The organism is Rhizobium sp. CF142, from assembly GCF_000281145.1.
Classification (GTDB): domain Bacteria; phylum Pseudomonadota; class Alphaproteobacteria; order Rhizobiales; family Rhizobiaceae; genus Rhizobium.
The window spans coordinates 1-225286 of sequence record NZ_AJWE01000114.1; the positions used below are offsets into that span (position 1 = coordinate 1).

Sequence of the window (225286 nt, forward strand, 5' to 3'; positions counted from 1 at the left end):
GCCGCCTGCCGGCGGGCTGCCGCCTCAGGCGTCAGCTGGATCGTCGTGCGATCCGGCAACCTGAGATCGACTGCAGCGATATCGCGCTCCAGAAGCTGCTGTTCCTTGTCAAATTTCGAAAGCGTCGCGAGTGCCTGGTCGAGATCGTCTTCCGGCAGCTTGACGACGACACCGTTATCCATGTGCAGATCCCAGCGACGGCCGGAAACCCAGACGTAAGCCTTCACGCGAGCCTTGACATCAGGCCACTTGGCGAAGGCGTCCTCGATGGAGGCCGCAGCCGTTTCGGCGTCACGGCCGACGACAAGCGGCAGGGTCGAGAATTTGTTGTCGCGAAGCGGCGCGATCACGCTGCCGCTCTTCTCGATCAGCGAAAGCTCCTGGCCGTGCTGCCAGATGGCATAGGCGGCGCGCTCCGAGAGCTTAACCTCGATTGTCTTCGGATAGACCTTGCGGACCTCGACATTTTCGACCCAGGGAAGGCGCGCGATCTTCTGGCGCGCAGCATCGACATCGAGGGAAACGAGCGACGTCGCGCCATCGAGGCCGAGAAGCTGCAAAATCTCGATTTCGGAGGTCTGATTGTTGCCGGAAACCTTCACGTCCTCGATGGCAAAGCCGACAGCGCTGGTCGTTGCCTGTGCGACGGCTTCCGTATGACCGCCGAGCGACATGCCATAGAGGCCGGTCGCAGCCAGGAAGCCAAGCGCGGAAATCGTGCCCGTGTGGGCCGGGATATGGATGCGGCCGCTACCGAGGCTGACGAGGAAGCGCACGACGCGGCGCAGCGGACGCGGCAGCACGCGGCGTTCGTCGGCTTCCATAACGGGAAGCTCGGCATAACGGCTGGGGCGCCCTATCCTTTTGACCGTCAACGCAAACAAGACGCGTCCTCCACCATCCACCGGAGAAATGCACCAAAGGAATATCCGGCATGGCCGGCCATTTCGGGCACAAGGGAGGTTGGAGTCATGCCTGGCTGGGTATTGACCTCCAGCCAGATGATCTCGCCGTCTTCGGAGAAACGATCGTCGTAACGAAAGTCGGACCGACTGACGCCGCGGCAACCGATTGCTTGATGCGCCCTTAATGCCAATGTTTGTATTTTTTGGTAAATTTTCGGTGAAATTTTAGCCGGCAAGACATGTTTTGAGCCACCCGACGCATACTTGGAGTCGTAATCATAGAAATTGTGGCCCTGGGGTACCACCTCGATGACATCCATGGGTTGATCACCCATCACCCCGCAGGTCAGCTCGCGACCGTGGATGTAGCGCTCGACGATGACCTCCTCGCCATAGCGCCACTCGGGCGAACCGATGACCTGCGGCGGATGCGCCTGATCCTCACCGACGATGACGACGCCGAAGCTGGAGCCCTCGCGCACCGGCTTGACCACATAGGGCGCCTTCATCGGATGCTCCGACGGAAACGAGAAGCGATTCAGCACCTGCGATTCGGCAACCGGAACACCGGCGGCGGCAGCCACACGCTTCGCCCGGGCCTTGTCCATGGCAAGCGCAGAAGCAAGCACGCCCGAATGCGTATACGGAATCTGCAGATATTCGAGAATGCCCTGGATGGTGCCGTCCTCGCCGAAAGGCCCATGCAAGGCATTGAAGACAAGATCGGGCTTCAGGGCAGAGAGCTTCTCGGAAATGTCGCGCTCGACATCGATGCGCGTCACCTTGAAGCCTTCACCTTCGAGAGCATCGGCACACGCCTTCCCCGAAGAAAGGCTGACAGGCCTCTCCGAAGAAAATCCGCCCATCAGGACAGCTACGTGCTCGCGACTCATCAACACCCCCAAAAATAACTTTCACTCTGTCGGATCGAGGCTTGCGCGGAGCTGTTCTGCGCGGTTCGTGGCCTTTGTCTGACTTGGGTGCATTAGAGCATCATTATGGTTAACGAATCGTTTACTTTCGTTAACTCCGCCTTGCTGTGTGCTTCATTTTTCTGCCGTTACGATCGCTCGAATATGACCGCGAATAAGCCGCAAGCACGATGGAAAACAAAAAACCCGCGCGGAAAAACCACGCAGGTTCAATGGCATGTAGCGATGTTCTGCGATCAATCCTTATCGCCGAAGAATTTCCAGACGAGGCCGCCAATCGCACCGCCCGCGAGCGGCGCGATCCAGAACAGCCAGAGCTGCTGCAGCGCCCAGCCGCCGACGAAAAGCGCCTGCCCGGTCGAACGTGCCGGATTGACGGAGGTGTTCGTCACGGGGATCGCGACGAGGTGAATGAGCGTCAGTCCCAAGCCGATCGCAAGCGGCGCAAAGCCGGCGGGCACCCTGCTGCTTGTCGATCCGAGGATGATGATCAGGAAGAACATCGTCAGCAGAATTTCGATCAGCAGCGCCGAAAGCAGCGAATAACCGCCCGGAGAATGTTCGCCATATCCGTTGGCGGCAAACCCGCCGAGTTCGAAACCCGCCTTGCCGCTGGCGATGACATAGAGCGCGGCGGCAGCAACGATGGCGCCGATCACCTGTGCAACGATATAGGGAACGAGACGCGCCGCAGGAAAACGTCCGGCAACAACAAGGCCGAGAGAGACGGCAGGATTGAAATGACCGCCGGAAATACCGCCCACGGCATAGGCCATGGTGACGACGGTCAAACCAAAGGCCAGCGCCACGCCGGCAAAACCGATTCCAAGTTCGGGATAGGCGGCCGCGAGCACGGCACTGCCACATCCGCCGAAGACCAACCAGAACGTGCCGAGAAACTCGGCAGCAAGACTTTTTTGCATATATGCCCCTCAATTCTCTCAACCAGAGAACACTTTATCAATCAGTTACAATTCGATTCCGGTCAAGCTCACGGCTAGCCCACGACAAGCCTGATGCAAGGTTGAGAAAACGCTGAGCCTGGGGAGACGGATACCCCCATCGGGGAGCCGGGGCACACCAGCGGATAATGTCGCTGGCGTCATATTCTTGCGTGTTCGGGCATTTTCTCAGCCTTAAAATTGCGTTAAGAGCGACACCTCCCAAGCAAATCGATAAAAATACTGATTGGAATGAACATGACAGAAGCGATCTCCGTATCGCCGAGCCCTTCGAGCAGCACGCAAGTCAATTCCCCCGCACGCGTCCTGATCGCCAGCCTCATCGGCACCACCATCGAATTCTTCGACTTCTACGTCTATGCGACGGCAGCCGTCCTCGTCTTCCCGCACCTCTTCTTCCCTTCGAGTGATCCGACCTCCGCGCTCCTGCAGTCGCTCGTGACTTTCTCGATCGCCTTCTTCGCCCGCCCCTTCGGCGCCGTGGTCTTCGGCCATTTCGGCGACAAGGTCGGCCGCAAGGCGACGCTGGTGGCAGCGCTCATGACCATGGGCCTGTCGACTGTCGTGATCGGCATCCTGCCGGGTTATGATGCGATCGGCATCGCCGCTCCGCTGCTGCTGGCGCTGTGCCGCTTCGGCCAGGGCCTCGGCCTCGGCGGCGAATGGGGCGGCGCCGTGCTGCTCGCGACCGAAAACGCTCCTCCCGGCAAGCGCAGCTGGTACGCCATGTTCCCGCAGCTCGGCGCGCCGATCGGCTTCATCCTCTCCTCCGGTTTCTTCCTGATCCTGGCGGAAACCATGAGCAACGAGGACTTCCTCGCCTATGGATGGCGCATTCCCTTCATCGCGAGCCTCGCGCTCGTCGCCGTCGGCCTCTACGTCCGCCTGAAGATCGCCGAAACGCCGGAATTCCAGAAGGCCGTCGAAAAACACGAGCGTGTCGCCGTTCCGGTCGCGACCGTCTTCCGCGGCCATCTGCGCAGCCTGATCCTCGGCACCTTCATCGCCGTTGCCACCTTCGTGCTCTTCTACCTGATGACCGTCTTCACTTTGTCCTGGGGCACCACACCTCTGGAAAAGGGCGGGCTCGGCTATTCGCGCGAGCAGTTCCTGGTCGTCCAGCTCGTCGGCGTCGTCTTCTTCGGCCTGACGATCCCGCTTTCCGGCTGGCTGTCGGACCGCTACTCGCGTCGCCTGATCCTGACCCTGACGACAATCGCCATCGCCATCTTCGGCTTCTTCTATGCGAGCCTGCTGACGGCGGGCCTGACGGGCGCCTTCCTGTGCTCGATCATCGGCCTCGGCCTGATGGGCTTCACCTATGGTCCGATCGGTGCTGCTCTGGCAGCTCCCTTCCCGACCATGGTGCGCTACACCGGCGCCTCGATGACCTTCAACCTCGGCGGCATCTTCGGGGCTTCGCTCGCCCCCTATATCGCCACCTGGCTTGCGACCAACTACAGCCTCAACTATGTCGGCTACTACCTCGCCGCTTCGGCTGCGATCTCGCTGATCTGCATCCGGCTGTCTGGCCGCGAAGAAGTCTGAACCCCATTCTTCCTGAACAGGAAGCCGCGACGTTCACCGTCGCGGCTTTTTTTATTGATGCGATCGGCGGTTCCGGCTAGCGAGGACCTTCACGGGCGGAACAGGGAGAAGATCATGCGATGCCTCGTCACCGGCGCAGCCGGCTTCGTCGGCGCTCCTCTTGTCGAACGGCTGTACGGGGAGCGGATTTGCGACGTAGCAGTCACGACACGATCCCCGACATCAGCCTTCCCGCCAGATATCAGGCATTTCCCAATCGATATCACTGAGAAGACTGATTGGACCGCAGCGCTCGAAGGCGTCAATGTCATCGTCCATCTTGCTGCCCGCGTTCACATCATGAACGATCGCTCGGTCGATCCGCTGGCCGATTTCCGCCGGGTCAACACCGCCTCCACACTCAATCTCGCCGAACAGGCAGCCCGCGCCGGCGTGAAGCGTTTCGTCTTCATCAGCACCATCAAGGTCAACGGCGAAGAAAACGACCGGCCGTTCCGGCACGACGACCAACCGAAGCCGATCGATCCCTACGGCATTTCGAAGATGGAAAGCGAAATCGGCCTTCGGGAGATCGCCGCCCGCACCGGCATGGACGTCGTCATCATCCGCCCGCCGCTGGTTTATGGCCCCGGCGCGCGCGGTAACTTCGCTCTGCTCGTCGGCCTTGTCCGCAAGAAGCTGCCCCTGCCCTTCGCGTCACTGAAAAACCGCCGTACGCTGGTCGCGGTACAGAACCTCGTCGACCTGATCATCACCTGCATGCAGCATCCGGCGGCAGCTGGCGAAATATTCCTTGCAGGAGATGGTGAGGATCTGTCTACGCCGGGATTGATCGAAGGTATCGCCGCAGGCCTCAGCGTCAAACCGATGCTCCTACCCTTCCCGCCGTCCCTGATGCACATGGCCGCCAAGATCACGGGAAAGGAAGCCGTCTATCAGCGCCTCTGCGGCTCTCTGCGGGTCGATATATCCCACGCGCGCGACGTGCTGAGCTGGTCGCCCGTTGTCACGTCGCGCGAAGGTTTAAGGCTTGCGGTAAAATAGCTCTTACTCTGTCGTGACGCCCTGGAAGGGGCGAACCTCGCGGCCGGGCATGAAGAGCCCGAGACGCTTGATTTCCCATTCGAGCTTGATGCCCGCCGTCTCAAAAACCTTGCGGCGCACTTCCTCACCCAGATATTCGAGATCGTAACCGGTCGCCTGCCCCATGTTGATCATGAAGTTGCAGTGAAGCGACGACATCTGCGCGCTGCCGATGACGAGACCGCGGCAGTCCGCCTCGTCGATCAGCTTCCAGGCAGAATGCCCCTCGGGATTCTTGAAGGTCGAACCACCAGTCTTTTCGCGAATCGGCTGCACCGTCTCGCGGTGGTTACGCACGGCATCCATCTCGGCGCGGATCTTCGCGCGGTCGTCGGGATAACCTTCGAACAGCACCGAGGTGAAGATCAGATCATCAGCCGCATCCGAATGGCGATAGGAATAGCCCATCTCGGCATTCGTCAGCACATGTTTGTTGCCCTTGCGATCGATCGCCCGCACCTCGATGACACGATCCTTCGTTTCGGACCCATTGGCTCCGGCATTCATGCGGGCAGCCCCACCGATGCCACCTGGAATGCCATAATAGAAAGCAAATCCGCCGATACCGTTGTCCATTGCCATGGCGGCCACATGCTTATCCGGGCAGATGGCGCCGGCGTGAATGCGGTTTTCGCCGGCGAGTTCGACAAAGCCGAAGCCCTTGGCCGACAGGCGCAGCACGACGCCCGGAATTCCGCCGTCGCGCACCAGGATGTTCGAGCCGACGCCGACCACCGTCAGAGGCACTTCATCCGGCAGAATCTTCAGGAATGCGATAAGATCGTCCTCGTCATGCGGCTGGAACATCAGCTCGGCCAGACCGCCGGCGCGGAACCAGGTGACGCGGTCCATGGGGGCATCCGGCGTCAATCGGCCGCGAATGTCCTTTACGCCTTCTCCAAGAGAGGCAAGAAGCTTTTCCCCGTTAACCTGTTTCATGCGGATTTTCCTGAAAGGTCTTGCAACTGCTTCGGCAGCGCCGCTGCCCAATATGTAATGCTACCAGCACCCAACAAAACTACAAAGTCTCCGGGTTTTGCAATCTCTGCTACCATCTGCGGTAGAGCTTCCGCCGAAGGAAGGAAGCGCGCATCGCGATGCCCACCCGATTTGATACGGGAAACCAGCGATTCCGAATCCGCGCCCTCGATCGCATCCTCGCCCGCTGCATAAACAGGCGCGATGAAAATACTGTCCGCATCATTGAAGCACGCGGCGAATTCCTCGAACAGGCTCGAGAGGCGGGTAAAGCGGTGAGGCTGATGCACGGCGATGATACGGCCCTTGCAGGCCTCGCGGGCGGCGCGCAGCACCGCCTTGATCTCGACCGGGTGGTGGCCGTAATCGTCGAAAATCTGCACGCCGTTCCATTCGCCGGTCAGCGTGAAGCGACGCTTCACGCCACCGAAGGAGGCAAGCCCCCTGGCAATATCCTCGCGGGACATGCCAAGCCGGTTGGCGACGGCGATGGCCGCCGTGGCATTCGAGATATTGTGACGGCCGGGCATCGGCATGACGAGATTGTCAAGCTTGATGACCTGGCCGGTGCGGCGACGGCGGATTTCAACGTCGAATATCGAGCGCGTGCCGTCGATACGCACATTCATGAAGCGCACATCGGCCTGAGGGTTTTCGCCGTAGGTGATGACCTTGCGGTCTTCGATCCGGCTAACCAGCGCCTGAACCTCAGGATGATCGAGGCACATGACGCCGAAGCCGTAGAAGGGGACATTCTCGACGAACTGCCGGAAGGCAGCACGGACGGCGTCGAAATTACCATAATGATCGAGATGCTCAGGATCGATATTGGTCACGACGGCCACATCAGCCGGCAGCTTCAGGAAAGTGCCGTCGGACTCATCCGCCTCGACCACCATCCACTCACCCTCGCCCATGCGTGCATTCGTGCCGTAGGCATTGATGATGCCGCCATTGATGACCGTCGGATCCAGCCCGCCGGCTTCGAGCAGCGTGGCAACGAGCGACGTGGTCGTTGTCTTGCCATGCGTGCCGCCGATGGCAATCGCATTGCGGAAGCGCATCAGCTCGGCCAGCATTTCAGCGCGGCGCACGACCGGCAGCAGCTTCTCGCGTGCGGCAATGAGTTCCGGATTGCTCTTCTTGATCGCGGTCGACACGACAACGACTTCGGCATCGCCGAGGTTTTCCGCCTTGTGGCCGACAAAGACTTCGATGCCTTTGTCACGCAGACGCTGAACATTGGCGCTGTCGGACTGATCCGATCCCTGCACCCTGTGGCCGAGATTATGCAGCACCTCGGCGATACCGCTCATGCCGATACCGCCAATGCCGATGAAATGGACAAGGCCGATCGCCTTTGGCAGCTTCATGCGCGTGCCCCCTTGAATTCTGTAACTGTCTTACCGGCGGCAATAGCCTCAACCATGTCGGCAAGCAAGTTCGCTGCATCCGGTTTTCCTGCAAGCTTGGCGGCAGCCGCCATGCTCGCAAGTTTTTCCGGATCGTTCATGACATGCGTCAGGATAGAGGCGATACGCTCGGGCGAAAGCTCGGATTGGGCAATTACCTTGGCTCCGCCGGTTGCTGCCAGCGCTGCGGCATTGGCCGCCTGGTCGTGGTCCAGCGCATGCGGATAAGGCACCAGCACGGCCGGACGGCCGATCACCGAAATTTCCGAAACCGTCGAGGCGCCGGAGCGGCAGATGACCAGATGCGCCTTGGCAAGACGCTCCGCCATATCGTTGAAAAACGGCGCGATATCCGCGCCCATCTGCAGCTGCGCCACGCAGCCGCGCACCATATCCATATCTTCAGGGCGAACCTGCTGCGTCACCTTCAGCCGCGCACGCAGCGCATCGTCGATCAGGCTGATGGCCGTCGGCATCGCCTTGGAGAAATATTGCGCGCCCTGGCTGCCACCGAAGACCACGAGATTGAAATCCTCGCCCGGATGCGAAGGCATGTAAGGCTGTTCGGCCGCAGCAAGGATGGCCGGCCGCACGGGATTGCCGGTCGCAACCGTCTTGTCGGAAAAAGTGCCGCCGCTTTCAGGCAGAAAGCCGCCGGCAATTGCCCTGACACGCGGTGCAAGCGCCTTGTTGGCGCGCCCCATCACGGCATTCTGCTCATGCAGCATGGAGGGCACGCCGAGGCGCGTGGCGGCAAGCAGCGGAGGCACGGTCGGATAGCCGCCGAAGCCGACGACGATCACAGGCTTCAGCCGCTGGATCAGCCGCTTTGCGCTGCGCATTCCGGTCCAGAGCTTCCACAGAGAACGGGCAACGGCCACGGGATTCTTGGAACCGATCGTTGCCGACGGCACGACATGGATCTCGTCAGCCGGAAACTTGCCGGCATAACGCTCGGCGCGGCTGTCGGTGACGAGATGCACGGAATAGCCGCGCTCCTTCAGCTTGAAGGCAAGCGCCTCCGCCGGAAAGACGTGGCCGCCGGTTCCCCCGGCGGCAAGAAGGACAATGCCCTTGCTCATAATACCCTTACTCCGCCGGCATGCCGTGCGGTACGCGGAAGAGGCTCCGGTCCTGCGCACGTTTTTCCGGGCGATGGCGCGTCAGCGCCAGAATGAAGCCGGCCGTCACGCAGATAGCCACCATCGACGAACCGCCGTAGGAAATCAGCGGCAGCGTCATGCCCTTGGCCGGCAGCAGTTCGAGATTGACGCCGATATTGATGATCGACTGGATGCCCATCTGCAGCACGAGGCCGGCGACGGCAAAGCGATTGAAGTCGTTGCGTTCGCGATAGGCATGCGACAGGCCGCGCAGCACCAGCACAGTGAAGATGACGACAAGTGCGATGCAGAAGACGATGCCGAATTCCTCGGCCGCGACCGAAAAGATGAAGTCGGTATGCGCATCCGGAATGATGCGCTTGACGATGCCTTCGCCCGGCCCTTGGCCGAACCAGTCACCGCGGATAATCGCCTCACGGGCGGTATCGATCTGGAACGTATCGCCTTCGCCGGTAAGGAACTTGTCTATTCGGCCCGCCACGTGCGGGAAAACGTAGTAGGCGGTCACGAGGCCGCCGGCGCCGCCGACACCCAGCACGATGATCCAGAGCCAAGGCATACCGGCCATGAAAAACATGCCGCCCCAGACGGCCGTCGTCAGGATCGTCTGGCCTAGGTCAGGCTGCGCCACGAGCAGGGCGACGACGATGCCGAACAGGATGATGGCGAAGAGATTGCCCGGTATCTCCGGCTGGCGTGCATGTTCGGCAAAGAGCCAGGCGCAGACCACGACGAAGGCCGGCTTCATGAATTCAGACGGTTGGATGGAAAGGCCGGCGATCCAGATCCAGCGCCTGCCGCCCTTGACCTCCTGGCCGAAGAACAGCACCAGCAGCATCATGGCGAGTGCCACGATCAGCAGGATGATCGCGGTGCGCCGTACCTGGCGCGGCGTCAGGAAGGAGAGGCCAAGCATGACCGCAATCGACGGGATCATGAAGGCGGCATGGCGCTTGACGAAGTGGAAGGGTTCCAGACCGATGCGCTCGGCAACCGCCGGCGAAGCCGCAAAGGAGAGCATGAAGCCGATGCCCATCAGGAAGAGGAACAACGCCAGGAAAAAGCGATCGATGGTCCAGAACCAATCGGCCAATGCTCCACGTTCCGCGCGGCTCACCATGTCATTTGCCTCCTGTTGCCGAATTGATCAGCATCGTCACGCCGTCAAGGGCGGCCACATGGCCGACAAAGGCATCGCCCCTGACTTCGAAGTTCTTGTACTGGTCGAAGCTTGCGCAAGCCGGGGATAACATCACGGCCACGGGACCGGTTTCATCCTTTTCGGCGTCAGCTGCGGCATGCGCCACGGCCCGTTCCAGCGTGCCTGATATTTCGTAGGGTGCCGCCTCGCCGAGCGTCGCGGCAAATTCCGCCGCCGCCTCACCGATCAGATAGGCTTTTGCGATGCGCGGGAAATAGGGCGCAAGCGTCGTAATGCCGCCGGCCTTCGGCAATCCGCCGGCAATCCAGTAGATCCTGTTATAGCTCGAAAGTGCCGGAGCCGCAGCATCCGCATTCGTCGCCTTGGAATCGTTGACGAAGACGACATTGCCGCGCCGGCCAACCGGCTGCATGCGGTGCTTGAGGCCGGGGAAGGATGCCAGCCCCGCACGGATATCCTCGGTGGAGACACCCACCGCAAGGCAGGCGGCGACAGCGGCAGCCGCGTTCTGTGCATTGTGGCTGCCGCGCAGCGTCTGGATGCCATCGAGATCGACGAAGGGCAGCATGGCGCCACTCGCTGCCTGTATGAGCTTCGTGCCTTCGGCATAAATACCGTCGGCCAGTACATTGCGGCGGGAGATCCTGATAACCTTCACCCCTGCCCGCTCGATGCGGTCGGCAATCAGCGCCGAATGGCTGTCATCGACGCCGACAACAGCGACATCACTGCCGGCGACCAGCCGTTCCTTCACGTCGGCATAGTGCTGCATCGTGCCGTGCCGGTCGAGGTGGTCGGGCGTCAGGTTGAGCAGGATGCCCGCCGAAGGATTGAGCGTCGGCGAAAGGTCGATCTGGTAGGAAGAGCATTCGACGACGAAATAGCGCTCGCTCTTCGGCGGATCGAGCGTCAGCACAGCCGTGCCGATATTGCCGCCGAGCTGCGTGTCACGGCCGCTCGATTTCAGGATATGGGCAATCAGCGCCGTCGTCGTCGATTTGCCGTTGGTCCCCGTGATGGCGATGAAGGGGCAATCGGGAGCATGAGCACGGCGCTCGCGCACGAAGAGTTCGACATCGCCGACGATATCGACGCCGGCAGCACGCGCGAGATCAACGGTCCAGTGCGGCTTCGGATGGGTAAGCGGCACGCCGGGTGAAAGCACGAAGAGCGCCTGCGCGCTCCAGTCGATCGTATGCAGGTCGGCGGTGATGATACCATCGGCGGAAGCCTTGGCGACGCTGTCGGGATTGTCGTCCCAGGCAGTGACATCGGCGCCACCGGCGACGAGCGCCTTGGCCGTGGCCAGACCTGAGCCGCCGAGACCGAAGAGAACGACCTTCTTTCCTGCAAGCGTCGTGACCGGGATCATGACCGCCTCACCGCAGCTTCAGGGTAGAGAGGCCGAGCATGGCAAGGCCGACGGCAATGATCCAGAAACGGATCACCACCTGGCTCTCTGTCCAGCCTTTCTTTTCGAAATGGTGGTGGATAGGCGCCATAAGGAAGACGCGCCGGCCAGTCATCTTGAAGAAGCCGACCTGGATGATGACCGAGAGGGTTTCCATGACGAAGAGGCCGCCGACGATCGCCATGACGATCTCATGCTTGGTGGCAACGGCAACCGTACCGATCGTGCCGCCGAGCGCCAGCGACCCGGTATCCCCCATGAAGATCGCCGCCGGGGGGGCGTTGAACCAAAGGAAGCCGAGGCCCGCGCCGATAACGGCGCCGAGCACGACGGCAAGCTCGCCGGTACCGGGCACGAAATTGATCTGCAGGTAATTGGCAAAGACCGCATTACCGGCGAGATAGGCGATGATGCCGAAGGCGGCGGCGGCAATCATGACCGGCACGATGGCAAGGCCGTCGAGGCCATCGGTCAGGTTCACGGCATTGCCGGCGCCGACGATGACGAAGCCGCCGAAGACGACAAACATGATGCCGATATTGATCAGGAAGTCCTTGAAGAAGGGAAATGCAATCGAGGAGCCGAAGGTGGAGCCTGCCGGACCCGAGACGAGCGCCGTGCGCATCATGAAATAGACGGCGATGCCGGCAATGATGAACTCGATGCCGAGACGCGCCTTGCCCGAAAAGCCCTTGTGGCTCTGCTTCGTGACCTTCAGATAATCGTCATAGAAGCCGATGGCGCCGAAGCCGAGCGTCACGAGCAGCGTGGCCACGACATAGACATTGGAAAGATCGGCCCAGAGCAGCGACGCGCCGACGATGCCGGCAAGGATCATAAGGCCGCCCATGGTCGGCGTACCGGCCTTCTTGAAATGCGTTTGCGGCCCGTCGGCGCGGATCGGCTGGCCCTTACCCTGCCGGATGCGCAGCGAGTTGATGATAGCAGGCCCGAAGAGGAAGACGATCAGAGCGGAGGTAAAAAGAGCGGCACCCGCCCGGAAGGTAATGTACCTGAACAAATTCAGAAATTTGAAATATTCCGACAGTTCAACTAGCCAAATCAGCATTCAAGGCCCCTTTTACCCGATCATAGTTCGCGTTGCGTGTCTGAAACTGGCGGGTACTTGTCAAGGAGCGCGGCGACAATCTTGCCGAAACCGATCCCCAGAGACGACTTCACCATCAACACGTCGCCAAGCGCGACCGAGTTCGATACGAATTCCAGCAATTCTTCCGTCGTCTCGCGATGCTCGACCGCGACGCTATCGGGAAGCGATTCCTTCAGCGCCACCATCTCGGGGCCTGCGAGCCAGACATGTTCGAGACCGGCGGCCAGCAGCGGGCCGGCAAGATCTGCATGCACCTGCTCAGCAAATTCGCCCATTTCCAGCATGTCGCCGAGCACGGCGATGCGGCGTCCGCGGCCGGTCGGTTCGGCTGTAGCAAGCAGCGCGATCGCCGCGCGCATGGAGGCCGGATTGGCGTTATAGCTTTCGTCGATCAGCGTGAAGCTGCCATTGCCGATCGGAAGCCTGTAGCGCTTGCCCCTGCCCTTTTCCGGCTTCAGTGTCGCGAGCGCTTCGATTGCCTTGTCGAGGCTGGCGCCGACGATCGTCACCACGCCCAACGCGGCCAGCGCATTTTCGGCGATGTGGCGTCCGGGTGCGCCGATGCGCACTTCCTTGGTATCCCCTCCAACCGTCATCCAGAGCGTCGAGCTTTCGTCCGAGCCGTTGAATTCAGCCAGCCGGAAGTCGGCCTTGGCATGCTGACCGAAGGAATGGATCTTCGTGATGCCAAGCGCCTGGGCGGTTTGCTCCAGGAAATTGAACTGATCGTTGTCGCGGTTGAGGATGACGTCGCCGTTTGGCTCCAGTCCCTCGAAGATCTCCGCCTTGGCGGCAGCGATTTCCTGAACGTTCTGGAAATTGCCGAGATGGGCCGGCGCGATCGTTGTGATGACTGCGACATGCGGGCGGATCATCTTTACCAGCGGCCGGATCTCGTCCGGATGGTTCATGCCCACCTCGAAGACCCCGAAATAGGTATCGATCGGCATGCGCGCCAAAGTCAGCGGTACGCCCCAGTGATTGTTGAAGGACGCAACGGATGCGTGGACCTTGCCGGAGGGAGAGAGCACATGGCGCAGCATCTCCTTCGTCGTCGTCTTGCCGACCGAACCGGTGACAGCGATGATCTTCGCTCGCGAACGCTCGCGCGAAGCCAGTCCCAGCTTGCCGAGCGCGGCAAGCACGTCCTCGACCACGATCATAGGTACCGTCAGGCGCCCCATGGCCGGCAGGCGTGCTTCGCTCACGACAAGCAGCGACGCGCCGTTTGCCATCGCCATCGAAGCATAATCGTGCCCATCCACGCGGTCGCCCTTGATCGCGAAGAAGGCTTCACCGGGCGCAATCGAGCGGCTGTCGATGGAAATGCCGGTAATCCCCTGCGGCAGCGAGCCGAACGGACGGCCCGCCATCGCGGCGATCATGTCTTCGGTGGTCCAGAGCCAGTTCATGGTACCCGCTCCTCCAAAGCCTTACGCACTTCGGCATGATCGGAAAACGGCAGCGTGACGCTGCCGACCGTCTGCCCCTCTTCATGTCCCTTGCCGGCAACAATCAGCGTATCGCCGGATTTCAGCTGCAGAACCGCTTCACGGATAGCCTTGGCACGGTCGCCGATCTCCGAAGCGCATGTCGCCGCCGCCATGATCTCGGCACGGATCGCCGCTGGTTCCTCCGAACGCGGATTGTCATCGGTGACGATGACGACATCGGCAAGCCGGCAGGCGATCTCGCCCATGATCGGCCGCTTGCCACGATCGCGGTCGCCGCCGCAGCCGAACACGACGATCACCCGGCCCGTCGTAAACGGACGGACCGAGTTTAGCACATTTTCCAGGGCGTCGGGCTTGTGCGCATAGTCGACATAGGCAAGTGCGCCGTCTTTGGTATGACCGACCAACTCAAGACGGCCGGAAGCGCCCTGCAGTTTTTCGAGTGCCGCCATCGCGACCTTTGCGGGAACGCCGGTCGACATGGCGAGCGCCGCAGCAACCAACGCATTGGCAATCTGGAAATCGCCGGCAAGCGGAATATCGACTTCGAAGATCTCGCCTTCGGCATGAACTTCCGCGACCTGCTTGTGACGGAAATGCTCGACACGCTTCAGCGTCAGATAGGCACCCTTGCGCCCAACCGTGCGCACATCGTGGCCGGCATCCGTCGCCGCCTTGATCGCCTGCTCCGACCACGGATCGTCGGCGAAGATGATGGCCGGCGAACCTTTCGGCAGCACCCGGTCGAAGAGGTGCATCTTGGCGGCCATATAGTCTTCGACCGTCGGATGGTAATCCATATGGTCGCGGCCGAGATTGGTGAAGGCAGCGGCCGCGAGTTTCACGCCGTCGAGGCGATACTGGTCGAGGCCGTGGCTGGAAGCCTCCATCGAGGCATGCGTCACACCTTCATCGGCGAGTTCGGCGAGCAGCTCATGCAGCGATACGGTATCAGGCGTCGTCAGCGAGCCATATTCATTGCGTGTCGGCGAGATGACACCGGTCGTGCCGATCATGGCGGCCGCATGACCGGCATGTGCCCAGATCTGCCGGGTAAAGGAAGCAACCGAGGTCTTGCCGGCCGTGCCCGTCACCGCAACCATCGTCGCCGGCTGGCGGCCGTAGAAATGCGAAGCTGCAACGGAGAGGAAACGGCGCGGCTCGGAAACGACCAGAACCGGTACGGAGGTCTCGGCCGCATGCGATGCGATGACGGCGGTAGCCCCCTTGGCAACCGCATCGGCGATGAAGCCCGCGCCATCGGCCTTGGAACCGGCAATCGCCACGAAAGCCATTCCGGGTGTTATCTTGCGGCTGTCCGAAGACAATCCTGATATATCCAGCGCCCCGGCCGGTCCTTCAAGTTCAGCTTTGAGTTCCGGAAACGCATTTCCGGCGAGGTCCCGCAGTTTCATCGAATGCACTTTTCTGGTTCAGGTCGACCGCCCCTTACGAATCGACACCGACATTGATTCACACTCAATAAGACACCAACAAGGCCGAACCGTCTTCGCCAAATTCCGGCTCGACGCCGAGGATGGGGGCAGCGCGGCGCACGATGTTCTTGACCATGGGTGCCGCCGTATAGGCGGCGATGCGCTGATGCTGCTCGCCGTCAAGCGGTTCGTCGCAGAAGGTCAGCACCACATACTTCGGATTGTCGATCGGGAACGCCGCCAGAAAAGCGTTGAAATTCAGGTTGCTGGCATAGCGGCCGTTGACGACCTTGTCGGCCGTACCGGTCTTGCCGCCGACATTGAAGCCGGGCACGTCGGCGTTGCGGCCGGAGCCCTTCTGGCCATTCAGCTTGAAGAGATAGCGGATGTCGTCGCTTGTCCCCTTCTTGACGACCATCTCGGCCACGTCATCGGCCTGGTCGCGGGTGCGCGGCAGGAAAGTCGGCTCGATCAGCTTGCCGCCATTGATGAGCGCGGCACCGGCGACAGCCGTCTGCAGCGGCGTCGTCGCCACACCATGGCCGAAGGAGATCGTAATGGAATTGATCTTCTTCCAGACGCGCGGCTGGCTCGGCATCTTCACCTCCGGCAGCTCGGTCTGCATCTTGGTCAGCAGGCCGAAGCGCGTCAGATAGTCTTTCTGCATCTCCATGCCGACGATATCGATCATTCTCGCCGTGCCAATGTTGGAGGAATATTCGAAGATTTCCGGAACAGTCAGCCAGCGGCGCTGGCCGTGGAAGTCGTGAATGGTGAAGCCTCCGATGCGGATCGGGTTGGTGGCGTCGAAACTGTCTTTCAGCGAGACTTTGCCGCTGTCGATCGCCATGGCGGTGGAGAAGGTCTTGAAGGTGGAGCCCATCTCGAACGTGCCGTTCGACATGCGGTTCAGCCAGCCGTCCTTGGAGCCTTCCTGCGGATTGTTCGGATCGAAATCCGGCGCAGACGCCATGGCGAGCACTTCGCCGGTATGGGCATCCAGCACGACGGCACCTGCACCCTTCGCCTTGTAATTGACCACGGCATTGGCGACGACATCGCGCACGATCGCCTGCACGCGTACATCGATCGAAAGGCGCACCGGCTCCAGCGACTGGTTGCTCGTCATGCCGACCGAGGCGAGATCGGCAAGCCCTTGATCGTCGATATATTTCTCCATGCCGGCAACGCCGCGATTGTCGATGTTGACATAGCCGAGGATATGCGCGGCCGTCGCGCCACCCGGATAGAAGCGGCGCTTTTCCGGGCGGAAACCGATGCCGGGAATGCCAAGCGCCAGGATCTGGCTCTGCTGCTTCGGCGTCAGCTGGCGGCGCAACCAGGCGAAATGCGAGGTGCGGTTTGCAAGCTTCTTGTAGGTGTCCTTGACGTCGAGGTCGGAAAGCACCGTCTGCAGTTTCTCTACGGCCTCGTCGGTATCGACGATCTTGTTCGGCTCGGCAAACAGCGAAACGGTGCGGATGTCGGTCGCCAGCACTTCGCCGTTGCGGTCGACAATATCGGGGCGCGATGCCATCAGCCGATCGGGCGGCAGGATGGACGAGACCGATTCCGGTTCCTTCATCGCATATTCAACCATACGGGCGCCGATGACCGCATAGAGGGCGGTAAAGCCGACGATCAGCAGGCCGACGCGGCTCCTGGCCTGCCCGGCCTTGCGCTTGCGCGACCCTTCGATCGCCATACCCGAGGGCGCGCCGAAACGGTCGTAGACGCCGGCGGAAAAATGCGCCTGGCTCTTCAGCACCATGATGCGGGAAAGGAAGGACATTATTCCAGCGCTCCCGTTTCGATCTGATCCGCGTCTTCGGCTTCGCGGGGCGCTGGCATCGGGATCGGCTGCGACTTGGCTGCGGCAACCGACTTGGCGCCAGTCTTAGCGTCCCCAACCTTAGCTTCAGTAACGTCAGGCGGCGGAACCTGCGATTTCAGCATCGGCAGCTCGCGCGCATGGGCAAGTGAGGTCGAATCAGTCGGCTGCAGCTGCAGCTCGCCGTTATAGGCATTGACCAACCGCTCCAGCCGGTTCGGCTGCGATTGCAGGGCCCAGTCGGCCTTCAGGAGATCGATCGTGTCCTTTTCCAGCTTGATCTCCGCTTCGAGGCGGCGAACCTCCTCGAGCTTCAGCTCGGCGCGGTGCTTGATCGTGTAGGTAACGGCGGCGGTCGCCGTCATGATGCCGATGAGCACAAGATCGAACGTTCTCAGCATATCAACCTCCAAGCTTTCCGAGGCTGGCAAGATTTGGGAAACCGAAGAGCGACATATCTTCGGATTCAGCGGGAGCAGTGGTGCGCTGGCCGGCGCGCAGCTTGGCAGAACGGGCGCGCGGATTGGCCTGAGCTTCTTCTTCGCTGGCAGAAACCATCGACTTGCCGACCGGCTCGAAGGTCGCGGCGCGCTCATGCGCAATGGGCAGGTGGCGCGAACCCGACGCCTTGCCGGCGCGATCGGAGAAGAATTTCTTGACGATGCGATCTTCCAGCGAATGGAAGGTGACGACGACGAGGCGACCGCCGGGCTTCAGCGACCGCTCGGCGGCAAACAGCGCCTGCGCCAGCTCGCCGAGCTCGTCATTGACGAAGATGCGCAGCGCCTGGAAGACCCGCGTTGCCGGATGGATCTTGTCCTTCATCTTGCGCGGCGTCACCAGCTCGATCAGGCCGGCGAGATCGCGCGTCGTCTCGAAGGGCTTTTCGACGCGGCGCTTTTCGATAGCATGCGCAATGCGCGGCGCCTGGCTCTCTTCGCCGAGATAGTGGAAGATCCGGATGAGATCGGCGACCTTGGCGCGGTTGACGACATCGGCGGCAGAAACGCCCGCAGCCGACATACGCATGTCGAGCGGGCCGCTCTTCTGGAACGAGAAGCCGCGTTCAGCCTCATCGATCTGCATGGAGGAAACGCCGATATCGAGCACTACGCCATCAAGCCCGCCATCGGGCGCATGATCGGCAAGTTGCGAAAACTGCGAATGGATGAGCTTGAGGTGACCGCCATGAGCAGCGACGAGCGCCTGGCCGGCGGCAATCGCCGTCGGATCGCGATCGAGCGCGATCACATCGGCACCTGCATCGAGAATGGCGGAGGTATAGCCACCCGCACCAAAGGTGCCATCGAGAATGACCTTGCCGGAAAAAGGCTCCAGCGCCGCAAGCACTTCCTTGAGAAGAACCGGAATGTGGCGAACCGGTCCGCCACCGGCTTCAGTTGAACCTCCGCCAGGATTCGCCGCCATTCCGTTCCCTCGTTCGTTCAGGAACGCTTGCCCGCCAGCTTGCGCTCCCCTCGTGCCTGTGCCTGTGCGGCCACGAATGCTTGCGGCTGCCAGAGCTGAAAGTGATCTGCCCGACCAACGAAGGTCACTTCGTCCGAAATACCGGTGAAGTCGCGAATGAAATCCGTGACCATCAACCGCCCCTCGGCGTCGAGCCTCATGAAGACCCCGCCCCCATGAATGAGAAGCGACATCTCGTTTGCATCCGGCGAAAACGGATCTTCCGCCGCAATCTGCCGCTCGAACCTCTCCAGAAGATCCGGGCCGCCGACGCTGATCGCCGGAAACACAAAATCCTGGAAGCAATAGAGCTCCTGGATATTGCGCTGCGCCAGCACGGAACGAAACGCCGCCGGCACGGAAACCCGGCCCTTGGTATCGATCCTGTTGGTCGCATTCGAAAGGAAGCGGCTCATGACACGAAACATCCGTTTCCGAAAGAGCCCGGAAAGCCCTCAGCCGCCCGAATCCCTCAAAGTCACGCACAGCTCCGCAAGCCGGAAGAACAGTCATTCTTCCGACGCCCCCAGAGAGGAAGACGCCTTTGCTTTGCGATGAATGGGCAGATGATTGCCCTGGTGCAGTGCGCATTTGGGATAGCATGGGACCATATGGGCGTCAATGGGATGAGCCCATTTTGAGGTGGGCGCAGTATCAAACATTTATAAGCTGTTAAGTTTAACAAAGGGTTAGGAAAGCGATTCTCAAACACCACCTGAACCCGTCCGGCAAAAGGCGAAGCCTGACGGCGCAGGCCTCGTGAGACCTGGCCTCGCTTCTTGACATTTCAATGGCTTGACGGGGAAAAATTGAAATCTGCAGCCAAGGAAATGCCGCAGGAGTTAATCGCCAGTTGGCCTGTAAGCCGGGTTCTGTATGGCTCCGGCGAACCGGAACGTGGCAGCCATTCATCTGGGACAACGCTTGCACGCTGCCTCACGCAACCCACCCGGATGACTGACCCAGAAACAGGCCGGAAGGCTTTCGCCAACCGCGTCATCCCTATTCGGTTTTGCTCCCGGTGGGGTTTACCGTGCCATATCCGTTGCCGGAGATGCGGTGGGCTCTTACCCCACCCTTTCACCCTTACCTGTCAAGACAGGCGGTTTGCTTTCTGTGGCACTTTCCCTGAGGTCGCCCTCGCCGGACGTTATCCGGCACCGTGTTTCCGTGGAGCCCGGACTTTCCTCACCCTACCGCCTTTCGGCATTGGTAAAGCGCGGCTGCCCGGCCAACTGGCAGGGGCTCCCTTAAACGAGGAAGCCCGCAAATGCCAACGAAATATGGGAACCAGACTTAACGGAAATAAGGTGCGAAATCCGTGGCGTAGCCTTGGTCGTTGATTCTGCCTGCCAGAATGAGTTCGGCTCCCAGCCTGCCGATCTCATCAGAACTCTTGGCGGAGGTTCCCATGCAACCTGTCAGGACGGCAATATGCGGCGAAGCGGTATAGCCGATCATCGGATAACGGCTCTTCGTATAGGAGACGACGCAGGATGCGGAAGAAATTGAACGCGCTTTGAGTTCCGGCACGATACGATCGACAATGCTCTTCAGATGCTCGCGCGCCACCTCACGTCCGTCGGCTCGGAACCAGGCGCGCATCTCCACATCATTGCGGAGCACCAGGTTGTCCGGATCGCCGCCGATCTTCAGATAGAGCTTGCCATCGGGATAACGGATTGGCGGCAACAGGTAGATATCGATGCCGGGCGCATCGAGGATCAGCGACGGCATGCCGGCAAAGCGATGCGCGTCCTCTTCCGCCACTTCGAACAGGGTGACGGTGCGCCCGTAAACCGTCATATCAACCGATTGCGGCAAGAGATTCTGCGAAATGGAAAAACCACCGGCCGCCAGCAGCACTTTCTCGGCCCGATGGATGGAGTCACCAGCCGTCGTCACGACCACTACCCCACCCTCCTCGCGGATGGAAATCGCATGGTCGCGAATGACAGTCGCCCCCGCCTTCTCGGCAAGCAACGACTGCGCTTTCACCAGCCTGCGCGGACTGATATGGCCGGCTCCCTTTGTCTCGAACAGACCTACGCTGCCGGCGGGAAAGGCAAAGAAGGGAAATTGCCGCTTCAATCCCGCTTCATCAAAGGACGCAGTTTCGATATCGAGCGAGACGCCCGCACGCCTTCTATCGGTAAGATTGGCACTTTCAGGCGGCGCGACTGCGAGGCAGCCCGCTTCTGTGTAGAAATCGATGCCGCTCTCTTTGGCGATCTCGCCATAGCGGGCGATGGAACGATTGGCGAGCAAGGCCCAATCGCGGTCCGGATCGATAGTGCGCGTGATGCGGCCTTCGTCATAGTGACTGGCGAAGACGCCTGCATGCGCCTTGCGGTCTTCAGGCTCGTCCGGCCCGATGACGGCAACGCCGTCCGTCTGGCGCGCCAGATATTTTGCGGCCGCGGCACCCATCATGCCGCGGCCAATGACGATGAATTTAAAATCAATTGCCATATCTCACCTCGCTAAAGGCTAGCGATAACATGGCAATCGTTCTGAATCATCCGGCGCTTGTCGGAGACAAGCGCTTCCGGTTCAGAGCATCGCAAGAACCTTACCGCAATAGGACTTGGAGACCGGGTTCATGCGCGTCGCGCCGTGGCCGGCATTGTACTTGAGGATAGTATTGCAGGTCTGCCCGCCACCGAGATCGTGGGCGGCGGCCAGGTACTTCATGCCGTATTTGATGTTGGTTTCCGGATCGAACAGGCCCTTGGCACCGCCGGAATAGCCCATCATGCGGGCCGTCGCTGGCTTGATCTGCATCAGGCCGATTTCGCCATGGCTGCCGCGGGCGTTCGGATTGAAATTGCTTTCGACACGGATGACCGCATTGGCGAGAGCAACCGGCACATTATACTGATTGGCATATTTGCTGATCAGCGCCGAATAGGAATTACCGGAATCATTGGCGACGGGATAACCACTCTGGCGCTCGACCGTCTTCAGCGGACGCTCTGCTGTCTTCACCGGGCGCTCTGCCTTTTTCTGCTGGCGCGCCACCTTCTGCGGACGTTCCACTTTCTGCTGGCGTTCCACTTTCTTCACGGGCGCATCGGCTCTTACGCCCCAGTCATTCGCGAAGGCAAAGCTATTTCCCGCCAGCACCATGCCAACGCATGCTGCAGCAACAACAATCAGTTTTCTCATGTAGTCTTAATCACTCCGACCCAAAGAATTGCCGGACTGCGCGCCTCGCCATCATGGAGAATTCCTGACCAAGAACTGATCAGGTTTCGCAGCAATTCTTATCGTTTCACATGACGCCTTCGATTTAGCTTGGGAACAACCATCGGCGCCGTTTGACGAGAGCTCTTAGACCATCGCAATGAGGAGATAATAGGGAAATGATGTGGCAGTCCGAATTTCGCGCCTGAACATGGAAAATCGGTAATGTCAGAAAATATGAAAGGTCAGGAATACTGCGGCAGGGCCGAAAGCAGGCGGTGCAACGTATCGATCGTCGAGAAATCGGCGATCCCGTCCACCCGTTCGGGGCGGAAATGCCGCTGGAAGGCTTCCACGTCACCGGCCGTCTTATCGCTGAATTCGCCTGTGATCTCAGTGCCGTAACCATAGAGCGACAGCATGGACTGCAGTGCCTCGATCGGCTGCCCGCGGTCACCGCGCTGGAAGAAGCGTCCGCCGGTGATCGCGGCCGGTTCCACCCAATGGCCGACACCTGCCTGATGCAGCTCGCGCCAGGGGAATTTTTCGCCCGGATCGACCTTGCGCACGGGCGCGACGTCAGAGTGACCGAGCACCCTTTCAGGCGCGATTGACCAGCGATCGCCGCAATCGCGACATAATTCGATCACCGCCGCAATCTGCTCCTTCGGGTAATCCGGAAGCCCGCCCGGATGGCCGGCATTGGCAATCTCGATGCCGATCGACATCGAGTTGATGTCCGTCTCGCCGTGCCAGAAACTCTTACCTGCATGCCACGCGCGCCTGCTCTCCGGAACGAGCTGCACCACCTCGCCGTTGGGATGCACGAAATAATGGCTGGAAACCTGGCTCTCGTCACGACAGAGCCAGTCGAGCGCCCCTTCCGGGCTTGGCATGCCGGTATAATGCAGCAGGATCATATCCGGCTTGCGGCCGTCGGCACGCTCTCCATGATTCGGAGAGGGTTGGACGCTCGCTTGTCGGTAATCGGCCTCGAATGAGGTCATGCGGCGCGGCGTTCCTTTTCGATCGCCGCATAGGCGTCGTTCAGCGCTGCCATGCGTTCATTGGCAATCGCATGAAACTCTTCCGGCACGCCGCGCGAGATAAGCCGGTCCGGATGATGCTCGCTGACGAGCACATGGTAGTGGCGGCGGATCGTCGGGAAATCATCTGCCGGCGAAACCCCGAGGACCTTGTAGGGGTCGCGTCCATCGGAGACGTGACGCGCAGCGATCTGATCGAAGCGGGCCTCGCTCATCTGGAAGATCTCGGCGATATGGCGCAGGAAATTCATTTCATTCTCGTGGATCAGCCCATCCGCCTTGGCGATATGGAACAGACCATCGAGCACGTCTTCCAGAACCGGGCAATTGGCCGCGCAGGTCGAGCAGAGCGTGGACAGCTTCGCCGCATAGGCCTCGTAACCGGCAACGTCCTGGCGGGCGAGATTATAGAGGCGTGCGACATTCTTCGCCTCGCTCGGAGGAAACTCGAAGATATCGCGGAAAGCCTGCACTTCCTTTTCGCTGACGATACCGTCAGCCTTTGCCATCTTCGCCGAAAGCGCAATGACAGCAACGGAAAAGGCAACCTTGCGGCGCGTCTCCGGATCGCCTTCGAAAACCGTGCGAATAGCCTCGACCACCGCGGAGAGCGCATTGCCCGCGGTATTGCCAATGGCATTCACCAGTTTTTCCCAGAAAGACATCGTCATCTTCTCGCAATGCAGCAAGTTCAAGAAACACCTTGACCAAATAATCGTCGCCATTGCAAGGCGACTATTGGTCGTAGGTTTGAAAACAGTTTTCACAATTCGGTAATTGTCGCTGATGCTGCGACCATCCGCCGTGTCCGCCATTTTCTGCATTATCCGCACAGCGGCCGGCGATTTCCACAACACTTATGGATAGGTAGACTGGCATTGAACCGATTATATCGCCGCTTCCGGCACCTGCCCTGCAGAAAGGCGCGTTTTTCGTAAATTCTTTACTTTACAGGCCACTTTCCCTGCCGCATCCATGCGTTACCTGAAGCATGTCGCGCAAAAGTGCGCAGCGGTAAAAGTGCGCAGCGGTTTTGCGATAACGACATGCGGAAAACAAAGACTTTAAGCTGCACGCAGTCGCGCATCGGGCGCCAAAGGAGGGATTTATGGCCAAACAGAAAGTCGCAATGCTGACCGCCGGAGGCCTGGCGCCCTGTCTCTCATCCGCCGTCGGCGGCCTCATCGAGCGCTATAGCGACGTCGCACCCGATATCGAGCTCATCGCCTACAAGTCCGGTTATCAGGGCGTGCTGCTCGGCGACAACGTCGCGATCAACAATGAAATGCGCGAGAAGGCGCCGCTCCTGCACCGTTATGGCGGCTCGCCGATCGGCAATAGCCGCGTGAAGCTCACCAATGCCGCCGATTGCGTGAAGCGCGGCCTCGTCAAGGAAGGCGAAAATCCGCTGAGGGTCGCAGCCGAACGTCTTGCCAATGACGGCGTCACCATCCTGCACACGATCGGCGGCGACGACACGAATACGACAGCGGCGGATCTGGCCGCCTATCTCGCGGCAAACGGTTATGACCTCACGGTCGTCGGCCTGCCGAAAACCGTCGACAACGACGTCGTGCCGATCCGCCAGTCTCTCGGCGCCTGGACGGCTGCCGAAGTCGGCGCCCACTTCTTCGACAATGTCAGCAACGAACAGACCGCCGCCCCGCGCACCCTCGTCATTCACGAAGTCATGGGCCGTCATTGCGGCTGGCTGACTGCCGCTACTGCCCGTGCCTATCTCCAGCGCACCAAAGGCAATGAATATGTCGACGGCCTGATGATGAACGCGCATATGAAGAGCATCGACGCCGTCTATCTGCCGGAAATGGCCTTCGACCTCGATGCCGAGGCCGCGCGCCTGAAGGAGATCATGGACCGCACTGGCCATGCCACCGTCTTCGTATCGGAAGGCGCCTGCCTCGATGCCATCGTTGCCGAACGCGAGGCCGCCGGCGAGACGGTCAAGCGCGATGCCTTCGGCCATGTGAAGATCGATACGATCAATGTCGGCGCCTGGTTCCAGAAGCAGTTCGCAAGTCTGCTCGACGCCGAGCGCTCGCTCGTCCAGAAATCCGGTTATTTCGCCCGCTCCGCACCGGCAAACGGCGAAGATCTGCGCCTGATCCAGAGCATGGTCGACCTCGCTGTTGAAAGCGCTCTCAACAAGATCTCGGGTGTAACCGGCCACGACGAAGCGCAGAACGGCAAGTTGCGCACAATAGAATTTCCCCGCATCAAGGGTGGCAAGCCATTTGATCTTTCGACCGCATGGTTTGGCGAAGTAATGAGCCAGATCGGGCAAAAATACAGGGCGGCATGATTGACGGATGGCTAATATGGTGTCTTTGCTTGTTCTCTAGGAATAGGAGGAGATTCCATGTCGCTTGAAGCTTGGCTCGCTTTTGCAGCCGCATCCGCCATCATGCTTGCCATACCGGGACCGACCATTCTTCTGGTCGTTTCCTATGCGCTTGGTCATGGCCGGAAAACGGCGCTGGCGACCGTTTCGGGCGTGGCGCTCGGCGATTTCACGGCCATGACGGCATCGCTTTTCGGACTGGGCGCACTGCTCGCCGCATCCGCGACGCTGTTTACCGTGCTGAAGTGGATCGGCGGCGCCTACCTGATCTGGCTGGGAATCAAGCTCTGGCGGGCTCCGATCGTCGGCGAACACATCGCTGACAACGATAACCTGCCGGAAGAAAAGTCCCTGCGGATCTTCCTGCATGCCTATGTCGTGACGGCGCTGAACCCGAAGAGCATCGTCTTCTTCGTCGCCTTCGTTCCGCAGTTCCTCAACCCTGCCCTTCCCTTCTTCGATCAGATGCTGATCATGGAAGCGACATTCCTCGTTCTCGCCACCATCAATGCCACCTGCTACGCCATGGCCGCGCATGCGGCCCGAGGCCTGATTCGCAAAGCCAACGTGCAGCGCGCGGTCAATCGCACCGGTGGCACTCTCCTCATCGCTGCCGGCGCCGTGACCGCCGGGTATCGCCGTATTGCAGCCTAGTAATATTCCGTGGTTGCTGGAAAGCCACGAATAGGTTAATGGCTTTTCCTGGGCTTAAGGTATTTAGTAACTTTTAAGACGCTGCCGGGGCGGCGGGATTCACGAAAGTGAGAGAATGGTAGCGATCGGATTTTCCGGCCTGAAACGCAGTCTTGTGGTCTCTACCATGCTCTGCGGTGTCATTTCCGGATGCGCGAGCGTCGAATATACCTCTCAGGCGGAACTGACCGCCGCACAGACCGTGATTCCCATGCCGAAGCCGGGTGAAGATGCAACGCTGGCTGCTATCCCGACCGCTGAAGGCGCAAACGGCCCGGCCGTAGCCACTCTCAATCCCCAGGCAGCAACTGCCGCACCTGTTCTCACTGCAGCCGCCATGCCGAATGTCGTCTCCCCCGTGCAGCAGCAGGCCGGCGATTTCGTTATGCAGGGCGGTGTCCAGCAGGTTGCCGTCAACGGCTATGCTCCCATTCCGCTCACACCCGAAATGACAGCGATCCAGTCCGTCGTCCCGACGCCGCGTCCGGGCTCGCCCGCAAGCCCCTCCACACAGCTTGCCTTCGCAGCCACGACACCGCAGAACGGCGCGCTCGCAGCGCTTGCCGCCGTCGACACCACGCCGCGCTTCACCATGGACTACGGCTTCGACGAGTCCGGTCCAATCGATCCCCCGTCCGCCCCGCCGATGTTCAGCGATGACGACAGCGACGATGCGCCGACCGTCGAAAAGAGCTTCGTCAGCAAACTCATCAGCAAATATTCGAAGCTCTATGAAATTCCCGAATCGCTGCTCCACCGCGTCGTTCACCGCGAGAGCCGCTACAATTCCAAGGCCTACAACAAGCGCGGCTACTTCGGTCTCATGCAGATCAAGTACAACACCGCAAAATCGATGGGTTACGGCGGCAATCCCGCCGGCCTCTTCGACGCCGAAACCAATATCAAATATGCAGGCAAGTACCTGCAGGGCGCCTGGCAGGTAGCCGACAAGAAGGAAGACGACGCCGTTCGTCTCTATGCCCGCGGCTATTATTATGATGCCAAGCGCAAGGGCATGACCGACATCGCCCAAGGCAATTACTGATAGTCCAACTACTGGTACAAAACATCATCAGTGACCGGCCTCAGCCGGCCTTCGCCGACTGAAGCGTATTGAGAATTTCCTTCAGCACGATCTGCGGCTTGTAGCCCAGCCAGCTCGGCGTCAGCCCCATGCGGACGAAGACGAGATTGGCCGAAGGAATGATTGCCACCGTCTGGCCGTCATGGCCCTGCAGCCAGAACGTATCCTGCGGCAAGCCGAATTCCGCGCTCGTGCCGCCGCCCGGTCCCGCAAGCCAGGCTTGGCCTTGTGTATATTTACCGCCCGAACTTGCCGTCGGTGTGCGCATCATCGCAACAAAACCTTCCGGCAAAAGCCTCCGCCCGTTCCACACGCCATCCTGGAGCAGGAACTGGCCGAAGCGCGCCCAGTCATGCCCCGTGGCATAGAGATAGGAACTGCCAGTGAACGTACCGCGCTCATCGGCTTCGAAGACTGCGCTCGTCATGCCGAGTGGAGAAAACAGCGCATCGCGGGGATAATCGAAGGCCGCCCGCGGATCGCCGACCTTGTTCATCCAGATACGTGACAGAAGCACGGCCGCACCGCTGGAATAACGGAAATCTGTGCCCGGAGCAGCCACCAGAGGCGCGCCGGCCGGCAGGGAAACCATATCAGGGTCGAGGTAGAGCATGCGCGTCACATCGGCAACGGCACCATAATCCTCGTTGAAGGCGAGCCCGCTTTCCATGCCGAGCAGGTCGGAGAGCTTGATGTCGCCGCGCGGATCATTCGCCCATTGCGGCAGGAGATGCGTGTCATCGAAGGAGATCTTGCCTGACAGCATCAGCCTGCCGATCAGCGCCGCATTGACGGTCTTCGTCATCGACCAGCCGACCAGCGGCGTATCGGCGTTGAAGCCCGGCCCGTAGCTTTCTGCAATGATGCGGCCATCCTGCACGACGACCATCGCCCGCATGGCAGGCCCGGCAAGCTTGGCATCGGTCAGAAGCGCCGCGACCTTGGCATTGCCGGTCGCCGGATCGACGCCCTCGCCGTCCGGCCAGACCGCGTCATTTTCACTTAACTGCGCCACCGGCATCAACGGCGCAGCCCTGGCGGCGGCATCGAAATCGCCATCAGGCACGCTCGTGCAGCCGAGGGCGCCGCGATAAAGCGCGTAGCTCGGCGCAAACAGGCCCATGAAACGCGAGGTCACCCGCCCGCTGTCACGATCGATCTCGACGCGCATCAGCCTGAGCAGCGGGTTTCCAGGCGCTTGGACATCGTCGTAGAGAACGGCGTCGGGATCGCGGCCGGCGATGAAGACATTGGAGCAGACGATCTTGGCGGTATAGCCATTGCCCACCCTCAGGAGCTCCGGCGGGCTTATGGAGAGCCACGCAGCTGCGCCTATGGCGACGAGAATGACGAGCAGGGCCAAGCCCTTGAAGATACGCGGAACAACTCGCATGCAATCCTCCACGGAACGGAGAGAAGCAGGAAACTTGGCTCACGAAAAGAGAGAAGCGAAAAGAAGTGTTTCAATCGACTTCAAATTTCGCGGAAGTCCCGGCGGAGTTTCGTCGAAGCCTTGGCCCACAGGGCTCGTCATCAAACTGTAGCAGAGGCGCGTTACACGCCCTGAACGCTAAAAAGGTGACAGACTCATGTCGGAATTTGCACCGGATACCGGCTTCCGCAAGAACCGGAAACTCAAGGCAGCGCTTCTCCGCCACAAGGCTTTTTCCAAGGACGGCTTCTCCGAGCGTCTCTTCGGCCTTCTCTTCTCCGGCCTCGTCTATCCGCAGATCTGGGAAGATCCGGATCTCGACATGCAGGCGATGGAGCTGAAGCCCAATCACCGTATCGTCACGATCGGCTCGGGCGGCTGCAATATGCTGGCCTACCTTTCCAAGGCGCCGGCTTCGATCGACGTGGTCGATCTCAATCCGCACCACATTGCACTGAACAGGCTGAAGCTTGCCGCTTTCAAGAACCTGCCAAGCCATTCCGATCTCGTGCGCTTCCTGGCGATGCCGAACGAGAAATCGAACAGCCGGGTTTTCGACCGCTATCTGTCGTCCAATCTCGACGATACGACCCGCGCCTACTGGAACACCCGCAAGTTCGGCCGCCGGCGCGTCACGGTTTTTGACCGCAACATCTATGAAACCGGCCTGCTCGGCCGCTTCATCGGTGCCGCTCATCTTCTTGCCCGCCTGCATGGGGTGAAGCTGCAGGAAATGACCAAGGCCCGCACGATCCGCGAGCAGCGCCAGTTCTTCGACGATCAGATCGCTCCCCTCTTCGAAAAGCCGGTCGTTCGCTGGATCACCAACCGCAAAAGCTCGCTTTTCGGTCTTGGCATTCCGCCGCAGCAATATGACGAGCTTGCAAGCCTTGCCGCCGACAATTCCATCGCGCCGGTTCTGAAGCACCGTCTGGAAAAGCTCGCCTGCCATTTCCCGATGCGCGACAATTACTTTGCCTGGCAGGCTTTCGCTCGCCGCTACGCCGATGGCGAAGAAGGCCCGCTGCCGACCTACCTCAAGCCGGAACACTATGAGGTCATCCGCGCCAATGTCGATCGCGTCAACGTCCACCACGCAAGCTTCACCGAGCTTCTGGCCGGCGAGCCCGCCGCATCGCGCGACCGCTATATCCTGCTCGATGCGCAGGACTGGATGACGGACCAGCAGCTCAATGATGTCTGGCGCGAAATCACCCGCACCGCCCGCGAAGGCGCTCGCGTGATCTTCCGCACGGCCGCCGAAAAGAGCATCATCGAAGGCCGTCTCGCCCCTGAAATCCGCGACCAGTGGCACTATTTCGAAGACCAGTCGCGTGAGATGACCACCCAGGACCGCTCGGCAATTTACGGCGGCTTCCACATCTACGGGAAGAAGGCGTGAGCAAAGTCGACGAAATGACCGTCAAGAGCGAGGAACATGCCGACCTGATGGACGGCATGTACCGCTACCAGCGCCATTTCTATGATCTCACCCGCAAATATTATCTTCTCGGCCGCGACAGCACGATCCGCAATCTTGACGTTCCCGAGGGCGGCACGTTGCTCGAAGTCGGCTGCGGCACCGGCCGCAACATGGCGCTGGCCCACAAGCATTTCCCGACGGCCAAGCTCTACGGTCTCGACATTTCCCAGGAAATGTTGATTTCCGCCCGCAAGACCTTCGCCACCAAGGCGACAATCCCGGATTTCCGGGTAGCGGACGCCACGGCCTATACGCCCCGCGAATTCGGCGCCGTCGGTTTCGACCGCATTCTGATTTCCTACGCACTGTCGATGATCCCGGATTGGGAACGCGCGGTGGATGCTTCGATCGCCGCGCTCAATCCCGGCGGCCAGCTCCACATTGTCGATTTCGGCCAGCAGGAGGGCCTGCCGGCCTGGTTCCGCAGCCTGCTGCAGGCCTGGCTCGCCAAATTCCATGTCACACCACGCGCCAATCTGCGTGAGGTTCTGGAAGCGCAAGCTGCTGAAAACAACGCACGACTGTCGTTCGAGACGATCGGCGGCGGTTACGCCTGGCGGGCGGCGATTATCAGCAGGCGCTCATAATTCGCTTGTAAATAACCATTTTTTTACGTTGATATTAGAAAAGAGGGTTATACCCTCTGCAGGGCGCGTGTTTTCGAAGGTCAGGCTGTGGGGCAGATCCATCATCACGACGGAACATTTATGCGTCGGCTTCTGTTTTGCGTCCTGCCGTTTGCCCTGCTGCTCGCCGGTTGCAGCTCCACGGGTTACGATTATCTCGAAACCGCTTCCATAAAGCCGAAGGCCCGCTTCAAGGATACCGATCCCCAGGATTTCGGGCCCAAGCGCCCGCAGCAAAACGCTGTCCACGGCATCGACATTTCCAAATGGCAGGGTGATATCGACTGGCAGACGGTGCGCAAATCCGGCGTCGCCTTCGCCTTCATCAAGGCGACCGAAGGCAAGGACAGGATCGATCCGCGCTTTGACGAATATTGGCGCGAGGCAGCCGCCTCAGGCATTCCGCATGCGCCCTATCACTTCTATTATTTCTGCTCCTCCGCCGACGACCAGGCCGACTGGTTCATCCGCAATGTTCCCAGGGAATCCATGCGCCTGCCGCCGGTGCTGGATGTCGAGTGGAATGCAGAATCGAAGACCTGTCGCTTCCGCCCTGACCCGGCCACCGTACGTTCTGAAATGCAGCGCTTCATGGATCGCCTGGAAGCCTATTACGGAAAGCGGCCGATCATCTACACCTCTGTCGATTTCCACCGCGAGAATCTCGCCGGCTATTTCCAGGACTATCATTTCTGGGTCCGCTCGACCGCCAAACATCCTGACGTGACCTATGCCGACCGACGCTGGGCCTTCTGGCAGTATACGTCGACAGGCGTCATTCCCGGCATTCAGGGGCCAACGGATATCAATGTCTTCGCCGGCTCCGCGAAAAACTGGAACAACTGGGTGGCTGACGTTTCCAAGGATAGAAATTCTTAGTAACGTGGCCTAATCTTTCTTGCTTCCGTCACATTCATCTGTGAAATCGGCGGCATTCTATGTCATTTTACGAGGATCGTTTCATGCACCGCTCGCTCAAAAGCTGCTCTGCACTTGCCCTTCTGTTTGCCTGCGTCCTAGCAACAGGCGCTGCCGCCCAGCAGGCTCCGGATGCGGCAGCTTCGGCCCCGGCAGCACCCTGCGGCGGCGATCTCTCCACCTTCCTCCAGGGCGTCAAGAAAGAGGCGATTGCAGCGGGCGCCAGCGCCGAAGCAGCAGACCAAGCTTTGGCCGGCGCTGAGATCGACCCCAAAGTCCTGAGCCGCGACCGCGCCCAGGGCGTCTTCCGCCAGACCTTCCTCGAATTCTCGCAGCGCACCGTCAGCCAGGCTCGCCTCGATATCGGCCGCCAGAAGATGAAGCAATATGCCGATGTTTTCGCCCGCGCCGAGCAGGAATTCGGCGTTCCCGCCGGCATCATCACCGCCTTCTGGGCAATGGAAACGGATTTCGGCGCCGTACAGGGCGATTTCAACACGCGCAACGCGCTGGTGACGCTTTCCCATGACTGCCGCCGCCCGGAACTCTTCCGCCCGCAGCTGATCGCCCTCATCGAGATGGTGCAGCATGGCGACCTCGACCCGCAGACCAACACCGGCGCCTGGGCCGGCGAAATCGGCCAGGTTCAGATGCTGCCGCGCGATATCATCGCCTATGGCATGGATGGCGACGGCGACGGCCATGTTCGCCTCAAGCAGAGCGGCCCGGACGCGATCCTGACGGCCGCCAAGTTCATCCAGCATCTCGGTTTCGAGCGCGGCCAGCCCTGGCTGCAGGAAGTCACCGTGCCTGACAACCTGCCCTGGGAAAAATCGGGCCTCGGCGGTACGATGACAGCAGGCGAATGGTTCAACCTCGGCGTCAAGCCGCGCGACGGCAATACCGGCTTCGCCAATCTCGAAGGCGATCTCGTCCTGCCGCAGGGCCGCCTCGGACCGGCCTTCATCGCCTATCCCAATTTCAAGATCTATCTGGAATGGAACAAGTCGTTCATCTACACGACCTCTGCCGCCTATTTCGCGACCCGCCTCTCCGGCGCCCCGACCTATCAGAAGGGTACGCCCGAGCAGGGTCTTTCCAATGACCAGATGAAGCAGCTGCAGACGAAGCTCGATTCGCTCGGCCATGACGTCGGTGAGATCGACGGCATCCTCGGCTCCGGTACCCGTGTGGCGATCCAGAAGGAACAGCTCCGCCTCGGCATACCGGCCGACGGCTGGGCAACGCCGGCCCTGCTGAGCGCACTCTGAGACTTCACATTTGCTCTTTTGCCACCCGGCTTCATGAATCGGGTGGCTGCTTCCCGCCGATCGGTTAAACCTGCCAGCGAACGGGAGGGATCGGCGTGGAACAGAAAATGAGTGCTTTGACCTGGGGGCTCCTTGCCCTGCTCGGTCTGATCTGGGGCGGCTCCTTCTTTTTCGCGCGCATCGCTGTTGTGGAGGTGCCGCCACTCACCCTCGTCTTCCTGCGCCTCTCCATCGCAGCCATCGCGCTGCATATCTACATTGGCGGACGCTTCGGCATCTATCCGCTGCTGAAGAGCCGGTGGCGCGAATTCCTCATTCTCGGCATCCTCAACAACGCCCTGCCCCATGCGCTGATCTTCTTCGGCCAAACGCGCATCGGCGCCGGCCTTGCCTCCATTCTCAATGCCACGACGCCGATCTGGACGGTGCTGATCGCCAACTACCTGACATCAGATGAGAAGCTCTCCTCGGCCAAGATCATCGGCTGCCTTACCGGCCTTCTCGGCACGGTCGTGTTGATAGGCCCCAGCGTGACGGCTCGCAGCGAACTGCCCTTATGGGCTCTGCTCCTGCCGGTCATCGCAGCGGTTTCCTATGGCTTTGCCGCCACTTACAGCAAGCGCTTCAAGGGCGTGACGCCGCCCGTCATCGCTGCCGGGCAGATGACGGCATCCTCGCTGGTCGCCCTGCCGCTGTCGCTCGTCATGGACCATCCCTGGTCGCTCGCCGTCCCCTCGGCCAACGCCATCGCCGCCATTCTGGCAATCGCCCTGCTGTCCACCGCCTTCGGTTATATTCTCTACTTCCGTATCCTGGCCGCTGCAGGCGCGACCAACGCCTCTCTGGTGACGCTGCTGGTGCCGCCGAGCGCGATCCTGCTCGGCTTCCTGTTCCTGGGTGAGCAACTGGAAATGACCGAGATTGCCGGCATGGCGCTGATCGGGGCGGGACTTGTCATTCTGGATGGCCGCATCTACCACCGCTTTGGCGCGGTAACCTGAAATGATTATGCTGCAGTGCGCCATTCTTTCGCCAAAAGCGTGAATCGGCGCTATCGGTTTGTAACGAAGCGTTAAATTTTGAGAGCGGAATTTTCTAGTTATATTTCAGTAGCTTGCAGGATAGTTGCTAGACTTATCCACTGCCCTCTTCGGCAGTGCAGCACAAGAAGCGCTTCCCAACTAACACATTTCCGACATATTATTAGCCGGTTAACGCGAGGAGGCAGACATGGGACTTACGCAATCCTTGAATGTCCTGTTGGTCAGTGCAGCGTTCGCATTCGTCGTATCCATGCTCTTCATTTGAGCCGATACGAAGCGTAAAGACTGAATACCGAACTCCTGAAACAATCAGCCCCAGATATTGAAAAGCGCATGCCCCGCCCGGCATGCGCTTTTCCTATATGCTGATAACGGTATCCGTCTGATCAGGCGGCAGCGCCGGCGCTTCTCGCCGTCTGTCGCGAAAGGCCGAGGTTGGCGAGAACGGCAGAAACTAGCGGCGCACGGTTCATCGTATAGAGGTGGAACTCGTTGAGGCCGCGACGGACGAGATCCTCGATCTGCTCGGCTGCGACATCGGCGGCAACCTTGGCGCGCTCCTCCGGCTTGTCGTCATATCCGGCAAAACGTTCATCGAGGAAATCAGGTATGACCGTGCCGCAGGCGCCGGCAAAGCGCTTCAGCTGCGTCAGGTTCTGGATTGGCATGATGCCCGGCACGACAGGGATCTTGACGCCGGCCGCGCGTACCTTTTCGAGGTAACGCTCGAAATTGTCATTGTCGAAGAAGAACTGCGTCAGGGCGCGGTCGGCGCCATTGTCGGCCTTGCGCTTCAGCATTTCGATATCGGCCGCCTGGTCGCGGCTTTCCGGATGCTTTTCCGGATAGGCCGAGACGGAGATTTCGAAATTGCCGATCTGCTTGAGGCCGGCCACCAGTTCGGCTGCATTGGCATAGCCGCCCGGATGCGGCTGGTAGGGCGCGCCGACACCACCAGGCGCGTCACCGCGCAGCGCCACGAAATGCGTGACGCCGGCCTTGCGGAAGCTGTCGACCACCTGATGCGTCTCTTCCTTCGTGGCGCTGACGCAGGTCAGGTGTGACGCAGTCGCAAGCGGCGTGTCGGTGAGGAAGCGCGTGACCGTGGAAAGCGTCGGCGCCTTGGTCGTGCCGCCGGCGCCATAGGTCACCGAGACGAATTCCGGGTTCCAGTCCTGCAGGTCGCGGACGGTGTTCCAGAGCTGGCCCTCCATCTCCTCGGACTTCGGCGGGAAGAACTCGAAGGAGATCGCGATATCGCGGCGGCGGGCGTCGTTTTTCTGGGTCATTTATTCTCTCCCGGCAAATGTAGGTACGGCGCCTTCGGTCTCCAGCGAAGCCATCAGGCGCCTCGGGTCACGTGCTAGCCAGACCGTGACCGTGAGGCCCTGCTCGCCCTGCTGACCCGGATGAAGGTCGACGACCTGCTCTATATCGAGCCCAGCCTTGCGCACCCAATCCGACATGGCCTGATGCGAAAAGCCGAGACGCACATGGGCATGTTCGTCGCGAAGATATTCGAGGTTATGCGGCGCCAGATCGATAATGACCAGACGTCCGCCCGGCCGCAGCATGCGCGCGGCTTCCGTGATCGCGATCTCAGGCTGATCGAAGAAATGCAGCACCTGATGGATCGTCACCAGATCGAAATCCTGCCCCTCGAAAGGCAGGTTCAGGATATCGGCGTGGCGCACCGAAGCCGTGGTGATGCGGGACTTGTCGAGATTGGCGCGCGCCACACTCAGCATGTCGCGACTGGCATCGACGCCGATCGCCCGGCGATAACGGCCGGCGAGAAGCTCCAGCATGCGGCCGGTGCCGGTGCCGAGATCGAGCAGGGAATCGATCGGGTTGGACCCGAGCAGCTTGATGACGGCCGCATCCACCTCTTCGTCAGCGGCGTGCAGGCGGCGAAGCTCGTCCCATTCGGCGGCGTTGCGGCTGAAATAGGCCTGCGCCCGCTCAGCGCGCTGGCGCTTGACGGACGCCAGACGCTCGCCGTCACGCTGGACGACAGGATCGTTTTCGGAGACATGCTTGAGCAGGGCCCTCACCAGGGCAGCAGCCTTGCCCTCCTGCGCCAACCGGAAATAGGCCCAGGCGCCTTCCTGATAGCGGTCTATCAACTCCGCCTCGCCAAGCAGCTTCAGGTGCCGGGAGATACGGGGCTGGGATTGGCCGAGAATTTCCGTAAGATCTGTCACGGTGAGATCGCCCGCCGCCAGCAGCGCCAGCAGCCGCAGGCGCGTCGGTTCGCCGGCCGCCTTCAAGACGTCCACCAGCGCATCCAGTCCAAGCCTTAGGGGTTCGCTCATATTCTACCCAATCAAGATATAAAGATATCTTTATGTGATTTGGATAGCTGAGGCAAGCGGCATTTTACCGATTTGCGAACTTGCCTGTGGTGATAACGACAGCAGACATCAAAAAAGCCCCGGACCAGCCGGGGCTTTCGAAAAGCGCAAAGAGCCGATCAGCGAGTCAGGCGCTTGTGGGCCTGGCTGCCCGGGTTCAGGGCGTCAGGGCCGAGACGGCGAACCTTGTCCTGCTCATAGTCCTCGAAGTTGCCTTCGAACCATTCGACATGGCCCTCGCCTTCGAAAGCGAGGATGTGCGTGGCCAGACGGTCGAGGAACATGCGATCGTGGCTGATGATGATGGCGCAGCCGGCAAATGCTTCCAGCGCGCTTTCCAGAGCACCCAGCGTTTCCGTATCGAGGTCGTTGGTCGGTTCGTCGAGCAGCAGAACATTGCCGCCGGCCTTCAGCATCTTAGCAAGGTGAACGCGGTTGCGCTGACCACCTGAGAGATTGCCGACCTTCTGCTGCTGGTCGCCGCCCTTGAAGTTGAAGGCGCCGCAATAGGCGCGCGAGTTCATGTCGAACTTGCCGAGCTTGATGATTTCCGCGCCGCCGGAGATTTCCTCCCAGACAGTCTTGTTGCCGTCGAGAGCATCGCGGCTCTGGTCGACATAACCGAGATGCACGGTTTCGCCGATGCGTACCGATCCAGCATCCGGCTTTTCCTGGCCGGTGATCATCTTGAACAGGGTCGTCTTGCCGGCGCCGTTCGGGCCGATAATGCCGACGATGCCGCCCGGCGGCAGCTTGATCGACAGGTCGTTGATCAGCGTGCGGCCCTCGAAGCCCTTGGTGATGCCTTCCATCTCGATGACCACTTGGCCGAGACGCTCGCTGACCGGGATGATGATCTGCGCGTCACCGGGACGCTGCTTCTCGGCGGCTTCCACCAGCTGTTCGTAAGACTTGATACGCGCCTTGGATTTGGCCTGGCGGGCCTTCGGGCTGGAAGCGATCCATTCCTGTTCGCGGCTGATCGCCTTCTGGCGGCCCGCCTCTTCGCGGTTTTCCTGCAGCATGCGCTTGGCCTTCGCCTGCAGGTAAGCCGAGTAGTTGCCTTCGTAAGGGATGCCGCGGCCGCGGTCGAGTTCGAGGATCCAGCCGGTGACGTTGTCCAGGAAGTAGCGATCGTGGGTGATCATCATCACGGCGCCCGGATAGTCGCGCAGGTGCTTTTCGAGCCAAGCGATGGTTTCGGCATCCAGATGGTTGGTCGGTTCGTCGAGCAGCAGCAGATCCGGCTGCGACAGGAGCAGGCGGCAAAGCGCGATACGGCGACGCTCACCACCCGAAAGGCTGGTGACTTCGGCATCGCGCGGCGGGCAGCACAGGGCTTCCATTGCCATCTCGACCTGGCTTTCCAGATCCCAGAGGTTCTGGCTGTCGATAATGTCCTGGAGCTTTGCACCCTCGTCCGCCGTCTCGTCGGAATAGTTCATCATCAATTCGTTGTAACGCTCGAGCACAGCCGTCTTGGCGGCAACGCCTTCCATGACGTTTTCGAACACAGTCTTGTTGGGATCGAGTTTCGGCTCCTGCTCCAGGTAGCCGACCGTCGCACCTTCGGCGAGCCAGGCTTCGCCGGTATATTCCTTGTCCTGGCCGGCGATGATGCGCAGCACGGTGGACTTACCGGCGCCGTTCGGACCGAGGATACCGATCTTGGCATCGGGATAGAAGGAAAGATGGATATTCTCGAGGATCTTCTTATTGCCATAGGCCTTGTTGAGGCCGGACATGTGATAGATGAACTGGCGTGCCATGCTGGGATGCTCCGGGCGGAAACTTGAAATCGTGGCCGCTATGTAGGCGAAACCACGCCCGCGGGCAACGCCGAAACCCTGTTTCGTCAGGATTTCGGCATGTTTCCGTCAGAAGCCCGCAGCATCTACAATGCCTTCGTCACAGCCGAAGGAAGTCTGCCCTGCCCCCTGGATGAGACCGCCAAGGCCCTTCTCCTTCGCTTGAGCCGAAACGGCATCCTGCGAAAGTCCGATCGTCAGTTCGCTTATCACGCGCTTGTTGCCGACGCGCCGGCAGCTCATCTTCACCCGGTCGCTGGCGCCTGCGCCGAAACTCTTGTCGAAGGCCGCCTTGATCGCATCAGCCTTCAGCACCTTGCCGACATTGGCAGCAAAGAGATCACGCACGGCCGAAGCATTGAGATCGCCCATCAGATCAATGGCGGTAGCGAAATAATCGTCGGCACTCATTTTCGTGCAGGTGCCGTGCTTGATCCATTCATGCCGCTCAAGCGCCGATTGCGTGCCGGGCATCGACTTGTCTAGCGCGCTCTTCGTCTCGGCTGAGAGGTTCACCGCCGGCAGGCTCGTCCACTGGCCGTCCTTGTCGGCGGCTTTCTGGTCATCAGGTACGCCGCAATAGTCCTGACGCATCGGCCACAGACCGTGGAGAGAAAAGTTGGTGGCGTCGTAGCGATCACCGCTCTGAGTGGCGCATTCGGCCTTCTTCTGGTTGGTCTGGCAGAATGCCGGCTGCCAGCTTGCAGCAAGGATGAACCGTGTGCGCCCGCTTTCCTGTGCGGATACGGAACCGGCTGACGACAGCGAAAGGAACAGGATGGAAACCGAGAGTAGAAACTTGACCATTATTAGCCCCGAAATAGCTCCGACAAAGAACAATACAGGAACAAACAAGCATGAAGCCGAAGCTTGCGCAACCCTGAATCGCAGGGGCAAGCATGCTTTTCTTATGTATGAGCGAAACCGCAATATTGCATTTGCCTTGATATCTGGTCTTTTGGGCGTGGGAGGAATGCATGTTTTCCGAGACATTGCGGCTTCAAAACGCCGCGGCTTCGCTTGCCTATCATCACCAACCTGCAGAGGGGCAAGCACGGGCTATCCTGATGATTTCGCATGGGCTTGCCGAACATTCCCGCCGTTACCAGCGTTTTGCCGAGGCCATGGCGGCAAGCGACCACCATGTCTATGCGCATGACCATCGCGGCCACGGCGAGACAACGGCCGATGATGCACCGCTCGGTCGCTTTGCCAGACGCAACGGTGTTGAGAGTGTCATCAGCGATATCGCCGCCATGCACACTTTTGCCACGGGCCGTCACCCCGGCCTGCCCGTCATTCTGCTCGGTCACTCCATGGGCGGCCTGATCGCACTCAATGCCGCAGCCGATCTCCCCGGCCGTTTCGCAGCCCTTGCCGTCTGGAATTCGAATTTCGCCGTCGGTCTTTCCGGCCGCGCTGCACAGGCGATCCTGCTTGCTGAGCGCATGCTGAAAGGCTCGGACGTGCCGAGCGACATGCTGCCGAGGCTGACATTTTCCGCCTGGGGCAAATCCATCCCCGATTACCGCACGGAATTCGACTGGCTGTCGCGCGATCCGGCCGAGGTCGACGCCTATATTGCCGATCCGCTTTGCGGCTTCGATGCTTCGGTATCGCTCTGGCTCGATGTCTTCGCCCTCACCTTCCGCGGCACCGAGAAGGAGCGGCTCGAGACCCTGCCGAGGAACATGCCGATCCATCTGGTCGGCGGCGGCAAGGACCCGGCAACCAACAATGGAAAAGCCGCGCTCTGGCTGTCAAAGCGTTTGAAAAGCCAAGGCTTCTCCCGTATCAGCACTGAGATATATCAGGACATGCGGCATGAAACGCTGAACGAGATCGGCGCAGAAACGGCAATTGCGGATTTCACCGCTTGGTGCGACGAGGCAATCCGCACGGTCCCGAGCGAAAGGACCTGAGATGACGACCCTGAGTTCCACCCGCCATCCCGCCTCATCCGAGGTGACGTTCGGCTTGCTTTTCATGCTGCTCTCGGTGCTGATCTCGCCGCTGATCGACATCTTCTCGAAGCTCGCGACGGCAACCATCTCCTCCACCGAAGTGGCCGGCTTCCGCTTCGTCATCCAGGCTCTCACCATGCTGCCTTTCATCTTCCTGCGCGGTGCAAAGATCCAGTTTTCGCTGAAGCAGAGCTGGTATCATGCCATCCGCGGCGCGATGGTCACCATCTCGATGATCTGCTTCGTCACCACGCTGAAGGTCATGGCGGTTGCCGATGCCATCGCCATCTTCTTCGTCGAGCCGATCATCCTGACGATCCTCGGCAGCATCTTCCTGAAGGAAACCATCGGCTGGCGCCGCTACAGCGCCTGCGCCGTCGGTTTCCTGGGCGCCATGCTGATCATCCAGCCGAGCTTCGAGCAAGTGGGCTATATCGCCCTGCTGCCCGTTGTCAGCGCCTTCTGCATCGCCGTCTTCGCGCTGATGACGCGGGTGCTGTCACACCGGGAAGATCCCTGGGCCATGCAGTTCCAAACCGGCCTCTGGGGCATCTTCTTCTGCGCCGTCATCCTGTTCTTCGGTTATGGCAGCGGCTCCGACATCATCGACACGACCATGCCCGATCTTCCCGCCTTCGGCTACCTGCTGGGTACGGGCATTGCCGCAGCGATAACGGGCATTCTCGCGGCCTACGCCTATCGCGCCGCCCCGGCCTCCACGCTTGCGCCGCTGCAATATCTGGAAATCGTCTCGGCCACGGTCTTTGCCTGGTTGGTCTTCGCCGATTTCCCGGACGCGCTGAAATGGCTCGGCATCCTCATCGTCATCGCGTCCGGCCTCTACATCATCTGGCGCGAGCGGCGCTTTGCTTCCAAACCCGTATCCGATACATCTGAGGCAACGCGGGCGCCCTGAAATCCGCCGCCCATAGGAGGAATTGGGAGGAATTTGGGAGGAACATGACGGAAGACCTGAAGAAGAAGCCGCCGCTTGCGGGCATCAGGGTGATCGAGCTTGCGCGCGTGTTGGCCGGCCCCTGGGCGGGGCAGATGCTGGCCGATCTCGGCGCCGATGTGATCAAGGTGGAAAACCCTGATGGTGGCGACGACACAAGGCATTGGGGGCCGCCCTTCGTCGAAGGCGCGGATGGCGAAAATCTCTCGGCCGCCTATTATCATTCCGCCAATCGCGGCAAGCGCTCCGTTACCGCAGACCTGAAAAGCGAAGAAGGCCAGTCGCTGGTGCGCCGCCTCGTCGCCACAGCAGACGTGCTGATCGAAAACTTCAAGCTTGGCGGCCTCGTCAAATACGGGCTCGACTACGAGAGCCTGAAAGCGATCAATCCGCGGCTCGTCTATTGCTCCATCACCGGCTTCGGCCAGACCGGCCCCTACGCCAGTCTCGCCGGTTACGACTATATCGTCCAGGGCATGTCGGGTTTCATGTCGATCACGGGTGAACCCGAGGGGCAGCCGATGAAGGCGGGTGTCGCGATTGCCGATATCTTCACCGGCATCTATGCGGTCTCGGCGATCGAAGCCGCCCTCATCCATGCCCTGAAGACGGGCGAAGGCCAGCTGATCGACATGGCGCTGCTCGATGTGCAATCGGCAATCCTTGCCAATCAGAACATGAATTATCTGGTCTCCGGCCGCGCGCCCGTGCGCCTCGGCAATGCGCATCCGAATATCTCGCCCTATGAGGTCGTGCCGACGGCTGACGGCTATCTCATTCTCGCCGTCGGCAATGACGGCCAGTTCCGCCGGCTCTGCACGATCCTCGGCCTCGTCGTCGCCGATGACGAGAATTTCGCGACCAACAAGGCCCGCGTCGCCAACAGAGACGCAGTGCGCCGGATGGTCTCCACCGAAACGCTGAAATGGCAGAAGGCCGACCTCCTGAAGGCTTGCGAGGACAACGCAGTCCCGGCCGGCGCCATCAACACGATCGAGGAAATGTTTGCCGATCCGCAGATTGTCGCGCGCGGCCTGCGCATTGACCTGCCGGATGCCGCAGGCACGATGATCCCGGGTGTGCGCACGCCGGTCGTGCTGTCGGAAACGCCGCTGCGTTACGAACGGCCGAGCCCGCGCCTTGGCGAGCATAATAAAGAGGTTCTGACCGAACTTGTAGAATGGGAGAGGAAGACGTCGCCATGAGAAGGAAGGGGCCATGAGAAAGACAGGCGGACAACTGATCGTCGAAGCGCTGAAGGCGAACGGGGTAAAGCGCCTTTCCTGCGTGCCGGGAGAGAGCTTCCTCGCCGTGCTCGACGCCCTGCACGACAGCGATATCGACGTCATCGTCTGCCGCCAGGAGGGTGGTGCTGCGATGATGGCAGATTGCTGGGGTCGGCTGACCGGTGAACCCGGCATCTGCATGGTCACCCGCGGCCCAGGCGCCACCAATGCTTCTGCGGGCCTGCACATTGCCCGGCAGGATTCAATCCCCATGATCCTCTTCATCGGCCAGGTGCAGCGGGAGGCGCGCGAGCGCGAAGCCTTCCAGGAAGTCGAGTTCCGCCGCGCTTTCACCGAATTTGCCAAATGGGTCGGTGAGATCGACGATGCCGCCCGCATCCCGGAATTCGTCACCCGCGCCTTTGCGATCGCCACATCGGGCCGTCCGGGTCCGGTCGTGCTGACGCTGCCGGAGGATATGCTGCGCGACGAGGTCGAAGCGCCCCGCGCCAAGCGCCATACGCGCGTCGAAGCCCATCCGGGCCGCAGCCAGATCGATGATCTCTACTTGCGCCTCTTGAAGGCCGAGCGGCCGATGGCCATCCTCGGCGGCACCCGCTGGGATGCCGATGCCGTCGCCGATTTCCAGAGTTTTGCCGAGCGCTTCAGCCTGCCGGTCGGCTGTTCCTTCCGCCGCCAGATGCTGTTCGATCACCTCCATCCCTCCTATGCCGGCGATGTCGGCATAGGCATCAATCCGGCGCTGGCGAAAGAGATCAAGGAAAGCGATCTGCTGATACTGCTCGGCAGCCGCATGTCGGAAATGCCCTCCTCAGGCTACACGCTGCTCGATATCCCCTACCCGGCCCAGTCACTCGTCCATATCCATCCGGACCCGTCCGAGCTCGGCCGCGTCTATCGCCCTGATCTCGCCATCTGTGCCAGCCCCGCCGATTTCATCGAAGCGCTCGCCGATCTCGAAGCGCCGGCCGAACCGCGCTGGGCCGAACGAACCGAGCGCATGCATCAGGCCTATCTCGCCTGGTCGAAGCCGCCGGCAACGGGCCCGGGTGCCGTCCACATGGGACCGATCATGGAATGGCTGGAGGCCAATACGAAGCCGGACACGATCTTCACCAATGGCGCCGGAAACTACGCCACCTGGGTGCATCGCTTCCACCGCTTTCGTCGTTTCAACACGCAGGCAGCACCAACCTCTGGCTCAATGGGCTACGGCCTGCCGGCCGCCGTTGCGGCCAAGCGGCTCTTTCCCGACAGGCAAGTCATCTGCTTTGCCGGCGACGGCTGTTTCCTGATGCACGGACAGGAATTTGCGACCGCTGTACGCTACGGGCTGCCGATCATCGCAGTCGTCGTCAACAACGGCATCTATGGCACGATCCGGATGCATCAGGAGCGCGACTATCCGGGCCGGGTCAGCGCCACCGACCTCACCAATCCGGATTTTGCAGCCCTTGCCCACGCCTATGGCGGCCATGGCGAGACGGTGGAAAAGACCGAGGATTTTGCGCCGGCCTTCGAGCGGGCGCGCGACAGCGGCAAGCCGGCGATCATCGAAATCAAGCTCGATCCCGAGGCAATCACGCCGACGCGCACGCTTTCGGAAATCGCGCAAACAAAAAGCCGGTGAATACGTGAACCAATCTGGTTCACACTTCACCGGCTTTGATTGGTCGCTCTTTGGCGCTCTTAGTCGAGAGCAGCCGTGACGATGAACTCGACCTTGTACTTCGGCGCAGCAAGCTTGGCTTCACTGGTGGCGCGGGCCGGCGGATTTGCCGGGTCGATCCAGCCTTCCCAGACGGCGTTCATCTCTGCGAAATAGGCGATGTCGGAGAGATAGATGATCGTCTGCAGGATCTTCGACTTGTTGCTGCCGGCAGCGGCGAGCAGACGATCGACTTCGCCGAGTGCAGACTTGCACTGATCCGTAACGCTTTCGCCTTCGCCGACCTGGCCTGCGAGATAGACGGTGTTGCCGTGGATGACGGCGCCGCTCATGCGGGCGCCGATGTCGATACGCTTGATGCTCATCGTGTTCTCCTGTTCATCAAATGAAAGACGCCGCCTTCTGGCGGCATCGGAATATTCAGCCTTCCAAACTGAAGACTAAGCGCGGATGTGGTGCGTCTTCTGGTAGATCGCCGTCGAGCGCGCGCCGGAGCGGCAGTAACCGAGCATCGGACGCTCGAATTCGTCGAGTGCGTCGACCATGCCCTGCACAGCTTCCTCGGTCACGCCCATCGGGCCGACGGGCACGTGGGTGATCGCAAGGCCGATTTCCCTAGCACGGGCTTCGATGACGGCAAAAGGCGTCTGGTCCGGGCTTTCGCCATCCGGACGATGGCAGACGATGGATTTGAAGCCGAGCGCCTTGATCTGGTCGAGTTCGTCAACCGTGATCTGGCCGGAAACGGAGTATTCATCGTCGATCTGGCGGATATCCATCGTCTCAATCTCCTCGAAAATGGTGGGGTGAAGGTCTACGACGCGTCCTGTCAAGCGTCAACACGTCTTCGCCGAACGCCCCTTCATTAGACGAAAGCGAAACGCAGGCCGTAGCTGCGGCTTTCACCTGGCTTCAGCCAGTTGAACTCACCGGCCGTCTCCAGCTCATGGCGCAGCACCCAGCGGTGCGACACCGGTTCTATACCGATAATATGCGCCGGCGCCTTCTGGTTCCGCCAGATCTGCAGATGCGGCAGCGTATCGGCGCGGAAACGCACCCTCAGCGTCTTGCCGCCGATCGCAGCAATCGGCCCAAGCCGGACTTCGGCGAAACCGTCTTCAGTAGCAGGAGACTCGACGCAGAAGATGCCGCCCGGCTCCTCGCCGAAGGTCCAGGGAAAGCCACCGCCATCAAGCATCCGGCCTTCGAGCCGTGTCGCCGCGTCGAGCCATTTGCCGCCGGTGTTCATATGGTACATCAGGAAGGTCGGCACCGTCTCGCGGCTCGTGTTGACGACGCGATCTTCGAGCGAGACTTCGCCGGTCGTCCCGTCGATCCGCCACAGCCGCTCGATGCGCTGCGGCAAGCCCTCGACCGTGGTGATGTCGATATCGGCGCGGCATTCGGCATCGCCGTTTTCGAACTTCGTCCACAGCACCTTGGCCGGATGGCCTGAGGCAGAGCCGTGCAGCGGATAGATCTTGCCATCAGTGCCGGGCATTGGCTGGCGGTGGCGGATATGATCAGGACCGCAGGTGAAGAGGAAACCTTCCAGCGAGTGATCGATTCGTGGGTCGCCATCGTCAGGAATGGCCCGCTTGGGCGCGATGTCCACACCCTCGATAATGCAGCCGGCGATATCCAGCACCGATGTTTCGTCCAGCATCAGGCGCGGGCCGCTTGCGGCGGCAAATTCGATCATCGGCTGTCCTCCCGGGGAATCTTGGTTGCGGTAGGGTTAGGTCGTGCGATCACCCTCGTCAATCGGCACCGATGAAATGGCCAGGGAGCACCGCAACCAGCGACCTCACAGGAACGTCATCTTCGCGCAAGCGTTTATGAGTAAACGTAAAACACCGTTGTTTTTATGTTTTGTTCAGCACGGCTTAAGAAATTCCACACTAGCGTCAAAATTCGCAGGTGTGTGTCTGCCGAGCCACTGATCGAGGTGTGAGACGTGAATCGCTTTATGAAATCGGCCCTTTCTTTTTCGGCCATGCTGTTGGCGCTCGCTGCCGTCGCGCCGCAGGCCGATGCGCAGCAATATGGCCGCAACCGGAGCGATATCGTGCTGGTGACGCCAGGCGGCGAAATTCTCGACTACGTCCCGCCCGGCCGCGGCTTCGTCTATGCCCGCGACTACAGCGGCAATCGCGTGTTGGTCGACCGCTACGGCAACATCATCGCCACTGAGATGCGCGCCCGCGGCTATTATTCGCCGCGCACAAATCGCGAAGTCTATAACGACGCCTACAATAACGATCCCTATTATCCTGACGATAACCGCCGTGGCGACACGCGCTATTCCGAGCGCGGCCCGGTAACCGGTTCCATTCCGCAGGATGCTGCCATAGAGCGCCGGCCACTCGAGGATCAGCCCTATCCCGGCGATCAGCAGGGTCAGGACGACTATGCAGCAGTCGAGCCCGATCAGCAGATTCCACCCGCAGACGAGCCGCGCCCGGCGCCGCAGGAACCTGTGATCACTCTCAAGGACAAGTCGAAGCCCGAAATCGTGGCCCTTCAGGTGTTTCTGGATCGCTCCGGCGTTTCGCCTGGTGTCATCGACGGCCACATGGGCTCCAATGTCACCAAGGCGATCTACGCCTATGAACAGATGACCGGCACCAAGCTCGATCCAAATAATACGGATGCGATCCTCGAAGAACTGCGCATGAATGGCGGCCTGCCGGTCGTCAACTACACGATCACGGATGCGGATGCGGCCGGTCCCTATGTCGCGCAAATCCCGGAAGATTATTCGCAGAAGGCGCTCCTGCCGTCCCTCGCTTACACCTCGGTCACCGAAGCGCTCGCCGAACGCTTCCACATGGACGAGAACTTCCTGAAGGAAATGAACCCCGGCGCGGATTTCACGATTCCAGGCACCGTCATCAAGGTCGTCAATCCCGGCGAGAACAAGACCGGCGCAGTCGCGAAGATCCTCGCCGACAAGGGCCGCAAGCAGGTCTTTGCCTATGACGACGCCGGCAATCTCGTTGCTGCCTACCCCGCTTCGATCGGCTCGACCGATACGCCCTCGCCGTCGGGCATCGTCACCGTTGAGCGCGTAGCCCTTAATCCGGGCTACACCTATAATCCAAAGATCAATTTCCAGCAGGGCGCCAACGACAAGATCCTCGATATCCCGCCCGGTCCAAACGGCCCCGTTGGCACCGTATGGATGGCGCTATCCAAGCCCACCTATGGCATTCACGGCACCCCCGACCCGTCAAAGATCGGCCGTACTCAGAGCCACGGCTGCATCCGTCTGACGAACTGGGACGCAACGGAGCTTGCCAAGATGGTCAAGCCGGGCGTGACAGTCGAATTCGTCGATTGAGGAAGTCTATTCGCCCGGTGTCTCCGCCGGGCGCTCGCCGAACTGGATGAGACGCAAGAGCTCCACCTGCTTCCTGGCACCCGTCTTCATGTAGACGGACCGTACCTGCGAACGGATCGTCTCTCGTGAACGGCTGGTTTCAGCAGCCAGGCCCGCAACCGAGCCTCCCGAAACCAGCGCCCTGACGACCCTGATTTCAGCCTGCGTGAGACCGAAATCGTTGCGCAGTTTCTCATCACTCAGCTCCGCGGGCCTTTGTTTCGGCTCGATCAGGATGGCGACAACAGGCCTTTCGAAGAAGCGTGGCTGGTGGCTCTTTTCAAGTTTGAGCAAGGTGATCTTCCGGCCTTCGGTCAGAACCGTCTGCTGACGCTCCGCCTCCTCTCCATGCCGCAGCATCAATGTGAGGCAGTCATCGGCTTCCTTGTCGGCGAGATGCAGCGTTCCGAGCGGTGAAAGCCAGACACCTGTTCCCTGTTCGAGCACCGCCTCTCCGAAGCCAGAAGTGGACACCAGTCGCCGCTCTGAATTCAGGAGGAGCACACCGACGCCAATGGCATCGAACAGCCGCCCGTTGATCTCTGAATGGCTCTTTTGCCGGCCACCGGATTCGACCGCGATGAAGGCCCGTCTCAGATGCGGCCCGATCCGTGTCAAAAGCGCAGCACAGGCTCGGCTCTCATTCGGATCGGTCCAGCGGGTCGTGGTGATCGAAAGATTGAACGACCGGCTGCCCTCCCGCAGGATCGCCATGCCGACGGCACCGTGACCTTCATGCCGATGCCAGAAGTCATTGAAGAACTCAGTCTTGGAAAGCTCCGCATAGGATATGAAATCCTCGCCGATTGCCCCCAACCCCGTGGGTGTCCTGTCCAGACCGGATATCCACGGGTTCAGCCGGCAGTAATAGCGCGTATAGGTGTCGATCCACGACTGATCCATGTTGATGTGGAATTGCGACGAACCTTCCGCCCGCGCAGCGTCATGATAGAAAAGGCTGGTTCCCGCCCCCGGCAACAGCCCGTTCAACTCCGTCAGGAACGTATCCCATCGCGCTTCGCCAAAAACGATTCCGTAGATGGAATCGATGAGCTTGTCGTCGACTTGCCGGGTGATGCTCATGCGTTGCTTCGCGCGTGAAGGGATTTTTACAACCTGATAACCATTACACCAGTGAGCAAATGTAATTTCAAATGGAAAATGCCCCGGCCGAAGCCGAGGCATCAATTTCCCTACCCCCGGTAGTCTGATCAGGCAGCACGGCCCATGGCGTTTGCCAGGCGAATGGCAACCGGCAGGCGGCCCGGCACCTTGCGAATGATCTCTTCTGCGAAACAGAGGGCGTTTTCACGGGCTTTATCGAGGTTGCTGACGCGCATCGGATCCATCGTATGCAGCGTGCCGCCGCAATCGAAGATGTCGCGGAAGGCCGAGCGTTCGATGATCGCCGTATCGAGAACCGGCACGTGGCGCTCGTTCAGCAGCGCCTTGACGAGCTGCAGCGCGCGGGTAGTGACCATGGAGTTGACGCGGGTCAGCACGACCGAATGGCCGATCTTGATGCCTGCCTTCTCCTCCAGATACTGCAGGAGCTCGAGAACCTGAGCGCCGCCGCGGGCATCCATGGCGCAGCCCTGGATCGGGATCAGCACATGGTCAGAGAGGCCGACGGCCGTTGCCAGCAGCGGATTGCGCGCGCCCGGCAGGTCGATGATGAAGTAATCGGTATTCTGCTTGTTTTCACTGATGTGCTGCGGCAGCGAGGCAGTCGTTACGAAATCGATGACGCTGATATTTGCCACATGGCCGGAGATTTCGTGCCAGCGCGAAATCCAGTGCTGCGGGTCGGCGTCGAGGATGGTGACGCGGTAGCCCTGACGGGCAAGCTCGGTAGCAAGCAGCAATACGGCTGTGGTCTTGCCGGCGCCGCCCTTGGTATTTGCGAATGTGATGACTGGCATATTCTTAGTCCTCGAAGGGAAATGGCGCGAGCCGGCATCGCTCGTTGTTAGTCGCACTGTCGGAGCATCGTGCGGTTAATCCATCCTTTCCAATCGTGGTTAACAAACTGTTAAACGGACCCGCTGAAATTGCGGCCTGCATTTTTCGCATCATCAGAAACAAGCATGCGCTGAAAGCAAAAAAGCCCGGAAAACCAGGGTTTTCCGGGCAAGTTTATCGGTCCGCCTTTATCTGATCAGAAGCAATCCGCAAAAAGGGTTTTGGTATTTTCGAGCGTCATTGCTACCGGATTGCCACCAGCGCTCGGGTCTTCGATCGCCATCGCCGCCAGTTCGTCGATCCGCTCTGGGGTGATTCCCATCGCCGTCAGATTGTCGGGGACGTTGAGTTCGGAGCGCAGCTTCAGGACATAATCATAGAAACCGTCGAAACCGCCCGAAATCCCCAGATAGGCAGCGGCACGGGCAATCTTCTCGTCGATGGCCGAGCGGTTGAAGCGTAATACCGCCGGCATGACGACGGCATTGGTCATGCCATGATGCGTGTTGTAGACGGCACCGATCGGATGCGAGAGCGCGTGGATGGCACCGAGACCCTTCTGGAAGGCGACAGCGCCCATGGCGGCTGCCGACATCATGTTAGCGCGGGCTTCCAGATCCGTGCCTTCCTTATAGGCGCGCGGCAGGAATTCCTTGACGAGGCGCATGCCCTCCAGCGCAATGCCGGCCGACATCGGATGGTAGAAGGGCGAGGAATAGGCTTCCAGGCAATGGGCGAAGGCATCCATGCCGGTGCCTGCCGTGATGATCTTCGGCATGCCGACTGTCAGTTCCGGATCGGCGATGACGACACCCGGCAGGAATTTCGGATGGAAGATGATCTTCTTCACATGCGTCGCCGAATTGGTGATGACGCTGGCGCGGCCGACTTCCGAACCGGTGCCGGCCGTCGTCGGCACGGCAACGATCGGTGCGATGCCTTTAACATCAGCCCGTGTCCACCAGTCGCCGATATCCTCGAAATCCCAGACCGGGCGCGTCTGGCCGACCATGAAGGCGACGCACTTGCCGAGATCGAGGCCCGAACCGCCGCCGAAGGCGACAACGCCGTCATGGCCGCCGTCGCGGAAAGCCTTGATGCCGGCTTCGAGGTTCTTCTCGTTCGGGTTCGGATCGACATCGGCGAAGATCGCCCGGCCGAGGCCGGCATCTTCGAGAATGTCGAGCGCATTCTTGGTGATCGCCATCGCGGCGAGGCCACGGTCGGTGACGAGCAACGGCTTCTTCATGCCGAGGCTCTTGCAGGCGTCGGCCAGTTCCTTGATGCGGCCGCGGCCGAGCTTGACGGCTGTCGGGTAGCTCCAGTTTGCGGTGATGTTGGCGCTGCTCATGCTGTGACCTTCTTGAGATGGTAGGATTTCGGGCGCGTCAGATTGTGGAAGCCGATGATCGACAGCGAGCCGCCGCGGCCGGTTTCCTTGACGCCGGTCCAGCACAGAGCCGGATCGAGATAATCGGCGCGGTTCATGAAGACGGTGCCGGTTTCGATTTCGCGGCCGAGCCGCCCTGCCCGCTCCGCATCCTTGGTCCAGAGCGAAGCCGTCAGGCCGTACTGGCTGTCATTCATCAGCGCCAGCGCTTCATCGTCATTCTTGACCTTCATGATGCCGACGGCCGGGCCGAAGGTCTCTTCGCGCATGAAGGCCATGGAATGATCGACATTGACGAGGATCTGCGGGGCGAGATAGGCGCCGCCATCATCGGCCGGGAAGAGCTTGGGATCGACGAGTGCCTTGGCGCCCTTGGCAATCGCGTCGGCGATCTGCTCGCGCACCACCTTGGCGAAGCGCTTGTGCGCCATCGGACCGAGCGTCGTTTCCGGATCGAGCGGATTGCCGAGCTTGTAGTTCGAAACCCAGGCGACCGACTTCTCGACGAAGGCGTCGTAGAGCGATTCATGCACATAGATCCGCTCGATGCCACAGCAGCACTGGCCGGAATTATAGGTCGCGCCGTCCATCAGCGTATCGACGGCGGCGTCGAGATCGGCATCCTCCATCACATAGCCCGGATCCTTGCCGCCGAGCTCGAGGCCGAGACCGGTAAACGTGCCGGCAGCGGCACGCTCCATCGAGCGGCCGCCTTCGACGGAGCCGGTGAAATTGACGAAGTTGAAGCTGCCGGCCGCAATCAGCGCCGAGGTCGTCTCGTGATCGAGGAAGACGTTCTGGAACACATCCTCGGGAACACCGGCCTCGACAAAGGCTTGCACCAAGCGCTCGCCGACGAGCAGCGTCTGCGAAGCATGCTTGAGCACGACGGTATTGCCGGCCATCAGCGCCGGCGCGATCGTGTTGATCGCCGTCATGTAGGGGTAGTTCCAAGGTGCGACGACGAAGACGACGCCATGCGCTTCGCGCTCGATGCGGCGTTCGAACTTGTCGCTCTCCTCGACAACGAGCGGCGCCAGCGCGTCAGCTGCGATCGAGGCGACATAGTTGGAACGCTCGTTGAAGCCGCGATATTCGCCGCCATACTTGATCGGCCGGCCCATTTGCCAGGCAAGCTCGGGCACGACGACATCGGACATCTCGTTAAGACGGGCGACACCCTTCAGCACCAGCTGCACGCGATCTTCGAGCGGGCGCCTGGCCCATGCCTTCTGCGCCTTGCGCGCACGCGCCACGGCTTCCTTTGCCGCTTCGAGCGAAAGCGCCGGACGCTCCGCATAAACAGAGCCGTCAACCGGCGAAATGCATTGGATCATTGTCATGATCTGAATCCTGTTTTCTTCTGAGCCGCAGGGAAAGACGCCGCGACTTGTCCCCCGCAGAGAGAATCCAAGTCGGGCGGCTTTCCGCTTCGGATATGTTCTTAAGCTCTCTCGAAGCCGCGCGCCACTTCCCAATCAGTGATGCGGCGGTCGTATTCTTCCTGCTCCCATTCGGCAGCGCGGGTATAATGGTCGATGACGTCGTCGCCGAAGGCTGCGCGCAGCATCTCCGATTCCGTCATCGCCTTGGTCGCGGCGCGCAGCGTGCGCGGGATCTCGCGGATATCCTTGCCGAAATAGGCGTCACCCACATAGGGCGCTTCCAGTTCCAGTTTCTTCTCGATGCCGTCGATGCCGGCGGCAAGCAGGGCTGCGAAGGCAAGGTAAGGATTGAGATCGGAGCCGCCGACGCGGCATTCGATGCGGATCCCCTTGGTCTCCTCGCCGCACAGGCGATAGCCCGCCGTGCGGTTGTCCTTGCTCCAGACGGCCTTGGTCGGCGCGAAGGTGCCGGCCATGAAGCGCTTGTAGGAGTTGATGTAGGGCGCCAGGAAATAGGTTATTTCGCTCGCGTGGCTTAGCAGGCCGGCAATATAGTTCTGCATCAGCGGCGTCATGCCGTGATGGCCGGCATGGTCGAAGAACAGCGGCTTTTCTTCGAGACTCCAGAGCGACTGGTGGATATGCGAGGAGCTTCCGGCGGCATTGTAATGCCACTTGGCGAGGAAAGTGATCGCCTTGCCCTTCGACCAGGCGATTTCCTTGCAGCCGTTCTTGATGATCGCGTGCCGGTCGGCCATGGTGAGCGCATCGGCATAACGCACGTTGATTTCTTCCTGGCCGGCAGACGCCTCACCCTTGGAATTTTCGACCGGAATGCCGGCACCCTGCAGCCCCTTGCGGATCGCCCGCATCACCTCTTCTTCCTTGGTCGTCTGGAAGATGTGGTAGTCCTCATTATAGGCGCTGGCGAGCTTCAGGTTGCGGTAGCCGGAAGCCTGCGCCGCCTCGTAACTCTGGTCGAAGAGGAAAAATTCGAGCTCGGAGGCCATATAAGCCTTCATGCCCATGTCCTCCAGGCGCTTCACCTGCTTCTTCAGGATCGCGCGCGGCGAATGGGCCACTTCCTCATGCGTATGATGGTCGAGCACGTCGCAGAGAACGAGGGCTGTTCCTTCGAGCCAGGGAATGACCCGCAGCGTTGAAAGGTCCGGCTTCATCGTATAGTCGCCGTAACCCTTCTCCCAGCTCGTCGCCTTGTAGCCGGAGACGGTTTCCATCTCCATGTCGGTCGCCTGCAGGTAGTTGCAGCTGTGCGTTTCCTTCCAGGCGCTTTCGAGGAAAAATTCCGCCTGGAAACGCTTGCCCATCAGGCGCCCCTGCATGTCCACCTGGCAGGCCAGCACCGTATCGATGCGCCCGTCGGCAACGTCCTGTCTGAGATCGTCGAGAGTATAGTTGCTCATGATGTATCCGCCTGAAATTGAACCTGAGAAATCGGGAAAACGAAACGGCATGCGACCGCGGGGATCAACCCGCCCGATGCCTTTTCGTTGAACCGTGATGGGGCCGCGTGATGCGGCCCCGCCATGTGAGAGGGAAGCCTCAGTTCTTAGTTTTCGCCGACAGCCTTCTCGGCCGCTGCGATTTCGGCCTGGCGCCTTGCCACTTCGTCGCCGATCGGCGGCCCCTTGAAGCGGCGGCTTTCGAAGCCGAACCAGACGATGCCAGTCAGAACCAGGAAGCCGACTGTCACATAGAGCGCCGGTCCGTTCGGCGGCTGAATGCCGAGGATGAAGATCAGGATCATCGCGAGGATCGAGAGAACCGCGAAGAGCTTGAACATGCCTTCGCCGAGATTCCACGGGCCCATCTTATCCCACTTCGCTGTGCCCCAGGCAAAGAGGCCGAGCGCGATCGGGATCGCGAAGGAGAAGAACAGGAAGATGACCGTGCAGGATACGACGATAGTGTAAACCGGCGTCTCGCCGATTGAAACGAGCGACGAGCCCCAGACGAAGAGCACCGAGAGGATCGAGCCCGTCCAGATCGCGGCAACCGGCGTGCGGTAGTTCGGGCTGACCTTCGACAGCGCCTTGGAGGCCGGCAGGCCGCCATCACGCGAGAAGGCGAAGATCATGCGCGAGACCGAGGTAACAGTCGCAAGACCGCACAGCCACTGGCTGACGAGGATCGCGAAGTAGAGAATGTCCTTCACGACCGAATTGACCTGCGTGTCCATCGCCCAGAAGAACACGTTCCAGCCCTGCTTTGCAGCATCGTCCATGTTCGGCAGCATGAGCACGAAGGCGCACAGCATGATGTAGCCGAAGAGCGCCGACCAGAGAACGGAGGAAACCATGCCGCGCGGCACGGAATGGGCCGCCTTGACGGTTTCTTCCGATGTATGGGCCGAAGCGTCATAGCCGGTGATCGTGTAGATCGGCAGCAGCAGACCAAGCAGGAACACCCAGGCACCTGAGGTCGCCGGCCAGACGTTGCCACCTGCTTCGCCGGAATAGTTGGCGAAGGTGAAGAGACGGCCGAACTCATAGGACGGAGCCGACAGCAGGCACACGGCGGCGAGCGCGATCGCGGTTGCAAAGATCAGGTAACCCGAGAAATCCGTGAGCTTTGCTGTAAGCCCGATGCCCATATGGTTCACAAGCGCCTGCGCGCCGGTGATGATCACCAGGAAGACGATGCGCACCGTGGTCGTGTCCGCCAGGCCGAGATAGCTCGTGCCGAAGGCGCCCATGAAGAAATAATAGGTGCCGACGTTGATGGCGCCGAGAACAGTGACGAGACCAAGCAGGTTGAACCAGGCGGTCAGCCAGCCGGTGAAGCGGTTACCGAGGATCGAGCCCCAGTGATAGAGGCCACCCGCAGTCGGGTAAGCGGAGCTGATCTGTGCCATGGCGACGGCAAAGACGAGCGAAACGAAGCAGCCGACCGGCCAGCCGATGCCGATGGCGGCACCGCCTGCACCTGCGGTCGCCTGTGCGAGCGAATTGATGCCGCCTGACAGGATGCAGATGATCGAAAAGGAAACGGCAAAGTTCGAGAACGAGCTCATCCGTCGTTCGAGTTCCTGGGCATAGCCCATGGAATGCAGGATGCTCATATCCTGCTTCTTATCACTTTCGGAATAGTCCGACATGACTTCCCCCTGTTGACAATCGTCCGCGGAATTGCGGCCGATCCAGTGCCAAAAGTGCCCGTGGCTTTTCGCCTTGCGGGCTGTTCGCAGTTAAACTGCTCCCCGGGGTCTTGTGTTTTATTCAGGCGTCCAGACTCTCCTGGATGAGCCTTGCGAGATAGTCGGCCACGACCCCTTGGCCGGTATCATCTGCGATGAGGTCGTTTCGGACCTCGATCATGACATTGCGAAGCCCATTGGAAATGCCGTGCAGGATCAGCGTGTGCGTCACGCCGTCCTCCGGTCCGTAGGGCTCGTTGCGTTCGGTGCGATAGAGCGGCGCCTCGGCCGCCGATACCAGCATGCGGTCGGCAAGGCGGCTGTCCTCATCATGGAGGATGCCGAGCTCGACGGCGCGCTGCCGGCCATTATAGACCGGTGTGAAACTGTGGATCGTCACGATGACGCTATCCTGCCCCCTCGCCTGGCGGTCACGGATCAAGGCGCGAACAGCATCGTGGAACGGCTGGTAAAGCGCTTCGGTGCGCGCAAGGCGCTCTTCCCCGGTCAAATCCTTGTTACCGGGGATCGTGTAGATCTCGCTGACCTCGGGCATGGCGCCCGGCGAACTCGGCGGCCGGTTGCAGTCATAGATCAGCCGGGAAAAGCGCTGGTAGATCAGCGCCGCATCGAGAGCAGCCGAAATGCCGCGGGCAACAGCAAGCGCGCCCGGATCCCAGGCGATGTGGCTTAAAAGCGCTTCTTCGGAGAGGCCGAGATTACCGAAATGTTCAGGAAGCGTGCGGGATGCATGCTCGCAGATGATGAGCACGGGACTCTTGCCGTGGACGCGTTCGATTGCGACGCAATCGCCGTCCGCTTCGCTGAGAATTCGGGGCTGAGCCAGCACCAACCGCACCTCTCCATCGCTTAATAAAATCTTTACAAGAAAAGAATTCTTCAGCTTCACGGCAGTGTCAAGCGCGTTCTGAAAATTTCTTTTCATGACACTTGTTGACATGGATTGTGACAGCGTTGTTAACTTTCAGTGGGAAAGTGGCATCAGACCATCCCGGGGAGCAAGATCACGTGAGTGCCGCGGCAAAGACCGTTTCGGACGTCATTCATTCGCATCTCGGCGTGCTCACGCGCGCCGAAAAGCAGTTGGCCGAAAGCCTGCTCGACAACTACCCCGTCTCCGGTCTCGGCAGTATCACCACCATTGCAGAAAATGCCGGCGTCTCCACGCCGACGGTCGTGCGCATGGTCCAGAAGCTCGGCTACAAGGGCTATCCGGATTTCCAGCAGCATCTGCATCAGGAAGTCGAGGCGACGATCTCCAACCCGATCGCCAAGCATGACCGCTGGGCCCAGAACGCGCCGGGCACCCATATATTGAACCGCTTCGCCGATGCCATCATGGGCAATCTGCGCCAAACGCTCTCCGATCTCGATACAGCAACGTTCGACAATGTCGCCGCCCTGCTCTCGGACCGCAAGCGCACGCTCTACTTCGTCGGCGGACGCATCACCGGCGCGCTGGCCGAGTACTTCTTTACCCATATGCAGGTCATCCGCCCGAACACGGCGCTGCTGTCGTCGAATTCGTCGAGCTGGCCGCAATACGTTCTCAACATGAACCCGGGCGATCTACTCATCATCTTCGATATCCGCCGCTACGAGCAGGAGATGGTGAGCCTCGCCACTGCCGCCCGCAAGCGCGACGCCGAAATCATCGTCTTCACCGACCAATGGGCTTCGCCCGCCGCAAAGCTGGCGCGGCACGCCTTCCGCGTGCAGATCGAGGCGCCATCGGCATGGGATTCCTCCGTCGTCACACTCTTCATCGTCGAGGCGCTCATCGAGGCGGTGCAGAACTCGACCTGGGACGAGACGAAGGAGCGCATGAAAACGCTGGAAGGCCTGTTCGAACAGACACGGCTTTTCCGCAAACCGGGTTAGGAGGGACAGCTAAAAAAAGGGCAAAAACAAAGACGGATCTCGCGGAATCAGGACAGCCTGTCGCAAATAAAACATCTGCCGCAAGCGCCTGCTATTCATGACGAAATTAACGTCACGCAACTGTCATACAAGCTTCATCTAACGACAGTAACAGCACATCGGACACTGAAAACCCGAAGGAGAACAACAGTGATCTCTAACATTTCTCGACTGCTCTCGCTTTCTACTGCGATGATCGTTGCTTCGACTGCGATCGCAGCAGCTGAGCCGAGCGCTGATCTTATCGCTGCCGCCAAGAAGGAAGGCACGCTGACGACGATCGCTCTCCCACACGACTGGTGCGGCTATGGCGACGTCATTGCCGGCTTCAAGGCGAAGTATGGCCTCGAAGTCAACGAGCTGAACCCGGATGCCGGTTCGGGCGACGAAGTCGAAGCTATCAAGGCCAACAAGGGCAACACCGGCCCGCAGGCTCCTGACGTCATCGACGTCGGTCTCTCCTTCGGCCCGTCCGCCAAAAAGGACGGCCTGATCCAGCCTTACAAGGTATCGACCTGGGATTCGATCCCGGACACCGCCAAGGATGCCGAAGGTTACTGGTACGGCGACTATTACGGCGTTCTCTCGTTCCTCGTGAACAAGGATCTGGTCAAGACATCGCCGGCCGACTGGTCCGACCTGAAGAAGAGCGACTACGCAAACAGCGTCGCGCTCGCCGGCGATCCGCGCACCGCCAACCAGGCTGTCCAGGGCGTCTATGCTGCTGGTCTTTCCGCATCCGGCGGTAACGCCGCCAAGGCAGGCGAAGAAGGCCTGAAGTTCTTCGCCGAACTGAACAAGAACGGCAACTTCGTACCTGTCGTCGGCAAGGCGGCTCCGTTCGCGCAGGGCTCCACGCCGATCATCGTCGCCTGGGACTACAACGCTCTCTCCTGGGGTCAAAGCCTGAAGGGCAACCCTCCGTTTGAGGTCATCGTTCCGAAGACCGGCGTCGTTGCCGGCGTCTACGTCCAGGCGATCTCGGCCTTCGCTCCGCACCCGAACGCTGCCAAGCTCTGGATGGAATATCTCTATTCCGACGAAGGTCAGCTCGGCTGGCTGAAGGGCTATTGCCACCCGATCCGCTTCAACGATCTTGCCAAGAACAACAAGATCCCGAAGGACCTGCTCGACAAGCTGCCGCCGGCAGCAGCCTATGAAAAGGCTGTCTTCCCGACGCTCGAAGAACAGGCTGCCGGCAAGGAAGCCATCACCAAGAACTGGGATTCCGTCGTCGGCGCCAGCGTCAAGTAACACCTGATCCTGCCTCCTCGCCTCAGGGCGGGGAGGTTTTCTCACTCCGACGCCCCAGGATGAGCTTTCCATGAGTACCGTTTCAACACCTATGGTAAGCAGCGCCCCCTTGATCAACAAAGATCGCGTGATCGACTGGCTGGGCATTGCACCCTTCATTATTTTTTCCTTGCTGTTCTTGATCATCCCCACGCTTTATCTCGTGGCGGGCGCGTTCTTGACGCCCGAGGGCGAACTCACGCTGAAGAATATCGGCGATCTCTTTACGCCATCCATTTTGAGCGCTTACTGGATCAGTATTCGCGTCTCGGTGGCGTCCGCCCTCGGCGGCGCGCTGATCGGTTTTTTCCTCGCCTGGGCCGTCGTGCTCGGCGGCCTGCCGAACTCGGTGCGCTCGACGCTTCTGACCTTTTCCGGCGTCGCCTCGAATTTCGCCGGGGTACCGCTCGCCTTCGCCTTTCTCGCAACGCTCGGCCGCACCGGCCTTGTGACCCTCTTCCTGCGCGACTGGTTCGGCTTCAACCTTTACGGCACCGGCTTCAACCTCCTCTCGTTCTTCGGCCTCACCATCACCTACATGTATTTCCAGATCCCGCTGATGGTGCTGATCCTGACGCCGGCGCTGGACGGCATGAAGAAGGAATGGCGCGAAGCCTCTGAAATTCTCGGCGCTACCAACCGTCAATATTGGACGATGGTTGCCCTACCGATCCTCTGGCCGAGCCTGCTCGGTACCACGTTGCTGCTCTTTGCCAACGCTTTCGGCGCCATCGCCACCGCCTTCGCGCTGACCGGCAGTTCACTGAACATCGTGCCGATCCTGCTCTATGCGCAGATCCGCGGCGACGTCTTGCACAATGCCAACCTCGGTTACGCGATCGCGCTCGGCATGATCGTCATAACCGGCGTATCCAATGTCCTTTATCTCATGCTGCGCATGCGCGCCGAACGGTGGCAGAAATGAAAGCTCAACGTCTCGGAGCCTGGATCGCCATCATCCTCGGCGCGTCCTATTTTATCATTCCGCTGATCGGCACGATCGAATTTTCGCTGCGCATGCGCCGCGGCACCTATAGCTTCGATGCCTATCAGTCAGTCTTCTCGGACGCTCAGTTCCGCGAGACCTTCGGCTACTCCATGGGAATGGCGTTTCTGACCATCATCTTCGGCATGCTGCTCGTCGTACCGACAGCCTACTGGGTGCGGCTGCGCCTACCGCAGATGCGTCCGGTCGTCGAATTCATCACGCTGCTACCGCTCGTCATTCCGGCGATTGTCATCGTTTTCGGCTACCTCAGGATGTACAATTCGTCGTCCTATCTGCCGCTGACGAATTCGTCCATGGGCACCAACATCCTGCTGGTTTTCTCTTACATCACCTTGTCGCTGCCCTACATGTACCGCGCCGTCGATACAGCCATGCGCGCCATCGACGTCCGCACGCTGACAGAGGCCGCAGAAAGCCTCGGCGCTCGCTGGACGACCATCATGTTCAAGTGCATTTTCCCGAATGTCATGAGCGGCGTGCTCTCCGGCGCTTTCATCACGCTCGCGATTGTCATGGGCGAATTCACATTCGCCGCGCTGCTCAACCGTCCGGCCTTTGGCCCCTACCTGCAGCTCGTCGGCGCCAACAAGGCCTATGAGCCTTCCGCGCTCGCGGTCATCGCATTTTCGATCACCTGGCTCAGCATGGGCCTGCTCAACCTCGTTTCCCGCTTTGGCAAAGCCCGCCCGGCTAAAGCATAAGGTATTTGGCTCATGTCCTTTCTTACGCTGACCAACATTCAGAAATCCTTCGGCCAGACGCAGGTCGTCAAGAACTTCAACATGAACATCGAGAAAGGGGAATTCGTTTCCTTCCTCGGCCCGTCGGGCTGCGGCAAGACGACCGTCCTGCGCATGATCGCCGGTTTCGAGACACCGACCGGTGGCACGCTGACGATCAACGGCAAGGATCAGAGTGCGCTAAAACCGAACCAGCGCAACATCGGCATGGTCTTCCAGGCCTACGCCCTTTTCCCGAATATGACGGTGCACGACAACGTCGCTTTCGGCCTGAAGGTCGCGGGGGCTCCGAAGCCGGAGATCGACAGCCGGGTCAAGGAAATGCTCGGCCTCATCAAGCTCGATCATCTGGCAGATCGCTTCCCCTACCAGATGTCCGGCGGCCAGCAGCAACGCGTCGCACTCGCCCGCGCCCTTGCCGTCAAGCCGCAGGTTCTGCTGCTCGACGAGCCGCTCTCGGCGCTCGATGCCAAGATCCGCGTTTCGCTGCGCGAGGAAATCCGCCAGATCCAACAGTCGCTCGGCATCACCACGGTTTTCGTCACGCACGACCAGGAAGAAGCGCTCTCGATCTCCGACCGCATCGTCGTCATGAACGCCGGCAAGGCCGACCAGATCGGCACGCCCTTCGAGATCTACAACACGCCGGCAACGCGCTTCGTCGCCTCCTTCGTCGGCACGCTGAACCTCATCGAAGCCAAGGTGATCGACCCAGATAGCAATCGCATCCAGATCGGCGATCAGGGCGTAACGCTCAAGCAGTCCGTCCAGACCTACAAGGTCGGCGACACCGTTCAGCTTGCGCTCCGTCCGGAAGCCGGTTCGCTCGCCGAAGGCACCCAGAGCGACACCGCGCTGACCGGTGAGGTCGTCTCCGCCCACTTCCTGGGTTCGGTCATCCGCACCCGCATGAATGTCGGCGGCAACGTCATCTCCTTCGACATGTTCAACAGCCCCGGCGTCGCCCCACCGGCCGCTGGCGAAACAGTGACGCTCCGCTTCATGGCCGCCGACCTGCTCGTCATCCGCGACTGATCGAAAGAGACTGAAATCAAACGAAGGCGCCGCCAACGCGGCGCCTTTAGTATGCCTGATACCTAATTTTCATGAGCCCCTGCCCCTCTGAATATCCAGGCCAGGGAGATAGCATCGAAACGGAAGGCAGCGTAAAGGAACTGACCAACGGCTTGCCTCGAATCCGCGCAAGCAATACAGACCGGACAGCCATCCGCTCGGTCGTTCCATAACGGGGTCTTTCAATGATTACCTGCCATCTGCGATACGTCATCGACCCCTACAAGCTTGCCGAGTTCGAACAATACGCCCGGCTCTGGATCCCCATCGTCAACAGGATGGGCGGCGCCCATCACGGCTATTTCCTGCCGTCCGAGGGTGCAAACAACATTGCCGTGGCGCTGTTTTCCTTCCCGAGCCTTGCCGCCTATGAGGACTATCGCACCCGGATGGCAAGCGACCCGGAATGCCAGGCCGCCTTCGATCTCGACAAGCGTAACCGCAGCATTATCAGCTATGAGCGCAGCTTCATGCGCCCGGTTCTCGGTTGATCGCCCTGGAATTCAGTCCAGACATATCAATCCGGCCGATCGGGATAAGACAGCACCAGATTCCATAGAATTCGGATATCCGGATTGTTCCGTTGCTGTCGGCCACCCCAGCCGGGGATAGAGTGCAAGGCATATCTCCATTTATTGGAAGACGGCTTTGCGCATCGAAGCGATGACACAGTCAATGTCGGCGAAGGATTGGGGCCAGCTCGTGCTCCTGGGCGCCCTGTGGGGCGGGTCCTTCTTCTTCGCCCGCGTAGCCGTGTCCGAAATTCCGCCCTTGGCCCTCGTCCTTTATCGCGTGGCAATCGCCGCGCTGGTCCTGCATCTCTGGTTGAAGCTGCGCGGCATTTCCTTCGCGCCCGTTCTCGCCCGGCCCGGCTCTTTCCTGTGTCTCGCCCTGCTCAACAACGTCATTCCGTTCTCGCTGATCTTCACTGGCCAAACGGAAATCGGCGCCGGCCTAGCCTCGGTGTTCTATGCAACAACACCTCTTTGGACGATCCTCGTAGCGAATGCACTGACATCGGATGAAAAGATCTCAACCACGAAGATCGCGGGCGTCGCGATCGGCATCGCAGGCGCTGCCGTCATGATCGGCCCTGGACTTCTTTCCAATCTTGGCGGACCCACATGGGCAAAACTCGCAGTCATCGGAGCCGCTGTCTCCTATGCCTTCGCCGTCGTCTACGCCAAGCGCTTCAAAGGCATAAGCCCGACGGTCGTCGCGACTGGCCAACTGACAGGAGCGACCATCCTCATGCTGCCGATCGTTTTCTTTTTCTACAGCCCGGCCGACATCGTCACGCAGTCTGTTCCAATATGGATGGCCGTGCTGGTTCTCGCGATCCTGACCACCGCCTTCGCCTTCATTCTCTATTTCAATCTCATCGCCTCGGCCGGAGCGACCAATGCTTCCCTGGTGACGCTGCTGGTGCCCGTCAGCGCGATCCTGCTGGGTACGGTGTTTCTCGGCGAAAGACTGGAAACGTTCGAGTTTGGCGGCATGATCCTGGTTATGGCAAGCCTGATCATCATCGATGGACGGATTTTTCGACGCTAACCCATCTACCTGTCGCTCGATAGAAAAAGCCCCGCTCGATGGCGGGGCTTTTCGTTCGGGTGGCAATCAACGGATCGCCTGATCGTTCGCGTCGAAGCGATGGACGTGACTCCCGTCAGGCGTCGCATAGACGATCTCGTCCGGCTCGTACTTATGCTCGCCGAAGAGGCGCGCGGTCAGCAGGCCGCACTGGTCGGATTCCAGATAGACGATGGTGTCGGCGCCGAGATGTTCGACATGCACGGTCTTCGCCTTCCAGGTGCCGCTGTCGCGCGACAGCGTCAGATGTTCGGGACGGATGCCGACCGTCTTTGCGTCCGCATCGCCCACCTTGTCGCCGGCAATGAAGTTCATCTGCGGCGAGCCGATGAAGCCGGCGACAAATGTATTGGCCGGGCGGTTATAGAGTTCCATCGGCGAACCGATCTGCTCGATTGCGCCGGCATTCAGCACCACGATCTTGTCGGCGAGCGTCATGGCTTCGACCTGATCGTGGGTAACGTAGATCATGGTCGCCTTGAGGCTGCGGTGCAGGCGGGCGATTTCGAGGCGCGTCTGCACGCGCAGCGCCGCATCGAGGTTGGAGAGCGGTTCGTCGAACAGGAAGAGTTCCGGCTCGCGCACGATCGCACGGCCGATCGCCACGCGCTGGCGCTGACCACCGGAAAGCTCGGCCGGACGACGCGCCAGGTATTGTTCGAGCGACAGCATCGACGACGCCTTGCTCACCCGCTTCTCGATCTCATCCTTGGCCGTACCGGCTTGCTTGAGCCCAAGGCCCATATTGTCCTTGACCGTCAGGTGCGGATAGAGCGCGTAGGACTGGAACACCATGGCGATGCCACGCTTGGCCGGTGGCGTCAGCGTCTCGTCGCGGCCATTGATGATGACGGCGCCCGAGGTCACGTCTTCCAGGCCGGCAATGCTGCGCAGCAGGGTCGATTTTCCGCAGCCGGAAGGGCCGACGAAGATGACGAATTCGCCGTCCTTGACTTCGAGGTCGATGCCTTTCAGCACATCATGCGTGCCATAGGCCTTGCGGATGGATTTGAGTTGAAGCGATCCCACTAGTCTTTCCTTATAGTCTAACCGGTCGGCCGGTGCGCACGCTTTCGTCAGCGGCAAGGCAGATGCGCAGCGAGGCCACGGCGTCATCCATATGGCGGGTAAGGTCCAGATCTTCGCTGACAGCGCGCAGCACGAAGGCCTGTTCCAGGTCGCAAAGCGCCTGATGGCCGGGCTCGCCTTCCATCGTCATGTCCTGATCGGGACGGATGAACTTGCCGTCGGGGCCGGTTTCTGCCGTGTGCAGCCGGATGACGGAGGTCTTGGTATGCGTGTCGATATCGTCCGACTTCGCCTTCGGATCCATGACGATCGAAACCGCACCGTTCGGCGACATGACGTCCTTCACGAAGAAGGCGGTCTCGGAGATCATCGGCCCCCAGCCGGCCTCGTACCAGCCGACGGAACCGTCTTCATAGAGCACCTGCAGGTGGCCGTAATTATACATGTCGGGCGCGATCTCGTTCGACAGCCGCAGGCCCATGCCGCGCACCTCGACCGCCTTGGCATCGGTGATCTGGCACATGACGTCGACATAGTGGACGCCGCAATCGACGATCGGTGATGTCGTCTGCATCAGCGACTTGTGAGTCACCCAGGTCGGGCCGCTGGACTGCTGATTGAGGTTCATGCGGAAGACATAGGGGCCGCCGAGCTTCCGCGCTTCCTCGATCAGCTTCTTCCAGGATGGATGGTGGCGAAGGATATAACCGATGACCAGCTTCTTGCCGGCCTTCTTCGCCGCGGCCACGACGCGCTCCGCATCGGCAACTGTCGTTGCGAGCGGCTTTTCGACGAAGACGTCGCAGCCGGCTTCGAAGGCGGCCACAGCGTAATCGGCGTGGCTGTCAGAATAGGTATTGATCGAGCAGAGATCCGGTTTCAGTTCGACAAGCGCCCTCATGAAATCCGGATGGATCGTGTACTGCTCCAGTTCCGGCGCAAGCTGCGACGGCTTGGAACGGTTGACGAGGCCGACGATCTGGTAGCCCGGATTGTTGTGATAGGCGAGCGCATGACTGCGGCCCATATTGCCGAGGCCGGCGACGAGAACGCGGATCGGCTTGTCGGATTGGCTCACTTGACGGCTCCCGAGGTGATGCCGCGGATCAGCTGCCGCGAGAAGATGACATAGAGAACGAGGATCGGCAGGATCGCGAGCGAGAGCGCCGCCAGAACCGCGTTCCAGTTGGTGACGAACTGGCCGATGAAGATCTGCGAACCGAGCGTCACGGTCTTGGTGGCTTCAGATGGCGCGAGAATCAGCGGGAACCACAGGTCGTTCCAGATCGGGATCATGGTGAAGACGGCAACCGTCGCCATGGCCGGGCGCACCAGCGGCAGCACAAGGCGGAAGAAGATCGCATATTCCGAGAGCCCGTCGATGCGCCCGGCATTCTTCAGGTCGTCGGACACGGTGCGCATGAATTCCGACAGAATGAAGATCGCAAGCGGGATGCCCTGCGCGGTATAGACGAGGATCAGTGCTGTCAGCGTATTGACGAGGCCGCTCGCGACCATGCCCTGCAGGATGGCGACCGTGCCGAGGCGGATCGGGATCATGATGCCGATCGCCATATAGAGGCCAACAAGCGTATTGCCCTTGAAGCGGTATTCCGACAGCGCGAAGGCGGCCATCGCCCCGAACAGCAGCACGAGGAAGATCGCAACGATCGTCACGATGAAGCTGTTCTGGAAATAGGTGGCGAAGTCACCCTGCCCTAGCACCGTCTGGTAGCCGACGAGGCTGAAGGTCGAAGGCGTCGGCACCTGCAGCGGCGACCGGAAGATCGAATTGCGGTCCTTGAACGAATTGACGATCGTCAGGAACACCGGAAAGATGGCGATCAGCGTGTAGCCGATCAGCGCCAGATGCACGAGGCCGGCACGGATGGGAGATGTGCGCGCTCTATTCGACATGGGGCTCACACTCCTCAGAACTGGTAGCGACGCATGCGCCGCTGGATGGCGAAAAGATAGAAGGACACGCCGGCAAGGATGATCAGGAACATTACCGTCGCGATCGTCGCCCCCATGGACCGGTCGCCGAGCTGCAGCTGGAAACCGAAGAAAGTGCGGTAGAGCAGCGTGCCCAGAATATCCGTCGACATGTCGGGGCCGGCAAGCGCGCCCTGCACCGTATAGATCAGGTCGAAGGCGTTGAAGTTGCCGACGAAAGTCAGGATCGAGATGATACCGATTGCCGGCAGGATCAGCGGCAGCTTGATCTTCCAAAACTGAGCCCAGCCGGTGATGCCGTCGCATTCGGCAGCCTCGATCACCTCCTCCGGGATGCTGAGAAGTGCTGCATAGATCAGCATCATCGGGATGCCGATATATTGCCAGTTGGAGATCAGCGACACGGCGATCAGCGCTGGACCGGATTGCCCGAGCCAAGGGGCAAAGGCCCATTTCAAACCGACGAGGCTCATCAGCCAGGGTGCGACACCCCAGATCGGCGAGAGGATCAGCTTCCAGATAAAGCCGACGATGACGAAGGAGAGCAGCGTCGGCAGGAAGATCGCCGTACGGTAGAAGGCGACGAAACGCAGCCGCGGCGTCGACAGTAGCGCGGCGAGCGCAATCCCGATCGGATTCTGCACGCACATATGGATGATGAAGAAGATCACGTTGTTGCGAAGCGCATTCCAGAAGTCATGCACCCAGCGAGCATCGCCGAAGAGAACTTTGTAATTTGCAAGCCCAACGAAGGCCGGTGCGCCATCGACCGTATTATAGAAGGAAAGCCGGAGCGTTTCGATCAGCGGCAGGATCATGATCGCCGTATAGACGATGAAGGCCGGAAGAAGGAAGATTCCGATATGCCAGCGAATGGGACGCTTGATCGGGATCACGTCGACTGCGTTGTCGGCTTCGCTCATGGCTTTTGCCTGTTTTTATTGGCTGGGCCGGAGGGCGCAGCGCAGGTGGAAATCTTGCCCCTCACTCCCCCTCTCCCTCTATTCGAAGAGCGGGCATGCCCATACCTGAAAACCACGGGCCAAGAGGCGGCTGCGAGTCTCTTGTCTTACGGGACAAGATGGCCGGCAGGCCGATAAGGGGCGGCCCGATAGACCGCCCCTCACCTTCAAAACCTTACTTCGCCGGCTTGTACCAGCTGTCGAGGCCCTTCTGGAGCTTTTCGGCAGCAGCGGCCGGGGTGTCCGTGCCGTTGATGACGTTGGCCGATTCAACCCAGGTCTCGTTTTCGAGGTTCGGCGTGCCGCGCGACAGGATCTGATAGGTCGAGCGGACGGTCGACTTGTACGGGCCGCGCCAGGAAACGAATTCCTGAGCGAGCGGATCGCTCATCTTGACCGGGTTGGAGTTCAGGCTGAAGAAGCCCGGCAGTGCGTTCGCATAGATATCTGCGAATTCAGGCGAAGCCACCCAGCTGAGGAACTTCTTGGCTTCTTCCTGGTGCGTGCTCTTGGCGTTCAGGGCAACGCCGATATCCGGATGGTCGGAGATGTAGCCCGTATCGCCAGCCTTAGGAACCGGCGGCGGGAAGGCGCCCATCTTGAACTGCGCCTGCGTGTTGAACAGCGAAATTTCCCACGAACCGGCCGGATAGATAGCGGCGCGGCCGAGCGTGAAGAGGTTCTGGCTGTCCGAGTAGGTCTGGGCTTCGAAACCGTCGCCGAGATAGGGTTTCCACTTGGCAAGCTCTTCGTAAGGCTTGACCCAGTCGGCGTCCGTCAGTTTCTGCTTGCCGGCGATAAGAGCTTCGCGGCCCTCTTCACCCTTCCAGTAGTTCGGGCCGATGTTCTGGTAGCCCATGGTAGCGGCTTCCCAAAGGTCCTTCGTGCCCATGGCGAGCGGGATGTAGGTACCGTCAGCCTTGATCTTGTCGAGGGCTGCGAAGAACTCGTCTTCCGTCTTCGGAATAGCGATGCCGAGCTTGTCGAAGGCATCCTTGTTGTAGATGAAGCCGTGGATGACCGAAGCCATCGGTACGCAGAAGGTCGACTTGCCATCGTCTGTCGACCATGCAGCCTTGGCGACCGGCGAGAAGTTTTCCATGCCGGACAGGCTGGTGATGTCGACGAGCTGCTTCTTGTTGAAGAGTTCGAGCGAGGCATCGAACGGACGGCAGGTGATGATGTCGCCTGCAGAACCTGCATCGAGCTTGGCATTCAGCGAAGCATTGTATTCAGTCGGAGCGGTCGGCGAGAAGACGACCTTGATGCCCGGGTTCTTGGCTTCGAAAGCCGGGATGATCTTTTCTTGCCAAATCTGCAGGTCGTCGTTACGCCAGCTTTCAACGGTAAGCGTCACGTCGGCGGCATGAACGAGGCCGGCTGACGACAGCAGGCTGGAGGCAAGCAGCAAGCTTTTCAGAGCAGTGTTTTTCATTTCCCTCTCCTGTTTTGAGCGCCGCTAGGCGCTGTTTTCGATCTGAAACAAGCAGTTGGCGTGTCTGAGGAAACACCCAACGCCCCTTTTAGAGTCGCCAAGATTGCCGACCCCGAAGCTCTCTCGACCGAAGACGATAGCCTCCGGCCGGACGGTGCGCCCTCCCGATACACTGAACCGGGCGCCAGAAAATAAGGGAAAACTGGAAAGATGCCGCGCTCCCGCAAGCCATGTCGGCTCCTTCGGATCGTGGTCTGCACCTTTCTCGAAACCTGGCCGGCGCTATTTTTCTTTGCCGGTTTTCACATGCCTCGATACGCTGTTCCCTTTTCCGGAATTAAGGCCAAAAAAATACCAATTGTCCAGCCGAAATTAACTTCTGGACCAGAGAAAATTCATTAAAAATTTTTACCGTTTAAAATCAACATGTTAAAATTGGAGAATTTCCCGATCATTTCTGCTTGGTAAATGGTATTTTTTTGGTATTGTATTAAAAAACACAAGGGAACGGCGTATCCGGAGGTCCGATGACGGAACTTGCAATCGGCATAGATGGCGGTGGAACGAGCTGCCGGGCCGCAGTTGCGGACAGAATGGGCAATGTCATTGGCCGCGGCAGGGCGGGCCCTGCCAACATCCTTTCCGATCTGGAGAACTCTCTCGTCAATATCGTCGAATCCGCTCGTCAGGCTCTGCGTGATGCAGGATTTGAAAATGAAACCGTTTCCACCGCCACCGCTGTCATCGGTGTCGCCGGTGCCAATGTCGGCGATTACGGCAAGCGCATCGAAAAGGCTCTTCCCTTCAGAAATGGCCAGGTCGTCACCGACGCGCTGATTTCGCTGCAGGGCGCGCTCGGAGACGGCGACGGCATTGTCGGCGCTCTCGGAACCGGCTCCGTTTATAATGCCCGCCGGAATGGCAAACTGCACGGGATCGGCGGCTGGGGCTCGATCGTCGGCGATCAGGCAAGCGGCGCCCGGCTTGGCCGCGATCTCCTGGAAAGATCCCTGCTTGCCTATGATAAAGTTCGCACTGCCTCGCCGTTGACGGAAAAGGTCATGGCCGAATACGGCAACGATCCGGAACGCCTCGTCGAATTTGCCCATACGGCCCGGCCGACGGACTTCGCCCGTTATGCGCCCATGGTCTTCGAAGGCGCTCAGGCCGGCGATGTCATTGCAATCGAGATCGTCGAGGATGCAGCGCGCGCGATCGACGAAAGCCTCAATGCACTCTCATGGGCGGAATGCCCGTCCATCTGCCTGCTTGGCGGACTGGCCAAAGCCTATCATCCGTGGCTCGCCGATCGGCACAAGGCGCTTCTCGCAGAGCCAAAGGCCGATGCGCTGCAGGGCGCCGTCGACCTTGCTGTAAAGCTTCGGAACGAACGGCAGAGAGGTGTGGCATGACCGACGATCTCGCCTCCATCCTTTCGCCTCAACGCTTGCAGGCCGGCGGCACCGGCCCACTCTATGTGAAGCTGCGCCGCACTCTGGAAGACGCTGTCCGCACCGGCACACTCGCCCATGGCGATGCCCTGCCCCCAGAACGCGACATCGCCGAATTTGCCGCCGTCAGCCGTGTGACCGTACGCAAGGCGATCGACGAGCTCGTGGCCGACGGCCTGCTCGTGCGCCGCCACGGCTCCGGCACCTTTGTCGCAAAACCGGTTTCGAAAGTCGAACAGCGCCTGTCGCAGCTCACCTCCTTCACCGAGGACATGGCCCGGCGGGGCATGACCGCCCGTTCCGAATGGCTGCACAAGGGCATCCACACGCCCTCGCCCGACGAGATGATGATCCTCGGCCTCGGCACCGACATTAAGGTCTCGCGCCTGTCGCGCCTGCGCATAGCCGACGACCAGCCCTTGGCGATCGAACATGCGAGCGTATCAGGCGAATTCCTGCCCGATCCCTCTGCTGTCACCAATTCGCTTTATGCAGAACTGGAACGCCGCGGCGTCCGCCCAGTGCGCGCCGTCCAGCGGATTTCCGCGACCAACATGAAGGAAGCTGACGCCCACCTGCTCGGCGTCCCCGTCGGCCAGGCCGGGCTCTCCATCGAGCGTATTTCCTATCTCGGCTCCGGCCGCGCGGTGGAATTCACCCGCTCGCTCTATCGGGGCGACGCCTATGACTTTGTCGCCGAGCTGACGATCGGAGTGATCTGAATTTTTCATTTCAATTCAATAAGATAAAGCCGGAAAGTGAATCACTTCCCGGCTTTTTCATTCATTGAATCGACCACTGAGCCTGCCGCTTTAAGCGACGGGAAAGACTCAGGTTTCAGGCCGCGTCTTCGATCTCTTCATTGATCTTGCGCGGCACGTAGTTGAGCACCGGCCCGAGCCAGCGCTCGACTTCGGAAATCTCCATGCCCTTGCGCTTGGCATAGTCTTCCACCTGATCACGCTCCACCTTGGCAACACCGAAATAGTAAGAGTCCGGGTGGCCGATATAGATGCCTGACACGGACGAACCAGGCCACATCGCATAGCTCTCGGTCAGCTTCACGCCAGCGGTATTTTCCGCGTCGAGAAGAGAAAACAGCGTCTTCTTCTCGGTGTGGTCGGGCTGGGCCGGATAGCCGGGTGCCGGGCGGATGCCGGCATAGGCTTCGGTGATGAGATCCTCGTTGGAGAGCGTCTCGTCCTTGGCATAACCCCAGTATTCGCGGCGCACGCGCTCATGCATACGCTCGGCGAAGGCTTCGGCGAAGCGGTCGGCAAGAGCCTTCACGAGGATCGAGGAATAGTCGTCGTTCGACCGCTCGAAACGTTCGGCGATGGCGATCTCCTCGAAGCCAGCCGTCACGACGAAGCCGCCGACATAATCCTGCACACCGCTGTCGACCGGTGCCACGAAGTCCGACAACGCCACGTTCGGGCGGCCGTCGCGCTTCGAAAGCTGCTGGCGAAGCGTGTAGAACGTCGCCAACTCTTCCTTGCGCGCATTGTCCTTGAAGAGGCGGATATCGTCGCCGACGGTACCAGCCGGCCAGAAGCCGATAACGGCGCGCGGCCGGAACCACTTCTCGTCGATGATCTTCTTCAGCATCGCCTGGGCGTCGTTCCAGAGAGCGCGCGCGGCTTCACCCTGCTTCTCGTCCTCGAGGATCGCCGGGTAGCGGCCGCGCAACTCCCAGGTCTGGAAGAACGGTGTCCAGTCGATGTACTTTGCAAGCTCGGCCAGATCGTAGTCTTCGAACACCTTGGTTCCGAGGAAGCTCGGCTTGGTCGGCTTATAGGCTGCCCAATCGACCTTCTGCGCATTTTCGCGGGCGCGCGAAAGCGGCAGGCGCACCTTTTCGGCTTCGCTGCGCGCATGAGCGGCAGCAACCTTGGCATATTCGGCCCTGATATCGTCGATATAGGGCTGGCGGTTTTCCGGCGAGAGCAGCGAGGACACGACGCCAACGGCACGGCTGGCATCCGTCACGTAAATCGACTGGCCCTTGTTGTAGCCCGGATGGATCTTGACGGCCGTATGCACGCGGCTGGTCGTCGCTCCGCCGATCAAAAGCGGAATGTCGAAGCCCTGCCGCTCCATTTCGGCCGCCACATGCACCATCTCGTCGAGCGACGGCGTGATGAGGCCGGAGAGACCGATGATATCGACCTTCTCGGCAACAGCCGTTTCAAGGATCTTCGTCGCCGGCACCATCACGCCGAGGTCGATGATCTCGTAATTGTTGCAGGCGAGCACGACGCCGACGATGTTCTTGCCGATATCGTGCACGTCGCCCTTGACGGTCGCCATCAGGATCTTGCCGGCAGACTTGCGTTCTTCGCCGCCATTCAGCCGCTTCTCCTCTTCCATGTAAGGAAGGAGAACGGCAACGGCCTGCTTCATGACACGGGCGGACTTCACCACCTGCGGCAGGAACATCTTGCCCGAGCCGAAGAGATCGCCAACGACGTTCATGCCGGCCATCAGCGGGCCTTCGATGACATGCAGCGGCCGCGCCGCCTGCTGGCGGGCTTCCTCGGTATCGGCCTCGATATATTCGGTAATGCCGTTGACCAGCGCATGTTCGAGGCGTTTCGCGACACTCCACTCGCGCCAGGAAAGATCCTGCACCTTGCCTTCCTTGCCGGCCGCGCCCCGGAAGCGCTCGGCCACTTCAAGCAGCCGCTCGGTTCCGTCGGGACGACGGTTCAGCACCACGTCTTCGCAGGCTTCGCGCAGGTCTGGATCGATCTGATCGTAGACAGCAAGCTGGCCGGCATTGACGATACCCATGTCCATACCCGCCTGAATGGCGTGGTAGAGGAACACGGCGTGCATCGCCTCACGCACCGGCTCATTGCCGCGGAAGGAGAAGGAAAGGTTCGACACACCGCCGGAGATATGGACGAGCGGCATGGTCTTGCGGATCGTGCGCGTCGCCTCGATGAAGTCGACGCCGTAATTATTGTGCTCCTCGATGCCGGTCGCGACAGCGAAGATGTTCGGGTCGAAGATGATGTCTTCGGGCGGGAAGCCGACCTTCTCCGTCAAAAGCTTGTAGGCGCGCGTGCAGATGTCCACCTTGCGCTGGTAGCTGTCCGCCTGCCCCGTCTCGTCGAAAGCCATGACGACCACGGCCGCGCCGTAATTGTGCAGCAGACGTGCCTGGGCTAGGAAATTCTCCTCGCCTTCCTTCAGCGAGATCGAGTTGACGATCGGCTTGCCCTGAACGCGCTTCAGGCCGGATTCGATGATCGAGAACTTCGAGCTATCGATCATGACGGGCACGCGGGCGATATCGGGCTCAGCAGCGATCAGGTTCAGGAACTCGACCATCGCCTTTTCGGAATCGATCAGCCCTTCGTCCATGTTGATGTCGATCACCTGCGCACCATTCTCGACCTGGTCGCGGGCGACATCGAGCGCTGCCGTGAAATCGGCATTGGTGATCAGCTTGCGGAAGCGGGCCGAACCGGTGACGTTGGTGCGCTCGCCGACATTGACGAAGGGAATGTCCTTGGTCAGCTCGAAGGGCTCAAGACCCGACAGCGACATGAAGGGGCGATGTTCGGGAATCGGGCGCGGCTTGTACTTGGCCACCGTCTCCGCAATCATCCTGATATGCTCGGGCGTGGAGCCGCAGCAGCCGCCGACGATGTTGACGAGGCCTTCGCGTGCGAAGCTGTCGATCTGCGCGGCCATCAGTTCCGGCGTCTCGTCATACTGGCCGAATTCATTCGGCAGGCCGGCATTCGGATAGGCGCAGATGAAGGTATCGGCAACGCCCGAAAGCTCCTGCAGATGCGGGCGCATTGCATTGGCGCCCAGCGCGCAGTTGAGGCCGATGGTGAACGGGTTGGCATGGCGCACCGAGTTCCAGAAGGCGCTCGGCGTCTGGCCGGACAGTGTACGGCCCGAGAGATCCGTGATCGTGCCAGAGATCATGACCGGCAGGCGGATACCCTTGGCCTCGAAGCGCTCCTCGCAGGCAAAGATCGCAGCCTTGGCATTCAGCGTATCGAAGATCGTCTCGATCAGGATGATGTCGGCGCCGCCATCGATCAGGCCGTCGATCTGTTCTGCATAGGCATCGCGCAGGTCGTCGAAAGTGACGGCGCGGAAACCGGGATTGTTGACGTCGGGCGAAATCGAGGCCGTTCGGTTGGTTGGGCCGATGGCGCCGGCAACGAAACGGCGCTTACCGTCTTCGCGTTCGGCACGCTGGGCGGCGCGTCGAACGATCTCCGCGCCTTCCTTGTTCAGCGCATAGACCTCGCCTTCCATCTGATAATCGGCCTGCGCGATGCGGGTCGAGGAGAAGGTATTGGTTTCGAGGATGTCGGCGCCGGCCTTGGCATACTTATAATGGATCTCCTCGATCGCGTCCGGCTGGGACAGGATCAGCAGGTCGTTATTGCCCTTCTGATGGCACGCGCAGCCGATGAAACGCGAGCCTCGGAAATGGTCTTCATCATAGCCCAGCCCCTGGATCTGCGTGCCCATGGCGCCGTCAAGAACGAGGATGCGCTCGCTGGCAGCTTGTCTCAGCGCCGCAAACACTTCACTGCCATCACGCTTGCCCCCTTCGGGACCAAAGAGATTATCGAACACGGGAAGGCTCCTTGACATCATAGGATCATAAGATCGGAAACGACAAATCACATAAAGATATCTTTATGTCAACATATGCCTATCGGTTTAGGCCATTGCAAGCCTTGGCGGATGACAGACTCGCCCGACCTCTATATAGGCGTTTTCCTAAAGGCATTGTGCACGAATTCGGAGGAGTATCATGGCACCTGCACTCGGCAACTGGTCCACCCGCGCCTATCATCGCGGCTGGCTGCTTTCGCAGGCCAACGGCCTCCTTGATTTCTTCCAGCATAACTCCATCAATCCCAAAGGCGGCTTCTACGATCTCGACGACGCTGGCAAGCCGCTTAATGCCGAGGGACAGGTGCGTCCGATCCATATCGCATCGCGCGCCGTCCACTGCTTCTCGATCGGCACCTTGCTCGGCCGCCCCGGTGCCGCCGATGTCGTCGACCACGGCATGGATTATCTCTGGAACCACCACCGCGACCGCAAGAATGGCGGTTACTTCTGGTCGCTGAACAATGAAGGCCCGGTTGATTCCAACAAGCAGGGTTACGGCCACGCCTTCGTGCTGCTCGCAGCCTCCTCGGCAAAGACGATCGGCCATCCCCTGGCAGACGGCATGCTGGCCGATATCACCGAGGTCCTGAACACGAAGTTCTGGGAAGCCAAGCACGGTGCCATCGCCGAGGAATTCACCGCCGACTGGCAGCCACTCGATGGCGGCGCCTATCGTGGCCAGAACTCCAACATGCACCTCACCGAAGCGCTGATGGCCGCATTCGAAGCGACTGGCGATCGGGATTACCTCACCAAGGCCGAAAGCATCGCCGACCTCGTCATCCGCCGCTCGGCTGGCTCCGTCGGCTGGCGCGTCGCCGAACATTTCGATGCCGAATGGAACCTCGACAAGGATTACTATCATCCGAACGAAATGTTCCGCCCGGCCGGCACGACACCCGGCCACTGGCTGGAATGGACCCGCCTGATCCTGCAGCTCTGGGCGCTCGGCGGCAAGCGCATAGAATGGATGCCGGATGCGGCAAAAGCCCTCTTCGAGCAATCCATGGTGCTCGGCTGGGACAACCACAAGGGCGGCTTCTTCTATACGCTCGACTGGGCCGATAAACCGGCTAAGCGCAACAAGCTCTGGTGGCCGGTCTGCGAGGGTGCGGCTGCCGCGCACTTCCTCAACGAGCACCTGCCGAGCGATTATCACGAAGAATGCTACCGCAAGATCTGGAACGTGATCGAGCGCAGCTTCATCGACCACAAGAACGGCGGTTGGCACGAGGAATTGACGGAAGACCTCGTGCCCTCACACTCGCTCTTCCCCGGCAAGGGCGACATCTACCACGCCCTGCAGGCCTGCCTCATCCCGCTCTTCCCGGCAACGGGCAGTCTGACCAAGGGCATCAGCGAAGCCGGCGGCAAGCTCTGAGGCGAAAGCCTCAATAGCCGGGCGCGACCGGCGGCGCTGCGTTCGGGTTCTGCTGGAACCATTGCACCTCAGCGCTCGCGTCATCTAGTTCATCCTCAACGTCGCGCTGCTCTCTGCGAATGCGGCGCATATCGTCTTCGAGATCATCCATCCGCCGGCGGATATCATGCCGGTCCGCATCAGGCGCATCCTTGAGCTTGCGCGACAGGTCGTCGATCTCGGCTTCCTTCGATCCGTAGTCGCCCTGCAGCGAGCTTAGCCGTGATTGTAGCGAATGCTGGCGGTTCCCGAGCGTATAGCCGCGCAGGAAGCCTGCTGCCGTCTCCGGCGGGCAGACATTGGAGTAGCCGTGACCCGCCTGCCCGTGCATCAGGCCGCTCATTGGCGTGCAATAGCGCACGAGACCCGCCTGATAACCCTGATACCAGATCGTCTGATCGGGCACGATCTTCACCCGCTCGCAGGATTTGGCATGCGCTGCAAAACGCTCCTGCGGTTCGTATCCGGCAGCCCCGTCGGATTCACCGATCACCCGCCAGTCAGCGGCGACGCATTCTTCCTTCGAAAGCGTATTGCAGGAGGCGAGGAAAAGGCTGAAACCAATGGCAGCAAAGGCAAAGAGAAAACGTAACATGATGTCCCGGCAGCAAGTCACAAAACCGGGCGCACCTTATCGTCACGAAATACGACCGTCACCGGGAACGGATCGCGATCTTGCAGTTTCCGTGGCTTTTATTTGTCAAAAATGCGGCAGGCTTCACGCAAGCCGCAGGCTTTCGAGATCCTTCGCCAGGATCAGCGCCAGGGCCTCGACCGCGAGATTGTGGTCGTCGCGCTGCGGCAGGCCGGATACGGTGACGGCGCCGATGCAGCCCGTGCCCCTGACATTGATCGGGAAGCTGCCGCCATGCGGGGCATAATCAGCGGGAGGAAGCCCGTTGTCCTCAACCGTCTTGCCTTCCTTCTGGAGCTTGAGGCCGGAGGCATAGCTGCTGCGGAAATAGCGGAACACCATGTTGCGCTTGCGGCGGACCCAATTGACATTGTCAGGGGTCACACCCGGCAGGGCCGCATAGAAGACCGGCATGGAATGCAGCGTGATATCGATGGCAATGCCGAGGCCGCGCTCGGTAGCGAGTTCCTGCAAGAGCTTGCCAAGCTGCCATGCAGTCGTCAGATCGAAGGCATCGAAGCTCAGTGCCTTTTCCTGTTCCGCGATACGGATCAGATCTTCGTCGATCGACATGGCACGGCTCTCCTCTCAGCGTGATGATCGGCTGTGACAATTCTCACGCAAGGGGGAAAAGTAAAGCAGAAACTTGGCACTATGCACCGTCAAGAGCTTCGGTGCGATGCTCATCCGACTGCCCGGATCGGCGCAAAACCGCTCATAGCGCCGGTGAAATGTTTCGGCAGCGGCGAGGCATAGGAGCCGCGCTTGCTGGTCGAAAGACCGAGCGACACCAGCGCTTCCGCCTGCTTGACGGCGGCCGCGACCCCATCGATGACGGGCACGCCGTAGATATCCTGCAACTCGCGCGCCAGATCCGTCATGCCGGCGCAGCCGAGCACGATCGCCTCCGCACCGTCTTCGGAAAGCGCCCGTTCGATTTCCGCTCTCAGCTTGCCGATCGCGCCAGACGCAGCATCTTCCAGCTCCAGCACCGGAATATCCGATGCCCTCACCTTCGCACGACTGCCCATGCCATAGCGGCGCACGAGATTATCGATCAGCACCCGGGACCGCTCCAGCGTCGTCACCACCGTAAAGCGCTGGGCAAGGAAGCCTGCGGTAGCGACAGCGGATTCGCAGAGCCCGAGAACAGGCACATCAGCGAAGGTGCGCGCGGCGTCGAGCCCCGTATCGTCGAAGCAGGCGACGATCGCCGCATCGTAACCGGCCTCCTGCCGTTCTTTCAGCTCCGTCAGCAGACCCGGGATGGCAAGCGCCCCGTCATAATGCCCCTCGATGGAAACCGGCCCCATGCGCGAGGTCGCGGCGATGATCTCGGTGCCGACAGCGGCGACCGCACGCGCGGCGGTCGCTGCCTTCTCGGTCATGGAAGCAGTCGTATTGGGATTAACGATCAATATGCGCATGTCAGCGGGTCTTTGCCTGCCGCCGGCCAAGCATCGTCATGATGCCGAGTGCGACGAGAATGATGGTGAAGGAGAAGAGCGTCGTAACCGTGCCGAGCGCATAGAGCACCGGCGTCGTGACGTTCGTGGTCATGCCGTAGATTTCGAGCGGCAGCGTATTGTAGGTGCCGGACGTCATCAGCGTGCGGGCGAACTCATCATAGGAGAGCGTAAAGCCGAACAGGCCGACGCCGATCAGGCTCGGCGCGATCATCGGCAACACGACATGGCGAAAGGTCTGCCAGGAGGTCGCCCCGAGATCGCGCGCGGCCTCCTCATAGGCTAGAGAAAAGCGATTGAAGACGGCAAACATGATCAGAACGCCGAACGGCAGCGTCCAGGTCAGATGCGCGCCAAAGGCCGAGGAATACCAGGCGGGCCGTATTCCACCCTGCTGGAAAACCACGCCGATGCCGAGCGAGATGATAATCGATGGCACGACGAGGCTTGCAACCGTCGCGTAAAACAATACCGACGAGCCGCGAAAACGCCGCCGAAATGCAAGGCCCGCCATCAGCGAGACGACGACGGTTACCACCATCACCATCAGGCCGAGAATGAAGGATCGCTGGAAGGAGGCACCGAAATCACCGACCGCCTGCTTTTCGAAGAGATTGAAGAACCAGTGCGTCGAAACGCCGTTCAGCGGGAAAGTCAAACCGCCATCTGGCCCCTGAAAGGAAAGGATGACGATCGCCGAAAGCGGCCCGTAGAGAAAGAGCACGAAAAGGCCGAAGAAGGCGGCAAGTACGTAGAATTCGAGGGAGCGTTTTTCTCGGTTCATCTCAGAGCTCCTTGCGGATATCGACGACGCGCAGGATCGCAGCGACCATCATCAGCACGACCACCAGGAGCACGACCGCGTTGGCGGCAGCGGCCGGATATTGCAGCAGCGACATCTGGTTCTTCATCATCAGCGCCACGGAGGCGCTCTGCCCGCCGGACATGACCTGCACGGTGGAGAAGTCAGCCATGACGAGTGTGACGACGAAGATCGTGCCGATCGCCATGCCGGGCTTGGCAAGCGGGATCACCACATTCCACAGCACCTGCCAGCCGGAAGCACCGGCATCACGCGCCGCTTCGAACAGCGAGCGGTCAATGCGCATCAGCGTGTTGAAGATCGGCGTGACCATAAAGAGCGTGTAGAGATGCACCATGGCGAGCACTACGGCGAAATCGGAATAGAGCAGCCATTCCACCGGCTGCGGCACGATGCCCATCTCCACCAGCGCCGAATTGACGAGGCCGTTGCGCCCGAGCACAGGAATCCAGGAGATCATGCGGATGATGTTCGACGTCATGAAGGGCACGGTGCAGACGAGGAAAAGGATCATCTGCGTCGAAGTCTTGCGGATATGGAAGGCCAGGAAATAGGCGACCCAGAAGCCGATGCAGAGCGTCAGCCCCCAGACGATGACGGTGAATTTCAGCGTGTTGAGATAGGTCTTCCACGTCACCCATGAACCGAGCGTGTCGGTATAGTTCATGGTCAGGAAGTCGGGATAGATACCGGCGAAATCATAGTCCCAGAAACTGACAACCGCGATCATCAGGATCGGCAGGATGAAGAAGAAGCCCAGAATGGCGATCAGCGGCGTCGCCTGCAGATAGGAGATCGCCCATGGCGCAAGCCGGAAGGAGCGTTTGGGCGCCTCCGCTGCCGGTATCGTCTGCTCTGAAGCGATCGTGGCCATTCTTCCCCCTTCGGAAATCTGCCCTGTCGGAATAGGGAGGGATCGGTGAAGACCCCTCCCCAACCCTCCCAAGCGGGAGGGGGTTTTGCTTAAGCCGCGATGAACTCGTTCCAGCGGCGGACCATGTAGCGGTCTTCGTCCATGACGGAGTTCCAGCAGGCGATGTGGCCGATACGGTCTTCGAAGGAGCCGCCGTCGCGAACCGAGCCGGCCTTCTCCATGACCTTGCCTTCCGGCGAGAGGATGTCGCCCTGTGCCGGCTTACCTTCCATCCAGTAGCCCCATTCGTCGGCGGTCATGAAACCCTTGGCGGTTTCAAGGCAGGCCGAGTAATAGCCCTGGCGGTTGAGATAGGCGCCGACCCAGCCGGACGTGTACCAGTTGATGTACTCATAGGCGGCATCGAGCTGCGCGCCCTTGAGGTGCGCAGCAAGGCCGAGACCGCCGCCCCATGCGCGGTAGCCTTCCTTGAGCGGCTGGAAGGTGCAGGCAATGCCCTTCGAGCGGACGGCAGCAACGGCCGGCGACCACATGGACTGGATGACGACCTCGCCCGAAGCCATCAGGTTGACCGACTCGTCGAAGCTCTTCCAGAAGGCGCGGAACTGGCCATCGCCCTTGGTCTTGATCAGGAATTCGATCGTCTTGTCGATCTCTTCCTTGGTCATGTTGCCCTTGTCGGCATATTTGATCTTGCCGGAGGCTTCAGCGATCATTGCCGCATCCATGATGCCGATCGACGGCACGTTGATGATGGCCGTCTTGCCCTTATAGGCCGGATCGAGAATGTCGGCCCAGGAGGTGATTTCGCGGCCGGTCAGGTCAGGGCGAATGCCGAGCGTATCGGCATTGTAGATCGTCGGCATCATCGTGAACCACTGGGTCTGCTCCTTGGCGAACTTCTTGGAGTCCTGCGCCTCGACGAAGCCGACGGTGTGCGGCGCCGTGCCCTGGGCAATCGTGCTGTCCGCCTTCAGCTTGCCGGTCGTGAAGATCGGCACGACCTTGTCGAAATACTTGAGCTTCTTGACGTCCATCGGCTGCAGAACGCCGGTCGGGAACACCTTCTTGCAGATCCAGTATTCGATATCGGCAATGTCGTAGCTGTCAGGCTGGGTGACGGCGCGCTGGGCAGCAGCGTCGGAATCCGTCGCAGTCATTTCCAGCGTGATGCCGAGGTCCTGCTTGCACTTCTCGGCGATCGCATTGATGTTCGAAACGCCGGTACCGAACTGGCGAAGCGTGATGTTGGACTGCGCCCAGATGGTCGGGAAGCCGGTGATGGCGCCCGAACCGGCGATAGCGCCGACGGCGGCAGCACCCGTCTTCAGAAGCGAGCGGCGGGAAATTCCCTTTTCCGCCTTGGTGGTTTTCGTTTCAGTCGTCATGGCAGTTCCCCTTTTCTTGATACTGAAGTTCATGCGGAAACGCGGCCAAGGAGGACGGCATCCTCCAAAGCCCAACTCAAAGACACCGCATCGCCGACCGAGACCGGGCTGGCGAAGTAATCGCTGTCGCTTGCGATGACGGTGAAATCGTCGCTGCCAGCTCCGAAGACGGTGATCTTCACCGAGGAGCCGCGATATTCGATATTGGAGACGATGCCGTTGAAGCCGAGGGTCCACTCGGTCGCCACCTGAAGGCGTACGCGGTCGGTGCGGATGCCGATATCAACAGGCTCGCCGACCTCCCTGCCCGTCCCGCGTACGGAAAAGCTCTGCCCTTCCGGCACCGTCATCACGATCACGCCATTCTCGCTCGATGTGACGCGGCCAGAGAGCACGTTGTGATCGCCCATGAAGCGGGCGACGAAGGCGGTTGCCGGTTTTTCGAATACTTGCCGCGGTGACGCCGCCTGTTCGATCTTGCCGTCATTCATGATGACGATGATATCGGCGAGCGCCATCGCCTCTTCCTGGCTGTGCGTCACATGCACGAAGGTGATGCCGAGCGTCTTCTGCAGCTTCTTCAGTTCCGCCCGCATGCGGATCTTCAGGAACGGGTCGAGTGCGGAAAGCGGCTCATCGAGCAGCAGCGCCTCCGGATCGGTGATCAGTGCGCGCGCCAATGCGACACGCTGCTGCTGGCCGCCGGAAAGCTGCGCCGGCCGCCTGCTGGCATAGGCCTCCATCTGCATCAGCTTCAGCATCTCCAGCGCCTTGGCGCGGCGCTCATCCTTGTCGACACCCTTCATCTTCAGGCTGAAGGCGACGTTGTCGATGAGGTCGAGATGCGGAAACAGCGCATAGGACTGGAACATCATCGCCGTGCCACGTTTTGCCGGCGGGAAATCGGTGACAACGACATTGCCGAGACGGATATCGCCCGATGAAATGCTCTCGTGACCCGCGATCATGCGCAGCGTCGAGGTCTTGCCGCAGCCTGACGGACCCAGGAAGCAGCAATAAGAACCGGCCGGGATTTTCAGGCTGATGGCATGGACCGCCGTGGTCGCGCCATAGACCTTGGAAACGGATGCTATATCGATCTCTGCCGCTTTCGACATCGTGTCTTCCCCTGTTCGAGAAAGACGATGCATCTGCCGTGCCAATTTGATCACCGCATCTCAAACCCTTGCAAATCATGAACTTTTCATGACAGCATGCCGATCGGCGAAATCTCGGGCACTTTTCGCACTGCACACAAAATGGGCTTTCGTCCTCAATTCGTGCAGAAAATCGTATACAATTTGACCTCTGTTATGAGAACAAATTCTATTTAACTTTTGAGACGAAGGCGGCTATGGTTTGCTGACATCAAGGAAACCGATTTCATGAAATCCGCCGCCAGCGCCATGAGCCACGACGACACCCAGGAAACGGGCGTCCCGCAGATCCGCGATGCAATCAGGGAGGCTATCGTCGAGCGGCGCCTGTCACCCGGCACGAAACTGTCGGAAAGCGATGTCGGCAATCTCTTCAATGTTAGCCGCACGCTGGCGCGCGCCGCCTTGCAGGCGCTTGCCTACGAAGGTCTCGTCAGCGTGGAGAAAAACCGCGGTGCCTTCGTTGCCTATCCCTCACCGGAAGAGGCCCGGCAGATTTTCGCAGCCCGCCGTCTGGTCGAGCCCGGCATCCTGCGGGACGCGGCCGCCCGCATCACTCCCTCGGATATCCAGCATCTCAAGCAATTGCTTCTGGAAGAGGGCCGGCTGATGAGCGAGCGCGGCCAGACCGCCAGACGGGCCGAAATCAAGGCATCAGGCGATTTCCACCTGACACTCGCCGCGATCTCCGGCAACGCCATCATGCAGCGCTTCATGGAAGAACTGGTCGCCCGCTCGTCGCTGGTCATTGCCCTCTACGGCCAGTCGACGGTCTCGAGCTGCGGCCATTCCGAACACGGCGATATCATCGACGCGATCGAGAGCAAGGAGCTCGACCGTGCCTGCCATCTGATGCTTCACCATATTGCTCATATCGAGGCGGACCTCGATCTGCGCGAACGCAAGAGCCTCGGCCTCAAGGAAGCATTCGAACTCTGATAGCTCAGTGGCTCGGCGGCGAGATATCAGCTGCGCGGCTGATATCCTCCACGCTCATCGGCTCGCTGGAGCGCATCTTCACTTTGCCGTCAATGCCGACCAGCACGAGCCCGAATTCGCCGCTGAGCGGCCCCTGAAGCTCATCGCGCAGCTCGTCGGCATCAAGGTCGCTCCCATCCTCGAAAAACGAGAATGCGCCGCCGCCGGCGATCGTGAAAACCTCGATATCATCTTCGATTAGCCGCATCTGTGATTTGCGCAGCAATTCGTCTTGAACGATCGGCCTGTCGTCCTCGGCATCCGCAAAGACGATCAGAACTTTCTTTTCACCGAGAAACTGTTCCAGCGATCGCGGCAGATGCGCCTCGCGAACGCCCGTTCCCATAATTTCGTGTAGAATGGATCTCAACATGGTGCTCATTCCTTCTCTGCCTGTTTCAACGGCTGGAAATGAGCAGGGTTCCCCGCGAGGAATAGGATCGCGGCCAATGCCGCGATCCCGAATGCCTATTCGCGGGGTTCCGCTTCGGATGCGCGCGCCGAAAGCGCGACGATATCAGGCGTGCCATTGGCAAGAAGGCGCTTGCGCACCAGAACGCGCATGACGCGCGCCGCCGTGGAGAAGGTCATCTGGTCCAGTGGTCCCTCGCCTTCCCAGGGCTTGGTCAGCCGTTCCGTGACGGCGCTGACGATATTGGCTGGGACGATATCGGTGCATTCGCGCATGGCTTCGAAAACGAAGCTGATAGGGATGACCCTACCTTCATAGGTGACGATCGGCTCCGTCAATTCGCTGTCCCATTCCTCATAGGCGTAAAGCGCCTCACGGAAGAGCTGCTGCAGGGTAAACGGTGCATGTCCGTTGTGAAGTGGCGGCAGTGCATTCATCATGTCTGTCTCCTCTGATGGATTTAGCCAGCTTCCTCAAGATCCGGTCCGGATCGACGCGGAAACAACGCTCGGCTCCTCCTTCGGACCGGATACACGATTCATTTTATAGAGTAACACACGTGTGATAAAGCCATTTCTGCCCACCCCACCCGGCCGCAACATCTAACCGATTGAAATTCATTGAGACTTACAGTCATTTTTTTGCAGTCGCAGCGCGCAAAACCGGCATTTTCAGCTCTAGGCTCCTACCGGAAGGCCAAATCTGGAACCTTTAACGTGCTGGTCGGTTTTACCTCGGCAATCAGCCTGGGGAGAAATGCAATGACGCAAATTCGCCAACCCGAACGACGCAGCCGGACGCTGCGCGGACGTCCCTACAGTCTTAACGAATTCGCCGCCAAATATGGCTTGAGAAACGAGCAGGCAGAAAGCCTGTACACCCGCTTCGGCCCCTCCTCGGTCGAACTGGACCTGCTGATGGCCGCCAAACGCCGTCCACCAATGTTACCAGATCGCATCAGCGAATGAGGCAAGCCCCAGACAATCGTCTCCGCGCTCTGCGACAAAATTTCACAAAATGTGTCGGGAACACATGTCAGGTGAAATCGTTCTTCCGGTAGGCATGGCAAAACGCCATGCCGCCCCCATCGAAAATGCCGGCAGATTGCCGACCCCTTCTACAAGATGAGCTTGAGGTACCGCTTCGGCGGAGGCCATCCGTGTGGAATCGATTGGAGGGAAAAGATCGGCCAAGAAGGACGGAACGATGAGCAACACCTCCCGGCATGAGTGGATATGCAAGCGAGCCTACGCGATCTGGGAAATGGAAGGCAGTCCGTATGGCCGCGATGCCGAACATTGGCTCCAGGCAACAGCCGAACGCGAACGGCTGGAACGTACGCGTGCCTCGACGGATGGCAATGAAGTCCTCGTCAAATTCCCGAAAACGCCCCAAGCACCCAGGCCGGCAGTTACCGCCACCCCACGCCAGAGGCTGTCGCGCACCGGTTAATCCAGAGTGATCCTGAACCGAGCGGAGAAATCACCTTCCCACCACATCGGGAAGTTGGTTCCCCACTTGTTGTTATGCAGGTTGAAGCGGATTCCATCGTCGAAATCCGGCAAGCCTTTGCAAAAGGACATGAAATCCCAGCTCTGCGGCGCAACCAGCGGCGTATCGAGGGGCTCGATGACGAGCGCTCCTGCATCCCCAAATTCGCCGCTGACAGCATTGACCGCCTGTAGCTGCGCGCCGCCGGACCCGGCGAAATTGCCGGACCGGTGCCACAGCCCCATCTTCCTGAAGGCCCAGTCCTTTGCGCCATCAGGCGTGAACGACAGGAAACTCGCCTCCGGCATGCGATTGGCCGGCTTGTCGCGCAGTGAGAGACGCAGTTGCAGGGCACTGTCATCAGCCGAAAATTCCACGGCGATCTGGCGTGGCGCCCCGAACCGCTCGACCGCTTCGGCCGGCATGGACAAGAGAACTCCACCCTCGCCCGCACCTTCCAGGCTCGGCACAAAAACCTTCGAAAGCGCAGCATCCGAACGGCCAAGCCCAGGCTTGTCGTGATCGAGCACTGCCCATTCCTGCCGATGTGTCAGATAGCTGTCCATATGCCTGTTGACGTCGGCAGCGTCGTAGCTCTCATAGCGATAGGCGATCAGCGAGCCGTTGCGTCCGGCAATCCGTCGCCCCCGTGGTGATGTGAGCGCCATGACATCGCCCGTCACCTCATCAAGCTCGATCGACCAGCCGCCGGCAATCAGGCGGGTCTCGCGGTTCGTACTGCCGACGAGCGTCGGCGCGAAGAGTTCTGCGAGCACGGCCTGCGCCTGCTGCTGGTCATCGGCATCGAGTTCGGCGACGGCCTGATCAATATAGCCGCGCTGCTCATCCCATGACGCCTCGGTATAGGCGAAACGGTAATCCGTTTTGCGCGCGGCGTTGAAATCGGCTTTTGCCCAAGCCTTGTCGTCGCGCAGATAGGATTTAATATCCACCCCGCACGTATGCTCCGCCACCATGGCAAGCCCGCGGCCGAAGGCGAGCCTGCGCGAATTGAGCCCCTCGCCCGCAAAGCGGTCATAAAGCCGCTGCAGGGCCAGAAATTTCGCTGTCTTCAAGGGGTCGGCGGCGCTGCCATGGATCCAGCTATCGCCCAACTCCAGCTCCAGCACTGGGAAACGCTCGCGCTTTTCCCAGAGGATCGCGCCATAATCCTCCAGCGTCGCCGCGCGGATGACCGCGTCAGGCTGCAGGCGACGCATATCGCGATACGCTTCTGCCGTCTGCGGCACGCTCTGCGGGCCGATATTGTCCTGCGTATGCGCAAAGCTGAGCCCGTCGTCGAAATCTTCGGGGAAATAGGTCTCGCCGTACGAGCGCTGATACATGACGACGACTTCGGCACCATCAGGCGCGCGCCAGCGAAAGATGTCAGGCACGTCTGGCGGCGGTGAAGCCGTGTTGACGCCGAGATGCAGGAAGCGGATGCCAGCCTCGGCAAGCAACGGCACCATGCCGAGTGTGTGGCCGGGAACGTCGGTCATCTTCGCCGCTATCGTCTGCTTGCCGAAACGGCGGTCGAGCTCCTGCGAATAGGAAAGGCCTGCTCGGAACAGGTCTGACGACATCAGCTCCGTATGGGTGGTGAACGGCAGCCCGTGCCAGCGGATGAGCCCGCGTTCGATCGCCTGTTCCAGTGCTGCGACCTCGGCAGGCGAGCGCGAATTCAGATGATCCCAGATCAGCCACGCACCTGTTGTCCAGATGAACTTGGGCTCTTCAGGGTTTTCGGCATAAAAATGCGCACCGGTCTCGATCGCCTGCGGAATGAAGCGCTCGTGATATTGACGGCGAACCTTCTCGGCATGGTCGGTGAAACCGATATCGAGATGGGTCTTGAAGACCAGGTGCACGCGCTTTTCTGTCATCTGCATTCCGCTAGATCAGTCCTGCCGTCGTCAAGCAGCTCTCATGAGACGCAACGCAAATGATTTTGCATTCGACACGCAATCCCGATGCCCTCCCAATATGGCACAATGGCATTTTGTGTAATCGTTTCCACAAAAACCTTTGCGCTTTGTGGTAACGATCCGTCAAGCATATTTGCTTGAGCAGCCCCGAATATGCTGGATATTTCATCAAGCTGGACTCTGCCCACCTTGCTTCCGGCAGGCAACGCAAATTAAGTGGCTACAAAATGTGAAAACGTGTTCATAGGCCATTAACCTGACTGACCAAGGCGTTGAACTCGCGATACACTTGTCATCTTGCTGCCTTACACGACATAGCCCGGACCTCTTGCCAATGGCCTCCATGATCGAAATCACCGTCCATGTCCCGCGTTCCGATCAGGCGCACGAATTCCTTCTCCCGCGCGAGATTGCGCTGGGAGATTCCAACACGGCCTTATCCGGGCGGGCCGATTTTCTGGCAGTTGCGCGGCGTCAAAATGGCGCCGCGACCTGTCCGGCAAGCACTTGCCGATCCCGTCTCGAAGAAATGCGTGACTGATGTAGCGATAAAGGAGCGATTATTTCTCTTCGCAGAGCGTCCGGTGAACCTCTGTCCAGAACAAGGCGAGCAACGTATCGCCGTTGCGCTCGGCGACGAGCGCGCGGATTAGCGCCTCGGAGCCAGCCATGTCCTGCCAGCTCGATCTCAGCCCTTTGGCTGCCTGATGGCACTCGGCGATATCGAACGTTCTCTTGCTGTCCATCTGGAGCCTCCCCGAAAAAGGCGCTAACAGACGGATCTGGAAAAGTCATTCCCCGCATATGTGGGGATGCCTTGTATTTTTGACATTCCTCGCGGTAGGATTGAACGGTTTGAGACAGGCGGCACGATGACGGAAAATAGTTATTCCCAAAAGTTCGAAACCGTTTTCGAACAGATCAAGGCTGCGATCAATGTCGATGCTTCCATCCGCATTTTCCAGGCGGAGTATGCCGTTGACTATGTCACCTATCACCTCGCTCAGACCATTGCGGCAAAGATCGACGCCCCTTTCGTGCGCACCACCTATCCGGATGCCTGGGTGTCACGCTATCTGCTCAACAGCTATGTGAAGGTCGATCCGATCGTCAAACAGGGCTTCGAGCGTCAGCTGCCCTTCGACTGGAGCGAGGTGGAGCCGACGCCGGAAGCCTATGCCATGCTCGTCGACGCCCAGAAGCACGGGATCGGCGGCAACGGCTATTCGATCCCCGTTGCCGACAAGGCGCAGCGTCGCGCGCTGCTTTCGATCAATGCCCGCATTCCGCTCGATGATTGGACCGCCATGGTCAAGCTCTATCGCAATGAGTGGATCGAGATCGCCCATGTCATCCATCGGAAGGCCATCTACGAGCTTCACGGCGAGAATGACCCGGTGCCGGCTCTTTCCCCGCGCGAAATCGAATGTCTGCATTGGACGGCGCTCGGCAAGGACTACAAGGACATCGCCGTCATCCTCGGCATTTCCGAGCATACGACTCGCGACTACCTGAAAACCGCCCGCTTCAAGCTCGGCTGCGCCACGATTTCCGCTGCCGCCTCGCGGGCCGTGCAGCTGCGCATCATCAACCCCTAGAACTTCCCGACCAGATTGGAGCCTTCTGCCGGCTTAAACGTCGGACGTACCGGAAGGTATGCCCTTCTCCATCAGTTTCTGCCCTGGCGAGAGCCTGCTCTGCAGAATGCTCCGCGCTGACCAGACGCGGCTTCAGCCGACCCCCCCATATGCGGGGGCTCATCTGTAGGCACCCATATGAGGGAATTTCCGATACCGCCGTCCTGAACCATTCTGCCCTCACGAACCCAACACGCTGGAGGGCAAAATGTTCGTTATCATTCAGGCACATGAGTATCAGAAATACGCTTTCATACTCGACCAGATGTTCCGCCTGCGCAAGAAAGTCTTTGCGGACACCCTTGGCTGGAACGTTCCGGTAATCGGCCCCTTCGAGCGCGACAGCTATGACTCGCTCTGCCCGGCCTATCTCGTCTGGTGCGACGAAACCCGCACCCGCCTTTATGGCGGCATGCGCTTGATGCCGACGACCGGACCGACGCTCCTCTACGACGTCTTCCGCGCAACCTTCCCGCAGGCAGCCAATCTCGTCGCTCCCGGCATCTGGGAAGGCACCCGCATGTGCATCGACGAGGAAGCAATTTCCGACGATTTTCCCGATGTCGATGCCGGCCGCGCCTTCTCCATGCTGCTGCTCGCGCTCTGCGAATGCGCCCTCGATCACGGCATCCACACCATGATCTCCAACTACGAACCCCACCTGAAACGCGTCTACAAGCGCGCCGGCGCCGAGGTCGATGAACTCGGCCGCGCCGACGGCTACGGCAAATATCCGGTCTGCTGCGGCGCCTTCGAAGTTTCCGAACGCGTGCTGGACAGGATGCGTGCATCCCTCGGCATCGATACCCCCCTCTACACCCGCTACGTCCCGACGCGTTCCGTCGTGACGCAATTCCTGGAGATGGCAGCATGAACCGCTTGAGTGAAACCACCGTACAAAAAGATATCGGTGCGTTGGAACGACATATCCTCGCATCCCGCGATATCGCCACGCAGATGGGAGACCCCTTCCTCTCCTATCTCCTCTCGATGGCCCTCTTCACGATCTATGAGAAGAAGGCGCATCAGGAAAACGACCTGCTGAAGAGCAGCTATAACTAAGCAATTCCAGCAAAAGTGCTTGAGCGTTTTGCGTCCGGAATTGCGTGAAAACAAAGAGGTAGAGCATTTCCGTGACTCGAAGAAAAATGGAAATGCTCTAACAGCTCCCCCGGGGGCCAGCGGCCGGGCTTGAAGCAGACCTCCCCTTCAGGCTCGGCTGCGCCTCCCGATCTCCGGCGCCTCGCCGGAACATTCGGCTCCCCGGCCGGTTTTGCGATGATCGAAAAAACAGGGGAGATGGCCATGACGGAGCGGAATGAAGACCGCGTGCGCCAGCGCGCCTACGCAATCTGGGAAGAGCAAGGCAGACCGGATGGCGAAGATTTATGCCACTGGAGCGATGCCGAAGCCGAATTGCGCGGCGAAACGGCAAAGGCCAACGAACAGGCTCGCAAGCAGATCGAAGAAACCGAAGCTGCGACCAGGGCAACGGGCGCTCCCATCCCGCCCCCTCGATGGCGAGCCCCGATTGATTGCTCTGGCTGGAGCTACCGCGTCATGGAAGCGATCGTCGAAATCAAGGCCTCGTGCTGATAGGGTTTCGGCAGGAAAGCGGTGTTGGCCGGCAGAGACATGGGATCGAGCCGCACCAGGCCCGAGGTGATGATGATGCCGATATTCGGCCGCATCGCCCTCACCCGCTTGGCGAGCTGTATGCCATCCATCGAACCGGCCATGTTGACGTCGGTGAAGAGGACATCGACATCATCGCGGGTCTTCAGAACCACCATTGCCTCATCCGCGCTCCCAGCCTCGAGCGCCACATGCCCCACCTCTTCGAGCACATCCAGAATATTGAACCTGATCAGCGGCTCATCTTCGACGATGAGCACCACGGCACCTTGGGAAGCCACCATTCTACGATTGCCCTCTTCAGATCCACCCTGACAGGAGTAAATGTAGCCCGCGTGCGAAGGTTCCAGAGGGCAAACCGGAAATATGCATCGTCCACAGATGCTTGCGCTCATGGCTTGTGACTGTCCCGGATTTGCGTTAAGCGGACAAAAGCCGCGGGTGCCATTGCCCCGGCTGACCGCACCCCGGGTGCCGGGCCTGTAGCTCAATGGTTAGAGCCGGCGGCTCATAACCGCTTGGTTGGGGGTTCGAGTCCCTCCGGGCCCACCATTTTTGTTCGTCGCCACACCAAGCTAGACTTTCGTCACACAGATCCAGATTGTCGCCACAGAAGTTGGGATTCTAGTGGTTTGCGGTCATGCTGATATACCAATCAGAAGCTCAAGATTTCAAATTCGTCTGAGCACATTTCGTTTGGATCAAGGCGCTATTCTATCCTCAATCCGCCTGAGCAACGTAGAAGCCATCGACAAGTGGTCTAGGCACTTGTCGATGGAGTCATGAATTATCTCATGGCCCCTTGGATTTCGAATCGCAGACATCGATCCCGCGAAGATGAATTTGAAACCACTCTGTTCATCCAGTTCGCTCTGCGTGAGCATGTCGGTCAGCTTGATCTTGGGGTTCTTCTCGCCAAACGCATTCATCATTAAGCCGTGGCCGCTGTCGTTCACGCTGGAGAGCGTCTTCACATGAGAGTCGAGAAGTTTGAATGCTTCGAACGTCGCTTGCGAATAGTGACCGTCGTCAAAGAGGGCTTTGGACACGCGAGCTATAGCCGGATGGATGTTCCGCTCATCGAACGGATGCGAACTGCGTGCCGACTGTGACGGAGCAGCTACCACATTGCGGGAAGCTCTAGCGATCTTTTCGAACCGCGTAAGGTTCTTAAACATCGAGCAGATTAGCCTTGATGCTCTTGAAGATGTTGTCGTAGGTTTCCTGCGATCCCTCCGCGGGCAAGTTGATTTCGATCCGCACCGTTAAGGCCATGTCCCTTTTCGTCGACGTAGTATGTGGGGCGGAAACGGTAACGGGTCCGGTAACGGTGTTCGCCTGTTTCGCTTTTACCGGCTTAGCCCTCGCGGCCTTTGAGTTGCCACCAGGAGCGGGCGCTCGGGGCTTGGTCGCCGTTGGCTGCTGTTCGTTTCCGGCAAGAGCACTAAAGGCCAAGAAGACCCCGGCCTGTCTTCCACCGATGACTTCGCTAGTTTTATCATTGGTGCGGAAATAGGCGGTCAACTCACCCTTGGTCAGCGTCCATGCATCTTCGCCTCTAATCTCGAATAAGTCGGCATAGGCTTCCCGAACCAGAGACCCGAATGCCTTTTCGAAATTCCCCGGAGGCAAAAGCAAGACTTCATGGCCTTTGTCTGTTCGCTTTCCTTCTTCGTCGATGATCCCAAGAAACTGCAAAGCGTTGATGACATAGCTCTCGTTGTTCGAAGCCAGCTGGTATTTTTTCACGGTTTCCGAGGACACCGTAGCGGGGAAATTCTTCCGAAGAAAACCGATCATCTGCGTGATGTTGCCGGGGCCAGAGATATACGGATGCGACGCCATAAATTCCTCCCTGAATCGAATGAACAATAGATCGCGCCTGCGCATGAGTTTAGTCAACAGAGTCAAGCTTTAGTTGTGCAATTCGATTATTACAGAAGCAGTTCATACCCAGATATTTTGCAGGAGAAACAGGATTTTGTCTGCCGAAGACGAATACTTCCGCGTCAGAGCCGACTGGACTCCGGACTTATCTGACAATGGATACAAAGAATTCGCACCCGTTTTGCGATGAGTCTGCAAACCGAATGGGGCGTACTTTGATCTCATGAATGAAATCCACGCACCCCAGATGGCGAACAATTTTTACTACTGAGAAGCGATGGTTTTTGATGTGACGGCCACACCTCTTCGTCAACTGCATCGCCATTTATTGCCGCTCCCTCATATTCATGATAACTTAACTACGCTTTCGCGCTGTGAAGCCAGTAATGGCAAAACGGGGGTGCGCGATGAATGCCTTTTGGATCAGCTTCATCTGTTTCGGCCTTGGGATTTCCGCAGCGTCCGCGGGCCCGCTGCACGATGCCGCGCGCGAAGGCAATGTCGAGCGCGTCAAGCAGCTTGCCGATCAGGGCGCAAACCTCGCCGAGCCTGACGATACGGGCGAACCGGCGCTTTTGATTGCGGCCCTCTCCGGCAAGGCCGATGTCGTCACTCTTCTTCTCGACCGCGGCTGCGATATCGAAATCCGCAACAAGGGTGGGCTGACGGCCCTGCATGCGGCGGCCTATGGCGGGCATCTCGATATCGTGGAGTTGCTGGTGGCGAAGGGCGCCTCCGTCAACGACCACGAGAACTTCTACAATATGACGCCGCTGCATGCGGCAGCCGAGGAAGGCCATGCCGATGTCATTGCTTTCCTGCTTGCGCAGAAGGCCGATATCGAGCCGAAGGAAAGAAACGGCTACACGCCGGTGACCCAGGCCGGATGGCGATCGCACTGGGATTCCGTCACTCTTTTGTTGAAAGCAGGCGCCGCCTGTCAGGGAGCGGACCTTACGGGTCAGTGGCTCTATGACGAATGCACGAAGCGAAAATGAGCGTGCGCGCCTGAAAACGGGAGCATTGAAATGTCTCACTGGAATGGATTTGTGAAGGCCGCAGCGATAGGCGGCATCGCCGTCCTGCTGCTGGCGAACGAGGCCACAGCGGAAGACTTCGTCAATACGGGCTATTTCGGGGATGTGGCGATCAAGGGCTACGACCCGGTCGCCTATTTCACGGACGATAAAGCCGTGGAGGGATCGCCCCAATATTCCCATCACTGGCTGGGCGCCACCTGGTATTTCGCCAGCGCCGAGCATCGTGACATGTTCGTCAAGGATCCCGGCAAATATGCCCCGCAATATGGCGGCTACTGCGCCGATGGCGTGTCCTTCGGAACGGTGACCACCAATATCGATCCGAATGCCTGGCGGATCATCGAAGGCAAGCTCTATATCAGCTATGATCCGGGTGCGGCCGAAGGGTTGGTGAAGAACCCGACGAAGGTGGTCGACTCCAAAAAGCACTGGTCGGAAGTGCAGAACATCCTGATCTCGGAGAAGGCGCAGAAAGACTGGCAGCATCCCTCTGCCCAGTAGCTGACCAATCACCAGTCAGCCCTCGATCGAGAAGAATTTCAGCGCCTGCGGCGTGACATGCACATATGTCGCGCCGGGCTCCTCGGGAGCGCGATTGCGATAGACGTTGCCGCAGACCATCCTGTCGAGGAAATAGCCCGGGAATTTCTCGCAGAGCCAGTCTTCTTTAATCTCGACGGTGCCGGTAATATTCGTGTTGGCGCTGCGATAGGCGGTATTGCCGGCTTTGTCGAAGAACTGGACGAATTGCGTGCCGTTGCGATGTTTGCCGGTCCAGGTCTTGTCGCTGATGAGATCGCGCAACTGCTCGCCGGTGACCTGATCGGCCTTCTCGCCCTGAAACCCAAAAGGCCATTCGGGAATTCCAGCTTTCTGCAGCCTGCTCAAATGCAGGTTCAGATCGTCCTTGCGCCAGTAGTCGTAGAGATAGCTGTAATAGGTCAGATTGCTTTCGGGAAAGAGCGCCAGCAGCTTCGTCTTCTCCTGCAGGCTGCGTTTCTTGTCGCCGTCCTCGATATAGGCTGCGGTCAGGAATTCGCGCGCAGCCTCCGCATTGGGAAGCGCGTCACGGGCCGCCTCCATCAGCGAGATCGACCGATCGTCATCACCCACGATGTAGAAGACGATACCCGCCAGCAACTGGAAGCCGGGCGATGGCGAAGGATCGAAGCGCAGCGCCTTTTCCATTTCCGTGGTCGCCTGGTCATGATTGCCGATATGAGCGAGCACGAGGGCCAGATTGCCATTGGCTTCAGCGTCGCTCGGCTGCGCCTGCACGGCACGGTTCGCCGATATCAGCGCCTCCGTCTGGCGCCCGTCGACCAGTTGCAGAAGTGCCAGCACAGTATGCGCCCGCGCATTGTTCGGATCGATCTTCAATGCCTGCCCTGCCGCATCATAGGCGATCTTGCGGGCCACGGCGGCCGACCAGAGAATATTGTAATCGTTGCGCCAGACATCGACGGCGATGCGCGCGATCCCCGCATGTGCTTCGGCAAAGTTCGGATCGAGGTCTATCGCCTTCTGATAATAGGACAGCGCCTCGCGGTAGGTCCCGACGTCCCCATAGCTCACGCCGGCCTGCTCGGCGCGCATGTAATAATCATAGGCCTCGAGGTTCTCGGTCGGGATCTGCGCCAGTTGCGTGCGCTCGCCCTCGCTGAGCCTGATGGCAAGCGCTGCGATGATCTTGCTGATGACATCATCCTGGACCGCGAAAAGATCGGCATATTCGCGGTCGTAGCGCTCGGCCCAGAGGGAAAGCCCGGTCAGCGCATCGATCAGTTTGACATTGATGCGCAATCGCGAGCCTGCGCGCTGCAGCGTGCCCTCAAGGACATAGTGAACACCGAGCTCGGCCGCCACATCCTGAATCTTGCCGCCATCATCACGCACCGCAAAGACGGAGTGGCGCGCAATGACAAAGAGGCCGGAGACTTTCGACAGTTCCGTTATCAGATCATCGGTCAGGCCCTCGGCAAGATGATCGTGCTCCACGTCGCCGCTGACATTGATGAATGGCAACACGGCAACGGAAGGTTTGTCAGGCAAAGGATAGGCAAAACGCCCGGCAATCGAGGAGGTTTCAAGCAGCGTCCATGGCTGCCACCACAGAGCCGCTCCTGCCAGAATGACTAGGACAACACCAGCCATTGCCGCGATGCGCCGGCGGCCGGGATACCTCTTGATACTGGTGGCCCTGTTTGCCCCAACCGGGCCGAGCGCCACCCGATAAACCCGCACGGGCTCGGGGAGGCTTTTGACCCTCTGCTCACCGAGTGAAACGAAACCGACGTCGAGTTTCGATTTCACCTGGTCGTAGGCTGGCCCGGAGATCGCGATCCCGCCTGGCTCGGCGAGCACCTGCATACGGTCGGCGAGATTGACGCCATCGCCGTGGATGTCGTTCCCCTCGACGATGATGTCACCCAGATTGATGCCGATGCGGAAATCGAGGCGAAAATCGGCCGGAATCTCCGCATTGTGCTTCGCCTTCAGCTTCTGCACGTCCACCGCGCAGCGCGTGGCCTCGACCACGCTGTGAAATTCGACCAGCAGCCCGTCGCCCATGGTTTTGACCAGCCGCCCGCTATGCTCGGCGATCAAGGGCTCGACAACCTCCCTCATGTCTGCCTGGAAACGCAGACGCGTCCCCTCCTCATCGACCTGGCTTAAACGGCCATAGCCCACGACATCGGCAATCAGGACGGCTGCAAGGCGGCGCTCCATGTCGGTCTCTTCCCCCGAAAGGACGACAGCGTCATCTTACAGCACCACTATGGCCGATACCATCGCGGCCATTGACCGGATCTCGGATGCCTTAGGCCGACCGCGATCCCTCCATGTCATATCACTGTCATATTCTGCATAGGTGGCATGCCAAAATGCCCATTGTTGCAGCATCGCGCACAAATTATATGCTCGCCGGCTAACAAAAATAAAAAAAGTGAGCTTGCTATGCCCATGATTTTCAAACGCCGCAAAAGCGGCCTTATACGACGGATCGTTAATAGCTTCGATTCCGCCCAGCAGCGCTATCGTGATGCGCGCGAGGCAAGGAAGACCGCGATCCATCCTTCGTTTCTGGACGATTTCGGTATCTGACAACGCGGGCGCTCCAGCCTAGGAGCGCTCGGCAACCCCTTTTGGGCGGGGTTCCATCGCCCTCTCAGGCAGCCTTCTGATCCCGAGATGCCATGCCGGTATCCTGCCTGATCTCTCCTCTCTTCAACATGATCCCGCAGGCAAACGCGACGGCGGAGAACACGAAGAAGAACGATTCGCCGATTGCCAGTCGGTTGTTGGAGTTGGACAGGATCGTTCCAAGGAAGAATAACGTCACCATGCTATAGGCGAGTAGCGCGCTGAGACTGATCAGCTTGGCTCTCCACGCAGCGAAAACGCGGCTGTACATGCCTGTTGCCAATATGGCGAAAACGATAATGCCGAACAGCCCGTGACGGACAAGCATTTCGAAATAACCGTTATGGAGCAGCGTGTAGGGTACGCTGGCATAGGTGGTCGAGTTCCAGAGCGTCAGCCAGTGATTGCCGGCACCAAAGAAAGGCGCCTGCGCAATCACTTCCGAAGCATTCGCCCAGAGCTGCAGCCGTTCACTCATCGACTCCGGCGTATCCTTTGACGCGATGGCAGTAGCAACAGCATCCCATGCGCCATGCGCAGCGATTTCGGTCTCGATCCGCGCGGTTGCCTCATAGGTCGGGCCGGCAAACCTCCAGATATCATCGCCGCCGACAAAAAGCGCTGCTGCTATGAGAGCGACGATAACAGCCCCTACCAACGCGGCCCGGCGTCTATTTGCGTAAAGCAGCAGCGAGGCCAGCATGAGCGGCCCGACGAGGACGAGGCTCAGCCAGACGCCTTTCGCCTTGGAGCCATAAATATTGAAAAGGCAGAGCGCTATGATGAGTGTCGCGACGGCGAAAATCCAGCTGCCGGAACGGCGCGCGAGCTTGCCGGTCTCCCAGGCGTGCAACAGCCAGTAGAAGGCGCCGATCATCAGGAAGCCGCAGCCGATCGCGCCGTGGATCAGGTTGTTATGAAAGAGCGGCGAAATACGGTCATCGCCTGCAAGAATCAGCCGGTAATCGGTGGAGATCAGCAGGGCGGCAAGTGCGATCGGGAAATAGATCGCAAAGATCGTTTCGACATGTTTCCGGCTGGAATAAAGCGCGATGCCGACAGCCGGAAAAAACAGCGGAAAAGCGTAAAGCCAGTCGGACGCGCCCTTCTCGCCGTGGACGATCAGGCCGAAGAGGAAGCGCAGCAGCGCGTAGGCGCCCCAGGCAAGGCAGGCATTGGCCAGCCAGTCTCGCTTCAGCAGACTGAAATTCGGCTTGAACCACACAAAGGTCGTCCCGATCAGCAACAGCGCCGCATAGCGATAGCTATCGCTTTCCAGAATGGGCGCCGAAATCAGCAGCAGCCACAGGATGACGAGGACGGGCTTGAGGCGGGAGGGCGTGGCAATCGGCTCTTCGCTCGCTACCATAGAGAATATTGCACCCTTCTAGCATAATCGGCGGCGCGAACCAGATGCGTGACGGAGCGGCGTATTCCCTTGAATTTCTGCCGCCTGTAGTCGCGCTTCGTCGCAATCGCCGTTTCGTGGCTGTTCGGCCCTAGCTCTATCAGATTGTTCTTGACCGTAAAGGTATTAACCTCGGTCGACCACCCGCGTTCTAATGCCACATCGAAGGGATAGACCATGACGGTCATGGTTCGCAGAAGCTTGCTTGCACCGGATCGGGTGACCAGATAGCAGGCGGCCGAACCCTGCGGCCCGTGGACGCAGCGGCCGATGGCATCGCCGAATTTCGTCGTCGCCTTCTGCATGAAACCCTTGGACCGGTGGTTGAGCAACTTGACCAGTTCCGCTTTCGGAACCGCAGCAAGCACAGCCTCTGCACGTTCTATCAGATCGGCCTGCAGTTCCACGTCATCTTCCATGATGATCGCTGCATCATTGCTGCTGTCGAGAAATTCGGTGAGAGCCTTGACGTGGCTGCGATAGCAGCCGTGCTCGCCCGGCAGATAGTTCCTGCCATTGCGAAGAAGAAATTGCCGTTTGTCGATGTCAGCCTTGTCGTGTGGCTGGATCTGCGAGCCATCCACCCCGGATATCCTGACGACGTCGAGCGCCAGCGAATTGGCCCTCCGCGAAAGTCCTTCCCAGCGAGCGATGGAACGGTTCAGGTTGATGACATAGGCACCGATTTTCATAAAAGCGAAACTTCAGCATGAGACAGAAATGCGGTTCTTTATAAGTCGAGGCTTAACCGCGGGCAACATCCACACGCCCAGACACCTACCATGCGTTGATTGCCCCCTACACCCCTTAGTGGAAAGCAATCATCATGATAAAGCAATTCTCATATCGATTCCTGCCGCAATAGCTTCACAATCCACAGACACAAAACTCGCAGGGACGCAAACAGCCGAGGAACTAACATGGCGCCGAACTACACCAAGACTGCCCTTCTGACAGCCTTTCTAAGCCTGCCGCTTGCGGCATCCGCTCCACTTCTGGCGCAGGAGAATCGGCCGCGCGAAGCGGTCATCACCGTGTCCGGAGAGGGCGAATCGGCATTGGCTCCCGATATGGCCGTCGTCAATCTCGCAGTGGTCAAACAGGCAAAGACCGCCCGCGAAGCGCTCGACGAAAACAACAAGGCGATGAGCGAGGTGCTGGCCGCACTGAAGAAGAGCGGCATTGCCGACCGCGACCTGCAGACCTCGGGCTTTTCGATCCAACCGCAGTATAATTACCCGCAGCCGGTCGACAACCAGCCACAGCCGCCGCAGCTGATCGGCTATCAGACCAGCAATTCGATCACCGTTCGCGTCCGCGACCTGTCCAAACTGGGCGAGATCATCGACCAGTCCGTCACGCTTGGCATCAATCAGGGCGGCGACATCCAGTTCACCAACGACAAGCCGGAAGCAGCCTTGGAGGCAGCCCGCAAGAACGCTGTCGCCAACGCGATCAAGAAGGCGAAGACCTTGAGCGAAGCCGCCGGCGTGAAGGTCGGCCGCGTCGTCGAGATCAACGAGAATGTCGTGCGCCCGATGCCGCAGCCGGTCTATCGCGCCGCAATGATGAAGGAAGCCTCCGATGCCGGCGCCGTTCCGGTCCAGGGCGGCGAGAACAGCTACAATGTCACCGTCAGCGTAACTTTCGCAATCGAACAGTGACCCCCACAGGGCGCTTCGGCGCCCTGCCCCCGACGGGAAAAGCCGTTCAAAAGAAAACCGCCCTTGCTGTCTGCAAGGGCGGTTTTTATGCGACCGACGATCGTGCGCCCGCTATCAGCGGCGCATGAGCGGGCAACCGCGAACGTTACCGAAGGTCATCTGGTCGGGGCCGCGACGGCTCCAGCCCTGCACGATGACACGGCGCGGCGTGATATCGACGACGCGCGTGCGGCGCAGGCCGTAATCCTCGGCGATGTTTTCCGCCATGCGCGGATCGCAGCCGCCACGCGGCGGGCGCCCGTAGCCCGGCGGACGGCCGTAACCCGGCGGCGGTGGCGGCGGGCGGCGCCAATCCGGCGGGGGCGGACCACGGTCCGGTTCGCCGATAATGATATTCACCTGTGCTGCAGCCGGCGCAACGGTGCCGGCCAGCGCAGCAGCGGAAAGAAGGGCAGCAAGCCCCGCCTTCGCCAGAAACTGCATCATGAAAAGATCCTCGTGGTTGATAGCCGCGCGGGCAACTGCCGGAGCCTGTTTCGGAATCACTTACATACAGTTCCGAGAGAAAACGGGTGACGGTGTCGCGGTCAAGGTAAAACGGCCGAGCTCAGGTTTTCTTAGTTCAAGTTCTCCCGGCTCCGCTGAACGAATTAGCGATACATGAGCGGGCAACCGCGCACATTGGCGAAGGTCATGCGGTCCCAGCCACGTCGGTCGCGGCCGGCAACGACGACCCGGCGGGGCGTAATATTGGAAATACGCACGTCGCGCAGGCCGGAATAGCGGGCTTTGTGGATGGCCTGCATCGGCGAGCAGCCGCGAACCGGCGAGCGGTGATACTGCGCCTTGACGACGAAATCCGTCTGGGGCGCGGCGAAAGCAACGGAGCCGGCAAACGGGAGGGAACTCAGGGCGAGCAGGGCGGCAAGCGAAGCCTTGGCAAGGAAATGCGACATTGGGGTTGTCTCCTCGTGGTGTTTCCTCAATCTCCCTTTTGGGATTGTCTGGAGACTAAACGCATGAAGCTGAATGCCATTCGAACCGCCCATTCAGTTGGCATTCACAAGGGTTAATGACCTCACGGACTCAGGTGCAACACCACGTCGCGCCGGTGCGGCCGGTCACGATGCTCGAAGAGATAAATGCCTTGCCAGGTGCCAAGGACCAATCGGCTGTTGCCGACGGGAATGCCGATCGAAACCTGAGTCAGCGCCGCCTTGATATGGGCCGGCATATCATCCGGTCCCTCTGTCGTATGAACGACCCAACGCATTGACGGGTCGGATGTCGGCGGCACGAGGCGGCGGAAAAAGCTGTTGAGGTCCGTCTTCACGTCGGAATCGGCATTTTCCTGGATGAGCAGCGAACAGGAGGTATGGCGCACGAAAACCGTCAGCAACCCCTCCTCCGTGCCGGACTGTCGCACGAAGGCTTGGGCTTGATCCGTGAATTCGTAAAAGCCCTGACCACGGGTGGAAAGCGTAAGCATCGTCTGGGGCAAGGCAGTCTCCGTCGCAGATTGTCTCTCGCGAGGTGGCGCGCCTTGCCCTCGAAGTCAATGGCATCCGTTTGAGCCAACAGAATGATTCAATCAGACCAGAAAAGACTTTATAGCCGCAGCAACTCCTCGAAGCCGCCATAGATCATGCGCTTGCCGTCGAAAGGCATCTGCCACTTGTCGCTGGAAAGGCGCGGATCGGCCATCACCTTGGCATTGATCTCGTCGCGCTGCTGTTTGGATTTGTAGAGTATCCAGGAAAACACCACCACCTCGTCATCCTTGGCCATCACAGCGCGTGGAAACGAGGTCAGTTCGCCATAGGGCACGTCGTTGCCAAGGCATTCGACATATTCGAGCGCGCCGTATTCCTTCCAGATCGAGCCGGCATAGGCGGAGAATTCCTTGTAAGCATCGACATTCTCGCGGGGAACGGCGACGATGAAACCATCAACATAGGACATTGCACTTCTCCTCTCGTGTTAACGCCCGAAGGACGTTCGACGCCGGCCACACCCGACATTGCCGCGTCAATTAACGCCCGCGGCCGATGCAACAAGGAGATAAAGCCTAGCCCTGAAGGGTCTTCACCTTCAGCAGGTCGGGAAAAAGCCGCGTCCACAAGAGCACGACGACGATCGTACCGAACCCGCCGACAATGCCGGCCACGACCGGGCCGACCACGCCGGCAAGCATGCCGGACTCGAATTCGCCAAGCTGGTTCGAGGTGCCTATGAAGAGAGAATTCACGGCATTGACGCGGCCGCGCATCTCATCCGGTGTCAGAAGCTGCACGAGAGAGCTTCGCACGACGACACTGACCGTATCGGAGGCACCGACGACGAGCAGCGCGATGACGGAAAGCGCGATGTTTGTGGAGAGCGAGAACACGATGGTGGCGACACCGAAAACCGCGACCGCCATCATCATCTTCCGGCCGACATCCGATGTGAGAGGCCGGCGGGCCAGCACGATGGACATGGCAAGCGCACCGATTGCGGGCGCCGCGCGCAGCAGGCCAAGACCCCAAGGACCGGCATGCAGAATATCGCGGGCAAACATCGGCAGCAGCGCCGTCGCTCCGCCAAGCAGCACCGCGAAGAGATCGAGCGAGATGGTACCGAGCATCACCGGCCGGCTGCGGATGAAGGAAACGCCGGCGAAGACGGAGGCAAGTGTCACCGGCTCGCGTTTCGAAGGCGTCCACTGCATGCGGATCGAAATCACGTTGAAGCTCGCGACGGCAAAAAGCACGGCTGCGACCGCGAAGGGCGCAATGGGGCTGACGCCATAGAGAAGACCGCCGAGCGACGGGCCGATAATCAGCGCCGTCTGCATCAGCGAGGTCGAAGTGGCAACGGCTCTCTGCAGCATCGAGGCCGGCACGATATTGGGCAGGAGAGCCGCCATGGTGGGCCGCTCGAACGCGACGACAGCGCCCATGATGGTGACCGCGACCAGAATTCCAACCGGAGAAAGCCATTGCTGCCAGGTTGCGACCGCCAGCACCAGTGCAGTGATCGCCTCGATCAGCTGGCAAGCGAGCCCGATCCGCCGGCGGTCGAACCGGTCGGCGACGTGACCGACGACAAAGGTCAGCACGGCCATCGGCAGGAACTGGCAGAAACCGACAAGAGCGAGCGCAAAGGCGCTGTGTGTCTGATCGTAGATCATCCACCCCATGGCGATACCGACGGCCTGGAAGGAAAGCGAGGAGAAGACGCGGGAGGCGGCGAAGTTCAGATAGCCGGGATGGCGCAGAACGCTATCCCGCTCTTTCACTGGTATGTCCATTGTTCAGTCACCAGCCTGCGGCCAAGCCACAGGCACATATAGGAATCTTATAAGAGCGGAACGGTGTTCTGCTTGAAAATGATGTATGTCAACAGGAATAAGCTCCGGCGCGCAATTGCCGCATCAACGTTGGGGCGGGCAGCAGCCGACCATCTGGCACGCAGCAGTATGGAGCTGGTCGCGCATGTCGAGCAGCCACATGGTCTCTTCCATGACATCAAGGATTGCCCCACGCAAACCCGGATCGACAAGAGCGAGTAGCTCGTTCTGCGAACTGCCTATGGTCGCTGTGCCACTGAGAAGCTTCCTCATCTGCTCGACAGAGGGTGCGGTGGAAATCTCGACCCTATCCAGGATGTCCGGAGACGGAATGCCCATCCAGGCAAGTGCCGAAGCGACGAGCACTTTGGAAAGTGCCCGGCACAGAGGACAGGACAACTCCTCGGATGTATTGACGATCTTCCGCTTGAAGCAGGCGATCGTCGCCCGGACCTTGCTGTTGACGGCTGCGAACATGCCGACCGCGATCCTGCGGGCAGCGTCGACAGGTCTCAATATGTAGACCCTTTGTCGGCTCCGAAGTGATGTGGCGGCACTATTTTCCTCATTGAAACCCTGAACAAGGAAATCGCCCCTTCCCGCCAGTATTTCCAGAAGGATCAGAACGTATCCGTCACTGCGAGAAACATCGAATTCGAGATTGAAAGAACCATCGCCGATGCTCTCTACGATCCGGATATCCAATACTTCGGAGCGAAGCTCCACCTGATCCAGTTTCATGAAGCCCCCGGTCTGCAGTATCCTCGCGCGCGGCAAAGATACTGCAACCTGAGAGGGATTCATATTAACCTAATACGCTTACGTATCCGTCGTCATTTTGACCCTGGTGCGTAGATCATAGGTGGAAGTCAAGCTATCCCTTAGAACTGCCCAGCTTCGGGCGACGACAGCTCTTCGATGGAATCGACCCTGTCAGGGTAAAAAGCCATATAACCCTTGATGTTGGCAACGGCGGGATTGGGCGTTTCATACGTCCAGATCGCATTCTTCGAACGCTCGCCGCCAACAGGAATGCTGTAGTAGGAGGCATCCCCCTTATAGGGGCAATGGCTCTCGTGGTCGGTGCGCTCCAGCAGCGACATGTCCACATCCTTGCGTGGAATATACTGCACCGGCGGATAGGAAGCCTCGCGAAGCGTCAGCGCATCATGCGTATCGGCAATCACGCGGCCGCCGAGCTTGACGACGATACGGGAGGGATTGTGTTCGACGGTGATCGGATGATCCGGCCCGGGAATCTTGATCGGCTTGCCTGACATGGATGTCATCTCCGGATTGATATCTCTTTGAAAGAGATAGGGTACGCAAGCGACCATCCCAAGGGGTCAGCAACTGCCTTCTCGTTCTCGGCGGATTTCATAAGCCCGCAGGTGTGGATAAGGGGCAGCATCGGCGGCTTCGTGCCGGACTTCGCAATCATATCGCCGATGATGATGAAAGAGCCGCGGAGGCGTCCACCTCCGCGGTTTGTGATCTGCTATCCGCTTACCAGCGGTCGAGGCCAAGCAGCTTGCGGCCGAGCGGCGTCAGCTCGGCGGTCTTGGCATTGTGCTTTTCCCATTCGCGCGGATCGCCGGGGAAGGCATCACGCTTCGGATGGTCGAGTTCCCGCCATAGGCGGATGCGCTCGTCGCGTTCTTCGGCATTGTCGTATTCGGCCGGATGCATGGAGATATATTGCGCCATGCGCACGCGGTTCTCCGCATGGTTCGGGCGAACGCCGTGGGCGAGTAGCGAGTTGAAGATCATCAGATCGCCCGGCTCCATGTCGATATTGACGGTCGAAAGGCCTGTCATATCGGGATGCATAGGATCGCGATCCTCGGGCTGCGTCTTCACCCATTCGTCGAAATGCTCGAAGAGATAGGGAACGCACTGGAAGCCGCCGACATCGCCGTCCTGCTTCTTGAGGCTCAGCACGCCCTGCACGCCGATCGGTGGCGGCCGGATGGATGTATCAACATCCCAATGAATGAAGCCGTTCGGATTGCCCTTGACCTTCTTCGGCGGGTTCAAATTGGCGCGGTCGATCGTCACCCACAGGTCTTCGCGGTCCCAGATGTCGACGAAGACGTCGTAGACGCGCTTTTCCATGCGGTTATCCCAGAGGGCCTGGTGATTGTAGATCTCCAGCATGCCGGTATTGTTGAGCTCTTTCATCTTGTGCTCACGGCGCTGCGGCGCATACCAGGTGGAAGAATCGTTCGGATCCTTCTCGTCAAAACGCCAGAGCACTTCCGCAAGCCGCTCGACATTGGCTGCAGGAACGGCCTGGCGAACGATCACATAGCCCTTCGTTGTCCAGTGCTGCCAGTCCGCCTCCGAGAGCACGCGCAGCGGAAGTGTCTTCCTGATGTCCTTGAGCTGGGTGGTGACCGACGAGGCCGTCGGATGAGCGTCGCGTTTCGCTGCCAGTTGCATGAGATCCTCCCATCGTTTGATCCATCCCTGTTGTTTCAGGCAATAAGGAGAGTGTAGCGGACAGCCGCCAGCGATGTTGTGCCAGCTTGGCAAATTATGATACTATTCTGGCGTCACTAGTCTGAAAGGCGCCCGATGAGGCCTTATCTGGAGATATTGCCGCGGCATGCCGACAGCTCCTGGAGCATGCTGAACCGGCGGCTGGACGAGGCGATCCCGTTCCAATGGCACCATCATCCCGAGTTCGAGCTGACGTTGACGCTGAATTCCATCGGCCAGCGTTTCATTGGCGACCATACTGGCGAATATGGGGATGGCGACCTCGTGCTGGTCGGCCCCAACCTGCCGCACACCTGGGTATCGCGCGCAAAATACGACGAGGTAAACCCGCATATCGCCCTCGTGCTATGGTTCCATCCGGACTGGATACAGAAGATGACATCAGGGGCTGTGGAGCTTCGCCCGGTCGAGGCAATGCTTGCCCGCGCAGATCGCGGCCTGCACTTCTCGAAGGAGGCAGCCGAAGCCGTCCGTGATGACATCGAAGCCATCTTCGTAAAACCGCCCGCGGAAAGGCTGCTCTCGCTCTTCAACATTCTCGGCGCCATCGCCGGCGACCGGCAGGCAGCTGCGCTGGCCAGCACACCCGGCCAGAGCCGGGAATTGCAGGAGAGCCGTGAGCGCATCGACCGGGTACTCACCCACCTGCATCTGCATTATGCCCGCACGATCGCACTGGAAGAACTTGCCGATATAGCCGCACTCAGCGTCTCCGGCCTGCACCGGCTCTTCCGCCGCCACACCGGCACCACCGTCTCCGACTATCTGATCCGTATGCGCATCGGTGATGCCTGCGCCCGCCTTTCGGCCACGGCCCAGCCCGTCGGCCATATCGCCGATGCCGTCGGCTATAGTTCGCTTGCCAATTTCAACAGGCAGTTCCGGGCGCAGACCGGAATGACGCCGCGGGAATACCGCAACGTCTTCCGCCGCGCTTAAACCTTGGCAGGTCGCCGAAGGCTGGTTAGGCCAAGCCCGATAACGGCTGCGAGTACACAGGCGATGCCAAAGATCTGGTTGAGGCCGATCGCCTCCCCCAGAACAAGGAAAGCGAAGATGACTGCCGATGCCGGCGCAACGGCTGTAAAGAGAGAGGCCTCCGCGCCGCTGACGCGCTCCGCTCCCGCATACCAGAGCACGAAGCCGCCGACCGTCGGCACCAGCGCGTAGTAGATTACCGCAACGACGGCGGACTGCACCCCGATGCCGATATCATGGTGCTCGAACAGAGCCGGTACGGCTGCAACCACGAAGCCGATCGCCGTCATCAACGCCGACTGCGTCAGCGGCGGAATGGCCGTACCAAGCCGCTTGTTCAACAGAATGAACAGCCCTTCGCAGATGACGGCCCCGAAGATCAGCATGTCCCCGACAAGAGATCCCCGCCCGGCCACCGGCGAAAAGGCGATGGAAAAGACACCCGCAGCCGCAAGCCCGATCGCCAGCAACAGTAAACGATGCGGCCTCTCGCCAAGCAGGAGGATGGAGATAGCCGCGGAGACGACAGGTAGCGTGCCGATGATGACGCCGGCATTGGCCGCCGATGTCAGCGACAGGCCTGAAATCAGCAAGGTCGTGTAGCCGACGCTCCCGGCCCCCGCCTGTGTGACTAGGATCAGCCAGTCCCGCCCGGAGAGCCGCGGCAGCCGCAAGCCCGTCCAGCGCATGAGAAAAAGGAAGAAGGGAAAGGCCACGGCAAAGCGTAGCGCCGTCGCCGTAAAAGGCGGCAGGCCCGAGGCAATGACCTTACTGGCGATAACCGTGCTGCCAACGGTCACCATGGCCAGCGTGAGATAGATATAGCCCTGAAATTCCCTGCTCATCTGCCGCTCCCTTCGAGATGGAGCAAACAAACAGGTTGGGCAGCACTAGGTCTTGAACGAAATTGCAGGAGATCAGGAATGGCCGCGCGCATAAGCGCCGGGCGTCAGACCGTAGCGGGAAACGAAGGCGCGTGTCATATGGCTCTGGTCGGCAAAGCCGCTTTCGGCTGCAGCCTCCGCCAGCGACGCACCACCGGCGATCAGCCGCCGGGCAAGATGCACGCGAGCCTGAACGAGATAGGCATGCGGCGTAAAACCTGTCGCCCGTGCAAAAGCGCGCAGCACCTGAAACCGGCTGAGGCCGCTCTCCTCTGCCAGATCGGAAAGTGAAATCCCAGCCGACGGATCATCATCGATTATGCTGCGGGCATGAACAATGGAATGCGGTGCCGTTGCCGGCTCCTCCTGCATCGCCGTTTCCCGCAGGGCATCGGCAATGACCGACAACAGCAGCTCTTCGCAGCGCATCCGTTCCTCGTTGCCGGTCACGGCAGAAAACAGCGCGCGAAACCGTTCGGCGAGCAGCCTGTCGTGAATGACGGGGCGCGGAATTTCCGAGCGGCCGATCCCGTCCTGTGCAACCTCGCGCGCAAGACCCTCCATCACAACAGGATCGAAATAGAGAATGCTCCACGAGCGCGCCTCGCCGATCGGCGCCCCGTCATGGACCTCATTCGGATTGACGGTGATGAGATCGCCGGCCTCCGCCTCGACCATGCCGCGCCCGCTCAGCGATCTTTGAGCCCCGGAAAAGATGAAGCCAATGCCGAACTGCTCATGCGTGTGGCGCGCGAAACGATGGCCTGATGTCGCCACCACAGCTTCCACGCCGGGCACGGACGAGCGCAGCATTCTAAACTGGCTGGCGGGCATGGAAAACTCCTTCGCGACCGACTGTGCCAGCCGGCGACGAGCCTAGCAAGCCCAGAATGGGCAGCAGGTTTGCGTCCGGAATTGCGTCAAAACACGAGTTCTAAAAGAACTCGTCGAGGAGCTGGTAATAGTCCATCTTCACAGGATCGATGATCGACAGGCCATAGGCATTGAGAAACAGTCGCACGAATTCCTCACCAAAATTATAGCCGATGCTATGGCAGGCGAGCGCGACATCCTGATAGCGGTCGGCAACACCGAGGCGGCAGCAATCGATGTAACCGGCGAATCGATCGCCCGCCGCCATGAAATTCGGCAGGCATGCATCGCCATGCGTTATAACGAGATTTTCGCTTTCCGGCCGCAGCCGCTGTAATTCGCCGAAGAGGAAGAAGGCGCTCTTGCCGAGCCGTTCCTCGTCGAAATCCGTTTCGTCGACGACGCCGGCGCGCATGCGCGCTGCAGCAGCCGCGAGGCGCTTCTCCAGCCGATGATCGAACGGACATGCATTGATATCGAGGCTATGGAGCGCACTGAGCGCAGAGGCGAGGATCTCGATGCGCTCTTCAGGCAACAGCGTTGCGGCAGTGACGAGATCCACGCCCGGCAGCGCCGTCATCAGAAGAAAATTGCGCTCTCCGTCGCTCTCATGAGCGATCACTTCAGGGCAATCGAGGCCTTGGCTGCGAAGCCAGACAAGTCTCTCGGCTTCCTCGGCGAGCTCGCAAAACGGTCCGGCGTCTTCGATCTTCAAGTAAAGCCCAGGACGCCTTTCGCCTTCCAGACGAAAAACACAGGCCGAGGACCGCCCGAGAGCATCGCGCCGCCATTCATAGCCGCCGAGATGGTTCCGAAGCGAAACCGGAAGCCTGCCATCTTCCTGAAGCCGAACGACCATGATGATCCCTAGGGGAAAAGGCTCCTTCGGAAGCTTGGGTGGCGGCCTTAGTGAAAGGTTCCGACCGGCGCGCTTTCAGCGAGAATTTCGAAAGCTTCTTCCAGGGCAGCGACGAGAATATCGGTCAGCTCGTCTGCCTTGTTTTCCAGAAACAACAGGCTGACAGCTTCTTCCTGGCGCTCAAAGAAGTGCTCGATCTCGTTCGACATATCATGTGTCCCTTCGCTACCGTACCATAACGGCTATGGGGAAACGATAGAGATGGTTCCTTGCGTGTGGCTTGTTCCAGGACGAAACACGATCAAAGATGACGACTAGTCACGAATATCGTATTTTTCGTACTGGCTGCGAGGGATCAGCCCGCCTACCTCGTGGGCGAACGAAACGACCTTCGTCGCATCGGTATCCACCTCACAACGGAAACGAACATGATACCAGCCTTTGGCTGTGCCAAAGGCTGCATCGTCAATATCGAGCAGGTTTCCTGCACGCAACCCGTATTGGGGCAATGCGTAGGGCCGATAACTCGGAGAACCGTAAGTAAGCTGCGCTCGAAGCTCATTGGCGCAAAGAACGGCCACTCTCTTGTTTCGTGGAAGACCATCAACTGCAGCCTGCGCAATAGAGTTGCCGTCCTCCGTGGACGAAAACAGCGTCTTGGCATTCGTCAGGTCATTGTTCTTTGCCACCTCTTTGGGCGTCTCAGGAGCTTTCTGCTCCGGCGGCTTGACCTGTTCAATACCCGTTACTGCTTTATCAGACATATCCGCTGGAGATCCGTTCGGCTCCGGAGAAGCGTTAGCCACTGTCACCTCGGGAAGCTTTACATCATCCGGAACAGGCTTCGATGGAGGCGTCTCGGTCTTAGGTTTTACCGCAACTGCCTCTGAAGGCATTTGCTCCGGCGCAACAACGTGCGACGGAGGCATTGTTGCCGGCTTTGCTTCACCTTCGGACGAATTGCCCGTCAACGTTTTTTTGGGGCCGCTGTTCTTGTCGCCAAACTCCATAACGTTCAGCATGGGCGGCATAGGTGGCGGCTTCGCTTGCTTCGCCATTTCTGCAGCCGGCGGAGGCGGCGGCGGTGGTGGAGGCGGCGGCGGTGGTGGAGGTGGCTCAGCCTTCGCCTGCTCCTTGGGCTTCTCTTCCTCTTTCGGCTTCTCCTCGGGCCTCTTCTCCTCCGGCGGCGGGACGAGCTCGACCTTGACGCTCTCATCCTCAGCGGGTTGCGCCTGGATCTTCGGGAGGCCGAATATGAGGAGCGCGACGATGGGCACATGCACCAGCACGGACGCGATAACACCCCAGCGAGCGCGAGGCTCCTGGTGTTCCGTCTCGTGATCGGCATCTGCCGGTTCGACTTCTTCTTCTGTCACAGCAGCGATGTGGCCTTTAAAACCGGCAGCATCAAGCCACAAATGGAAAAAACCTTGTGATGATGCCCCCATCGCGGCCACCACTCCAGGTTCACTGATCGTCCTCACTATCCTCGGCGACAAGATTGTGTTCCTGCCATAGATCCTTCGGAATGGCATCGCCGATCGCATAGGCGAAGGCGGTGACGGTTTTTCCTGCGGGGTCGACCTCGCAATGAAAGCGGATGTTGAACCAGTTGCGCTTGCTGCGAAAAGCACCGCCCTCGACTTCGACGCTGTTGCCGCTGATCTTTTCCGGCTTCATGGCATAGGGCGCGACGAGGTCAGGCTTCGAACCCGGCCTGGACCGGTTGATCTGCTCCAGCGCTTCGAGATTGCAGAGCTGCAGATTGCGCTCCCCGCCCGACAATGTGGCGAGCATCTTGCGCGCCTGTCGGCTGCGCGGGCTGGCAAGCGTCTTTGCCGAAAACAGTTCGTTTGCCTGAGTCAATTGCGGCGGTCCCGGTATCACCGGCTTCGGCACTGCAGACAGTGCGGGATGGAGCTCCTTCGACGCAGTCTGCGACTGTACCGATGCCTCCTCCGCCGCAGCGTTGGCGTCACGTCTGTCTTGCAACGGCTGGACAGCAGGCGGTGGCGATGGTGCGGCAGTCGGCGGCGGCGTGACAACTTCCACGTCGACACTATCTTCCGGCGGCGCATGAATCGGCTGCACATCAGGCAGAAAAGCCAGCAGGATCACGATGATGGCAAGATGCAGGAAGAGCGATACCGGCAATGCCGGATCAAACTTTCCTCTCTGCAACAGGCCGCATGTTCCATCGGCAAGGCAAATCCATGCTCTGGGTTCAAGGCGCAGCGACACTGCCAGCGCCGCGGAGCAACCGCAACGCAGCACCTGGCTCGTCACCAGTTTATCAGCCATTCTGCTCTATGAGAGCGACCCGATGATGTCGCGATAATGCACTTCCGAAAATGCCTTCAGGGTTTTCGTGCGCACATTGCCGGCCATGGCGAGCGTCAGCGTGAAACGCGCCATCACGCGATCATCAGGCGCCTCGCAGATCGCCGCCATGTCGTACTCGCCCATGGTGAGATAAAACTTGTCGAAGGAACCGCCCATGCTGCCAAGCATGTTCCTTGCTGCATCCAACCGCTTGGCAGAGTCCTTCACGCTCCGGATGCCCTGATCGGTCCAGTTTATCAGCAGAATGTAGGTGGTCATGCTGCACCTCCCGGCGGAGGTTACGGTCACGCGGCGCATGATACCGCTCGCACGCCGCGACCGCTCTCTTCCCCCGCGGCCGGAATTATAAGCCCGTCACCAGACAGGGACAAGCAATGCAGGAACCATCAATCGGGTTAGCCATGCCCCCACGGGCTAATCCGCCCGCACTCGCAGGCAAAGAAAAACCCGGCCAGCGAAGCTTACCGGGTTCTGATTTCAATCGTCGTCCACGCCTTAGCTGTCGAGGAACGAACGCAGCTTTCTGGAGCGGCTCGGATGCTTGAGCTTGCGCAGCGCCTTCGCTTCGATCTGACGGATACGTTCGCGGGTGACCGAGAACTGCTGGCCGACTTCTTCGAGCGTGTGGTCGGTGTTCATGCCGATGCCGAAGCGCATGCGCAGCACACGCTCTTCACGCGGCGTCAGCGATGCCAGAACGCGGGTCGTCGTCTCGCGCAGGTTCGCCTGGATGGCAGCGTCGATCGGCAGCAGCGCATTCTTGTCCTCGATGAAATCGCCGAGGTGTGAATCTTCTTCGTCGCCCACGGGGGTTTCGAGCGAGATCGGCTCCTTGGCGATCTTCAGGACCTTGCGGACCTTTTCGAGCGGCATGGCGAGCTTTTCGGCCAGTTCTTCCGGCGTCGGCTCGCGGCCGATTTCATGCAGCATCTGGCGCGAGGTACGAACGATCTTGTTGATCGTTTCGATCATGTGCACCGGAATACGGATCGTGCGGGCCTGGTCGGCGATCGAACGGGTGATCGCCTGACGAATCCACCATGTCGCATAGGTCGAGAACTTGTAGCCGCGGCGGTATTCGAACTTGTCGACCGCCTTCATCAGGCCGATATTGCCTTCCTGAATGAGGTCGAGGAACTGCAGGCCGCGGTTCGTGTACTTCTTGGCGATGGAGATGACGAGACGAAGGTTCGCTTCGACCATTTCCTTCTTGGCGATGCGCGCTTCGCGCTCGCCCTTCTGCACCATGTGCACGATGCGGCGGAATTCCGAAATCGAGATGCCGGTTTCCGTCGCGAGATTCTGGATTTCCTGACGGATATCGCGGATCGTCGTGTTTTCGCTCTTGGCGAATTCCTTCCAGCCGCGGGCAGCCAGATTGCCGATCGACTTCATCCAGTTCGGATCGAGCTCCGCACCCTGATATTGTTCCAGGAAGCTATCGCGCTTGACGCCGTAGGATTCAGCCAGACGCAGCAGGCGGCCTTCGTTGGAAACGAGGCGCTTGTTGATGTCATAGAGCTGCTCGACCAGCGCATCGATGCGGTTCTGGTTGAGCGACAGCGACTTCACGGCCTTGATCAGTTCGTCCTTGAGCTCCTTGTAGCGGCGCTCCTGGGCGGAAGACAGCGTGCCGGTGGCGGCAAGGCGCTGCTCGACCTGCTGGTCCTGCAGTTTGCGCAGCTTCTTGTAGGTCTCGGCAATGATGTCGAGCGTTTCCATGACCTGCGGGCGCAGCTCGGCTTCCATCGCGGCGAGAGAGAGGTTGGATTCGTCCTCGTCCTCTTCTTCCTCTTCCGGAGGCAGGCCTTCGCCGCCGACATCGGTAATGTCGTCGTCGCCGGAGCGGGCGCGGCGGGTCTTTTCCTTTTCTTCGGCAGCCTTGCGGTCGGCCTCGATCTTCTCGGGGCTCTGAAACTGCGGGGCAGCCTTGGCTTCCGGACCGGAATAGGTCGTTTCGAGATCGATGATCTCGCGCAGCAGCGTCGTGCCTTCGTTCAGTTCGTCGCGCCAGATGATAATCGCCTGGAAGGTCAGCGGGCTCTCACAGAGGCCCGCGATCATCGTCTCGCGGCCGGCCTCGATGCGCTTTGCGATGGCGATTTCGCCTTCGCGCGACAGAAGCTCGACCGAACCCATTTCGCGCAGATACATGCGCACCGGGTCGTCGGTACGGTCGGTCGGTTCTTTCTTCTTCGCGGTCGCAAGTGCGGTACCGCTGGAAGGTGCGAGTTCACCGCCCTCGCTCTCGTCATTGTCGGAGCTATCGTCGTCGTCGCTGCTCGAAGCGCCGGCTTCTTCGGCCTCTTCGTCCTCGATGACGTTGATGCCCATATCCGACAGCATCGACATCGTGTCTTCGATCTGTTCGGACGTCACTTCTTCGGAAGGCAGGACGGCGTTGAGCTCGTCCATCGTCACATAGCCGCGCTTCTTGGCGGCCTTGATCATCTTCTTGACCGCGTCATCGGAAAGATCGAGAAGAGGGCCGTCGCTTGCGCCGTCGCGTTCGACTTCCGCTTCTTCGTTCTCTTTGACCTTCGTTGCCATTTATATCGTCGCCTTCCTGACGCTATTCATACTCGCTGCGGTGAATGGCCCTGTCGTGGCCTGGCACGTGCGCGCCAGCCTCGAATCACCTATACCCACCTAACGGGATGACATTTAAAGCCTGATTAACCACGATTGCCGGCATCGGACAGCAAAACTTCATTGCCATTGGATTTCCGGCCATGGTTGTGCGATCCGCCTTGACCCAGTTCACCGCTCAAGTGGAACGGTGATTCCCACAAAATTTGTTCTCGTCAAGCTTTTCCAGAAAAAAAGCCACCGAAAACCCGGAAAAAGCCTTATCCACAGGCTTTGAACCGCGCCAGCGATTGCGAAGCTTATCTAGTATGTCACCGGGAAAAGACAAGGGCTTTCGGTCAAACATCGGAATAACCGCATATCGTTACAGGCGTATGCCATAGATTCCTCGCAAATTGCCAACAGAAGTTGCAAAAACAAGCAGTACACGATTATGGAGAATCTCGGTGACAAGGAACATCTTGATCCTTCTGGCCGCCATCACCGTCGGCGTTCTCGCTTACACGAAAGTGATGGCGAAGATCGGCTCGGGTTCGCCGCCTGCGGATGCGCCTCCAGAGCAACAGGCCGACCTCATTCGCGTTCATAAATCCGAACGCCGTATGATTCTCCTTAGAGAGGGCATTCCCTTTTTGACATATCAGATTTCTCTTGGAAGCGCTGCCGACGAGGGGCCGAAACAACGGGAAGGCGACGAGAAAACGCCCGAGGGGCGCTACGAAATCGACTGGCGAAATCCCAGATCTATGGCGCATCTCAGTCTGCATATTTCCTACCCAAGCCCCGCCGATCGGCAGAATGCCGAAGTGAAGGGCTACCCTCCTGGTGGTGACATCATGATCCATGGACTCCCCAATGGCTGGGGTTTTGTTCAGAGCATGCACCTGCTCTGGGACTGGACGGATGGGTGCATTGCCGTCACCGACCAGGAGATGCGCGATATCTGGGCACGCGTCCCCGATCATACGCCTATAGAGATTGCGCCCTAAGTTGCCGCCTTACCGCGACAGGCCGTAATATGTGCCTCTCCTCACATCCAGTCCATCACGACCTTGCCGGAATTGCCCGAGCGCATCGCCTCGAAGCCGTCGCGGAAATCGTCGATCTTGATGCGGTGCGTGATGAGCGGCGAAAGATCGAGGCCGCCTTGGACGAAGGCGATCATCTTGTACCAGGTCTCGAACATCTCGCGGCCATAGATGCCCTTGAGGTTCAGCATCTTGAAGATCACCTTGTTCCAGTCGATCTCGAAACCGGCTGGCGCAATGCCGAGAATGGCGATCTTGCCACCATTGTTCATCTTGTCGATCATGTCGCGGAATGCGGGCGCCGCACCTGACATTTCAAGTCCGACATCGAAGCCTTCGGTCATACCGATCGATTTCATCACATCCGCGAGGTTTTCCTTCGAAGCATCCACGACGTGATCGATGCCGAGCTTGCGGGCAAGATCGAGCCGGTTCGGATTGATGTCGGTGATGACGACTTTGCGCGCACCGGAACGCTTGGCAACGAGCGCGCCCATAATGCCGATCGGCCCCGCACCCGTCACGAGCACGTCTTCGCCGACGAGATCGAAGGAAAGTGCGGTATGGACGGCATTGCCGAACGGATCGAAGATCGCCGCGATCTCATCGGGAATATCATCCGGGATCGGCACGACATTGGCTTCCGGAATGCAGACGAATTCGCCGAAGGAACCCGGCCGGTTGACACCGACGCCGAGCGTATTGCGGCAGAGGTGCCCCCTGCCCGCGCGGCAGTTGCGGCATTTGCCGCAGACGATATGGCCCTCGCCTGAAACACGTTCGCCGACATGATACTTGGTGACGGCAGAGCCGATCTCGGCAATCTCGCCGCAGAATTCATGGCCGACGACCATCGGCACGGGAATAGTCTTCTGCGCCCACTGGTCCCAGTTCCAGATATGCACATCCGTGCCGCAGATCGCCGATTTCTTCACGCGGATCAGCACGTCATTGGCGCCGACTTCCGGCACCGGCACATTCTCCATCCAGAGACCCACTTCCGGCTTCGCCTTGACCAGTGCTTTCATCATGTTGGACATCGTTTTTCCCTTTGGCTTTCGCCGGAGCTCACCTCCCCTTCTCCCCAGTGGGGAGAAGGTGCCCGTCAGGGCGGATGAGGGGGCCACACGGCACACCGTCAACTGCTCTTCAAATCACTCCGAGTTCGCGGCCCGCTTCGGCAAAGACGGCAATCGCCCGCTCCACATCAGCCTTCGAATGCGCCGCCGACATCTGCGTGCGGATACGCGCCTGCCCTTTCGGCACGACCGGGAAGGAGAAGCCGATCACATAGACGCCCTTTTTCAGCATCAGCGCCGCCATATCCTGCGCGAGTTTCGCATCGCCCAGCATGACCGGGATGATCGCATGACCCTCGCCCGCCAGTGTGAAGCCGAGTTTGGTCATTTCGGAGCGGAAGAGCGATGCATTGGCCGTCAGCCGCTCACGCAGCGCATCGCCATTTTCGATGAGATCGAAGACCTTCAGCGAGGCGGCGGCAATGACCGGCGCCAGCGTGTTCGAGAAGAGATAGGGGCGCGAGCGCTGCCGCAACCACTCGACGATCTCGGCCTTAGCCGAGGTATAGCCGCCGGACGCGCCGCCGAGCGCCTTGCCGAGCGTGCCGGTGATGATATCGACCCTGCCTTCGACGCCGCAATATTCCGGCGAGCCGCGGCCATGCTTGCCGACGAAGCCGACGGCATGGCTGTCATCGACCATGACCATTGCGCCATATTTTTCCGCAAGATCACAGACGCCCTGGAGATTGGCGATGATACCGTCCATGGAGAAGACGCCATCGGTGGCGATCATCTTGAAGCGGCTGCCTTCGGCCTTCTTCAGCTCCCCTTCCAGCGCCGCCATGTCATTGTTGGCGTAGCGGAAGCGCTTGGCCTTGGAGAGGCGCACGCCATCGATGATCGATGCATGGTTCAGCGCATCGGAAATGATCGCATCCTCTTCGGACAGCAGCGTCTCGAACAGGCCGCCATTGGCATCGAAGCAGGAGGAATAGAGGATCGTATCTTCCATGCCAAGGAAGGAGGAGATACGGGCTTCGAGCTGCTTGTGCTCTTCCTGCGTGCCGCAGATGAAACGCACCGAGGCCATGCCGTAGCCGTACCGGTCGAGCGCTTTCTTACCGGCGTCCGCCAGTTCCTCGTTATCGGCAAGGCCAAGATAGTTGTTGGCGCAGAAATTCAGCACGCGTTCACCGGAGGCAACGGCGATTTCGCCGGCTTGCTTCGACGTGATGACGCGCTCGGATTTATAGAGGCCGGCATCCTTGAGCGCAGCCAGTTCGCCGCGCAGGTGCGAGAGGAAATTCGAGGTCATTGAGGGCCCTTCTCTTGATGTTTCCCGTCTGAGCGTCGGTTAGCATATTGCCGCTGGCTTGTCTTGCTCAACGCTCGACCGTGACAAGCAGAAACATCGGCCGGTCGAGCTCTTCGGCCCATTCGGGATGATCTGTCAGATCCTGTTCGCTCGGCGCCCATTCCTCGACATGGCGAATGGTAAAACCAGCTGATATCAGCGTATTGATCGTCGTTCCCAGACGACGGTGCTGCTTGACGACACCCTTCGCCAGCCAGTCCGTCGTGCGGCTTCCCTCGACTGCATAGCTGTCGAGCGGCCATATGCGCTGCCCATCGGCATCAGTGCTCCAGCCGGCATTGCACGGCGCCATGAAGATCGGATGCTCGATCGTAAAAACGAAACGCGAACCGGGAACGAGCGCCCGATAAACTGTGGTGACAAGCCGCTCGAAATTTTTGACATAGTGAAAAGCGAGCGAACTATGCGCGAAATCGAATGAAGCTTCCGGCAGTTCCAGCTCTTCGAGATCGCCGATCCCATAGGTGATCGCCTCATCATGCGTATCCGCCCTCGCGCGGCCGATCATGTTCTCGGATATGTCGAGGCCGAGGACGTTTACAGCACCCACCGAGCGAGCATAGCGCGCAAACCAGCCGAAACCACAGCCGAGATCGACAACGCGTTTCCCTCTGAGATCCGGCAACTGGGCTTTAACCGCCGGCCATTCGGCGGCGCCCTCCAACCCTTCGATCGAGCGGCGCATGGTGCTGTATCCGGCGAAGAACTCCGCCGTATCATAGATATTCTGGCTCATGATAATCCTCCGGATGGCACTTATAGGATACCGTCCATCATGATCTCAAGGATCGGGCATCTTAGGGATCAGGACCGTCGCCGATCTCCACGAGGCCGAACCTATGCTGGATCGGCAAGATCGCTTCCGGTGTCGCCGCACCAGCCCGTTCGAGCTCCACGAAGAAATGCTCGAACCCGCCCGGCGTGACGAAGCCCATCATCCGGCCCATGCCATCGCTGACATTGCGCCAATGATGCGGAACATTCGGCGGCAGCACGACGACGGAGCCGACCGGCGCCTCGATCATCTCGTTGCCGCACCAGAAGCGGTAATCTCCTTCGATGACGCGAAAGACCTCCGTCTCGCGGGTGTGCATATGCCGTGACGGACCGGTGCCGGGCGCCGAGAAAGTTTCCCATATGCCATAAGCGCCGCCCGTTTCCTCCGCCGTTGCATGGATGAAGACCTGCCCGCCATGTGGATGCCTGGCAATCCGCTCGCGCCCGGGCAATGATGCGACCGCTCTGTTGAAATGCGCCATTGAAGCTCCCCCAAACTCTGAAACAACGCTAGCAGAGATCTGTACAGATTGCAGCGGAAGGCACGTGCAACCGGACTATTCGTCGTGGGAGAGAATGATATCGAGGAAGGCGTCGCCGTAGCGCTCGAGCTTCGACTGGCCGACACCGGAAATGCCAAGCAACTCCTTGCGGCTGCGCGGCCGCTCGGTGGCAAACGCGATCAGCGTCGTATCCGGGAAGACGACATAGGGCGGCACGCCGAGTGACTTGGCTATCGACATCCGCTCGGCCCTCAGCGCTTCGAAGAGCGTACCGTCAGCACCCGAAAGCCCGGTTCTGCGCTCCGCCCGCTCAGTCTTCTTCGCCCTGCGCTCGGAAGGCGCGCGATCCTTGCGGAAGAAGACCTCGCGCTCACGCTTGAAGACGGCGCGCGCCTCCGGCTCGAGTTTCAGCGCGCCGAAAGCCTCGTGATCGACGCGGATCAGCCCCATCGCCATCAGCTGGCGATAGACCGATTGCCAGGTACGAACAGCAATATCCTTGCCTGCGCCGAAAACAGGCATATCGACATGGCGAAAGCGTTCCGTCTTCTCGTTGACGTTGCCCATCAGCACATCGATGACATGGCCGGCGCCGAAACGCTCACCGGTGCGGTAGATCGCAGCCAGCGCCTTGATCGCCGCTTCCGTCCCGTCCCAGGTCTCGACCGGCTTCAGGCAGGTATCGCAGCCGCCACATTTGCCGCCATGCGCTTCGCCGAAATGCGCCAGGATCGCCTGTCGTCGGCAGGATGCGGTCTCGCAGATCGCCAGCAGCGCATTCAGCTTGCCGCGTTCGATGCGCTTGATCTCGTCGGCCGCATTGCCCTCATCGATCATCCGCCGGCGCTGGATCACATCGGCCATACCATAGGCCATCCACACCTCGGACGGCAGGCCGTCGCGCCCGGCGCGGCCCGTCTCCTGATAATAGGCCTCGACCGAACCCGGCAAATCGAGATGGGCGACATAACGCACGTTCGGCTTGTCGATGCCCATGCCGAAGGCAACGGTCGCGACGAGGCAAAGCTCTTCTTCCTTCAGAAAAGCATCCTGGTTGGCGTCACGCAGCGCCCGGTCCATGCCGGCATGATAGGCTAGCGCCCGGATACCCTGGGTGTTCAGCCAGTCCGCGGTTTCCTCCACCTTGGCCCGCGACAGGCAATAGACGATGCCGCTATTGCCCTTGTGGCCGGAAAGGAAACGCAGGAGCTGCTGGCGCGGCTGGTCCCGCTCGACGATCTCATAGGAAATGTTCGGCCGGTCGAAGCTGGTGGTGAAGACTTCGGCCTTGTCGAGCATCAGCCGCTCGATAATGTCCTCCCGCGTATGCGGATCGGCCGTCGCCGTCAGCGCAATGCGCGGCACACCGGGATATTGTTCCGCAAGCTTGCCGAGTTCGCGATATTCCGGCCGGAAATCGTGGCCCCATTGCGAGACGCAATGGGCTTCATCGATCGCAAACAGCGCGATCTTCGCATTGCCGATCAGCTCGCGGAAACCATCCATCAGGATGCGCTCAGGCGTGACATAAAGCAGGTCAAGATCACCGGAGGAAATGCCGCGGCGGATCGCAACATATTCTTCGCGTGAGATGGATGAATTGAGCGCTGCGGCCCGAATGCCGAGCTGTTTCATCGCCTCTACCTGATCGCGCATCAGCGCAATCAGCGGCGAAACGACAATACCGAGACCCTGGCGGCAAAGCGCCGGGATCTGGAAGCAGAGCGACTTCCCGGCACCGGTCGGGAACAGCACGACGGCATCGCCACCGGCAACGACATGCTCCACGATTTCCTGCTGCCTGCCGCGAAAAGCGGAATAGCCGTAAACGCGCTTCAGCACATCCAGTGGCTGGGCTGCGCCTGCAAACAGGGCGTCGGATGCGGAGAATGAAGGTTCGTTGCGTTCCGTCTGCACCATCAGTGGCTCGCAGCGCCCTTGACGCGGCCAGAGAGTACACCGAAGCCATCGATGATGGCTTCCTGGTTTTCAAGCCGCAACGCCTCGTATTGCACTTCCTGCGAGGCGCGCATCAGCCGGTCGATCTCAGAATCGTCGCCCGCCTCCGTTGCTTGAGCGATATCGCGCTCCAGTTCGATCTTCTGCCAGCGCAGATCCTTGGCCCGCTTGTGGAAGGCGAGCGCCTGGCGATACCCCTCGCGGGCATCCTCCATCGCTGCCTGTTCGGTGGCCGTCCAGAGCCTGGCATTACGCACCTGCTGGTCGAGGTTCTTCAGGAGCGAACCGAAGCCCGCGACATCGAGGCATTCCATCAGATAATCACGCGTCAGATGCGGCCCGGCAACAACAGCCGCCGCCCCCAGCATCGCCGACCAGAGCTTCTGCAGGTCGCGATTGTCATAGTCGATCGCTGCAATCTCATCGTAGTCGTCGAGCATCAGCGAGGGGTGATTGATGACGGTCAGCGCCAGCACACATTCTCTCAGCGCCGTATTGTCCTGATGGCCGCGCACGAGACCCGAACGGGTCAGGCGATCCGATGCGGCAACGGGGGTTCGAGGCCCTGCGGGAGCGCCACCCTTCTGGCCGCGGAAATTGCCACCACCGGTGCTGCCGCCGAAATTGCGTCGCTCGCCGCCGCGATTCTGGAACTGCGGCTGGAAGAAGCTGTTCAACTTATCGCGCATATCCTGCTGGTAATGGCGGCGCACATTCTCGTCGGCAATCACGGCAACGAGCTGTCTCAGTCGCGCTTCCAGCTCGGCGCGCGCCTCCGGTGTATCGAACTTGCCGCTGCGTGCTTCGCGATCCCAGAGCATTTCCGAGAGCGGCTTGGCCTGCGCCATGACCTTGTCGAAGGGCGCCCTCCCCTCGTGCTTGACGAGATCATCGGGGTCCTTGCCGTCAGGCAATAGAGCGAAACGCACGCTCCGCCCCGGCTTCAGATTCGGCAGTGCCAGATCGGCTGCGCGGTTGGCGGCACGAATGCCGGCACCGTCTCCATCGAAGCAGAGCACGGGCTGCGACGTCATCTTCCAGAGCAGATCGAGCTGGTTTTCGGTCAGCGCCGTACCGAGCGGTGCCACGGCATTCTCGATACCAGCCTGATGCAGCGCAATGACATCCATATAGCCTTCGACGGCAATGATGGTGCCTTCGCCATTTGCACCCTGCATCGCGCGGCGCGCCCGGGCGAAATTGTAGAGCACGTTGCCCTTATGGAAGAGTTCGGTCTCGTTGGAATTGAGATATTTCGCCGGCGCATCCGGTGACATGGCGCGTCCGCCGAAAGCAATGACCTTCTCACGCGACGATAGGATCGGGAACATGATGCGGTCGCGGAACCGGTCGTAGGAAACAGGCACATTCTCGTGCACCACAAGCCCGCAGGCCTCAATCTGCTCCTTGCTGACACCCTTGCCGGCCAAAAATTCCTTAAGCCCATTGCGGCTGTCGGGTGCAAAACCGAGCCGGAAGGTCTCGATGGTACGCCCGGTCAACCCGCGGTCGCGCAGATAGGCGCGTGCCCTCGCGCCATTCGCCGTCTGCAACTGGTCCTGAAAGAACTGGGTCGCCATTTCCATCACGTCGAGAAGCGAGGTGCGCTCCTTCTCGCGTTTTTCCATCTGCGGATCGGCGACCGGCATCGGCACGCCGGCCATATCGGCAATCGTCTGCACCGCCTCGGGAAAGCTCAGGCCTTCGAGCTCGGTCAGGAAGCGGAAATGATCTCCGGTCACGCCGCAGCCGAAGCAATGGTAACGGCCCTTGCGATCCTCGCAATGGAAGCTCGGCGACTTCTCGCCATGGAACGGGCAGCAGGCCCAATAGTCGCCGCGCGACACGTTGGTCTTGCGCTTGTCCCAGCTCACGCGCCGCGCAATCACGTTCGAAATGGGAACGCGGTCGCGGATATCGTCCAGGAAGGTGGGGGAAAAGCGCATCTCTACCTCTTGCAGAACATCCATATAAGCAGCTTTACCGCGCCGCGCCACGAAACTTCTGCCGTAAATCCCGCTTTTCACAGGGCGCAGGACATTGTCACAAACGTCCGCCAATGCCACTCAACAACGTGTTATCGGCCCCTGACCGGGGGTGCGACATTTTTGACATTTTCCAAGTTCCGAGAGGCCGGTGATGTCCATTCCGCGGAAAGCCCGTCCAGAGAAAGAAAATGCAAAAACAATCAGTTAAAAGAGATCCGAGCGGATTTCCCAGGCTTTTTCGGAGTGCGTGGCCGAACTCCATATTCACATCCCGAAAGGCCGAATCCGGGATTATTATATTTTTGTAATTTGAATAAGCCGGGGGCTGGCCATAAGTTCGATCTCAACAAAGCGATCCCCAAGCGAGGCACCATCCCTACCCCCGGCGCCGCCTCGCAAGGGTGCCTTTGCAAATACCCGCCGGCTTGGGTTTCGACCCTGCGTCGCTGACGGAAGCAAAGAGCAAGAAGGCAGGAGCGCCCCCAGCTCCTGCCTTCTTAATTTTTGGAGCAACTTCAGCAAAAGTGTGCAGCGGTTTTGCGTCCGGAATTGCGTAAAAACAAATAGTCTTGAGCATTTCCGCTTTCGGAGAAAACCGGAAATGCTCAAGACTATGCGCCGCCGCTTTTATTGAGCTTTACCTTACCAATTAACCCCTAAAATACAAAAGCATTGACACTTCCAATAGGCGTGGCAAATGAATGCGCGAAACTCCTGGACAGCGCTATGGCCTACACCGCAGAAAATCTTGCAGCCAACGATAATTTTCTTGCTGCAATTCTTCATTGTGCCAATGAAATGCTCGCGATTTATCGCGAAAGCCCGCGTATTGCATCGATATTCGCCGCTCAGCAGCGCTGGCTGATGGCGCATACCGGCTTTGCTCTCTATTACGGCTATCCTGGTGATGAGAGGCGCGGCCTCTATTCCGGCCGTTTCATCGATTTCGTCATCCAGAACAAGATCGCCAGCCGCAACACGGCAGCTGCCTTCGTGCAGGAAATGCTGGTCTACCGGTTTCTGCGTCCCATTCCGGGCGATGACAAACGTACCCGCTTCCTTGAGCCGACAGAAACGGCGGAGCATCATTTTACCAAATGGCTGGTCGCCCATCTGATGATTCTGGATAGCCTCGATGGCGGCCACCGCGCGGAAAATCTGATGGCCGATCCAACATTGATCGCCCGCCTGCAACCGCTGATCGCCAAGAAGATCATCGAAACCGAAGCAGTGCGCGATCCGGGCGCCACCTTCAATCTCTTTAACTGGGCCAATTCCGGCGGCCTCGTGATGGATTATCTGATTTCGCGCCTGCCGGGCTTTCCGCGTTCTGCCGATCGCGTCATCGTCGGCCCGTTATCACTGCGCGAGATTCGCGATCAGTTCATGATTTCCAATACCCACCTGAAACGCCTGCTCGCGCAGGCCGCCGATATGGGAAGCGTGGGATGGACCGAACCGCCGAGAAAGGGCGATTTCTGGCTCTCCCGCGGCTTCGTGCTCGAATATTGGAACTATCAGGCGGCGAAATTCGCCATCATCGATTCAGCCGCCGAAGCCGTGCTTGGGCCTGCGGTCGAAGAACAACCGCAGGCAAGGCGCCTTATTTCAAGAGCTCTTTGACCGTGCCGGAAGCCTTGGCAAAGTCCATCTGGCCGGCATAGCGCTCTTTCAGGGCAGCCATGATCTTGCCCATGTCCTTCGGGCCTTCTGCGCCGACTTCCTTGATAATGGCGGCGATATTGGCACGCACCTGATCGTCGGAAAGCTGCTTCGGCATGAAGTCCTGGATAACGACAATTTCCGCGCGCTCCTTGGCTGCAAGCTCGGGACGGGCGTTCTCTTCGTAGATCTTCGCCGACTCATCGCGCTGCTTCACCATCTTGGCGAGGATCTGCAGCACTTCGTCGTCGCCCGCCTCTTCCTTGCCGACGCCGCGATTGGCGATGTCGCGATCCTTGATCGCGGCCTGGATGAGGCGGATGGTGCCGAGACGGTCCATCTGCTTCGCCTTCATGGCTTCCTTGAGCTGGGTGGCGAGTTGATCGCGCAGCATATCTTTACTCCTTCTGAAGCACCGGACCGAAAAGTATGAAGGGGCTTTTCAGATAAGCCGATGCTTGAACAAAAACTTGAAGCAGCGAATCCGTTTCCCGGCCCGCCGCTCTGGAATGGCGCTTTCATAAACCACGCTGATGTGTGGGATCAAATAAATTGCGAGAATCCCGGCAATATCGGCAGGAAAAGTGCCGCAATCTGCAGTACAAAGATTGACCTAGGCAGAGAGCGTGGCTATCTACCGCCACCTGCACCAAAATCGTGATCAGGCGTCAAACGCGGCCAAAGCCGCGCGCCTGCACCTGCGAGATCAAATGGCCGGCTCGCGTTTTCAGAACGCCAAGCCCGCCGGAAACGGGATGAAGATGACCGCGACAGCACCCTGGACAACCGAAAAGCCCACCGCCCTGCTCGTTCTTGCCGACGGCACCGTCATCGAGGGCAAGGGCATCGGCGCAACCGGCAAGGTTCAGGCGGAAGCCGTCTTCAACACGGCGCTGACTGGCTATGAGGAAATCCTCACCGACCCCTCCTACCTCGGCCAGATCGTCACCTTCACGTTCCCCCATATCGGCAATATCGGCACCAACGAAGAAGATATCGAAGACCTGACGCCTGCTGCCCGCCACGGCGCGGTCGGCGTGATCTTCAAAGCCGACATCACCGAGCCCTCGAACTATCGCGCCGCCAAGCATCTCGACGCCTGGCTGAAGACTCGCGGCATCATCGGCCTCTGCGGCATAGACACCCGCGCACTGACGGCCTGGATCCGCGAAAACGGCTCGCCCAACGCCGTCATCGCCCACGATCCCCAGGGCAATTTCGACATCGACGCACTGAAGGCGGAAGCCAAGGCGTGGAGCGGCCTCGAAGGCCTCGACCTTGCCAAGATCGCCTCGTCCGGCCAGTCCTCGCAGTGGTCGCAGACACCCTGGGTCTGGAACGAAGGCTACGGCGAACTCAGCGCCTCCGACAGCAAGTACCATGTCGTCTGCCTGGATTACGGCGTGAAGCGCAATATCCTGCGCCTCTTCGCCGGTCTCGACTGCAAGGTCACGGTCATGCCGGCAACGGCGAGTGCGCAGGATGTGCTCGCCCTTCAGCCGGACGGCATCTTCCTGTCGAACGGCCCGGGCGACCCGGCCGCTACAGGCGAATATGCCGTGCCAGTCATCAAGGAACTGATCGGCACCGATATCCCGGTCTTCGGCATCTGCCTCGGCCACCAGATGCTCGGCCTCGCACTCGGCGCCAAGACCGAGAAGATGCATCAGGGCCACCACGGCGCAAACCATCCGGTCAAGGATCACACGACCGGCAAGGTCGAGATCGTCTCCATGAACCACGGCTTCGCAGTCGACACGAAGTCGCTGCCCGAAGGCGTTGAAGAGACTCACGTATCGCTGTTCGACGGTACGAATTGCGGCCTGCGCGTTCTCGGCAAGTCGGTCTTTTCCGTCCAGCACCACCCGGAAGCCTCTCCCGGCCCGCAGGACAGCCACTACCTCTTCCGCCGCTTTGTTAACATGGTGCGCGAGAAGAAGGGCGAAGCGGCACTCGCCGAACGCTGATACCGGATCAAGGCTCGCCCAGGCGGGCCTTTATTTCTTGCCGGCATATTGACCTCAACTTAACTTGAGGAATTACAGAACTGCCTGCAACACATCAGATGCAGGAGAAGATTGGATGAGCGGAGCTTTCTACAGGATAGACAAATTCGTCGTACCAGCTGCGGCGCGCGAGGAATTTCTCGTCAACGTGATGATGACCCATAAGGTGCTGGAGGCACAGGACGGCTTCATCAATCATACGGTGCTGGAACAGGTTGCCGGTCCCGGCGAATTCAATTTCGTGACGGTTGCCGAATGGGAAAGCGCCGATGTCGTCGAACGCGTGCGGGCAGTCGTTGCCGCAGCCCACAAGGCCGCCAACTTCGACCCGCAGGAAATGTTTGCGCGTCTTGGCATCCGCGCAGATATCGCCAGCTACAAGCCCGTGGCCGCCTGATACCAGGACGGCCGGCTCAGGCGCCGGCCGCAGCCCCTTCCCGACGAACGAGAATGTAGAAACGCGTGCAGAGCATGGCGGCCGCGGCCGCAAGCCCGACAAGAAAGCCTAACCAGATGCCGACACCGCCGAAACCGAGCGGGAAGGCGAAGGCCCACGCAAGGAAGAAGCCGATCGGCCAGTAGGCAATCAGCGCCATCACCATTGGCACGCGCGCATCCTTCAGCCCACGGAGCAGCCCGCTGGCAATTGCCTGCAGGCCATCGACGAACTGGAAGAGACCAGCAATGACGATCAGCGGGCCGGCATAGGCCAGCACCTCCGGCGCCTCCGGCAGACTGACATCAAGGAACAGCCGCGCCAGAACCTGCGGTATGGCCGCAAAGATGATGCTGCCGATGATGGACGCGGCAGCGGCAATGATGAGCACCGTGATAGCCGCCCGCACCAGCACGGCATGATTGCCCTGCCCGTGCGCGACGCCAACACGAACGGTTGCCGCCTGACCGAGGCCGAGCGGGATCATGAAGGCCATCGAGGCCCATTGCAGGGCGATACCATGCGCGGCAAGTTCGATCGTGCCGATATGGCCCATCAGCAGCGAGGCCGCCGTGAACAGGCTGACCTCGGCAAGAATGGTGATGCTGATCGGCAAGCCCAGGCGGATGACCTCAAAGAAGGCATGCCAGTCCGGCTTCCAGAAACGCACGAAAATCTCATAGCGCCGCGTCTCCTCCCTGCCCTGTACGTAGGAGAGGATGAAGAGGAAACCGGCCGCCTGCACCGCAACGGACACGATTGCGGCCCCTTCCAGGCCCATGACCGGAAAGCCGAAATGGCCGAGCACGAGGATGTAGGCGCCGATCGCATTCAGCACCAGCATGGCGATGGTGACCTGGAGAATGACGCCGGCCTTGCCGATGGCGCTGACAAGCCCGCGCATGACATTATAGAGCAGACCCGGCAGCACACCGAACTGACCGATGATGATATAGCCGTGGGCAAGCTTCGCCACATCAGGCTTCTGTCCGAAGTATCGCAGGATCGTCTCGGAATTGTAGAAGGCCGGCTGCATCAGCAGCCAGTAGCAGATGACGACCCAGATACCCATGCGCAGCGACCGGCGCACGCTCACGACATCGCCGCGGCCATAGGCCTGGGCCACCATCGGGATAACGGCAATCGCAAACCCAGAACCGAAAATCAGGATCGTGAACAGGAACTGCGCGGAAAGCACCATGGCGGCAAGATGCTCGGCTCCAAGCTGACCGACGATCATCACATCGGTCATGCCGATGCCGAATTGCGCGAGCTGGGCGCCGATCAGGGGCACGCCGAGCATCAGCGTGGCGCGAAAATGCGCAGACCAGCGGTTGTCGTTTGCAGGCGCAACGGCGCGCACATCGATCGGCGTGTCCATGACACTATTCCTGAGATTGAATCGTTAAGGGCCGCAGCGCGGCAAAATATCACGTCGGCTTAGAGCAAAGCGGCGCAAAGAACTACCCCAAAACAAGCAGATGCTGAAAAATTCATCACAGCTTCACTGTTTTTGATGGATCACTCCGCCGCGTTGAAGGCTTGTGCCGGTGCTTTCGATGTCGTCACCCGCGTCAGGAATACAACCGCAGCAAGGAGGATGAAAAAAGCGGCCAGCAGATAAGGCGCGCCGGCAAAGGTGATCGGCGCATTCGGCTTGGTGAAATAGCCGAACATCTGTGTGAAGATCAGCGGGCCGATGATTGTCGTGATACTGCCGATGCTGGTGAGCGCGCCCTGCAGCTCGCCCTGTGCGGATGGCGGCACTTTGCCGGCGGCAATGCTGCGCAGCGGCGGATCGGCAACATTCTCCATGACCGTCAGTACGATCACGGTATAGACGACCCAGCCCTCCCAGGCGAAAGCATAACCTGTGAGAGCGGCCATCGAGAAACACAGGCCGAGCAGCGCCGTCTTCCATTCACCGAGAACAGGCACAACACGCGGCAGAACGAGTCCCATGACCGCAGCGGCGCCGATCCCATAGAGGCCGAGGGACAGGCCGATCTGCCCTTCGCTCCAGCCATAGCGGAAGGTCGAGACGAAGGGCCAGACCGAGGGATAGACGGCGTGGGCGAGGAAAAACAGAAACATCACGAGGCAAACCCAGCCGATCCCGGGATAGTGCCGCATCTGCCGCAAAGCGCCGAGCGGGTTTGCGCGTTTCCATTCGAAGGTACGGCGGTTCTTCGCCTCGAGCGTTTCCGGCAGCAGGAAACAGGCGGCAACAAAATTGATGAAGGAAAGCGCGGCCGCACCATAGAACGGCACGCGCGGCCCGAACTCGCCGAGGAAGCCGCCGATGACGGGACCGACCGTGAAACCGACACCGAAGGCGATACCGATCAGGCCGAAATTCTTGGCGCGGTTCTCTTCATTGCTGATGTCGGCAATGTAAGCCGAGCAGGTGGCGAAACTGCCGCCGCTGATACCGGCAAGCACTCTGCCGACGAAAAGCATCCAGTAACTGGTGGCGATAGCGCAGATGAAATTATCGAACGCGAAGGTCAGCACCGAGAGCAGCAGGATCGGACGGCGCCCGAAACGGTCGCTCAAGTTTCCAAGCAGCGGCGCAAACAGGAATTGCATCAGCGAGTAGATCAGCATCAGCCAGCCGCCATCGACAGCCGCATCGCTGACCGTACCGCCCGTCAACTGCTCAAGATAAACGGGCAGGACCGGCATGATGATGGCAATGCCGATAACGTCCAGAAAGAGAATGATGAAGACCAGGAAAAGGCCGCGGCGAACGAATTTCGGATCAAGCATAAGACATCTCTACAGCTGATATTTTCTGGAAAGACGATCTCGTCGCCGGATATATGACATAGCCGATTGGAATGACCGAAACAATACGTGAACATTTCAATGTTTTTGATGGAGAGGCCGCCAAAACAGCGGTTCACACGCTCTTTCGCTGCTCCATCCGTACAAAATCGACAAAAGCCCGCAATGGCGCGGGCATGTGGTGGCGGCTCGGATAATAGAGAAACGGGCCGGAAAACTCGCTGTCCCATTCCTCAAGGATCGGCACCAGCCTGCCCTCCGCAATGCCCGACGCAAGCAGTTCTTCAAAGGTACGGATGACGCCGAGACCGGCAAGTGCGGCCTCGATCTCCATTTCCACAGCATTGGCGATGATGGGACCGGATGGCGTAATCACGAGCGCTTCGTCACCCCTTTCGAATTCCCAGGCAAGCGAAGCGCCGCTGATGAAGCGATGGCGGATACAGCTATGCTCCAGCAGATCCCGCGGATGCTGCGGCGTGCCCCGCTTTGCCAGATAGGAAGGAGCTGCTACCGTTACATAGCGCTGCCGGCGCGGCCCGATCGGCACGGCGATCATGTCGCGCTCCAGCCTCTCGTCATAGCGAACACCGGCATCGAAACCGGCGGCCAGCACGTCGATGAAATTATCGTCGGCAATGATCTCCAGCGTGATCTGCGGGTAAAGCGCCAGAAACCGTGCGACGAGATCGGCCATGAAAAGCTTCACGACGATACCAGGCACGTTGAGCCTGAGCGTGCCTGCCGGACTGTCTCGAAAATTGTCGAGCTGACCGAGCGCGGCCGCCACTTCCGCAAGCGCCGGCGAAAGCCTCTCGAGCAATCGCTGTCCCGCCGCCGTCGGCGTGACGGAGCGCGTCGTCCGATTGAGAAGCCTAACACCGAGCCGCTCTTCGAGGCGCCGCAGGGAATCACTCAGCGACGACGCAGAAACCTCGCGCTTGCGGGCTGCGGAACGGAAGCTGCGCTCTCTTGCAATTGCGGCAAAGGCATCCAGATCACTGAGGGGAAGGTCGTCCATTGTGCATTTTCCCGTACGGCCTGTTCGAGACTATCCGGATTATCGCACAAATTCGGCCGCGGTAAAACGGCATCCGAAGACGCCGTCGGGGCGTTGCTGAAGGAGAAGAAAATGCAGACCTATCGCTTGGGAAAAACCGGTCCAGAAGTCTCGACTATCGGCCTCGGCTGCATGGGCATGTCGGGCATGTACGGCCCGTCTGATCGCGCTGAAAGCATTGCGACCATCCACGCAGCACTCGATGCCGGCGTCAACCTGCTCGACACAGGCGACTTCTATGGCATGGGCCATAATGAAATGCTGATCGGTGAGGCGCTCAAGGGCCGCAAGCGCGAAGACGCCATCATCAGCGTCAAGTTCGGCGCCTTGCGCGATCCCTCAAGCGGCTGGAATGGCTACGACGCCCGTCCGATCGCCGTGAAGAACTTCCTTGCCTATACGCTGCAGCGCCTCGGCGTCGACTATATCGATATCTACCGCCCTGCCCGCCTCGATCCCAACGTGCCGATCGAGGAGACGGTCGGTGCGATCTCTGATCTCATCAAGGCGGGTTACGTCCGCCATGTCGGCCTCTCCGAAGTCGGCGCCGATACGATCCGCCGGGCCGCTGCCGTCGCACCGATTGCCGACCTGCAGATCGAATATTCGCTGATCTCCCGTGGCATCGAGGATGAAATCCTGCCCGCGACCCGCGAGCTCGGCATCTCCATCACTGCTTACGGTGTGCTGTCGCGCGGCCTCATCAGTGGCCACTGGCAGAAGGGGCAGCATGGAACAGGCGATTTCCGCGCCGTCAGCCCCCGCTTTCAGGAAGGCAATATCGACGAGAACCTTGCTTTGGTGGAAGAACTCAGAAAGATCGCCACCCTCAAGGGCGCCTCGGTCGCGCAGGTCGCGATCGCCTGGGTGGCGGCGCAGGGCAAGGATATCGTGCCGCTGGTCGGCGCCCGCCGCCGCGACCGGCTGACGGAAGCGCTCGGTTCCCGCGCGGTGGAACTCACCGCAGACGATCTCTCCGCCATCGAACGCGCCGTGCCGAAGGGAGCCGCCAAGGGCGCCCGTTATCCGGAAGCCCAGCTCAAGCACATGGACAGCGAAAAATAAGCTGCCCGGCCTACCGGCACCCTGCCTTCGGGCTGGGTGCCGGATATCCTGATCAGATCGGGTTGGAGAATGTATCGCAGGCCGAAAGCTGCCCGCTGTCGAAACCACGCTTGAACCAGCGCATGCGCTGCGCCGACGTACCGTGGTTGAAACTCTCAGGCACGACATAGCCTTGCGAACGCTTCTGCAGCGTATCGTCGCCGATCTGCTGGGCGGCATTCAACGCCTCCTCCAGATCGCCGGCGTCGAGGATACCCTTCTGCTGCGTATACTTGCCCCAGATGCCGGCGAAGCAATCCGCCTGCAGTTCAACCCGGACCGACATCTTGTTGGCATCGGCCTCGCTCATGCTCTGGCGCGCCTGATTGAACTTCGGCAGGATTCCGAGCAGGTTCTGCACATGATGGCCCACCTCATGGGCGACCACATAGGCTTCGGCGAAATCGCCGGATGCGCCGAACTGATCGGAAAGCTGTTGGAAGAAGGCCGTGTCGAGATAGACCTTGTGATCACCGGGGCAATAGAACGGTCCGGTCGCAGCGGATGCAAATCCACAGGCCGACTGCGTCTGTCCGGAGAAGAGAACGAGGCGCGGTTCCTCATAATCCTTGCCCTGCGACTGGAAGATGCCGTGCCAGGTATCTTCGGTTTCGGCGAGAACAGTGCGCACGAAGGCGGTCATCTCGTCATTGGCAGGAGCCTGCGTGGAGGATTCGCTCTGCGAATAGCCAGAACCACCTGTCGAGCCGCCGCCGCCATCCATCACCTGCATCAGGTCGATGCCCATCGCCTTGAAGATCAGGTAGATGACGACGAGAAAGATGATCGTGCCAATGCTGAGCCCGCCGCCACGACGGCCAACGCCGCCGCCTGACGGAAAGCTGAAGCCGCCACCGCGGCCGAAGGGATTGCGTCCCATGCCACCGGATGGATCGCTACGGCGATCCTCGATATTGTCGGACTGACGCCGGCCTTTCCATTCCATGTTCGATCTCCCCGGCGATGCGCCCATGCATGCTCTCAGGAGTCAGTTATATATCCGCCGCGAGGACGAATTCCAGCCGCTTCCTCACGCGACCCGGCTGCGGCGCGGACGAAACCCGATGGCCGCGCCGATCGCAGCGGTGACCAGCCCGAGCAGCGCCAGGGCCAGCCAGCTATTGCCGGAGAATGTGACCGCATGCATCAGCCGACCCGGCAGCAGCGTTGCAAGGCCGGCAACGACGATACCGCCGAAATACATGCCCGATACGATCCGCCGATGTGCACGGATATCATGCCGCCGCGCGGCAAGAACCGCCCGCCAGCTTCCGGCGAGCACGACGACGGAAAGAAGATGGATTGGGCTGAAGCCATAGACGAGATTGATCTGGTGGATGAAGAAGCTCGACAGAGCCGTCACTACCATCAGCACCATCCAGATCTTGCCGAGAAGACGGTGCCGCGGCGTGCCCTTCGGCCATGCGAGCAGATAGGCGCCGAGGATAGCCGCCGGCACCACGGCGGCAACGTGGATCTGAATGGCAATAGGGGCATTAAGCAGAGGTTCCAGGGTCATGAGGGGCTCCGGTTGAATTCGTCCCCTGTTTCCGGCATGACTGCATTCCTCTCAACAAACATGGCGTAGACGGCGGGAAAACTTCGTGGATCACCCATCCTTGCAATCCACGCTTCGCGAATTGCAGGTCTTCTGGCGCGCGCCGCGCTTCTGGGGAACCTTCCTCGCCGTCGTTCTGATCTTCACGATCACCGGCCCCTACGGCACGATGAAAAGCATGGCAGCCGGCGAGCGCTTCGCCTACTGGTTGATCCTGCACGCCGTCGCCTGGTCGATTGCCATCCTGTTTTCGGTTCTTGCCGATGCGCTGCTGCGCAAGGTGTTGGATCGCATGTTCTGGCGCATGATGATCGGCTCACTGGTCGCAGCCCTGCCGATCGGCTTTGCGATCGGCCTTGTCGGCTATGCCTTCAGCGGCAATCCGGCTTCGTTCAACGGCAGCCTCGCAAGGGCGCTCTTCGCGCTGCCGCTCTGCGCCCTCTTCTGTTTTCTGACCTACCTCGCCATGCATCGCCAGATCGAGCAGGCAACGGCGCAAACACCTCCGGCAGCCTCGATCCTCGACCGGCTGAAGCCGCAGAACCGCGGTGCCCTGCTGCGCCTTTCCGTGCAGGACCATTATACCGAGGTCGTCACCAGCCGCGGCCGCGAGCTGGTGCTCCTGCGCTTTTCCGATGCGCTGCGCGAGATCGGAGGAACGCCAGGGCTTCAGGTGCACAGGTCGCATTGGGTGGCAGACGCTCATGTCGAATCCCTGAAACGCGACAACGGCAAGATCATCATCCTCACCCGCGACGGCGCGCAGATCCCGGTCAGCCGGAGTTTTGCCGAGGAAGCCCGCAAACGCTTCGGCTGAAGAAATGCCGGCAAATGCTTGACGCGACTCCTGCTTTCCCGCTTCCTGATGACGAGGAGACCTGGAGGAGAATGCCGATGAAAGCCGTGCGCCTGGAAGCGACCGGAAAGCTGTTTCTGCGTGAGGTCGAAAAGCCCGTTCCCGGACCGGGTGACCTATTGGTGCGCATCGAAGCCTGCGGTATCTGCGGCACTGACCGGCATCTTTTCTTGGGTGAATTCCCATCTCATCCACCGGTGACCCTTGGCCACGAATTCGCCGGCATCATCGAAGCTGTCGGCCCCGAAGTCACCGGCTTTCGTCACGGCATCCGCGTGACGGGCGATCCGAACATCGCCTGCGGTCGCTGCGAGCAATGCCACAATGGCCGCGTCAATCTCTGCCGGAACCTGCAGGCGATCGGCATCCATAGAGACGGTGGTTTTGCCGATTATGTCATCCTCCCGCAGAAACAGGCCTTCGCCCTGCCGCTCGGCCTCGATCCCCTGCACGGCGCCTTTTGCGAGCCGCTCGCCTGCTGCCTGCACGGCGTCGATCTCGCCAACATCAAGACAGGTGCTTCCGTCATCGTGCTTGGCGGCGGTGTGATTGGCCTGCTCACCGTCCAGCTTGCCCGGCTTGCCGGTGCGACACGCATTCTTCTCGTCACCCGCAATGCCGAGAAACGCGCGCTTGCTGAAAGGCTTGGCGCGACGGCGACCTTCGATCCGTCACAGGCTGATGCCGTCAGCGGCATTACCGGCGAAGGCGGATTGCTGCCCGGCGGCGCCGACATCGTCTTTGAATGTGCTGGCGTGCCGGAAACGATGATGCAGGCTCCCAAGCTCGCAAGACGCGGCGGTACTGCCGTCATCCTCGGCGTCATGCCGCAAGGCGCAAAGATAGAGATCGAACCCTTCGATCTGCTGTTTCGCGAAGTGAACCTCGTCAGCTCTTTCCTCAACCCTTTCACGCACGGGCGCGCGGCCGATCTCATCGCCTCGGGCGCGATCAAGGTCGAGCAGCTGATTTCGCGCCGGATCACGCTTGAACAGGCACCCGAAGCCATCGCCAATCCGGCGCTTGGCGGCGAGATTCGCACGCTCGTCGTGCCAGGCGGGCAATAGGCTTCCAGAGACCCATTCGGATTCCTGTCGATTCCATGATTTATGGGGTTCCGTTTGCAAAAACATTTGCCTATAAGCCGCTTCTAGCCTGAAAAGACCCTCAATGCGCGACCCGACCCGGTGACCTCCCACCCTGGCCGGCTTTTTGCGCAGCTAGAAATGGATATCGCCCATGCCGAAGCGCCAAGACATCAAATCGATCCTCATCATCGGCGCGGGACCGATCGTCATTGGCCAGGCTTGCGAATTCGACTATTCCGGCACCCAGGCCTGCAAGGCGCTGAAGGAGGAAGGCTACCGCGTCATCCTCGTCAACTCCAACCCGGCCACCATCATGACCGACCCGGGTCTCGCCGACGCAACCTATGTCGAGCCGATCACCCCTGAAGTCGTCGCCAAGATCATCGCCAAGGAGCGCCCCGACGCACTACTGCCGACCATGGGCGGCCAGACGGCGCTGAACACCGCGCTCTCCCTGAAGCGCATGGGCGTGCTCGACCGCTACAATGTCGAGATGATCGGCGCAAAACCTGCCGCCATCGACATGGCTGAGGATCGAGCGCTGTTCCGCGAGGCGATGGCCCGCATCGGCCTTGAAACACCGCGCTCGATGCTGGCGAACGCCACCGACATCAAGGACGCCGACCGCAAGACTCATGAAGCCGAGCGCACCAAGCTGCGCGAAAGCCTCTCCGGCCCCGCGCTCGACAAGGCGCTCGACGAGCTGGAAAACCAGTGGAACCTCGGCGAGAGCGACCGCAAGCAGCGCTACATGAGCCATGCCATGGCAATCGCCGCTCAAGCGATCGACCATGTCGGCCTGCCGGCCATCATCCGCCCGTCCTTCACCCTCGGCGGCACCGGCGGCGGCATTGCCTATAACCGCTCGGAATTCTTCGAAATCGTCGGCAGCGGCCTCGATGCCTCGCCGACCACGGAAGTTCTCGTCGAAGAATCCGTTCTCGGCTGGAAGGAATATGAGATGGAAGTCGTCCGCGACAAGGCGGACAATTGCATCATCATCTGCTCGATCGAAAACATCGATCCGATGGGTGTCCATACCGGCGATTCGATCACCGTTGCCCCGGCGCTGACGCTGACGGACAAGGAATACCAGATCATGCGCAACGCCTCGATCGCGGTGCTGCGTGAGATCGGCGTCGAGACCGGCGGCTCGAACGTGCAGTTCGCCGTCAACCCCAAGGACGGCCGCCTCGTCGTCATCGAAATGAACCCGCGCGTCTCGCGCTCCTCGGCACTCGCCTCCAAGGCCACTGGCTTTCCAATCGCCAAAATCGCCGCCAAGCTCGCCATCGGCTATACGCTCGACGAGTTGGAAAACGACATTACCGGCGGCGCGACGCCTGCCTCCTTCGAACCGTCGATCGACTATGTCGTCACCAAGATCCCGCGTTTCGCTTTCGAAAAGTTCCCCGGCGCCTCGCCGGTCCTGACCACGGCCATGAAGTCGGTCGGTGAAGTCATGGCAATCGGCCGTACTTTTGCGGAATCGCTGCAGAAGGCGCTGCGCGGCCTCGAAACCGGCCTGACCGGCCTCGACGAAATCGAGATCCCCGATGCCGAAGAAGGCGAATCCAGCCTGAACGCCATCCGTGCCGCTATCGGCACGCCGACGCCGGATCGCCTGCGCATGGTCGCCCAGGCGCTGCGCATGGGTCTGACTATCGAAGAAGTTCACGAAGGCTGCAAGATCGACCCCTGGTTCATCGCCCAGCTGAAGAACATCGTCGACATGGAAGCCCGCATCCGCGAACACGGCCTGCCGACCGACGAGACCAACCTTCGCATGCTGAAGGCCATGGGCTTCTCCGATGCCCGCCTCGCCACGCTGACCGGCAAGCGCCCGAAGGAAGTGGCAGGGCTGCGCAACTCGCTGAACGTCCGCCCGGTCTTCAAGCGCATCGACACCTGCGCTGCCGAATTCGCCTCGCCGACCGCCTATATGTACTCGACCTATGAGACGCCCTTTGTCGGCGCTGCGCGCTCCGAGGCACTGGTCTCCGACCGCAAGAAGGTCGTCATCCTCGGCGGCGGTCCCAACCGTATCGGCCAGGGTATCGAGTTCGACTATTGCTGCTGCCATGCCGCCTTCGCGCTGAAGGATGCAGGCTATGAAGCGATCATGATCAACTGCAACCCGGAAACGGTTTCGACCGACTACGATACCTCCGATCGCCTCTATTTCGAGCCGCTGACGGCCGAAGATGTGATCGAAATCCTGCGTGCCGAGCAGGAAAAGGGCGAAGTCGTCGGCGTCATCGTCCAGTTCGGCGGCCAGACCCCGCTGAAGCTTGCAGAGGCGCTGGAAAAGAATGGCATCCCCATCCTCGGCACCGCGCCCGATATGATCGACCTCGCAGAAGACCGCGACCGGTTCCAGAAGCTTCTGATGAAGCTCGATCTCAACCAGCCGAACAACGGCATCGCCTACTCGGTCGAGCAGGCTCGCCTGGTTGCCGCTGAAATCGGCTTCCCGCTGGTCGTTCGCCCGTCCTACGTGCTCGGGGGCCGCGCCATGCAGATCATCCATGCCGAGAGCCAGTTGCAGACCTACCTGCTCGATACCGTTCCGGAACTGGTACCCGAGGATATCAAGCAGCGCTACCCGAACGACAAGACCGGCCAGATCAACACCCTGCTAGGCAAGAACCCGCTCCTCTTCGACAGCTACCTGACGAACGCCATCGAAGTCGACGTCGACTGCCTCTCCGACGGCACCGACGTTTATGTCGCCGGCATCATGGAACATATCGAAGAAGCCGGGATCCATTCCGGCGATAGCGCCTGCTCGCTTCCGCCGCGCACGCTTTCGCGCGAGATGCTCGACGAGCTGGAGCGTCAGGCCAAGGCCATGGCAAAGGCGCTCAATGTCGGCGGCCTGATGAACGTACAGTTCGCCATCAAGGACGACACCGTCTACGTTCTCGAAGTCAACCCGCGCGCCTCCCGTACCGTGCCCTTTGTCGCCAAGACCATCGGCGCGCCGATCGCCAAGATCGCTGCCCGCGTCATGGCTGGCGAAAAGCTCGATGCGACCTTCGCCGCCTACGGTGAGAAGCCCGACCCGCGCGCCCTCAAGCACATTGCCGTCAAGGAAGCTGTCTTCCCCTTCGCCCGCTTCCCCGGCGTTGATACGCTGCTCGGCCCGGAAATGCGCTCTACCGGCGAAGTCATCGGCCTCGACAACGATTTCGCTCTGGCCTTTGCCAAATCGCAGCTCGGTGCAGGCGTCGAACTGCCGCGTGAAGGCACGGTCTTCGTGTCCGTGCGTGATGCCGACAAGCCCCGCGTCCTGCCGGCGATCCGTATCCTCGTCGAACAGGGCTTCAAGGTATTGGCAACCGGTGGCACGGCCCGCTTCCTCGCGGAAAACGGCATCGAGGCGACCAAGATCAACAAGGTTCTCGAGGGACGCCCACACATCGAGGACGCCATCCGCAACCGCCAGGTCCAGCTCGTCATCAACACGACCGACGGCAACAAGGCGATCTCGGATTCGAAGTCGCTGCGCCGCGCCACGCTGATGCAGAAGGTGCCTTACTACACCACGATGGCCGGCGCCGAAGCGGCCGCGCAGGCCATCAAGGCGCTCAAGGCTGGCAATCTCGAAGTCCGCCCGCTGCAGAGCTACTTCTGATCCCGCGAAGAGGCATCGCCTCTTCGCGCTCGAGTCCTCGGCTCGTCAAAACTGCGACCCAAAATTGCAGACATGGATACTTGGTGTTAGCCTGCTCCCCGGCCGTATCGGGGAAGCAGCATGTCGAAGAATATCGTCATCCTGTTCGACGGCACGTCGAACGAGATAACTGCAGACCGCACCAATATTTTGCGTCTGTTCGGAACGCTGAAGCGCTCCGACGAACAGATCGTCTATTACGACCCCGGCGTCGGCACGCTGGGTGCGGCAGATGCCTGGTCGCCCTTCTACCGCAAGTCTATCGAGGTCTGGGGCCTTACAACTGGTTGGGGTCTCGATGAAAACGTCAAAGGCGCCTACCGCTTCCTCGTCGAAAATTACGATGCCGGCACGCCCGACGATCACGGAGGCCATCCCGACAGGGACCGCATCTATATTTTCGGCTTCAGCCGCGGCGCCTATACGGCCCGAGTTCTCGCAGGTTTCATCCATGCCTTTGGGCTGTGCAGCAGATATCGCCTGAACCTGCTCGACTACGCTTACAGAACCTACAAGGGCATTCCCGAACAGGAGCAGCGCGCCGATGGCGGAGATCCCTCATCAGCCTTCAAGAGCATGCGGCTCTACGAGCGCATGCTGCGCAATGACCGTCCGCCGATCAAGCTGCTTGGTCTCTTCGATACGGTTGCCTCTGTCATCGAAAAGGGCAAAGGGCGCATTCAGTTCAAGACCCATCCTTTCACCCGCAAGAATCCAAGCGTCGAATTTGTGCGCCACGCAATGGCAATCGACGAGCGAAGAACGATGTTCCAGCCGGAAGCGTGGACGCCGGATCAGGACTATCGCGGCAATCCCTTCAAGCCCGCGACCGCAAAGCAGGATTTCAAGGAGGTCTGGTTTGCCGGTGTCCACGGCGATATCGGCGGCGGTTACCCGGAGGCTGAGAGCGCCCAGATCAAGATACCGCTTGACTGGATGATCCGCGAAACGGGGCCTGCAGGCCTGCTCTACGTTTCGCGTACGATCAACAACATCGTCCTTGGCAAGAGCGACAAGTACTATGTCGAGCTCAATGCGGCCGCACCGCTGCATGACTCAATGAGCGTAGGCTGGAAACTGCTCGAATATATTCCGCGGCGCGTGCCGGAAAACTCCTGGCGCAAGCGCGGCGACAGAAGGGGTATTTATCTGCCCCGCGAAGACAGGCGTTTCATCCCCGATGGCGCAAACCTGCATGAATCCGTGAGGGTGCGCATGGTGACCGGATATAATCCGCCGAACCTGCCGAAGGCCCCGGTCTTCCTCCCCTGACACGGGCACTGGAGGCTACCGAACCCGTTTGCCCCTGCCGCTGGAGGCACAGGAAGCGCCATATTTGGCGGCGTCTGAGAGGATCGCCAACCGTTCTTTAAGCGATTTCTTCATCAGAATGTTCTCTAAATGTTCACGGCGGCAAAATCAAGACGAAGAAGTGAGCATCCATCCAACTTCCCTTCAAAAGCAGGTACTTCTGCGGGATGCGGAAAGCTTCGGTAAGAATTTTATGGAAATCGCGCGTGCCGATCTGCTATAAGCAACGAACTAAGATTGTAGCACGGTTCCGAAGTTCCCTTCGGGACCTGTTTTCTTTTGTGTCTGCGAGAACTGCGGATGCGGGGAGAGAAGGACGAAAAAATGGTTGATAAGGTACCGATGACACAGGGTGGTTTCGTCAAGCTGCAGGAAGAACTGCGCTGGCGTCAGCAGGAGGAGCGCCCGCGAATCATCGAGGCAATTGCGGAGGCGCGCGCCCATGGCGACCTTTCCGAAAATGCCGAGTACCATGCCGCCAAGGAAGCGCAGAGCCACAATGAAGGCCGCGTTGCCGAGCTCGAAGACCTGACGGCCCGCGCCGAGATCATCGATCTCTCGAAGATGTCGGGCAACAAGATCAAGTTCGGCGCCAAGGTGAAGCTCGTCGACGAGGACACCGAAGAGGAAAAGACCTATCAGATCGTCGGCGATCAGGAAGCCGACGTGAAGCAGGGCCGTATTTCCATCTCCTCCCCGATCGCCCGCGCGCTGATCGGCAAGGAAGTCGGCGATTCCATCGAAGTCAACGCGCCGGGTGGTTCGAAGGCCTACGAAATCCTCTCCGTCTCCTGGGGCTGATCGCCCGCGCCTTCCTCTTCAAGAGCAGCCAGTGCCGGATATCAGTGACGTCGAGATCATCGCGCCCAACCTGAAACGCCGGCTCTCCGGCGTCACGTCGACGATTGTCCAGCTCATCCCCTGCCAGATCCGGCTGGGGATCAGGATCGCGGCCCTCGGCCCCGGCCTTCCGCCGGAACTTCCGCGCCTGAAATGGGCGCAGCTTGCTGGCCTCTGGCGTCCGCCAGCCGGGCGGCGTCACCGCGTCTGGCACGCGCGCCGCAACAATGAGATGGCTGTTGGCATCCTCATGCGCCACGTGCTGCGCATGCCGCTGAAGTTCGTCTTCACCTCAGCCGCCCAGCGCCGCCATACCTCCTACACCCGTTGGCTGATCCGCCAGATGGATGCTGTCATCGCCACCAGCAGCCGTTCCGGCTCCTTCCTCAAGGTGCCGTACACGGTCATCCAGCACGGCGTCGATCTCACGCTTTTCCATCCGCCCGAAGGGCCTGACGATACGATCGCCGCCACCGGCTTGCCCGGCCGCTATCTCATTGGCTGCTTCGGCCGCGTGCGCCATCAGAAAGGCACCGATCTTTTCGTGCAGGCGATGATCGCGCTGCTGCCGCGGCATCCGGACTGGACGGCTGTCATTTCCGGTCGCGTCACCCCGGAGCACACGGCGTTCGCCGACAAGCTGAAGGCCGATATTGCCGCAGCCGGTCTGACCGACCGCATCGTCTTCATTGGCGAAGTGCCAGATATCAAGGTCTGGTATCGCCGCCTGACGCTCTATGTTGCCCCCTCTCGCAACGAAGGATTCGGACTGACTCCGCTGGAAGCCATGGCGTCGAAGACACCGGTCGTCGCCTCCGATGCCGGCGCCTATGCCGAAATGATCGTAGCAGGCGAAAACGGCGTCATCGTACCACCCGGCGACGGCAACGCACTGACGGCAGCCATCGCCACCTATCTCGCCGATCCTGCGCTGACCGTAGCACAGGGCGAGACGGCTCTGCGGCACGTGCGGGAAAATTTCGCGCTGGAAAAGGAAGCGACAGCGATCAACCGGATTTACCAGCAGCTTCTCGACGCTTAAGCCGAACCCAAGTGACAGGCATATCAGGAAGGCAGAGTCTCGGAGATGTCGACCGCAAACAAAAACGATCTGGTCAACGTGCTCTGCATGAAGTGGGGAACGCTCTACGGCCCCGAATATGTCAACAATCTCTATCGCGGCGTCAAAAGGCACCTGAAGCGCCCGCATCGTTTCGTCTGTTTCACCGACAATACGGAGGGCCTCGAGGCGGGAATCGAAACCTTCCCCCTGCCCGAGCTCGGCCTGCCGGCCGGCTCCAAGGACCGCCGCTGGCAAAAGCTTTCGCTCTTCCGCCGCGAGCTTGCCGATCTCAAGGGGATCGGTCTCTTCCTCGATCTCGATCTCGTCATCGTCGATGATCTGGAGCCACTCTTCCAGCATCCGGGCAAGTTCTTCATCATCCGCGACGACGATCTTTTCCGCGCAAAGCCGCTGCGCAAGCTCAATCCCGCCCGCGACAAGTTCCTGGGCTCGGTCGGCAATAGCTCGGTCTTCCGCTACGAAATCGGCGCCCACGCTTATATTCTGGACACCTATGTCGCCGATCCGGTGGCGGCCATGTCCAAATACGAGATCTCCCAGCAGTTCCAGAGTGCGCAGCTCGCAGCGCATGGACATCTGCAATACTGGCCGCGCGAATGGTGCGTGAGCTTCAAGAATGCCTGCGTGCCCCGCCACGTCAACAGCTTCTGGCGCGATCCCGAGCGGCCGCCTGAGGCCAAGATCGTCGTCTTTGCCGGCAGTCCGAAAATGAGCGAGGTTTTTGAAGGCCGCGGCCAGAAATGGTACCGCCGCATCGGCAACACCGATTGGCTGAGCAAGGCCTGGCGAGGCTAAAGCATGTCGCGCAAAGGTGCGCAGCGGTTTTGCGGCAACGACATGCGAAAACAAGAGCCTAAAGCGTGGCAAGCGGATCTGGAAGATCGCGACACGCTTTAGACTACAGTTCGACGAGCCCGAGCTTCTTCACCTGGCGGATCGTCAGCATGGTGCGAACGGTATCGACATGCTCGTTAGCCGTCAGCACCTCGATGACGAAGTCCTGGAAGCGGGTGAGGTTTTGGGCCACGCAATGCAGCAGGAAATCGCTGTCGCCGGAAACCATCCAGGCCTGGCGCACCAGCGGCCATTCGGTGGTGGCAGCGGCAAAGGCCTTCAGATTGGCTTCCGACTGGTGCTTGAGGCCTACCATGCAGAAAGCGACGAGATCGAGCCCGAGCTTCGGGCTGTTCAGCATCGCGTGATAGCCTTCGATGACACCCGCCTCTTCGAGTTTGCGCACCCGGCGCAGGCAGGGCGGCGCTGAAATTCCCACCCGGTCGGCAAGCTCCACATTGGTCATGCGGCCGTCGGCCTGCAGTTCCCGCAATATCTTTATGTCGATAACGTCAAGTTCAGCGCGAACCACGCTCAGGCCTTTCTTTAATTCCCCGGGGGCAGCTTCTATATAAAGCGACGGAATACGCAAGAAAGTTTCAGTCCGATGACGGAATCTTGCACGGCGCCTGCATTTGCCTTGTTGGTAATGCAAGGCTGCCCTTGAATAAAAGCATTGGTCGTTCATAAATGGCGCAGGGATCGCGAAACGGCCTTATTCGCCTCTTAGCCGCCGCGTCCTGCCAGTCGAAAGGAAACTCCATGTCTGCCCGCCATACCAAGGTGCTCATTATCGGTTCCGGACCCGCCGGCTATACGGCAGCGGTCTATGCCGCGCGCGCCATGCTGAAACCGGTTTTGATCGCCGGTCTGGAACAGGGCGGCCAGCTCATGATCACCACCGATGTCGAGAACTATCCGGGCTTTGCCGATCCTATCCAGGGCCCCTGGCTGATGGACCAGATGCTGCAGCAGGCTCAGCATGTCGGCGCCGAGATCATCAACGACCTCGTGACCGAAGTCGACCTCAACCAGCGCCCCTTCGTTGCCCGCACCGATAGCGGCCAGGTCTGGACTGCCGATACGCTTGTTATTGCAACCGGCGCCAAGGCCAAGTGGCTCGGCATCGAAAGCGAGCAGCATTTCCAAGGCTTTGGCGTGTCTGCCTGCGCCACCTGCGACGGCTTTTTCTATCGCAATAAGGATGTGATCGTGGTCGGCGGCGGCAATAGCGCCGTCGAAGAAGCGCTCTATCTGTCGAACATCGCGAAGTCGGTCACCGTCGTGCACCGCCGCGACGGCTTCCGTGCAGAAAAAATCCTGCAGGAACGTCTCTTCTCCAAAGAGAACATCAAGGTTCTCTGGAATACCGAAGTCGCCGAAATCACGGGCACGCCGGCAAAGCCCCCCATGCCGCCGTCCGTTTCCGGCGCTCGCCTGCGCGACACGCGCACCGGTGTCGTCACCGATGTCGCCATTGACGGCGTCTTCGTGGCGATCGGTCACGCGCCGGCAACTGAACTTTTCAAGGGCAAGCTGAAGCTGAAGGAGAATGGCTATCTCTGGACCGCACCGGATTCGACTGCGACCAGCCTGGAGGGAGTCTATGCCGCAGGCGATGTGACTGACGATACGTTCCGCCAGGCGGTCACCGCCGCAGGCATGGGATGCATGGCCGCCCTCGAGGCAGAACGTTATCTGACGGGCCATATGCCCGTTGCCGTAGCAGCGGAGTAACAGTGGCATGAGGGGTGGGGGAATGCCATTGGACTGGGACAAGCTGCGTATTTTCCACGCAGCTGCCGAAGCCGGATCGTTTACGCATGCGGCTGACAAGCTGCATCTGTCCCAGTCGGCCATCAGCCGTCAGGTCAGCGCGCTCGAGCAGGATGTGGGCACCAAGCTCTTCCACCGCCACGCGCGCGGCCTGATCCTTACCGAACAGGGCGAGCTGCTTTACCGCACCGCCCATGACGTGCTGCTGAAGCTCGAAACCGTGAAGATGCAACTGACCGAGACGACGGAAACGCCGTCCGGAAAGCTGCGCGTCACCACGACAGTCGGCCTCGGCCAGGGATGGCTGACCGACAAGATCCAGGAGTTCCTGCAACTCTACCCCGATGTGCAGATCCAGCTCATCCTCGACAACGAGGAAGTGGATGTAAACATGCGCCATGCCGATTGCGCCATCCGCCTTCGCCAGCCGCAGCAGTCAGACCTGATCCAGCGCAAGCTCTTCACCGTGCATATGCACGTCTATGCGGCCCCCTCCTACATCAACCGCCACGGCGAGCCGCAGACGATCGAAGATCTCGACAATCACCGCATCATCACCTTCGGCGAACCGGCGCCGAACTATCTGCTCGACGTCAACTGGCTGGAAGTCGCCGGCCGCTCATCGGACAACAAGCGCATTCCGCATCTGCAGATCAACAGCCAGACCTCGATCAAGCGCGCCTGCCTGCTCGGCATCGGCATCGCCTGCCTGCCGGATTATATCGTTGGCCGCGACCCCGGTCTGATCCAGCTGGCGATCAATGCCGATGTCCCCTCCTTCGACACCTATTTCTGCTATCCGGATGAGATCAAGAATGCCGCCAAGCTGAAGGCATTCCGCGATTTCATCGTCAGCAAGGCTCGCAACTGGAACTTCTGATTTCCATTTTTATGGAACGAATTTCAAATCATGCAACCCACGCATGACTGACATGCACAAAAAAGGGTTGTTGTTTGCTCATTAAAGCACCATATCGCACATAGCTGATGCACACGGTGGCTTTTCCTCCCAGTTCCACCGCATTAGCTGTTCCCCTCTGGAGGTTTTTGACCTTCACACTTATAAGGGCCCTGGTTTTCCGGTGGCCCTCTTTTTTTGCCCGAACTTTGCTTTTTGCCTGAATTTTTGTCGGTAGATACCGCAATGCGGAAAAATTTGTGCAGTGCATAGCAGACATGCACAAAAATGTATTGAAAGCTGCACAAAGAACCACCATATCGCTCATAGCTGATGCATTTGGTGGTTTCTCTCCCAGTGCCACCGCGTTGGCTGTTCCCCTCTGGAGGTTTTTGACCTTCACACTTAAAAGGGCCCTGGTTTTCCGGTGGCCCTCTTTTTTTGCTTAAAATTTAAGCAAGCCGGAAAAATCGTCAGCTCACGCCTCCGTGATTTGCATATCGAAAATCACCGATCCATATATCGGGAAAATCCGATTTATACTTCGATGAACAACGATGGACAAAGACGAGATTCTCAAGGCACTGGCCAACCCTGCCCGGATGGACATCCTCAACTGGCTGAAGAACCCGGAAGAGCATTTTCCGACACAGGAACACCCGTTTGAAATGGGCGTCTGCGCCAGCCAGTTCGAACGCTGCGGTCTTTCCCAATCCACCGTTTCCGCCCACCTCGGCACGCTTCACCGCGCCGGCCTCGTCACCAGTAAGCGCGTCGGCCAGTGGATATTCTACAAGCGTAACGAAGAAACGATCGCCGCCTTCCTCCAACAGCTAAAGCAGGATCTCTGATCATGCCCCTTGCCCTGCTCGTTCTCGCTCTCAGCTCTTTTGCGATCGGCACCACCGAATTCGTCATCATGGGTCTTCTGCCCGAAGTCGCCGCCGACCTTTCGGTAAACATCCCGCAGGCCGGCTGGCTGGTCACGGGTTATGCGCTGGCCGTCGCTCTCGGCGCGCCGATCATGGCGGTCTCCACCGCCAAGCTGAAGCGCCGCTCGGCCCTCATCATGCTGATGGCCTTCTTCATCGCCGGCAACCTGCTCTGCGCCATAGCGCCCAACTACTGGGTGCTGATGATTGCCCGCATCGTCACCGCCCTCTGCCACGGCGCCTTCTTCGGCATCGGCTCGGTCGTCGCCGCCAATCTCGTCAGCGAAGACCGCAAGGCACGCGCAGTCGCCCTGATGTTCACCGGCCTGACGCTCGCAAACGTGCTCGGCGTGCCACTTGGCACCGCCATCGGCCAGGCATTCGGCTGGCGCTCCACCTTCTGGGTGGTTACCGCCATCGGCATCGTCACCATTGCCGGCCTGATCGCCATCCTGCCGCGCGACAAGCAGGAAACGCAGAGCAGCATCCTGCGCGAGATCGCGGCATTGAAGAACGTCCGCCTCTGGATGGCGCTCTCGGTGACCGTCTTCTTCGCGGCCTCGATGTTCACGCTCTTCACCTACATCGCCCCGCTGTTGCGTGATGTGACCGGCATCTCGCCGGAAGGCGTCACCTGGACCCTGTTCCTGATCGGCATCGGCCTGACAGTCGGCAATCTCATCGGCGGCAAGCTGGCCGATTGGCGGCTTGGAGCCACGCTCGCCAGCGTCTTTGCTGTGATCGCGCTCACCTCCGCAGCCTTTTTCTACACCAGCCGCTTCGTTATCCCGGCCGAGATAACGCTCTTCCTGTGGGCTGCCGCAACCTTCGCTGCGGTCCCTGCCCTGCAGGTCGGTGTCGTCGGCTTCGGCAAGGATGCGCCAAACCTCGTCTCGACCATCAATATCGGCGCCTTCAACACCGGCAATGCGCTGGGCGCCTGGGTCGGCGGCATGGTCATCAATGCCGGTCTCGACTTCGTCCATGTTCCCCTCGCCGCTGCTGCCATGGCCCTGATCGGCCTCGCAGCGACGGCGCTCACCTATCTCTCCGGCCGGGCACAGACTAACCCCGCTACCGCCGAGTGATCCCCCAAGCAGAAAGGACCTTCCATGGCCAAGCTTTTCCAGCCGACGCAGGTCGGCGATATTTCCCTCAAGAACCATATCGTCATGGCGCCGCTCACCCGTAACCGCTCACCGGGCGCAATCCCGAACAATCTCAACGTCGAATATTACCGCCAGCGCGCCACGGCCGGCCTCATCATCACCGAAGCGACCGCCATTACGCATCAAGGCCAGGGTTATGCCAACGTTCCCGGCCTCTACAGCAAGGAAGCGCTCGATGGCTGGAAGCGCGTGACGGATGCGGTCCATGCCGGAGGCGGCAAGATCGTCGTGCAGATGTGGCATGTCGGACGCATCTCCCACAACACGCTGCAACCCGATAATGGCAAGCCGGTCTCCTCAACCAACCGCATCGCCAAGGCCAAGACCTATCTCGTCAATGCTGATGGCACCGGCGCCTTCGCAGAAACGTCCGAACCGCGTGCACTCGAAACCTCCGAAATCCCCGGCATCATCGAGGATTACCGCAAGGCCGCCCGCGCTGCGATCGACGCCGGCTTCGATGGTGTCGAAATCCACGGCGCCAACGGCTATCTGCTCGACCAGTTCATGCGTGATGGCGTCAACGACCGCACCGACCAATATGGCGGCTCGATCGAAAATCGCGCCCATTTCCTCTTCGAAGTCGTTGAAGCCGTGACCAGGGAAATCGGCGCGCGCCGCACCGCGATCCGCATCTCGCCGGTGACACCGTCGGGTGAATCCTATGATTCCAACCCGCAGACACTCTTCACCCATGTCGTTGAAGGCCTTGCCAGGTACGACCTCGCCTATATCCACGTGATCGAAGGCCAGACCGGCGGCGAGCGCGATTATCGTCAGGGCGACAACCCGTCCTTCGACTACAAGGCACTGCGCGCTGCCTATGAAAAGGCTGGCGGCAAGGCTGCCTGGATGGTCAACAACGGCTACGTCAGAGACATGGCGATCGAAGCCGTCGAAAACGGTACGGCCGATCTCGTCGCCTTCGGCAAGCCCTTCATCTCCAATCCCGATCTCGTTGAGCGTCTGGAGAAGAACCTGCCACTGAACCCGCCGGATCAATCGACCTTCTATGGTGGCGACGCCAAGGGCTATATCGATTACCCCTTGCTCGAAAAGGTCGCCTGATCCTTCGCCGAAGCGAAATCCCGCCGGCCGGCGGGATTTCCATTCGTGACCATTGCCGCTAGCATGCGCGCATGTTCTCACCCTATCTCGAACGCTGGTCGCTCACCTCGGACGGCGAACCCATCATCACTCATTCGAGCCGCCTCCTGCCGGTCACCTGGCAGGACAAACCCGCCATGCTGAAAGTCGCAACCGACAGCAGCGAGCGCGAAGGCGCATTGCTGATGAAATGGTGGGATGGTGACGGCGCAGCCAAAGTCTATGCGCAGCAGGACGACGCCGTTCTTCTGGAGCGCGCGGCCGACAAGCACTCGCTGCTGGAAATGGCCCTGAACGGCGAGGATGATGAAGCAAGCCGCATCATGGTGCGCACCGCAGCAAGGCTGCATGCGCCGCGCTCCACGCCTCTCTCCGGTTCCCCGACCCTCGAGCGCTGGTTCCTTAGTCTGGAACCGGCAGCACGCACCTATGGCGGTACGTTTGTCGATAGCTGGAGGATTGCCAACAGCCTGCTCGCAACACCGCAACAGCTCAGCATTCTCCACGGCGACATCCACCACCGCAACATCCTCGATTTCGGCGAACGCGGCTGGCTGGCGATCGATCCCAAGCGGATCTATGGCGAGCGCGGCTATGACTTTGCCAATATCTTCGCCAATGAAGACCTGCCGACGACGACGGATCCCAAGCGGCTCCAGCGCCAGCTTCCGATTGTCTCCAAAGAGGCAGATATCGAACCATCAAGGCTGCTCAAATGGATCGCTGCCTATTCCGGTCTTTCCGCTGCCTGGTTTCTTGAAGATGGCGACCACGCCTCGGCGGAAAAACCTCTGACGGTTGCCCGTATCGCACTCGCGGAACTGGGCTAATTTAATTTCCCCTCGTGAGAGAGTGCGCTGCTGTCGCCGCAGAATGCAGTTCCGGCAGAGATCCCTGCGCTATGAGCGTTGCGCGCACGGCCTCGTCGATCGGCGTGTGCGGCTCGGTTCCGAGTTCGGCCACCAGCTTGTCGTTCCTCATACGCACTGTCACCTTCCAGAGGTAACGCATCTCCTTCAACTCATGCATGACGGTCATGAAGGGAGCGAGCAGCGGTACAACGAACCAGGGGAAGCGGCCGATCTTCGCCGCGCCGCCGGCAACGCGCCGGACAGCCTCCGCCATCTGCCGGCCGTCACCATCCCAGAAGCCGTTCATGTGATAGCAAGCGAAAGCTGGCAGGCGCTCTGCCCGCACGACGAGTTGCACCATCGTCTCGGCAACATCGGGCAAATAGGCCCATTGGTGACCGATACCTGGCCTCGCCGGATTCTTGATCGTACCAACAGGTTTGCCCGGCGTGGCGAAGGCGGCGGAGAACCAGCTGTTGCTCGTAGCGCCCGGCCCGAAGAAATCGCCGGCGCGAACGATGATCAAACCTATGCCGGTCTCTGAAGCCGCCTTCAGACGCTTCTCCATCTCGACACGGATCCTGCCCTTCTTCGTCACCGGATGCTGCGGACTATCCTCCGTCACGACGGGAAACGCATCCGGCCCGAAATTATAGACGGTGCCTGGCAGCACGATGCGGGCGCCAACGGCACGAGCTGCGGCAATCGTATTATCGAGCATCGGCAGAACCAGCTTCTCCCAGTCGCGATAACCGGGCGGATTGACGGCATGCACGATAAGGCTGGCACCTTCGGCCGCCTTGCGCACATCCGCCGCATTCATCGCGTCCCCCTGCATCCAGTCGAAACCCTGCCCGCTCGCGGATGCTTTCGCGGCTTTGCGGTTGAGCGCCCTCACCGTCCAGCCGCGGGCCTGCAGCTTGCGGGCCACCGCACCGCCGATGCCGCCCGTAGCGCCGAGAACCAGCGCCAGTTTCTTGTCCTGATGTTCGCTTCTCATGATCATCTCCTTGTTCGATGAGACGACTATGCCTTCGATCCACGATAAACAAAATTGACGAAATAAGTTCCGTCGCTATACATAATTATATGGATACCGAACCAAGCTGGGATTTCTATCGCTCTTTCCTCACCGTCCTGCGTCAGGGAACGCTCTCGGCTGCCGCGCGTGAACTCGGCCTGACCCAGCCGACGATCGGCCGTCATATCGACGCGCTGGAGCAGGCTGTCGGTGCGGAGCTTTTTACCCGCTCTTCGAATGGCCTGCTGCCGACCGATATGGCGCTCGACCTGCAACCCTACGCCGAGACGCTCGCAACGACGGCCGACGCCTTCCTGCGCACGGCATCCAGCCGGCGCGACAAGGTGGAAGGCACCGTGCGCATCAGCGCCAGCGAAGTGATCGGCATCGAAGTGCTGCCGCCGATCATCGCCGATCTGCAGGATGCATATCCGGGTTTGCAGGTGGAGCTGTCGGCATCGGATGCGCTGGAAGACCTCATGAACCGGGAGGCGGATATTGCCGTGCGTATGACCGAGCCGCAGCAGGATGCGCTGCTGGCGCGGCGCATCGGCGATATACCGCTCGGCTTCCATGCCCATCGCCGCTATCTGGAACGCCATGGCGCACCGCAGACAATGGCCGATCTCGCCGGTCATCGTATCATCGGCTTCGACCGGCAGACGGCCTATATCCGCATGATGCGCAAGCTCTATCCGGCAGTTGACGAACTCGCTGCTGCCTTTCGCACCAGCAATCATCTCGCCCATCTGGCCGCGATCCGCGCCGGCATCGGCATCGGCATCTGCCAGACGGGGCTCGCCCGTCCGAACCATGATCTCGTCCACATTCTGGCGGATGAATTCGAAATGCGGCTTGGCACATGGGTTGTCATGCACGAGAGCCTCAGGACCTCGCCGCGCTGCCGCGTAACCTTCGACGCCCTGGTCGATGGTCTGCTGAGCTATATCAAGTCATGCAGGGGAACGCGCGCCTGATGACGCGCTGAACGACGTCAGAAAATCGGCTGGAGATCAGGGCTCTGGGGAAACCTCGGGCGAACGGCCCTTGGTAAAGCCGTCCACGACCTCTGTCTCGGGACGATCGCCACCCTCGGCATATTCCTCGTGCCACTTGCCCTGCGCATCCTGCCAGCTGATCTCGGCGGAATCGCCGCCGACCTGCTGCTCGGCCGCAACGATACGGGCTGCCTCGAGCGCTTCAGAGTGGCTCGGAAATGCCTCGGAATAGACGTCTCCCAGCTTGTAGGCCCAGCCGCCGTCATGCGGTACGACTTCGTAGACCACCTTGACCATGCATGTGTCTCCTTCTTCTCGTTGCGCATCCGTAGGCTCCCGGATCATGTCCGGTTCAGCGCGGGCCGCTTGAGAAGATTTCGAGGACGCCGCGATCTGGGTTCCGGCTGCCGTATGAAAAGCAGTATTTCATTAATCGTCACAGACTGCAAATTTCATCAGTGGGGAGTCTGCTTGCATAGAAAAATCACCGGCTTAGATTCCCCGAGGGAATCAAAATCGGCGCTGGTAGTAGAAATGGCATTGTATCTTAAGGAAGAAAAACTCCTGATCGTGGCGGTCATCATCGCTGTCATCGCCTACTTGCTGGAGCATTCGGTCATGGAGGCCGGCCGGGGCATGGCGCTTCTCGCCGCCGCCGCGCTGATCGCAACCATCGTGCTCGCCTCCATGCGCGTCGCCCATCACGCAGAACTGCTGGCCGTCAAGGTCGGCGATCCCTACGGCACGATGATCCTGACGCTCTCTGCCGTCGCCATTGAAGTCATCATCCTCGCCATCATGATGAGTGGCGAGGAAACGTCGCCGACGCTTGTGCGCGACACGATCTATTCCGCGCTCATGCTCGATATCAACGGCATCCTCGGCCTTGCCGCCCTGCTCGGCGGGCTGAAACATGGCGAGCAACCCTATAACGACAATTCCGGCAAGACATATGGTGTGATGATCCTGACCGCCATGGGCATCTCCATGATCGTTCCGGAATTCGTACCCGACGACAAGTGGCACTATTATTCCGGCTTCACCATCATCGCCATGATCGCACTCTACGGCCTTTTCCTGCGCATGCAGGTCGGCCAGCACAGCTACTTTTTCTCCTACAGCTATCCGCGCTCGGAACGGCAGAAGGAACATCCCGAGGAACATGACGGAGAGGGATCGGTCGCGAGCTCGATCACCATCATCCTTATCGGCGTGGTCATCATCGGTGCGCTGGCCGAGTTCATGTCGGGCTTCATGAGCGAAGGCCTGCGGGATAGCGGTGCTCCCGTAGCCGTGACCGCCATCGTGGTTGCCGCCATCTCCGCCGCCCCGGAAATTTTGACGGCCTTGAGGGCGGCGCTCCACAACCGAATGCAGGCAACCGTCAACATCGCCATGGGCGCGTCTCTCTCGACGGTCATCCTCACCGTGCCGGTCATGGAAGCGATCGCGCTCTATACCGACCAGCCCTTCATCATGGCCATGTCGCCGGTCCAGACGGTCATGGTGGCGATCACGCTGATTGCCGCCGCCATCAACCTCAATGACGGCGAGACGAATGCCATCGAAGGCATGACCCATTTCATCCTCTTCGCCACCTTCATCATGCTGACAGCGATCGGACTTTGAATCTGAAATCAGCACCTTAACGCGACGAGCGGAATCATTTTTGCAGCGCGTTAAATCAGAACATCAGACAAACAAAAAGCCCGCCATCTCTGGCGGGCTTTTTTAATGCGGCTGATAGCCGATGATTACTTGCAGGCGCCGCAGAAGCGCTGGATGCGGCGGCAAGCTTCCTCGAGCAACTCTTCCGACGTCGCATAGGAGATGCGGAAGTTCGGGCCGAGGCCAAAGGCCGAACCATGAACGACGGCAACGCCTTCCGATTCCAGCAGTTCGGAAACGAAATCCTCGTCCGTCTCGATCACCTTGCCGGACGGGGCTGTCTTGCCGATGAGCCCGGCGCAGGACGGATAGACATAGAAGGCGCCTTCCGGCACCGGGCAGACGATGCCCTTGGCCTGGTTCAGCATGGAAACAACGAGATCACGGCGGCCTTCGAAGATCTTCTTGTTCTCTGGGATGAAGTCCTGAGTGCCGTTCAGCGCTTCGACGGCCGCCCACTGGGCGATCGAGGTCGCACCCGATGTCTGCTGACCCTGGATCATATCCATAGCCTTGATCAGCTGGATCGGGCCCGCCGCATAACCAATACGCCAGCCGGTCATCGCATAGGCCTTGGAGACGCCGTTCATCGTCAGCGTGCGGTCGTAGAGCTTCGGCTCGACTTCGACGGGCGTGACGAATTTGAAGTCACCATAGGTCAGGTGCTCGTACATGTCGTCCGTCAGCACCCAGACCTGCGGATGCTTCATCAGCACGTCCGTCAGCGCCTTCAGCTCGTCATGCGTATAGGCAGCGCCCGTCGGGTTGGACGGCGAATTGAAGATGAACCACTTGGTCTTAGGCGTGATCGCCTTTTCGAGATCGGCGGGCTGGAGCTTGAAATTATGCTCCTGGGTGGCCGAAACGAAAACCGGTGTGCCGCCGCAGAGCGCCACCATCTCGGGATAGGACACCCAGTAAGGCGCGGGGATCACGACTTCATCGCCGGGGTTGAGCGTCGCCATGAAGGCGTTGAACAGGATCTGCTTGCCGCCCGTGCCGACGATCGTCTGCTCCCAGGAATATTCCAGACCATTCTCGCGCTTGAATTTGGCGGCAATCGCCTTACGCAGTTCGGGGATACCGGACACCGGCGTGTATTTCGTCTCGCCGCGATTGATCGCGTCGATAGCGGCTTTCTTGATATTCTCGGGCGTATCGAAATCGGGCTCGCCGGCGCCAAGGCCGATCACGTCGCGTCCTTTTGCTTTCAGTTCGCGCGCTTTCTGAGAAACGGCGATGGTGGCTGAAGGCTTCACGCGGGAAAGGGCATCGGCAAGGAAAGCCATGATATCGGTCCTACAAGGTTGAAACGGGCAGAAGGCCGGGACCGGAGTTCTGCGCTAAGCTCTATGTCCAATGTATGACAGCATTTCAAGCGCAAAGGCGTGATGGTGGCGATGATTCTTATTGATCAATTGCCGCATCTGCGTCTGGAATTTTGAACCGAGCTTCGAAGAGACGCTGCAGGCGGCGGATCCAGGCTCACAGGAAGTTCAATCAGTTTCTGAAGTCGGCCCTGTTTTATTCCTTAAAATCAAGGTTATCGCGCGTTTACCATTTGCCACGAATAAGCCGCAACAAATGCCGCGGCATGCCGCAATTCGGTCGTGAGAGCGCCGAGATCAAACCGGTATTCTATCACCATCCGACATTGGTTATTGAGGGCATGCCATGTTTCTGGAAGACGAGCGCGCAGCGGGACGCCTGCGTGCAAGCCGAGTTTCTCTGTCGCTGATGGTGGCGGTCATCGCGTTTGCCAGCTGTGTCGTCGCGGCGTTCGGCCTCTTTTCAGTCGCCGAAGCAGGACCGGCCATGGCTTCCAGTTCGCTCCACGCTTCCTATGCCGACCAGAAGATTGCCGATGGCGTAGCAGTGCTTTTCGCCGCGTTGGTCGCCGCAAACGGGCTCGCCATCTGGCTGCGTCGCATTAAGGGCCTTGTCATCTGGGGAGGCCGGCGCGATGCCCGCTAAGCCGCAGCGTTCCAGCGGGACCGAGGAAGCCGATACGTTCGAGCCGCTGCCGACCTATATGGAACTTGCCATGGCCGCCGCGTCTGCCCACGACGCACTGCCTGCACCGCCACGACCCCGTCTCCCCGGGCTTTCGATCGTCGAGAAACTGGTCGCCGTCGGTATCGTTTGCCTCGCCTTCTACGGCATGGCGCTGATCGGCTGCGGACTTTTCCTGAAAGCTGAAGCAAAGCGCACCGGCTACTACATCACACAGCGGATAATGAGCGCGGAATTGCAACAGGCCGATTTCGATACCCGTTTCCCTCCTCGCGTAATCAACTGACCTGCTCTCATTCAATCCGAGAACACAAAACCGTTATGGAGCGCCGACTACGGTTGAAGCGCACCATGTCCCGCGCCACCTTCCCCTTAAACTGACGACGGGGGATTATGATGGACGCCATTTCGACTTTCCGTTTCGCCGCGCTGCTGGCAGGAGCCGCCGCTTTTGCAGGTCCAGCCCTTGCCCAGATCGGGGACATCGTCAGGACGCAGGAAGTTTCGGTTCGTGTCGAGAAACTCGCCGAAGGGCTGGAGCATCCCTGGGCAGTCGAGGTCCTGCCTGATGGCGGCTATATCGTCACGGAGCGGCCGGGGCGGCTGCGCATCATCCGCGACGGCAAGGTTTCCGATCCAATCGATGGCGTGCCAAAGGTGAGCGCCCGCGGCCAGGGCGGCCTGATGGATGTCGCGCTTGCCCCGGATTTCGCCACCAGCCGAAAGCTCTACCTGACCGCCGCAACTGCCAGCGACCGGGGCTCCGGCACCGAGGCTTTCAGCGCCACACTATCCTCAGATGAAAAGAGCCTCAAAAACGTCACGCCCATTTTCACCATGCGGCACTTTACCCGCGGGAACATCCAGTACGGCTCACGCATCGCGATCGCCCCCGACGGCTCGCTGTTCATCAGCGTCGGCGATCGGGGTGACCGCGACCGCTCGCAGGACTGGAAGGATGACGCCGGCTCCATCGTCCATCTCAACGCCGATGGCAGCATTCCCGCCAACAATCCCTTCAAGAATAGCAGCAAAGCCCTGCCGGAGATCTGGTCCAAGGGCCATCGCAACCCGCAGGGCATCACCTTCGACAGTGCCGACGGCAAGCTCTACACCGTCGAGCATGGGGCACGCGGCGGCGATGAGATCAACAATCCCGAACCCGGCAAGAATTACGGCTGGCCCATCATCACCTATGGCCGCGACTATTCCGGCGCCAAGATCGGCGAAGGCACCGCCAAGGAAGGCCTGGAGCAGCCCCTGCACTATTGGGATCCGTCGATCGCCCCGGGCGCTCTCGTCGTCTATCGCGGCAAGATGTTTCCGGAATGGAACGGCAATTTCATCGTCGCCGCCCTGAAGTTCCAGCTGCTGTCGCGCATGCAGCGGGATGCGAGCGGCGCCTTCACTGCCGAGGAGCGCATGTTCGAAGGCGATTACGGCCGCATCCGCGATGTGATCGTGGCCCCCGATGGCGCATTGCTGATGGTGACCGACGAGAATGACGGCGAATTGCTTCGGGTTTCCCGCGCCGCAGACCGGGCCGGCTAAAGCGAGTTCCGCAATTCCTTGCGGATCATGAATTTCAGCCCCGACCATGTTTCGTCGATAGCGCAGACCTTGACGTCGACGAGGCCTGTCGGCAGCAAAATCTCACGCAACGCGTCCTCGGTGATGCTGGTCGGCACCTTCGAGTTCTTCTTCGGCCAGGATATCCAGATCATGCCATCGGGCCTGACTACGCGGAATAGCGCCGCCGCCATCTCTTCCAACGCCACACGATGTGTTTCGAAGACGTGGATATAATCGAATTGCCGATCGGGGGCCGTCGGAAAGACGCGTTCGACCGTAGCGAAACCCTCGAACCGGCTGATCTCGGCCAACCCATCGGGAACATTGATGAGCAAGGCCGTTTGTCCTGGTTTAAGCCCCAGCTTCCTTGCGAGCGGCGTGCCGGAATATCCTGCCGTCATTGGCGCTTCCACACGAGCAGCCATGTTGCCGGACCGCCATCGGCCCTTGCATCGCACTCTTCCTTGATGCGCACTTCCTCGAGAACAAGGAGATCCGTGTTGCCAGGCTCTGCAACACGCCACGCATAATAGCTGCCGCAATCGCCCATGCCACGCCCCTTTACGAAGGAGGTGAAACGCCTCTCCATCGCATCGTAGCGGATGTTGAAAGCCGTATCGCCGGTCGTTTCTGAAAACTTCATCGGAAAGACCATTCGAGAAATCTGGCTGCCATAACCGCCATAGATCGCGAAAGGCATGTTGTAGGCGCCGGCCGGGCCGCAGGGCACGATGATCAGCCTCATCCCCTTCTCCTGAGTGACTTCGAAGGCGTCGCCATAGGCAAGGCGCCGCTCTTCGATATGACAATCGCCATCATCAGGCTCGATATCCGCCCGCACCGACTCCGGCATATGGGCAAAGAGCGAAATCAGCCGGACGGACGAGGAAGCCTCGGCTGAAGCGCTCTCAAGCCCCGCCAGAACGACTGATATCGCGGCGGCAATCAGTCGCCCCCTCATCTGCATGTCCTCCGAACCATTTGGGGAATCCTCATCCTTGCCGAAAAGAAATGCAACTGCTAACCCGCTGAGCATAACTCCCAGACGCTTCCCCACATCGAGGGTGAAAATGACGCGCATTCAGGCGAACCTTCTTCTATTGCTTGCAGCTGCCATCTGGGGCGGAGGCTTTGTCGCCCAGTCGACGGCAATGAAGGCGATCGGTCCCTTCTGGTTCATCGGGCTGCGCTTCGCCATTGCTGCACTTGCCACCCTGCCCTTCACACTCTTCGAAGCCCGCAGGGCAAAGATCGCGACCAGCCGCAGACATCTCGGTCTCTATCTTTTGATCGGACTGGCGCTCTTCGGCGGCGCGTCGACACAGCAGGTCGGCCTGCAGACGACGACCGTCACCAATTCCAGCTTCATCACCGGCCTCTATGTGATCTTCGTGCCGCTGATTGCCGTCTTCTTCCTGCGCCGCTCGCCGCACTGGATCATCTGGCCGGGCGCCATCATGGCCGTGTCCGGCATTTACATGCTGTCGGGCGGCCAGCTTTCGACCCTGACAGTGGGGGATCTGCTGACGGTCGTTTGCGCGATCTTCTGGTCGGTCCAGATCACGCTTGCCGGAACGACGGTTGGGGAAACGGGTCGGCCACTTGCCCTGTCCAGCGCCCAGTTTGCGGTCACGGCAGTCTGCGCGCTCATCATCGCCGCCATTTTCGAACCGATCAGCCTGTCAGATATCCGCGCGGCAGCACCCGAAATCCTCTATGTCGGCATCTTCTCTTCGGGGGTCGCCTTCGTGCTGCAGGTCGTCGCCCAGCGCTACACCACGCCGTCACAGGCGGCGATCTTCCTCTCCGCCGAAGCACTGTTCGGTGCCTCGCTCGCCGCACTTCTTTTGGGCGAGAGCATGCCGCCGCTCGGCTATATCGGTTGTGCGCTGATGTTTACCGCTATGCTTGTAGTCGAGCTCGTGCCCGAAATGACTCGCCGACGCTCGCAAACGGCCTGAACACGCGTCCATTTGTGGGGCGTTTGGTGCCATCTGAAATTTTTTTTAAGCAGGTGTTAAGACGCGCTAGCGTTGCATTTTTGGTAAAATCTGCCCGGAACTTATATTGCAGACGATATAAAACGTTAATCATTTGCTCCCGACGGAGGATTTTTTGCGTTCTTGCGAAAATAGGCCATATTTGCGGGTGTGTTCTTAGGGACACGTTAAAAAACTTTTGCTTGCCAAAATCCTTCAAACGCAGCACTCTTCGCGCGTTCGGGCATTTTGCGAGCATGGGAAGTCCTTAAGAATTTGCGAGCCGGAAACGCTAATATTCCGGTCAGCCGGTCCCAAAAAACAGCAGGCGTTAAGTCCTGTCTGGAACCGGCGGAGGTAGAGGGGACCTTTTTCTCACATTTCAAGATCTGCCTGCCAACGTCTTCGCAAGAAGGCAATAGCGTAATGCTGCCCGTGTGGATGGCGGGCGGAGACAAAAGGACCTGAGGCATGGCCGAGACTGGCACTGTAAAATTCTTTAATACCGACAAGGGCTTCGGCTTTATCAAGCCGGACAAAGGTGGCGCCGATATCTTCGTTCACATTTCTGCCGTTCAGGCTTCCGGTCTGGCCGGTCTGACGGAAAACCAGAAAGTAAGCTTCGACACGGAGCCGGATCGCCGCGGCAAGGGCCCGAAGGCCGTCAATCTGCAGATTTCAGGCTGAACCCTCGCATTGGCGTGGAATTCGAGTTGAAGCCCGGCAGCGATGCCGGGTTTTGTCGTTCAGACTCCATTCAGCATGACGCCGCTAGTTTCGGAACCATTGAGAAGGGACCGCTTCCGGTTCCCGATACTGGGATTTTACGCCATGAACAGGCTTGCAAAGACCATTCTTCTGACCGCAACCGCTGCCGCCCTCACCCTTTCGGCCATCGGCGAAGCCTCTGCAGGCGATCGCTACTGGCGTCATGGCCACGACCACGGCAACGATGCGCTGGTCGGTGGTGCTGTCGGCCTTGCCACTGGCCTGATCGTCGGCTCTGCCATCGCCAATGCCAATAATGGCCCGGTCTATGAAGAGCGCCGCTACATCGACCCGCCGGTCTATGAGCCGGAATATGCTCCGCCCCCGGTTTACCGCGCGCGTCCGGTCTACTCCGAACCCGTCTATTCCGAGCCGGTCTACGGCCGCCCCGTCTATGGTCGCCCAGTCAGCGCCATGGAACCCTGGAGCGCTCAATGGCAGCGCTATTGCTCTTATCGCTACCGCAGCTTCGATCCGCAGAGCGGCACCTATGTCGGCAATGACGGTCGCGAACACTTCTGCGTCGCAAGCTGATAGGCTGAAGATATTCTGACGAAAAGCGCCGCCACAGTGCGGCGCTTTTCTTTTGTCCACACCTCAGCCGGCCTTCTTCTCCCAGGGCATAGGCTTGGCACCTCCGTCCTGTTCAAAATCGGTCGACCGGCTGACGACGCGCCAGGCGCGATCGGCTTCCATTCGCGCAGCATCCGCCCTTTCCACGGCCGCGGCCGCGTCGCTGCCGAGCAACAGGCGTAGTGGCGGCGTATCGAGCGAGGCAATGTGCAGGACTACGGCGGCGGCCTTGGCCGGATCACCGGGTTGGCGGCCATTATAGTTGCGTTGGTAATCTGCCATGGCGCCAACCGTTTCGGCGTATTCCGGGCGGCCTTCGTAAATCGCCGTCGACGAGCCGGCGAAATCCGTGCGGAAACCGCCAGGCTCGATCACCGTTACCTTGATGCCGAGCGGCCCAACCTCCTTGGAGAGCACTTCGGAAAAGCCCTCGACACCCCATTTTGCCGCCGCATAGGGCGCACGCCCGACAGGACCGATCCTGCCGCCGACGGAGGAGAACTGGATGATGTGCCCTGCCCCCTGCCCGCGCATGACCGGGATCACCGCCTTGGTCATGATAACAGTGCCAAAGAGATTGGTCTCGATCTGCGCCCGGAAATCCGCAAGGCTGGTATCCTCGATCGGCGCGACATTGCCGTAACCGGCATTGTTGACCAGTACGTCGAGCCGGCCGAATGTTTCGACCGCGGTCTTTACCGCAGCCTCAGCCGCCACCTCATCGGTCACATCGAGCGGCAAAGCGAGAACGCGGGGGCCATGCGCATCGACGAGATCGGCAAGCTGGCCAGGATCGCGCGCCGTCGCGACCAGCTTGTCGCCGGCGTCAAGCACGGCATCTGCCAACGCCCGCCCGAGGCCGCGCGAACTTCCTGTAATCAACCAAACCTTCGACATCGGAAACCTCCTTTTCGGTTCCCGCTCCATTTAGGATCTATTGTTTCCAATAGAAAGAAGGTACCTTTGAGATCTATACACACCTGAAAGTAACTATGATGAAAGACGACATCTTCGATTTTTGCCGCAACATGAGCGACGAGCAGGATACGCGAGCCCGGCAGATGCTGGAGCGCGCCGCAGCCAAGTGGCCGCTGCGCGTCCTACACGTGCTTTCTGAAGCCGATGGCCCCTTGCGGTTTTCAAGGGTTCTGGAGCGGGTGGAGGATATCAGCCAGAAGGTGCTGACACAGACATTGCGCACGCTCGAAAGCGACGGCCTCGTCATCCGCACGCTCTATCCGCAGGTGCCGCCGCGCGTGGAATACGAGCTGACGCCGCTCGGCCGCGAACTGCTGACGCAGGTCGTCTCGCTCTGGCGCTGGATCGTCATCCACCTGAATGAATTCGACGCCCCCAAACCGGCTGCAAAAAGCTAGGCCGGAATACGCACCGTCGCTCTCAGCCCACCGAGCGGGCTGTCGCCAAGCGTGATATTGCCGCCGTGGCTGCGCGCGATATCCCTGACGATGGCAAGCCCGAGACCAGTGCCCGATGCATCGAGATTGCGCGCGCTATCCAGCCGGAAGAACGGCTTGAACACGTCCTCCCGGTACTTCTCCGGAATGCCGGGACCATTGTCATCGAAGACAATCGTCAGCCACTTCGCACCATGCTTGGCCTCGATATGGAGCGAGTCGGCATATCGCCTTGCATTCGAGGCGAGATTGGTCACAAGTCGCAGGAAGGCATTGGGGCGCACCGAGATATGGTCCTCGCCCTCGATGGAATAGGTCAACAGCTTGCCGTGCAGCTCGAAATCGATCTCCAGCTTCTCGAAGATCTCGCTGAGCTTCAGCTCGCCGACATCCTCCTCCACTTCGCCCTTGGCAAAGGCCATATAAGCCTCCAGCATGGTCTGCATGTCGTTGACGTCTTCGTTGAGCCCGGCAAGATCAGGGTTGTCCCCGGCAAGCGCCAGCTGCAGCTTGAAACGCGTCAGGATGGTTCTGAGGTCGTGGCTGACGCCAGAGAGCATCGCGGTGCGCTGCTCCATCTGCCGCTCGATACGTTCACGCATGAGAATGAAAGCAAGACCGGCGCGGCGAACTTCGTCAGCGCCGCGCGGATAGAAACTGTCGGCCTTCTGTCCCTTGCCGAAGTTTTCCGCCGCCCGCGCCAGATTGAGGATCGGCCGGATCTGGCCACGCAGGAACAGGATCGAGATCGCGATCAGCACGAGTGACGCGCCGACCATCCAGAGAATGAAGATATGCGTGTTCGATGCATAGGCCTGACTGCGTTTTGTGATCACACGCAGGATGCGGTTGTCGAGCTTGATGCGGATCTCGATGAGGTTGGAATTGCCGACGGTATCGATCCAGAACGGCCGGCGGATCTCCTCGGTGATCTCGTCGCTCAGGATGCCGTCGAGGATCGAGAAGAACGGCTTGATGCGCGGCGGCGGTAAATCTCCATCCGGCTCGATCGAAATCTGCAGGTTGAGTTGGTCGCGGGCAATGCGGGTTATATCGCTATAATCAGCGTCCTGCGGAAAGGTGTCGATGACCTCGATGATGGCGGCGATGTCGCGCGTCACGGCGAGCGACAGCCGCTCCGTCACCATCTGCCAGTGACGCTCCATGAAAACGGCGGCAACGACCGACTGCAGGAGCACCATCGGAATGATGATGATGAGCAGCGAACGCGTATAGAGGCCCGTCGGCAATCGCCGGCGCAGCCAGCGCACGAACCAGCGCCAGCCGGGCGCAGGAGAGCGGTCTTCCCGCCGCAAGCTGTCGAATGTCACCATTTGCGCCGGTCCCGAACCCGTCGTTTCAGTCGATGCTCAGCCTGTATCCGATACCGCGCACTGTCTGCAGCCAGACCGGATTGGCAGGATCATCCTCGATCTTGCGGCGCAGACGGTTGATCTGCACGTCAATGGTACGTTCGCCGACTTCCGCATCGTCTCCGATCAGCTCGTGCCGCGGGATCGTGTCGCCGGCCCGGCGGGCAAAAAGCAGCATGATCTCCTGCTCGCGATCCGTCAGGCGGATCACCTCCGCAGCCTTCTTCAGCTCCTTGCGTGTCAGCGAGAAGGTGTAAGGCCCGAACATGATCTGCTCGATCTTCGGCGTATCCCCGCCGCTGTTGCGCCGCAGGATATTGTTGACGCGCAGGACGAGTTCGCGCGGATCGAAAGGCTTGGGAAGATAATCGTCGGCGCCGGCTTCAAGCCCGGCAATACGGCTGTCGGATTCGGCAAGCGCCGTCAGCATGATGATCGGCACGTTCTTCACGGCCCTGAGCCCACGCGTCACCTCGATGCCGGATTCGCCCGGCATCATCACGTCCATGATGATGAGGTCGAAATCGAGCCCCGCCAGCTTGCGCTGCGCCTCCGCCCCGTCAGAGGCAATGGTCACGCGAAAACCGTTTTCCGTCAGGTAGCGGTTCAGCAACGCGCGGATACGGGTATCGTCGTCGACGACGAGAAGATGCGCCGCGTCATCGGAAATGCCTGTCTTGACCGCCATTCAATCCGCCTTCTGTCTGTCTCGCATGCCTCTGAGGAATGCCTTTACGCCCTCCCGCGCCTCCGGGGTAGCTCCCTCGAATGCCCGTTCAATACGGCGTGATTGCGGCTCGGCGAGCGCCAGTGCCAGCTCCCTGCCCGATTTGGTGGGATAGAGCTTGCGCTGCCGGCGATCCTCCGGGCCTGCCACCTGCCGAATATAGCCTGAATCGATCAGTTGTTTCAGCACTCTTGCAAGGCTCTGCTTGGTGATCTTCAGCGTATCGAGCAGATCGGCGACCGTCATGCCCGGATTTCGGTTGACGAAGTGCACGACGCGGTGATGCGCCCGCCCAAAACCGCTCTTTTCGAGAATGGCGTCAGGATCGGATACGAAGTCGCGATAAGCGAAGAAGAACAGCTCGATGATCTCGAAATCGATGATCCCGACATCTTCCATCGGCGTGGCCAGCGGCTCAGGTTTGCCTGCTTTCGAGCTGGTCTGTCGTGGCACTCGGCATTTCCTCTCTTTTGGCACAAGCCTTGCGAAACTTCCGCAGAATATGTCAGCTTTATTGACGTATTTTGCGTCGCCGCTAGCTTCCCCGAACGTTGCGGGAGCCTCCGCGCGGACTGTTCTTTCCCCGGAAACTAAAGCCCGCCCGGCAAATCTCCAACGCAACGCGCAATTTCCCCTTGCGCCAGTGGATAGAACGTAATGGGGACAACAATCAACAGACATGGCGCAAACGCGCCAGAGGAGGCAAGGATGGTTTCAGTTCCCGGAAGCTTACGTCCGGCCGATCGCACGACGCGCGGGCGTGAGATGATGAGCGTTTCCGCCCAGGCGAACCGCATCAACGTGGCGAGGGCGCCAATACTGTCTTCGTCGAGGATAGCGTCATTCATACGCTGACCGCGTATTGCTTCCTGAACGGCATCACCCACCGGACGGTGATTGAGCTTGCCAAACGCCGTGGCGTTGACGTCGTCGAACGAGCACTCCTCCCGGAAGAGCTGAGCAGCTTCTCCGGACGCTGCCAGACCGGTTCGACAACGGAAGTTACTCCCGTGTCTGAAATCGGTCCGTATTGCGTCACGCCGGCGACGATCGCCGAAACGCTGATGAACGACTACAGGAAGGAAGTCTCTTCGGCCGCTGCTATCGCCGCAGAACAAACCATCAACCGATCATGCCACCCGGCCAGGCGCGTGCGTCTGCCGGGCCGTTTCGTTATCCACCGTCCAGCGCGTCCGAGCCTTCAGCGTGCCTTGGCCATGACCAGCCCGGCGACCGTCGAAAGGATGCCGCCACCGATCAATCCGCCAATGCCGTCGGCAATCAGCCCGGTCATTGCTGCTTCCCCGCCGACCATGCTGAGCAGCATGCCGCCGCCAATGCCGCCGATGGCGCCCGCAATCGTGCGCGCAACGACATTGATCGCCTGCTGTTTCAGCGCAGCACTTGCGACATTGCCGCCGACTGCGCCTGCAACCAGTTGTGTGATGAGCGGAAGTAGCGCTTCCATGATTTTCTCCTCTGGCGATCTCCCCGATCGCCGACTCATGCCATCACCTAATGACATGTTAGAATATTATCATATTTACGAGGAGAAGTAGAGGATTCTGGCAACCCATGCGAGAGCTCTGAGTATCCGTCACGGAGGGGAGAAAGGCGGCAGCATGGCCGCCTTTCCAAGAGCTTATCGATAGACATAGACGATGCGGCGCGTGCCCGGGTCGACCAGCACCGGCTGATCGTTGATGCGGACATAGCGATACTGGTAATCCGGAATCGTCTCGAATGTCACGTCTGCAGGTACTTCGGCACCGACGACCACATCACCGCCAAGCCGCACGGCCTGCCCCGGCGTGGTGTCGATATAGGTGCGGACTTCCTCCGGCGGCGTAATCGCCTCGACCGAGCCGACCGGACCGATCAGCTCATCACCAGGTGCGGGCATCGGCTCCGCCGGCACGACGCTGGAGGTCGCCTCATAGGTCACCATAGGCACGCCGAGGTCGTCGCGATGCTGCTCGACGATGACGGGCGAGCCGCCCTGATCGACCTGCAGATATTCGGCATAGACCCAGCCGCGCACGCCGTCTACATCGACCCGGCACCAGCGGCTGCCTTCGATGCAGCCGTCGAGAACGGCGGTCGAGCCGCGCGTGGCAAGGCCAACGGAGGGATATTGCGGGCCGGGGCCGGAGCGGATGTTCAGGTCGTTGATGGACGTCGCCACCATCTCCGCCTGAGCAAGGCCGGCACTCGCAGCCAGAAAGACGCCAGCCAGCAGAAGGTTTCTCTTCAAGGTCATTCTAAGGTCTCCTTGTTGCGATGGGCTGAGAACGCACGGGTTGCGTGGTTGTTCCGCCGCGGCCGGCATGGCTGAAGAATGGCACAAAGAAGGCTGCAGCAAGCATCTGAAATCGCTTCAAAATTCACTTGGACGCAGCGCCGAACCGCTCCCCGCAAGCCGATAAATTCCTGTTGCAGCCTGTCATTTTCGCGTGAGCCGGCCGAAAATTCCGGCTGCCTTCGGCCGCGTTTGCGCCTATAGAGACAGGCAATTGAAAGACGCGAAGCGAGGCATTCATGGGCATGCTCCAGGCCGGCATCATTCCGGTAACCCCCTTCCAGCAGAACTGCACCATTCTCTTCGATCCAGATACGAAGGAAGGCGTGGTCGTCGATCCCGGCGGCGATGTCTCGGTCATTTCGGGCGTGATCGAAGAGCACGGCTTCAAGATCAAGGAAATCTGGCTCACCCACGGTCATCTGGACCACGCAGGCGGCGCCAAGGAGCTCAAGGAAAAGCTCGGGGTCGATATCGTCGGCCCGCATGAGGACGACCTGCCGCTCCTGCAGCGCATCGAAACCCAAGCCGAGAAATATGGCATACAGGGCCTGCAGAACGTCATGCCCGACCGCTGGCTGAAGGATGGCGACAAGATCTCCTTCGGCTCTCACGAATTCGAGGTCTATCACACGCCGGGCCATGCGCCGGGCCACGTCATCTATTTCAACCGCGCCCAGAAATTTGCCCATCTCGGCGATGTGCTCTTCAACGGCTCGATCGGCCGCACCGACCTGCCCGGTGGCAATCATCGCCAGCTTCTCGATTCCATCAGGGACAAGGTGCTGCCGCTCGGCGACGATGTCGGCTTCATCTGCGGCCACGGCCCGGGCAGCCGCATCGGTGACGAACGCCGTGAGAACCCCTTCCTGCGGGAGATCTGAACATGAAACATATGAGCTGGCTGAACCCGCCACCATTCTTCGAGGAACGTGACTGTGCGCTCCATGTCCGCTCCGGCGAAAAGACCGATTTCTGGCAGGGCACCTATTACGGCTTCCACCGCGACGACGGCCACTTCCTGCATGAAAGCCGCAAGGGTGACTTCACCGCCGAAGTCACCTTCTCCGGCAATTATGAAGCGCTCTACGATCAGGCCGGCCTAATGATCCGCGCTGATGAGAAGCATTGGGTGAAATGCGGCATCGAATATACCGATGGGGCCAGGCATTTCAGCACCGTGGTCACCAACGGCAATTCCGACTGGTCGGCCTTCCGCATCGGCCATGACTTTGATGCCATCTCTGTACGCGCCACCCGCAATGGCGATGCCCTGTTCATCCAATACAGCACCGACACCATGGACGAATGGCGCATGGCCCGCCTCGCCTGGTTCGATCCAGCTTTCGAAGAGGTGCAAGTCGGCCCCGTCTTCTGCTCGCCGCAACGCGCCGGCTTCGAAGCCGTCTTCCACGATTTCACATTGAGCGATCCGCTCTCGCGCGACATTCACTGAGCCTGTTTGCCATAAAGTCAGCCGGAAACGCGCTTCGGCGAAGACCAGATCATCTATGCAGTCGTGAAAGGCAGCTGACCGGCCTGGCCGGCCTACATCAGCTTCTGGCCGTTCGGCACCGGCCGCTCGACAGCCGCAAGGACGATATCGCCTTTCTCATCGGCAAAACCGAGCGTCAGCACTTCCGAGCGGAACGGGCCAATCTGGCGCGGCGGAAAATTGACGACGGCGAGCACCTGTCGCCCGACGAGCCGCTCCGGCGAATAATGAACCGTGATCTGCGCCGAAGATTTCTTGACGCCGATCTCGGTGCCGAAATCGATGAGCAGCTTGATCGCCGGCTTTCGCGCTTCCGGAAAGGGATTTGCCTCGATGATGGTCCCGACACGGATATCCACACGCTCGAAATCAGCAAAAGTGATCTCTTCAGCCATAACAGTCTTTCTCAGCCGGCGAGCTCTTCGGCGCGCTTGCGGGCAGCCGCAAGCGCCTCGTCGAACAGCGGCTGCATGCCATCTTCAGCCATCAATACAGAAAGTGCAGCCGCAGTCGTGCCGCCCGGCGAGGTGACGTTCTGGCGGAGGCGCGCAGCGTCGTCGGGGGACTGGTGCAGCAGCTCACCAGCCCCCGCGACAGTTTCCCGCGCAAGACGCATGGCAAGGTCCGCCTGCAGGCCAAGTTTACGGCCCGCTTCTGCCATACATTCGACGAGATAAAACACATAAGCAGGCCCGCTGCCCGACAGCGCCGTCACGGAATCGATATCGGATTCGGAAGGCACCCACTCGACCGGGCCGGACACACGAAGAAGAGCATTGACGCCGTCGCGCTGCTCGGCGCTGACACGCGCATTGGCATAGGCGCCGGTCACACCGCGCCCGACCATGGCAGGCGTGTTCGGCATGGCGCGCACCATGGCCGCCTCGCCGAGATGCTTTTCGAGGAAGGCGAGCGTCTTGCCGGCAGCGACCGAAACCACCACCGTCTGAGGCCCTACGACACTCTTGACCGCCGGAAGCACGGCTTCCATCACCTGCGGCTTCACGGCAAGGAACAGGACCCCGGCCTTGAGACCGGCGGGAGCGGTCGTGACATGGGAGGCACCCGCATCGGCAATGGTGGCCAGCATGGCCGGCGATGGGCCGGGATCGACCACGACCACGGCAGAGCCCGGAACGCCGCTCTTCAGCCAGCCGGAGAGCATCGCTCCGCCCATATTGCCGGCACCGACGAGAACGACCGGATTGGCAGCGGAAAAGGCATTCGCAGGCATGTTTTACGCCTCACCGACGGTTTCAAACAGGACCGCTTCCATCGCCTTGTTGGCTTCCATACCGGACCAGACGACGAACTGGAAAGCTTGATAATAAGCTTCGCAGGTATCGAGCGCGCTGGAAAGCAGAACTTCCACCTGACGGTTGGTGGGCTCGGCCCCACCGGCAAGCAGCAGCGACTGGCGGAAGATGACGACATCTTCCTGCCGCCACAGGTCGAAATGACCCATCAGCACCTGGCCGTTGATCGCCGAGAGCAGCTTCACTACCTCGTTGACCCTGATTTCGGGAACCTTGATGTCGAAGGCGCAGCCAAGATGCAGCGCTTCGAATTCCTCCATCCACGAGAAGGAGACGTGATAGTCGGCCCAGCGACCTTCGACCGTCATCGCGATCTCGTCTTCGCCGGAGCGCTCGAAGGCCCAGTCATTGTTTGAAGCCACGTACTCGATCATATCGACCGGGTTCGACTGGCGTTCGACTTCCAATTCCATAAGGCTCATGCAGCACCTTCTTGACCGGAATGAATGCGGCCTAACTTCGTGAAAAACACAAAACGAGACACACGCAATACCGGAAACAACCACTGGGGATGATCGTTGAACCGCTGCCAGACTAACGCAGTGAACCTGCCCGGAGCTTACCATTCGCTTCGAATCATCATTTAAAATCAGTCTATAATGCCCCTCGCACCCTGCCAGCCCCCTTCACGGAAATTTGGCCGGACCTGCTGTGGAAAGCACTTATGGAATCAAATTCAGCGGGGGAGGTAAAAGACTCTGCCCATTGGCTTTTTTGGCAGTGTCCACAGGTGAAAAATCACACCCGATTTTTTTATCCAAGATGCGGCATGTAACATATGGGCCACGCCGCACCTTATACAGCATCTTCTTTAAGCTGATATCACTTGCCCTTTGCGGCGAGCTTGGTTTCGAGCGCAGCGATACGGGCTGCGAGCGCCTCGTTTTCGTCACGGGCCTTGATCGCCATTTCACGCACGGCTTCGAATTCCTCGCGCTTGACGACATCCATGCTGTTCAGCCAGCGCTCGGCATGAGCGTTGAAGGCGGTCTCGACCTCCTTGCGCACACCCTGCGCGGCACCTGCCGCATCAGTCATCAGCTTGGCGAATTCATCCATGATGCGGTTCGTTCCGGTCGTCATGGCGTATTTCTCCCTTCGCACGACGTGAATGTCAGGCCTTGCGGCCACTGAAATGGAGGTAGGGCTTCGCCGTTAAGGATGCAAGCGCTTTGCACGGGATAAGCCCTTGCGCACGGGGCCGTGACGAACAATGCACTTGACCGCCAAAGATCGCAGCGCCATGTTCCGCGCATCTTAACGGGTGGGAAAACCTTGCCGATAGCTGCTGATCTTCTTGCTATAATGCCTTTCCCTAATATCGACCCGATCGCTTTTTCGATCGGCCCGCTGGCGATTCATTGGTATGGCCTGGCCTATGTTGCCGGCATCCTGCTCGGCTGGGCCTATGCCCGCCGCATTGCTGCAAACGACGCACTCTGGCCGAACAATACATCGCCCATATCAAGGGCCCAGCTCGACGACTTCATTGTCTGGGCAGCCCTCGGCATCGTCCTCGGCGGCCGCATCGGCTACATCCTCTTCTACGATCTCGGCGCCATCATCGAAAATCCGATCCGCGCCGTGCAGATCTGGAACGGCGGCATGTCCTTCCATGGCGGCCTGACCGGCACGACGATCGCCATGATCCTCTTTGCCCGCCGCAACCGCATCCCGATCTGGAACCTCTTCGATATCGTTGCGACGGTGGTGCCCTGCGGCCTGTTCTTCGGCCGCATCGCCAATTTCATCAACGGCGAGCTCTGGGGCAGGCTGACGGACGTGCCCTGGGCAGTCGTCTTCCCAACTGGCGGCCCCTTCGCCCGCCATCCGAGCCAGCTCTACGAAGCAGGCCTCGAAGGCATCGTCCTGCTGCTCGTCCTTGCCGCCCTCGTCTACGGCGCCAAGGCCCTGAAGAGCCCCGGCCTCATCACCGGCGTCTTCGTCTGCGGCTACGCACTGTCGCGCATCTTCGTGGAATTCTTCCGCGAGCCGGATGCGCAGCTCGGCTATCTGCTCGGAACGAACTGGCTGACCATGGGCATGGTCCTGTCCTTCCCGATGATCCTTCTCGGCCTTTGGGCGATCTTCCGCGCCCGCCGTCAGGCTGCTGCGTTGCAGCACTGAAGCTACCGGAACTGCTGCCATGACCACCGCTTTAAGCGAAAAGATCAAGACGATCATTCAGGCAAACGGGCCGATCAGCGTCACCGACTATTTCTCGCTGTGCCTTGCCGATCCCGAACACGGCTATTACCGCACCCGCGAACCCTTCGGCCGCTCCGGCGATTTCGTCACCGCGCCCGAAGTCAGCCAGCTCTTCGGCGAAATGATCGGCGTCTTCGTCGTGCACGCCTGGCAGCGCCATTCGACACCGGCCGGCGTCCGCCTCGTCGAAATCGGCCCCGGCCGCGGCACGATGATGGCGGACATGCTGCGCGTGATCTCGCGCATCGCCCCGCCGCTCTTCGACAACATGACGGTCCATCTCGTCGAGACCAGCGAACGCCTGCGCGGTGTCCAAGGCCAGACGCTGGAAGACTATGAGGGCAAGATCAGCTGGCATGGCGGCTTCGACGAAGTGCCGCCAGGCTTCACGCTGATCGTCGCCAACGAGCTCTTCGACGCGATCCCGATCCGCCAGTTCGTGCGTACACCGACCGGCTTCCGCGAACGTATGGTCGGCCTCGACGCGGATGGAGAACTGATGTTTGCGGCCGGCGTTGCCGGCATCGATTCGTCCGTGCTGCCAGAGCCTGCGCAGAACGTACCTGCTGGGACGCTGTTCGAGATCTCGCCCGCCCGCCAGGCGGTCATGAGCGCCATCTGCGAAAGGCTGCGGATCTTCAGCGGCACGGCGCTCGCCATCGACTACGGGCATCTCGTCACCGGCTTCGGCGATACGCTGCAGGCCGTGCGCATGCACGAATTCGATCCGCCGCTTGCCCATCCCGGCGAAGCAGACCTCACAAGCCACGTCGATTTCCAGCAGCTGGCGGAGACGGCAGCCTCTGCCGGCGTGCACATTAACGGCGCGCTGCACCAGGGCGATTTCCTGACCGGCCTTGGCATTCTCGAGCGCGCCGCAGCCCTCGGCCGCGACCGCGAGCCGAACACCCAGCAGATCATACAGAGCGCGGTCGACCGGCTTGCCGGGGCAGGTGAAGGCCGCATGGGCGAACTCTTCAAGGTGCTCGCTGTCTCCTATCCGGCGATCGACCTGATGCCATTCCGTCCGGTGGATTGACAGCCAGCCTTACGCTCGCCAACATCCGCCGCAAAATGGCACCGCTTCGCCGGACGATGTCCGGCCAGGATGACGTCGATCCCTCTCCAAAAGTCCCGGAATATCAGATGACAGACGCGACCTCTCCCGCACCGATCCAAAGCGCGCTGCTGAACGAAACGGCCGGCGGCGCGATCCGCCACGGCTATTTCACCCGCGCAGGCGGCGTTTCGCAGGGCATCTATCGCGGCCTCAATGTCGGCCTCGGCTCGAATGACGACCGCGAAAATGTGCAGGAGAACCGCAGACGCGTCGCCGCCTGGTTCGACCTGCCGATAGAGCGACTGGCAACTGTCCATCAGGTCCATTCGCCTGACGTCGTTATCATCGGGCGGGACTATGACGGCGACCGGCCGCCGGCTGATGCGATGGTCACGGCAACGCCTGGTATCGCGCTTGGTGTGCTTGCAGCCGATTGTGGCCCGATCCTTTTCGCCGATCCTGAAAACCACGTCATCGGCGCAGCCCATGCCGGCTGGAAGGGCGCTCTGACAGGTGTGCTTGAAAACACCATCGATGCCATGGAGGCCCTTGGTGCCGACAAGGACAACATCGTTGCCTGCCTCGGCCCCTCGATCAGCCAGGCAAGCTATGAGGTCGGTCCGGAATTCGTCGAGCGCTTCCTTGCCTATGATCCGACCTATGAGCGCTACTTCATCCCCTCCCCGACAGCGGGTCACGCCATGTTCGACTTGCAGGGACTGACCGTCGATCGGCTGAAAAACGCGGGCGTGCGTGCCGAAAGCCTCGGTCTCTGCACTTATCCCGATAGCGAGCGCTTTTTTTCCTATCGGCGGACCACACATAAAAAGGAGCCGGATTACGGCCGCCAGATTTCGGCGATCAGCATCAGGGAGATGTAAGCAGCATGGCACTTCATTTCGAACGGGCTGAATTCGCAAGCCGGCTTGCCCGCTTGACCGACAAGATGAAGGAAGAAAAGCTCGATGCCCTGCTGCTGTTCGCGCAGGAGAGCATGTACTGGCTGACCGGCTACGACACGTTCGGCTACTGCTTCTTCCAGACGCTGGTCGTCAAGGCTGACGGCACAATGACGCTCCTCACCCGCTCGGCCGACCTGCGTCAGGCCCGGCACACCTCTGTTATCGAGGACATCCATGTCTGGGTCGACCGCGTCAATGCCGATCCGACGATGGACCTCAAGAACCTGCTGGTCGAAATGGATCTGCTCGGCGCCCGCATCGGCGTCGAATACGACACGCATGGCATGACCGGCCATGTCGCCCGGCTGCTTGACGCGCAGCTGACCACCTTCGGCCAGATCAGCGATGCCTCCTACCTCGTCAGCCGCCTGCGCCTCATCAAGAGCCCGACCGAGGTCGCCTATGTCGAGCATGCCGCTGTGCTGGCAGACGATGCGCTGGACGCAGCGATCCGCCTGACCAAGCCTGACGCCGATGAGGCCGATATCCTCGCCGCCATGCAGGGCGCGATCTTCTCCGGCGGCGGCGACTATCCGGCCAACGAGTTCATCATCGGCTCCGGTGCGGATGCACTGCTCTGCCGCTACAAGGCCGGCCGCCGCAAGCTCGACGCCAATGATCAGCTGACTCTCGAATGGGCTGGCGTTTACGCGCATTATCATGCCGCCATGATGCGCACGATCGTCATCGGCGAGCCGACGCACCGCCACCGAGAACTCTACAATGCCTGCCTCGAAACGATCCATGCGATCGAGACCGTGCTGAAGCCTGGCCATACCTTCGGCGATGTTTTCGACATGCATGCCAGGATCATGGACGAGCGCGGCCTCGCTCGCCATCGCCTGAATGCCTGTGGCTACTCGCTCGGCGCGCGCTTCTCGCCGTCCTGGATGGAGCACCAGATGTTCCACGCCGGCAATCCGCAGCCGATCGAGCCGAGCATGTCGCTCTTCGTGCACATGATCATTGCCGATTCCGACACAGGCACAGCCATGACCCTCGGACAGACCTATCTGACGACAGGTGAAGCCCCGCGTGCACTTTCGCGCCATCCGCTGGATTTCATCGGGGTCTAACCTCCGCAATCACCGGCAAAAATCCGGAATTGACAGACAGGTCCCCCCACCCCCATAAATTCGCACGGGGCTGATGCGATTGTGGGAAGGACGAACCGAGGGATGACGCGAGTTGCGACTGCGCCCACGCTCCTGATCTGTCTTGCCTTGCTTTCTGCTTGCAACACGACCGATGCGTTGACGCTCACGCCGCCGATGGAAATCGGCGACTCTTCGATGAGTCAGCGCTCATCCACACCGGTGACGCAGAGCGAAGCCGAGCGTATGGCCGGAGCGCCGCAACGGACCTTCCCGGCGGCACCCCGCCGGAACGGCTATACGCCAGCCTACAGCGAGCAGACCTATCCGACCCAGCCGAACTACCAAGCGCAGGCCTACCGGCCCGGCACCGGCGCTCCGCCGACGACCATGCAGGCCCAGGCCGATGCGCTTTCCCGTGACGGCTCTTCGCCCGCTGCCTCCGGACCGATCGAAGGCCAATCACTGGCGCCACCATCCGCCGCCACCGGGCAACCGGCACCGCAGCAGCCGACGCAAACGGCAGCGCTTGATCCTTCGGTTTCCTCATCGACCTCGGTACGCGGCAACACAGTGCGCTTCCTGCCCATCATCGGTGCGCCCGTACAGGCCGTCACCCCGCTGTCCCGCCAGCTTGGCGCGGAGGCCCGTGCTCATGGCCTTGCCATCAAGAGCTCCAACGATACCAGCAGCGACTATATTCTGAAGGGCTACCTCTCCGCTTTCAGCGACGAGGGCAAGGTCACCGTGGTCTATGTCTGGGACGTGCTTGACAATGCCGGCGCTCGCCTGCACCGCATTCAGGGACAGGAAAGCGTGCCGACGGCGGCGACCGATCCCTGGGCCGGCGTGCCCGCCTCCGTGATGCAGCAGATCGCCTCAAAGACGATCACCGAGTTCACATCCTGGCGGCAAAGCCAGGGCGGTTAGTCACAAGCTTTTTATAAATATAAAAGTATGTGACGCCTTAGCCCTTGCATTCACCGGGAAGCTGGCTAAAAAGCGCGGCTATCAGCGCATAACAGGCGGACCAAGATGAAGGTTTTCGCAGGCAATTCGAACCGGCAACTCGCCGAAGCGATCTGCAACTATCTCAATGTTCCCTTAGGGAAAGCCAGTGTCCGAAGGTTTGCCGATCAGGAAATCTTCGTGGAGATCCAGGAAAATGTGCGCGGTGAGGACGTTTTCCTCGTGCAGCCGACCGCCTTTCCCGCCAACGACCACCTGATGGAACTGCTGATCATGATCGACGCGATGCGTCGCTCGTCAGCCCGCCGCATCACGGCCGTGCTTCCTTATTTCGGTTATGCCCGTCAGGACCGCCGCGCCTCCGGCCGCACGCCGATCTCCGCCAAGCTGGTCGCAAACCTGATTACCGAAGCTGGCGCCGACCGCGTCATGACGCTCGATCTCCATGCCGGGCAGATCCAGGGCTTCTTCGATATACCCACAGACAATCTCTTCGCTCTTCCCGTGCTGACGCGCGACATCAAGAGCCACTATGACCTCAGCAACGTCATGGTCGTCTCGCCTGACGTCGGCGGCGTGGTGCGTGCGCGCGCGCTCGCCAAACGGCTGGACTGTCTTCTGGCCATCGTCGACAAACGTCGCGATCGGCCGGGTGAATCCGAAGTCATGAACATCATCGGCGACATCACCGGCAAGGACTGCCTGCTGATCGACGACATCGTCGATTCCGGCGGCACGCTCTGCAACGCGGCCGACGCCATGCTCGCCAAGGGTGCCTCCAGCGTCACCGCCTATATCACCCACGGCGTCCTCTCCGGCGGCGCGGTCACCCGCGTGACCTCCTCGAAGCTGCGCGAACTCGTGATCACGGATTCCATCCAGCCGACCACGGCCGTGCTCTCGGCCCACAATATCCGCGTCGTGACGACAGCACCGCTGATCGGCGAAGCCATCAGCCGAACGGCCCAGGAAGAGTCCGTCTCCAGCCTCTTCGACTAAAAGAGCCGGCATTCGACCGGCTCTTTTGATCTTCGAACTGCAGTTCCCTGACGTCTACCGCTGATCCGAGCTGGATGGTCCTCTCAGAGATTGACCATTAATGGTCGCTGTGCCGTCCGAACTGTTGGTGTCAGCAAAGCCTTTGGCCATAATCATCCCAAAGCCGACCCGGCTGAGATCAGGTGCCTTTCTTGTGAACTCCTGAGCGGCAGCAATCGATTTTCCGACCAATGTCCCTGTGACACCAGACGCAAAAAGCCGGCGCGAGGCCGGCTCCTTTCGTTTCAGGCCGCAGTTCAGAGCACTTATTGTGGCTGACCACCCTGCTCCGGTTCCTGCCCTTGCTCTTGTTCGGGCTCCTGCCCCTGATCCTGGTCCTCTTCCTGACCATCCGGCCCCTTGATCTGCTGGCCGTTGATCGCCACGGAGCCGTCGCCGGCGACGCTGATATCCCAGCGCGAGCGGCCATCCGGGTCCGTCTTGGCAAAGCCCTTGGCCATCATCATGCCGAAGGAGACCTGCTGGAGGTTCGGATCGCTCTTGGCAAGCTCCTGGATGGCAGCGATCGACTTGTCGAGATCCCGCGCCAAAATCGAAGCTTGGAGCGAATAATCCTTCTGCGTATCGACGCGGCCCTGCAGCTTGCCGGTGACGTCGATATCATAGACATCCGAGACAGCGGTGAACTTCGGCAGGTCGACGACGACGACGCCGTCGTGGAAGAGCTTCTCGGCAGCCAGCTTGCCGCTTTCTTCCGAATTGTTGCCAGACGAGAAATCGATCTTCATGAACTCGTCGCCGAAAGCGGCGAAATCCATGTCCGGCACGGCGATCTGAATATCGATGCTCTTCGGCAGGAAGGCATGGTAGCTCGCCGGCACGACCGGGCTGTCGAGCGTGACCTCCTGGGCATTCATCCCGAAGGCAAATCGGACCGCATCGCTCGGCCCGTCGACCGAGAAATTATAGCCGAAGGCCTTGGCGCCGCCACTTCCGGCGACGGTGCCGACTGCCAGATTATTGACCGTGATCGTTTCGTTGGCCGAGGAGAACAGCGGAAAGGATGCCTTGAGGACGGACTTCAGCTTTTCGCCGTCTTCCTTGCTGAGCTCCTTCTCATCCACATGGTCAAGGATAAAGAATACGATATCGCGAATTTCCTTCGCCGGCAGGCTGGCCACATCGGCATTGAAGTCGATCGAATCCGCCTTGATGGTGACCGGCGGCGTCTGCGCGCTGGTAACCGTCTCCGACAGCGCGGTAAACGCGCCGTTCGCCTTGAAGTCCAACCGGCCATTGCCGCTGGCGCTGTCAGTCGAATCGAGCCTGTAGTTCATGCCGGCAAAGCTCGCATCGACCTGATCGGCATCGGACTTCGACGTGAGGTGGATATCGCTGGCCTTGAAATCGCCGGAACGCAGATAGGCGATCGCCGGATCGAAGACGCCGTTATAGACCATCGAGGCAATGGAATAAGTGAAATCGGTGCTCTTGTCGTCCGGCCCCTTGACGTTGCCGGAGATGTTGAAGCTGTTGTTGCCTTCGAGATTCCAGAGCCCGCTGTCGAGCGGTGTGGCGAAGACCGACCAGGGCGTCAGCCCGTTCACCACGTACTTGGTCGTATCCACTTTCGAAAGCAGCTTGGCAAGATCGTAGATAACCTCATAGCGGGTACCCGCCGGGTTGACGGTCACGAAACCGCTCTTTGCGAAATCCTCAGGCAGGAAGCCCGTCAGGCTGTCGCGAAGCTTGTTCGCTCCATCCTGATTGATCTCAGCCCCTTGCGCTGCCCCGAACAGCGATAAGGCAACAAGGCTCGTTGTCGTGACAAGTTTGAGACGCATTCACATTCTCCTCAGCCGCTTTGGATGCCGGCATAGGAAGATCGGATAGCTTCCGGTGTCAACCCAGCACGTTACGGCAAATGTTATTTTGCGATCACGGCTGAGAGTGAACATATCCTGTCGGGCACTGCCGCATACGAAGGCCCTCGATTCTGATCTCGCTTTGCGTCAGGCCGCAGTATTGAGCGTAACCGATTGTTGTTCCATTCGCGCCGGGCGACCGAAATAGTAGCCCTGGGCCTCGTCACAGCCTTCGGATGTCAATAGTTCGAGCTGGCTCAGCGTTTCGACGCCTTCAGCAAGCACGGGGATCGAGAGGCCGCGTCCCAGCGCCAGGATGGAGCGAATGACCGCCTTTGCTTCCTGACTGGTCTCGACTTCGTTCATGAAGCTGCGATCGAGCTTGATCTTGTCGAAGGGGAACGAGCGAAGGGTCTCGAGCGACGAATAGCCTGTTCCGAAATCATCGATAGCGATCGCAACGCCCTGCTGCTTGAGCGCACGCATTGCAACCAGCGCCTTGCTCTTGTCGACGATGATCGATGACTCGGTTATTTCAAGTTCGAGCCGCGATGCTGGCAGGCCGGTTTCCTGGAGGACGGAACGAACCAGCTCGGCAATGTTTGCATGGGCGATCTGGATGGGCGAAATATTGACGGCGATCTTGATGTCGTCCTTCCAAGTGACCGCTTCCCTGCATGCCTCGCGAAGGACCCATTCTCCGATGGGCACGATCGCACCGCATTCCTCGGCAATCGGAATGAAATCGACGGGTGGTATATTTCCGCGTTCAGGATGGTTCCATCTGAGCAGCACTTCGTAACCGGTCGTCTTGCCCGTCGCCACCGACTTCTGCACCTGGTAGTGAAGGTACATCTGGTCGCGCTCGATCGCGACCCAGAGGTCACGTGCCAGCCTTCTCCTGTCGCGCGACACTTCATCCATGGACTCTTCATAGAAGCAGACATTGCGCCCGACCTCGTGTTTTGCGCGATACATGGCCAGATCTGCGTTTGCGAGAAGCGTTTCGGCGTTTTCACCGGCGTTGGGATAGAGTGCGACACCAACGCTTGCGCCGGGGACGATGTGATGCCCCTCGAAATCCATCTTCTCCATGAGCGTGGCTTCCAGCCGCGCAACGAAGTCGTCAAGCTCTGCCCTGTCATTGAAGCGCTTCACAGCCGCGAACTCATCGCCGCCAAGCCGGGCGACGAGCTCTTCGTCCCGCAGGATCCCGTTCAACCGTCCAGCCAATGTGCTCAACACGAAATCGCCTGCGACATGACCCATCTGGTCATTGATTTCTTTGAATTTATCCAGATCGATGCCTATCACCGCAACCTTGGTCGACAGCCTTTTGGCGATTGTCAGCTGATGTGAGAGATAGTCATTGAAGGTGGGACGGTTCGGCAGACCGGTCAAAGCATCGTGCTTGGCCATGAACGCGATTTTCTCTTCGCGCGCCAGCCGTTCGGTAATGTCTTCGAATGTCGTAACCCAGCCACCATCCGCAAGAACATTGAACGTCGCAAGAATTGAGCGGCCGCTCGTCGTCTGATGCACCAGGGTCTTCTGGCCGGAGCGCATGGTCGCCATATGCCTGCGATAGTGATCGGTCGCCCTCGAATCCGCGGCATCACTATCGCCGAAAACGATCTGATAGCCGCTGCGAACGATCTCGGAATAGGCAAGACCCGGACGAATGAAATTCTCAGGGAATCCGAAGAGCTGGCTGTACCTGGCGTTTGCGAGGATCAGCCGCTCATTGCGGTCAAACATCGAGATGCCCTGGCTCATGTTCTCCAGTGCCAGATCGAGGTTCCTCGATACTTCTTTGATGCGATCCCCGTCGATCTTTGCCTGCGTGATATCACGGGTAATCTTCGCATATCCGATGAGATGATGGCCATCGTCATACACGGGTTGGATGACGACATGCGCCCAGAACGAGGATCCGTCCTTGCGAAAACGCAGCCCCTCTGCCTCAAATCTGCCGTTGGCGAGAGCGGATTCGAGAGCTCGCTGCGGAAGGCCATTCTGCTGATCCTCTGCGGAGTAGAACCGGGCGAAGTTCTGGCCGACGATATCAGCGGCGCTATAGCCCTTCGCGCGCTCAGCACCGGCATTCCAGTTCGTCACGACGCCTGAGGGATCGAGCATGTAGATTGCGTAATCCGTCACGCCCTGCAGGAGCAGCTCAAACCTGGTCTCGCTTGCACTCGCCTGCTTGGCGGCGCGAAACGCAATGATCGATGCCGAAATGCCCGAGGCGAGCATTGAGATCGATACGACGAGAATGGTCACCAGAAGGAACGGCTTCGAAAGCGCCTGGGGCTCGATCGCGTTTGCGCCCCCTTCGATAATCGTCAGCGCGCCCATCGCGGTGAAATGCATCAAAACGATGCCGAGCGACAGCGCAGACGCCGCAGCGAGAATGCTCCAGTTCGAACCCTTCCAGTTCTTTGTGAGTGTAAATCCCCAGGTCGCCATGGCAGCCGATATGATCAGCGCAACGATAACGAGATGTCGATCCCAGACGATGGTCCCAGGAACCTGCAGACCGGCCATGCCGACGAAATGCATGGCTGCAACGCCGACGCCAAAAGCCAGGCCTGCAGCAATATTGGCCTGAGAACCCGGAAGCGACACCGCGGCAAGGCCTGCCACAAAGGTAGAGGCAAAGGCCGCGCCGAGCGAAATAAGCGTCAGATCGCGATCATAACCGACAACGATGCCCGGATCATAGGCGAGCATAGCAACGAAATGCGTCGACCAGATGCCGAAGCCGCCTGCCGCCCCCGCCACGGAAAGCCAGATCCAGCGTGGCACGCCGTTTGACCTGCCAGCGCTTCTCAGGAACAGGATCGTTCCGAAATTGGACACAAGGCATAGTGCGGCAGCCAGAAGAACCAGCGTAAAGTCATGTTGGTATGTCAGGCAGTATACGATCGCAAACATGAGAAAACCCATTCTTTTCAAGCCTGACATCGGTCTTGCCGCGTTAAAGAAGGGATAATCCGGCGCCTTCGCAGGTAAAGTGGAACCTTCTGTTCGACTTTGTGATTAACGCCCAACCAACGAAGGCTTATCAGCGGTTTTTGGAACGACCTGCAAAACACCAGGGATTGCATTTCGCGATCTTTCCGGTGTAGTGCCGGTGAGGCGCGATCAGCGGATACGACCAACGGCATCGGTCCTGTCGACCGAGCCCGTCGCCGCTTGCGTTTGCGTGACACTTATATTATAGGCCACGCGTCCGCGTAGACACCCTTGGAGGCAACGCGGATGAGGATGGGCTTGCCCGCCTCCGGTCCGACGGCACAAGGCTTCGCAGCCGCCGCGGGCTCTCCAAATAACCTCGAAAGGACTAGCCATGAGCCACGAAACTTACGAGCTCAAGGCCGAGGCGCGCGAACGGGTTGGTAAGGGGTCCGCCCGTGAACTCCGCCGCAACGGCTTTATTCCCGCTGTCATCTATGGTGACAAGCAGGCCCCAGTTTCTATCGCTATCAACACCAATGAGGTGACGAAGCGCATTCATGCCGGTGGTTTCATGACCACCGTTGCGACCATCGACGTCGACGGCAAGAAGTACAAGGTTCTGCCGAAGGACTACCAGCTCGATCCGGTCCGCGACTTCACGATGCACGTCGATTTCCTGCGCGTATCTGGCAACACCCAGGTTACCGTTGAAATCCCGGTTCACTTCGTCAACGAAGAAAAGTCCCCGGGCCTCAAGGTCGGTGGCGTTCTGAACATCGTTCGTCACGAAGTCGAAGTTCACTGCCCGGCTGACGCGATCCCGGAATTCTTCACGGTTGACCTTTCCGGTCACAAAATCGGCGACAGCATTCATATTTCGGAAGTCACCCTGCCGAAGGGTGTAACGCCCGTCATCGCCGATCGCGACTTCACCATCGCGACGATCATTGCTCCGGCTGGCGGCATCGACGAAGCTGCTGCCGAAGGCGAAGCACAAGCCTGATCGCTTCTACCAATTTGTAAAGCATAAGGCCCGTTTTCCGTGAGGAAGACGGGCTTTTTCATTGCCGAAAAAGGCTTATTTCAGCAACATTTAACACATTCATGGAAGCATGCTCCGGCTGGTTGCGAAGTTCCCGCCCTGCTGCGTGACCGCAGAATATTCCGACCCCGTGGAGCAAACGGAACCATGAATAATTCCGTTGAGAACAGATTTTTTGCGATTGTTTGCGGCGCGCTGCTTGTTTTTGTAGCTCCCCTCTTTGTTCTTTTTCTTTTCCTTTCCTCCGAGCGCGCCGACAAGGAAATACGCGACCATATTTCCGTTCTTCTTGTGGCCAATGCCCAGGCGCTCGCCAAGCCACTTTGGGATCTCGATGCCGATAGCGTGACCCAGATCAGCGCGACGGTCGTTTCGCAGGGCGCCATCGTCAAGGTGGAAGTCCGCGACCAGTCCGGCGAGCTCGACGTCAGCCAGTCGACCATTCCGAGGTCCTTCGATGGCAAGCTGGTTCAGGTTTCCCGCGCCATCATCTACAACACCGTCGATGGACCGAAGAACCTCGGCAGCATTTCCGTCTTCTATCCGGCACTCGGCCTGTTTTCCGGCCTGAAGCAGGAAGAGGTCGTCTTCATCTCGATCTTCATTTTCGCGGTGCTCGCCGTTTTCGCGACCGCGCTCATCGGCAACCGCATCTTCGTCATCCAGCCTCTGATGCGCCTGACGGCTGCAATCGAGGCGACGCGCCAGCTCGGCTCCCGCCACCATGTCGACTGGCAGTCGAACGACGAAATGGGCCGCCTCGCCCAGAGCTTCAACGAAATGCAGACGAAGCTTGAAAACGAGGAAACCGAGCTGAAGCTCGCGCATCGCCGCGCCACCGACATCTACAACCTGACGCCCGCCATGCTCTTCTCGCTCGACGAGGAAGACCGCATCACCGCCGTCAGCGACTACTGGCTGCTTGCGACCGGCTATCACCGCGCCGCCGTCATCGGCCGGAACTTTTCCGATCTCGTTACCTCCTTCACCCGTGATAAGTTCATCAAGCGCAAAAGCCAGCGTGAGAACGGCACCGGCGACGTCACCGTCAAGTTCATCTGCATGGACGGCCGCATCATGGACGTCCTCATCATGGAATCGGCCCTCACGCCCCATGGACAGGAGGGTCAGTCGCTCTCCGTCATGACCGATGTGACGGAACTGAAGGCCTCCGAAGACCGCAACCATCGCCAGGCGATATCAGACCATCTGACCGGCCTATTGAACCGCCAGGGCTTCGAAGCCGTGCTCGACAGCAAGATCGCAGCCGCCGATGCCGCCGATCAGGAGCTCGCCTGCCTATTCGTCGACCTCGACCGCTTCAAGTGGATCAACGACAATATGGGCCACGCCGCCGGTGATGCTGCCCTCATCGAACTCGTGGAGCGGCTGAAGACGCTGCTTGCCCCCTCCGATGAAGCCGCTCGTCTTGGCGGCGATGAATTCGCCATCCTGCTGCCGGCCAAGAATGCCGAAAAGCGCGCCCGCGCCATGTGCGACCAGATCGCTTCGATCTTCGAGACGCCCTTCGGTCCGGACATGCATCTCAGCGCTTCTGTCGGTATCGCCATCTATCCTCGCCACGCTGCGACCGCCGCCGAACTGCTGCAGAAGTCCGACATGGCCATGTACGCCAAGAAGCGCGACGGCAAGAACGGCGCACAGATCTTCGATAGCGGCATGCTCGATCATGCTCGCCGCCGCGCCGAGATAGAAGCCCATATCGAAGCCGGCCTCGCCGACGACTGGTTCGAGGCCTATCTCCAGCCGATCGTCAACCTCAACGGCCGCGGTATCGCCGGCTTCGAGGCGCTGATGCGCCTCAACCATCCGCAGAAGGGTCTCATGCCGCCGGCCGAGATCATCAGCGTGGCCGAAGAGACTGCCAAGATCGTCCGCGTCGGCAACGTCATCATGGAAAAGGCAATCGCCAATCTGGCGAAGATTTCGCGCCTGCCCGGCATGCAGGACACCTATCTCGCGATCAATTTCTCGCCGCTGCAGTTCGAGCCGGCGCTCGCCGCCCGCCTCGCCGCCATCCTCGGTCGCCATGGCATCCTGCCGGATCGTATCGTCGTCGAGATCACGGAGGCCGTGCTGATGCACGACAACCCGCAGATCCGCATGATCGTGACGGAACTGCGCCGCTTCGGCTGCCGCATCGCGCTTGACGATTTCGGCACCGGCTACTCGTCGCTGAGCTATCTCAATCGCTTCCCGGTCGACATTATCAAGATCGACCAGTCCTTCACCCGCGCCATCAATGATGCTGACGATGACGTGCGCCAGAAGAGCCGCATGCTGATCGAAGGCATCACCACGCTGTCGCACAAGATGAACTGCACCGTCATCGCCGAAGGCATCGAGACGGAGGAGGAATGCAGCACGCTGCACCAGATGGGCCTTGATTATGGTCAGGGCTATCTGTTCCACCGTCCGCAGAATGCTGCCAAGCTGATCGAGGAACTAAGCGGCTCGCTGCCGAACGTGGCGCGCGCTTCATGAACTGACGAGATATGGGAGGTATCGCGATGAAAAAGCTGCTGCTTCTTGCACTTTTGACCCTACCCTGCTTTGCCACGTCTACCTCAGCCCAGACGGTAGCCTTCGTGACCGAGGAATACGCGCCCTTCAACTACCGCGACGGCAAGGTCATCAAGGGCGCGACCGTCGAACAGGTCGAGAAGGTGATGGCCGATATAGGCGTCGACTATACGCTCGACGTGATGCCCTGGGCCCGCGCCTTCAGTCTCGCGCGCACGACACCGATGACCTGCGTATTCGCAACCGCCCATAACGCCGCGCGTGACGGCCTGTTCAAATGGGTCGAGCCGCTTCTCATCGACCGCAACATCTTGATCACCCGCAAGGGATCGGGTGTCTCGGCCACCAATCTCGAAGAGGCGAAGAAATATGTCATCGGCACGCAGCGCGACGACTACACGGAAGTGACGCTGAAGGAGAAGGGCTTCACCAAGCTCGATGTCGCCAGCGATTTCAACGCGACGCTGCGCAAGCTGCTTAGCGGGCGCATCGACATGATGCCGATCTCCGAACTCTATTTCGACAAGCTGAAGGCCGACCAACCGCTGGAAATGGTGACGGTGCTGTCCTCCCAGCCGATGGGTATCGCCTGCGAGAAGAATTTCCCGAACGATCTTCTGGCGCACATGCAGGCCTCGCTGGACAAGCTGATCGCCAGCGGCGAACAGAAGCAGATCTTCCTGAAATATGGTCTGCATTTGCTGAAATGATCGGCCGCCTGCCGTTCACGCCCGCCTTTGCCACTTGACTTTGCCGCCATTTCGCGGTGGTGAACGCCAACAGCTCTTGCAAGGAAGACAGGCCATGCTGATCATCGCGGGTCTCGGCAATCCCGGCGCGAAATATGCCGGCAACCGGCACAATATCGGCTTCATGGCCGTCGATGCCATCTATCGCCGCCACAGCTTTTCGCCCTGGTCGAAGAAGTTCAAGGCCGAGATTTCAGAAGGGGAGCTCGGTGGCGAGAAGGTGCTGCTGATCAAGCCGCAGACCTTCATGAACCTCTCTGGCGAAGCCGTCGGCGAGGCCATGCGCTTCTACAAGCTGCAACCTTCCGATCTCGTGGCGATCTATGACGAGCTCGATCTGCCGGCCGGCAAGGCGCGGCTGAAGACCGGCGGCGGCCATGGCGGCCACAACGGCATCAAGTCGCTCGACGCCCATTGCGGCAAGGAATATCGCCGCCTGCGCCTCGGCATCGGCCATCCCGGCGCCAAGGAACTGGTGCACAACCACGTGCTCGGCGATTTCGCCAAGGTCGATCGCGATTGGCTGGAACCGTTGCTCGACACGCTGGCCGACAATGCCGAGATGCTGGTCCGCAAAGAGGATTCCCAGCTGATGAACAAGATCGCACTGGCGCTCGGCGGCAAGGCGGAAGAGGAAAAGCCGAAGCCGGAGAAGAAGCCGGCGGGAAAGTCCCATATCCATCAGGCCCGCAATCACGGCCAGCAGAAGCTTCCGGCGACCGGCCCCATGGCCGAGATGCTGAAAAAGATGTTCGGCAATAAGGGCGACTGAACGCGATGGCAGGCGGGGATTTCACCATCCGGCCTGCGGCCGTCGGCGATCTGCAGGGCCTGACCACGCTCTACCAGCACCTCAGCCCGACCGATCCGGTTCTTGCCCCTGATGTGGCAATGGACCGCTTTTCCGCCATTCTGGCGCAGCCCGGCATGACGGTCTTGATCGGCTTTGCCGGCGAGATCGCTGCTGCGACGGTCACGCTGATCATCGTTCCCAACCTGACGCGCAATGGCGCTTCCTACGCACTGATCGAAAACGTCGTCACCCACGCCGATCACCGCAAGCAAGGTTATGCCGGCAAACTCATCCGGCATGTGATTGCGCAAGCCTGGAATGCCGGCTGCTACAAGGTCATGCTGCTGACCGGATCCAAGAATCCGGCGACGCTGCGTTTCTATGAAAGCTGTGGTTTCATGCAGGACAAGACCGGCTACCAAATCCGCCGGCAGTCTTGAGACACACGCCCTTTTCCTCCGGCCTCTATTCCTCGGGCTCGGTGGTAAACATCAGTGGAAAGCCCATTTCCTTGGCAAGGTCGATGGCTTCCTTGGCCTTCGTCTCCGCAATATCCTTGGTGCAGACCACGACCACGCAGGAGCCGAGCTTGTGTGCCGTCATCATCACGCGGTAGCCGGTCTCCTCGCTCATGCGGAAGACAACCTTCAGCACCACGATGACGAATTCGCGCGGCGTATAATCGTCATTGACGAGAATGACCTTGTAAAGCTTCGGCTTGTCCAGCTTGAGCTTCGTTCTGGTCTTGGGTTTTAAGGCAATGTCGTTGTCAACCATCGGAAATCCGCCCGTTGATGACATGGGAAGGGGTTTCGATCTAACTAAGCTTTTTAGATTGCAGAATTTCGACACCTGGTGCCGGGGAAATCCCGCGAGGTAAGAATAATGCTGCCGAGCCCTGACGGCAAGGGAGCGGCGAGAAAAGCGCTCTAAGACTTGACCGCTCCCCTCCTTTATCCCATAGGCACGGCCAAGGAATTCTAGAGAACAGCAGGTTTCAGCCATGGGCTTCAAATGCGGTATCGTCGGCCTGCCGAATGTCGGCAAATCGACCCTCTTCAATGCGCTCACCAAGACGGCGGCTGCGCAGGCGGCGAATTATCCTTTCTGCACGATCGAACCGAACACCGGCGAAGTGGCCGTTCCCGATGAACGCATGCAGAAGCTTGCCAACATCGCGAAGTCCAAGGAAATCATCCCGACCCGCATCAACTTCGTCGATATTGCCGGCCTCGTGCGCGGCGCCTCGAAGGGTGAAGGTCTCGGCAACCAGTTCCTCGCCAACATCCGCGAAGTCGATGCCATCGTGCATGTGTTGCGCTGCTTCGAAGACGGCGACATCACCCACGTGGAAGGCCGCATCGACCCGGTTGCCGATGCCGAGACGATCGAGACCGAACTGATGCTCGCCGATCTCGACAGCCTCGAGCGCCGCACAGAGCAGACCCGCAAGCGCGCCACCGGCAAGGACAAGGATTCCATGGCGATGCTGCCGATCATGGAAGCCTCGCTGGCGCTGCTGCAGGACGGCAAACCAGTTCGCACGCTGCTTTCGAAGCTCGATGCCGAAGAGACCACCATCCTGAAGGGCCTAAACCTTCTGACATCGCACCCGGTTCTCTACGTCTGCAACGTCGCCGAAGGCGATGCAGCGACCGGCAACCAATATACCGAGGCCGTCGCTGCTATGGCCAAGGCTCAGGGTGCCGAAACAGTCACCATCTCGGCTGCAATCGAATCCGAAGTCGCTCAGCTTCCGGATGAAGAGGCCAAGGAATTCCTCTCGGCACTCGGCCTCGACGAGGCAGGCCTCGACCGCCTGATCCGCGCCGGCTACAAGCTGCTCCACCTGATCACCTATTTCACGGTCGGACCGAAGGAAACGCGCGCCTGGACGATCGAGCGTGGCACCAAGGCGCCGCAGGCCGCCGGTGTCATTCACTCGGATTTCGAACGCGGCTTCATCCGCGCCAATACGATCGCCTATGACGACTACATCCAGTTCGGCGGCGAAGTCGGCGCCAAGGAAGCCGGCAAGGCACGCGACGAAGGCAAGGAATATGTCGTCCAGGACGGCGACGTCATCCACTTCCGCTTCAACACCTGATCGACCAGGCATGTCGCGCAAAACTGTGCAGCGGTTTTGCGATAACGACATGTGTGAAAGAAAGACCTGAAGCGTGGGAAGCGGATCTGAAAGATCGCGACACGCTTCAGCTGCCGCTCAGCCGGGCGGCAGCCTTTCCACTACGCCTGAGGGCAAAGCGCGCAGCACGATGCGCCGAAGCGGCATCCAGCCCGTACCGATGACGAGCACGATCACGCCGACGACAACAAGCGTTCCGAAGATGTATGTATCGACGGTCGCACTCCCCTGCCGGAATATCCCATAGATCGCCAGTCCCAGCGTCAGCAGGCCGGACGTCACGAAAGCGCGCCGGTCGATGATCAAGCCAATCAGCATCAGCAGCGCGACGATTACGACGACAACAGGCGTCTTGAAGGAGTTGGCGTCCATGATATCCAGCCAGCCGCCGTCTAGTGAAAGCAATATCCTGAGGCTGTAAAGCAGGGCCGGCGCGGCGACGAGATGCAGCCAGAAGGCGACATCCGATCGCGTCGTGCGGCGAAACCTGTCGCTGAGATCGAAGCCGAGTGCGGCGACGAACAGGCCGACGGCGCAGGCAAACAGGATGACCGACACAAGGGTCGGATGGTTGAGGATGAAGGCATCGTCGCCACTCGCCCATTGCAGCAGGCGGAAGACGAGCGCGAGCACGAGGGCCAGCCCCGAGAAGATGGAGAGTGCAAGCGCAAGCGGCACACGGTAGCGCAGATAGAAAAGCCCCATGATAACAGGGAATGCGACGATGAACCCATCGATGCCATCGCCGGTCAACCACAGATCGGCATTGGAGGGATAGACCGACAACATCATCCGGAAGGTCCAGATAAAAACCGCCAGCGTCAGCACGACAGCCGGCAGCGCAAGGCGCTGGCGCTTCACGAGGATTTCCGCCAGCACCAGGATCGCCGGCAGCACCGCATAGAGCGAGGCAAGCCCCCAGAGGCCGGCAAGTGCGATGAGAATGCCGATGGTGATCAGTACATCGTGGAAGCCGCGGACGAATCGCGGTGTCTCGGTATCAGACCAGGCAGGTTCTTGAGGCCCGGCAGCCCGCGCCTCGACGATCACGCCACGCGCCGCAAGGAACGGCGCCAACCGCTCGCCGGCCTCGGCGGTAATCAGCCCCTCGCGCGCCGCCTCATCGAGTATCGACCTTAGTTCTGCCATTCTGCTTCGCCCCTAGGGAATCATTGAGCCCGGGCGGATGCTATTGTAAGCAATGAGGCCTGCCTATGATGGGAGACCCTGATGCCTGCAGAAAAGCTCGCCTATGAGGATTTCCAGCCCGGCCGACGCTTCCCGCTCGGCCCGAAGCCGGTAACGGCGCCCGAAATCATCGAATTCGCCGCGGAGTTCGACCCGCAGCCGATGCATCTGGACGAAGCGGCGGGCCGCGCCAGCATCCTCGGCGGCCTTGCCGCCTCCGGCTGGCACACCTCGGCGATGTTCATGCGCATGATGGCTGACAGCTATGTGCTGAATTCCCTTTGCGAAGGTGCACCCGGCGTCGATTTCATGGAATGGCGCAAACCGGTGCTGGCAGGCGACACGCTCTCCGGCCATTCGACGGTGCTGGAGGCGCATCCGATGCGCTCGCGTCCAGGCCTCGGCATCGTCAAATTCCGCCACGAGGTGGAAAACCAGCGCGGCGAATTGGTCTGCCTGTCGGAAAATTCCGTCATCTTCGGCATGCGCGACACTTCGGAGGCAGGCGCATGAGAATGTCCGAACTCTATGAACTGGGCGAAAAGACCGAGATCGGCAGCTACATCTTCACCGAGGAAAAAATCCTCCGCTTTGCCACGAAGTACGATCCGCAACGCTTCCATATCGACAGGCAAGCCGCAGAAGACACCATGTTCGGTGCTCTCTGCGCCTCCGGCTGGCATACGGTTGCCGCCTGGATGCGCTGCTTTCTGGATCACTGGATGGCGGAAATACGCCGGCTGTCGGAACAGGGCATGGAGCCGCCAAAGCTTGGCCCCTCGCCCGGCTTCCAGAAGCTGCAATGGCTGAAGCCGGTCTTTGTCAATGAGAGGATCACCTATTCGGTGGCTTTTCTCTCCAGCCGGCCGCTCGCATCGCGGCCAGGCTGGTATCTCAACGCCATCTTCTGCGAAGGCGTCAATCAGGATGGTGTTGCGGTCATCCGCTTCGAGAGCAGCGTGCTCGAATTCGAGTGATCCGGTCGGAGCAATTCCAGCACAAAGTGTACGGCGCTTTGCGTCCGGAATTGCGTCCAACGAAAAAATGTTCAGTGGCCGGCAAACTCTACGAGTGTGTGCACGTCGACACCGAGGTCTTCGAGCTTCTTGCGGCCTCCGAGATCCGGCAAGTCGATGACGAAGCAGGCACCGACCACTTCCGCGCCGATCTGGCGAAGAAGCTGTGTTGCGCCCACAGCAGTACCGCCCGTGGCGATCAGATCGTCAACAAGGATCACCTTCTCGCCCGGCTGGACGGCATCGCGGTGCATTTCCATCTCGTCCACGCCATATTCCAGGCTATAGGCGATGCGCACCGTGTCATGCGGCAGCTTGCCCTTCTTGCGGATCGGCACGAAGCCCGAGGACAGCTGATGCGCAACTGCGCCGCCGAGGATGAAGCCCCGCGCTTCCATGCCGGCGATCTTGTCGACCTTCAGACCGGCATAGGGCTGCACGAGCTCATCGACCGCGCGGCGGAAGGCCCGCGGATTGCCGAGCAGCGTGGTGATGTCGCGAAAGATGATCCCGGGCTTGGGGTAATCCGGAATGGAGCGGATGCTGGCCGCAAGCTCCGAAAGCGTATTGTTCATCGAAAATCCGTATCTGCGAGGGCATGAAACGCCCGCACACTATCAACTGAACAGGACCAAACCAAATAAAAAAGGCGGCTATAAAGCCGCCTTTTCCTTGGGACTAAGGGTCGGCTTAGTGATCGGTCCGGGAATAGATCGAGCGCTTGGTCAGGTAGATCAGCACGGTGAAGATCAGCAGGAAGATCATGACCATGAAGCCGGTGCGCTTGCGCGCTTCGAGGTGCGGCTCGGACGCCCACATCAGGAATGACGAGACATCCTTGGCATACTGATCGACCGTCTGCGGCGAACCATCGTCATAGGTGACCTGGTCGTCGGAGAGCGGCTTCGGCATTGCAAATACGGCAGCAGCGTGGAAATACGGGTTGTAATGCGCGCCAGACGCAACCTGGAAGCCCGCCGGCGGCTCTTCATATCCGGTCAGCAGCGAGTAGATATAGTCCGGGCCGCTTTCCTGATACTGGGTGAAGATATCGAAGACGAACTGCGGGAAGCCGCGTTCGACTTCGCGTGCCTTGGCGAGCAGCGACATGTCCGGCGGAGCCGCACCGTTATTGGCGGCAGCAGCTGCCTCCGCATTCGGATAGGGCGACGGGAAGTGGTCGGACGGAACTGCCTTGCGGGTGAACATTTCACCGCTTGCATCCGGACCGTCCTGGACTTCGTAGTTGGCCGCAAAGGTCTTCACCTGGGCATCCGAATAGCCGAGATCGCTCAGCGTGCGGAAGGGTACGAGGTTCATCGAGTGGCAGGCGGAACAGACTTCCGTGTAGACCTTCAGGCCACGCTGAAGCTGGCCCTTGTCGTAGTGGCCAAACGGACCCGCGAAGGTCCAGTCGATTTCCTTGGGCTCCTTCAGCGGATAATGCGGCGTAGCGCTTTCCTCATGGTGAGCGGCCGGAGCCGCTGCTTCCTGAGCAAAAGCCACACCGGCGACACCGGCTGTGAAAGCGAGCGACAGAATGCTTGCAACAAGCTTTTTCATGTTTCTATTCCTTCCTGTCGCTCGCTCAGGCCTTGGCCGCGGCAATCTTGTTGCGCTTTTCGAGCACCGCTTCAGTGATCGAGTTCGGAATGCGGCGCGGTGTTTCCACCAGACCGAGAACCGGCATCGCGACCAGGAAGAAGGCGAAATAGAGGAGTGTGCAGAACTGCGAGATCGTCGTGTACAGGCCTTCTGCAGGCTGCGAACCGAGCCAGCCGAGGATGATCGCGTTGATCACGAACAACCAGTAGAACAGCTTGAACCACGGACGATAAACCGCCGAGCGCACCTTCGAAGTGTCGAGCCACGGCAGGAAGAACAGCACGATGATCGCGCCGAACATGATGAGCACGCCACCAAGCTTGGAGTCGATCGGACCGACGTTGAAGGTGATCGAACGCAGCATGGCGTAGAACGGCAGGAAGTACCATTCCGGAACGATGTGGGCCGGGGTCTTCAGAGGGTCGGCCGGAATGTAGTTGTCGGCATGGCCGAGATAGTTCGGCAGGTAGAAGACGAAATAGGCATACACGATCAGGAAGACCGAAACGCCGAGCGCATCCTTGAGCGTTGCGTAGGGCGTGAAACGAACAGTGTCCGTCTTGGTCTTGACCTCGACGCCCGTCGGGTTCGTCTGGCCGACCACATGCAGAGCCCAGATGTGCAGGACAACGACGCCGGCGATCATGAAGGGCAGCAGGTAGTGCAGCGAGAAGAAACGGTTCAGCGTCGGCTGGTCGACGGCAAAGCCGCCGAGCAGGAACTGCTGCACCCATTCGCCGACCAGCGGGAAGGCCGAGAAGAAGCCGGTGATAACCGTCGCGCCCCAGAAGGACATCTGGCCCCAAGGCAGAACGTAGCCCATGAAGCCGGTCGCCATCATCAAGAGGTAGATGACGACGCCGAGGATCCAGAGGATTTCGCGCGGCGCCTTGTAGGAGCCGTAGTAGAGGCCGCGGGCGATGTGCAGGTAGACGGCGACGAAGAAGAAGGATGCGCCGTTGGCATGCAGGTAGCGCAGCAGCCAGCCGTGGTTGACATCGCGCATGATCTTTTCAACGGAGTTGAAGGCGATCGTCGTGTCGGCGGCATAGTGCATGGCGAGCGTGACACCCGTCAGGATCTGTACGATCAGCATGACGGCGAGCATGGCGCCGAAAGTGTACGCGTAGTTCAAGTTCCGCGGAACTGGATAGGCAATGAAGCTGTCATAGACCATGCGCGGCAGCGGAAGGCGCGCATCGACCCACTTTTCCAGGCCGGTTGATGGTTCGTAGCTGGAATGGCCACTCATTAATCAGTCTCCCCTCAACCGATCTTGATCTTCGTGTCGGACAAAAACGAAAAGGTCGGAATCGCCAGGTTCTGCGGCGCCGGACCTTTGCGGATGCGGCCGGCCGTGTCGTAGACCGAGCCATGGCAGGGACAGAACCAACCATTGTATTCACCGGCCTGACCGAGCGGAACGCAGCCGAGATGGGTGCAGGTGCCGATCATGACGATCCAGTTTTCCTTATCCTTGCCGCCCGAGCGGTCAGCGCCCGTTGCCGGAGCGTCGGCAGGAAGGTTTGCATTGCGGGCGATCGGGTCCTTGAGGTCCGACAGCTGGACATCGGCCGCCGCCTTCACTTCTTCCGGCGTGCGGTTGCGGATGAAGATCGGCTTGCCGCGCCACTTGACCGTCAGCGACATGCCGGGCTCGAGGCTCGCAACATCGACTTCGATGGAAGCCAATGCCAGCGTCGAGGCATCCGGGCGCATCTGGTCGATGAACGGCCAGGCAACCGCAACGGCGCCGACTGCACCTGCCATACCAGTGGTGAGATAAAGGAAATCACGGCGAGTGGGCTCTGAAGCCTCGCTTGTCGTTACGTGTTCGCTCACGGCTTAACCATCCTCTGCGCAATTGTCGCGGAATTCCGCCCTGCCCCTCCAGAGGCGGCGAATCTATCAGAACATATTTCGGCCATAGATTCCCCACCAATCCGGCGCGTTCTATGCTTGATCGCAAATTATGTCCACCCTTGACAAGGGGATGGGGGCACAATGTCGCGGGAAATTTCAGTGAATTTTTTAAGGCAATCACTGGCTTGCAACTTTGCTGCGTTGCAACAAACGAGGGGGCGTGTTAGGCGCTGGTGAGTTTGCCATACGAATTTGGATTTGCGCCGATGAGGCATACTGTTTTCTGCGTATTGAGCGTCCTCATCACCATTGTCCTGGCTCTCGTTTCGCTCCGTTATTTCACCGATTTCTGGCTGCTTTCGCTCATTTACAGCTTCCAGATTCATCTCAGCATCGTCTGCGCGGTCGGCGCGGTCATTGCCCTCTTTTTCAAGCGGCACTGGTATGGCTTTCTGATGCTGGCGGTGGCAACCTTCCTGAATATCCACGGCGTCATCATGCTGCGCGAATTCGCCGACAGGACGCCTCCGGAGAATGCCCCTCGCCTTTTCCGGCTAATGTCCTTCAATATCGAGAATGACAATTTTGAAAATGGCGGGCGGATTGCCGACGCCATTCTGGCTTCAGGCGCCGATGTGGTCGACATTATGGAGGCCGAGCCGGTCTTTGCGCAATTGCCACGGCTTATGCAGCTCTATCCCTACCGTATCGGCTGCAATGCGAGCGAGACATGCGATACGCTTGTGCTGTCGAAACGTCCCTTTGTCCGGCAGGAGATCCATGACATCGGCGAGCTTTGGAAAAAGCGGCTCGTGTCGGTATCGATCGACTTCGACGGAACGCCTGTCGACCTTCTGTTCCCTCACCTGTCAAAGCCATATTTTGATGATTTCCAGGCTGACGAGCTCGAGGATCTCACGGCCTTCATGCAGTCTCACACGGGTGCACTGGTAGTCGCCGGAGACTTCAATTCCTCGATCCTCGCGCCGACGATTCAGCACTTTCTGCGCGGAACCGGCCTCACCACAGATTTCCCGGAACCAACCACTTGGCCGGTCAGTGCCGGCTCTTTCGGCATCAGCATCGACCATATCTTCGCAAGACCGCCGCTGCTCATCCGCTCGACGAGCCGGCTGGAGGACAGCTTCGGCTCGAACCATTACGGCCTAGTCAGCGATTTCGTTCGCGAATACTGAGCGCGTATCGTCGTCCGAGGCGAGGAAGCCGCCCGACTGGCGTGCCCAGAGCTCGGCATAAAGCCCCCCCTGCTTGAGAAGCGCATCATGCGTTCCTTCCTCGATGATCTTGCCGCGGTCGATCACGACAAGCCTGTCGAGTGCAGCGATCGTCGAAAGCCGGTGGGCGATCGCAAGCACCGTCTTGCCTTCCATCACACGGTTGAGGTTCGACTGTATCGCCTCTTCCACTTCCGAATCGAGCGCCGACGTCGCCTCGTCGAGAACAAGGATTGGCGCATCCTTGAGCATCACACGCGCAATGGCGATACGCTGGCGCTGACCGCCCGAGAGCTTGACCCCGCGCTCGCCGACATGCGCGTCAAAACCTTTGCGGCCCTGCTGGTCCCGCAGCCGCTCGATGAAATCGAGCGCTTCGGCGCGTCTGGCGGCCTCGACAAGGCGCTCCTCGCCGGCGTCGGGTCTGCCGAAGAGGATGTTGTCGCGCACCGAGCGATGCAGCAGCGACGTATCCTGGCTGACCATGCCTATCTGCATGCGCAATGATTCCTGGGTGACGGCGGCGATATCCTGCCCATCGATCAAGATGCGCCCGCCTTCGAGATCGTAGAGACGCAGGAGAATATTCACGAGCGTCGACTTGCCCGCACCGGAGCGGCCGATGATGCCGACCTTTTCGCCCGGACGGATCGTCAGCGAGAAATTGTCGATGACCGCGTTTTCCTTGCCGTAATGGAAGGAAACATTCTCGAAACGGATCCCCGGCTGCCCGACGACGAGTTCCTTCGCATCGGGGCGGTTGACGAGATGCAGCGGTTGGGAAATCAGCTCGGCCGCATTCTGAATGGTGCCGAGATTACGCATGATGCCGTTAAACTGGGTCATCAATCGGCCGAGAAGGAAGTTCAACCGCAGAACCAGCGTCAGCGAAAAGGCGACCCCACCCGAGCTGATCAGCCCGCGCAGCCATAGATCGACGCTGAGGCCGGCCATGGTGACGATCATCAGGCCTGAGAGCAGCGCCATGGAGGCACGAACCCCGGTGATGAAGCGCGTGAACTGCAGAACCGTTTCCTGATAGGCGTTGAAGCCGTCAAGCATGTAGCGGTCGCTCTCCTCGTCGCGTGCGAAGAGCTTCAGCGTCTGGATATTGCTATAGGCATCGACGATGCGGCCATTGAGCAGCGAGGCTGCCTCCGCGGTTTCACGCGAGTGATAGCGAATGCGCGGCACGAAATAGCGGGCAAGCACGCTGAAAGCCGCCAGCCAGAAAAGAACCACCGCCGCCAGCGAGAAATCGAGCTGCCCGACCAGAACTAGCGTGGTGACGGCATAGATGCCGACAAACCAGACGCTTTCCATCAGCGATGTCACGAGATCGCCCGTCGCCTGCCCCGCCGACCAGACCTTGGTAACGATGCGGCCGGAAAAATCGCTCTGGAAGAAGGCAAGCGACTGGCGCGACACGTGGAGATAGGACTGCCAGCGCGCCAGATTATAAAAACCGGGCGTGATCACTTGCTGGTCGATCAGCGCAATCAGGAAGGCGACGACGAAACGGACAATGCCAATCAGCGCCAGCATGCCGAAAATCTCGCCGCCATGGGCGGCAAGAAGCGTGCCCCAGCCGGCTCCGGGCTTGATCGTGCTGAGGATGTCGACGAGGCGCCCGACGAACCAGAAGAGGGCTGCTTCGATTGCCGCCGACATGCCGCCGAGCACCAGCATGGCGATAAACGGCCACTTGGCCTGACCAATATAGAACCAGATGAATCCAAAAGTATTGCGCGGCGGCTGAAGATTGTCGCTGGCGCGGAAAGGATCTATCCAGGTTTCGAACAGGCGAAGGATCGGAGTGAGCAGCATCACCGCGATATAGGCCCGTTCAGAATTGCGGCAAAGAGAATATAAGGCGGACGCAACCTTATATTTTCGTAATGATCGGTAATATCGGCGTCATCTCCATTGATACGGGTAGAAGCAGCCACGATCTCGTGCCATGATCGCACCTTACCGGAGACCGCAGATATGGAAACGAAAACGCTCAATGCGCATCTTCCGCTTTCCCTTGCGGAAAAGCTCGACGCCCTGGCGGATGCGCTGGATGTGCCGCGCGACAGCATCGTGACGGAAGCCATCGCAAGCTGGATCGAACGGGAGGAACGGCTGCGGATTTTCACGCTTCAGTCACTTGCTTCAAACTCGATCATCGTCGTGGAGCATCATCGCGTCATCGATTGGGCCGACAGCCTCTGCGCCGACCGAGTCCGCACGCTCTAAGCGGAAAATTGATTTCTTCAGCAGGACAAAAGAAAAGCCCTCCCCGCAGAAACGGGAAGGGCTTATTTTATTGGGCTGCCACTTCGGCCTCTTCCTCGTGATCGGCAAGGAAGCCGCCGGACTGGCGGTTCCAAAGGTCGGCATAGACGCCGCCATGGCTCACCAGTTCGCCATGCGTGCCGCTTTCGATAATACGGCCCTTGTCGAGCACGATCAGCCGGTCCATCTCGGTCAGCGTCGACAGGCGGTGGGCGATCGCGATGACCGTCTTGCCTTCCATCAGCGCAAAGAGGTTTTCCTGGATCGCCGCTTCCACCTCGGAATCGAGCGCCGAGGTTGCCTCGTCAAGCACCAGGATCGGCGCGTCCTTCAGGAAGACACGGGCGATCGCGATGCGCTGGCGCTGGCCGCCGGAGAGTTTCACACCGCGCTCGCCGACCTGCGCGTCGAGCCCCTTGCGGCCGTGCATGTCGACAAGCCCTTCGATGAACTCCCAGGCATTCGCCCGTCTTGCCGCCTCTATGATGTCCTCATCGGTTGCGTCAGGACGCCCATAGGCAATGTTGTCGCGGATCGAGCGATGCAGCAATGACGTATCCTGCGTCACAACACCAATCAACGAGCGAAGGCTATCCTGCGATACATCTGAGATATCCTGGCCGTCGATGGTGATACGCCCGGCCTCCAGATCGTAGAAACGCAGGAGCAGGTTCATCAGCGTCGTCTTGCCGGCGCCGGAGCGGCCGACCAGACCGACCTTCTCGCCGGCCTTGATATCGAGCGACAGGTTATCGATGACGCCCTTGCCCTTGCCATAGTGGAAGCCGATGCGTTCGTAATGGATCGCACCCTTCTTCGCCGTCAGCGCAGGCGCACCCGGCTTGTCGACGATATCGTGCTGCTTCGACATCATCTCCATCCCGTCATAGACGGTGCCGATGTTTTCGAAGAGCGCCGAGACCTCCCACATGATCCACTGCGACATGCCGTTGACGCGCATCGCAAGGCCGATGGCGATGGAAATCGCACCGACTGAGATCGTGCCGTTCAGCCACAGCCAGATGGACAGGCTGGAAATGATGAACAGCGAAATGCAGTTGTTCATGTAGACGCTCATATGGAAGAGCGTCACCTTGCGCATTTGCCTGTGCACCGTGTCCAGGAAGCCGTCCATGCTCTCCTTGGCATAGACCTCTTCACGGCCTGCATGCGAGAACAGCTTCACGGTTGCAATATTCGTATAGCTGTCCACGACGCGGCCGGTCATCAGCGAGCGCGCATCCGCCTGCTGGGCCGCAATCTTGCGAAGCCGCGGCACGAAATAGGCGACGATGCCGATATAGATGCCGAGCCAGGCGAGGATCGGCAGCATCAGCCGCCAGTCGGCAGCCGCGATGATGACGATCATCGACAGAAAGTAGGTCACGACATAGACGAAGACGTCGAGGATCTTCATGACCGTTTCGCGCACGGCAAGCGACGTCTGCATGACCTTTGTGGCAACGCGTCCGGCAAACTCGTTGGCAAAGAAGGTCATGCTATGGCGCAGCAGGAAGCGGTGCATCTGCCAGCGCGCGATCATCGGATAATTGCCGAGCATCATCTGGTGCATGATCAGCGAATCGAGACCGGCAATGAGCGGCAGTCCGATCAGCACCAGCGCACCCATCCAGATCAGCTTGTGACCTTCATTCTGGAGGAAGGTCGCCTTGTCGGCATTCGTCAACCAGTCGACGATATCGCCAAGGAACTGGAAGAGCGCGACTTCACCGACTGCGATCAGCGCCGTCAGGAAAGCCATGAGCGCAAGCCATCCGGCCGCCGGCTTGCTGTAGTGCCAGCAGAAGGCAAAAAGACCCTTCGGGGGAGCGACCGGCTCCTCGCTCGGATAGGGATTAAGTCGCCGTTCGAACCAGTCAAACATGAAATCGCTCCAGAACTTCCGCGTTCCGGCCCCGGCTTTGCGCTCTTAGGGCGCACGAAAGCACATATGGGAACCGAAGGCTCAAGGGGCGAGGCCGTAATGGCCGCGCAATTATTCAAAATGGGCAATTGGGGAAAGAAAAGCGCCTTAAACGCGCCAGGTCGCCAAGCGTGGCATCACGGGCGGGAGACGCATCAGCACAAATGTATCCATGTCGGCGCTCCCTGTTGGCGATTGAAGATATGCACCGATAACGCGAAAATGCCTAAATTTCCAGCCCCGACCACTCGGAAAGTGACCATCGAAAGGTCAAAAAGCGTTTTGTTGCCTCAAAATCACAGTTCGGATAGTCAACTGCGTATCATCTCAACGGACAATTTCCCATGGCAGACCTGAGACTGGCGCTCTATCAACCCGATATTCCCGGAAATACCGGAACGATCCTGCGCCTTGCCGCCTGCCTGGGCTTTGCGGTAGACATCATCGAGCCCGCCGGTTTCGACATTTCCGATCGAAACCTCAAGCGGGCGGGCATGGACTATCTGGCCGCCGCCGCCCTCACCCGCCATGTCAATTGGGAACGCTTCGAGGAATGGCGTGCAGCCACCGGCCGACGCTTGATCCTCGCCACCACGAAGGCATCGCAGCGCTACACGGATTTCGCCTTCCGTCCCGACGATATCCTGCTCTTCGGCCGCGAAAGTGCCGGCGTGCCCGATCATGTGCATGGACGCACCGACGGGCGCATTCTGATTCCGATGGTGGACGGCCAACGTTCGATCAACCTTGCAGTCTCCGCCGCGATGATAACGGGCGAGGCAATGCGGCAGACCGTCTGGTCGTGAACCGGCCCTATGCCGATCTTTGGCGGCCCTGATGTCGCAAACGACGCTATGAATCGACGCAAAAGGCCCTATATTAATTAGCCAGGCAATCAATAAATCTGCACAAGCAGTGAGATTCCAATGATTTACTCGACTACGGAAACGTAGAATCGAGAAAACCTTCTCAAGAAGAAGAAAAAGACCAAGACCATGGAATCCACGATCGTCATGATCAATCTGTTCGGCGCGATTGCGCTGCTGCTCTTCGGCCTTGCGCAGGTCAAGGACGGCGTCACGCGTGCCTTCGGCGCACGCCTGAGGACCGGGCTTGCGACGGGCACCGCGAACGGGCCGCGCTCGATCCTGTCAGGTTTCCTGGCAACCATCGCCCTTCAAAGTTCGACTGCGACGGCCCTGATGACGGCCTCTTTTGTGGAACGCGACCTCATCAAGCCACGTATGGCCCAGATCGTGCTGCTCGGCGCCAATGTCGGGACTGCCGTGACCGCCTGGATAGTCGCTACCGGCATCGAATGGCTTTCGCCGCTGCTCATTCTCGGCGGCATCGTGCTCTATCGCGGAAAGTCCAGCGCCCGCCACGGCGGCGGCGCGGCCATGATCGGCATCGGCCTGATGCTGCTCTCCCTGCATCTGCTCAGCAATGCGACGGAGCCCATGCGCACGTCGCCGGCACTGGCTGCCTTCATCGGCCTGCTCGGCGATGCCTGGCCCGTTGCTCTGGTTCTTTCCGCAGCGCTCGCCTTCATTTCGTCGTCGAGCCTTGCAGTCGTCGTCCTGATCCTGTCGCTCGCGTCAACGGGTATCGTGTCCCCGGAACTGATCATCGTTCTCGTCCTCGGCGCCAATCTCGGCGGCGCGATTCCGCCTGTTGTCGCCACCCTCTCCGGCCCTGCCTCGGCGAGACGCGTCACGCTCGGCAATCTCATCGTTCGCACCGCGGGCTGCCTGATTGCGCTGCCGCTTGCCGGCTATGCGGCGCCGCTGCTTCAAATGCTGCCCTTCGGCCCCGCCAAGCTGCCAGTCGATACGCATCTGATTTTCAACATCCTTCTTGCCGCCGTCGCCTGGCCTTTTTCGCGGATGTTGGCTGTCTTTACCGCACGCTTGGTGCCCGATGACGTGCAGCCGGATCAGGGTCCCAAGTTTCTTGATATGCAGGAGCTGTCGACGCCCGTCGTGGCCCTTGCCAGCGCGACACGCGAAGTGCTCGGCGTCGGCGATCTGATCGAACGCATGCTCCTGCGCGCTTCCGATGCCTTCGAACATAATGACATGTCCAAGCTCGCCGAGATCCCTGCGCTCGAAAAGCGCGTGGATCTGCTGCAGCAGGAGGTGAAGGTCTATCTCTCCAAGCTCGGCCGCGGCGGTCTCAGCGACGAGAATGCTCGCCGCTCTATCGTTATCATCGACTACGCGATCAATCTCGAGCATATGGGCGACATCATCGAGAAAGGCTTGCTGGAGCAGGTCGGCAAGAAGGTCTCGCTCGGCCTGAAATTCTCCGAAGACGGCTACAGGGAATTGCGAAAACTGTTTGATCTGACGATCGACAACCTGCGCGTCGCCCAGACGATCTTCGTCACCCGCGACTTCAATCTCGCCCGGCAGATGATGGAAGTGAAGGTCGAGGTCCGCCGCATGGAAAAGCAATCAGCCGAGCGGCATCTGGAGCGGCTGCGCGACGGGCGTACCGACAGCCTCCAGACGAGCTCACTTCATCTCGATATGCTGCGTGACCTGAAGCGTATCAATGCACACATCGTCTCAGTGGCGCATCCGATCCTCGACGAAAGCGGCCTTCTGATCGAAAGCCGCCTGCGTGATGCAGCCGAATAAGTTCAATCGGCGGATGGCAAGCGACGCATCGTGAATTCGATCTGGTCGCCTTCCAGCTGGCGCCAGCTTTCCACTTCGGTCCAATAGGCGGCTTTCGGATATTCATCGAACCATTCGCGCGCCTTGGCGCGGGCTTCCAGAAGCCCCATCCGGTATGTTTCGCGGACAAAATGATCGCGCGCGCGGGCGGACACCTCTGCCCGATGCTTTGCTATTCTGCGCTTCAAGCCTTCGAAGGGCGGAGGCCCCGGAATTTTCGCCATAAAACCTACCTCTGAATGAAAAGTAGTATCGAAATCCGCCCTTTGCGAGTCGAATCTTGCAGGCGCTTTCCACTGCTGGCAGGCTTCTGCTGCACCTGCTAAACCGGGATTGTAATCAACAAAGAGCGAATCGCATGGAAAGACCGGAACTGCCGATCGGCCTGCCCGAAGACATCGAGGACAAAAAGACCGCCGCCCGTACATGGTTCGAGGGACTGCGGGACACGATCTGTGCTTCCTTCGAAGCGCTGGAGGATGAACTCGAAGGCCCCCTCTCCGATCAGGAGCCCGGCCGCTTTGTCGCCAAGGACTGGTCGCGCGAAAACGATGCCGGCGGCGGTGGCCGCATGTCGATGATGGAAGGCCGCGTCTTCGAAAAGGTCGGCGTTCATACATCCACCGTCTATGGCGAATTCGCGCCCGACTTCCGGGCACAGATACCGGGCGCCGCCGAAGATCCGCGCTTCTGGGCATCGGGGATTTCGCTGATCGCCCATCCGGTCAATCCCAACGTGCCGGCCGTTCACATGAACACCCGCATGGTCGTCACCACCAGCCACTGGTTCGGCGGCGGCGCCGACCTAACCCCGGTTCTCGGTCGCCGTCGCACGCAGGAGGATGAAGACACACAGCTCTTCCACAAGGCCATGGAAATCACCTGCCGCAACCATGCGGTCGCCGATTACGAGGCCTACAAGAAATGGTGCGACGACTATTTCTTCCTCAAGCACCGCAACGAGGCGCGCGGTGTCGGCGGCATCTTCTACGACTGGCTGCATTCCGACGAGGAAGCCGGCGGCTGGAAAGCCGATTTCGCCTTCACACGTGACGTCGGCCGGGCCTTCGCCATGGTGTACCCCAAGATCGTCCGCTCAAACTTCAACAAGGACTGGACGGAGGCCGACCGTGACGAACAATTGATTCGCCGTGGCCGCTATGTCGAGTTTAATCTGCTCTACGACCGAGGGACGATCTTCGGCCTGAAAACCGGCGGCAATGTCGAATCCATTCTTTCTTCCCTGCCGCCCGTCGTGCGCTGGCCATAGGCCGGCGCCAAGCATGCGGGCAAAGACCGGCGTGCTGATAAATTTGAAATACTATTCCGGTAAAATCGCGTTGAACGGCCTTCATCAGAACTGAGTGCGTCCTAAATTAGTCTCTGTGCGTTACAATCGGAGGAGGATTGTCATGACGGTACAAAGCAGCTCGCCTGCTTCTGCAGATATCCAGGAAACGTCCCGCGCAATCGAAGCGCCCGAGTTTCTAACGCGCATCGCCGAAGCCCTGAGAGCGAAAAGCGGCTCCGACCTGCCGCTTTCCTGCTTTGTCGAGCAGGTGAAATTGCAGCTCGCAGGCGGCAAGACTCCGGAAGAACTTCAACAGCAGGCAACAGGTGCAGCCAACAGCAACAAGCCTGCGCACCTTTCGGAGACTTACATGGCCTGGGCAATGCCCCATCAATAAACAGAGCCTTTCGGCCGGCGTCCGAGTCGGCCGAAGCTTTCTCCCCGGAACCTTCTCCGTTGCCGCACATTCCTCAAGCGCGCGAAAGCGCGATGGTTTTGCATTTCAGAGACAGGAGAAGACCATGCGACTTTTCGAATGCGGTACACTCGTTCCCGGATGCGATTGGCACACCCGGGCCGACAATGACGCTGAAGTCGTTCGCCGCGCCGTCGAACATATGAGAACCGCCCACGGCGAAACGACCATTCGCGAAAACATGGTGGACAATATCAAGGCCCGCATCCGCGACGAAGCGAACGCGGCCTGATCTCAGCCTGCAATCTCCGAGAGCCGGGCGAGCAATGCCGCCCGGTCGGAGACAAAATTCTCTTCTACCCACTGGTTTTCCAAGGTCGACAGGATTTCACCGACCTTCGGGCCGGCCTGTATGCCCGTGGCCATCACATCTGCGCCATTCAGCGGAAACTGCGGCTTCCTCCAGATTCGTGCATGATCCAGAAGCTTCGAAAGCCGCGCCGAACGACTCATCTCATCAAAACTACCATTCTCTGCCTTGCCCCGAGCAACGCCAAGCGCCAGTTTCAACCGCACGATGATGCCGTCTGCGCCGTTTCTGTAGAGCAGCTTCTCGAAAGCGGCGGCTGAAATCTCGTCATTAACGGGCGCAGCCTTGGCCCAAGCCCGAAAATAAGCCGTTTCCGCATTCGAAAATTTCAGCCGTGCTGCCAACTCCTCCAGCCGCGCCGGATCGGGCGGAACGATCGAGGCAAGCCGCAGCAAAGGATCAAGCTCCCAGCCGAGCGCCTTCTCGGTCGCAACAAGTGCCGGAATAGCATCGATGCCCCATTTTTCCGTTTCCGGCAGGATTTCCGAGAGAACCGCGACCTGCCGCATCCAGAGAAGCGCCCGGCCGGGATCTTCCGCCGACAGGAGTTTTCTGAGCTCCGACCAGACCCGTTCGGCTGACAGCGTCTTCAGCTTCGAACGCGCAACCGACGACGCTCTCAGCCCCTCTGCATCGGGCCGTCCGGAACCGTACCAGGCGAAGAAACGGAAGAAGCGCAGGATGCGCAGATAATCCTCGGCGATCCGCGTCGCTGCATTGCCGATGAAGCGGATATTGCGCTTCTCGATATCATCGAGCCCGCCGACGAGATCGATCACCTCACCCGCAGCATTTGCGTAAAGCGCATTGATGGTGAGGTCGCGCCGTTCCGCATCCGATTGCCAGTCCGCGCTGAAGGCCACCTTGGCGCGACGGCCGTCCGTTTCCACATCGGTACGCAGCGTCGTCACTTCGAAGGGGCGGCCATCGATGACGAGCGTCACCGTTCCGTGGTCAATGCCGGTCGGCACCGCCTTGATGCCGGCAGCAGAGGCCCGCTCAATGACTGCTTCCGGCAGCAGTGTGGTAGCGATATCGATATCGGCGACGGCTAGCCCCATCAGGCTGTTGCGCACCGCGCCGCCGACCACACGCCCTTCCCCGCCATCCGCGTTGAGCAGCGCAAAGACCCGGCCGAGCGCCGGATCCTGAAACCATGCCTGGTCGGCCACTGAGGTCATGCATAGAGCCTTTCATAGAGCGTACGGACAATGCCGGCGGTGATGCCCCAGATCATCCACGTTTCATAGGGCATGCGGTAGAAATGCCGGTCGATACCGTCAACCACGCGCTTGTCCCTGTTGTGATTGGCAGGATTCATCAGGAAGGAAAGCGGCACCTCGAAAACATCGTCCACTTCGATCGGATTGAGCTGCAGCGAAAAACCGCGTTGCACCACGCCGAGAACGGGCGTGATGCGGAACCCTGTGGATGACAGATAGTTCGGTAGCCGGCCGACCGTCTCGACGAAGCCGCCGCCAAGGCCGATCTCCTCCTCGGTTTCGCGGATCGCGGCCATCTCGGGCGAGACATCCTCGGGATCGATCGAACCACCGGGAAAGGCGATCTGGCCGGAATGTTTGCGAAGTGTCGACGTCCGCTTGGTGAAGATCACCTTCGCCTCGTCGCCATCATCGACGACGGGCACCAGCACCGCCGCATCACGGAGCTTCAAGGTCTCGGCCAGCGCAACGATATCGGGATTGAGCACATGGTCGCCATGGTCGCGCCAGGCGTGATCGATGGGCGCACCGACCTGGTTGAGCGCGCGGCGACGAAACTCGGCAGCCGAAAACGGGGGATAGGTCTTGCTGATCGCTTCACTCATCGGGAGGCTGCTTCCAGTTCGTCGGCCGGCATGATCGGAAAAATCTCGCCACCGGAGCGAACGACGAACATCTCCCGGCCGGCGACCTCGGCTACCTCTCCGAGTTCGACCAGTTCATACATCACGGCGCGTGATATCAATGCTTCAAGCCGGCCCCGCACGTGCAGATGGGGCTTTAATTCGTCATCCCCGGCATGGTCAGGGAAGCGCAGCGGATGATCCTTGCCGGCCTCGATAATATCCCCGACATTGGTGCGAAAGGTCAAAACCCGCTGGCCCTCCCGCTCGCTCGCATTCATCTCGACGGCGACAAAGGGCGCGTCAATGACCCTGATGCCGACCTTTTCCACAGGAGTTACGAGATAGGTCTTCCCGTCTTCATCTTTGCGCAGAACGGTCGAAAAAAGCTGGACGAGCGGCTGCCGGCCGATCGGCGTACCCATGTAGAACCATGTGCCATCCGCACGGATTTCCATATCGATATCGCCGCAAAAGGGCGGATTCCACTTTTCGACGGGCGGCAATCCGCGCTTTTTGCCGGATTTCGCCTCGGAAGCGCGCGAGATCAGCGCGGCAAGCCCCGCTGCATCCGCCATCTGCTTCATTTCCTCGGCTGCCATTCTTCTGTCCCGGTTTGCTTTTAACGAAATAAAGTCACGAGATAGTCATTTGAAACAAACTTGTCAGCCCGCAACATCTTCATAACTGTATCGGGTATGAGGCACGCCTATTAAAGTCAGACGATTCGCAGCCGAATGATTTCAGCCGTTGGAGATGCCCGTGGGTATGATCAAGACCGAAGCCAGCCTCGATGAACAGGCGATTGTCGCCGCCGCAGAAAGAGCGCTATCCGATATCGCCGCCATCCGCACGGAAGTTTCCAAGGTCATCTTCGGTCAGGAAAGCGTGGTTGAAAACACGCTTCTCGCCGTTCTCTCTGGTGGTCATGCCCTCCTCGTCGGTGTTCCCGGCCTTGCCAAGACGAGGCTCGTGACAACGCTCGGCGAAGTCCTCGGCCTTGCCGCAAACCGCATCCAGTTCACGCCCGACCTGATGCCTTCGGATATCCTCGGTTCCGAAGTGATGGACCAGGACGAGAGTGGCCGCCGCTCCTTCCGTTTCGTCAAGGGGCCGGTTTTCGCCCAGCTTCTGATGGCCGACGAAATCAACCGCGCTTCGCCGCGCACCCAGTCGGCACTTCTGCAGGCGATGCAGGAATATCATATCACCATTGCCGGCCAGCGTTATGACCTGCCGTCGCCCTTCCACGTTCTCGCAACGCAGAACCCGCTGGAGCAGGAAGGCACCTATCCGCTTCCCGAAGCCCAGCTCGACCGCTTCCTTCTGCAGGTCGATGTTCACTACCCCGAGCTTGCGGCCGAACGCCAGATCCTGCTGGAAACCACCGGCCTCACCGAAGCCAAGCCGCAGCCGGTCATCGACGCTGCACGTCTCGTCGAAATCCAGACGCTCGTCCGCCAGATGCCGGTCAGCGACACGGTCGTCGATGCCATCCTTTCCCTGGTCCGCTCCGCCCGTCCGGGCCAAGGCAATGCCTCCACCGACAAGCATGTCGCCTGGGGTCCCGGCCCGCGCGCCGGCCAGGCGATGATGCTCTGCGCCCGTGCCCGTGCCCTCTACGAAGGCCGTCTGGCGCCCTCGCTCGACGATATCTATGCGCTCGCCGAGCCTGTTCTCGAGCACCGTATGGCGCTGACTTTCGCCGCCCGTGCCGAGGGCATGTCGGTGCGCGATGTCATCGCCGGACTGGTCCAGCAGGCAAAGGGATAAGGAAGCGCAGCGCGTGGCATCCATCGGACAGATCGTCAATCCGACACCCGGCAATGATGCCCTTTCCCGCGCAAGACAGCGGGCCGCCCTCGTGCCGGATTGCCTGGTCGAAGCCAAGCGCATCGCCAATACCGTGATTGCCGGCTGGCATGGCCGCCGAAAGCGCGGCATCGGCGAGAATTTCTGGCAGTTCCGCCCCTACAGCGAAGGTGAAAGCCTGTCGCGCATCGACTGGCGCCGCTCCGCCCGCGACGACCATACCTATGTGCGCGACCGCGAATGGGAGGCCGCCCACACGATCTGGCTCTGGGCCGACATGTCGCCCTCGATGATGTTCAAGTCGAGCTATGGCAGCGTGTCGAAGGAAAGTCGGGCGCTCGTCATCATGCTGGCGCTCGCCGAAATCCTCGCCCGCTCCGGCGAGCGCATCGGCTGCCCCGGCGTGATGGAACCAGTCTCAGCCCGCAATGCAGCCGAAAGGCTGGCAGCCGCCCTGATGCACGCGCCACTGACTGGCGGCCTGCCTGAAACCGCGATGGTGCGGGGTTGGAGCGACCTCATCCTCATCGGCGATTTCCTCGATGACGCGCCGTCCATTATGGCGCGGCTCGGCCCGCTTGCCCGCCGCGGCCTGCGTGGCCATGTGGTCGAGATCGCCGATCCGGCTGAGGAAATCTTCCCCTATAACGGCCGCACCGAATTCACCGATCCGGAAACCGGCGAAAGGCTGACCTCCGGGCGAGCGGAGAGCCTGCGGGAAGCCTATCGCAACGCCTATCTCGCCCGACGCGAAAATCTCGGCCAATCCCTGCGCCATCTCGGCTGGACCTTCGTCAGCCACCGCACCGATCATCTGGCGTCCGAAGCGCTGGTTGCCGTCCATATGTATCTTTCCGGCATGCCGGCAAAGGCAACGCATGGAGGACAGTTTTGAGCGCGCTTCCCTTCGCCTTCGCCTATCCCGCTATCCTCGGCGCGCTGATTGCCCTTCCCGTCATCTGGTGGCTGCTGCGGCTCACCCCGCCGCGCCCGCAGGCGGAAGTCTTTCCGCCGCTGAAAATCCTCGCGACTGTGCTGAAGCGCGAGGAAACGCCGGCGCAAAGCCCTTGGTGGCTGACGCTGCTGCGCATGCTTCTGGCAGCCGCCATCATCTTCGCGATCGCCGACCCGGTCTTCAATCCGCGCACCAGCTCGCTCGCATCGGGTGGTCCGCTCGTCCTTTTCGTCGACAATAGCTGGGCTTCGGCACCCGATTGGGAGCGCCGCGTCCAGACGGCCGACGCGCTGATCGACGATGCCGAGACTGCCGGCGCTGTCGTCTCCATCGCGTTCACCGCCGACTCGACCAATAACGCGACACCCGGCACTGCGGCTGCCGCCCGCGAAAAGCTCCGCGCCGCGGAACCGAAGCCGCTTGTGCCGGATCGCCAGCGGGCTTTCGAAGCGCTGCGCGCCGCCCTGAACGGCACGCATCCCGGCACGCTTGCCTTCCTCACCGACGGTGCAGCAAGCAGCGACAACGATGCTATCGTCCGTCAACTCTCCGACCTTCGGCCCGCCGAACTGCGCGTGATCGAAGGCGATGCTGCCCAGACGGTAGCAATCTCGGGCGCCACCAATACGGCCGATGCGATGACGGTCAAGGTGACCCGCCTCAACCCCGGTGGCTCGGCCTCTGTCCCGCTCAACGCACAGGACGCGCAGGGCCGCGTGATCGCCACTGGCAGGGCCGACTTCGCCCCCGGCCAGACGGCCGTCAATGCCGGCATTTCCGCCCCCTTCGAGATGCGCAACGATTTTGCCCGCGTCAGCATCAATACCGGCGCCACCGCCGGCGCGGTGCATTTGCTCGACGATGCCTTCAAGCGCCGCAGGGTCGTGCTTCTCTCGGGCGAAAGCGGCGATGAATTCCAGCCGCTGCTGTCCCCGCTCTACTACATCCAACGGGCGCTCGAACCCTATGCGGACCTGGTGCGGCCGACCGATGCCAATCTTTCGGTCGCGATCCCGAAGCTGCTCGCCAATAATCCCTCGATCATCATCATGGCCGATATCGGCCGTCTTCCGGAGGATACCTACGCGCCCCTGCAGCGCTGGATATCGAATGGCGGCATGCTGCTGCGCTTTGCCGGCCCGCGCCTTGCCGCGGCACCTGCCGAAGATCCGCTGATCCCGGTCACCCTGCGCCAGGGGGAACGCGCGCTTGGCGGCAGCCTGTCCTGGAGCGAGCCGCAAGCGCTCGCCGAATTCCCTGGATTCAGCCCGTTTGCCGGCATACCGCGTCCGACCGACGTGACGGTCAACCGCCAGGTGCTGGCAGAGCCGACACCCGATCTTGCCGAGCGGACATGGGCAAGCCTTGCCGATGGTACGCCGCTCGTAACCATGAACAGGATGAATGCCGGCCAGATCGTGCTCTTCCATGTGAGTGCCGAAGCGACCTGGTCGAACCTGCCGATTTCTGGCACCTTCGTCGAAATGCTGCGCCACCTCATCCAGATCTCGCGCTCCGGCGGGGTAACCTCGGAATCATCAGGCAGTGCGCGCGTTGCCGAAACCCTGCCGCCCTTCCGCATGCTGACCGCCAAGGGCATCCTGGTCACCGAAACCGGCAATGCCCGTCCGCTGATCCCGAATGCCAAGGCAGCACCCGTTGCCAATTTCGACAATCCACCCGGCCTCTATGGCTCCGAAGATGGCTTCACGGCGCTGAACGTTCTGCCCGACAATGCCGAGCTGAAACCGCTCGACATAGCCGGCGTCAATGTCGCGCGCGCCGGCCTTGTCGGTGGCGAAAGCTGGTCGGCCAAGCCCCTGCTCTTCTTCATCGCCTTCCTGCTGCTTCTGGCCGATAGCCTGATCGTGCTCTTCATGAACGGTGCCTTCTCTCGCATGCGCCCGCGCGCTCGGGCTGCGGCGACGATCGCCGTCGCACTTGCGGCCGGCCTGATGCTGCGGCCGGACATCTCGCATGCCAATGACACCCAGCCGGGCGACGACATCATCATGCAGCGGCTCGACAATACCCATCTCGCCTATGTCGTGACCGGCGAGCAGGATGTGGACAATATTTCTGAAGAGGGGCTCAATGGCCTCACGAGATTCCTGACCTACCGCACCACGCTGGAGCCGTCCCCGCCCGTCGGCATTGACCTGAATAAGGACGAGCTATCCTTCTACCCGATCATCTACTGGCCGATTTCGGCAACCGCGCCGATGCCGTCCAACGCCGCCATCAGCCGTATCGACGCCTATATGCGCAATGGCGGAACGGTGCTTTTCGATACGCGCGACCAGTTCGACTCCCTCGAAGGCGGCAGCGACACGACCGCCAACGGCCAGCGCCTGCAGCAGATCCTCGCCAATCTGGATATTCCGCCGCTGGAACCCGTTCCGCACGACCATGTGCTGACCAAGTCCTTTTATCTGCTGTCCAGCTTCCCCGGCCGCTACGCCGGCAGCCCGCTCTGGATCGAGGCGCGACAGGGCGGCCAGAACCAGAACAGCGCCAACAGGCCGGCCGCGGCCGCAGACGGCGTCTCGCCGATCCTGATCACCGCAAACGATTTTGCCGGCGCGTGGGCCGTCGACGACAATGACACGCCGCTGCTGCCCACCGTGCCGCCGGATGAGACGCAGCGCGAATATGCCTTCCGCGCCGGCGTCAACATCATGATGTATATGCTGACCGGCAACTACAAGACAGACCAGGTTCACGTGCCCGACCTGCTCGAACGGCTGGGGCAGTGATATGACGCTCGATTATTCACCCTTCCTGCCCTGGCCCTTTTTGTCGGTACTGACCGGCATCGTGCTCCTGATCGCCGTATTCGCGATCTGGCGCGGCATACGTGGCGCATGGATCCGTACGCTTGCGGCGCTGGCGCTACTGGCAGCACTTGCCAATCCGGTACTGCTGCAGGAAGACCGCGACCAGCTTTCGACCATCGTCCCCGTCATCGTCGACCGCAGCCAGAGCCAGCAGACGGCCGACCGCATGAAGATGACGGATGATGCGCTGGCATCCTTGAAAACCCAGCTCGCCCGCTTTCCGCAGATCGAGCCCCGCTTCGTGGACGTGAATGAGGACCGCAATTCCGACGTGCCCTCAACACGCCTCTTCGAGGCCCTGTCGGCTTCGATCGCCGATGTACCGCCCTCGCGCGTCGGCGGCGCGATCATGCTGACGGATGGCGAGGTGCATGATGTGCCCGGCGTCAATCAGGCACTCGGTTTCGACGCGCCGATCCACGGTCTCATCACCGGCAAGCCGAACGAGTTCGACCGCCGCATCGAGGTCATCAAGGCGCCCCGCTTCGGCATCGTCAACGAGGAACAGCAACTCGTGCTGCGCGTCTTCGACGACGGCCCGAGTCCCGGCGGCGCTGCGAATGTGACGGTGCGCCTCAACGGCGACGAGATCGCCACCCTGCAGGCAACACCCGGCCAGGATACACCCTTCTCCTTCAAGGTGACCCGCGGTGGCCCGAACGTGCTGGAATTCTCCGTCGCCGGCATTCCCGGCGAAGTGACGGATGCCAATAATCGCGCCGTGCACATCATCGATGGCATCCGCCAGAACCTGCGCGTTCTCCTCGTCTCGGGCGAACCGCATGCCGGCGAACGCGCCTGGCGCAACCTCCTGAAGTCCGACGCATCAGTCGATCTCGTGCATTTCACCATCCTGCGTCCGCCGGAAAAGCAGGACGGGACGCCGATCAACGAGCTGTCGCTGATCGCATTCCCGACCCGAGAACTCTTCGTCGACAAGATCAAGGATTTCGACCTGATCATCTTCGACCGCTATCAGGATCGCGCCAATGTGCTGCCGATGCTCTACTACGACAACATCGCGCAATATGTGGAAAATGGCGGCGCACTGCTGATCGCCGCCGGCCCTGAGCATGCAAGCCCGGAGTCGATCGCGATGACTCCGCTTGCCTCCGTACTGCCGGCAGAGCCGACCGGCCGGATGATCGAGCAGGCCTTCTATCCCCGTCTTTCCGAACAGGGCCGCAAGCACCCCGTCACCCGCGGGCTTGACGGTTCCGGCGATGAGCCGCCGCATTGGGGTCGCTGGTTCCGCAGCGTCGATGTCGACCGGCCGCAGGGCCAGACGGTGATGGTCGGCGCCGACAATCACCCGCTGCTCGTCCTGAACCGTGCCGGCCAGGGCCGTGTCGCCATGCTGCTTTCCGATCAGGGCTGGCTCTGGGCGCGTGGCTTCGAGGGCGGCGGCCCGCACGTCTCGCTCTATCGCCGCATCGCCCACTGGTTGATGAAAGAACCGGCACTGGAGGAAGAGGCGCTGACGGCGCGCACCTCCGGCCGCACGCTGGAAATCACCCGCCAGACGATTGGCGATGCCCCTGGGGACGCGGTCGTGCGATACCCTTCGGGCAGGACCGAGAACCTGCCGCTGACGCAGACCGAGCCCGGCCTCTACAAGGCCGAAAAGCGCATGGACGAAATCGGCCTTTTCGAAATCCGCAACGGCGATCTGACCACGCTCGCCCATGTCGGCGCCGTCGATGCGCCGGAATTCAAGGCGATGATTTCGACAACCGCTGCGCTGAAGCCGATCACCGACAAGAGCCGCGGTCTCGTCACACGCGTCGTCAACAATGCCGGCGCCATTACTGTCCCGCCGATCCTGCCGGTGCGCGGCCAGGTGCGCGTAGCAGACAATGATCGCATGGCGATCCGCATGACCAATGAGACCGTGCTGAAGGGCATCAATACCCTGCCGCTCTTTGCAGGCTTCGCAGGTGTCGGAATCCTGCTCCTCGCCTTTGGCGCCATGTGGTGGCGTGAAGGAAGATAACGATGCCGGAATTCGAGCTCACCGCCGCCCCGTCACCGGAAGAGCTCGCCATCATCGTCGACGGCCTGACAGCCTTCAACGCTGGGGATGTTGGCCCGTCCGAACGGCAGGCGCTTGCCGTTCTGATCCGTGATACCGATGGCAAGGTCTCCGGCGGTCTTTCCGGCTACACCGCCTGGGGCTGGCTCTTCGTGCAGATGCTCTACATTCCCGACATGCTGCGCGGCAGTGGCATGGCTGGCAAGATCCTCGCGAAGGCGGAAGAAGAAGCCGCCGCCCGGGGCTGCCGTGGCGCCTGGATCGATACGTTCAACCCGCACGCGCTCGGCGCATATAAGCGTCAGGGCTACGAAGTGTTTGGCGAACTGCCGGATTTCCCCGAGGGCAGAACGCGGACCTTCCTCAAGAAGATGCTCTGACGAGAGCAATTCCAGTAAAAGTGCGCAGCGGTTTTGCGTCCGGAATTGCGTGAGAACAAAGAGAGGGAGTGTTTCCGTGATCCGAAGAAGAACGGAAATGCTCTATCGCCGCCAGGCGATCGTGCCTTTCAGCCGCTCATGCGTGTCTTCGGCGATCGGGACGACGAGCACACGGCCCGGATCGACGGGACTGGGAAAAGTCAATGCGCCATAGGCGACCTTCTCGAAGCCGAGCGGGCCGTAATACGGCGGATCACCGACGAGGATGATGGCTTCAGAACCCTTGCGTTTGGCGGCTTCGACCGCGATGCGCACCAGTTCCCGGCCAATGCCCTTGCTCTTGTGCGACGGCCGCACGGCAAGCGGCCCCAAGAGATGGCCTTTCACCGTTCCGGCCAGAACCGGCGTCATCCGCACTGAAGCGATCGTCTCGCCGTCATCGGCGCAGATAAACGAGAGCGATAGGTCATGCGGTCCCTGCTCGCGAATACGGGCAGCAGCGCGCGTGTGCCGGCCGGGACCGAATGCTTCTTCGTTGATGTGTTCGATTGCGGCGTCGTGAGACGCATCCTCAGTGAGGTAGACGAGATCGTGCTTGTACATGAGCATGGGAACAGAGACCGGATAAACGCAGATATATGGGTTCGCGAACACGCCGTCAGGCGTTCGGGAGCATCAGCGTCGTCGCAGGCCTCTGAGAATAGACATCAAGCAGGATTCCAGAAATTTGTGAGGAAGGCGGATAGCAGGAAAAATTTCCGTCGTCCATTGCAAAAATTCGGTCAGGAATGAAGCGACCGAGACGCAGTGTTCAATCTTTACCGACCTGCAAAAAGCGGTGTGCCGCGATATCTATGCGCAACGGACAATTTCAGAGGAAAGAAACATGGGCATGCTGGTAGACGGCGTCTGGCATGACGTCTGGTACGATACGAAGGAAACGAAGGGCCATTTCAAGCGTCAGCCCTCGCAGTTCCGCAACTGGATCACAGCTGACGGAGAGGCTGGTCCCAGTGGCAAAGGCGGCTTTAAAGCCGAGGCTGGCCGTTATCACCTCTATGTCTCCCTCGCCTGCCCCTGGGCGCATCGCACGCTGATCTTTCGCAAGCTGAAGAAGCTCGAAGACCTGATTTCCGTTTCGGTCGTCGATCCGCTGATGCTGGAAAATGGCTGGGAGTTCAAGGTCGTTAACGGCGCCACCGGCGATCACCTTTTCGGCTCCAAGGCACTCTGGGAAATCTACGTGAAGGCCGATCCGCACTATTCCGGCCGCGTCACCGTACCCGTTCTCTGGGACAAGCGAACGAGCACGATCGTCAACAACGAATCAGCTGAAATCATCCGCATGTTCAACAGCGCCTTCAATCATCTGACGGGCTCGACGGCGGATTACTACCCGGAAGACCTTCGGGCTGATATCGATGCGTTGAATGACATCGTCTATGACACTGTCAACAACGGCGTTTACAAGTCGGGCTTTGCCACCACGCAAGCGGCTTATGAGGAGAATGTCGTCAAGCTCTTCGAAACGCTGGATAAGCTCGATGAGCGTCTCGGCAAGGGCCGCTACCTTTTCGGCGATCGCCAGACCGAGGCCGATTGGCGGCTCTTCACGACGCTGGTGCGTTTCGACCCGGTTTATGTCGGCCATTTCAAGTGCAACATCCGCCGCATCGAGGACTACCAAAACCTGTCGGGCTATCTGCGTGACCTTTATCGGACTCCCGGTGTCGCTGAGACGGTGAACCTGCGCCACATCAAGGAGCACTATTACCGCAGCCACAAGACCATCAACCCGACCGGCATCGTGCCATCAGGGCCGGCACTCGATCTCGACCGGCCGCACGGCCGGGACAGGCTCGCAGCCGCAGCCTGAGCCTCACCAGTAATGTGCCGGCTCCGCCTCACCGCGGAGCTCGGCAAGCCTTCTATGCGTCGCTTCCGTCGTTTCAGCCGGCAGATTGTCGATTTCGAAGAAGCCGCTATCGGCAATCTCCCAGTTCGGTGGCCGCGGCGCGGTCTGCTCCACCGTGGCGCGATAGAAGACCACATGGTCGCGCCGGGTGATGTTGGTGTTGAAATAGACGTGAAAGAGCTGCGGCTTGCCCACGATCCTGAGGTTGCCTTCCTCCCGCAATTCCTTGATGAGCGCCTCTTCTGCCGTCTCGTTCCGCTCCAGCCCGCCGCCCGGCATATGCCATCCGCCGGTATAGCCGTGACGAACGAGAAAGAGGCGTCCCTGCTCGTCGAAACAGGCGGCACGCACCCCCATTGTCATGCCGCGCGCGATGGAAAAATACACGTGCAGCAGCCGCACCAACACTTTCGTGTGAAGGGGCCATGTTTGTTTGTCTGCCATGGGTTCTTTCATACTCTCATCGCGGGGATGTGTTTGAATTGTAAATAAGCTGGTCTATGTGTCGTTGCATGTTCAAGCTCGCGCATATCTCCGACGTCCATCTCGGACCCCTGCCCCGCCTTTCCATTCACGAACTTTTCTCAAAACGTATTACGGGCTTTGTGAACTGGCACCGCAACCGGCGCAAGCATCTTTTCGGCAGCACGCTCGATCTGTTGCTAGACGATATCCGCACCCACAAGGCCGACCATCTGGCGGTGACCGGCGACCTCGTCAACCTCGCAAGCGGCATCGAGATCCGGAGCGCGGCAGCCTGGCTGCGCGAACTCGGCGATCCCGCCGCTACATCGGTCGTCCCTGGTAACCACGATGCCTATGTGCCGGGCGCCTATGAGAAGTCGATGCGCGCCTGGTACGACTATGTGCGCGGCGATCTCGCTCCGCCGCAATGGGAAGAAGACCGGCACATATTCCCTTACCTTCGCATCCGCGACAAGGTCGCGATCGTCGGCTGCTCGACCGCCGTCGCAACTCCGCCCTTCGCGGCCTCCGGCTTCTTCGGCGCACGCCAGGCGCGCGATACGGTCAACATGCTGCGCGCCGCCGGCGAGGCCGGCCTGTTCCGTGTCGTCATGATCCACCATCCTCCGATCCGCGGCGCGACCTCTTTCTACAAACGCATGATCGGCATCCGCCGCTTTGCCGCCGTCGTTTCCACCGGCGGAGCTGAGCTCGTGCTGCACGGCCATACTCATCTCAACACCCTCCACTGGCTGCGCGGACAGACAGGCCCGGTACCCGTCGTCGGCATAGCTTCGGCGTCGCAAGGACCGGGTGGCATCAAGCCCCGCGCCGCCTACAATCTCTTCTCCATTTCCGGTTCTCCCGGCGCCTGGGAAGTGAAGGGCGAGCGCTTCAGCATAAATGACACGGGCGACGGCATGATGCAGGAAAGCGCTGATATTTTCGCGCTTTAGAGGCGATTGCGGAATCAACTTCGGCAGTTGTTGAATCACCGTGTGAAGAGCGATCGCCAATGTCGCAACATAGGCAATAAAGGCCGCCGGGGCTCTTGGTATTTTTAAGCGTCGGCGTACAATTCAACAACCGCAGCGCTTCAAAACGGAGTACGCCCGATGACTGTTTCTCTTCATCGCCTGTGCAGACTTTCGCTTGTTTCCGTCTTTGCTTTTGGTCTCGCTACGTCCGCTTTCGCGGTCGGTGGCGGAAACGATGACACCTCCCCGCCGCAGAAGACCCAAACGACCAAGACCTGCACCAAAGGCAAGGTCTGGGATGCCAAGAAGAAGGAATGCGTCGATCCAAAGAAGCAGAGCTTCAACGATGACGATCTCTACAAGTTCGCCCGCGAATTTGCCTATACCGGCCAGTATGAGAACGCCATCACGGTGCTCAGTCTCGCCAAAAACCAGAACGATCCGCGCATCCTGAACTATCTGGGCTACGCCAACCGCAAGGCCGGCCGCATGGAGCTCGGCATGTCCTACTACAAGAAGGCGCTGCAGCAGGATGAGAACTACATTCTTGCCCGCTCCTATATGGGCATGGCGCTTGTCGAGCAGGGAGACATTCAGGGCGCCCGCGTCCAGCTCGTCGAGATTCGCGACCGCGGCGGTGAAAATACCTGGGCCTATCGCGCTCTGCTGCAGAGCCTGAACGGCTACAGGACATATTGAGGCAAGCTCCGCGGGGTATGGTGCGGAAATCCCTTGGGATGGGATGGATGAATTGAACCCCGCGCTTGCGAAATACAGGCGACTTGTTCCATAAAAGCCGTCTGCATGGCCGGGATGAATACGATGGCTTCGCACCCGCGGGCAATGCCTGCATGCGAAGCTGGCCCATATTTGAAGCTGGTATGAGTTTCGGCCAATGTGAATGCTTCTTGGAAAAACCATGCGCCAACCCGCCACTACCACCGATATCCGGCGTGATCTTGTCGGTCTCCTGCCCCGCCTCCGCCGCTTTGCCATCACGCTCGCGGGAGAGACAGCTGCGGCCGATGAGCTGGTCCAGGCAGTCTGTCTGCGTGCAATTTCCAAAGGGCATCAGTGGAATGGTGAAGGCCGGCTGGAAAGCTGGATCTATACGCTTGCCCGCCAGCAGTGGGCCGATGACAGCCGCAAGCGGAAGCCGCGTCCGGTCGCACGGGGCAATGTAACCGATATCCGCGATGCCATTCGCGACCGTACAGCGCTCGTCGATACCGACGCCCTGCACCGTATGCTCGCGGAAATGCCCGAGGGCGTGGCCAGCATCTTCGTGCTGATCGATGTGGAAGGTCACAGCTATCAGCAGGCCGCCGAAATCATGGGCATCGCAATTGGCAACATTGCCGGTCAGCTTGCCACCGCACGACTCCATTTCGCCGCATTGTCCGGTCACAATCCGCCCGTCCACAGGTACTGACTGATTTGCTCGATTTCAAAAAACAGCCGCTTGAAGCCCAGCTTGCCGCCCTCCTCGACGGCGAAACCACACCGGAACAGAAGCTGGAACTGGAAAGCAGGCTGGCAACGGATGAAAACGCCCGCAAGATCTACGACAAGCTCCGCCACGGCGTCGATTTCGGCCGTCGCAAGTTGGACGACATGCTGAAGGAACCTGTTCCGCTGGCGCTTGTTCGCTCCATCAAGAGCACGCAGCCGCCGAAGACGCCGATCGCCCAGCGCAACGCGCGCCCGCAGCTGAAACTCGCGCCAAACGGCGGCCAGGCGCTTGCCGCAGCCCTCATTCTCTTCGTCGTCGGCGGTGGCATCGGCTATTTCATCGGCAATGCACCAGATATGGATGACGCCACACCGATCGCAGCCCCCCAGATCAATACCAATGACTGGCTGGGTGACGTCACCGCCTTCCAGCGGCTTCTCGTGCGCCAACCGCGTCACCTCGTCGAAGTGCCGGCCTCGCAGTCCGAGGAAATCTCCTCCTGGCTGACGACCGCGATCGGGGTGCCGTTTCGCGTGCCGGATCTCTCGGCCGAATCCTGGACCTTCCAGGGCGCGCGCGTGATCCTTGGTGACAGCCGCCCTGTCGGCCAGCTCGTCTATTCCAATGCCGATGGCGATATCATCTCGATCTGCTTCCGCAAGGATGCGCAGCCACCGGAAACGGAAGACTTCAAGGAAACGATCCGCGACGAGATCGGTCTCGTAACCTGGCATAATGCCGGCACGTCCTATGTGCTGGCAGGCCCCTCCGCCGAAGCCACGCTCAGCCAGCTCGCCATGGAAATCGCCGCCGCCATTTGACGGTTATGGCACCAGTACGACTTTTCCGCTGGCCCGACGCTTTTCAAGCACACGATGCGCCTCAGCGGCTTGATCAAGCGAAAACCGACCGCTTTGCACGATCTTCAGCGCTCCGGATGCAGCAAGATCGAAGAGAGCTGCGAGATCACCCTTCCATTTGTCAGCCGCAATCAGCGGTAAGAGCGAAAAGCCCTTCAGCGACTGGTTCATATCGAGCATGGAGCCGATCTCGGAACGCTCCAGCGAGAACCGCCCCATGGCCGCAAACAGCATTTCTCCGGCGGGAGCAAGCGCAGCCAGAGACGCCCTCGCGGTATCGCCGCCGACCGTCTCGTAAATGACATCGGCACCCTGCCTTCCGGTCGCGGTCCTGACCGAACCGGTCCACTCTTCGGAGGTGTAATCGACTGCCAGATCGGCGCCGAGCGAGAGTGCAAGCTGCCTCTTCGCCTCACTGCCGGCTGCTGCAATGACCATACTCGCCCCTTCGAGCCTGGCAAGCTGAAGCAACAGAGACCCGACTCCACCGCCGGCAGCGTTGACGAGCACCACCTTTCCCTTCGGTGGGCTACGACGCACCATGTGCAGAGCCGTCAGACCCTGCACCATCAATGCCGTCGCATCCGGAAAGGAAAGGCCGTCCGGCAAAGGCACCGCCGCTCCAGCATCCACAGCCACATATTCGGCATAACCGCCGAAGCCACGCCCGATAGCAAAGAGCGGCACGGCGACACGCGCGCCAAGCAGCCGCGGATCTGCATCCGTCCCAAGTTCTTCGACTATGCCCGCCACTTCCACACCCGGAAACATGGGCAGCGGTGGTGTAACGGCATAGCGATCCGCCCGCATCAGAACCTCGAAGAAATTGACGCCGGCGGCATGGACGCGCACCAGCACTTCGCCGCCGTTTGGCTTCGGGATCGGCACCTCTACAGTTTCGAGAACCTCAGGCGGACCGAAGCGGGTGAATTGAACGGCTTTCATGGCGGACCTCACGTTTTGGTGGCGTAAGGCAGCCTGTAGCACTCGATTTACGGTCCAAAATACACACATATCAGTGCCATACCCACCAGGAGGTGACCATGGCCGAGCCCATGAAAAGATTGCCGAAACTGCCCGTGGAACGGGCCTTGAAGGTCATTTCCGGGCGATGGAAACCCGTCATTCTCTATCATGTCTTCTCAGGACCGAAGCGGCTTTCAGAGCTCAAGCGCATGATGCCAGAGATCACCCAGAAGGTGCTGATCCAGCAGTTGCGGGAGATGGAAGAGCACGGTCTTGTACGCCGAGAAGTCTTTGCCGAAGTGCCCGCACGCGTGGAATATACCGCGACTGAACTCGGCCTCGGGCTGGAGCCGATCCTTCTCGCCCTCTGCCAATGGGGACAAAACCACGCGCAAGCACAGGGCGAGCTCGATGAGCTCACCGATTGCATCGTCAGGCCGCGCCACTCCGAGGCGATCGCGGCCTGATCAGAATGGTCAGGCCTTGCCGGCCTTCACGTCGAGCACGCGGTTGGCAGCCGAGACGATCGCTTCGAGCGACGCCGCCACGATATTGGTGTTGATGCCGGCACCAAAGAGCTTGCCTCCTGGATAGGATGTCTCGACATAGGAGATGGCGGCGGCATTCGAGCCGTGCTGCAGCGAATGCTCCGAATAATCCTCGACCGACATCTCGATACCGAGATAGTGCGACAGCGCATTGATGAAGCCATCGATCGGGCCGTTGCCACGGCCTTCGATACGTTTGATCTCACCATTGTCGGTAATCTCGGCCGCCACGATCCGCTGTCCCTTGTGCTCTGTATCGGGATAGGTGTGGTGATCGACGAACCGGAGACGGGCGCCCGACTGAGTCACGTAGCGCTCGATAAAACGGTCGTGGATGCGCTTCGAAGGAAGCTCCTTGCCCTCTTCATCGGTGATGCGCTGGATGTCCTCGCGGAATTCGACCTGCAAATTGCGCGGCAGGTTGAGCCCGTAATCCTGCTGCAGGATATAGGCGATGCCACCCTTGCCCGACTGCGAATTGATGCGGATGATCGCTTCGTAGGAGCGGCCGACGTCACGCGGGTCGATCGGCAGGTAAGGCACTTCCCAGACTGGATGGTTCGCAACCTGCGCCGCCTTCATGCCCTTGTTGATCGCATCCTGATGCGAACCGGAAAAGGCCGTATACACGAGCTCACCGACATAGGGGTGACGCTCGGCGATCGCCATCTGGTTTGAATATTCGAACACTTCCTTGATGCGTTCGATGTTCGAGCAGTCGATTTCCGGATCGACGCCCTGCGTGAACATGTTGAGCGCCATGGTGACGACATCGACATTGCCGGTGCGTTCGCCATTGCCGAACAGCGTGCCCTCAACGCGATCGGCGCCTGCCAGCAACGCCAGCTCGGCAGCGGCAATACCGGTGCCGCGATCATTATGCGGGTGCAGCGAGATGATCAGGTTTTCTCTGTTATCGAGATTGCGGCACATCCATTCGATCTGGTCGGCATAGACGTTAGGCGTCGCCATTTCGACGGTCGAGGGCAGATTGATGATGAGCTTGTTGTCAGGCGTAGGCTTCATGACCTCGATGACGGCGTTGCAGATTTCCAGCGCCACATCCAGTTCTGTGCCGGTGAAGCTCTCCGGCGAATATTCGAAACGGTAGCCGCCACCGGCCTTGGCAGCCATATCTGTGATCATCTTGGCGGCATCGACGGCGATCTGCTTGATGCCCTGCACATCCTTGGCGAACACAACGCGGCGCTGCAATTCGCTGGTCGAATTGTAGAAGTGCACGATCGGCCGGTTGGCGCCTTCCAGCGCCTCGAACGTGCGCGTAATCAGTTCGGGACGGCACTGCACCAGCACCTGCAGCGAAACGTCATCGGGCACATTGCCCTCTTCGATGCACCAGCGGGCAAAATCGAAATCGGTCTGCGAAGCGGACGGGAAACCGATCTCGATTTCCTTGAAGCCCATCTCGAGCAGCAGCTGGAACATGCGGGCCTTGCGATCATGGCCCATCGGATCGACGAGCGCCTGATTGCCGTCGCGCAGGTCGACGGAGCACCAGATCGGCGCCTTGGTGATGGTCTTGGTCGGCCAGGTACGGTCGGGAATGTTTACCTGCGGATAGGGCCGGTACTTCATGCCGGCGTCGGGCATGCCCTTGGCGGAAGCGGCGCTTGCGGAGGATCGGCGGTTGGTCGTGTCCATTGTCTTGTCTCCTCGTCCCGGCATTTACCCCGCGTCTTAGCCGATCATATCAGGCTTGGCGATTGCAAATGCGGACCTTTACTCGGTCGTTTGGTCAATTTTGAGAGTGAGTCGCGAGGAGCGATGGCCGGGCGGGCTTTCGGCCGCCGGGCGCTCCTCAAAGGACCCGGCAACCGCGCGTAAGGCCGAGGAGAAGAAGCGAGGTCAGGGCGCGCGTATTGTCACGCAATGCCGTGCGGCTGCGTGCAATCGTCTCGGAAATCCGTGCGCTTGTGCTCTTCATGACCGCGCTTATAGCCTCCACCGGAAAATCCGGCAACCCCTCGCCTATTTTTTCCTCGCCTGCACGATACGGGACAGCGCCAGCATCAGCCCGCCCGCGATCAGCCCCCAGAAGGCGCCGGATATGCCGCCGAAGGAAACGCCCGACGCAGTGACGAGGAAGGTGATTGCCGCTGCCTCACGCGATTCCGGTGCCTGGAAAGCCGCCATGGCTGAACTGGAGAAGGCGCCGACAAGTGCCAGACCAGCCACGGCCTCGATCAGGATCGGTGGCGCCAGCGCGACAAAGGCCGTCACCGCTCCGGCAAGCAGGCCGAAAATGACATAGCCGACGCCCGAGATCAGCGCCGCCCAATACCGCCGCGAAGGATCGGCATGCGCGTCCTGCCCGGCGCACATCGCTGCCGTGATCGCCGCCAGGTTGACCGCATGGCCGCCAAAAGGCGCCGCCAGAAGCGAGAAAACGCCGGTTACGGCAAAGAGCGGCCCCGGCATCGGATCATAGTGATTGACCTTCAGCACCGCGATGCCAGGAATATTCTGCGACGCCATAGTCACGATGAAGAGCGGCAGGGCAATCGATACGAAACCAGCAAGATTGAAGACCGGATGCACGATATCGATGACCGGCACCAGCGACTGCTCGATCGAAGACAATGCACCCTCGGGAATATCGACGCCGAACGCCAGCACCAGCGCGAAGGCCACCAGCGCTGCCGGCACCGCCCACAGCCGCTTGAAGGCGCCGACCACGATCCAGGTCAGGATGATCGGCAGGCCAAGCAAAGGATTGAAGGCAATCGCCTTGACCGGGGCAAAACAGAGACCGAGCAGCACGCCGGACAGCATGGCATTGGCGAGCGGCGCCGGGATGGCGGCGACCGCACGCCCGAGCGGCTTGAACAGCCCGGCAACGACGATCAGCACACCGCAAAGAATGAAAGCGCCGACCGCCGCATTGAAGCCGCCGTCGATCGTGCCGATGCTGGCAAGAAGCGCTGCCCCCGGGGTCGACCAGGCGATGCTGACCGGCAGACGCGTGACGGCGCTGAGCATGACGGCGCAAAGTCCCATCGAGATCGACAACGCCATCAGCCCTGAGGCCGCCTGTGCATCCGTCGCGCCGACCGCCTGCAACCCATGCAGTACGACTGCAAAAGAGCTGGTAAACCCGACGAAAGCCGTCAGAAGGCCCATGAACAGGCTCTGGACGGAAAAATCTTTGAGCATGGCGCGACTCCGGCTGCGAAGATTGCGCATGGAGCAGCATAAGCAAGGACCGCGCAAGCCGGATTGCCGCCGGAAATGTTCGCTTGCGCGGCAATCCCCCGGGATTGCATGGCGCTATGTCGGTAGATACGGAAACGCCCCGCCTGCGACTGGCAGACGGGGCGTAAATTCAGAAAGCTAGGTGGCGAAGGATCAGATTTCGCTCTGCGAGGTCACGACGCGAGAGACGAGACCGTAGGCAACGGCATCTTCAGCCGAGAGCCAGTAATCGCGGTCGATATCCTTCGCGATCTTTTCTTCCGACTGGCCAGTTGCCTTCGAGAAGATCTTGATCAGGCGCTCGTTCATCTTGATGATTTCGCGTGCCTGGATCTCGATGTCCGAAGCCATGCCGCGTGTGCCGCCGGACGGCTGGTGCAGCAGGAAGCGGGTGTTCGGCAGGCAGATGCGGCGTTCCTTCGGAGCCGCGGCATAGATGAGCGCACCAGCCGAGGCAACCCAGCCCGTACCGATCATCCAGACCTTCGGCTTGATGAACTTGATCATGTCGTGGATGGAATCGCCAGATTCGACGTGACCGCCGGGCGAATTCACATAGATACGAATATCTTCGTCATTGGCGGCCGAAAGCGCCACGAGCTGGGTGCTAACCTTCTGCGCCAGTTCCTGCGTGATCGGCCCATAGATGAAGATCGAACGCGACTTGAAAAGGTTCGCCTCCGTTTCCTTGCCGAGCGGCAGTTCCTTCGTCTTTTCGTCCTGATCTTCTTCTTCGTTCATTCGAACCTCTCTCACGTCTAATCCGGTTCCTCGCACATAGTGCGACTCAATGCGTAAAACAATGCGGGAAAAAGAGGAAGCAGGAAGCGGTGAAGATATTCTTATGACAAACGGACGATATCATCGCATCCTCTGAAAAGACCGGGAGAAACGCAAAATGACCTCCTCCTTTCTGCGTGCCGCCATCAGCAACAATGCATTCTGGTGCGATGCCGTCTGCAAAGCGTTGGGCTCGCCCGGTGAGTTTACGGCCACACTCTGGTTTCATCGCCGAGGCACGCCGCCCTTCTATCCCGATGCCGTAACGTTGACGGAGGCCGGCGGCGAACAAACGGAGACGATCGCGACGCTGATCAATAGCGAGAAACGGGACTGGGCGATCAAGGACAGCCATGCGGCCCTCGATCT

The 225286-nt window shown here is 60.0% G+C and carries 223 protein-coding genes, 1 tRNA gene, 1 other RNA gene and 2 pseudogenes (1 of these 227 cut by a window edge); 102 read left to right on the forward strand and 125 right to left on the reverse strand.

Annotated elements, in window-relative coordinates; all coding sequences use genetic code 11:
- The 3 genes from PMI11_RS27875 to aqpZ form a co-directional block, all read right to left on the reverse strand.
- Window positions 1-884, reverse strand: an 884-nt coding sequence (locus PMI11_RS27875; RefSeq protein WP_007824004.1) for a cell division protein FtsQ/DivIB, incomplete at its 3' end; no start/stop codon positions are given.
- Window positions 872-1798 carry a D-alanine--D-alanine ligase gene (locus tag PMI11_RS27880; RefSeq protein ID WP_007824006.1) on the reverse strand — a complete coding sequence of 309 codons (927 nt, stop codon included), beginning with the start codon at window positions 1796-1798 and terminating at the stop codon, window positions 872-874. The genes PMI11_RS27875 and PMI11_RS27880, both read right to left, overlap by 13 nt.
- Window positions 1799-2073: 275 nt before the next feature.
- Entirely contained in the window at window positions 2074-2760 is a 687-nt protein-coding gene (gene aqpZ / locus PMI11_RS27885; protein WP_007824007.1) for an aquaporin Z, read from the reverse strand.
- Between the two features lie 276 nt (window positions 2761-3036).
- Between aqpZ and PMI11_RS27890 the strand changes: the two genes are divergently transcribed.
- Window positions 3037-4347 (forward strand): MFS transporter, encoded by a 1311-nt coding sequence (locus PMI11_RS27890; protein WP_007824008.1) that lies wholly within the window; start codon window positions 3037-3039, stop codon window positions 4345-4347.
- Between the two features lie 114 nt (window positions 4348-4461).
- The gene (locus PMI11_RS27895; protein WP_007824009.1) at window positions 4462-5391 is read left to right on the forward strand and encodes a UDP-glucose 4-epimerase family protein; all 930 of its coding nucleotides are present in this window, start codon (window positions 4462-4464) and stop codon (window positions 5389-5391) included.
- A gap of 3 nt (window positions 5392-5394) precedes the next feature.
- Here PMI11_RS27895 and murB read toward each other — a convergent pair whose 3' ends face one another.
- From murB to PMI11_RS27975, 17 genes are all read right to left on the reverse strand, one after another.
- Complete coding sequence (murB, locus tag PMI11_RS27900; protein ID WP_007824010.1) at window positions 5395-6369, reverse strand: UDP-N-acetylmuramate dehydrogenase; 975 nt, start codon at window positions 6367-6369, stop codon at window positions 5395-5397.
- Window positions 6366-7781: a UDP-N-acetylmuramate--L-alanine ligase gene (gene murC, locus PMI11_RS27905; RefSeq protein ID WP_007824012.1), complete on the reverse strand. Its 1416-nt coding sequence runs from the start codon at window positions 7779-7781 to the stop codon at window positions 6366-6368. Before murC ends, murB begins: the two co-directional genes overlap by 4 nt.
- Window positions 7778-8902 carry an undecaprenyldiphospho-muramoylpentapeptide beta-N-acetylglucosaminyltransferase gene (murG, locus tag PMI11_RS27910; protein WP_007824014.1) on the reverse strand — a complete coding sequence of 375 codons (1125 nt, stop codon included), beginning with the start codon at window positions 8900-8902 and terminating at the stop codon, window positions 7778-7780. Before murG ends, murC begins: the two co-directional genes overlap by 4 nt.
- 7 nt (window positions 8903-8909) lie before the next feature.
- Complete coding sequence (ftsW, locus tag PMI11_RS27915) at window positions 8910-10064, reverse strand: putative lipid II flippase FtsW (protein ID WP_007824016.1); 1155 nt, start codon at window positions 10062-10064, stop codon at window positions 8910-8912.
- A gap of 1 nt (window position 10065) precedes the next feature.
- Window positions 10066-11478, reverse strand: a complete 1413-nt coding sequence (gene murD / locus PMI11_RS27920; protein ID WP_007824018.1) for a UDP-N-acetylmuramoyl-L-alanine--D-glutamate ligase — start codon at window positions 11476-11478, stop codon at window positions 10066-10068.
- A 7-nt stretch (window positions 11479-11485) separates the two neighbouring features.
- A complete protein-coding gene (mraY, locus tag PMI11_RS27925) occupies window positions 11486-12586 on the reverse strand; it encodes a phospho-N-acetylmuramoyl-pentapeptide-transferase (protein ID WP_007824020.1) in 1101 nt (366 codons plus the stop codon).
- Between the two features lie 20 nt (window positions 12587-12606).
- Window positions 12607-14040: a UDP-N-acetylmuramoylalanyl-D-glutamyl-2,6-diaminopimelate--D-alanyl-D-alanine ligase gene (locus PMI11_RS27930; protein ID WP_007824022.1), complete on the reverse strand. Its 1434-nt coding sequence runs from the start codon at window positions 14038-14040 to the stop codon at window positions 12607-12609.
- Window positions 14037-15497 (reverse strand): UDP-N-acetylmuramoyl-L-alanyl-D-glutamate--2,6-diaminopimelate ligase, encoded by a 1461-nt coding sequence (locus PMI11_RS27935; protein WP_007824023.1) that lies wholly within the window; start codon window positions 15495-15497, stop codon window positions 14037-14039. Before PMI11_RS27935 ends, PMI11_RS27930 begins: the two co-directional genes overlap by 4 nt.
- 64 nt (window positions 15498-15561) lie before the next feature.
- On the reverse strand, window positions 15562-17310 hold the full coding sequence (locus tag PMI11_RS27940; RefSeq protein WP_007824025.1) for a peptidoglycan D,D-transpeptidase FtsI family protein: 1749 nt from the start codon (window positions 17308-17310) through the stop codon (window positions 15562-15564).
- Complete coding sequence (locus PMI11_RS27945; RefSeq protein WP_007824026.1) at window positions 17310-17750, reverse strand: cell division protein FtsL; 441 nt, start codon at window positions 17748-17750, stop codon at window positions 17310-17312. The genes PMI11_RS27940 and PMI11_RS27945 overlap by 1 nt, the downstream gene beginning before the upstream one ends.
- 1 nt (window position 17751) lies before the next feature.
- Entirely contained in the window at window positions 17752-18777 is a 1026-nt protein-coding gene (gene rsmH / locus PMI11_RS27950) for a 16S rRNA (cytosine(1402)-N(4))-methyltransferase RsmH (RefSeq protein WP_007824033.1), read from the reverse strand.
- 17 nt (window positions 18778-18794) lie between these two features.
- Entirely contained in the window at window positions 18795-19232 is a 438-nt protein-coding gene (gene mraZ / locus PMI11_RS27955; RefSeq protein WP_037072414.1) for a division/cell wall cluster transcriptional repressor MraZ, read from the reverse strand.
- Between the two features lie 429 nt (window positions 19233-19661).
- An RNA gene (gene rnpB / locus PMI11_RS36110) (RNase P RNA component class A) lies at window positions 19662-20055 on the reverse strand.
- Window positions 20056-20112: 57 nt separating this feature from the next.
- On the reverse strand, window positions 20113-21288 hold the full coding sequence (locus tag PMI11_RS27960) for an NAD(P)/FAD-dependent oxidoreductase (protein WP_007824037.1): 1176 nt from the start codon (window positions 21286-21288) through the stop codon (window positions 20113-20115).
- 81 nt (window positions 21289-21369) lie between these two features.
- The gene (locus PMI11_RS27965; RefSeq protein WP_007824044.1) at window positions 21370-21984 is read right to left on the reverse strand and encodes a lytic transglycosylase domain-containing protein; all 615 of its coding nucleotides are present in this window, start codon (window positions 21982-21984) and stop codon (window positions 21370-21372) included.
- 263 nt (window positions 21985-22247) lie between these two features.
- Window positions 22248-23009 (reverse strand): N-acetylmuramoyl-L-alanine amidase, encoded by a 762-nt coding sequence (locus tag PMI11_RS27970; RefSeq protein WP_007824046.1) that lies wholly within the window; start codon window positions 23007-23009, stop codon window positions 22248-22250.
- Window positions 23006-23713, reverse strand: coding sequence for a J domain-containing protein (locus tag PMI11_RS27975; protein WP_007824048.1), 708 nt, complete (start codon window positions 23711-23713; stop codon window positions 23006-23008). The genes PMI11_RS27970 and PMI11_RS27975 overlap by 4 nt, the downstream gene beginning before the upstream one ends.
- Window positions 23714-24156: 443 nt before the next feature.
- Here PMI11_RS27975 and PMI11_RS27980 point away from each other — a divergent pair, with 443 nt between their 5' ends.
- The 3 genes from PMI11_RS27980 (at window position 24157) to PMI11_RS27990 (ending at window position 27145) form a co-directional block, all read left to right on the forward strand.
- The gene (locus tag PMI11_RS27980; RefSeq protein ID WP_007824050.1) at window positions 24157-25368 is read left to right on the forward strand and encodes a pyrophosphate--fructose-6-phosphate 1-phosphotransferase; all 1212 of its coding nucleotides are present in this window, start codon (window positions 24157-24159) and stop codon (window positions 25366-25368) included.
- Window positions 25369-25425: 57 nt separating this feature from the next.
- Window positions 25426-26061: a LysE family translocator gene (locus tag PMI11_RS27985; protein WP_007824052.1), complete on the forward strand. Its 636-nt coding sequence runs from the start codon at window positions 25426-25428 to the stop codon at window positions 26059-26061.
- 115 nt (window positions 26062-26176) lie between these two features.
- Window positions 26177-27145, forward strand: a complete 969-nt coding sequence (locus PMI11_RS27990) for a lytic transglycosylase domain-containing protein (RefSeq protein WP_007824053.1) — start codon at window positions 26177-26179, stop codon at window positions 27143-27145.
- A gap of 40 nt (window positions 27146-27185) precedes the next feature.
- On the opposite strand, the gene PMI11_RS27995 is transcribed toward PMI11_RS27990, so the two are convergent.
- A complete protein-coding gene (locus PMI11_RS27995) occupies window positions 27186-28577 on the reverse strand; it encodes a serine hydrolase domain-containing protein (protein ID WP_007824055.1) in 1392 nt (463 codons plus the stop codon).
- 196 nt (window positions 28578-28773) lie between these two features.
- On the opposite strand from PMI11_RS27995, the gene PMI11_RS28000 reads away from it, so the two are divergent.
- The 5 genes from PMI11_RS28000 (at window position 28774) to PMI11_RS28020 (ending at window position 33915) form a co-directional block, all read left to right on the forward strand.
- Window positions 28774-30018 carry a DUF3419 family protein gene (locus tag PMI11_RS28000; RefSeq protein ID WP_007824057.1) on the forward strand — a complete coding sequence of 415 codons (1245 nt, stop codon included), beginning with the start codon at window positions 28774-28776 and terminating at the stop codon, window positions 30016-30018.
- Window positions 30015-30686, forward strand: a complete 672-nt coding sequence (locus PMI11_RS28005) for a class I SAM-dependent methyltransferase (RefSeq protein ID WP_007824061.1) — start codon at window positions 30015-30017, stop codon at window positions 30684-30686. Before PMI11_RS28000 ends, PMI11_RS28005 begins: the two co-directional genes overlap by 4 nt.
- 120 nt (window positions 30687-30806) lie before the next feature.
- Complete coding sequence (locus tag PMI11_RS28010) at window positions 30807-31604, forward strand: glycoside hydrolase family 25 protein (RefSeq protein ID WP_007824063.1); 798 nt, start codon at window positions 30807-30809, stop codon at window positions 31602-31604.
- An 83-nt stretch (window positions 31605-31687) separates the two neighbouring features.
- Window positions 31688-32914 carry a lytic murein transglycosylase gene (locus PMI11_RS28015; protein WP_007824065.1) on the forward strand — a complete coding sequence of 409 codons (1227 nt, stop codon included), beginning with the start codon at window positions 31688-31690 and terminating at the stop codon, window positions 32912-32914.
- A gap of 95 nt (window positions 32915-33009) precedes the next feature.
- Window positions 33010-33915: a DMT family transporter gene (locus PMI11_RS28020; RefSeq protein ID WP_007824067.1), complete on the forward strand. Its 906-nt coding sequence runs from the start codon at window positions 33010-33012 to the stop codon at window positions 33913-33915.
- Between the two features lie 428 nt (window positions 33916-34343).
- Here the strand turns inward: PMI11_RS28020 and metF are convergent, their stop codons facing one another.
- The 4 genes from metF to PMI11_RS28040 all read right to left on the reverse strand — a co-directional run bounded on the left by metF (window position 34344) and on the right by PMI11_RS28040 (window position 38926).
- Window positions 34344-35246: a methylenetetrahydrofolate reductase [NAD(P)H] gene (gene metF / locus PMI11_RS28025; protein WP_007824069.1), complete on the reverse strand. Its 903-nt coding sequence runs from the start codon at window positions 35244-35246 to the stop codon at window positions 34344-34346.
- The gene (locus PMI11_RS28030; protein WP_007824070.1) at window positions 35247-36272 is read right to left on the reverse strand and encodes an ArsR/SmtB family transcription factor; all 1026 of its coding nucleotides are present in this window, start codon (window positions 36270-36272) and stop codon (window positions 35247-35249) included.
- 158 nt (window positions 36273-36430) lie between these two features.
- Entirely contained in the window at window positions 36431-38080 is a 1650-nt protein-coding gene (ettA, locus tag PMI11_RS28035; RefSeq protein WP_007824071.1) for an energy-dependent translational throttle protein EttA, read from the reverse strand.
- Between the two features lie 108 nt (window positions 38081-38188).
- Complete coding sequence (locus PMI11_RS28040) at window positions 38189-38926, reverse strand: ribonuclease T2 family protein (RefSeq protein WP_007824072.1); 738 nt, start codon at window positions 38924-38926, stop codon at window positions 38189-38191.
- A 170-nt stretch (window positions 38927-39096) separates the two neighbouring features.
- Here PMI11_RS28040 and PMI11_RS28045 point away from each other — a divergent pair, with 170 nt between their 5' ends.
- The 4 genes from PMI11_RS28045 to PMI11_RS28060 are packed head-to-tail and all read left to right on the forward strand — an operon-like array spanning window position 39097 to window position 43915.
- Complete coding sequence (locus PMI11_RS28045; RefSeq protein ID WP_007824073.1) at window positions 39097-40041, forward strand: alpha/beta fold hydrolase; 945 nt, start codon at window positions 39097-39099, stop codon at window positions 40039-40041.
- A 1-nt stretch (window position 40042) separates the two neighbouring features.
- On the forward strand, window positions 40043-40999 hold the full coding sequence (locus tag PMI11_RS28050) for a DMT family transporter (RefSeq protein ID WP_007824074.1): 957 nt from the start codon (window positions 40043-40045) through the stop codon (window positions 40997-40999).
- A gap of 44 nt (window positions 41000-41043) precedes the next feature.
- Window positions 41044-42243: a CaiB/BaiF CoA transferase family protein gene (locus tag PMI11_RS28055; RefSeq protein ID WP_007824075.1), complete on the forward strand. Its 1200-nt coding sequence runs from the start codon at window positions 41044-41046 to the stop codon at window positions 42241-42243.
- Between the two features lie 13 nt (window positions 42244-42256).
- Complete coding sequence (locus tag PMI11_RS28060; protein ID WP_007824076.1) at window positions 42257-43915, forward strand: thiamine pyrophosphate-binding protein; 1659 nt, start codon at window positions 42257-42259, stop codon at window positions 43913-43915.
- A gap of 59 nt (window positions 43916-43974) precedes the next feature.
- Here the strand turns inward: PMI11_RS28060 and PMI11_RS28065 are convergent, their stop codons facing one another.
- The 3 genes from PMI11_RS28065 to PMI11_RS28075 form a co-directional block, all read right to left on the reverse strand.
- Entirely contained in the window at window positions 43975-44319 is a 345-nt protein-coding gene (locus tag PMI11_RS28065) for a RidA family protein (RefSeq protein ID WP_007824077.1), read from the reverse strand.
- Window positions 44320-44394: 75 nt separating this feature from the next.
- Window positions 44395-44733, reverse strand: coding sequence for a TIGR01244 family sulfur transferase (locus tag PMI11_RS28070; protein WP_007824078.1), 339 nt, complete (start codon window positions 44731-44733; stop codon window positions 44395-44397).
- An 86-nt stretch (window positions 44734-44819) separates the two neighbouring features.
- Window positions 44820-45656 carry a DUF4432 family protein gene (locus tag PMI11_RS28075; RefSeq protein WP_007824079.1) on the reverse strand — a complete coding sequence of 279 codons (837 nt, stop codon included), beginning with the start codon at window positions 45654-45656 and terminating at the stop codon, window positions 44820-44822.
- Between the two features lie 255 nt (window positions 45657-45911).
- Between PMI11_RS28075 and PMI11_RS28080 the strand changes: the two genes are divergently transcribed.
- Window positions 45912-47297 (forward strand): L,D-transpeptidase, encoded by a 1386-nt coding sequence (locus tag PMI11_RS28080; protein WP_007824081.1) that lies wholly within the window; start codon window positions 45912-45914, stop codon window positions 47295-47297.
- 6 nt (window positions 47298-47303) lie between these two features.
- Here PMI11_RS28080 and PMI11_RS28085 read toward each other — a convergent pair whose 3' ends face one another.
- The 7 genes from PMI11_RS28085 to PMI11_RS28115 form a co-directional block, all read right to left on the reverse strand.
- Window positions 47304-48419 (reverse strand): helix-turn-helix transcriptional regulator, encoded by a 1116-nt coding sequence (locus tag PMI11_RS28085; protein WP_007824083.1) that lies wholly within the window; start codon window positions 48417-48419, stop codon window positions 47304-47306.
- 128 nt (window positions 48420-48547) lie between these two features.
- A complete protein-coding gene (locus PMI11_RS28090) occupies window positions 48548-49258 on the reverse strand; it encodes a ParA family protein (RefSeq protein WP_007824085.1) in 711 nt (236 codons plus the stop codon).
- Between the two features lie 236 nt (window positions 49259-49494).
- Window positions 49495-50649, reverse strand: a complete 1155-nt coding sequence (locus PMI11_RS28095; RefSeq protein WP_007824087.1) for an iron-containing alcohol dehydrogenase — start codon at window positions 50647-50649, stop codon at window positions 49495-49497.
- Window positions 50646-52031, reverse strand: coding sequence for an aldehyde dehydrogenase family protein (locus PMI11_RS28100; RefSeq protein ID WP_007824088.1), 1386 nt, complete (start codon window positions 52029-52031; stop codon window positions 50646-50648). The genes PMI11_RS28095 and PMI11_RS28100 overlap by 4 nt, the downstream gene beginning before the upstream one ends.
- A 101-nt stretch (window positions 52032-52132) precedes the next feature.
- On the reverse strand, window positions 52133-53497 hold the full coding sequence (locus tag PMI11_RS28105) for a glutamine synthetase family protein (protein ID WP_007824090.1): 1365 nt from the start codon (window positions 53495-53497) through the stop codon (window positions 52133-52135).
- Window positions 53498-53643: 146 nt separating this feature from the next.
- Window positions 53644-55191 (reverse strand): amino acid permease, encoded by a 1548-nt coding sequence (locus PMI11_RS28110; RefSeq protein ID WP_007824092.1) that lies wholly within the window; start codon window positions 55189-55191, stop codon window positions 53644-53646.
- 121 nt (window positions 55192-55312) lie between these two features.
- On the reverse strand, window positions 55313-56083 hold the full coding sequence (locus PMI11_RS28115) for an N-formylglutamate amidohydrolase (protein ID WP_037072379.1): 771 nt from the start codon (window positions 56081-56083) through the stop codon (window positions 55313-55315).
- 176 nt (window positions 56084-56259) lie between these two features.
- Here PMI11_RS28115 and PMI11_RS28120 point away from each other — a divergent pair, with 176 nt between their 5' ends.
- The 7 genes from PMI11_RS28120 to PMI11_RS28150 all read left to right on the forward strand — a co-directional run bounded on the left by PMI11_RS28120 (window position 56260) and on the right by PMI11_RS28150 (window position 62841).
- Entirely contained in the window at window positions 56260-57132 is an 873-nt protein-coding gene (locus PMI11_RS28120) for a MurR/RpiR family transcriptional regulator (RefSeq protein WP_007824095.1), read from the forward strand.
- A 189-nt stretch (window positions 57133-57321) separates the two neighbouring features.
- Window positions 57322-58425, forward strand: coding sequence for an ABC transporter substrate-binding protein (locus PMI11_RS28125; RefSeq protein WP_007824096.1), 1104 nt, complete (start codon window positions 57322-57324; stop codon window positions 58423-58425).
- Window positions 58426-58495: 70 nt separating this feature from the next.
- Window positions 58496-59389: an ABC transporter permease gene (locus PMI11_RS28130; RefSeq protein ID WP_007824097.1), complete on the forward strand. Its 894-nt coding sequence runs from the start codon at window positions 58496-58498 to the stop codon at window positions 59387-59389.
- Complete coding sequence (locus PMI11_RS28135) at window positions 59386-60174, forward strand: ABC transporter permease (protein ID WP_007824098.1); 789 nt, start codon at window positions 59386-59388, stop codon at window positions 60172-60174. Before PMI11_RS28130 ends, PMI11_RS28135 begins: the two co-directional genes overlap by 4 nt.
- A gap of 12 nt (window positions 60175-60186) precedes the next feature.
- Window positions 60187-61248 carry an ABC transporter ATP-binding protein gene (locus PMI11_RS28140; RefSeq protein ID WP_007824099.1) on the forward strand — a complete coding sequence of 354 codons (1062 nt, stop codon included), beginning with the start codon at window positions 60187-60189 and terminating at the stop codon, window positions 61246-61248.
- Between the two features lie 224 nt (window positions 61249-61472).
- Entirely contained in the window at window positions 61473-61778 is a 306-nt protein-coding gene (locus PMI11_RS28145; RefSeq protein ID WP_007824100.1) for an NIPSNAP family protein, read from the forward strand.
- 184 nt (window positions 61779-61962) lie between these two features.
- Window positions 61963-62841, forward strand: a complete 879-nt coding sequence (locus PMI11_RS28150) for a DMT family transporter (protein WP_051034661.1) — start codon at window positions 61963-61965, stop codon at window positions 62839-62841.
- A gap of 66 nt (window positions 62842-62907) precedes the next feature.
- Here the strand turns inward: PMI11_RS28150 and PMI11_RS28155 are convergent, their stop codons facing one another.
- From PMI11_RS28155 to PMI11_RS28175, 5 genes are all read right to left on the reverse strand, one after another.
- A complete protein-coding gene (locus PMI11_RS28155) occupies window positions 62908-63909 on the reverse strand; it encodes an ABC transporter ATP-binding protein (protein ID WP_007824102.1) in 1002 nt (333 codons plus the stop codon).
- Between the two features lie 10 nt (window positions 63910-63919).
- A complete protein-coding gene (locus tag PMI11_RS28160) occupies window positions 63920-64987 on the reverse strand; it encodes a Gfo/Idh/MocA family protein (RefSeq protein ID WP_007824103.1) in 1068 nt (355 codons plus the stop codon).
- Window positions 64984-65826, reverse strand: coding sequence for a carbohydrate ABC transporter permease (locus PMI11_RS28165; RefSeq protein WP_007824104.1), 843 nt, complete (start codon window positions 65824-65826; stop codon window positions 64984-64986). Before PMI11_RS28165 ends, PMI11_RS28160 begins: the two co-directional genes overlap by 4 nt.
- A 14-nt stretch (window positions 65827-65840) precedes the next feature.
- Window positions 65841-66788, reverse strand: a complete 948-nt coding sequence (locus PMI11_RS28170) for a carbohydrate ABC transporter permease (RefSeq protein WP_007824105.1) — start codon at window positions 66786-66788, stop codon at window positions 65841-65843.
- A 214-nt stretch (window positions 66789-67002) separates the two neighbouring features.
- On the reverse strand, window positions 67003-68262 hold the full coding sequence (locus PMI11_RS28175; protein ID WP_007824107.1) for an ABC transporter substrate-binding protein: 1260 nt from the start codon (window positions 68260-68262) through the stop codon (window positions 67003-67005).
- Between the two features lie 527 nt (window positions 68263-68789).
- On the opposite strand from PMI11_RS28175, the gene PMI11_RS28180 reads away from it, so the two are divergent.
- Window positions 68790-69674 (forward strand): N-acetylglucosamine kinase, encoded by an 885-nt coding sequence (locus tag PMI11_RS28180; protein ID WP_007824109.1) that lies wholly within the window; start codon window positions 68790-68792, stop codon window positions 69672-69674.
- On the forward strand, window positions 69671-70435 hold the full coding sequence (locus PMI11_RS28185) for a GntR family transcriptional regulator (RefSeq protein ID WP_007824110.1): 765 nt from the start codon (window positions 69671-69673) through the stop codon (window positions 70433-70435). Before PMI11_RS28180 ends, PMI11_RS28185 begins: the two co-directional genes overlap by 4 nt.
- A 115-nt stretch (window positions 70436-70550) precedes the next feature.
- On the opposite strand, the gene metH is transcribed toward PMI11_RS28185, so the two are convergent.
- On the reverse strand, window positions 70551-74324 hold the full coding sequence (gene metH, locus PMI11_RS28190; protein ID WP_007824112.1) for a methionine synthase: 3774 nt from the start codon (window positions 74322-74324) through the stop codon (window positions 70551-70553).
- A 181-nt stretch (window positions 74325-74505) separates the two neighbouring features.
- On the opposite strand from metH, the gene PMI11_RS28195 reads away from it, so the two are divergent.
- Complete coding sequence (locus PMI11_RS28195; RefSeq protein ID WP_007824114.1) at window positions 74506-75750, forward strand: AGE family epimerase/isomerase; 1245 nt, start codon at window positions 74506-74508, stop codon at window positions 75748-75750.
- A gap of 10 nt (window positions 75751-75760) precedes the next feature.
- Here PMI11_RS28195 and PMI11_RS28200 read toward each other — a convergent pair whose 3' ends face one another.
- The 7 genes from PMI11_RS28200 to PMI11_RS28230 form a co-directional block, all read right to left on the reverse strand.
- Window positions 75761-76384: a DUF2799 domain-containing protein gene (locus PMI11_RS28200; RefSeq protein WP_007824115.1), complete on the reverse strand. Its 624-nt coding sequence runs from the start codon at window positions 76382-76384 to the stop codon at window positions 75761-75763.
- Window positions 76385-76507: 123 nt separating this feature from the next.
- Window positions 76508-76996 carry a heme-degrading domain-containing protein gene (locus PMI11_RS28205; RefSeq protein WP_007824116.1) on the reverse strand — a complete coding sequence of 163 codons (489 nt, stop codon included), beginning with the start codon at window positions 76994-76996 and terminating at the stop codon, window positions 76508-76510.
- Window positions 76997-77106: 110 nt separating this feature from the next.
- Window positions 77107-77850 (reverse strand): aspartate/glutamate racemase family protein, encoded by a 744-nt coding sequence (locus PMI11_RS28210; protein ID WP_007824119.1) that lies wholly within the window; start codon window positions 77848-77850, stop codon window positions 77107-77109.
- Window position 77851: 1 nt separating this feature from the next.
- Complete coding sequence (locus PMI11_RS28215) at window positions 77852-78673, reverse strand: ABC transporter permease (protein ID WP_007824121.1); 822 nt, start codon at window positions 78671-78673, stop codon at window positions 77852-77854.
- Window position 78674: 1 nt separating this feature from the next.
- Window positions 78675-79586, reverse strand: coding sequence for an ABC transporter permease (locus PMI11_RS28220; protein ID WP_007824123.1), 912 nt, complete (start codon window positions 79584-79586; stop codon window positions 78675-78677).
- Window positions 79587-79675: 89 nt separating this feature from the next.
- Window positions 79676-80974 (reverse strand): ABC transporter substrate-binding protein, encoded by a 1299-nt coding sequence (locus tag PMI11_RS28225; RefSeq protein ID WP_037072416.1) that lies wholly within the window; start codon window positions 80972-80974, stop codon window positions 79676-79678.
- A gap of 29 nt (window positions 80975-81003) precedes the next feature.
- A complete protein-coding gene (locus PMI11_RS28230; RefSeq protein ID WP_007824127.1) occupies window positions 81004-82092 on the reverse strand; it encodes an ABC transporter ATP-binding protein in 1089 nt (362 codons plus the stop codon).
- A 267-nt stretch (window positions 82093-82359) separates the two neighbouring features.
- Here PMI11_RS28230 and PMI11_RS28235 point away from each other — a divergent pair, with 267 nt between their 5' ends.
- Window positions 82360-83070: a GntR family transcriptional regulator gene (locus PMI11_RS28235; protein WP_007824129.1), complete on the forward strand. Its 711-nt coding sequence runs from the start codon at window positions 82360-82362 to the stop codon at window positions 83068-83070.
- A 4-nt stretch (window positions 83071-83074) separates the two neighbouring features.
- Here PMI11_RS28235 and PMI11_RS28240 read toward each other — a convergent pair whose 3' ends face one another.
- The gene (locus PMI11_RS28240; protein WP_007824132.1) at window positions 83075-83482 is read right to left on the reverse strand and encodes a DUF4174 domain-containing protein; all 408 of its coding nucleotides are present in this window, start codon (window positions 83480-83482) and stop codon (window positions 83075-83077) included.
- A 95-nt stretch (window positions 83483-83577) separates the two neighbouring features.
- Complete coding sequence (locus PMI11_RS28245; RefSeq protein ID WP_007824133.1) at window positions 83578-83961, reverse strand: hypothetical protein; 384 nt, start codon at window positions 83959-83961, stop codon at window positions 83578-83580.
- 321 nt (window positions 83962-84282) lie between these two features.
- Here PMI11_RS28245 and PMI11_RS28250 point away from each other — a divergent pair, with 321 nt between their 5' ends.
- Window positions 84283-84489, forward strand: coding sequence for a hypothetical protein (locus PMI11_RS28250; RefSeq protein WP_007824135.1), 207 nt, complete (start codon window positions 84283-84285; stop codon window positions 84487-84489).
- A 238-nt stretch (window positions 84490-84727) separates the two neighbouring features.
- Window positions 84728-84973 carry a DUF2934 domain-containing protein gene (locus tag PMI11_RS28255; RefSeq protein WP_007824137.1) on the forward strand — a complete coding sequence of 82 codons (246 nt, stop codon included), beginning with the start codon at window positions 84728-84730 and terminating at the stop codon, window positions 84971-84973.
- Here PMI11_RS28255 and PMI11_RS28260 read toward each other — a convergent pair.
- Window positions 84970-86898 carry a DUF5054 domain-containing protein gene (locus PMI11_RS28260; RefSeq protein ID WP_007824142.1) on the reverse strand — a complete coding sequence of 643 codons (1929 nt, stop codon included), beginning with the start codon at window positions 86896-86898 and terminating at the stop codon, window positions 84970-84972. The two genes, PMI11_RS28255 and PMI11_RS28260, sit on opposite strands and share 4 nt — an antisense overlap.
- A 376-nt stretch (window positions 86899-87274) precedes the next feature.
- Between PMI11_RS28260 and PMI11_RS28265 the strand changes: the two genes are divergently transcribed.
- Window positions 87275-87481, forward strand: a complete 207-nt coding sequence (locus PMI11_RS28265) for a hypothetical protein (protein WP_007824144.1) — start codon at window positions 87275-87277, stop codon at window positions 87479-87481.
- A 19-nt stretch (window positions 87482-87500) separates the two neighbouring features.
- Here PMI11_RS28265 and PMI11_RS28270 read toward each other — a convergent pair whose 3' ends face one another.
- Window positions 87501-87686, reverse strand: a complete 186-nt coding sequence (locus PMI11_RS28270) for a hypothetical protein (RefSeq protein ID WP_007824145.1) — start codon at window positions 87684-87686, stop codon at window positions 87501-87503.
- Window positions 87687-87812: 126 nt separating this feature from the next.
- Between PMI11_RS28270 and PMI11_RS28275 the strand changes: the two genes are divergently transcribed.
- From PMI11_RS28275 to PMI11_RS28290, 4 genes are all read left to right on the forward strand, one after another.
- Entirely contained in the window at window positions 87813-88538 is a 726-nt protein-coding gene (locus tag PMI11_RS28275; protein WP_007824148.1) for a LuxR family transcriptional regulator, read from the forward strand.
- 247 nt (window positions 88539-88785) lie between these two features.
- The gene (locus PMI11_RS28280) at window positions 88786-89451 is read left to right on the forward strand and encodes an acyl-homoserine-lactone synthase (protein ID WP_007824150.1); all 666 of its coding nucleotides are present in this window, start codon (window positions 88786-88788) and stop codon (window positions 89449-89451) included.
- Window positions 89448-89639: a hypothetical protein gene (locus PMI11_RS28285; RefSeq protein WP_007824152.1), complete on the forward strand. Its 192-nt coding sequence runs from the start codon at window positions 89448-89450 to the stop codon at window positions 89637-89639. The genes PMI11_RS28280 and PMI11_RS28285 overlap by 4 nt, the downstream gene beginning before the upstream one ends.
- 243 nt (window positions 89640-89882) lie before the next feature.
- Window positions 89883-90173, forward strand: a complete 291-nt coding sequence (locus PMI11_RS28290; RefSeq protein ID WP_007824154.1) for a DUF2934 domain-containing protein — start codon at window positions 89883-89885, stop codon at window positions 90171-90173.
- Here PMI11_RS28290 and PMI11_RS28295 read toward each other — a convergent pair.
- Complete coding sequence (locus PMI11_RS28295; RefSeq protein ID WP_007824159.1) at window positions 90128-90496, reverse strand: response regulator; 369 nt, start codon at window positions 90494-90496, stop codon at window positions 90128-90130. The genes PMI11_RS28290 and PMI11_RS28295 overlap by 46 nt on opposite strands.
- Before the next feature lie 192 nt (window positions 90497-90688).
- Between PMI11_RS28295 and PMI11_RS28300 the strand changes: the two genes are divergently transcribed.
- Window positions 90689-90764: transfer RNA gene (locus PMI11_RS28300), tRNA-Ile, on the forward strand.
- A gap of 149 nt (window positions 90765-90913) precedes the next feature.
- Here PMI11_RS28300 and PMI11_RS28305 read toward each other — a convergent pair.
- Both PMI11_RS28305 and PMI11_RS28310 read right to left on the reverse strand, forming a co-directional pair.
- Window positions 90914-91390, reverse strand: coding sequence for a TIGR02391 family protein (locus PMI11_RS28305; RefSeq protein ID WP_007824161.1), 477 nt, complete (start codon window positions 91388-91390; stop codon window positions 90914-90916).
- Complete coding sequence (locus PMI11_RS28310; RefSeq protein WP_007824163.1) at window positions 91383-92057, reverse strand: DUF5343 domain-containing protein; 675 nt, start codon at window positions 92055-92057, stop codon at window positions 91383-91385. Before PMI11_RS28310 ends, PMI11_RS28305 begins: the two co-directional genes overlap by 8 nt.
- A gap of 449 nt (window positions 92058-92506) precedes the next feature.
- On the opposite strand from PMI11_RS28310, the gene PMI11_RS28315 reads away from it, so the two are divergent.
- Together PMI11_RS28315 and PMI11_RS28320 are read left to right on the forward strand one after the other, a co-directional pair.
- On the forward strand, window positions 92507-93097 hold the full coding sequence (locus tag PMI11_RS28315) for an ankyrin repeat domain-containing protein (RefSeq protein ID WP_007824165.1): 591 nt from the start codon (window positions 92507-92509) through the stop codon (window positions 93095-93097).
- A gap of 30 nt (window positions 93098-93127) precedes the next feature.
- On the forward strand, window positions 93128-93640 hold the full coding sequence (locus PMI11_RS28320; protein WP_007824166.1) for a YHS domain-containing (seleno)protein: 513 nt from the start codon (window positions 93128-93130) through the stop codon (window positions 93638-93640).
- A gap of 15 nt (window positions 93641-93655) precedes the next feature.
- On the opposite strand, the gene PMI11_RS28325 is transcribed toward PMI11_RS28320, so the two are convergent.
- The 4 genes from PMI11_RS28325 to PMI11_RS28335 all read right to left on the reverse strand — a co-directional run bounded on the left by PMI11_RS28325 (window position 93656) and on the right by PMI11_RS28335 (window position 98383).
- Window positions 93656-95869: an adenylate/guanylate cyclase domain-containing protein gene (locus tag PMI11_RS28325; RefSeq protein WP_007824168.1), complete on the reverse strand. Its 2214-nt coding sequence runs from the start codon at window positions 95867-95869 to the stop codon at window positions 93656-93658.
- A gap of 36 nt (window positions 95870-95905) precedes the next feature.
- Window positions 95906-96247: a hypothetical protein gene (locus tag PMI11_RS37495; RefSeq protein WP_157179707.1), complete on the reverse strand. Its 342-nt coding sequence runs from the start codon at window positions 96245-96247 to the stop codon at window positions 95906-95908.
- Window positions 96248-96308: 61 nt separating this feature from the next.
- The gene (locus PMI11_RS28330; RefSeq protein ID WP_007824175.1) at window positions 96309-97652 is read right to left on the reverse strand and encodes an O-antigen ligase family protein; all 1344 of its coding nucleotides are present in this window, start codon (window positions 97650-97652) and stop codon (window positions 96309-96311) included.
- Window positions 97646-98383, reverse strand: coding sequence for a glycosyltransferase family 25 protein (locus PMI11_RS28335; protein WP_007824177.1), 738 nt, complete (start codon window positions 98381-98383; stop codon window positions 97646-97648). The genes PMI11_RS28330 and PMI11_RS28335 overlap by 7 nt, the downstream gene beginning before the upstream one ends.
- Window positions 98384-98611: 228 nt before the next feature.
- Here PMI11_RS28335 and PMI11_RS28340 point away from each other — a divergent pair, with 228 nt between their 5' ends.
- Window positions 98612-99355 (forward strand): SIMPL domain-containing protein, encoded by a 744-nt coding sequence (locus PMI11_RS28340; protein WP_007824179.1) that lies wholly within the window; start codon window positions 98612-98614, stop codon window positions 99353-99355.
- Between the two features lie 114 nt (window positions 99356-99469).
- On the opposite strand, the gene PMI11_RS28345 is transcribed toward PMI11_RS28340, so the two are convergent.
- The 8 genes from PMI11_RS28345 to PMI11_RS28380 all read right to left on the reverse strand — a co-directional run bounded on the left by PMI11_RS28345 (window position 99470) and on the right by PMI11_RS28380 (window position 105128).
- Window positions 99470-99841, reverse strand: a complete 372-nt coding sequence (locus PMI11_RS28345; RefSeq protein ID WP_007824181.1) for a hypothetical protein — start codon at window positions 99839-99841, stop codon at window positions 99470-99472.
- Between the two features lie 164 nt (window positions 99842-100005).
- Window positions 100006-100311: a hypothetical protein gene (locus PMI11_RS28350; protein WP_007824199.1), complete on the reverse strand. Its 306-nt coding sequence runs from the start codon at window positions 100309-100311 to the stop codon at window positions 100006-100008.
- A gap of 122 nt (window positions 100312-100433) precedes the next feature.
- A complete protein-coding gene (locus PMI11_RS28355; RefSeq protein WP_007824202.1) occupies window positions 100434-100856 on the reverse strand; it encodes a secondary thiamine-phosphate synthase enzyme YjbQ in 423 nt (140 codons plus the stop codon).
- A 107-nt stretch (window positions 100857-100963) separates the two neighbouring features.
- Window positions 100964-101317, reverse strand: coding sequence for a DUF1428 domain-containing protein (locus PMI11_RS28360; protein ID WP_007824204.1), 354 nt, complete (start codon window positions 101315-101317; stop codon window positions 100964-100966).
- Between the two features lie 106 nt (window positions 101318-101423).
- On the reverse strand, window positions 101424-102647 hold the full coding sequence (locus tag PMI11_RS28365; protein ID WP_007824205.1) for an MFS transporter: 1224 nt from the start codon (window positions 102645-102647) through the stop codon (window positions 101424-101426).
- 123 nt (window positions 102648-102770) lie between these two features.
- Window positions 102771-103427: a hypothetical protein gene (locus PMI11_RS28370; RefSeq protein WP_157179708.1), complete on the reverse strand. Its 657-nt coding sequence runs from the start codon at window positions 103425-103427 to the stop codon at window positions 102771-102773.
- 140 nt (window positions 103428-103567) lie between these two features.
- Window positions 103568-103966, reverse strand: a complete 399-nt coding sequence (locus tag PMI11_RS28375; protein ID WP_007824207.1) for a DUF427 domain-containing protein — start codon at window positions 103964-103966, stop codon at window positions 103568-103570.
- 226 nt (window positions 103967-104192) lie between these two features.
- Entirely contained in the window at window positions 104193-105128 is a 936-nt protein-coding gene (locus PMI11_RS28380) for a phytanoyl-CoA dioxygenase family protein (RefSeq protein ID WP_007824214.1), read from the reverse strand.
- 135 nt (window positions 105129-105263) lie between these two features.
- Between PMI11_RS28380 and PMI11_RS28385 the strand changes: the two genes are divergently transcribed.
- Window positions 105264-106127, forward strand: coding sequence for a helix-turn-helix domain-containing protein (locus tag PMI11_RS28385; protein ID WP_007824216.1), 864 nt, complete (start codon window positions 105264-105266; stop codon window positions 106125-106127).
- On the opposite strand, the gene PMI11_RS28390 is transcribed toward PMI11_RS28385, so the two are convergent.
- From PMI11_RS28390 to rpoD, 8 genes are all read right to left on the reverse strand, one after another.
- A complete protein-coding gene (locus PMI11_RS28390; protein ID WP_007824218.1) occupies window positions 106124-107011 on the reverse strand; it encodes a DMT family transporter in 888 nt (295 codons plus the stop codon). The genes PMI11_RS28385 and PMI11_RS28390 overlap by 4 nt on opposite strands.
- 72 nt (window positions 107012-107083) lie before the next feature.
- Window positions 107084-107884 carry an AraC family transcriptional regulator gene (locus tag PMI11_RS28395; protein WP_007824220.1) on the reverse strand — a complete coding sequence of 267 codons (801 nt, stop codon included), beginning with the start codon at window positions 107882-107884 and terminating at the stop codon, window positions 107084-107086.
- Between the two features lie 100 nt (window positions 107885-107984).
- Window positions 107985-108782: an APH(3') family aminoglycoside O-phosphotransferase gene (locus tag PMI11_RS28400; RefSeq protein WP_007824222.1), complete on the reverse strand. Its 798-nt coding sequence runs from the start codon at window positions 108780-108782 to the stop codon at window positions 107985-107987.
- A 47-nt stretch (window positions 108783-108829) separates the two neighbouring features.
- Complete coding sequence (locus PMI11_RS37805) at window positions 108830-108991, reverse strand: hypothetical protein (RefSeq protein WP_007824224.1); 162 nt, start codon at window positions 108989-108991, stop codon at window positions 108830-108832.
- A gap of 105 nt (window positions 108992-109096) precedes the next feature.
- The gene (locus PMI11_RS28405; RefSeq protein ID WP_037072423.1) at window positions 109097-110200 is read right to left on the reverse strand and encodes a DUF930 domain-containing protein; all 1104 of its coding nucleotides are present in this window, start codon (window positions 110198-110200) and stop codon (window positions 109097-109099) included.
- A 49-nt stretch (window positions 110201-110249) separates the two neighbouring features.
- On the reverse strand, window positions 110250-111083 hold the full coding sequence (locus PMI11_RS36100; RefSeq protein ID WP_007824228.1) for a DUF930 domain-containing protein: 834 nt from the start codon (window positions 111081-111083) through the stop codon (window positions 110250-110252).
- A gap of 6 nt (window positions 111084-111089) precedes the next feature.
- The gene (locus PMI11_RS28415) at window positions 111090-111383 is read right to left on the reverse strand and encodes a GYD domain-containing protein (RefSeq protein WP_007824230.1); all 294 of its coding nucleotides are present in this window, start codon (window positions 111381-111383) and stop codon (window positions 111090-111092) included.
- Between the two features lie 237 nt (window positions 111384-111620).
- Entirely contained in the window at window positions 111621-113675 is a 2055-nt protein-coding gene (gene rpoD, locus PMI11_RS28420) for an RNA polymerase sigma factor RpoD (protein WP_007824231.1), read from the reverse strand.
- A 551-nt stretch (window positions 113676-114226) separates the two neighbouring features.
- On the opposite strand from rpoD, the gene PMI11_RS28425 reads away from it, so the two are divergent.
- The gene (locus PMI11_RS28425) at window positions 114227-114703 is read left to right on the forward strand and encodes a L,D-transpeptidase family protein (protein ID WP_081493313.1); all 477 of its coding nucleotides are present in this window, start codon (window positions 114227-114229) and stop codon (window positions 114701-114703) included.
- Window positions 114704-114744: 41 nt separating this feature from the next.
- Here PMI11_RS28425 and tdh read toward each other — a convergent pair whose 3' ends face one another.
- The 6 genes from tdh to dnaG all read right to left on the reverse strand — a co-directional run bounded on the left by tdh (window position 114745) and on the right by dnaG (window position 122324).
- Window positions 114745-115782, reverse strand: a complete 1038-nt coding sequence (tdh, locus tag PMI11_RS28430) for an L-threonine 3-dehydrogenase (RefSeq protein WP_007824242.1) — start codon at window positions 115780-115782, stop codon at window positions 114745-114747.
- 109 nt (window positions 115783-115891) lie between these two features.
- On the reverse strand, window positions 115892-117079 hold the full coding sequence (locus PMI11_RS28435; RefSeq protein WP_007824244.1) for a glycine C-acetyltransferase: 1188 nt from the start codon (window positions 117077-117079) through the stop codon (window positions 115892-115894).
- Between the two features lie 67 nt (window positions 117080-117146).
- Window positions 117147-117875, reverse strand: a complete 729-nt coding sequence (locus PMI11_RS28440; RefSeq protein ID WP_007824246.1) for a class I SAM-dependent methyltransferase — start codon at window positions 117873-117875, stop codon at window positions 117147-117149.
- Between the two features lie 61 nt (window positions 117876-117936).
- On the reverse strand, window positions 117937-118398 hold the full coding sequence (locus PMI11_RS28445; protein ID WP_007824247.1) for a cupin domain-containing protein: 462 nt from the start codon (window positions 118396-118398) through the stop codon (window positions 117937-117939).
- A 75-nt stretch (window positions 118399-118473) separates the two neighbouring features.
- The gene (recQ, locus tag PMI11_RS28450; protein ID WP_007824248.1) at window positions 118474-120339 is read right to left on the reverse strand and encodes a DNA helicase RecQ; all 1866 of its coding nucleotides are present in this window, start codon (window positions 120337-120339) and stop codon (window positions 118474-118476) included.
- Window positions 120339-122324 (reverse strand): DNA primase, encoded by a 1986-nt coding sequence (dnaG, locus tag PMI11_RS28455; RefSeq protein WP_007824250.1) that lies wholly within the window; start codon window positions 122322-122324, stop codon window positions 120339-120341. Before dnaG ends, recQ begins: the two co-directional genes overlap by 1 nt.
- 768 nt (window positions 122325-123092) lie before the next feature.
- Here dnaG and PMI11_RS28460 point away from each other — a divergent pair.
- The gene (locus PMI11_RS28460; protein WP_007824252.1) at window positions 123093-123989 is read left to right on the forward strand and encodes a hypothetical protein; all 897 of its coding nucleotides are present in this window, start codon (window positions 123093-123095) and stop codon (window positions 123987-123989) included.
- Here PMI11_RS28460 and PMI11_RS28465 read toward each other — a convergent pair.
- Window positions 123970-124422 (reverse strand): GatB/YqeY domain-containing protein, encoded by a 453-nt coding sequence (locus tag PMI11_RS28465; protein WP_007824258.1) that lies wholly within the window; start codon window positions 124420-124422, stop codon window positions 123970-123972. The two genes, PMI11_RS28460 and PMI11_RS28465, sit on opposite strands and share 20 nt — an antisense overlap.
- 367 nt (window positions 124423-124789) lie before the next feature.
- Between PMI11_RS28465 and carA the strand changes: the two genes are divergently transcribed.
- Together carA and PMI11_RS28475 are read left to right on the forward strand one after the other, a co-directional pair.
- Window positions 124790-125995, forward strand: coding sequence for a glutamine-hydrolyzing carbamoyl-phosphate synthase small subunit (gene carA, locus PMI11_RS28470; protein WP_037072428.1), 1206 nt, complete (start codon window positions 124790-124792; stop codon window positions 125993-125995).
- Between the two features lie 115 nt (window positions 125996-126110).
- Window positions 126111-126431 (forward strand): hypothetical protein, encoded by a 321-nt coding sequence (locus PMI11_RS28475; RefSeq protein WP_007824261.1) that lies wholly within the window; start codon window positions 126111-126113, stop codon window positions 126429-126431.
- A 16-nt stretch (window positions 126432-126447) separates the two neighbouring features.
- On the opposite strand, the gene PMI11_RS28480 is transcribed toward PMI11_RS28475, so the two are convergent.
- From PMI11_RS28480 to PMI11_RS28490, 3 genes are all read right to left on the reverse strand, one after another.
- The gene (locus tag PMI11_RS28480; protein WP_007824263.1) at window positions 126448-127851 is read right to left on the reverse strand and encodes an MATE family efflux transporter; all 1404 of its coding nucleotides are present in this window, start codon (window positions 127849-127851) and stop codon (window positions 126448-126450) included.
- Window positions 127852-127991: 140 nt separating this feature from the next.
- Complete coding sequence (locus PMI11_RS28485; protein ID WP_007824269.1) at window positions 127992-129239, reverse strand: TCR/Tet family MFS transporter; 1248 nt, start codon at window positions 129237-129239, stop codon at window positions 127992-127994.
- A gap of 133 nt (window positions 129240-129372) precedes the next feature.
- Window positions 129373-130278, reverse strand: coding sequence for a LysR family transcriptional regulator (locus tag PMI11_RS28490; RefSeq protein ID WP_007824271.1), 906 nt, complete (start codon window positions 130276-130278; stop codon window positions 129373-129375).
- Between the two features lie 111 nt (window positions 130279-130389).
- Here PMI11_RS28490 and PMI11_RS28495 point away from each other — a divergent pair, with 111 nt between their 5' ends.
- A complete protein-coding gene (locus PMI11_RS28495; protein WP_007824273.1) occupies window positions 130390-131382 on the forward strand; it encodes an aldo/keto reductase in 993 nt (330 codons plus the stop codon).
- 52 nt (window positions 131383-131434) lie between these two features.
- Here PMI11_RS28495 and PMI11_RS28500 read toward each other — a convergent pair whose 3' ends face one another.
- Together PMI11_RS28500 and PMI11_RS28505 are read right to left on the reverse strand one after the other, a co-directional pair.
- Window positions 131435-132367, reverse strand: a complete 933-nt coding sequence (locus PMI11_RS28500) for a KPN_02809 family neutral zinc metallopeptidase (RefSeq protein WP_007824275.1) — start codon at window positions 132365-132367, stop codon at window positions 131435-131437.
- 84 nt (window positions 132368-132451) lie between these two features.
- Entirely contained in the window at window positions 132452-132940 is a 489-nt protein-coding gene (locus tag PMI11_RS28505) for a DUF2306 domain-containing protein (RefSeq protein WP_007824276.1), read from the reverse strand.
- Between the two features lie 85 nt (window positions 132941-133025).
- On the opposite strand from PMI11_RS28505, the gene PMI11_RS28510 reads away from it, so the two are divergent.
- From PMI11_RS28510 to PMI11_RS28545, 8 genes are all read left to right on the forward strand, one after another.
- Window positions 133026-133796, forward strand: a complete 771-nt coding sequence (locus tag PMI11_RS28510; RefSeq protein WP_007824277.1) for a LytTR family DNA-binding domain-containing protein — start codon at window positions 133026-133028, stop codon at window positions 133794-133796.
- Window positions 133797-133873: 77 nt separating this feature from the next.
- Entirely contained in the window at window positions 133874-134902 is a 1029-nt protein-coding gene (locus PMI11_RS28515; RefSeq protein ID WP_007824278.1) for a zinc-dependent alcohol dehydrogenase family protein, read from the forward strand.
- Window positions 134903-135074: 172 nt separating this feature from the next.
- On the forward strand, window positions 135075-138560 hold the full coding sequence (carB, locus tag PMI11_RS28520; RefSeq protein ID WP_007824279.1) for a carbamoyl-phosphate synthase large subunit: 3486 nt from the start codon (window positions 135075-135077) through the stop codon (window positions 138558-138560).
- A gap of 120 nt (window positions 138561-138680) precedes the next feature.
- On the forward strand, window positions 138681-139871 hold the full coding sequence (locus PMI11_RS28525) for a T6SS phospholipase effector Tle1-like catalytic domain-containing protein (protein ID WP_007824280.1): 1191 nt from the start codon (window positions 138681-138683) through the stop codon (window positions 139869-139871).
- A gap of 28 nt (window positions 139872-139899) precedes the next feature.
- A complete protein-coding gene (locus PMI11_RS37500; protein WP_037072390.1) occupies window positions 139900-140133 on the forward strand; it encodes a hypothetical protein in 234 nt (77 codons plus the stop codon).
- Window positions 140134-140234: 101 nt separating this feature from the next.
- Window positions 140235-140711 carry a transcription elongation factor GreA gene (gene greA / locus PMI11_RS28535; protein ID WP_007824293.1) on the forward strand — a complete coding sequence of 159 codons (477 nt, stop codon included), beginning with the start codon at window positions 140235-140237 and terminating at the stop codon, window positions 140709-140711.
- Window positions 140712-140742: 31 nt separating this feature from the next.
- On the forward strand, window positions 140743-141792 hold the full coding sequence (locus PMI11_RS28540) for a glycosyltransferase family 4 protein (protein WP_007824295.1): 1050 nt from the start codon (window positions 140743-140745) through the stop codon (window positions 141790-141792).
- Window positions 141793-141837: 45 nt separating this feature from the next.
- A complete protein-coding gene (locus PMI11_RS28545; protein ID WP_007824297.1) occupies window positions 141838-142629 on the forward strand; it encodes a hypothetical protein in 792 nt (263 codons plus the stop codon).
- A gap of 103 nt (window positions 142630-142732) precedes the next feature.
- Here the strand turns inward: PMI11_RS28545 and PMI11_RS28550 are convergent, their stop codons facing one another.
- Window positions 142733-143200 (reverse strand): Lrp/AsnC family transcriptional regulator, encoded by a 468-nt coding sequence (locus PMI11_RS28550; RefSeq protein WP_007824299.1) that lies wholly within the window; start codon window positions 143198-143200, stop codon window positions 142733-142735.
- A gap of 230 nt (window positions 143201-143430) precedes the next feature.
- Here PMI11_RS28550 and trxB point away from each other — a divergent pair, with 230 nt between their 5' ends.
- Window positions 143431-144405 (forward strand): thioredoxin-disulfide reductase, encoded by a 975-nt coding sequence (gene trxB, locus PMI11_RS28555; protein ID WP_007824301.1) that lies wholly within the window; start codon window positions 143431-143433, stop codon window positions 144403-144405.
- Between the two features lie 22 nt (window positions 144406-144427).
- Window positions 144428-145324 (forward strand): LysR family transcriptional regulator VtlR, encoded by an 897-nt coding sequence (locus tag PMI11_RS28560; RefSeq protein ID WP_007824303.1) that lies wholly within the window; start codon window positions 144428-144430, stop codon window positions 145322-145324.
- Between the two features lie 28 nt (window positions 145325-145352).
- Here the strand turns inward: PMI11_RS28560 and PMI11_RS37505 are convergent, their stop codons facing one another.
- The gene (locus tag PMI11_RS37505) at window positions 145353-145745 is read right to left on the reverse strand and encodes a hypothetical protein (RefSeq protein WP_157179709.1); all 393 of its coding nucleotides are present in this window, start codon (window positions 145743-145745) and stop codon (window positions 145353-145355) included.
- Between the two features lie 154 nt (window positions 145746-145899).
- Between PMI11_RS37505 and PMI11_RS28565 the strand changes: the two genes are divergently transcribed.
- From PMI11_RS28565 to PMI11_RS28580, 4 genes are all read left to right on the forward strand, one after another.
- Window positions 145900-146193: an ArsR/SmtB family transcription factor gene (locus tag PMI11_RS28565; protein ID WP_007824305.1), complete on the forward strand. Its 294-nt coding sequence runs from the start codon at window positions 145900-145902 to the stop codon at window positions 146191-146193.
- A gap of 2 nt (window positions 146194-146195) precedes the next feature.
- Entirely contained in the window at window positions 146196-147362 is a 1167-nt protein-coding gene (locus PMI11_RS28570; protein ID WP_007824307.1) for an MFS transporter, read from the forward strand.
- A gap of 24 nt (window positions 147363-147386) precedes the next feature.
- Window positions 147387-148511 (forward strand): alkene reductase, encoded by a 1125-nt coding sequence (locus PMI11_RS28575; RefSeq protein ID WP_007824310.1) that lies wholly within the window; start codon window positions 147387-147389, stop codon window positions 148509-148511.
- 71 nt (window positions 148512-148582) lie between these two features.
- Window positions 148583-149380 carry an aminoglycoside phosphotransferase family protein gene (locus PMI11_RS28580; protein WP_007824312.1) on the forward strand — a complete coding sequence of 266 codons (798 nt, stop codon included), beginning with the start codon at window positions 148583-148585 and terminating at the stop codon, window positions 149378-149380.
- A 1-nt stretch (window position 149381) separates the two neighbouring features.
- On the opposite strand, the gene PMI11_RS28585 is transcribed toward PMI11_RS28580, so the two are convergent.
- Window positions 149382-150401, reverse strand: a complete 1020-nt coding sequence (locus PMI11_RS28585; RefSeq protein ID WP_007824314.1) for an NAD(P)H-binding protein — start codon at window positions 150399-150401, stop codon at window positions 149382-149384.
- Between the two features lie 89 nt (window positions 150402-150490).
- Here PMI11_RS28585 and PMI11_RS28590 point away from each other — a divergent pair, with 89 nt between their 5' ends.
- Window positions 150491-151399, forward strand: a complete 909-nt coding sequence (locus PMI11_RS28590) for a LysR family transcriptional regulator (RefSeq protein ID WP_007824316.1) — start codon at window positions 150491-150493, stop codon at window positions 151397-151399.
- Between the two features lie 36 nt (window positions 151400-151435).
- Here PMI11_RS28590 and PMI11_RS28595 read toward each other — a convergent pair whose 3' ends face one another.
- Window positions 151436-151717 (reverse strand): DUF2188 domain-containing protein, encoded by a 282-nt coding sequence (locus PMI11_RS28595; RefSeq protein ID WP_007824317.1) that lies wholly within the window; start codon window positions 151715-151717, stop codon window positions 151436-151438.
- Between the two features lie 237 nt (window positions 151718-151954).
- On the opposite strand from PMI11_RS28595, the gene PMI11_RS28600 reads away from it, so the two are divergent.
- Window positions 151955-153049 (forward strand): calcium:proton antiporter, encoded by a 1095-nt coding sequence (locus PMI11_RS28600; protein ID WP_037072391.1) that lies wholly within the window; start codon window positions 151955-151957, stop codon window positions 153047-153049.
- A gap of 125 nt (window positions 153050-153174) precedes the next feature.
- On the opposite strand, the gene PMI11_RS28605 is transcribed toward PMI11_RS28600, so the two are convergent.
- The gene (locus PMI11_RS28605; RefSeq protein ID WP_007824321.1) at window positions 153175-154377 is read right to left on the reverse strand and encodes a pyridoxal phosphate-dependent aminotransferase; all 1203 of its coding nucleotides are present in this window, start codon (window positions 154375-154377) and stop codon (window positions 153175-153177) included.
- Between the two features lie 385 nt (window positions 154378-154762).
- On the opposite strand from PMI11_RS28605, the gene PMI11_RS28610 reads away from it, so the two are divergent.
- The 3 genes from PMI11_RS28610 to PMI11_RS28620 all read left to right on the forward strand — a co-directional run bounded on the left by PMI11_RS28610 (window position 154763) and on the right by PMI11_RS28620 (window position 156652).
- A complete protein-coding gene (locus tag PMI11_RS28610; protein WP_007824323.1) occupies window positions 154763-155062 on the forward strand; it encodes a hypothetical protein in 300 nt (99 codons plus the stop codon).
- Window positions 155052-155387, forward strand: coding sequence for a hypothetical protein (locus tag PMI11_RS28615; RefSeq protein WP_007824325.1), 336 nt, complete (start codon window positions 155052-155054; stop codon window positions 155385-155387). Before PMI11_RS28610 ends, PMI11_RS28615 begins: the two co-directional genes overlap by 11 nt.
- Before the next feature lie 110 nt (window positions 155388-155497).
- A complete protein-coding gene (locus PMI11_RS28620; RefSeq protein ID WP_007824327.1) occupies window positions 155498-156652 on the forward strand; it encodes a PQQ-dependent sugar dehydrogenase in 1155 nt (384 codons plus the stop codon).
- Here PMI11_RS28620 and PMI11_RS28625 read toward each other — a convergent pair.
- Together PMI11_RS28625 and PMI11_RS28630 are read right to left on the reverse strand one after the other, a co-directional pair.
- Complete coding sequence (locus tag PMI11_RS28625) at window positions 156649-157098, reverse strand: hypothetical protein (protein ID WP_085990572.1); 450 nt, start codon at window positions 157096-157098, stop codon at window positions 156649-156651. The genes PMI11_RS28620 and PMI11_RS28625 overlap by 4 nt on opposite strands.
- The gene (locus PMI11_RS28630; protein ID WP_007824337.1) at window positions 157071-157634 is read right to left on the reverse strand and encodes a DUF1176 domain-containing protein; all 564 of its coding nucleotides are present in this window, start codon (window positions 157632-157634) and stop codon (window positions 157071-157073) included. Before PMI11_RS28630 ends, PMI11_RS28625 begins: the two co-directional genes overlap by 28 nt.
- Window positions 157635-157743: 109 nt before the next feature.
- Here PMI11_RS28630 and PMI11_RS28635 point away from each other — a divergent pair, with 109 nt between their 5' ends.
- From PMI11_RS28635 to PMI11_RS28645, 3 genes are all read left to right on the forward strand, one after another.
- Window positions 157744-158634, forward strand: a complete 891-nt coding sequence (locus tag PMI11_RS28635) for a DMT family transporter (protein ID WP_007824339.1) — start codon at window positions 157744-157746, stop codon at window positions 158632-158634.
- Window positions 158635-159123: 489 nt separating this feature from the next.
- Window positions 159124-159339 carry a cold-shock protein gene (locus PMI11_RS28640; protein WP_007824341.1) on the forward strand — a complete coding sequence of 72 codons (216 nt, stop codon included), beginning with the start codon at window positions 159124-159126 and terminating at the stop codon, window positions 159337-159339.
- Between the two features lie 144 nt (window positions 159340-159483).
- Entirely contained in the window at window positions 159484-159954 is a 471-nt protein-coding gene (locus PMI11_RS28645) for a BA14K family protein (protein ID WP_007824345.1), read from the forward strand.
- 63 nt (window positions 159955-160017) lie between these two features.
- Here PMI11_RS28645 and PMI11_RS28650 read toward each other — a convergent pair whose 3' ends face one another.
- Window positions 160018-160890 (reverse strand): oxidoreductase, encoded by an 873-nt coding sequence (locus tag PMI11_RS28650; protein WP_007824347.1) that lies wholly within the window; start codon window positions 160888-160890, stop codon window positions 160018-160020.
- 71 nt (window positions 160891-160961) lie between these two features.
- On the opposite strand from PMI11_RS28650, the gene PMI11_RS28655 reads away from it, so the two are divergent.
- Window positions 160962-161369 (forward strand): winged helix-turn-helix transcriptional regulator, encoded by a 408-nt coding sequence (locus tag PMI11_RS28655; RefSeq protein ID WP_244430716.1) that lies wholly within the window; start codon window positions 160962-160964, stop codon window positions 161367-161369.
- Here the strand turns inward: PMI11_RS28655 and PMI11_RS28660 are convergent.
- Genes PMI11_RS28660 through PMI11_RS28670 form a run of 3 tightly spaced genes read right to left on the reverse strand, consistent with a single transcriptional unit; the run spans window position 161366 to window position 163961 of the window.
- A complete protein-coding gene (locus tag PMI11_RS28660) occupies window positions 161366-162742 on the reverse strand; it encodes an ATP-binding protein (RefSeq protein WP_007824350.1) in 1377 nt (458 codons plus the stop codon). The genes PMI11_RS28655 and PMI11_RS28660 overlap by 4 nt on opposite strands.
- Window positions 162743-162767: 25 nt before the next feature.
- Window positions 162768-163469, reverse strand: coding sequence for a response regulator (locus PMI11_RS28665; protein WP_007824352.1), 702 nt, complete (start codon window positions 163467-163469; stop codon window positions 162768-162770).
- Complete coding sequence (locus tag PMI11_RS28670; protein ID WP_007824353.1) at window positions 163470-163961, reverse strand: MarR family winged helix-turn-helix transcriptional regulator; 492 nt, start codon at window positions 163959-163961, stop codon at window positions 163470-163472.
- A gap of 356 nt (window positions 163962-164317) precedes the next feature.
- On the opposite strand from PMI11_RS28670, the pseudogene PMI11_RS36875 reads away from it, so the two are divergent.
- Window positions 164318-164584: pseudogene (locus tag PMI11_RS36875) on the forward strand (aminotransferase class IV); the annotation flags it as partial.
- 125 nt (window positions 164585-164709) lie between these two features.
- Here PMI11_RS36875 and PMI11_RS28680 read toward each other — a convergent pair.
- Together PMI11_RS28680 and PMI11_RS28685 are read right to left on the reverse strand one after the other, a co-directional pair.
- Complete coding sequence (locus PMI11_RS28680) at window positions 164710-164976, reverse strand: hypothetical protein (RefSeq protein ID WP_007824354.1); 267 nt, start codon at window positions 164974-164976, stop codon at window positions 164710-164712.
- 174 nt (window positions 164977-165150) lie between these two features.
- Entirely contained in the window at window positions 165151-165768 is a 618-nt protein-coding gene (locus PMI11_RS28685; RefSeq protein ID WP_007824355.1) for a DUF1236 domain-containing protein, read from the reverse strand.
- A gap of 278 nt (window positions 165769-166046) precedes the next feature.
- On the opposite strand from PMI11_RS28685, the gene PMI11_RS28690 reads away from it, so the two are divergent.
- On the forward strand, window positions 166047-166691 hold the full coding sequence (locus PMI11_RS28690) for an MBL fold metallo-hydrolase (RefSeq protein ID WP_007824356.1): 645 nt from the start codon (window positions 166047-166049) through the stop codon (window positions 166689-166691).
- Between the two features lie 2 nt (window positions 166692-166693).
- Window positions 166694-167263: a DUF1349 domain-containing protein gene (locus PMI11_RS28695; protein ID WP_007824357.1), complete on the forward strand. Its 570-nt coding sequence runs from the start codon at window positions 166694-166696 to the stop codon at window positions 167261-167263.
- 92 nt (window positions 167264-167355) lie between these two features.
- On the opposite strand, the gene PMI11_RS28700 is transcribed toward PMI11_RS28695, so the two are convergent.
- The 4 genes from PMI11_RS28700 to PMI11_RS28715 all read right to left on the reverse strand — a co-directional run bounded on the left by PMI11_RS28700 (window position 167356) and on the right by PMI11_RS28715 (window position 169701).
- The gene (locus PMI11_RS28700) at window positions 167356-167697 is read right to left on the reverse strand and encodes a tRNA-binding protein (protein ID WP_007824358.1); all 342 of its coding nucleotides are present in this window, start codon (window positions 167695-167697) and stop codon (window positions 167356-167358) included.
- A gap of 11 nt (window positions 167698-167708) precedes the next feature.
- Window positions 167709-168536: a pyrroline-5-carboxylate reductase gene (proC, locus tag PMI11_RS28705; RefSeq protein WP_007824360.1), complete on the reverse strand. Its 828-nt coding sequence runs from the start codon at window positions 168534-168536 to the stop codon at window positions 167709-167711.
- Window positions 168537-168539: 3 nt separating this feature from the next.
- Complete coding sequence (locus PMI11_RS28710) at window positions 168540-169040, reverse strand: YbjN domain-containing protein (protein ID WP_007824374.1); 501 nt, start codon at window positions 169038-169040, stop codon at window positions 168540-168542.
- A 400-nt stretch (window positions 169041-169440) separates the two neighbouring features.
- Complete coding sequence (locus tag PMI11_RS28715) at window positions 169441-169701, reverse strand: accessory factor UbiK family protein (protein WP_007824376.1); 261 nt, start codon at window positions 169699-169701, stop codon at window positions 169441-169443.
- Between the two features lie 192 nt (window positions 169702-169893).
- Here PMI11_RS28715 and lgt point away from each other — a divergent pair, with 192 nt between their 5' ends.
- The 6 genes from lgt (at window position 169894) to PMI11_RS28745 (ending at window position 175910) form a co-directional block, all read left to right on the forward strand.
- On the forward strand, window positions 169894-170745 hold the full coding sequence (lgt, locus tag PMI11_RS28720; protein WP_037072395.1) for a prolipoprotein diacylglyceryl transferase: 852 nt from the start codon (window positions 169894-169896) through the stop codon (window positions 170743-170745).
- A 19-nt stretch (window positions 170746-170764) separates the two neighbouring features.
- On the forward strand, window positions 170765-171865 hold the full coding sequence (locus PMI11_RS28725) for a class I SAM-dependent methyltransferase (RefSeq protein ID WP_007824378.1): 1101 nt from the start codon (window positions 170765-170767) through the stop codon (window positions 171863-171865).
- Between the two features lie 107 nt (window positions 171866-171972).
- Window positions 171973-172767, forward strand: coding sequence for a peptidoglycan editing factor PgeF (pgeF, locus tag PMI11_RS28730; protein WP_037072433.1), 795 nt, complete (start codon window positions 171973-171975; stop codon window positions 172765-172767).
- Between the two features lie 5 nt (window positions 172768-172772).
- The gene (locus PMI11_RS28735) at window positions 172773-173924 is read left to right on the forward strand and encodes a M24 family metallopeptidase (RefSeq protein WP_007824380.1); all 1152 of its coding nucleotides are present in this window, start codon (window positions 172773-172775) and stop codon (window positions 173922-173924) included.
- Window positions 173925-174026: 102 nt separating this feature from the next.
- Window positions 174027-174872, forward strand: a complete 846-nt coding sequence (locus PMI11_RS28740; protein ID WP_007824381.1) for a hypothetical protein — start codon at window positions 174027-174029, stop codon at window positions 174870-174872.
- Window positions 174873-174977: 105 nt separating this feature from the next.
- Window positions 174978-175910 (forward strand): ribose-phosphate pyrophosphokinase, encoded by a 933-nt coding sequence (locus tag PMI11_RS28745; RefSeq protein ID WP_007824382.1) that lies wholly within the window; start codon window positions 174978-174980, stop codon window positions 175908-175910.
- 305 nt (window positions 175911-176215) lie between these two features.
- On the opposite strand, the gene PMI11_RS28750 is transcribed toward PMI11_RS28745, so the two are convergent.
- A complete protein-coding gene (locus PMI11_RS28750) occupies window positions 176216-177754 on the reverse strand; it encodes a hypothetical protein (protein WP_007824383.1) in 1539 nt (512 codons plus the stop codon).
- A 168-nt stretch (window positions 177755-177922) separates the two neighbouring features.
- Window positions 177923-180712: a bifunctional diguanylate cyclase/phosphodiesterase gene (locus PMI11_RS28755; protein ID WP_037072435.1), complete on the reverse strand. Its 2790-nt coding sequence runs from the start codon at window positions 180710-180712 to the stop codon at window positions 177923-177925.
- Between the two features lie 415 nt (window positions 180713-181127).
- On the opposite strand from PMI11_RS28755, the gene PMI11_RS28760 reads away from it, so the two are divergent.
- The 5 genes from PMI11_RS28760 (at window position 181128) to PMI11_RS28780 (ending at window position 186304) form a co-directional block, all read left to right on the forward strand.
- The gene (locus tag PMI11_RS28760) at window positions 181128-181739 is read left to right on the forward strand and encodes a 50S ribosomal protein L25/general stress protein Ctc (RefSeq protein WP_007824388.1); all 612 of its coding nucleotides are present in this window, start codon (window positions 181128-181130) and stop codon (window positions 181737-181739) included.
- A gap of 186 nt (window positions 181740-181925) precedes the next feature.
- Complete coding sequence (locus PMI11_RS28765; protein WP_007824395.1) at window positions 181926-184283, forward strand: EAL domain-containing protein; 2358 nt, start codon at window positions 181926-181928, stop codon at window positions 184281-184283.
- Between the two features lie 26 nt (window positions 184284-184309).
- Window positions 184310-185032 (forward strand): substrate-binding periplasmic protein, encoded by a 723-nt coding sequence (locus tag PMI11_RS28770; protein WP_007824397.1) that lies wholly within the window; start codon window positions 184310-184312, stop codon window positions 185030-185032.
- 94 nt (window positions 185033-185126) lie between these two features.
- The gene (gene pth / locus PMI11_RS28775; RefSeq protein ID WP_007824408.1) at window positions 185127-185843 is read left to right on the forward strand and encodes an aminoacyl-tRNA hydrolase; all 717 of its coding nucleotides are present in this window, start codon (window positions 185127-185129) and stop codon (window positions 185841-185843) included.
- A gap of 5 nt (window positions 185844-185848) precedes the next feature.
- Window positions 185849-186304 (forward strand): GNAT family N-acetyltransferase, encoded by a 456-nt coding sequence (locus PMI11_RS28780; protein ID WP_007824410.1) that lies wholly within the window; start codon window positions 185849-185851, stop codon window positions 186302-186304.
- A 25-nt stretch (window positions 186305-186329) separates the two neighbouring features.
- On the opposite strand, the gene clpS is transcribed toward PMI11_RS28780, so the two are convergent.
- Entirely contained in the window at window positions 186330-186641 is a 312-nt protein-coding gene (gene clpS / locus PMI11_RS28785; protein WP_007824413.1) for an ATP-dependent Clp protease adapter ClpS, read from the reverse strand.
- A gap of 226 nt (window positions 186642-186867) precedes the next feature.
- Between clpS and ychF the strand changes: the two genes are divergently transcribed.
- Window positions 186868-187971: a redox-regulated ATPase YchF gene (ychF, locus tag PMI11_RS28790; RefSeq protein WP_007824415.1), complete on the forward strand. Its 1104-nt coding sequence runs from the start codon at window positions 186868-186870 to the stop codon at window positions 187969-187971.
- Window positions 187972-188088: 117 nt separating this feature from the next.
- Here ychF and PMI11_RS28795 read toward each other — a convergent pair whose 3' ends face one another.
- Window positions 188089-189159, reverse strand: a complete 1071-nt coding sequence (locus PMI11_RS28795; protein WP_007824417.1) for a hypothetical protein — start codon at window positions 189157-189159, stop codon at window positions 188089-188091.
- A gap of 81 nt (window positions 189160-189240) precedes the next feature.
- Between PMI11_RS28795 and PMI11_RS28800 the strand changes: the two genes are divergently transcribed.
- A complete protein-coding gene (locus tag PMI11_RS28800) occupies window positions 189241-189711 on the forward strand; it encodes a MaoC family dehydratase (protein ID WP_007824420.1) in 471 nt (156 codons plus the stop codon).
- A complete protein-coding gene (locus tag PMI11_RS28805; RefSeq protein WP_007824422.1) occupies window positions 189708-190175 on the forward strand; it encodes a MaoC family dehydratase in 468 nt (155 codons plus the stop codon). The genes PMI11_RS28800 and PMI11_RS28805 overlap by 4 nt, the downstream gene beginning before the upstream one ends.
- A 71-nt stretch (window positions 190176-190246) precedes the next feature.
- On the opposite strand, the gene PMI11_RS28810 is transcribed toward PMI11_RS28805, so the two are convergent.
- From PMI11_RS28810 to petA, 4 genes are all read right to left on the reverse strand, one after another.
- The gene (locus tag PMI11_RS28810; protein WP_007824424.1) at window positions 190247-190789 is read right to left on the reverse strand and encodes an adenine phosphoribosyltransferase; all 543 of its coding nucleotides are present in this window, start codon (window positions 190787-190789) and stop codon (window positions 190247-190249) included.
- Between the two features lie 115 nt (window positions 190790-190904).
- Window positions 190905-191777, reverse strand: a complete 873-nt coding sequence (locus PMI11_RS28815; RefSeq protein WP_007824426.1) for a cytochrome c1 — start codon at window positions 191775-191777, stop codon at window positions 190905-190907.
- A 25-nt stretch (window positions 191778-191802) separates the two neighbouring features.
- On the reverse strand, window positions 191803-193071 hold the full coding sequence (locus tag PMI11_RS28820) for a cytochrome b (RefSeq protein WP_007824428.1): 1269 nt from the start codon (window positions 193069-193071) through the stop codon (window positions 191803-191805).
- Between the two features lie 14 nt (window positions 193072-193085).
- Window positions 193086-193661 (reverse strand): ubiquinol-cytochrome c reductase iron-sulfur subunit, encoded by a 576-nt coding sequence (gene petA, locus PMI11_RS28825; RefSeq protein ID WP_007824430.1) that lies wholly within the window; start codon window positions 193659-193661, stop codon window positions 193086-193088.
- A gap of 287 nt (window positions 193662-193948) precedes the next feature.
- Between petA and PMI11_RS28830 the strand changes: the two genes are divergently transcribed.
- The gene (locus tag PMI11_RS28830) at window positions 193949-194878 is read left to right on the forward strand and encodes an endonuclease/exonuclease/phosphatase family protein (protein WP_007824438.1); all 930 of its coding nucleotides are present in this window, start codon (window positions 193949-193951) and stop codon (window positions 194876-194878) included.
- On the opposite strand, the gene PMI11_RS28835 is transcribed toward PMI11_RS28830, so the two are convergent.
- Window positions 194849-196744: an ABC transporter ATP-binding protein gene (locus PMI11_RS28835; protein ID WP_007824440.1), complete on the reverse strand. Its 1896-nt coding sequence runs from the start codon at window positions 196742-196744 to the stop codon at window positions 194849-194851. The genes PMI11_RS28830 and PMI11_RS28835 overlap by 30 nt on opposite strands.
- 162 nt (window positions 196745-196906) lie before the next feature.
- Between PMI11_RS28835 and PMI11_RS28840 the strand changes: the two genes are divergently transcribed.
- Window positions 196907-197158, forward strand: coding sequence for a CopG family ribbon-helix-helix protein (locus PMI11_RS28840; protein WP_007824443.1), 252 nt, complete (start codon window positions 196907-196909; stop codon window positions 197156-197158).
- Between the two features lie 67 nt (window positions 197159-197225).
- Here PMI11_RS28840 and PMI11_RS28845 read toward each other — a convergent pair whose 3' ends face one another.
- Window positions 197226-199082 (reverse strand): ABC transporter ATP-binding protein, encoded by a 1857-nt coding sequence (locus PMI11_RS28845; protein ID WP_007824445.1) that lies wholly within the window; start codon window positions 199080-199082, stop codon window positions 197226-197228.
- A gap of 383 nt (window positions 199083-199465) precedes the next feature.
- On the opposite strand from PMI11_RS28845, the gene PMI11_RS28850 reads away from it, so the two are divergent.
- Together PMI11_RS28850 and PMI11_RS28855 are read left to right on the forward strand one after the other, a co-directional pair.
- Complete coding sequence (locus PMI11_RS28850; protein WP_007824447.1) at window positions 199466-199927, forward strand: tRNA (cytidine(34)-2'-O)-methyltransferase; 462 nt, start codon at window positions 199466-199468, stop codon at window positions 199925-199927.
- Between the two features lie 189 nt (window positions 199928-200116).
- A complete protein-coding gene (locus PMI11_RS28855) occupies window positions 200117-201763 on the forward strand; it encodes a Na/Pi cotransporter family protein (protein ID WP_007824449.1) in 1647 nt (548 codons plus the stop codon).
- Window positions 201764-201765: 2 nt separating this feature from the next.
- Here PMI11_RS28855 and PMI11_RS28860 read toward each other — a convergent pair whose 3' ends face one another.
- Window positions 201766-202026: a hypothetical protein gene (locus tag PMI11_RS28860; RefSeq protein WP_007824451.1), complete on the reverse strand. Its 261-nt coding sequence runs from the start codon at window positions 202024-202026 to the stop codon at window positions 201766-201768.
- Window positions 202027-202160: 134 nt separating this feature from the next.
- Between PMI11_RS28860 and hemF the strand changes: the two genes are divergently transcribed.
- The 3 genes from hemF (at window position 202161) to PMI11_RS28875 (ending at window position 203800) form a co-directional block, all read left to right on the forward strand.
- Window positions 202161-203072 (forward strand): oxygen-dependent coproporphyrinogen oxidase, encoded by a 912-nt coding sequence (gene hemF / locus PMI11_RS28865; RefSeq protein ID WP_007824452.1) that lies wholly within the window; start codon window positions 202161-202163, stop codon window positions 203070-203072.
- A 142-nt stretch (window positions 203073-203214) separates the two neighbouring features.
- Window positions 203215-203490, forward strand: coding sequence for a hypothetical protein (locus PMI11_RS28870; RefSeq protein ID WP_007824453.1), 276 nt, complete (start codon window positions 203215-203217; stop codon window positions 203488-203490).
- 124 nt (window positions 203491-203614) lie between these two features.
- Window positions 203615-203800, forward strand: coding sequence for a DUF1059 domain-containing protein (locus PMI11_RS28875; protein ID WP_007824454.1), 186 nt, complete (start codon window positions 203615-203617; stop codon window positions 203798-203800).
- 2 nt (window positions 203801-203802) lie between these two features.
- Here the strand turns inward: PMI11_RS28875 and PMI11_RS28880 are convergent, their stop codons facing one another.
- Genes PMI11_RS28880 through PMI11_RS28890 form a run of 3 tightly spaced genes read right to left on the reverse strand, consistent with a single transcriptional unit; the run spans window position 203803 to window position 206326 of the window.
- Entirely contained in the window at window positions 203803-205059 is a 1257-nt protein-coding gene (locus PMI11_RS28880) for a CCA tRNA nucleotidyltransferase (protein ID WP_007824455.1), read from the reverse strand.
- Window positions 205056-205706 carry a CoA pyrophosphatase gene (locus tag PMI11_RS28885; RefSeq protein WP_007824456.1) on the reverse strand — a complete coding sequence of 217 codons (651 nt, stop codon included), beginning with the start codon at window positions 205704-205706 and terminating at the stop codon, window positions 205056-205058. The genes PMI11_RS28880 and PMI11_RS28885 overlap by 4 nt, the downstream gene beginning before the upstream one ends.
- Window positions 205703-206326, reverse strand: coding sequence for a DUF1285 domain-containing protein (locus PMI11_RS28890; protein ID WP_007824457.1), 624 nt, complete (start codon window positions 206324-206326; stop codon window positions 205703-205705). The genes PMI11_RS28885 and PMI11_RS28890 overlap by 4 nt, the downstream gene beginning before the upstream one ends.
- A 160-nt stretch (window positions 206327-206486) precedes the next feature.
- Between PMI11_RS28890 and PMI11_RS28895 the strand changes: the two genes are divergently transcribed.
- The 5 genes from PMI11_RS28895 to PMI11_RS28915 are packed head-to-tail and all read left to right on the forward strand — an operon-like array spanning window position 206487 to window position 213740.
- Entirely contained in the window at window positions 206487-207497 is a 1011-nt protein-coding gene (locus PMI11_RS28895; protein WP_007824458.1) for an AAA family ATPase, read from the forward strand.
- A 13-nt stretch (window positions 207498-207510) separates the two neighbouring features.
- A complete protein-coding gene (locus PMI11_RS28900; RefSeq protein ID WP_007824460.1) occupies window positions 207511-208431 on the forward strand; it encodes a DUF58 domain-containing protein in 921 nt (306 codons plus the stop codon).
- A complete protein-coding gene (locus PMI11_RS28905) occupies window positions 208428-211247 on the forward strand; it encodes a DUF4159 domain-containing protein (protein WP_007824462.1) in 2820 nt (939 codons plus the stop codon). Before PMI11_RS28900 ends, PMI11_RS28905 begins: the two co-directional genes overlap by 4 nt.
- Window position 211248: 1 nt before the next feature.
- Window positions 211249-213321: a membrane protein gene (locus tag PMI11_RS28910; protein ID WP_007824464.1), complete on the forward strand. Its 2073-nt coding sequence runs from the start codon at window positions 211249-211251 to the stop codon at window positions 213319-213321.
- A gap of 2 nt (window positions 213322-213323) precedes the next feature.
- A complete protein-coding gene (locus tag PMI11_RS28915; RefSeq protein WP_007824466.1) occupies window positions 213324-213740 on the forward strand; it encodes a GNAT family N-acetyltransferase in 417 nt (138 codons plus the stop codon).
- Between the two features lie 102 nt (window positions 213741-213842).
- Here PMI11_RS28915 and PMI11_RS28920 read toward each other — a convergent pair.
- A pseudogene (locus PMI11_RS28920) lies at window positions 213843-214416 on the reverse strand (N-acetyltransferase).
- Window positions 214417-214626: 210 nt separating this feature from the next.
- Here PMI11_RS28920 and PMI11_RS28925 point away from each other — a divergent pair.
- The gene (locus PMI11_RS28925; RefSeq protein WP_007824470.1) at window positions 214627-215616 is read left to right on the forward strand and encodes a glutathione S-transferase family protein; all 990 of its coding nucleotides are present in this window, start codon (window positions 214627-214629) and stop codon (window positions 215614-215616) included.
- A 3-nt stretch (window positions 215617-215619) separates the two neighbouring features.
- Here the strand turns inward: PMI11_RS28925 and PMI11_RS28930 are convergent, their stop codons facing one another.
- The gene (locus PMI11_RS28930; RefSeq protein WP_007824472.1) at window positions 215620-216099 is read right to left on the reverse strand and encodes an NUDIX domain-containing protein; all 480 of its coding nucleotides are present in this window, start codon (window positions 216097-216099) and stop codon (window positions 215620-215622) included.
- A gap of 68 nt (window positions 216100-216167) precedes the next feature.
- On the opposite strand from PMI11_RS28930, the gene PMI11_RS28935 reads away from it, so the two are divergent.
- The 4 genes from PMI11_RS28935 to PMI11_RS28950 all read left to right on the forward strand — a co-directional run bounded on the left by PMI11_RS28935 (window position 216168) and on the right by PMI11_RS28950 (window position 219371).
- Window positions 216168-217076, forward strand: coding sequence for a metallophosphoesterase family protein (locus tag PMI11_RS28935; RefSeq protein ID WP_007824474.1), 909 nt, complete (start codon window positions 216168-216170; stop codon window positions 217074-217076).
- Between the two features lie 159 nt (window positions 217077-217235).
- A complete protein-coding gene (locus PMI11_RS28940; protein WP_007824476.1) occupies window positions 217236-217796 on the forward strand; it encodes a tetratricopeptide repeat protein in 561 nt (186 codons plus the stop codon).
- A gap of 220 nt (window positions 217797-218016) precedes the next feature.
- Window positions 218017-218529 carry an RNA polymerase sigma factor gene (locus PMI11_RS28945; protein WP_007824478.1) on the forward strand — a complete coding sequence of 171 codons (513 nt, stop codon included), beginning with the start codon at window positions 218017-218019 and terminating at the stop codon, window positions 218527-218529.
- A gap of 5 nt (window positions 218530-218534) precedes the next feature.
- Window positions 218535-219371, forward strand: coding sequence for an anti-sigma factor family protein (locus PMI11_RS28950; protein WP_007824480.1), 837 nt, complete (start codon window positions 218535-218537; stop codon window positions 219369-219371).
- Window positions 219372-219374: 3 nt separating this feature from the next.
- Here PMI11_RS28950 and PMI11_RS28955 read toward each other — a convergent pair whose 3' ends face one another.
- Window positions 219375-220355, reverse strand: a complete 981-nt coding sequence (locus tag PMI11_RS28955) for a quinone oxidoreductase family protein (protein ID WP_007824482.1) — start codon at window positions 220353-220355, stop codon at window positions 219375-219377.
- A gap of 98 nt (window positions 220356-220453) precedes the next feature.
- Between PMI11_RS28955 and PMI11_RS28960 the strand changes: the two genes are divergently transcribed.
- Window positions 220454-220843 (forward strand): winged helix-turn-helix transcriptional regulator, encoded by a 390-nt coding sequence (locus PMI11_RS28960; RefSeq protein WP_007824484.1) that lies wholly within the window; start codon window positions 220454-220456, stop codon window positions 220841-220843.
- Window positions 220844-220852: 9 nt separating this feature from the next.
- On the opposite strand, the gene leuA is transcribed toward PMI11_RS28960, so the two are convergent.
- The 4 genes from leuA to PMI11_RS28975 all read right to left on the reverse strand — a co-directional run bounded on the left by leuA (window position 220853) and on the right by PMI11_RS28975 (window position 224878).
- Window positions 220853-222586 (reverse strand): 2-isopropylmalate synthase, encoded by a 1734-nt coding sequence (leuA, locus tag PMI11_RS28965; protein ID WP_007824486.1) that lies wholly within the window; start codon window positions 222584-222586, stop codon window positions 220853-220855.
- A gap of 157 nt (window positions 222587-222743) precedes the next feature.
- Window positions 222744-222869 (reverse strand): hypothetical protein, encoded by a 126-nt coding sequence (locus PMI11_RS38435; RefSeq protein ID WP_280110109.1) that lies wholly within the window; start codon window positions 222867-222869, stop codon window positions 222744-222746.
- Between the two features lie 44 nt (window positions 222870-222913).
- Window positions 222914-224128 carry a benzoate/H(+) symporter BenE family transporter gene (locus tag PMI11_RS28970; protein ID WP_081493312.1) on the reverse strand — a complete coding sequence of 405 codons (1215 nt, stop codon included), beginning with the start codon at window positions 224126-224128 and terminating at the stop codon, window positions 222914-222916.
- Window positions 224129-224290: 162 nt separating this feature from the next.
- Window positions 224291-224878 (reverse strand): ATP-dependent Clp protease proteolytic subunit, encoded by a 588-nt coding sequence (locus PMI11_RS28975; protein WP_007824490.1) that lies wholly within the window; start codon window positions 224876-224878, stop codon window positions 224291-224293.
- 157 nt (window positions 224879-225035) lie between these two features.
- On the opposite strand from PMI11_RS28975, the gene PMI11_RS28980 reads away from it, so the two are divergent.
- Window positions 225036-225286, forward strand: the 5' end (the start) of a protein-coding gene (locus PMI11_RS28980) for a hypothetical protein (RefSeq protein WP_007824492.1). It continues 460 nt past the right edge of the window; 251 of the gene's 711 nt are visible here — the first part of the coding sequence; it begins with the start codon at window positions 225036-225038; its stop codon lies beyond the right edge, outside the window.

Bases quoted from the DNA above. Each gene is read 5' to 3' on its own strand.
- PMI11_RS27970 (WP_007824046.1), bottom strand. From the start codon at position 23,009: ATGACCTCATTCGAGGCCGATTACCGACAAGCGAGCGTCCAACCCTCT.
- PMI11_RS28640 (WP_007824341.1), top strand. From the start codon at position 159,124: ATGGCCGAGACTGGCACTGTAAAATTCTTTAATACCGACAAGGGCTTC.
- PMI11_RS28280 (WP_007824150.1), top strand. From the start codon at position 88,786: ATGTTCGTTATCATTCAGGCACATGAGTATCAGAAATACGCTTTCATA.
- PMI11_RS28175 (WP_007824107.1), bottom strand. From the start codon at position 68,262: ATGAAAAACACTGCTCTGAAAAGCTTGCTGCTTGCCTCCAGCCTGCTG.
- PMI11_RS28835 (WP_007824440.1), bottom strand. From the start codon at position 196,744: ATGCTGCTCACTCCGATCCTTCGCCTGTTCGAAACCTGGATAGATCCT.
- PMI11_RS28340 (WP_007824179.1), top strand. From the start codon at position 98,612: ATGGCGCCGAACTACACCAAGACTGCCCTTCTGACAGCCTTTCTAAGC.
- pth (WP_007824408.1), top strand. From the start codon at position 185,127: ATGCTGATCATCGCGGGTCTCGGCAATCCCGGCGCGAAATATGCCGGC.
- PMI11_RS27980 (WP_007824050.1), top strand. From the start codon at position 24,157: ATGGCCAAACAGAAAGTCGCAATGCTGACCGCCGGAGGCCTGGCGCCC.
- PMI11_RS27960 (WP_007824037.1), bottom strand. From the start codon at position 21,288: ATGGCAATTGATTTTAAATTCATCGTCATTGGCCGCGGCATGATGGGT.
- proC (WP_007824360.1), bottom strand. From the start codon at position 168,536: ATGCCTGCGAATGCCTTTTCCGCTGCCAATCCGGTCGTTCTCGTCGGT.
- PMI11_RS28105 (WP_007824090.1), bottom strand. From the start codon at position 53,497: ATGAGCAACTATACTCTCGACGATCTCAGACAGGACGTTGCCGACGGG.
- PMI11_RS28290 (WP_007824154.1), top strand. From the start codon at position 89,883: ATGACGGAGCGGAATGAAGACCGCGTGCGCCAGCGCGCCTACGCAATC.
- PMI11_RS28875 (WP_007824454.1), top strand. From the start codon at position 203,615: ATGCGACTTTTCGAATGCGGTACACTCGTTCCCGGATGCGATTGGCAC.
- murD (WP_007824018.1), bottom strand. From the start codon at position 11,478: ATGATCCCGGTCACGACGCTTGCAGGAAAGAAGGTCGTTCTCTTCGGT.
- greA (WP_007824293.1), top strand. From the start codon at position 140,235: ATGGTTGATAAGGTACCGATGACACAGGGTGGTTTCGTCAAGCTGCAG.
- PMI11_RS28690 (WP_007824356.1), top strand. From the start codon at position 166,047: ATGGGCATGCTCCAGGCCGGCATCATTCCGGTAACCCCCTTCCAGCAG.
- tdh (WP_007824242.1), bottom strand. From the start codon at position 115,782: ATGTCCAACATGATGAAAGCACTGGTCAAGGCGAAGCCGGAAGTGGGT.
- PMI11_RS28260 (WP_007824142.1), bottom strand. From the start codon at position 86,898: ATGACAGAAAAGCGCGTGCACCTGGTCTTCAAGACCCATCTCGATATC.
- pgeF (WP_037072433.1), top strand. From the start codon at position 171,973: ATGACAGACGCGACCTCTCCCGCACCGATCCAAAGCGCGCTGCTGAAC.
- hemF (WP_007824452.1), top strand. From the start codon at position 202,161: ATGGAAAGACCGGAACTGCCGATCGGCCTGCCCGAAGACATCGAGGAC.
- PMI11_RS27995 (WP_007824055.1), bottom strand. From the start codon at position 28,577: ATGCGAGTTGTTCCGCGTATCTTCAAGGGCTTGGCCCTGCTCGTCATT.
- PMI11_RS28830 (WP_007824438.1), top strand. From the start codon at position 193,949: ATGAGGCATACTGTTTTCTGCGTATTGAGCGTCCTCATCACCATTGTC.
- PMI11_RS28810 (WP_007824424.1), bottom strand. From the start codon at position 190,789: ATGAACAATACGCTTTCGGAGCTTGCGGCCAGCATCCGCTCCATTCCG.
- PMI11_RS28925 (WP_007824470.1), top strand. From the start codon at position 214,627: ATGGGCATGCTGGTAGACGGCGTCTGGCATGACGTCTGGTACGATACG.
- PMI11_RS28070 (WP_007824078.1), bottom strand. From the start codon at position 44,733: ATGGATATCCGCCAGATCGACGATGAATACTCCGTTTCCGGCCAGATC.
- PMI11_RS28045 (WP_007824073.1), top strand. From the start codon at position 39,097: ATGTTTTCCGAGACATTGCGGCTTCAAAACGCCGCGGCTTCGCTTGCC.
- PMI11_RS28275 (WP_007824148.1), top strand. From the start codon at position 87,813: ATGACGGAAAATAGTTATTCCCAAAAGTTCGAAACCGTTTTCGAACAG.
- PMI11_RS28210 (WP_007824119.1), bottom strand. From the start codon at position 77,850: ATGCGCATATTGATCGTTAATCCCAATACGACTGCTTCCATGACCGAG.
- PMI11_RS28590 (WP_007824316.1), top strand. From the start codon at position 150,491: ATGGATACCGAACCAAGCTGGGATTTCTATCGCTCTTTCCTCACCGTC.
- PMI11_RS28805 (WP_007824422.1), top strand. From the start codon at position 189,708: ATGAGAATGTCCGAACTCTATGAACTGGGCGAAAAGACCGAGATCGGC.
- PMI11_RS28500 (WP_007824275.1), bottom strand. From the start codon at position 132,367: ATGGAATGGAAAGGCCGGCGTCAGTCCGACAATATCGAGGATCGCCGT.
- PMI11_RS28970 (WP_081493312.1), bottom strand. From the start codon at position 224,128: ATGCGCAATCTTCGCAGCCGGAGTCGCGCCATGCTCAAAGATTTTTCC.
- PMI11_RS28935 (WP_007824474.1), top strand. From the start codon at position 216,168: ATGTTCAAGCTCGCGCATATCTCCGACGTCCATCTCGGACCCCTGCCC.
- PMI11_RS28885 (WP_007824456.1), bottom strand. From the start codon at position 205,706: ATGAGTGAAGCGATCAGCAAGACCTATCCCCCGTTTTCGGCTGCCGAG.
- PMI11_RS28480 (WP_007824263.1), bottom strand. From the start codon at position 127,851: ATGGACACGCCGATCGATGTGCGCGCCGTTGCGCCTGCAAACGACAAC.
- PMI11_RS28390 (WP_007824218.1), bottom strand. From the start codon at position 107,011: ATGAGCAGGGAATTTCAGGGCTATATCTATCTCACGCTGGCCATGGTG.
- PMI11_RS28610 (WP_007824323.1), top strand. From the start codon at position 154,763: ATGTTTCTGGAAGACGAGCGCGCAGCGGGACGCCTGCGTGCAAGCCGA.
- PMI11_RS28715 (WP_007824376.1), bottom strand. From the start codon at position 169,701: ATGACGACCGGAACGAACCGCATCATGGATGAATTCGCCAAGCTGATG.
- PMI11_RS28335 (WP_007824177.1), bottom strand. From the start codon at position 98,383: ATGAAAATCGGTGCCTATGTCATCAACCTGAACCGTTCCATCGCTCGC.
- PMI11_RS28130 (WP_007824097.1), top strand. From the start codon at position 58,496: ATGAGTACCGTTTCAACACCTATGGTAAGCAGCGCCCCCTTGATCAAC.
- PMI11_RS27880 (WP_007824006.1), bottom strand. From the start codon at position 1,798: ATGAGTCGCGAGCACGTAGCTGTCCTGATGGGCGGATTTTCTTCGGAG.
- PMI11_RS28460 (WP_007824252.1), top strand. From the start codon at position 123,093: ATGGCCTACACCGCAGAAAATCTTGCAGCCAACGATAATTTTCTTGCT.
- PMI11_RS28495 (WP_007824273.1), top strand. From the start codon at position 130,390: ATGCAGACCTATCGCTTGGGAAAAACCGGTCCAGAAGTCTCGACTATC.
- PMI11_RS27930 (WP_007824022.1), bottom strand. From the start codon at position 14,040: ATGAACTGGCTCTGGACCACCGAAGACATGATCGCCGCGATGGCGGGC.
- PMI11_RS38435 (WP_280110109.1), bottom strand. From the start codon at position 222,869: ATGAAGAGCACAAGCGCACGGATTTCCGAGACGATTGCACGCAGCCGC.
- PMI11_RS37805 (WP_007824224.1), bottom strand. From the start codon at position 108,991: ATGTCGAACGAGATCGAGCACTTCTTTGAGCGCCAGGAAGAAGCTGTC.
- PMI11_RS28305 (WP_007824161.1), bottom strand. From the start codon at position 91,390: ATGTTTAAGAACCTTACGCGGTTCGAAAAGATCGCTAGAGCTTCCCGC.
- PMI11_RS28505 (WP_007824276.1), bottom strand. From the start codon at position 132,940: ATGACCCTGGAACCTCTGCTTAATGCCCCTATTGCCATTCAGATCCAC.
- PMI11_RS28615 (WP_007824325.1), top strand. From the start codon at position 155,052: ATGCCCGCTAAGCCGCAGCGTTCCAGCGGGACCGAGGAAGCCGATACG.
- PMI11_RS28215 (WP_007824121.1), bottom strand. From the start codon at position 78,673: ATGAACCGAGAAAAACGCTCCCTCGAATTCTACGTACTTGCCGCCTTC.
- murB (WP_007824010.1), bottom strand. From the start codon at position 6,369: ATGAAACAGGTTAACGGGGAAAAGCTTCTTGCCTCTCTTGGAGAAGGC.
- PMI11_RS28960 (WP_007824484.1), top strand. From the start codon at position 220,454: ATGGCCGAGCCCATGAAAAGATTGCCGAAACTGCCCGTGGAACGGGCC.
- PMI11_RS27990 (WP_007824053.1), top strand. From the start codon at position 26,177: ATGGTAGCGATCGGATTTTCCGGCCTGAAACGCAGTCTTGTGGTCTCT.
- PMI11_RS28360 (WP_007824204.1), bottom strand. From the start codon at position 101,317: ATGTCCTATGTTGATGGTTTCATCGTCGCCGTTCCCCGCGAGAATGTC.
- PMI11_RS28665 (WP_007824352.1), bottom strand. From the start codon at position 163,469: ATGGCGGTCAAGACAGGCATTTCCGATGACGCGGCGCATCTTCTCGTC.
- PMI11_RS28135 (WP_007824098.1), top strand. From the start codon at position 59,386: ATGAAAGCTCAACGTCTCGGAGCCTGGATCGCCATCATCCTCGGCGCG.
- PMI11_RS28095 (WP_007824087.1), bottom strand. From the start codon at position 50,649: ATGAGCAGCGCCAACATCACCGCAAACTGGAGCTACCCGACAGCCGTC.
- ftsW (WP_007824016.1), bottom strand. From the start codon at position 10,064: ATGGTGAGCCGCGCGGAACGTGGAGCATTGGCCGATTGGTTCTGGACC.
- PMI11_RS28040 (WP_007824072.1), bottom strand. From the start codon at position 38,926: ATGGTCAAGTTTCTACTCTCGGTTTCCATCCTGTTCCTTTCGCTGTCG.
- PMI11_RS28200 (WP_007824115.1), bottom strand. From the start codon at position 76,384: ATGTTACGTTTTCTCTTTGCCTTTGCTGCCATTGGTTTCAGCCTTTTC.
- ychF (WP_007824415.1), top strand. From the start codon at position 186,868: ATGGGCTTCAAATGCGGTATCGTCGGCCTGCCGAATGTCGGCAAATCG.
- PMI11_RS28740 (WP_007824381.1), top strand. From the start codon at position 174,027: ATGACGCGAGTTGCGACTGCGCCCACGCTCCTGATCTGTCTTGCCTTG.
- PMI11_RS28015 (WP_007824065.1), top strand. From the start codon at position 31,688: ATGCACCGCTCGCTCAAAAGCTGCTCTGCACTTGCCCTTCTGTTTGCC.
- PMI11_RS28890 (WP_007824457.1), bottom strand. From the start codon at position 206,326: ATGGCAGCCGAGGAAATGAAGCAGATGGCGGATGCAGCGGGGCTTGCC.
- PMI11_RS28475 (WP_007824261.1), top strand. From the start codon at position 126,111: ATGAGCGGAGCTTTCTACAGGATAGACAAATTCGTCGTACCAGCTGCG.
- PMI11_RS28230 (WP_007824127.1), bottom strand. From the start codon at position 82,092: ATGTCGAAAGCGGCAGAGATCGATATAGCATCCGTTTCCAAGGTCTAT.
- PMI11_RS36100 (WP_007824228.1), bottom strand. From the start codon at position 111,083: ATGGCTGATAAACTGGTGACGAGCCAGGTGCTGCGTTGCGGTTGCTCC.
- PMI11_RS28145 (WP_007824100.1), top strand. From the start codon at position 61,473: ATGATTACCTGCCATCTGCGATACGTCATCGACCCCTACAAGCTTGCC.
- PMI11_RS28310 (WP_007824163.1), bottom strand. From the start codon at position 92,057: ATGGCGTCGCATCCGTATATCTCTGGCCCCGGCAACATCACGCAGATG.
- PMI11_RS28085 (WP_007824083.1), bottom strand. From the start codon at position 48,419: ATGAGCATCACCCGGCAAGTCGACGACAAGCTCATCGATTCCATCTAC.
- PMI11_RS28345 (WP_007824181.1), bottom strand. From the start codon at position 99,841: ATGATGCAGTTTCTGGCGAAGGCGGGGCTTGCTGCCCTTCTTTCCGCT.
- PMI11_RS28750 (WP_007824383.1), bottom strand. From the start codon at position 177,754: ATGCGTCTCAAACTTGTCACGACAACGAGCCTTGTTGCCTTATCGCTG.
- PMI11_RS28415 (WP_007824230.1), bottom strand. From the start codon at position 111,383: ATGACCACCTACATTCTGCTGATAAACTGGACCGATCAGGGCATCCGG.
- PMI11_RS28330 (WP_007824175.1), bottom strand. From the start codon at position 97,652: ATGGTAGCGAGCGAAGAGCCGATTGCCACGCCCTCCCGCCTCAAGCCC.
- murC (WP_007824012.1), bottom strand. From the start codon at position 7,781: ATGAAGCTGCCAAAGGCGATCGGCCTTGTCCATTTCATCGGCATTGGC.
- PMI11_RS28870 (WP_007824453.1), top strand. From the start codon at position 203,215: ATGACGGTACAAAGCAGCTCGCCTGCTTCTGCAGATATCCAGGAAACG.
- PMI11_RS28050 (WP_007824074.1), top strand. From the start codon at position 40,043: ATGACGACCCTGAGTTCCACCCGCCATCCCGCCTCATCCGAGGTGACG.
- PMI11_RS28165 (WP_007824104.1), bottom strand. From the start codon at position 65,826: ATGTCGAATAGAGCGCGCACATCTCCCATCCGTGCCGGCCTCGTGCAT.
- clpS (WP_007824413.1), bottom strand. From the start codon at position 186,641: ATGGTTGACAACGACATTGCCTTAAAACCCAAGACCAGAACGAAGCTC.
- PMI11_RS28605 (WP_007824321.1), bottom strand. From the start codon at position 154,377: ATGGCTTTCCTTGCCGATGCCCTTTCCCGCGTGAAGCCTTCAGCCACC.
- PMI11_RS28760 (WP_007824388.1), top strand. From the start codon at position 181,128: ATGAGCCACGAAACTTACGAGCTCAAGGCCGAGGCGCGCGAACGGGTT.
- PMI11_RS28850 (WP_007824447.1), top strand. From the start codon at position 199,466: ATGGCAGACCTGAGACTGGCGCTCTATCAACCCGATATTCCCGGAAAT.
- PMI11_RS27940 (WP_007824025.1), bottom strand. From the start codon at position 17,310: ATGTCCTTCCTTTCCCGCATCATGGTGCTGAAGAGCCAGGCGCATTTT.
- PMI11_RS28110 (WP_007824092.1), bottom strand. From the start codon at position 55,191: ATGTCGGACTATTCCGAAAGTGATAAGAAGCAGGATATGAGCATCCTG.
- PMI11_RS28425 (WP_081493313.1), top strand. From the start codon at position 114,227: ATGGCGAAGATCGGCTCGGGTTCGCCGCCTGCGGATGCGCCTCCAGAG.
- PMI11_RS28710 (WP_007824374.1), bottom strand. From the start codon at position 169,040: ATGAGCCTTATGGAATTGGAAGTCGAACGCCAGTCGAACCCGGTCGAT.
- PMI11_RS28685 (WP_007824355.1), bottom strand. From the start codon at position 165,768: ATGACCTTGAAGAGAAACCTTCTGCTGGCTGGCGTCTTTCTGGCTGCG.
- PMI11_RS28650 (WP_007824347.1), bottom strand. From the start codon at position 160,890: ATGTCGAAGGTTTGGTTGATTACAGGAAGTTCGCGCGGCCTCGGGCGG.
- PMI11_RS28055 (WP_007824075.1), top strand. From the start codon at position 41,044: ATGACGGAAGACCTGAAGAAGAAGCCGCCGCTTGCGGGCATCAGGGTG.
- PMI11_RS28295 (WP_007824159.1), bottom strand. From the start codon at position 90,496: ATGGTGGCTTCCCAAGGTGCCGTGGTGCTCATCGTCGAAGATGAGCCG.
- PMI11_RS28485 (WP_007824269.1), bottom strand. From the start codon at position 129,239: ATGCTTGATCCGAAATTCGTTCGCCGCGGCCTTTTCCTGGTCTTCATC.
- PMI11_RS28205 (WP_007824116.1), bottom strand. From the start codon at position 76,996: ATGTCGATCGACGAAGATCTGATCCGTATCGCGGAACAGGAAAAGGCA.
- PMI11_RS28090 (WP_007824085.1), bottom strand. From the start codon at position 49,258: ATGCCAGTCATCACATTCGCAAATACCAAGGGCGGCGCCGGCAAGACC.
- PMI11_RS28320 (WP_007824166.1), top strand. From the start codon at position 93,128: ATGTCTCACTGGAATGGATTTGTGAAGGCCGCAGCGATAGGCGGCATC.
- PMI11_RS28560 (WP_007824303.1), top strand. From the start codon at position 144,428: ATGCCATTGGACTGGGACAAGCTGCGTATTTTCCACGCAGCTGCCGAA.
- PMI11_RS27895 (WP_007824009.1), top strand. From the start codon at position 4,462: ATGCGATGCCTCGTCACCGGCGCAGCCGGCTTCGTCGGCGCTCCTCTT.
- PMI11_RS28490 (WP_007824271.1), bottom strand. From the start codon at position 130,278: ATGGACGACCTTCCCCTCAGTGATCTGGATGCCTTTGCCGCAATTGCA.
- rpoD (WP_007824231.1), bottom strand. From the start codon at position 113,675: ATGGCAACGAAGGTCAAAGAGAACGAAGAAGCGGAAGTCGAACGCGAC.
- PMI11_RS28815 (WP_007824426.1), bottom strand. From the start codon at position 191,777: ATGAAAAAGCTTGTTGCAAGCATTCTGTCGCTCGCTTTCACAGCCGGT.
- PMI11_RS28435 (WP_007824244.1), bottom strand. From the start codon at position 117,079: ATGACCTCGAATTTCCTCTCGCACCTGCGCGGCGAACTGGCTGCGCTC.
- PMI11_RS28855 (WP_007824449.1), top strand. From the start codon at position 200,117: ATGGAATCCACGATCGTCATGATCAATCTGTTCGGCGCGATTGCGCTG.
- PMI11_RS28575 (WP_007824310.1), top strand. From the start codon at position 147,387: ATGGCCAAGCTTTTCCAGCCGACGCAGGTCGGCGATATTTCCCTCAAG.
- PMI11_RS28695 (WP_007824357.1), top strand. From the start codon at position 166,694: ATGAAACATATGAGCTGGCTGAACCCGCCACCATTCTTCGAGGAACGT.
- PMI11_RS28225 (WP_037072416.1), bottom strand. From the start codon at position 80,974: ATGACGACTGAAACGAAAACCACCAAGGCGGAAAAGGGAATTTCCCGC.
- PMI11_RS28350 (WP_007824199.1), bottom strand. From the start codon at position 100,311: ATGTCGCATTTCCTTGCCAAGGCTTCGCTTGCCGCCCTGCTCGCCCTG.
- PMI11_RS28235 (WP_007824129.1), top strand. From the start codon at position 82,360: ATGAAATCCGCCGCCAGCGCCATGAGCCACGACGACACCCAGGAAACG.
- PMI11_RS28315 (WP_007824165.1), top strand. From the start codon at position 92,507: ATGAATGCCTTTTGGATCAGCTTCATCTGTTTCGGCCTTGGGATTTCC.
- PMI11_RS28700 (WP_007824358.1), bottom strand. From the start codon at position 167,697: ATGGCTGAAGAGATCACTTTTGCTGATTTCGAGCGTGTGGATATCCGT.
- PMI11_RS28880 (WP_007824455.1), bottom strand. From the start codon at position 205,059: ATGACCTCAGTGGCCGACCAGGCATGGTTTCAGGATCCGGCGCTCGGC.
- PMI11_RS28465 (WP_007824258.1), bottom strand. From the start codon at position 124,422: ATGCTGCGCGATCAACTCGCCACCCAGCTCAAGGAAGCCATGAAGGCG.
- PMI11_RS28765 (WP_007824395.1), top strand. From the start codon at position 181,926: ATGAATAATTCCGTTGAGAACAGATTTTTTGCGATTGTTTGCGGCGCG.
- PMI11_RS28645 (WP_007824345.1), top strand. From the start codon at position 159,484: ATGAACAGGCTTGCAAAGACCATTCTTCTGACCGCAACCGCTGCCGCC.
- PMI11_RS28680 (WP_007824354.1), bottom strand. From the start codon at position 164,976: ATGGAAGCGCTACTTCCGCTCATCACACAACTGGTTGCAGGCGCAGTC.
- PMI11_RS28185 (WP_007824110.1), top strand. From the start codon at position 69,671: ATGACCGACGATCTCGCCTCCATCCTTTCGCCTCAACGCTTGCAGGCC.
- PMI11_RS28565 (WP_007824305.1), top strand. From the start codon at position 145,900: ATGGACAAAGACGAGATTCTCAAGGCACTGGCCAACCCTGCCCGGATG.
- PMI11_RS28845 (WP_007824445.1), bottom strand. From the start codon at position 199,082: ATGTTTGACTGGTTCGAACGGCGACTTAATCCCTATCCGAGCGAGGAG.
- PMI11_RS28940 (WP_007824476.1), top strand. From the start codon at position 217,236: ATGACTGTTTCTCTTCATCGCCTGTGCAGACTTTCGCTTGTTTCCGTC.
- recQ (WP_007824248.1), bottom strand. From the start codon at position 120,339: ATGGTGCAGACGGAACGCAACGAACCTTCATTCTCCGCATCCGACGCC.
- PMI11_RS28195 (WP_007824114.1), top strand. From the start codon at position 74,506: ATGGCACCTGCACTCGGCAACTGGTCCACCCGCGCCTATCATCGCGGC.
- PMI11_RS28030 (WP_007824070.1), bottom strand. From the start codon at position 36,272: ATGAGCGAACCCCTAAGGCTTGGACTGGATGCGCTGGTGGACGTCTTG.
- PMI11_RS28250 (WP_007824135.1), top strand. From the start codon at position 84,283: ATGACGCAAATTCGCCAACCCGAACGACGCAGCCGGACGCTGCGCGGA.
- carB (WP_007824279.1), top strand. From the start codon at position 135,075: ATGCCGAAGCGCCAAGACATCAAATCGATCCTCATCATCGGCGCGGGA.
- PMI11_RS28660 (WP_007824350.1), bottom strand. From the start codon at position 162,742: ATGGTGACATTCGACAGCTTGCGGCGGGAAGACCGCTCTCCTGCGCCC.
- PMI11_RS28255 (WP_007824137.1), top strand. From the start codon at position 84,728: ATGAGCAACACCTCCCGGCATGAGTGGATATGCAAGCGAGCCTACGCG.
- PMI11_RS28395 (WP_007824220.1), bottom strand. From the start codon at position 107,884: ATGCCCGCCAGCCAGTTTAGAATGCTGCGCTCGTCCGTGCCCGGCGTG.
- PMI11_RS28065 (WP_007824077.1), bottom strand. From the start codon at position 44,319: ATGAGCATCAAGCGTATCGACATCGGCGCCCGCATGAGCGGCGCCGTC.
- PMI11_RS27965 (WP_007824044.1), bottom strand. From the start codon at position 21,984: ATGAGAAAACTGATTGTTGTTGCTGCAGCATGCGTTGGCATGGTGCTG.
- PMI11_RS28735 (WP_007824380.1), top strand. From the start codon at position 172,773: ATGGCACTTCATTTCGAACGGGCTGAATTCGCAAGCCGGCTTGCCCGC.
- trxB (WP_007824301.1), top strand. From the start codon at position 143,431: ATGTCTGCCCGCCATACCAAGGTGCTCATTATCGGTTCCGGACCCGCC.
- PMI11_RS28840 (WP_007824443.1), top strand. From the start codon at position 196,907: ATGGAAACGAAAACGCTCAATGCGCATCTTCCGCTTTCCCTTGCGGAA.
- ettA (WP_007824071.1), bottom strand. From the start codon at position 38,080: ATGGCACGCCAGTTCATCTATCACATGTCCGGCCTCAACAAGGCCTAT.
- PMI11_RS28755 (WP_037072435.1), bottom strand. From the start codon at position 180,712: ATGTTTGCGATCGTATACTGCCTGACATACCAACATGACTTTACGCTG.
- rsmH (WP_007824033.1), bottom strand. From the start codon at position 18,777: ATGGCGGCGAATCCTGGCGGAGGTTCAACTGAAGCCGGTGGCGGACCG.
- PMI11_RS28170 (WP_007824105.1), bottom strand. From the start codon at position 66,788: ATGAGCGAAGCCGACAACGCAGTCGACGTGATCCCGATCAAGCGTCCC.
- PMI11_RS28370 (WP_157179708.1), bottom strand. From the start codon at position 103,427: ATGAAACTGGATCAGGTGGAGCTTCGCTCCGAAGTATTGGATATCCGG.
- PMI11_RS28545 (WP_007824297.1), top strand. From the start codon at position 141,838: ATGTCGACCGCAAACAAAAACGATCTGGTCAACGTGCTCTGCATGAAG.
- murG (WP_007824014.1), bottom strand. From the start codon at position 8,902: ATGAGCAAGGGCATTGTCCTTCTTGCCGCCGGGGGAACCGGCGGCCAC.
- PMI11_RS28770 (WP_007824397.1), top strand. From the start codon at position 184,310: ATGAAAAAGCTGCTGCTTCTTGCACTTTTGACCCTACCCTGCTTTGCC.
- PMI11_RS28385 (WP_007824216.1), top strand. From the start codon at position 105,264: ATGAGGCCTTATCTGGAGATATTGCCGCGGCATGCCGACAGCTCCTGG.
- PMI11_RS28745 (WP_007824382.1), top strand. From the start codon at position 174,978: ATGAAGGTTTTCGCAGGCAATTCGAACCGGCAACTCGCCGAAGCGATC.
- aqpZ (WP_007824007.1), bottom strand. From the start codon at position 2,760: ATGCAAAAAAGTCTTGCTGCCGAGTTTCTCGGCACGTTCTGGTTGGTC.
- metF (WP_007824069.1), bottom strand. From the start codon at position 35,246: ATGACCCAGAAAAACGACGCCCGCCGCCGCGATATCGCGATCTCCTTC.
- PMI11_RS28000 (WP_007824057.1), top strand. From the start codon at position 28,774: ATGTCGGAATTTGCACCGGATACCGGCTTCCGCAAGAACCGGAAACTC.
- PMI11_RS28625 (WP_085990572.1), bottom strand. From the start codon at position 157,098: ATGGCTGCTCGTGTGGAAGCGCCAATGACGGCAGGATATTCCGGCACG.
- PMI11_RS28440 (WP_007824246.1), bottom strand. From the start codon at position 117,875: ATGAGCCAGAATATCTATGATACGGCGGAGTTCTTCGCCGGATACAGC.
- PMI11_RS28380 (WP_007824214.1), bottom strand. From the start codon at position 105,128: ATGCAACTGGCAGCGAAACGCGACGCTCATCCGACGGCCTCGTCGGTC.
- PMI11_RS28140 (WP_007824099.1), top strand. From the start codon at position 60,187: ATGTCCTTTCTTACGCTGACCAACATTCAGAAATCCTTCGGCCAGACG.
- PMI11_RS27945 (WP_007824026.1), bottom strand. From the start codon at position 17,750: ATGCTGAGAACGTTCGATCTTGTGCTCATCGGCATCATGACGGCGACC.
- PMI11_RS28285 (WP_007824152.1), top strand. From the start codon at position 89,448: ATGAACCGCTTGAGTGAAACCACCGTACAAAAAGATATCGGTGCGTTG.
- PMI11_RS28010 (WP_007824063.1), top strand. From the start codon at position 30,807: ATGCGTCGGCTTCTGTTTTGCGTCCTGCCGTTTGCCCTGCTGCTCGCC.
- mraZ (WP_037072414.1), bottom strand. From the start codon at position 19,232: ATGAGCCGCTTCCTTTCGAATGCGACCAACAGGATCGATACCAAGGGC.
- PMI11_RS28915 (WP_007824466.1), top strand. From the start codon at position 213,324: ATGCCGGAATTCGAGCTCACCGCCGCCCCGTCACCGGAAGAGCTCGCC.
- PMI11_RS28245 (WP_007824133.1), bottom strand. From the start codon at position 83,961: ATGATGAATGCACTGCCGCCACTTCACAACGGACATGCACCGTTTACC.
- PMI11_RS28075 (WP_007824079.1), bottom strand. From the start codon at position 45,656: ATGATCGAATTTGCCGCCGCAAGCGGCCCGCGCCTGATGCTGGACGAA.
- PMI11_RS28780 (WP_007824410.1), top strand. From the start codon at position 185,849: ATGGCAGGCGGGGATTTCACCATCCGGCCTGCGGCCGTCGGCGATCTG.
- PMI11_RS28525 (WP_007824280.1), top strand. From the start codon at position 138,681: ATGTCGAAGAATATCGTCATCCTGTTCGACGGCACGTCGAACGAGATA.
- PMI11_RS28800 (WP_007824420.1), top strand. From the start codon at position 189,241: ATGCCTGCAGAAAAGCTCGCCTATGAGGATTTCCAGCCCGGCCGACGC.
- PMI11_RS28375 (WP_007824207.1), bottom strand. From the start codon at position 103,966: ATGTCAGGCAAGCCGATCAAGATTCCCGGGCCGGATCATCCGATCACC.
- PMI11_RS27985 (WP_007824052.1), top strand. From the start codon at position 25,426: ATGTCGCTTGAAGCTTGGCTCGCTTTTGCAGCCGCATCCGCCATCATG.
- PMI11_RS28100 (WP_007824088.1), bottom strand. From the start codon at position 52,031: ATGACAATGATCCAATGCATTTCGCCGGTTGACGGCTCTGTTTATGCG.
- PMI11_RS28580 (WP_007824312.1), top strand. From the start codon at position 148,583: ATGTTCTCACCCTATCTCGAACGCTGGTCGCTCACCTCGGACGGCGAA.
- PMI11_RS28955 (WP_007824482.1), bottom strand. From the start codon at position 220,355: ATGAAAGCCGTTCAATTCACCCGCTTCGGTCCGCCTGAGGTTCTCGAA.
- PMI11_RS28620 (WP_007824327.1), top strand. From the start codon at position 155,498: ATGGACGCCATTTCGACTTTCCGTTTCGCCGCGCTGCTGGCAGGAGCC.
- PMI11_RS28635 (WP_007824339.1), top strand. From the start codon at position 157,744: ATGACGCGCATTCAGGCGAACCTTCTTCTATTGCTTGCAGCTGCCATC.
- PMI11_RS27975 (WP_007824048.1), bottom strand. From the start codon at position 23,713: ATGTCTTTCTGGGAAAAACTGGTGAATGCCATTGGCAATACCGCGGGC.
- PMI11_RS28795 (WP_007824417.1), bottom strand. From the start codon at position 189,159: ATGGCAGAACTAAGGTCGATACTCGATGAGGCGGCGCGCGAGGGGCTG.
- PMI11_RS28910 (WP_007824464.1), top strand. From the start codon at position 211,249: ATGACGCTCGATTATTCACCCTTCCTGCCCTGGCCCTTTTTGTCGGTA.
- PMI11_RS27890 (WP_007824008.1), top strand. From the start codon at position 3,037: ATGACAGAAGCGATCTCCGTATCGCCGAGCCCTTCGAGCAGCACGCAA.
- PMI11_RS28060 (WP_007824076.1), top strand. From the start codon at position 42,257: ATGAGAAAGACAGGCGGACAACTGATCGTCGAAGCGCTGAAGGCGAAC.
- PMI11_RS28570 (WP_007824307.1), top strand. From the start codon at position 146,196: ATGCCCCTTGCCCTGCTCGTTCTCGCTCTCAGCTCTTTTGCGATCGGC.
- PMI11_RS28265 (WP_007824144.1), top strand. From the start codon at position 87,275: ATGGCCTCCATGATCGAAATCACCGTCCATGTCCCGCGTTCCGATCAG.
- PMI11_RS28325 (WP_007824168.1), bottom strand. From the start codon at position 95,869: ATGGAGCGCCGCCTTGCAGCCGTCCTGATTGCCGATGTCGTGGGCTAT.
- PMI11_RS28515 (WP_007824278.1), top strand. From the start codon at position 133,874: ATGAAAGCCGTGCGCCTGGAAGCGACCGGAAAGCTGTTTCTGCGTGAG.
- PMI11_RS28975 (WP_007824490.1), bottom strand. From the start codon at position 224,878: ATGAACGAAGAAGAAGATCAGGACGAAAAGACGAAGGAACTGCCGCTC.
- mraY (WP_007824020.1), bottom strand. From the start codon at position 12,586: ATGCTGATTTGGCTAGTTGAACTGTCGGAATATTTCAAATTTCTGAAT.
- PMI11_RS27935 (WP_007824023.1), bottom strand. From the start codon at position 15,497: ATGAAACTGCGGGACCTCGCCGGAAATGCGTTTCCGGAACTCAAAGCT.
- PMI11_RS28630 (WP_007824337.1), bottom strand. From the start codon at position 157,634: ATGAGGGGGCGACTGATTGCCGCCGCGATATCAGTCGTTCTGGCGGGG.
- PMI11_RS28595 (WP_007824317.1), bottom strand. From the start codon at position 151,717: ATGGTCAAGGTGGTCTACGAAGTCGTACCGCATGACGGCGGCTGGGCC.
- PMI11_RS28150 (WP_051034661.1), top strand. From the start codon at position 61,963: ATGTCGGCGAAGGATTGGGGCCAGCTCGTGCTCCTGGGCGCCCTGTGG.
- PMI11_RS28365 (WP_007824205.1), bottom strand. From the start codon at position 102,647: ATGGACATACCAGTGAAAGAGCGGGATAGCGTTCTGCGCCATCCCGGC.
- PMI11_RS28400 (WP_007824222.1), bottom strand. From the start codon at position 108,782: ATGGTCGTTCGGCTTCAGGAAGATGGCAGGCTTCCGGTTTCGCTTCGG.
- carA (WP_037072428.1), top strand. From the start codon at position 124,790: ATGACCGCGACAGCACCCTGGACAACCGAAAAGCCCACCGCCCTGCTC.
- PMI11_RS28945 (WP_007824478.1), top strand. From the start codon at position 218,017: ATGCGCCAACCCGCCACTACCACCGATATCCGGCGTGATCTTGTCGGT.
- PMI11_RS28820 (WP_007824428.1), bottom strand. From the start codon at position 193,071: ATGAGTGGCCATTCCAGCTACGAACCATCAACCGGCCTGGAAAAGTGG.
- leuA (WP_007824486.1), bottom strand. From the start codon at position 222,586: ATGGACACGACCAACCGCCGATCCTCCGCAAGCGCCGCTTCCGCCAAG.
- PMI11_RS28240 (WP_007824132.1), bottom strand. From the start codon at position 83,482: ATGTTGAGATCCATTCTACACGAAATTATGGGAACGGGCGTTCGCGAG.
- PMI11_RS28600 (WP_037072391.1), top strand. From the start codon at position 151,955: ATGGCATTGTATCTTAAGGAAGAAAAACTCCTGATCGTGGCGGTCATC.
- PMI11_RS28220 (WP_007824123.1), bottom strand. From the start codon at position 79,586: ATGGCCACGATCGCTTCAGAGCAGACGATACCGGCAGCGGAGGCGCCC.
- PMI11_RS28270 (WP_007824145.1), bottom strand. From the start codon at position 87,686: ATGGACAGCAAGAGAACGTTCGATATCGCCGAGTGCCATCAGGCAGCC.
- dnaG (WP_007824250.1), bottom strand. From the start codon at position 122,324: ATGCGCTTTTCCCCCACCTTCCTGGACGATATCCGCGACCGCGTTCCC.
- PMI11_RS28445 (WP_007824247.1), bottom strand. From the start codon at position 118,398: ATGGCGCATTTCAACAGAGCGGTCGCATCATTGCCCGGGCGCGAGCGG.
- PMI11_RS28585 (WP_007824314.1), bottom strand. From the start codon at position 150,401: ATGAGAAGCGAACATCAGGACAAGAAACTGGCGCTGGTTCTCGGCGCT.
- PMI11_RS28725 (WP_007824378.1), top strand. From the start codon at position 170,765: ATGACCACCGCTTTAAGCGAAAAGATCAAGACGATCATTCAGGCAAAC.
- PMI11_RS28930 (WP_007824472.1), bottom strand. From the start codon at position 216,099: ATGGCAGACAAACAAACATGGCCCCTTCACACGAAAGTGTTGGTGCGG.
- PMI11_RS28860 (WP_007824451.1), bottom strand. From the start codon at position 202,026: ATGGCGAAAATTCCGGGGCCTCCGCCCTTCGAAGGCTTGAAGCGCAGA.
- PMI11_RS28180 (WP_007824109.1), top strand. From the start codon at position 68,790: ATGACGGAACTTGCAATCGGCATAGATGGCGGTGGAACGAGCTGCCGG.